This is a genomic window from Herbidospora solisilvae (assembly GCF_009901565.1).
GTDB lineage: Bacteria > Actinomycetota > Actinomycetes > Streptosporangiales > Streptosporangiaceae > Herbidospora > Herbidospora solisilvae.
Window position 1 is genome coordinate 1312 of record NZ_WXEW01000003.1, and the last position, 217961, is coordinate 219272.

General features: G+C 69.0%; 239 protein-coding genes, 4 tRNA genes, 4 pseudogenes and 2 riboswitches. Of the genes and pseudogenes, 111 read left to right on the top strand and 136 right to left on the bottom strand.

Going from position 1 to position 217961, the window contains the following annotated elements; translation table 11 throughout:
• Positions 1-348, top strand: a 348-nt coding sequence (locus GT755_RS09510; RefSeq protein ID WP_202609861.1) for a hypothetical protein, incomplete at its 5' end; no start/stop codon positions are given.
• A gap of 54 nt (positions 349-402) precedes the next feature.
• Here GT755_RS09510 and GT755_RS09515 read toward each other — a convergent pair.
• On the bottom strand, positions 403-816 hold the full coding sequence (locus GT755_RS09515; protein ID WP_161479377.1) for a hypothetical protein: 414 nt from the start codon (positions 814-816) through the stop codon (positions 403-405).
• A 136-nt stretch (positions 817-952) separates the two neighbouring features.
• Between GT755_RS09515 and GT755_RS09520 the strand changes: the two genes are divergently transcribed.
• Positions 953-2092 carry a glutathione-independent formaldehyde dehydrogenase gene (locus GT755_RS09520; protein ID WP_161479378.1) on the top strand — a complete coding sequence of 380 codons (1140 nt, stop codon included), beginning with the start codon at positions 953-955 and terminating at the stop codon, positions 2090-2092.
• Here the strand turns inward: GT755_RS09520 and GT755_RS09525 are convergent.
• Positions 2089-2559, bottom strand: a complete 471-nt coding sequence (locus tag GT755_RS09525) for a GNAT family N-acetyltransferase (RefSeq protein WP_161479379.1) — start codon at positions 2557-2559, stop codon at positions 2089-2091. The two genes, GT755_RS09520 and GT755_RS09525, sit on opposite strands and share 4 nt — an antisense overlap.
• On the opposite strand from GT755_RS09525, the gene GT755_RS09530 reads away from it, so the two are divergent.
• The 3 genes from GT755_RS09530 to GT755_RS09540 are packed head-to-tail and all read left to right on the top strand — an operon-like array spanning position 2558 to position 6148.
• Positions 2558-3391, top strand: a complete 834-nt coding sequence (locus GT755_RS09530; protein ID WP_161479380.1) for an alpha/beta hydrolase — start codon at positions 2558-2560, stop codon at positions 3389-3391. The genes GT755_RS09525 and GT755_RS09530 overlap by 2 nt on opposite strands.
• Before the next feature lie 51 nt (positions 3392-3442).
• The gene (locus tag GT755_RS09535; RefSeq protein ID WP_161479381.1) at positions 3443-3988 is read left to right on the top strand and encodes a TetR/AcrR family transcriptional regulator; all 546 of its coding nucleotides are present in this window, start codon (positions 3443-3445) and stop codon (positions 3986-3988) included.
• Between the two features lie 12 nt (positions 3989-4000).
• Positions 4001-6148 carry an MMPL family transporter gene (locus tag GT755_RS09540; protein WP_161479382.1) on the top strand — a complete coding sequence of 716 codons (2148 nt, stop codon included), beginning with the start codon at positions 4001-4003 and terminating at the stop codon, positions 6146-6148.
• Here the strand turns inward: GT755_RS09540 and GT755_RS09545 are convergent.
• Positions 6135-6791, bottom strand: coding sequence for a response regulator (locus GT755_RS09545; RefSeq protein WP_161479383.1), 657 nt, complete (start codon positions 6789-6791; stop codon positions 6135-6137). The genes GT755_RS09540 and GT755_RS09545 overlap by 14 nt on opposite strands.
• Positions 6788-7894, bottom strand: a complete 1107-nt coding sequence (locus GT755_RS41045; protein ID WP_161479384.1) for a sensor histidine kinase — start codon at positions 7892-7894, stop codon at positions 6788-6790. Before GT755_RS41045 ends, GT755_RS09545 begins: the two co-directional genes overlap by 4 nt.
• A gap of 112 nt (positions 7895-8006) precedes the next feature.
• On the opposite strand from GT755_RS41045, the gene GT755_RS09555 reads away from it, so the two are divergent.
• Genes GT755_RS09555 through GT755_RS09570 form a run of 4 tightly spaced genes read left to right on the top strand, consistent with a single transcriptional unit; the run spans position 8007 to position 10841 of the window.
• Positions 8007-8357 carry a hypothetical protein gene (locus GT755_RS09555; protein ID WP_235966457.1) on the top strand — a complete coding sequence of 117 codons (351 nt, stop codon included), beginning with the start codon at positions 8007-8009 and terminating at the stop codon, positions 8355-8357.
• Complete coding sequence (locus tag GT755_RS09560) at positions 8354-9772, top strand: multicopper oxidase family protein (RefSeq protein ID WP_161479386.1); 1419 nt, start codon at positions 8354-8356, stop codon at positions 9770-9772. The genes GT755_RS09555 and GT755_RS09560 overlap by 4 nt, the downstream gene beginning before the upstream one ends.
• A gap of 36 nt (positions 9773-9808) precedes the next feature.
• Positions 9809-10291 carry a CAP domain-containing protein gene (locus GT755_RS09565; RefSeq protein WP_161479387.1) on the top strand — a complete coding sequence of 161 codons (483 nt, stop codon included), beginning with the start codon at positions 9809-9811 and terminating at the stop codon, positions 10289-10291.
• Between the two features lie 40 nt (positions 10292-10331).
• Positions 10332-10841 (top strand): CAP family protein, encoded by a 510-nt coding sequence (locus GT755_RS09570; RefSeq protein ID WP_161479388.1) that lies wholly within the window; start codon positions 10332-10334, stop codon positions 10839-10841.
• Here GT755_RS09570 and GT755_RS09575 read toward each other — a convergent pair.
• Positions 10838-13063, bottom strand: a complete 2226-nt coding sequence (locus GT755_RS09575; RefSeq protein WP_161479389.1) for an FUSC family protein — start codon at positions 13061-13063, stop codon at positions 10838-10840. The two genes, GT755_RS09570 and GT755_RS09575, sit on opposite strands and share 4 nt — an antisense overlap.
• 137 nt (positions 13064-13200) lie before the next feature.
• On the opposite strand from GT755_RS09575, the gene GT755_RS09580 reads away from it, so the two are divergent.
• Positions 13201-17163 carry an nSTAND1 domain-containing NTPase gene (locus GT755_RS09580; protein WP_161479390.1) on the top strand — a complete coding sequence of 1321 codons (3963 nt, stop codon included), beginning with the start codon at positions 13201-13203 and terminating at the stop codon, positions 17161-17163.
• 3 nt (positions 17164-17166) lie between these two features.
• On the opposite strand, the gene GT755_RS09585 is transcribed toward GT755_RS09580, so the two are convergent.
• Positions 17167-17352, bottom strand: coding sequence for a hypothetical protein (locus GT755_RS09585; protein ID WP_030455117.1), 186 nt, complete (start codon positions 17350-17352; stop codon positions 17167-17169).
• 27 nt (positions 17353-17379) lie between these two features.
• Between GT755_RS09585 and GT755_RS09590 the strand changes: the two genes are divergently transcribed.
• The 4 genes from GT755_RS09590 to GT755_RS40495 all read left to right on the top strand — a co-directional run bounded on the left by GT755_RS09590 (position 17380) and on the right by GT755_RS40495 (position 20998).
• On the top strand, positions 17380-17880 hold the full coding sequence (locus GT755_RS09590) for a PadR family transcriptional regulator (protein WP_161479391.1): 501 nt from the start codon (positions 17380-17382) through the stop codon (positions 17878-17880).
• A 41-nt stretch (positions 17881-17921) separates the two neighbouring features.
• Complete coding sequence (locus GT755_RS09595; RefSeq protein WP_161479392.1) at positions 17922-19418, top strand: aldehyde dehydrogenase family protein; 1497 nt, start codon at positions 17922-17924, stop codon at positions 19416-19418.
• A gap of 170 nt (positions 19419-19588) precedes the next feature.
• Positions 19589-20668 (top strand): ZIP family metal transporter, encoded by a 1080-nt coding sequence (locus tag GT755_RS09600; protein ID WP_161479393.1) that lies wholly within the window; start codon positions 19589-19591, stop codon positions 20666-20668.
• 6 nt (positions 20669-20674) lie between these two features.
• Positions 20675-20998, top strand: coding sequence for a DivIVA domain-containing protein (locus tag GT755_RS40495; protein ID WP_161479394.1), 324 nt, complete (start codon positions 20675-20677; stop codon positions 20996-20998).
• Here the strand turns inward: GT755_RS40495 and GT755_RS09610 are convergent.
• Genes GT755_RS09610 through GT755_RS09620 form a run of 3 tightly spaced genes read right to left on the bottom strand, consistent with a single transcriptional unit; the run spans position 20988 to position 22554 of the window.
• Complete coding sequence (locus tag GT755_RS09610) at positions 20988-21914, bottom strand: NAD(P)-dependent alcohol dehydrogenase (RefSeq protein WP_202609863.1); 927 nt, start codon at positions 21912-21914, stop codon at positions 20988-20990. The genes GT755_RS40495 and GT755_RS09610 overlap by 11 nt on opposite strands.
• 5 nt (positions 21915-21919) lie before the next feature.
• On the bottom strand, positions 21920-22132 hold the full coding sequence (locus tag GT755_RS09615) for a helix-turn-helix transcriptional regulator (protein ID WP_161479396.1): 213 nt from the start codon (positions 22130-22132) through the stop codon (positions 21920-21922).
• A complete protein-coding gene (locus GT755_RS09620) occupies positions 22126-22554 on the bottom strand; it encodes a hypothetical protein (RefSeq protein ID WP_161479397.1) in 429 nt (142 codons plus the stop codon). Before GT755_RS09620 ends, GT755_RS09615 begins: the two co-directional genes overlap by 7 nt.
• Before the next feature lie 68 nt (positions 22555-22622).
• Here GT755_RS09620 and GT755_RS09625 point away from each other — a divergent pair, with 68 nt between their 5' ends.
• Positions 22623-23243, top strand: coding sequence for a class I SAM-dependent methyltransferase (locus GT755_RS09625; RefSeq protein WP_161479398.1), 621 nt, complete (start codon positions 22623-22625; stop codon positions 23241-23243).
• 5 nt (positions 23244-23248) lie between these two features.
• Here GT755_RS09625 and GT755_RS09630 read toward each other — a convergent pair whose 3' ends face one another.
• Positions 23249-23677, bottom strand: a complete 429-nt coding sequence (locus tag GT755_RS09630) for a MarR family winged helix-turn-helix transcriptional regulator (protein ID WP_161479399.1) — start codon at positions 23675-23677, stop codon at positions 23249-23251.
• Positions 23678-23762: 85 nt separating this feature from the next.
• Between GT755_RS09630 and GT755_RS09635 the strand changes: the two genes are divergently transcribed.
• Positions 23763-25709, top strand: coding sequence for an MMPL family transporter (locus GT755_RS09635; RefSeq protein ID WP_161479400.1), 1947 nt, complete (start codon positions 23763-23765; stop codon positions 25707-25709).
• Here GT755_RS09635 and GT755_RS41540 read toward each other — a convergent pair.
• Positions 25603-26031 carry a ribosomal maturation YjgA family protein gene (locus GT755_RS41540; protein ID WP_407929406.1) on the bottom strand — a complete coding sequence of 143 codons (429 nt, stop codon included), beginning with the start codon at positions 26029-26031 and terminating at the stop codon, positions 25603-25605. The two genes, GT755_RS09635 and GT755_RS41540, sit on opposite strands and share 107 nt — an antisense overlap.
• A gap of 360 nt (positions 26032-26391) precedes the next feature.
• Here GT755_RS41540 and GT755_RS09645 point away from each other — a divergent pair, with 360 nt between their 5' ends.
• Positions 26392-26589 carry a DUF5999 family protein gene (locus GT755_RS09645; RefSeq protein WP_062347380.1) on the top strand — a complete coding sequence of 66 codons (198 nt, stop codon included), beginning with the start codon at positions 26392-26394 and terminating at the stop codon, positions 26587-26589.
• On the opposite strand, the gene GT755_RS09650 is transcribed toward GT755_RS09645, so the two are convergent.
• Both GT755_RS09650 and GT755_RS09655 read right to left on the bottom strand, forming a co-directional pair.
• Complete coding sequence (locus tag GT755_RS09650) at positions 26586-27398, bottom strand: SAM-dependent methyltransferase (protein WP_328794269.1); 813 nt, start codon at positions 27396-27398, stop codon at positions 26586-26588. The two genes, GT755_RS09645 and GT755_RS09650, sit on opposite strands and share 4 nt — an antisense overlap.
• A 102-nt stretch (positions 27399-27500) precedes the next feature.
• The gene (locus GT755_RS09655; RefSeq protein WP_161479403.1) at positions 27501-27815 is read right to left on the bottom strand and encodes a DUF5709 domain-containing protein; all 315 of its coding nucleotides are present in this window, start codon (positions 27813-27815) and stop codon (positions 27501-27503) included.
• Between the two features lie 128 nt (positions 27816-27943).
• Here GT755_RS09655 and GT755_RS09660 point away from each other — a divergent pair, with 128 nt between their 5' ends.
• From GT755_RS09660 to GT755_RS09675, 4 genes are all read left to right on the top strand, one after another.
• Positions 27944-28294 (top strand): PRC-barrel domain containing protein, encoded by a 351-nt coding sequence (locus tag GT755_RS09660; protein WP_161479404.1) that lies wholly within the window; start codon positions 27944-27946, stop codon positions 28292-28294.
• Between the two features lie 93 nt (positions 28295-28387).
• Positions 28388-28753 carry an ArsR/SmtB family transcription factor gene (locus tag GT755_RS09665; RefSeq protein WP_328794270.1) on the top strand — a complete coding sequence of 122 codons (366 nt, stop codon included), beginning with the start codon at positions 28388-28390 and terminating at the stop codon, positions 28751-28753.
• The gene (locus GT755_RS09670) at positions 28746-29699 is read left to right on the top strand and encodes a cation diffusion facilitator family transporter (RefSeq protein WP_161479406.1); all 954 of its coding nucleotides are present in this window, start codon (positions 28746-28748) and stop codon (positions 29697-29699) included. Before GT755_RS09665 ends, GT755_RS09670 begins: the two co-directional genes overlap by 8 nt.
• Entirely contained in the window at positions 29696-30274 is a 579-nt protein-coding gene (locus tag GT755_RS09675; RefSeq protein WP_161479407.1) for a methyltransferase family protein, read from the top strand. Before GT755_RS09670 ends, GT755_RS09675 begins: the two co-directional genes overlap by 4 nt.
• 5 nt (positions 30275-30279) lie before the next feature.
• On the opposite strand, the gene GT755_RS09680 is transcribed toward GT755_RS09675, so the two are convergent.
• Positions 30280-30930, bottom strand: coding sequence for a hypothetical protein (locus GT755_RS09680; RefSeq protein ID WP_161479408.1), 651 nt, complete (start codon positions 30928-30930; stop codon positions 30280-30282).
• A 104-nt stretch (positions 30931-31034) separates the two neighbouring features.
• Here GT755_RS09680 and GT755_RS09685 point away from each other — a divergent pair, with 104 nt between their 5' ends.
• Entirely contained in the window at positions 31035-31703 is a 669-nt protein-coding gene (locus GT755_RS09685; RefSeq protein WP_161479409.1) for a response regulator transcription factor, read from the top strand.
• Complete coding sequence (locus GT755_RS09690) at positions 31700-33118, top strand: sensor histidine kinase (RefSeq protein WP_161479410.1); 1419 nt, start codon at positions 31700-31702, stop codon at positions 33116-33118. The genes GT755_RS09685 and GT755_RS09690 overlap by 4 nt, the downstream gene beginning before the upstream one ends.
• Here the strand turns inward: GT755_RS09690 and GT755_RS09695 are convergent.
• Positions 33115-37227 carry a HAMP domain-containing protein gene (locus GT755_RS09695; RefSeq protein WP_456319070.1) on the bottom strand — a complete coding sequence of 1371 codons (4113 nt, stop codon included), beginning with the start codon at positions 37225-37227 and terminating at the stop codon, positions 33115-33117. The genes GT755_RS09690 and GT755_RS09695 overlap by 4 nt on opposite strands.
• A 373-nt stretch (positions 37228-37600) precedes the next feature.
• Between GT755_RS09695 and GT755_RS09700 the strand changes: the two genes are divergently transcribed.
• The 5 genes from GT755_RS09700 (at position 37601) to GT755_RS09715 (ending at position 40423) form a co-directional block, all read left to right on the top strand.
• A complete protein-coding gene (locus tag GT755_RS09700) occupies positions 37601-38113 on the top strand; it encodes a DUF305 domain-containing protein (RefSeq protein ID WP_161479412.1) in 513 nt (170 codons plus the stop codon).
• A 35-nt stretch (positions 38114-38148) separates the two neighbouring features.
• Positions 38149-38523, top strand: a complete 375-nt coding sequence (locus tag GT755_RS09705) for an ATP-binding protein (protein ID WP_202609864.1) — start codon at positions 38149-38151, stop codon at positions 38521-38523.
• A gap of 947 nt (positions 38524-39470) precedes the next feature.
• On the top strand, positions 39471-39590 hold the full coding sequence (locus GT755_RS39385) for a DLW-39 family protein (protein ID WP_212735470.1): 120 nt from the start codon (positions 39471-39473) through the stop codon (positions 39588-39590).
• Positions 39591-39595: 5 nt separating this feature from the next.
• Positions 39596-40288, top strand: coding sequence for an HAD-IA family hydrolase (locus tag GT755_RS09710; RefSeq protein ID WP_328794271.1), 693 nt, complete (start codon positions 39596-39598; stop codon positions 40286-40288).
• A 62-nt stretch (positions 40289-40350) separates the two neighbouring features.
• Positions 40351-40423: transfer RNA gene (locus GT755_RS09715), tRNA-Ala, on the top strand.
• 59 nt (positions 40424-40482) lie between these two features.
• Here the strand turns inward: GT755_RS09715 and GT755_RS09720 are convergent.
• The 21 genes from GT755_RS09720 to GT755_RS09820 form a co-directional block, all read right to left on the bottom strand.
• The gene (locus tag GT755_RS09720; RefSeq protein WP_161479414.1) at positions 40483-41658 is read right to left on the bottom strand and encodes a site-specific integrase; all 1176 of its coding nucleotides are present in this window, start codon (positions 41656-41658) and stop codon (positions 40483-40485) included.
• A complete protein-coding gene (locus GT755_RS09725) occupies positions 41658-41849 on the bottom strand; it encodes a helix-turn-helix domain-containing protein (RefSeq protein WP_161479415.1) in 192 nt (63 codons plus the stop codon). Before GT755_RS09725 ends, GT755_RS09720 begins: the two co-directional genes overlap by 1 nt.
• A 195-nt stretch (positions 41850-42044) precedes the next feature.
• On the bottom strand, positions 42045-43205 hold the full coding sequence (locus GT755_RS09730) for a DUF3631 domain-containing protein (protein ID WP_161479416.1): 1161 nt from the start codon (positions 43203-43205) through the stop codon (positions 42045-42047).
• A 19-nt stretch (positions 43206-43224) separates the two neighbouring features.
• Positions 43225-44124 carry a bifunctional DNA primase/polymerase gene (locus tag GT755_RS09735; protein WP_161479417.1) on the bottom strand — a complete coding sequence of 300 codons (900 nt, stop codon included), beginning with the start codon at positions 44122-44124 and terminating at the stop codon, positions 43225-43227.
• A 72-nt stretch (positions 44125-44196) separates the two neighbouring features.
• Complete coding sequence (locus GT755_RS09740) at positions 44197-44814, bottom strand: hypothetical protein (protein ID WP_161479418.1); 618 nt, start codon at positions 44812-44814, stop codon at positions 44197-44199.
• A gap of 9 nt (positions 44815-44823) precedes the next feature.
• Positions 44824-45498: a DNA cytosine methyltransferase gene (locus GT755_RS09745; RefSeq protein ID WP_161479419.1), complete on the bottom strand. Its 675-nt coding sequence runs from the start codon at positions 45496-45498 to the stop codon at positions 44824-44826.
• A 184-nt stretch (positions 45499-45682) separates the two neighbouring features.
• A complete protein-coding gene (locus GT755_RS09750; protein WP_161479420.1) occupies positions 45683-46207 on the bottom strand; it encodes a hypothetical protein in 525 nt (174 codons plus the stop codon).
• Positions 46208-46477: 270 nt separating this feature from the next.
• A complete protein-coding gene (locus GT755_RS09755) occupies positions 46478-48775 on the bottom strand; it encodes a hypothetical protein (protein ID WP_161479421.1) in 2298 nt (765 codons plus the stop codon).
• Complete coding sequence (locus tag GT755_RS09760; protein ID WP_161479422.1) at positions 48775-49164, bottom strand: hypothetical protein; 390 nt, start codon at positions 49162-49164, stop codon at positions 48775-48777. The genes GT755_RS09755 and GT755_RS09760 overlap by 1 nt, the downstream gene beginning before the upstream one ends.
• Complete coding sequence (locus GT755_RS09765) at positions 49164-49331, bottom strand: ATP-binding protein (RefSeq protein ID WP_161479423.1); 168 nt, start codon at positions 49329-49331, stop codon at positions 49164-49166. Before GT755_RS09765 ends, GT755_RS09760 begins: the two co-directional genes overlap by 1 nt.
• 35 nt (positions 49332-49366) lie before the next feature.
• A complete protein-coding gene (locus GT755_RS09770; RefSeq protein ID WP_161479424.1) occupies positions 49367-49681 on the bottom strand; it encodes a hypothetical protein in 315 nt (104 codons plus the stop codon).
• Positions 49681-49905: a hypothetical protein gene (locus GT755_RS09775; RefSeq protein ID WP_161479425.1), complete on the bottom strand. Its 225-nt coding sequence runs from the start codon at positions 49903-49905 to the stop codon at positions 49681-49683. Before GT755_RS09775 ends, GT755_RS09770 begins: the two co-directional genes overlap by 1 nt.
• Positions 49906-49943: 38 nt before the next feature.
• Positions 49944-50210, bottom strand: coding sequence for a hypothetical protein (locus GT755_RS09780; protein ID WP_161479426.1), 267 nt, complete (start codon positions 50208-50210; stop codon positions 49944-49946).
• Between the two features lie 6 nt (positions 50211-50216).
• On the bottom strand, positions 50217-51566 hold the full coding sequence (locus GT755_RS09785; RefSeq protein ID WP_161479427.1) for a DUF2637 domain-containing protein: 1350 nt from the start codon (positions 51564-51566) through the stop codon (positions 50217-50219).
• Between the two features lie 54 nt (positions 51567-51620).
• On the bottom strand, positions 51621-51800 hold the full coding sequence (locus GT755_RS09790; RefSeq protein WP_161479428.1) for a hypothetical protein: 180 nt from the start codon (positions 51798-51800) through the stop codon (positions 51621-51623).
• Positions 51797-52231, bottom strand: a complete 435-nt coding sequence (locus tag GT755_RS09795) for an RRQRL motif-containing zinc-binding protein (protein ID WP_235966459.1) — start codon at positions 52229-52231, stop codon at positions 51797-51799. The genes GT755_RS09790 and GT755_RS09795 overlap by 4 nt, the downstream gene beginning before the upstream one ends.
• A gap of 140 nt (positions 52232-52371) precedes the next feature.
• Positions 52372-52755, bottom strand: coding sequence for a WhiB family transcriptional regulator (locus GT755_RS09800; protein ID WP_161479429.1), 384 nt, complete (start codon positions 52753-52755; stop codon positions 52372-52374).
• Positions 52756-53031: 276 nt separating this feature from the next.
• Positions 53032-53310 (bottom strand): hypothetical protein, encoded by a 279-nt coding sequence (locus tag GT755_RS09805; RefSeq protein ID WP_161479430.1) that lies wholly within the window; start codon positions 53308-53310, stop codon positions 53032-53034.
• A gap of 132 nt (positions 53311-53442) precedes the next feature.
• Positions 53443-53619 (bottom strand): hypothetical protein, encoded by a 177-nt coding sequence (locus GT755_RS09810; RefSeq protein WP_161479431.1) that lies wholly within the window; start codon positions 53617-53619, stop codon positions 53443-53445.
• Entirely contained in the window at positions 53619-53807 is a 189-nt protein-coding gene (locus GT755_RS09815) for a hypothetical protein (RefSeq protein ID WP_161479432.1), read from the bottom strand. The genes GT755_RS09810 and GT755_RS09815 overlap by 1 nt, the downstream gene beginning before the upstream one ends.
• A 37-nt stretch (positions 53808-53844) precedes the next feature.
• Complete coding sequence (locus GT755_RS09820; RefSeq protein ID WP_161479433.1) at positions 53845-54225, bottom strand: RapZ C-terminal domain-containing protein; 381 nt, start codon at positions 54223-54225, stop codon at positions 53845-53847.
• A gap of 433 nt (positions 54226-54658) precedes the next feature.
• Between GT755_RS09820 and GT755_RS09825 the strand changes: the two genes are divergently transcribed.
• Positions 54659-55324 carry a GntR family transcriptional regulator gene (locus GT755_RS09825; protein ID WP_161479434.1) on the top strand — a complete coding sequence of 222 codons (666 nt, stop codon included), beginning with the start codon at positions 54659-54661 and terminating at the stop codon, positions 55322-55324.
• Between the two features lie 62 nt (positions 55325-55386).
• On the opposite strand, the gene GT755_RS09830 is transcribed toward GT755_RS09825, so the two are convergent.
• The gene (locus tag GT755_RS09830; protein WP_161479435.1) at positions 55387-56223 is read right to left on the bottom strand and encodes a hypothetical protein; all 837 of its coding nucleotides are present in this window, start codon (positions 56221-56223) and stop codon (positions 55387-55389) included.
• Positions 56224-56802: 579 nt separating this feature from the next.
• Entirely contained in the window at positions 56803-57735 is a 933-nt protein-coding gene (locus tag GT755_RS09835) for an NADP-dependent oxidoreductase (RefSeq protein WP_161479984.1), read from the bottom strand.
• Positions 57736-57812: 77 nt separating this feature from the next.
• Between GT755_RS09835 and GT755_RS09840 the strand changes: the two genes are divergently transcribed.
• A complete protein-coding gene (locus tag GT755_RS09840) occupies positions 57813-58766 on the top strand; it encodes a GlxA family transcriptional regulator (RefSeq protein ID WP_161479436.1) in 954 nt (317 codons plus the stop codon).
• 214 nt (positions 58767-58980) lie between these two features.
• Here GT755_RS09840 and GT755_RS09845 read toward each other — a convergent pair whose 3' ends face one another.
• Both GT755_RS09845 and GT755_RS09850 read right to left on the bottom strand, forming a co-directional pair.
• Positions 58981-59259: a hypothetical protein gene (locus GT755_RS09845; RefSeq protein ID WP_161479437.1), complete on the bottom strand. Its 279-nt coding sequence runs from the start codon at positions 59257-59259 to the stop codon at positions 58981-58983.
• A 236-nt stretch (positions 59260-59495) separates the two neighbouring features.
• Complete coding sequence (locus GT755_RS09850) at positions 59496-60242, bottom strand: SDR family NAD(P)-dependent oxidoreductase (protein WP_161479438.1); 747 nt, start codon at positions 60240-60242, stop codon at positions 59496-59498.
• A 71-nt stretch (positions 60243-60313) separates the two neighbouring features.
• Here GT755_RS09850 and GT755_RS09855 point away from each other — a divergent pair, with 71 nt between their 5' ends.
• Positions 60314-60748: an Rrf2 family transcriptional regulator gene (locus GT755_RS09855; protein ID WP_161479439.1), complete on the top strand. Its 435-nt coding sequence runs from the start codon at positions 60314-60316 to the stop codon at positions 60746-60748.
• Positions 60749-61076: 328 nt separating this feature from the next.
• On the opposite strand, the gene GT755_RS09860 is transcribed toward GT755_RS09855, so the two are convergent.
• Positions 61077-62006, bottom strand: coding sequence for an NAD-dependent epimerase/dehydratase family protein (locus GT755_RS09860; RefSeq protein WP_202609865.1), 930 nt, complete (start codon positions 62004-62006; stop codon positions 61077-61079).
• 53 nt (positions 62007-62059) lie between these two features.
• On the opposite strand from GT755_RS09860, the gene GT755_RS41050 reads away from it, so the two are divergent.
• Entirely contained in the window at positions 62060-62890 is an 831-nt protein-coding gene (locus tag GT755_RS41050) for a helix-turn-helix transcriptional regulator (RefSeq protein WP_161479440.1), read from the top strand.
• 65 nt (positions 62891-62955) lie between these two features.
• Here the strand turns inward: GT755_RS41050 and GT755_RS09870 are convergent, their stop codons facing one another.
• The 9 genes from GT755_RS09870 to GT755_RS09905 form a co-directional block, all read right to left on the bottom strand.
• Complete coding sequence (locus GT755_RS09870) at positions 62956-63348, bottom strand: MerR family transcriptional regulator (protein ID WP_161479441.1); 393 nt, start codon at positions 63346-63348, stop codon at positions 62956-62958.
• Positions 63345-63704, bottom strand: coding sequence for a hypothetical protein (locus tag GT755_RS09875; RefSeq protein ID WP_161479442.1), 360 nt, complete (start codon positions 63702-63704; stop codon positions 63345-63347). The genes GT755_RS09870 and GT755_RS09875 overlap by 4 nt, the downstream gene beginning before the upstream one ends.
• A 105-nt stretch (positions 63705-63809) precedes the next feature.
• Positions 63810-65189, bottom strand: a complete 1380-nt coding sequence (locus GT755_RS09880; protein ID WP_161479443.1) for an Ig-like domain-containing protein — start codon at positions 65187-65189, stop codon at positions 63810-63812.
• Positions 65190-65299: 110 nt separating this feature from the next.
• On the bottom strand, positions 65300-65464 hold the full coding sequence (locus GT755_RS09885) for a hypothetical protein (RefSeq protein ID WP_161479444.1): 165 nt from the start codon (positions 65462-65464) through the stop codon (positions 65300-65302).
• 19 nt (positions 65465-65483) lie between these two features.
• Entirely contained in the window at positions 65484-65861 is a 378-nt protein-coding gene (locus GT755_RS09890) for a GntR family transcriptional regulator (protein WP_161479445.1), read from the bottom strand.
• Entirely contained in the window at positions 65858-66661 is an 804-nt protein-coding gene (locus tag GT755_RS38495; RefSeq protein ID WP_202609866.1) for a hypothetical protein, read from the bottom strand. The genes GT755_RS09890 and GT755_RS38495 overlap by 4 nt, the downstream gene beginning before the upstream one ends.
• A gap of 115 nt (positions 66662-66776) precedes the next feature.
• The gene (locus GT755_RS09895) at positions 66777-67136 is read right to left on the bottom strand and encodes a DUF488 domain-containing protein (RefSeq protein ID WP_161479446.1); all 360 of its coding nucleotides are present in this window, start codon (positions 67134-67136) and stop codon (positions 66777-66779) included.
• A gap of 38 nt (positions 67137-67174) precedes the next feature.
• Positions 67175-67459, bottom strand: coding sequence for an antibiotic biosynthesis monooxygenase family protein (locus tag GT755_RS09900; protein ID WP_161479447.1), 285 nt, complete (start codon positions 67457-67459; stop codon positions 67175-67177).
• A 32-nt stretch (positions 67460-67491) separates the two neighbouring features.
• Positions 67492-67731: a hypothetical protein gene (locus tag GT755_RS09905; RefSeq protein ID WP_161479448.1), complete on the bottom strand. Its 240-nt coding sequence runs from the start codon at positions 67729-67731 to the stop codon at positions 67492-67494.
• Between the two features lie 90 nt (positions 67732-67821).
• Here GT755_RS09905 and GT755_RS41055 point away from each other — a divergent pair, with 90 nt between their 5' ends.
• The gene (locus tag GT755_RS41055) at positions 67822-68544 is read left to right on the top strand and encodes a TetR/AcrR family transcriptional regulator (protein WP_202609867.1); all 723 of its coding nucleotides are present in this window, start codon (positions 67822-67824) and stop codon (positions 68542-68544) included.
• A 19-nt stretch (positions 68545-68563) separates the two neighbouring features.
• Positions 68564-68989 (top strand): GNAT family N-acetyltransferase, encoded by a 426-nt coding sequence (locus GT755_RS09915; RefSeq protein WP_161479987.1) that lies wholly within the window; start codon positions 68564-68566, stop codon positions 68987-68989.
• Here GT755_RS09915 and GT755_RS09920 read toward each other — a convergent pair.
• The gene (locus tag GT755_RS09920) at positions 68967-69527 is read right to left on the bottom strand and encodes a DUF1707 SHOCT-like domain-containing protein (RefSeq protein ID WP_161479449.1); all 561 of its coding nucleotides are present in this window, start codon (positions 69525-69527) and stop codon (positions 68967-68969) included. The genes GT755_RS09915 and GT755_RS09920 overlap by 23 nt on opposite strands.
• Before the next feature lie 59 nt (positions 69528-69586).
• Between GT755_RS09920 and GT755_RS09925 the strand changes: the two genes are divergently transcribed.
• Entirely contained in the window at positions 69587-71584 is a 1998-nt protein-coding gene (locus GT755_RS09925; RefSeq protein ID WP_161479450.1) for a DUF6493 family protein, read from the top strand.
• A gap of 87 nt (positions 71585-71671) precedes the next feature.
• Positions 71672-72133, top strand: a complete 462-nt coding sequence (locus tag GT755_RS09930; protein WP_161479451.1) for a hypothetical protein — start codon at positions 71672-71674, stop codon at positions 72131-72133.
• On the opposite strand, the gene GT755_RS09935 is transcribed toward GT755_RS09930, so the two are convergent.
• Both GT755_RS09935 and GT755_RS09940 read right to left on the bottom strand, forming a co-directional pair.
• Positions 72126-72851, bottom strand: a complete 726-nt coding sequence (locus tag GT755_RS09935) for a carbonic anhydrase (RefSeq protein WP_202609868.1) — start codon at positions 72849-72851, stop codon at positions 72126-72128. The two genes, GT755_RS09930 and GT755_RS09935, sit on opposite strands and share 8 nt — an antisense overlap.
• A 79-nt stretch (positions 72852-72930) precedes the next feature.
• Positions 72931-73566 carry an SRPBCC family protein gene (locus GT755_RS09940; RefSeq protein WP_161479452.1) on the bottom strand — a complete coding sequence of 212 codons (636 nt, stop codon included), beginning with the start codon at positions 73564-73566 and terminating at the stop codon, positions 72931-72933.
• 240 nt (positions 73567-73806) lie between these two features.
• On the opposite strand from GT755_RS09940, the gene GT755_RS09945 reads away from it, so the two are divergent.
• Positions 73807-75222: a cellulase family glycosylhydrolase gene (locus GT755_RS09945; RefSeq protein WP_161479453.1), complete on the top strand. Its 1416-nt coding sequence runs from the start codon at positions 73807-73809 to the stop codon at positions 75220-75222.
• On the opposite strand, the gene GT755_RS09950 is transcribed toward GT755_RS09945, so the two are convergent.
• Entirely contained in the window at positions 75219-75722 is a 504-nt protein-coding gene (locus GT755_RS09950) for a DinB family protein (RefSeq protein WP_235966460.1), read from the bottom strand. The two genes, GT755_RS09945 and GT755_RS09950, sit on opposite strands and share 4 nt — an antisense overlap.
• 61 nt (positions 75723-75783) lie before the next feature.
• On the opposite strand from GT755_RS09950, the gene GT755_RS09955 reads away from it, so the two are divergent.
• From GT755_RS09955 to GT755_RS09965, 3 genes are all read left to right on the top strand, one after another.
• Positions 75784-76737, top strand: coding sequence for a helix-turn-helix transcriptional regulator (locus tag GT755_RS09955; protein ID WP_161479455.1), 954 nt, complete (start codon positions 75784-75786; stop codon positions 76735-76737).
• 153 nt (positions 76738-76890) lie between these two features.
• Positions 76891-77715, top strand: a complete 825-nt coding sequence (locus tag GT755_RS41060) for an SRPBCC domain-containing protein (RefSeq protein ID WP_202609869.1) — start codon at positions 76891-76893, stop codon at positions 77713-77715.
• Positions 77708-78037: an ArsR/SmtB family transcription factor gene (locus GT755_RS09965; RefSeq protein WP_161479456.1), complete on the top strand. Its 330-nt coding sequence runs from the start codon at positions 77708-77710 to the stop codon at positions 78035-78037. Before GT755_RS41060 ends, GT755_RS09965 begins: the two co-directional genes overlap by 8 nt.
• A 4-nt stretch (positions 78038-78041) precedes the next feature.
• Here GT755_RS09965 and GT755_RS09970 read toward each other — a convergent pair whose 3' ends face one another.
• The gene (locus tag GT755_RS09970; RefSeq protein ID WP_161479457.1) at positions 78042-78638 is read right to left on the bottom strand and encodes a class F sortase; all 597 of its coding nucleotides are present in this window, start codon (positions 78636-78638) and stop codon (positions 78042-78044) included.
• Positions 78635-78928: an LPXTG cell wall anchor domain-containing protein gene (locus tag GT755_RS38505; protein WP_202609870.1), complete on the bottom strand. Its 294-nt coding sequence runs from the start codon at positions 78926-78928 to the stop codon at positions 78635-78637. The genes GT755_RS09970 and GT755_RS38505 overlap by 4 nt, the downstream gene beginning before the upstream one ends.
• Positions 78929-79058: 130 nt before the next feature.
• On the opposite strand from GT755_RS38505, the gene GT755_RS09975 reads away from it, so the two are divergent.
• The 3 genes from GT755_RS09975 to GT755_RS09985 are packed head-to-tail and all read left to right on the top strand — an operon-like array spanning position 79059 to position 81633.
• Positions 79059-79736: a response regulator transcription factor gene (locus GT755_RS09975; RefSeq protein WP_161479458.1), complete on the top strand. Its 678-nt coding sequence runs from the start codon at positions 79059-79061 to the stop codon at positions 79734-79736.
• Positions 79733-81109 (top strand): ATP-binding protein, encoded by a 1377-nt coding sequence (locus tag GT755_RS09980; protein ID WP_161479459.1) that lies wholly within the window; start codon positions 79733-79735, stop codon positions 81107-81109. The genes GT755_RS09975 and GT755_RS09980 overlap by 4 nt, the downstream gene beginning before the upstream one ends.
• Positions 81106-81633: a hypothetical protein gene (locus GT755_RS09985; protein ID WP_161479460.1), complete on the top strand. Its 528-nt coding sequence runs from the start codon at positions 81106-81108 to the stop codon at positions 81631-81633. The genes GT755_RS09980 and GT755_RS09985 overlap by 4 nt, the downstream gene beginning before the upstream one ends.
• Positions 81634-81636: 3 nt before the next feature.
• Here GT755_RS09985 and GT755_RS09990 read toward each other — a convergent pair whose 3' ends face one another.
• Complete coding sequence (locus GT755_RS09990; RefSeq protein ID WP_161479461.1) at positions 81637-82050, bottom strand: MarR family winged helix-turn-helix transcriptional regulator; 414 nt, start codon at positions 82048-82050, stop codon at positions 81637-81639.
• A 72-nt stretch (positions 82051-82122) separates the two neighbouring features.
• On the opposite strand from GT755_RS09990, the gene GT755_RS09995 reads away from it, so the two are divergent.
• The 3 genes from GT755_RS09995 (at position 82123) to GT755_RS10005 (ending at position 84215) form a co-directional block, all read left to right on the top strand.
• Entirely contained in the window at positions 82123-82575 is a 453-nt protein-coding gene (locus GT755_RS09995; protein ID WP_161479462.1) for a nitroreductase family deazaflavin-dependent oxidoreductase, read from the top strand.
• Between the two features lie 90 nt (positions 82576-82665).
• Positions 82666-83742: an aldo/keto reductase gene (locus GT755_RS10000; RefSeq protein WP_161479463.1), complete on the top strand. Its 1077-nt coding sequence runs from the start codon at positions 82666-82668 to the stop codon at positions 83740-83742.
• 14 nt (positions 83743-83756) lie between these two features.
• Positions 83757-84215, top strand: coding sequence for a protein-tyrosine phosphatase family protein (locus GT755_RS10005; protein WP_161479464.1), 459 nt, complete (start codon positions 83757-83759; stop codon positions 84213-84215).
• Between the two features lie 54 nt (positions 84216-84269).
• Here GT755_RS10005 and GT755_RS10010 read toward each other — a convergent pair whose 3' ends face one another.
• Positions 84270-86717, bottom strand: coding sequence for a lamin tail domain-containing protein (locus tag GT755_RS10010; RefSeq protein WP_161479465.1), 2448 nt, complete (start codon positions 86715-86717; stop codon positions 84270-84272).
• Positions 86718-87004: 287 nt separating this feature from the next.
• Here GT755_RS10010 and GT755_RS10015 point away from each other — a divergent pair.
• A pseudogene (locus tag GT755_RS10015) lies at positions 87005-87478 on the top strand (RNA polymerase sigma factor); the annotation flags it as partial.
• Entirely contained in the window at positions 87475-88314 is an 840-nt protein-coding gene (locus GT755_RS10020; RefSeq protein ID WP_161479466.1) for a hypothetical protein, read from the top strand. The pseudogene GT755_RS10015 and the gene GT755_RS10020, both read left to right, overlap by 4 nt.
• On the opposite strand, the gene GT755_RS10025 is transcribed toward GT755_RS10020, so the two are convergent.
• Positions 88311-89084 (bottom strand): MBL fold metallo-hydrolase, encoded by a 774-nt coding sequence (locus GT755_RS10025; RefSeq protein ID WP_161479467.1) that lies wholly within the window; start codon positions 89082-89084, stop codon positions 88311-88313. The two genes, GT755_RS10020 and GT755_RS10025, sit on opposite strands and share 4 nt — an antisense overlap.
• Before the next feature lie 89 nt (positions 89085-89173).
• Positions 89174-89390: riboswitch (cobalamin riboswitch) on the top strand.
• Between the two features lie 73 nt (positions 89391-89463).
• Between GT755_RS10025 and GT755_RS10030 the strand changes: the two genes are divergently transcribed.
• The 3 genes from GT755_RS10030 (at position 89464) to GT755_RS10040 (ending at position 94401) form a co-directional block, all read left to right on the top strand.
• Complete coding sequence (locus GT755_RS10030) at positions 89464-91743, top strand: ribonucleoside-diphosphate reductase subunit alpha (RefSeq protein WP_161479468.1); 2280 nt, start codon at positions 89464-89466, stop codon at positions 91741-91743.
• Positions 91743-92738 (top strand): ribonucleotide-diphosphate reductase subunit beta, encoded by a 996-nt coding sequence (locus GT755_RS10035; protein WP_161479990.1) that lies wholly within the window; start codon positions 91743-91745, stop codon positions 92736-92738. Before GT755_RS10030 ends, GT755_RS10035 begins: the two co-directional genes overlap by 1 nt.
• A gap of 121 nt (positions 92739-92859) precedes the next feature.
• Positions 92860-94401, top strand: coding sequence for a GAF domain-containing sensor histidine kinase (locus GT755_RS10040; protein WP_161479469.1), 1542 nt, complete (start codon positions 92860-92862; stop codon positions 94399-94401).
• Here the strand turns inward: GT755_RS10040 and GT755_RS10045 are convergent.
• Both GT755_RS10045 and GT755_RS10050 read right to left on the bottom strand, forming a co-directional pair.
• The gene (locus GT755_RS10045; protein ID WP_161479470.1) at positions 94394-94798 is read right to left on the bottom strand and encodes a pyridoxamine 5'-phosphate oxidase family protein; all 405 of its coding nucleotides are present in this window, start codon (positions 94796-94798) and stop codon (positions 94394-94396) included. The two genes, GT755_RS10040 and GT755_RS10045, sit on opposite strands and share 8 nt — an antisense overlap.
• Positions 94799-94849: 51 nt before the next feature.
• Entirely contained in the window at positions 94850-95491 is a 642-nt protein-coding gene (locus GT755_RS10050; RefSeq protein ID WP_161479471.1) for a response regulator, read from the bottom strand.
• Between the two features lie 70 nt (positions 95492-95561).
• Between GT755_RS10050 and GT755_RS10055 the strand changes: the two genes are divergently transcribed.
• The gene (locus GT755_RS10055; RefSeq protein ID WP_161479472.1) at positions 95562-95966 is read left to right on the top strand and encodes an SgcJ/EcaC family oxidoreductase; all 405 of its coding nucleotides are present in this window, start codon (positions 95562-95564) and stop codon (positions 95964-95966) included.
• Here GT755_RS10055 and GT755_RS10060 read toward each other — a convergent pair.
• The 3 genes from GT755_RS10060 to GT755_RS39400 are packed head-to-tail and all read right to left on the bottom strand — an operon-like array spanning position 95956 to position 98275.
• Positions 95956-96441: a TspO/MBR family protein gene (locus GT755_RS10060; protein WP_161479473.1), complete on the bottom strand. Its 486-nt coding sequence runs from the start codon at positions 96439-96441 to the stop codon at positions 95956-95958. The two genes, GT755_RS10055 and GT755_RS10060, sit on opposite strands and share 11 nt — an antisense overlap.
• 56 nt (positions 96442-96497) lie before the next feature.
• Positions 96498-97805, bottom strand: coding sequence for an extracellular catalytic domain type 1 short-chain-length polyhydroxyalkanoate depolymerase (locus tag GT755_RS10065; protein ID WP_235966461.1), 1308 nt, complete (start codon positions 97803-97805; stop codon positions 96498-96500).
• Complete coding sequence (locus GT755_RS39400; protein ID WP_202609872.1) at positions 97802-98275, bottom strand: helix-turn-helix domain-containing protein; 474 nt, start codon at positions 98273-98275, stop codon at positions 97802-97804. The genes GT755_RS10065 and GT755_RS39400 overlap by 4 nt, the downstream gene beginning before the upstream one ends.
• Here GT755_RS39400 and GT755_RS10075 point away from each other — a divergent pair.
• Positions 98218-99045, top strand: coding sequence for a DUF72 domain-containing protein (locus GT755_RS10075; protein ID WP_202609873.1), 828 nt, complete (start codon positions 98218-98220; stop codon positions 99043-99045). The two genes, GT755_RS39400 and GT755_RS10075, sit on opposite strands and share 58 nt — an antisense overlap.
• Here GT755_RS10075 and GT755_RS10080 read toward each other — a convergent pair.
• Entirely contained in the window at positions 99042-99986 is a 945-nt protein-coding gene (locus GT755_RS10080; protein ID WP_161479476.1) for a GlxA family transcriptional regulator, read from the bottom strand. The genes GT755_RS10075 and GT755_RS10080 overlap by 4 nt on opposite strands.
• A gap of 85 nt (positions 99987-100071) precedes the next feature.
• Between GT755_RS10080 and GT755_RS10085 the strand changes: the two genes are divergently transcribed.
• Positions 100072-100434, top strand: coding sequence for a hypothetical protein (locus GT755_RS10085; protein WP_161479477.1), 363 nt, complete (start codon positions 100072-100074; stop codon positions 100432-100434).
• Here GT755_RS10085 and GT755_RS10090 read toward each other — a convergent pair.
• Positions 100431-101603: an AI-2E family transporter gene (locus GT755_RS10090; RefSeq protein ID WP_328794274.1), complete on the bottom strand. Its 1173-nt coding sequence runs from the start codon at positions 101601-101603 to the stop codon at positions 100431-100433. The two genes, GT755_RS10085 and GT755_RS10090, sit on opposite strands and share 4 nt — an antisense overlap.
• Positions 101604-101687: 84 nt before the next feature.
• Entirely contained in the window at positions 101688-102254 is a 567-nt protein-coding gene (locus GT755_RS10095) for a DUF5324 family protein (RefSeq protein ID WP_161479478.1), read from the bottom strand.
• A 144-nt stretch (positions 102255-102398) separates the two neighbouring features.
• Here GT755_RS10095 and GT755_RS10100 point away from each other — a divergent pair, with 144 nt between their 5' ends.
• A complete protein-coding gene (locus GT755_RS10100) occupies positions 102399-102929 on the top strand; it encodes a peptidylprolyl isomerase (RefSeq protein WP_161479479.1) in 531 nt (176 codons plus the stop codon).
• Positions 102930-103036: 107 nt separating this feature from the next.
• Positions 103037-103903 carry a rhomboid family intramembrane serine protease gene (locus tag GT755_RS10105; RefSeq protein ID WP_161479480.1) on the top strand — a complete coding sequence of 289 codons (867 nt, stop codon included), beginning with the start codon at positions 103037-103039 and terminating at the stop codon, positions 103901-103903.
• Positions 103904-103977: 74 nt separating this feature from the next.
• On the opposite strand, the gene GT755_RS10110 is transcribed toward GT755_RS10105, so the two are convergent.
• On the bottom strand, positions 103978-104226 hold the full coding sequence (locus GT755_RS10110; protein ID WP_030455197.1) for a cell division protein CrgA: 249 nt from the start codon (positions 104224-104226) through the stop codon (positions 103978-103980).
• A gap of 167 nt (positions 104227-104393) precedes the next feature.
• Here GT755_RS10110 and GT755_RS10115 point away from each other — a divergent pair, with 167 nt between their 5' ends.
• From GT755_RS10115 to GT755_RS10120, 3 genes are all read left to right on the top strand, one after another.
• Complete coding sequence (locus tag GT755_RS10115; protein WP_161479481.1) at positions 104394-105011, top strand: class E sortase; 618 nt, start codon at positions 104394-104396, stop codon at positions 105009-105011.
• Between the two features lie 79 nt (positions 105012-105090).
• A complete protein-coding gene (locus tag GT755_RS38510; RefSeq protein WP_235966676.1) occupies positions 105091-105246 on the top strand; it encodes a hypothetical protein in 156 nt (51 codons plus the stop codon).
• A 4-nt stretch (positions 105247-105250) separates the two neighbouring features.
• Positions 105251-105817 carry an anthranilate synthase component II gene (locus GT755_RS10120; RefSeq protein WP_328794275.1) on the top strand — a complete coding sequence of 189 codons (567 nt, stop codon included), beginning with the start codon at positions 105251-105253 and terminating at the stop codon, positions 105815-105817.
• A 75-nt stretch (positions 105818-105892) separates the two neighbouring features.
• Here GT755_RS10120 and pknB read toward each other — a convergent pair whose 3' ends face one another.
• The 7 genes from pknB to GT755_RS10155 form a co-directional block, all read right to left on the bottom strand.
• Positions 105893-107791, bottom strand: coding sequence for a Stk1 family PASTA domain-containing Ser/Thr kinase (gene pknB / locus GT755_RS10125; RefSeq protein WP_161479482.1), 1899 nt, complete (start codon positions 107789-107791; stop codon positions 105893-105895).
• A 64-nt stretch (positions 107792-107855) separates the two neighbouring features.
• Positions 107856-109199: a serine/threonine-protein kinase gene (locus GT755_RS10130; protein WP_161479483.1), complete on the bottom strand. Its 1344-nt coding sequence runs from the start codon at positions 109197-109199 to the stop codon at positions 107856-107858.
• Positions 109196-110659 carry a peptidoglycan D,D-transpeptidase FtsI family protein gene (locus GT755_RS10135; RefSeq protein ID WP_161479484.1) on the bottom strand — a complete coding sequence of 488 codons (1464 nt, stop codon included), beginning with the start codon at positions 110657-110659 and terminating at the stop codon, positions 109196-109198. The genes GT755_RS10130 and GT755_RS10135 overlap by 4 nt, the downstream gene beginning before the upstream one ends.
• Positions 110656-112005 carry an FtsW/RodA/SpoVE family cell cycle protein gene (locus tag GT755_RS10140; RefSeq protein ID WP_161479994.1) on the bottom strand — a complete coding sequence of 450 codons (1350 nt, stop codon included), beginning with the start codon at positions 112003-112005 and terminating at the stop codon, positions 110656-110658. Before GT755_RS10140 ends, GT755_RS10135 begins: the two co-directional genes overlap by 4 nt.
• Before the next feature lie 35 nt (positions 112006-112040).
• Positions 112041-113384 carry a Stp1/IreP family PP2C-type Ser/Thr phosphatase gene (locus GT755_RS10145; protein WP_161479485.1) on the bottom strand — a complete coding sequence of 448 codons (1344 nt, stop codon included), beginning with the start codon at positions 113382-113384 and terminating at the stop codon, positions 112041-112043.
• The gene (locus GT755_RS10150) at positions 113381-113854 is read right to left on the bottom strand and encodes an FHA domain-containing protein FhaB/FipA (RefSeq protein ID WP_030455205.1); all 474 of its coding nucleotides are present in this window, start codon (positions 113852-113854) and stop codon (positions 113381-113383) included. The genes GT755_RS10145 and GT755_RS10150 overlap by 4 nt, the downstream gene beginning before the upstream one ends.
• Positions 113855-113871: 17 nt before the next feature.
• On the bottom strand, positions 113872-114615 hold the full coding sequence (locus tag GT755_RS10155; RefSeq protein WP_030455206.1) for an FhaA domain-containing protein: 744 nt from the start codon (positions 114613-114615) through the stop codon (positions 113872-113874).
• A gap of 108 nt (positions 114616-114723) precedes the next feature.
• On the opposite strand from GT755_RS10155, the gene GT755_RS10160 reads away from it, so the two are divergent.
• Positions 114724-114806: transfer RNA gene (locus GT755_RS10160), tRNA-Leu, on the top strand.
• Between the two features lie 510 nt (positions 114807-115316).
• Here the strand turns inward: GT755_RS10160 and GT755_RS10165 are convergent.
• Together GT755_RS10165 and GT755_RS10170 are read right to left on the bottom strand one after the other, a co-directional pair.
• Positions 115317-116315 carry a CNNM domain-containing protein gene (locus GT755_RS10165; protein WP_161479486.1) on the bottom strand — a complete coding sequence of 333 codons (999 nt, stop codon included), beginning with the start codon at positions 116313-116315 and terminating at the stop codon, positions 115317-115319.
• Positions 116312-117733: a hemolysin family protein gene (locus tag GT755_RS10170; protein ID WP_161479487.1), complete on the bottom strand. Its 1422-nt coding sequence runs from the start codon at positions 117731-117733 to the stop codon at positions 116312-116314. Before GT755_RS10170 ends, GT755_RS10165 begins: the two co-directional genes overlap by 4 nt.
• Before the next feature lie 243 nt (positions 117734-117976).
• On the opposite strand from GT755_RS10170, the gene GT755_RS10175 reads away from it, so the two are divergent.
• Positions 117977-119140, top strand: coding sequence for an LCP family protein (locus GT755_RS10175; protein WP_328794277.1), 1164 nt, complete (start codon positions 117977-117979; stop codon positions 119138-119140).
• On the opposite strand, the gene GT755_RS10180 is transcribed toward GT755_RS10175, so the two are convergent.
• Positions 119137-119784, bottom strand: a complete 648-nt coding sequence (locus GT755_RS10180; protein ID WP_161479488.1) for a GOLPH3/VPS74 family protein — start codon at positions 119782-119784, stop codon at positions 119137-119139. The genes GT755_RS10175 and GT755_RS10180 overlap by 4 nt on opposite strands.
• A 26-nt stretch (positions 119785-119810) precedes the next feature.
• Here GT755_RS10180 and GT755_RS10185 point away from each other — a divergent pair, with 26 nt between their 5' ends.
• A complete protein-coding gene (locus GT755_RS10185) occupies positions 119811-120689 on the top strand; it encodes an Fpg/Nei family DNA glycosylase (RefSeq protein ID WP_161479489.1) in 879 nt (292 codons plus the stop codon).
• A 26-nt stretch (positions 120690-120715) separates the two neighbouring features.
• Positions 120716-121039 carry a rhodanese-like domain-containing protein gene (locus GT755_RS10190; RefSeq protein WP_030455212.1) on the top strand — a complete coding sequence of 108 codons (324 nt, stop codon included), beginning with the start codon at positions 120716-120718 and terminating at the stop codon, positions 121037-121039.
• An 18-nt stretch (positions 121040-121057) separates the two neighbouring features.
• Here GT755_RS10190 and GT755_RS10195 read toward each other — a convergent pair whose 3' ends face one another.
• Positions 121058-121555 carry a C40 family peptidase gene (locus GT755_RS10195; RefSeq protein ID WP_161479490.1) on the bottom strand — a complete coding sequence of 166 codons (498 nt, stop codon included), beginning with the start codon at positions 121553-121555 and terminating at the stop codon, positions 121058-121060.
• 241 nt (positions 121556-121796) lie between these two features.
• Here GT755_RS10195 and GT755_RS10200 point away from each other — a divergent pair, with 241 nt between their 5' ends.
• Positions 121797-124121 carry a ThuA domain-containing protein gene (locus GT755_RS10200; protein ID WP_161479491.1) on the top strand — a complete coding sequence of 775 codons (2325 nt, stop codon included), beginning with the start codon at positions 121797-121799 and terminating at the stop codon, positions 124119-124121.
• Between the two features lie 72 nt (positions 124122-124193).
• A complete protein-coding gene (locus GT755_RS10205; RefSeq protein WP_161479492.1) occupies positions 124194-124664 on the top strand; it encodes a hypothetical protein in 471 nt (156 codons plus the stop codon).
• Positions 124665-125119: 455 nt separating this feature from the next.
• Here GT755_RS10205 and GT755_RS10210 read toward each other — a convergent pair whose 3' ends face one another.
• Entirely contained in the window at positions 125120-125749 is a 630-nt protein-coding gene (locus tag GT755_RS10210; protein ID WP_161479493.1) for a ComF family protein, read from the bottom strand.
• A gap of 138 nt (positions 125750-125887) precedes the next feature.
• On the bottom strand, positions 125888-126811 hold the full coding sequence (locus GT755_RS10215; protein WP_202609875.1) for a DNA-processing protein DprA: 924 nt from the start codon (positions 126809-126811) through the stop codon (positions 125888-125890).
• A 756-nt stretch (positions 126812-127567) separates the two neighbouring features.
• Positions 127568-127679: riboswitch (TPP riboswitch) on the top strand.
• Here GT755_RS10215 and GT755_RS10220 point away from each other — a divergent pair.
• A complete protein-coding gene (locus GT755_RS10220) occupies positions 127671-129038 on the top strand; it encodes a purine-cytosine permease family protein (RefSeq protein WP_161479495.1) in 1368 nt (455 codons plus the stop codon). It overlaps the preceding riboswitch by 9 nt.
• On the opposite strand, the gene GT755_RS10225 is transcribed toward GT755_RS10220, so the two are convergent.
• The 3 genes from GT755_RS10225 to GT755_RS10235 form a co-directional block, all read right to left on the bottom strand.
• Positions 129003-129647: a hypothetical protein gene (locus GT755_RS10225; protein ID WP_161479496.1), complete on the bottom strand. Its 645-nt coding sequence runs from the start codon at positions 129645-129647 to the stop codon at positions 129003-129005. The two genes, GT755_RS10220 and GT755_RS10225, sit on opposite strands and share 36 nt — an antisense overlap.
• Positions 129647-130414 (bottom strand): bestrophin-like domain, encoded by a 768-nt coding sequence (locus tag GT755_RS10230; RefSeq protein WP_161479497.1) that lies wholly within the window; start codon positions 130412-130414, stop codon positions 129647-129649. Before GT755_RS10230 ends, GT755_RS10225 begins: the two co-directional genes overlap by 1 nt.
• A gap of 96 nt (positions 130415-130510) precedes the next feature.
• Complete coding sequence (locus tag GT755_RS10235) at positions 130511-131122, bottom strand: methylated-DNA--[protein]-cysteine S-methyltransferase (RefSeq protein ID WP_235966462.1); 612 nt, start codon at positions 131120-131122, stop codon at positions 130511-130513.
• 45 nt (positions 131123-131167) lie between these two features.
• Between GT755_RS10235 and GT755_RS10240 the strand changes: the two genes are divergently transcribed.
• Positions 131168-133060: a PAS domain S-box protein gene (locus tag GT755_RS10240; protein ID WP_161479498.1), complete on the top strand. Its 1893-nt coding sequence runs from the start codon at positions 131168-131170 to the stop codon at positions 133058-133060.
• 137 nt (positions 133061-133197) lie between these two features.
• On the top strand, positions 133198-133650 hold the full coding sequence (locus GT755_RS10245; protein ID WP_231515593.1) for an ATP-binding protein: 453 nt from the start codon (positions 133198-133200) through the stop codon (positions 133648-133650).
• Here the strand turns inward: GT755_RS10245 and yidC are convergent.
• The 3 genes from yidC to GT755_RS38515 all read right to left on the bottom strand — a co-directional run bounded on the left by yidC (position 133647) and on the right by GT755_RS38515 (position 134767).
• Positions 133647-134306: a membrane protein insertase YidC gene (yidC, locus tag GT755_RS10250; RefSeq protein WP_328794279.1), complete on the bottom strand. Its 660-nt coding sequence runs from the start codon at positions 134304-134306 to the stop codon at positions 133647-133649. The genes GT755_RS10245 and yidC overlap by 4 nt on opposite strands.
• Positions 134307-134368: 62 nt before the next feature.
• Positions 134369-134602 carry a DUF6412 domain-containing protein gene (locus GT755_RS10255; RefSeq protein WP_030455222.1) on the bottom strand — a complete coding sequence of 78 codons (234 nt, stop codon included), beginning with the start codon at positions 134600-134602 and terminating at the stop codon, positions 134369-134371.
• A gap of 3 nt (positions 134603-134605) precedes the next feature.
• On the bottom strand, positions 134606-134767 hold the full coding sequence (locus GT755_RS38515) for a hypothetical protein (RefSeq protein WP_197038838.1): 162 nt from the start codon (positions 134765-134767) through the stop codon (positions 134606-134608).
• A 51-nt stretch (positions 134768-134818) separates the two neighbouring features.
• Between GT755_RS38515 and GT755_RS10260 the strand changes: the two genes are divergently transcribed.
• Entirely contained in the window at positions 134819-135457 is a 639-nt protein-coding gene (locus GT755_RS10260) for a response regulator transcription factor (protein WP_197038839.1), read from the top strand.
• Here GT755_RS10260 and GT755_RS10265 read toward each other — a convergent pair.
• Positions 135439-135828 (bottom strand): hypothetical protein, encoded by a 390-nt coding sequence (locus GT755_RS10265; protein WP_161479499.1) that lies wholly within the window; start codon positions 135826-135828, stop codon positions 135439-135441. The genes GT755_RS10260 and GT755_RS10265 overlap by 19 nt on opposite strands.
• Before the next feature lie 164 nt (positions 135829-135992).
• Between GT755_RS10265 and GT755_RS10270 the strand changes: the two genes are divergently transcribed.
• From GT755_RS10270 to mptB, 3 genes and pseudogenes are all read left to right on the top strand, one after another.
• Positions 135993-136340: an STAS domain-containing protein gene (locus tag GT755_RS10270; protein ID WP_030455225.1), complete on the top strand. Its 348-nt coding sequence runs from the start codon at positions 135993-135995 to the stop codon at positions 136338-136340.
• Positions 136337-137086 carry a glycosyltransferase family 2 protein gene (locus tag GT755_RS10275; protein WP_161479500.1) on the top strand — a complete coding sequence of 250 codons (750 nt, stop codon included), beginning with the start codon at positions 136337-136339 and terminating at the stop codon, positions 137084-137086. Before GT755_RS10270 ends, GT755_RS10275 begins: the two co-directional genes overlap by 4 nt.
• A 297-nt stretch (positions 137087-137383) precedes the next feature.
• A pseudogene (gene mptB, locus GT755_RS39405) lies at positions 137384-137803 on the top strand (polyprenol phosphomannose-dependent alpha 1,6 mannosyltransferase MptB); the annotation flags it as partial.
• Between the two features lie 556 nt (positions 137804-138359).
• Here mptB and GT755_RS39410 read toward each other — a convergent pair.
• Positions 138360-140681: a hypothetical protein gene (locus tag GT755_RS39410; protein WP_161479501.1), complete on the bottom strand. Its 2322-nt coding sequence runs from the start codon at positions 140679-140681 to the stop codon at positions 138360-138362.
• Between the two features lie 101 nt (positions 140682-140782).
• Here GT755_RS39410 and GT755_RS10285 point away from each other — a divergent pair, with 101 nt between their 5' ends.
• The 4 genes from GT755_RS10285 to serS are packed head-to-tail and all read left to right on the top strand — an operon-like array spanning position 140783 to position 144623.
• Entirely contained in the window at positions 140783-141892 is a 1110-nt protein-coding gene (locus GT755_RS10285; RefSeq protein WP_328794280.1) for a glycosyltransferase 87 family protein, read from the top strand.
• Positions 141893-141914: 22 nt separating this feature from the next.
• Positions 141915-142373, top strand: a complete 459-nt coding sequence (locus GT755_RS10290; protein WP_051760653.1) for a DUF4446 family protein — start codon at positions 141915-141917, stop codon at positions 142371-142373.
• A gap of 50 nt (positions 142374-142423) precedes the next feature.
• On the top strand, positions 142424-143350 hold the full coding sequence (pheA, locus tag GT755_RS10295; protein ID WP_161479503.1) for a prephenate dehydratase: 927 nt from the start codon (positions 142424-142426) through the stop codon (positions 143348-143350).
• Between the two features lie 10 nt (positions 143351-143360).
• A complete protein-coding gene (gene serS / locus GT755_RS10300) occupies positions 143361-144623 on the top strand; it encodes a serine--tRNA ligase (protein ID WP_161479504.1) in 1263 nt (420 codons plus the stop codon).
• Between the two features lie 59 nt (positions 144624-144682).
• Here serS and GT755_RS10305 read toward each other — a convergent pair whose 3' ends face one another.
• Positions 144683-144886 carry a cold-shock protein gene (locus tag GT755_RS10305; protein ID WP_030455233.1) on the bottom strand — a complete coding sequence of 68 codons (204 nt, stop codon included), beginning with the start codon at positions 144884-144886 and terminating at the stop codon, positions 144683-144685.
• A gap of 239 nt (positions 144887-145125) precedes the next feature.
• On the opposite strand from GT755_RS10305, the gene GT755_RS10310 reads away from it, so the two are divergent.
• Positions 145126-145935, top strand: coding sequence for an HAD family hydrolase (locus GT755_RS10310; protein WP_161479505.1), 810 nt, complete (start codon positions 145126-145128; stop codon positions 145933-145935).
• Positions 145936-146082: 147 nt separating this feature from the next.
• Here the strand turns inward: GT755_RS10310 and GT755_RS10315 are convergent, their stop codons facing one another.
• Positions 146083-146595, bottom strand: a complete 513-nt coding sequence (locus tag GT755_RS10315) for a bacterial proteasome activator family protein (protein ID WP_030455235.1) — start codon at positions 146593-146595, stop codon at positions 146083-146085.
• Between the two features lie 5 nt (positions 146596-146600).
• On the bottom strand, positions 146601-147560 hold the full coding sequence (locus GT755_RS10320; protein ID WP_161479506.1) for an NAD(P)H-quinone oxidoreductase: 960 nt from the start codon (positions 147558-147560) through the stop codon (positions 146601-146603).
• Positions 147561-147675: 115 nt separating this feature from the next.
• Between GT755_RS10320 and GT755_RS41065 the strand changes: the two genes are divergently transcribed.
• A complete protein-coding gene (locus GT755_RS41065; RefSeq protein ID WP_328794281.1) occupies positions 147676-149877 on the top strand; it encodes a nucleotide-binding protein in 2202 nt (733 codons plus the stop codon).
• 78 nt (positions 149878-149955) lie between these two features.
• Positions 149956-150044: transfer RNA gene (locus tag GT755_RS10330), tRNA-Ser, on the top strand.
• A 371-nt stretch (positions 150045-150415) separates the two neighbouring features.
• On the opposite strand, the gene GT755_RS10335 is transcribed toward GT755_RS10330, so the two are convergent.
• The 5 genes and pseudogenes from GT755_RS10335 to GT755_RS41545 form a co-directional block, all read right to left on the bottom strand.
• Positions 150416-151045 (bottom strand): class I SAM-dependent methyltransferase, encoded by a 630-nt coding sequence (locus GT755_RS10335; RefSeq protein ID WP_161479507.1) that lies wholly within the window; start codon positions 151043-151045, stop codon positions 150416-150418.
• A gap of 1319 nt (positions 151046-152364) precedes the next feature.
• Positions 152365-153435 (bottom strand): IS110 family RNA-guided transposase, encoded by a 1071-nt coding sequence (locus GT755_RS10340; RefSeq protein ID WP_161479508.1) that lies wholly within the window; start codon positions 153433-153435, stop codon positions 152365-152367.
• Positions 153436-153903: 468 nt separating this feature from the next.
• A complete protein-coding gene (locus GT755_RS10345) occupies positions 153904-154839 on the bottom strand; it encodes an aminoglycoside phosphotransferase family protein (protein WP_161479509.1) in 936 nt (311 codons plus the stop codon).
• Positions 154836-156041 carry an aminotransferase class V-fold PLP-dependent enzyme gene (locus GT755_RS10350; protein ID WP_161479510.1) on the bottom strand — a complete coding sequence of 402 codons (1206 nt, stop codon included), beginning with the start codon at positions 156039-156041 and terminating at the stop codon, positions 154836-154838. The genes GT755_RS10345 and GT755_RS10350 overlap by 4 nt, the downstream gene beginning before the upstream one ends.
• Positions 156042-157800: 1759 nt before the next feature.
• Positions 157801-158376: pseudogene (locus tag GT755_RS41545) on the bottom strand (AAA family ATPase); the annotation flags it as partial.
• Positions 158377-158752: 376 nt separating this feature from the next.
• Between GT755_RS41545 and GT755_RS10360 the strand changes: the two are divergent.
• From GT755_RS10360 to GT755_RS10370, 3 genes are all read left to right on the top strand, one after another.
• Positions 158753-159646, top strand: a complete 894-nt coding sequence (locus GT755_RS10360) for a DUF6492 family protein (protein ID WP_161479512.1) — start codon at positions 158753-158755, stop codon at positions 159644-159646.
• Between the two features lie 367 nt (positions 159647-160013).
• Positions 160014-160391 carry a VOC family protein gene (locus GT755_RS10365; RefSeq protein ID WP_161479513.1) on the top strand — a complete coding sequence of 126 codons (378 nt, stop codon included), beginning with the start codon at positions 160014-160016 and terminating at the stop codon, positions 160389-160391.
• Between the two features lie 101 nt (positions 160392-160492).
• Positions 160493-160876 (top strand): DUF6766 family protein, encoded by a 384-nt coding sequence (locus tag GT755_RS10370; RefSeq protein ID WP_161479514.1) that lies wholly within the window; start codon positions 160493-160495, stop codon positions 160874-160876.
• Here GT755_RS10370 and GT755_RS10375 read toward each other — a convergent pair.
• Together GT755_RS10375 and GT755_RS10380 are read right to left on the bottom strand one after the other, a co-directional pair.
• The gene (locus tag GT755_RS10375; RefSeq protein ID WP_161479515.1) at positions 160873-161520 is read right to left on the bottom strand and encodes a hypothetical protein; all 648 of its coding nucleotides are present in this window, start codon (positions 161518-161520) and stop codon (positions 160873-160875) included. The two genes, GT755_RS10370 and GT755_RS10375, sit on opposite strands and share 4 nt — an antisense overlap.
• 60 nt (positions 161521-161580) lie before the next feature.
• Positions 161581-163251: a metallophosphoesterase gene (locus GT755_RS10380; protein WP_202609878.1), complete on the bottom strand. Its 1671-nt coding sequence runs from the start codon at positions 163249-163251 to the stop codon at positions 161581-161583.
• Positions 163252-163493: 242 nt separating this feature from the next.
• Here GT755_RS10380 and GT755_RS10385 point away from each other — a divergent pair, with 242 nt between their 5' ends.
• The 4 genes from GT755_RS10385 to GT755_RS10400 all read left to right on the top strand — a co-directional run bounded on the left by GT755_RS10385 (position 163494) and on the right by GT755_RS10400 (position 165850).
• On the top strand, positions 163494-163985 hold the full coding sequence (locus GT755_RS10385) for a hypothetical protein (RefSeq protein ID WP_161479516.1): 492 nt from the start codon (positions 163494-163496) through the stop codon (positions 163983-163985).
• 83 nt (positions 163986-164068) lie between these two features.
• Positions 164069-164515: a DUF4383 domain-containing protein gene (locus GT755_RS10390; protein ID WP_161479517.1), complete on the top strand. Its 447-nt coding sequence runs from the start codon at positions 164069-164071 to the stop codon at positions 164513-164515.
• A 79-nt stretch (positions 164516-164594) separates the two neighbouring features.
• Positions 164595-165050 (top strand): DUF6789 family protein, encoded by a 456-nt coding sequence (locus tag GT755_RS10395; protein WP_161479518.1) that lies wholly within the window; start codon positions 164595-164597, stop codon positions 165048-165050.
• Entirely contained in the window at positions 165047-165850 is an 804-nt protein-coding gene (locus tag GT755_RS10400; RefSeq protein WP_161479519.1) for an SDR family NAD(P)-dependent oxidoreductase, read from the top strand. The genes GT755_RS10395 and GT755_RS10400 overlap by 4 nt, the downstream gene beginning before the upstream one ends.
• Positions 165851-165877: 27 nt before the next feature.
• On the opposite strand, the gene GT755_RS10405 is transcribed toward GT755_RS10400, so the two are convergent.
• Both GT755_RS10405 and GT755_RS10410 read right to left on the bottom strand, forming a co-directional pair.
• Complete coding sequence (locus tag GT755_RS10405) at positions 165878-166264, bottom strand: STAS domain-containing protein (RefSeq protein ID WP_161479520.1); 387 nt, start codon at positions 166262-166264, stop codon at positions 165878-165880.
• Between the two features lie 166 nt (positions 166265-166430).
• Positions 166431-166916 carry a DUF2231 domain-containing protein gene (locus GT755_RS10410; protein ID WP_161479521.1) on the bottom strand — a complete coding sequence of 162 codons (486 nt, stop codon included), beginning with the start codon at positions 166914-166916 and terminating at the stop codon, positions 166431-166433.
• Between the two features lie 222 nt (positions 166917-167138).
• Here GT755_RS10410 and GT755_RS10415 point away from each other — a divergent pair, with 222 nt between their 5' ends.
• Both GT755_RS10415 and GT755_RS10420 read left to right on the top strand, forming a co-directional pair.
• Positions 167139-167336, top strand: a complete 198-nt coding sequence (locus GT755_RS10415; protein WP_161479522.1) for a DUF2795 domain-containing protein — start codon at positions 167139-167141, stop codon at positions 167334-167336.
• A gap of 9 nt (positions 167337-167345) precedes the next feature.
• Positions 167346-168026, top strand: a complete 681-nt coding sequence (locus tag GT755_RS10420; protein ID WP_161479523.1) for a YqjF family protein — start codon at positions 167346-167348, stop codon at positions 168024-168026.
• Here GT755_RS10420 and GT755_RS39425 read toward each other — a convergent pair.
• From GT755_RS39425 to GT755_RS10475, 12 genes and pseudogenes are all read right to left on the bottom strand, one after another.
• Positions 168023-168685 (bottom strand): Orn/Lys/Arg family decarboxylase, encoded by a 663-nt coding sequence (locus GT755_RS39425; RefSeq protein WP_328794282.1) that lies wholly within the window; start codon positions 168683-168685, stop codon positions 168023-168025. The two genes, GT755_RS10420 and GT755_RS39425, sit on opposite strands and share 4 nt — an antisense overlap.
• 112 nt (positions 168686-168797) lie before the next feature.
• A pseudogene (locus GT755_RS41550) lies at positions 168798-169490 on the bottom strand (aminotransferase class I/II-fold pyridoxal phosphate-dependent enzyme); the annotation flags it as partial.
• Between the two features lie 45 nt (positions 169491-169535).
• Positions 169536-170744, bottom strand: coding sequence for a hypothetical protein (locus GT755_RS10430; protein WP_161479524.1), 1209 nt, complete (start codon positions 170742-170744; stop codon positions 169536-169538).
• Positions 170741-171301, bottom strand: a complete 561-nt coding sequence (locus GT755_RS10435) for a hemerythrin domain-containing protein (RefSeq protein ID WP_202609881.1) — start codon at positions 171299-171301, stop codon at positions 170741-170743. The genes GT755_RS10430 and GT755_RS10435 overlap by 4 nt, the downstream gene beginning before the upstream one ends.
• Before the next feature lie 80 nt (positions 171302-171381).
• On the bottom strand, positions 171382-172206 hold the full coding sequence (locus GT755_RS10440) for a cytochrome c oxidase assembly protein (protein WP_161479526.1): 825 nt from the start codon (positions 172204-172206) through the stop codon (positions 171382-171384).
• On the bottom strand, positions 172206-172706 hold the full coding sequence (locus tag GT755_RS10445) for a DUF2243 domain-containing protein (protein ID WP_161479527.1): 501 nt from the start codon (positions 172704-172706) through the stop codon (positions 172206-172208). The genes GT755_RS10440 and GT755_RS10445 overlap by 1 nt, the downstream gene beginning before the upstream one ends.
• Before the next feature lie 101 nt (positions 172707-172807).
• Positions 172808-173374, bottom strand: coding sequence for a DUF3618 domain-containing protein (locus GT755_RS10450; protein ID WP_161479528.1), 567 nt, complete (start codon positions 173372-173374; stop codon positions 172808-172810).
• The gene (locus GT755_RS10455; protein ID WP_161479529.1) at positions 173350-173745 is read right to left on the bottom strand and encodes a phage holin family protein; all 396 of its coding nucleotides are present in this window, start codon (positions 173743-173745) and stop codon (positions 173350-173352) included. Before GT755_RS10455 ends, GT755_RS10450 begins: the two co-directional genes overlap by 25 nt.
• Complete coding sequence (locus GT755_RS10460; protein ID WP_161479530.1) at positions 173742-174314, bottom strand: ATP synthase subunit B family protein; 573 nt, start codon at positions 174312-174314, stop codon at positions 173742-173744. The genes GT755_RS10455 and GT755_RS10460 overlap by 4 nt, the downstream gene beginning before the upstream one ends.
• 194 nt (positions 174315-174508) lie before the next feature.
• On the bottom strand, positions 174509-175135 hold the full coding sequence (locus GT755_RS10465; RefSeq protein ID WP_161479531.1) for a cation transporter: 627 nt from the start codon (positions 175133-175135) through the stop codon (positions 174509-174511).
• Positions 175132-175485 carry an ArsR/SmtB family transcription factor gene (locus GT755_RS10470; protein ID WP_161479532.1) on the bottom strand — a complete coding sequence of 118 codons (354 nt, stop codon included), beginning with the start codon at positions 175483-175485 and terminating at the stop codon, positions 175132-175134. The genes GT755_RS10465 and GT755_RS10470 overlap by 4 nt, the downstream gene beginning before the upstream one ends.
• Positions 175472-175858: a VOC family protein gene (locus tag GT755_RS10475; protein WP_161479533.1), complete on the bottom strand. Its 387-nt coding sequence runs from the start codon at positions 175856-175858 to the stop codon at positions 175472-175474. Before GT755_RS10475 ends, GT755_RS10470 begins: the two co-directional genes overlap by 14 nt.
• A 40-nt stretch (positions 175859-175898) precedes the next feature.
• Here GT755_RS10475 and GT755_RS10480 point away from each other — a divergent pair, with 40 nt between their 5' ends.
• Positions 175899-177161: a hypothetical protein gene (locus GT755_RS10480; RefSeq protein WP_161479534.1), complete on the top strand. Its 1263-nt coding sequence runs from the start codon at positions 175899-175901 to the stop codon at positions 177159-177161.
• Positions 177162-177165: 4 nt separating this feature from the next.
• On the opposite strand, the gene GT755_RS41070 is transcribed toward GT755_RS10480, so the two are convergent.
• The gene (locus GT755_RS41070) at positions 177166-179166 is read right to left on the bottom strand and encodes a SpoIIE family protein phosphatase (RefSeq protein ID WP_202609882.1); all 2001 of its coding nucleotides are present in this window, start codon (positions 179164-179166) and stop codon (positions 177166-177168) included.
• Between the two features lie 116 nt (positions 179167-179282).
• Between GT755_RS41070 and GT755_RS10490 the strand changes: the two genes are divergently transcribed.
• The 3 genes from GT755_RS10490 to GT755_RS10500 all read left to right on the top strand — a co-directional run bounded on the left by GT755_RS10490 (position 179283) and on the right by GT755_RS10500 (position 182834).
• Positions 179283-179636: a hypothetical protein gene (locus GT755_RS10490; protein ID WP_161479535.1), complete on the top strand. Its 354-nt coding sequence runs from the start codon at positions 179283-179285 to the stop codon at positions 179634-179636.
• 98 nt (positions 179637-179734) lie between these two features.
• Positions 179735-181963, top strand: a complete 2229-nt coding sequence (locus GT755_RS10495; protein ID WP_161479536.1) for an Orn/Lys/Arg family decarboxylase — start codon at positions 179735-179737, stop codon at positions 181961-181963.
• Between the two features lie 40 nt (positions 181964-182003).
• Positions 182004-182834 (top strand): undecaprenyl-diphosphate phosphatase, encoded by an 831-nt coding sequence (locus tag GT755_RS10500; RefSeq protein ID WP_161479537.1) that lies wholly within the window; start codon positions 182004-182006, stop codon positions 182832-182834.
• Here GT755_RS10500 and GT755_RS38530 read toward each other — a convergent pair whose 3' ends face one another.
• On the bottom strand, positions 182835-183008 hold the full coding sequence (locus tag GT755_RS38530; protein ID WP_197038844.1) for a hypothetical protein: 174 nt from the start codon (positions 183006-183008) through the stop codon (positions 182835-182837). It abuts the gene before it with no gap.
• 64 nt (positions 183009-183072) lie between these two features.
• Here GT755_RS38530 and GT755_RS10505 point away from each other — a divergent pair, with 64 nt between their 5' ends.
• Both GT755_RS10505 and cobF read left to right on the top strand, forming a co-directional pair.
• Positions 183073-183498 carry a MarR family winged helix-turn-helix transcriptional regulator gene (locus GT755_RS10505; RefSeq protein ID WP_161479538.1) on the top strand — a complete coding sequence of 142 codons (426 nt, stop codon included), beginning with the start codon at positions 183073-183075 and terminating at the stop codon, positions 183496-183498.
• 13 nt (positions 183499-183511) lie between these two features.
• Positions 183512-184243 carry a precorrin-6A synthase (deacetylating) gene (cobF, locus tag GT755_RS10510; RefSeq protein WP_161479539.1) on the top strand — a complete coding sequence of 244 codons (732 nt, stop codon included), beginning with the start codon at positions 183512-183514 and terminating at the stop codon, positions 184241-184243.
• Here the strand turns inward: cobF and GT755_RS10515 are convergent.
• Genes GT755_RS10515 through GT755_RS10525 form a run of 3 tightly spaced genes read right to left on the bottom strand, consistent with a single transcriptional unit; the run spans position 184222 to position 185805 of the window.
• Positions 184222-185142 (bottom strand): NAD(+)/NADH kinase, encoded by a 921-nt coding sequence (locus tag GT755_RS10515; protein WP_161479540.1) that lies wholly within the window; start codon positions 185140-185142, stop codon positions 184222-184224. The two genes, cobF and GT755_RS10515, sit on opposite strands and share 22 nt — an antisense overlap.
• A 37-nt stretch (positions 185143-185179) precedes the next feature.
• Entirely contained in the window at positions 185180-185509 is a 330-nt protein-coding gene (locus GT755_RS10520; protein ID WP_161479541.1) for a type II toxin-antitoxin system PemK/MazF family toxin, read from the bottom strand.
• Positions 185506-185805: a hypothetical protein gene (locus GT755_RS10525; RefSeq protein ID WP_161479542.1), complete on the bottom strand. Its 300-nt coding sequence runs from the start codon at positions 185803-185805 to the stop codon at positions 185506-185508. The genes GT755_RS10520 and GT755_RS10525 overlap by 4 nt, the downstream gene beginning before the upstream one ends.
• A 112-nt stretch (positions 185806-185917) precedes the next feature.
• Here GT755_RS10525 and argG point away from each other — a divergent pair, with 112 nt between their 5' ends.
• The 8 genes from argG to GT755_RS10565 all read left to right on the top strand — a co-directional run bounded on the left by argG (position 185918) and on the right by GT755_RS10565 (position 194639).
• Complete coding sequence (gene argG / locus GT755_RS10530; RefSeq protein ID WP_161479543.1) at positions 185918-187363, top strand: argininosuccinate synthase; 1446 nt, start codon at positions 185918-185920, stop codon at positions 187361-187363.
• 128 nt (positions 187364-187491) lie between these two features.
• A complete protein-coding gene (locus GT755_RS10535) occupies positions 187492-188808 on the top strand; it encodes a serine hydrolase (RefSeq protein ID WP_161479544.1) in 1317 nt (438 codons plus the stop codon).
• A gap of 38 nt (positions 188809-188846) precedes the next feature.
• Positions 188847-189260: a hypothetical protein gene (locus GT755_RS10540; RefSeq protein WP_161479545.1), complete on the top strand. Its 414-nt coding sequence runs from the start codon at positions 188847-188849 to the stop codon at positions 189258-189260.
• Between the two features lie 144 nt (positions 189261-189404).
• Positions 189405-189923, top strand: coding sequence for an MFS transporter (locus GT755_RS10545; RefSeq protein ID WP_161479546.1), 519 nt, complete (start codon positions 189405-189407; stop codon positions 189921-189923).
• A gap of 68 nt (positions 189924-189991) precedes the next feature.
• Positions 189992-191137, top strand: coding sequence for a cytochrome P450 (locus tag GT755_RS10550; RefSeq protein ID WP_328794283.1), 1146 nt, complete (start codon positions 189992-189994; stop codon positions 191135-191137).
• Positions 191138-191164: 27 nt separating this feature from the next.
• Positions 191165-191761 carry a copper resistance CopC family protein gene (locus GT755_RS10555; protein ID WP_161479548.1) on the top strand — a complete coding sequence of 199 codons (597 nt, stop codon included), beginning with the start codon at positions 191165-191167 and terminating at the stop codon, positions 191759-191761.
• Between the two features lie 69 nt (positions 191762-191830).
• Entirely contained in the window at positions 191831-194005 is a 2175-nt protein-coding gene (locus tag GT755_RS10560) for a cytochrome c oxidase assembly protein (RefSeq protein ID WP_161479549.1), read from the top strand.
• 10 nt (positions 194006-194015) lie between these two features.
• Entirely contained in the window at positions 194016-194639 is a 624-nt protein-coding gene (locus GT755_RS10565) for a hypothetical protein (protein ID WP_161479550.1), read from the top strand.
• 180 nt (positions 194640-194819) lie between these two features.
• On the opposite strand, the gene GT755_RS10570 is transcribed toward GT755_RS10565, so the two are convergent.
• A complete protein-coding gene (locus tag GT755_RS10570) occupies positions 194820-195206 on the bottom strand; it encodes a hypothetical protein (RefSeq protein WP_030455276.1) in 387 nt (128 codons plus the stop codon).
• A gap of 285 nt (positions 195207-195491) precedes the next feature.
• On the opposite strand from GT755_RS10570, the gene GT755_RS10575 reads away from it, so the two are divergent.
• The 4 genes from GT755_RS10575 (at position 195492) to GT755_RS10590 (ending at position 198509) form a co-directional block, all read left to right on the top strand.
• A complete protein-coding gene (locus GT755_RS10575; RefSeq protein WP_161479551.1) occupies positions 195492-195737 on the top strand; it encodes a hypothetical protein in 246 nt (81 codons plus the stop codon).
• Between the two features lie 15 nt (positions 195738-195752).
• Positions 195753-196616 (top strand): NUDIX hydrolase, encoded by an 864-nt coding sequence (locus tag GT755_RS10580; protein ID WP_161479552.1) that lies wholly within the window; start codon positions 195753-195755, stop codon positions 196614-196616.
• Positions 196617-196845: 229 nt separating this feature from the next.
• Positions 196846-197835, top strand: a complete 990-nt coding sequence (locus tag GT755_RS10585) for a permease (RefSeq protein WP_328794284.1) — start codon at positions 196846-196848, stop codon at positions 197833-197835.
• The gene (locus GT755_RS10590) at positions 197832-198509 is read left to right on the top strand and encodes a TIGR03943 family putative permease subunit (RefSeq protein WP_161479553.1); all 678 of its coding nucleotides are present in this window, start codon (positions 197832-197834) and stop codon (positions 198507-198509) included. The genes GT755_RS10585 and GT755_RS10590 overlap by 4 nt, the downstream gene beginning before the upstream one ends.
• A gap of 75 nt (positions 198510-198584) precedes the next feature.
• On the opposite strand, the gene GT755_RS10595 is transcribed toward GT755_RS10590, so the two are convergent.
• Positions 198585-199397, bottom strand: coding sequence for a CHAP domain-containing protein (locus tag GT755_RS10595; RefSeq protein ID WP_161479554.1), 813 nt, complete (start codon positions 199395-199397; stop codon positions 198585-198587).
• A gap of 326 nt (positions 199398-199723) precedes the next feature.
• Between GT755_RS10595 and GT755_RS10600 the strand changes: the two genes are divergently transcribed.
• The gene (locus tag GT755_RS10600) at positions 199724-200758 is read left to right on the top strand and encodes a S66 family peptidase (protein ID WP_161479555.1); all 1035 of its coding nucleotides are present in this window, start codon (positions 199724-199726) and stop codon (positions 200756-200758) included.
• On the opposite strand, the gene GT755_RS10605 is transcribed toward GT755_RS10600, so the two are convergent.
• A complete protein-coding gene (locus tag GT755_RS10605; RefSeq protein ID WP_202609883.1) occupies positions 200742-201041 on the bottom strand; it encodes a hypothetical protein in 300 nt (99 codons plus the stop codon). The two genes, GT755_RS10600 and GT755_RS10605, sit on opposite strands and share 17 nt — an antisense overlap.
• Positions 201042-201073: 32 nt before the next feature.
• Positions 201074-201808 carry a M15 family metallopeptidase gene (locus GT755_RS10610; protein ID WP_161479556.1) on the bottom strand — a complete coding sequence of 245 codons (735 nt, stop codon included), beginning with the start codon at positions 201806-201808 and terminating at the stop codon, positions 201074-201076.
• 253 nt (positions 201809-202061) lie between these two features.
• On the opposite strand from GT755_RS10610, the gene GT755_RS10615 reads away from it, so the two are divergent.
• Positions 202062-203243, top strand: a complete 1182-nt coding sequence (locus GT755_RS10615) for an ATP-binding protein (RefSeq protein WP_161479557.1) — start codon at positions 202062-202064, stop codon at positions 203241-203243.
• Positions 203244-203320: 77 nt separating this feature from the next.
• On the opposite strand, the gene GT755_RS10620 is transcribed toward GT755_RS10615, so the two are convergent.
• The 3 genes from GT755_RS10620 to GT755_RS10630 all read right to left on the bottom strand — a co-directional run bounded on the left by GT755_RS10620 (position 203321) and on the right by GT755_RS10630 (position 205681).
• Complete coding sequence (locus tag GT755_RS10620) at positions 203321-204115, bottom strand: MauE/DoxX family redox-associated membrane protein (protein WP_161479558.1); 795 nt, start codon at positions 204113-204115, stop codon at positions 203321-203323.
• A gap of 5 nt (positions 204116-204120) precedes the next feature.
• The gene (locus tag GT755_RS10625; RefSeq protein ID WP_328794285.1) at positions 204121-205014 is read right to left on the bottom strand and encodes a hypothetical protein; all 894 of its coding nucleotides are present in this window, start codon (positions 205012-205014) and stop codon (positions 204121-204123) included.
• A 184-nt stretch (positions 205015-205198) separates the two neighbouring features.
• Entirely contained in the window at positions 205199-205681 is a 483-nt protein-coding gene (locus GT755_RS10630) for a MarR family winged helix-turn-helix transcriptional regulator (protein WP_161479560.1), read from the bottom strand.
• A 108-nt stretch (positions 205682-205789) separates the two neighbouring features.
• Between GT755_RS10630 and GT755_RS10635 the strand changes: the two genes are divergently transcribed.
• Complete coding sequence (locus GT755_RS10635; protein ID WP_030455288.1) at positions 205790-206353, top strand: YceI family protein; 564 nt, start codon at positions 205790-205792, stop codon at positions 206351-206353.
• A 124-nt stretch (positions 206354-206477) separates the two neighbouring features.
• Positions 206478-206567, top strand: a tRNA-Ser gene (locus GT755_RS10640).
• Between the two features lie 82 nt (positions 206568-206649).
• Here the strand turns inward: GT755_RS10640 and GT755_RS10645 are convergent.
• The 11 genes from GT755_RS10645 to GT755_RS10695 form a co-directional block, all read right to left on the bottom strand.
• Positions 206650-207996: a tyrosine-type recombinase/integrase gene (locus GT755_RS10645; RefSeq protein ID WP_202609884.1), complete on the bottom strand. Its 1347-nt coding sequence runs from the start codon at positions 207994-207996 to the stop codon at positions 206650-206652.
• Positions 207996-208175, bottom strand: a complete 180-nt coding sequence (locus tag GT755_RS10650; RefSeq protein WP_161479561.1) for a helix-turn-helix domain-containing protein — start codon at positions 208173-208175, stop codon at positions 207996-207998. Before GT755_RS10650 ends, GT755_RS10645 begins: the two co-directional genes overlap by 1 nt.
• A complete protein-coding gene (locus tag GT755_RS10655; RefSeq protein ID WP_161479562.1) occupies positions 208175-209737 on the bottom strand; it encodes a replication initiator in 1563 nt (520 codons plus the stop codon). The genes GT755_RS10650 and GT755_RS10655 overlap by 1 nt, the downstream gene beginning before the upstream one ends.
• Positions 209734-211146, bottom strand: a complete 1413-nt coding sequence (locus GT755_RS10660; RefSeq protein ID WP_161479563.1) for an FtsK/SpoIIIE domain-containing protein — start codon at positions 211144-211146, stop codon at positions 209734-209736. Before GT755_RS10660 ends, GT755_RS10655 begins: the two co-directional genes overlap by 4 nt.
• 85 nt (positions 211147-211231) lie before the next feature.
• Positions 211232-211525 (bottom strand): hypothetical protein, encoded by a 294-nt coding sequence (locus tag GT755_RS10665; protein ID WP_161479564.1) that lies wholly within the window; start codon positions 211523-211525, stop codon positions 211232-211234.
• Complete coding sequence (locus GT755_RS10670; protein WP_161479565.1) at positions 211525-211785, bottom strand: hypothetical protein; 261 nt, start codon at positions 211783-211785, stop codon at positions 211525-211527. The genes GT755_RS10665 and GT755_RS10670 overlap by 1 nt, the downstream gene beginning before the upstream one ends.
• Complete coding sequence (locus tag GT755_RS10675) at positions 211782-212180, bottom strand: plasmid replication, integration and excision activator (RefSeq protein WP_161479566.1); 399 nt, start codon at positions 212178-212180, stop codon at positions 211782-211784. The genes GT755_RS10670 and GT755_RS10675 overlap by 4 nt, the downstream gene beginning before the upstream one ends.
• 141 nt (positions 212181-212321) lie before the next feature.
• Positions 212322-213143, bottom strand: coding sequence for a protein phosphatase 2C domain-containing protein (locus tag GT755_RS10680; RefSeq protein ID WP_161479567.1), 822 nt, complete (start codon positions 213141-213143; stop codon positions 212322-212324).
• Positions 213143-213985 carry a sigma-70 RNA polymerase sigma factor region 4 domain-containing protein gene (locus GT755_RS10685; protein WP_161479568.1) on the bottom strand — a complete coding sequence of 281 codons (843 nt, stop codon included), beginning with the start codon at positions 213983-213985 and terminating at the stop codon, positions 213143-213145. Before GT755_RS10685 ends, GT755_RS10680 begins: the two co-directional genes overlap by 1 nt.
• Positions 213986-214400: 415 nt before the next feature.
• The gene (locus GT755_RS10690; RefSeq protein WP_202609885.1) at positions 214401-214814 is read right to left on the bottom strand and encodes an ATP-binding protein; all 414 of its coding nucleotides are present in this window, start codon (positions 214812-214814) and stop codon (positions 214401-214403) included.
• Between the two features lie 93 nt (positions 214815-214907).
• Positions 214908-215750: a Scr1 family TA system antitoxin-like transcriptional regulator gene (locus GT755_RS10695; protein WP_161479569.1), complete on the bottom strand. Its 843-nt coding sequence runs from the start codon at positions 215748-215750 to the stop codon at positions 214908-214910.
• A gap of 760 nt (positions 215751-216510) precedes the next feature.
• On the opposite strand from GT755_RS10695, the gene GT755_RS41075 reads away from it, so the two are divergent.
• Positions 216511-217428, top strand: coding sequence for a pentapeptide repeat-containing protein (locus GT755_RS41075; protein WP_161479570.1), 918 nt, complete (start codon positions 216511-216513; stop codon positions 217426-217428).
• Positions 217429-217961 lie beyond the last annotated feature (533 nt).

Below are 217961 nucleotides of genomic sequence, written 5' to 3' on the forward strand. Positions count from 1 at the left end.
ACCACCACCGCCACCACCGCCACCGCCTCGGCCGCCCAGGCCCAGGCCGGGTCCAGCTGGGACCGCTTCGAACGCGGCGACGGCCGGTTCGACTACCGATGGGGCAAGAGCGGCGGCCGCTACTGGCTCGACTTCAAGATCTGGGACCGCGACCACGACGACCGCGACTACAGCTTCTTCGACGTCTACTACAAGGACCGCGGCAAGTGGTTCTTCCACAAGCGGTACAGCACCAAGAGCTTCCTGTCCAAGCACATCGTCTTCGGCAAGCACGTCGACGACTTCCGCGTCCGCGGCGGCTACGGCCACAACGGCGACTTCGGCTGGGGCGGCTGGCACCACCGCTAAGCGTTGATATTCGAGAAATGGCCCGGACCTCTCAAGGTCCGGGCCATTTCTATTTCAGCTGTCCTGTTTCCAGTCGGTGCAGAAACTGTAGCCGTTGAAACGTGCGCAGGCGCGCATCCAGTATCCCTTGTGCAACTGGTCGTTGGAGAATTGCGAACTGAACGGGCCGCACTGGGTCCAGTTCACCTTGTCCTTCGAGCGGTCGATCCAGGTCTGGTCGCCCGAGCGGTAGCCGGAGCGGATCGCGGCGAACGAGTGGTCGCTGATGCGGTGGTTGACCAGGGCAACCTTGACGGTTCGGCCGCTGACGGTGGCGGTGCGGCTGGCGATGTCGTGGTGGGCGATGCCGTTTCCGGGCCAGCTGCCGCAGTTGGTGTCCGCGGCGGCGGGGCTGGAGACGGTGATTACAGGGATTGCCGTGAAGGCGGCGACGATGACGGCTCCCGTGCGCCAGGTCACTTTTGCCATGTGGAACTCCTCCCGATTCTTTCTAAAAAGACTTTTGCCGTCGGGAGGGGTGCTTGTCCATCTGTTCTGGGCAACATGGCGCAATGGAGCAAAAGGTCCACTTGGGCTGATCATCGACAAATTCGGAGGTGTGATCATGCAGGCACTGGTGTACGAGGGCCCCCGGGAGGTCGTCGTCCAGGAAGTTCCAGACGCTCGCATAGAACGCCCGACCGATGTCCTGGTGCGGGTCACCGCCGCCAACATCTGTGGCTCTGACCTGCACATGTACGAAGGCCGTACCAACATGGAGACCGGCCGGGTGCTGGGCCACGAGAACCTCGGGGAGGTCATCGAGGTCGGGTCGGCGGTCGACCGGATCACGGTGGGCGACATGGTGTGCCTGCCGTTCAACATCGCCTGTGGGCACTGCAAGAACTGCGAGGCCGGGTTCACCGGCTTCTGCCTCACCGTCAACCCTGGCGTGGCGGGGGCCGCCTACGGCTACGCCGGGATGGGGCCCTTCCAGGGCGGGCAGGCCGAGTTGCTGCGGGTGCCGTACGGCGACTTCAACTGCCTGCGGTTGCCTGACGACGCACGGGAGAAGGAGAACGACTACGTGATGTTGTCGGACATCTTCCCCACCGGGTGGCACGCCACCGAGCTGGCGGGGTTGCGTCCGGGCGAGTCCGTGGTCGTGTACGGCGCCGGGCCCATCGGGCAGATGGCGGCCTACTCGGCGCTGCTCAAGGGCGCGAGCAAGGTCATGATCGTCGACCGGCAGGCCGACCGGCTGAAGGTGGCCGAGAAGATCGGCTGCATCCCGATCGACGACTCCCAGGGGTCGGCGGTGGAGCAGGTGCTCGACCTCACCGCGGGTGAGGGGGCCGACCGGGGTTGTGAATGCGTGGGTTACCAGGCGCACGACCCGCAGGGCGACGAGCATTCCGACGCGGCGCTGAACAGCGTCGTCAGGTCGGTGCGGCCCACCGGCGGCATCGGCGTCGTCGGGTTGTTCCTGCCGGAGGACCCGGGCAACGCCGACGAGGGCGCGCGGGTCGGGAAGATCCCCTTCGACATGGGGCACTTCTGGTTCAAGGGTCAGAAGATGGGGACCGGGCAGGCGAACGTCAAGGCGTACAACCGGCAGTTGCGCAACCTCATCCACACCGGCAGGGCGCGGCCGTCGTTCATCGTCTCGCACGAGCTGCCGCTCAGTGAGGCGCCCGAGGGCTACCGCCACTTCGACGCCCGTGACGAGGGCTGGACCAAGGTCGTCCTGCATCCCGGCCGCTAGGGCGTCAGGGGAAGGGTGTGGCGATCGAACGTCGTGTCCCCTCCCGCGAAGGTGAAGCCGGCTCTCCGGGCGACCGCGGCCGAGGCCGGGTTCGCGGGGTCCACCTTGATCACGGCCAGCCGGGCGCCTTCGGAGGCGGCGTACCGGCAGGCGAGGAGGACTGCCCGCGTGGCCAGGCCTCGGCCGCGCCACGACGGATAGAGGCCGTAGGCGATGTCGACCTCGTCTCCGGCGAAGCGCAGGTCGAGGGTGCCGGCGAGGGTGTCGTCCACGCGGATGCCGAAGGCGCGCAACGGGCCGCGCCGTTCCCACTGCGTCGAGCAGTGGTGGAGGTAGGCGGCGGTGGCCTCCCGGGTCGAGGGGCCGCCGGTGTACCAGCGGGTCAGCTGCTCGTCTTGACCGGCCAGGTGGGCGTCGAGGTCGGCCGGGGTCAGCGGGGTCAGACGTATACGAGGAGCACCAGCCATGAGCCATGATCTCGAACTCGTCGAGCGGGCCAACGCCACCGGCCGGATTCCCGCGGTGTTCGTGCACGGCCTGTGGCTGCTGCCGAGCAGCTGGGACCGGTGGGCGGGGGTGTTCGCCGAGGCCGGGTTCGCGCCGGTCACCGCAGGGTGGCCGGACGATCCGGACACCGTCGAGGAGGCCCGCGAACATCCCGAGGTCTTCGCCGACAAGACCGTCGCGCAGGTGGCCGACCACCTCTCCGAGCTGATTGGCCGCCTTTCCCGCAGGCCCGTGGTCATCGGGCACTCGTTCGGCGGGCTGCTCACCCAGATCCTGGCCGGACACGGCCTCGCCCGCGCTTCGGTGGCGATCACCCCGGCGCCCTTCCAGGGGGTGCTGCCGCTGCCGCTCTCGGCGCTGCGGGCCGCCGCGCCGGTGCTGGGGAATCCGGCCAACCGGCACCGGGCCGTGCCGCTGACCTTCGAGCAGTTCCGGTACGCCTTCACCAACGCCGTCAGCGAGGAGGAGGCCAGGGAGTTGTTCGAAGAGTTCGCCGTCGCGGCCCCGGGCGCTCCGCTCTTCCAGGCGGCGGCGGCGAATTTCAACCCGTGGAGCGAGGTCAAGGTGGACAGCCTGGCCGAGGACCGGGGGCCGCTGCTGATCATCTCGGGAAAGCGGGACCACGCGGTTCCGTGGGCGATCGCCAACGCGTCGTACAAGATCCAGGAGAGGAACGAGCGTCACGTCACCGAGATCGTGGAGATCCCGAACCGGGGGCACTCCCTCACCATCGACATGGGCTGGCGTGAGGTTTGTGACACCGCGTTGAACTTCGTGCAGCGCTTCGTGTAAACAACTGACCGATCGGACAGAACTGTCCGATCGGTCAGTTATCGTGGTGCCATGACCCGATCCGCGACCTCGATGCGTGCCGACATCCTGGAGTCCGCCCTGCGCCTGTTCGCCGCGCACGGCTTCCGGGGCACGTCGCTGCAGGACATCGCGTCGGATGTGGGCTGCTCGAAGGCGTCCTTGCTCTATCACTTCACGAACAAGGACACGATCCTCAGCGAGCTCTTCGCCCCCATCGGGCACGAGTTCGAGACGCTGCTCCAGCGGCTGGCCCCACTCCAGGGCGAGGAGGCCGCTCGGGCCGCCGTCGCCGGTGTGGTGGACATGTCGCTGCGCTTCCGCCGCCAGGTCAAGATCCTGCTGCTCGACGTCGACGCCCTGCTCGACCATCCCGAACTCCCCTGCGTCGACGACGTGACCGAGGCACTGGTCGACGCGATGGTCGGGCGGGTGCCCGAGCAGGAGCCCAGGGTGGCGGGCTGGATGGCGCTGCTGGGGATCTTCCTGACGACGGCCCGGGGGGTCGCGATCCCCGACGAGACCATGCGCGCGGAGCTCACCAGTGGAGCGTTCCGCACGCTCGGCCTGTCCTCTTAGAAGAGAGCTTTCATGGCGACCTTGCTCTACCGGCTCGGCCGGTTCTCCTTCCGCAACCGGGGGCGGGTGGTGGCCGTCTGGGTGCTGCTGCTCGCGCTGATGGGGGCCGGCGCGGCCCTGTTCCTCGGGCCGTCCAGTGACAAGTTCAGCATGCCGGGCACCGAGTCCCAGCGTGCCCTCGACGCCCTGGCCCGCGATTTCCCGCAGGCCAGCGGGGCCACCGGCACGATCGTGCTGGCGGCGCCCGAGGGCGCCAAGCTCGACCCGGCCGCGGTGGCGCCCGTGGTCAAGGAGGCCGCGTCGGTGCCCGGCGTGGTCGCCGCGGTCGACCCCTTCCAGGCCCGGTCGGTCTCCCCCGACGGCCGCTACGCGCTGATCACCGTGCAGTTCTCCGGCACGGCCGAAGACCTCGCCGACGAGACGCGCGACGCCTACCTCAAGGTCGGCTCCACGACCACGGGGATGCGGATCGAGCACGGCGGTGACGTGCTGCGCGCCGCCCCCGAGGTCGGCGGGTCGGAGGCGATCGGCGTGCTGATCGCCGCCGTCGTGCTCATCATCACGCTGGGGTCGCTGGTCGCGGCCGGGATGACGCTGCTCAACGCGCTCGTCGGGGTGGGCGTCGGCATGGGCGGTCTGTACGCCCTCAGCGGCGTCGTCGAGCTGACCTCGGTCACCCCCGTCCTGGCCCTGATGCTGGGTCTGGCCGTCGGCATCGACTACTCGCTCTTCATCACCTCCCGCTACCGCCAGTTCCTCACCGAGGGGCTCGACCGCGAGGAGGCCGCGGGCCGGGCCACCGGCACCGCCGGTTCGGCCGTCGTGTTCGCCGGGGCCACCGTCGTCATCGCGCTGGCCGGCCTGTTCGTGGCCGGCATCCCGTTCCTGACCGTGATGGGTCTGGCCGCCGCCGGGACCGTCGCCGTGGCCGTGCTCGTCGCGATCACCCTGCTGCCCGCGATCCTCGCGTTCGCCGGCGAGAAGGTGCTGCCACGCCGGCAGCGGGCCGGCGAGGCCGTCGCCAAGGAGGGCTTCGGCTACACCTGGGGCCGTCTGGTCACCAAGTTCGGCATCCCGATCCTGCTGGTCGGCATCGCCGGGCTCGGCGCGCTCGCGCTGCCCGCCCAGGACCTGCGGCTGGCCCTGCCCGACACCGGTTCCGCCGCCCCCGGCAGCCCGGCGCGGGAGGCATACGACCTGACCAGCGAAGGGTTCGGCGAGGGGTTCAACTCGCGGCTGATCGCCGTGGTGACCACCAAGGACGCCGCGACCACCACCGCCCTGGCCGGGCAGGCCGCCCAGATGATCATGCAGGTGCCCGGTGTGCTGGCGGCCACCCCGCCGCAGCCGAACGCCGACGGCACCACCGCCCTGGTCGCCATCATCCCCAAGAACGGGCCGACCTCGGCCGAGACCGAGCAGGCCGTGCACGACATCCGGGCCAAGCTCGCCACCATCTCCGGCGCGGAGATCGCGGTGACCGGCGCGACCGCCCTCGGCATCGACGTCTCCGACAAGCTCGGCGAGGCCATGCCGACCTACCTGCTGCTCGTCGTGGGCCTGTCGGTGCTGCTGCTGATGCTGGTCTTCCGCTCGATCCTGGTGCCGGTCAAGGCGGCGCTCGGCTTCCTGCTGACGGTCGGGTCGACGTTCGGCATCACGGTGGCCATCTTCCAGCAGGGCCACCTGGCCGGCCTGTTCGGCGTCGAGCAGCCCGGCCCGCTGGTCAGCTTCCTGCCGATCCTGCTGATCGGCATCCTGTTCGGGCTGGCCATGGACTACGAGGTCTTCCTCGTCTCCCGCATGCGGGAGGACTTCGTGCACGGCGACACCCCGCGCCAGGCGACCATCAACGGCATGGGCCACAACGCCCGGGTCGTCACCGCCGCTGCGCTGATCATGACCTCGGTGTTCGGCGGGTTCGTGTTCATGGACGACCCGATCATCAAGTCGATGGGCTTCGCCCTGGCGATCGGCGTGCTGATCGACGCGTTCGTGGTGCGGATGACGCTGGTGCCGGCGGTCATGTCGATGCTCGGCCGGGCCGCCTGGTGGCTCCCCCGCTGGCTCGACAAGATCCTGCCCGACCTCGACGTCGAGGGCGAGAAGCTGCGCCACCACCTGGCCGAGCCGGCCGAGCGGGAGGTCACCCGGGTGTGACCAGGCCGCTCTCGTAGGCCTGCACGACCAGCTGGGCGCGGTCCCTGGCCAGCAGCTTGGCCATGATCCGGCTCACGTGGGTCTTCACGGTGGCGTGGGAGATGACGAGGTCACCGGCGATCTCCTCGTTGGACCTGCCGGTCGCCACCAGCCGCAACACCTCCCGCTCCCGGTCGGTCAGCCTGGCCAGGCCGGGGGCGGGGGTCGGGCGGGGTGGGGTGGCGACGTACTCCTCGATGAGGCGTCTGGTCACGGCGGGGGAGAGCAGGGCGTCTCCCCTGGCGGCCACCCTGACCGACTGGAGCAGTTCGGCGGGCTCGATGTCCTTCAGCAGGAAGCCGCTGGCCCCGGCCCGGAGGGCGGCGAAGACGTACTCGTCGAGGGCGTAGTTGGTCAGGATCACGACCTTCAGATCGGCCAGCTCGGGGTCGGCGCCGATCCTGCGGGTCGCCTGGATGCCGTCCATCAGGGGCATGCGCACGTCGAGCAGCGCCACGTCGGGCTTGAGGGAACGGCAGAGCTGCACGGCCTCGCCGCCGTTGCCCGCCTCCCCCACGACCGTGACGTCGTCGGCCAGTTCCAGCAGGGCGCGGAAACCGGCCCTGATCAGCGGCTGGTCGTCGGCCAGCAGGACCCGGATCATCGGGGGAGCTCCGCCCGTACGAGAAAGCCCCCGGACGCCCGGGGCCCGGCCTCCAGCGAGCCGCCGACGGCCACCGCGCGTTCGCGCATGCCGATCAGGCCCATGCCCGGTTCGGCGTCGCCCGGGGTGCCGTCGTCGGCGATCGTCAGCACCACCCGGCTGGTTTCATGTGAAACCGTCAGCGTGATCGTGGCCGGGCCCGCGTGCCGCAGCACGTTGGTGAAGGCCTCCTGCGCTATCCGGTACGCCGCCCGGTCGGCCTCCGGCCGCAGTTCCACCGGCTCCCCCGTCACCGTCGACCGCACCGACAGGCCGGCCGCCTGGGCCCGCTCGATCAGCCGCGGCAGGTGGGCCAGCCCCGACGACGGGCTCCCGGGCTGCCGCAGCACTCCCAGGGTCGAGCGGAGTTCCCGCATCGCGTCCTGGCCCGACTCCTTGATCGCCAGCAGGGACGAGCGCGTCTGCGCGGGGTCGCGGTCGAGCATCTCCAACGCCACCGAGGTCTGCACGTTGATCACCGAGATGGTGTGGGTCAGCGCGTCGTGCAGCTCCTGGGCGATCCACAGGCGTTCCTCACCGGCCCGGCGCAATGCCGCCTCCTCCTTGGTGCGTTCGGCCTCGGCCGCCCGGTGTTCCACCTCTTCGAGGTAGGCGCGGCGGCCGCGGGTGACCTCGCCGAGCACGAACACCGCCACCAGCCAGCCGCTCAGCAGGCTCAGCCCGCCCGGCTCGGGATCCTTGGCCGACAGCGCGACGATCACGCCGACCCCGGCGGCCAGGGCCACGACCAGCCCGACGGCCAGCCTGCGGCGGCCCACGCTCGCGGCGGTGTAGACGGCGATCAGGGCGGGCGCGGCGGCGAACACCCCCGGATACCGGAAGCCGTAGTAGACGACCGCGCACGCCACGGCCACCCACCCGGCCGCCGGGGGAGTACTGCGCCGCCAGACCAGCGCCGCCGAGGAGACCACGATCAAGGTCAGGCCGAACGTGTCGACCGGCCGTTCGACCAGGCCGGAGCTGGACAGCCGGCCGTAGGTCCCGCCGACGCCCAGAGTGAGCGTGACCAGGGCGAGCACGGTGTCGTTCTTCCAGGGCGGCACGCCTGCCACGGTAGGTCAGAACCGGGAGGAGGGCGTACATCCCCGGATGTACATCGCGATCACTACCGGGGTGTGACGATTGCCGATTTTTGGCTGGTCCATTATGGCGTCCATGAGATGGACCATCCGGTTGACCTCGGTGCTGCATCTGGCCGGGGTGCTCGGCCAGGCGCTGCTCGCCGGGCTCTTCGTGACGGGCGACGCCGACCTGCTGAGCTGGCATGAGAGCAACGCCGGGATCACCTATTCTCTGCTGCTGGTCCAAATGGTCGTGGCCTTCCTCCTCTGGCGGCGCGCTCGTGTGGTGTGGCCGTTGTGGGCGACGGGAGGGCTGGTCGTGGCCGAATCGGCGCAGATCTGGGTGGGCATGTCGCGAGACCTGGCCGTGCACTTCCCGCTCGGGATGTCGATCTTCGGAGCGTCGGCGGTCATGACGCTGCTGCTCTGGCGGGTGACACGATGATCTCCCGGCGCGGCGTCCTCGGCCTGCTGCTGGCGGCCGGCTGCGGCGCGGAGGTCTCCGGCGAGCGGCTGACCAGCGCGATCCCGCTGCCCCCGAAGTTCGCCCGCCCCCTGGTGCTGCCGAAGACGGCGCGGCCCACGAGCCCCGGCCGGTACGTCGTCACCCAGCGCCCCGCCCGCATGGAGATCATCCCGGGGACCACCACGGAGATCTGGGGCTACGACGGCACCTGGCCCGGCCCGACCTTCGACCTCAGGCGCGGCGAGCAGGCCGTGGTGACGATCCGCAACGACCTGACCGTGCCCACCTCCACGCACCTGCACGGCGGCGTGACCCCGGCGGACTCCGACGGCCACCCCATGGATCTGGTCGTGGGCACCACCCGACCGCACCACGCCGGATCGACCCTGCACGACCGGACCAAGGACTACGTCTACCCGCTCGACCAGCCGGCCGCCACGCTCTGGTACCACGATCACCGGATGGACTTCACCGGGCCGCAGGTCTACAAGGGGCTGGCCGGGTTCTTCCTGATCAGGGACGAGGAGGAGGAGCGGCTCGGCCTGCCGGCGGGGGACCGGGAGTTGCCGCTGATGATCTGCGACCGGTCGTTCGAGGCCGACGGGTCGTTCCGCTATCCGGCGCTCGACCCCACGCTCCTGCTCCGCCACGGGGTGCGGCCGGACTTCATGGAGGGTGTCGAAGGAGATGTCGTGCTGGTCAACGGGGTGCCGTGGCCGTACCGGGAAGTGGAGGCGGTCCGCTATCGGCTCCGGCTGCTGAACGCCTCGAACGCCCGCCGCTACCGGCTGGCCCTTCGGCCCGGCGGCTCGTTCACCCAGATCGGCAGCGACCAGGGGCTCCTGGAACGGCCGCTGACCCGGGACACGATCACCATCGCTCCGGGTGAGCGTTATGACGTGATCGTCGACTTCGCCCGCTATCCGGTCGGCTCCCACGTCACGCTGACCGACCTGCTCGGCGGCGACGTCATGCGCTTCACGGTGACCCGTAAGGCCCGGGACGACAGCCGGGTGCCGGCCAGGCTCGCCGATCCACAGCCTGTGGACGACCCCGTCGCCCGGCGCACCTTCGATTTCCGCGTCGACGACGGCGCCTGGACCATCAACGGCAGCCCCTACCTCCCCGGACGGTCCGTCGCCGCGCCCCGCCTGGGCACGACCGAGATCTGGCGGTTCGCGAGCGACTTCCACCATCCCGTCCACGTGCACCTGGGCCGTTTCAAGGTGCTCGGCCGCGAGGAGCAGGGCTGGAAGGACACGGTCGACGTCCGGCCCTACGAGACCGTCGAGGTGGCCGTGCGGTTCGACGGCTACCGAGGGCGATACATGCTGCATTGCCACAACCTCGAACACGAGGACATGGCCATGATGGCGGACTTTGACGTTGTCTAGGTTGATCACCGAGAGTCACAGCGACCACGCTGAACCGTGATCAGATACCTCGTCGTCGCGGCCCTCGCCGCGCTCGCCCCGGCCATGCCCGCCTCGGCCGACCCGATCCCCGGCCAGGCGCTCGGTTTCCACAACCAGGCCCGCGCCTTCTACGGCATCGGCCCGGTCGAATGGGACGCCACCCTCCGCGAGGAGGCCAAGTGGCACGCCCGCACCTGCTCGTTCGTGCCGTCCGACCACGACGGCCGCTACGGAGAGAACCTCTACGTCACCACCAGCCAGGCCGACGACGCGACCGTCCTGCGAGACGCCGTCGTGTCGTGGGCGAACGAGGCCGCCAAGTTCGACGTGCGGAACCACCGCTACGCCCAGGACATCAGCCACTACACGCAGGCCGTCGGCGCGAAGACCGCGCGGGTCGGGATCGCCATCGTCGACTGCCCGGCGGGCACGATCTTCGCCGCGCCGACCAAGTTCGTGGTGGCCCGCTACCAGGGTGCGGTCAAAGCGGCCTCCTGATGATTGATCGCCCGAGCCGCCGCGGCTACGACTTGATGCCATGATCAAATACCTCGTGGTCGCGGCGGCCCTGGCCGCCGTCCCCGCCCCGGCCAGCGCCGAGACCGTCATCGACGCCGCCCTGAGCAGCCACAACACGGCCCGCGCGCAGTACGGCGCCCGCCCCCTGGTCTGGAACGCGAGCCTGCTGCCCGCCACCCAGACCTGGGCGAACGCCTGCCGGTTCCAGCACTCCAACCCGGCCGGCCAGTACGGCGAGAACCTCTACGCCACCACCAGGGTCGCCGACGACGCGACGATCGTGCGGGACGCGGTGAAGGCCTGGATGGACGAGGCCAGGTACTACGACTACTCCAAGCCCGGCTTCTCGGGCGCGACCGGCCATTTCACGCAGGTGGTCTGGAAGTCGTCGACGGGCCTGGCCGTCGCGGTCGGGTCGTGCCCGGCCAACACGATCTTCTCCAGGGCCTCGAAGTACGTCGTCGCCCGCTACACCCCGCCGGGCAACTGGCAGGGGCAGTTCGCGCAGAACGTCGGCCGTCCGGTCTAACGGATCTGCTCGACCACCTCGGCGACCCCGTCCGCCAGCCGGCGGGCGGCGTCGACGTGGTGGGCGGTCCACACGATCCGGACCCCGGTCGCCGTCGCGCGGCCGTCGTCGTCGCTGAGGTCACGGCTCACCGCGGCGATCAGGCGGGCCTCGGCGGCCTGGTCGTAGGGCAGCCGCTCGGGGACCGGCGCCTCGCGGCCGAGGGCCTTGCCGGCCCGTTCGAACCAGGTCGCCACGGGGTCGGCCGCCGTGACGATCTCCATCTGGGCCGCGCTGCGGTCGCGGTCGACGTGGCCGTCGTCCCTGCTCCACAGGTCGACGATGGCCTCCGCGCTGTACTGGAGCACGGTCACGCTCGCGACCAGCGACGACGCGTCCGACAGCGGCATGTGCTTGGTGCCACGCTCGGCCAGGTAGCCCCGGAAGGCGTCGTCGAGCCGCTGCATCGCGGCCAGCGCCTGCCCTCGCGTGTCGCTCGGATAGGCGGCCGACGACCCGACGTCGCAGCGGGTGACGCAGAACTCGACCGCCCTGCGGAAGTAACGCGCGTTGTCGGTGAAGGCCTCGTCGAGCGACTGGCCGAGGGCCGCCCGTGCGCCGCGCGGCCAGAACAGGGCTCCGGCGAGCAGGCTGACGGAGCAGCCGACGGCGATGTCCTCCAGGCGGATCAGCCCGGTCCGCCAGCCGGTGGGCGCGGCGATCTCGAACAGGATCAGCAGGAGCACGGTGAACCCCGCCTGACCGGCCATGAAGGAGATCACGGTCGGCGCGAGCCCGGCGACCAGGATCGTGACCGGCAGCAGGATCCACAGGAAGATCGTGTGGCCGTGCACGGCCCACAGGACGAAGGCGCCGATGGCGAACCCGATGGCCGTCCCGGCGAGCGCGCGCAGGGCGCTCTGGCCGGTCGTCACCGCGTTCGAGCGCAGCACGACCAGCGTGCCGAGCACCACCCAGAACGAGTGCTCCACCCCGATCACACTCGCGACCAGCACCGAGATGCTGAGCGCGACGGCGCCCCTGATGCTGTTGCGCAACCACACCGAGTGGCGTTCGGCGTGTGCGGAGACGCGGGCGCGGGCCGACGACAGACGGGTGGAGTATCCGGCGGGTTGCCGGCCGAGGAACCGGTCGCGCCACGACCGGGCCTCGGCGGCCACCGCGATCTCGACGTTCTGCGCGATGGCGGAGATCGCGAAGCTGATCTCCTGGGCCCGGAACGAGGGTTCGAGTGAGGCCACGAACGCGGTCGCGTCGCCGGTGACCCGGGCGCCGGTGACCTCGCGTTCCATCGCCCGCCGGGCCTCCATCAGGCGCCGGGTCTCACTGTCGAGGCGGTCGCCGCGGCCGGCGGAGTCCAGCAGGTCGGCGGCCCTCACCAGGACCTCGGCGGCGGCCGTCTCGACCGCGCAGACCGCCGGGTCGATCGGGCCCGGCCCGCTGTCGAACGGTTCGCGTTCCAGCACGGAGTGCAGCCAGACCACCTGACCGGCCAGCCGCACCTCGGCCCGGCCGGTCGTGGTCAGCCCGGCCGGGCGGTAGGGCGTGTCCCAGAAGGTGGACTTCATGTCCCGCACCGCCTCGTTCGCCTCTTCGGCGAGGGCCCGCAGCGGCGGGTTCCGGCTCAGCGGGAGCCCGCCGGAGACGCAGGCGACCTCCAGCTTGATCCGCTCGGCCAGCAGTGTGAGCGCGCGGGCGATCTTCGGCCGCAGCGGGTCGCGGGTGGGTGCGGGCCACAGCAGCACGATCGCCGCCATCGACGCCGCCCCGACCAGCCACCAGCCGTAGAGGCGGTCGTCCAGAGCCGACAACGGGGCCGGGATCGTCACCGGCAGCACGTAGGAGACCAGCAGCGCCGTCGACGCCCCGGCCAGCACCGAGCTGACCACCCCGGAGAACAGGATCAGGAACGTCACCGCCACCGTCGTCAGCACGGCCGTCACCACCGCATGGGAGGCCAGGGTGCCGACGGAGATCAGCACGGTGCCGGCCAGGATCAACCAGAACTGCGCGGTCAGCCGGTCGCGGGTGGAGCCGCTGAAGTCGACCATCAGCAGCAGGGCGAACGACCCGAACGAGGCGTACATCGACATCACCGGGTTGCCGATGACGAGGTCGGAGAACGCGAACGCGGACGGCATGATCACCGCCGCGCGGGCGCCCTTGCGGACCGTGTTCAGCTCCGGGTCCCGCTCTCTGGTCCACCGCAGGATGCTGGTCATATGGCGCATTCTGCGACGTCAGAGGCGGTTCGCCGGGGATCTTTACGTTGCGATTGACAGATCATCATCGGCCCGACAAGGATGCATGTCGCGTGGAATTCAGGGTGCTTGGGCCGCTTTCGGTGACTCGTGACGGTGTGACGACGCCCGTCACCGGTGCACCGAAATATCTGCTGCTGCTCGCCGCGCTGCTGTCGAAGGCGGGGCGGCCCGTCACGGTCGACTGGCTCATCGCGGCCGTCTGGGGCGATCGTCCGCCGGTCTCGGCCCGGCGCAACGTCCAGCTCTACGTCCATCGGCTGCGCCGCGCGTTCGGCGCCGACCTCGTGGCCGCGCGGCCCGGCGGTTACACGATCCTCCCGGCCGGCCTCGACGCGACCCGGTTCGAGGAGCTGGCCGGGCAGGGCGCGGAGGCGCTGCGGGCCGGTGAGCTGGAACGGGCCCGCGACCTGCTGAGGGCGGCGCTCGACCTGTGGCGGGGGCCCGCGTTCGGCGAGTTCCTCGACGCGCCGCCGGTCGCCGAGGAGGCCGGCAGGCTGGAGGAGGCCCGGCTGGCGGCGGCCGAGCGACTGGCCGAGGCCGAGCTCGGGCTGGGCCGCCACGCCGAGGTCGCCGCCGAGCTGGCCGTGCTGGCCAGGGAGCACCCCTTCCGGGAGAGCCTGCGCGGGCAGCTCATGCTGGCCCTCTACCGGTCGGGACGGCAGGCCGAGGCCCTGGAGGTGTTCCGGGAGACCCGCGAGCAGCTCGACGGCCAGCTCGGCGTCGAGCCGGGGCCGGCCTTGCAGCGGCTGCACGAGGCCGTGCTCCGGGGCGACGACGACCTGCTGCCGCAGGCCGGGGTACGCCGCGTGGTGTCGGACGTGTGCCCGTACCGGGGACTGACGGCCTTCCAGCCCGAAGACCAGGAGTGGTTCTTCGGGCGGTCGGATCTGGTCGCCCGGTTGCGCGAGCTCGTGGAGACCCGGCCGGTCGTGGGCGTCTACGGCGCGTCGGGGAGCGGCAAGTCGTCGCTGCTGCGGGCCGGGCTGCTCGGCGGCTGGCCGGGGGAGGCACTGATCCTGACGCCGGGGGCCTTCCCGATGGAGAGCCTGGAGAAGATCGCCGACGAGCCGCTGGTCGTGGTCGACCAGTTCGAGGAGGTCTTCACCCTGTGCGCCGACGAGGAAGAGCGCCGCATGTTCGTGGCGGCCCTGCTCGACCTCGACGTCCGCCTGGTGCTCGGCGTGCGGGCCGACTTCCTCGCCCACCTGACCCGCTTCCCCGGCCTGGCCGACGCGATCGGCACGGCCCAGCTCCTCGTCGGCCCCTTGCCGCCCGCCGGGCTGCGAGAGATCGTCACCGGCCCGGCCGAACTCGCCGGGCTGGCGGTCGACCCCGACCTCCCGGCCACCCTGGTCGCCGACGCGGCCGGGGAGCCCGGCAGCCTGCCGCTCGTCTCGCACGCCCTGATGGAGACCTGGCGCAACCGCGAGGGCGCCCGCCTCACGCTGGCCGGTTACCAGGCGGCGGGCGGGGTGCGCGGGGCCATCGCGCAGAGCGCCGAACGTGTCTTCGGCGAGCTCTCCCCCGCCGAACAGGACGCCGCCCGGCGGATCTTCCTGCGGCTGACCGCCCTCGGCGACGGCACCGAGGACACCCGGCGGCCGATCGACCGCGCGGAGCTGACCGGGGTGGCCGGGCCCGAGGTGGTCGCCCGGGTGCTCGACCGGCTGGCCGCCGCCCGCCTGGTCGTGCTGGCCGAAGGGACCGTGGACGTCGCCCATGAGGCGCTGATCCGCGCCTGGCCCCGATTACACGGCTGGCTCACCGACGACCGCGAGAGCCTGTTCGTGCACCGCCGCCTCACCGACGCCGCCCAGACCTGGGCCGATCTCGGCCGCGACCCGGGGGCGCTCTACCGGGGCGTACGCCTCCTCGCCGCCCGCTCCTGGGCGGGCGATCACCCGCAGGAGCTCAACGACGTCGAGACGGCGTTCCTGGCCGCCAGCCACGACCAGGAGCGGCGCGGCACCAGGAGGCTGCACCGCCTGCTCGCCGCGCTGGCGGTGCTGTTCCTGCTCGCGGTGACCGGTGGCGTGGTGGCGCTCGAAGAGGCCGCCGAGGCCGGGTTCCAGCAGCTCACGGCGACCGCCCGCCAGGTCTCACTACTGGCCAGGTCGCTGCTGGGCACCGATCCCGACCTCGCGGGGCTGCTGGCGGTGGCGGCGTACCGGCTGCATCCCGACGCCGAGACCAGGGGAGGCCTGGAGAGTGTGGCCGCGGCGGCGCAGCGGCGGATCGAGCTCAACGCCGAAGGCCCGGCGATCTTCGGGGTGGCCTTCAGCCCCGACGGTTCCCGGCTGGCGGCGGCGGGGGAGGACGGCTCGGTCACCCTCTGGGACCCGAGCACCACGAAGAGGATCGCCCGGTTCGCCGAGCCCGGCGGCGGCCACGGCCGGGCGGTCGCCTTCAGCCCCGACGGGCGGTTCCTCGCCTCCATCGTGCGCTCCCCCGCCCTCGCGGCCTCGCCGGGAGTGGTCGTGGTGCGCGACCTGACGACCGGCAGGGAGGTCCGCCGCCTCGAACGTGCCCATCTGACCGACGCGCTCGCCTTCGACGGCGACCGGCTCGCCTTCGCCGACGGCGCCGACGTGGAGCTGGCCGGGGACACGCCGCGTCTCCTCAAAGGCCACCACACCGAGATCGCCGCCCTGGCCTTCAGCCCCGACGGGAAGGTGCTGGTCAGCGGCGCCGACCGGCCGATCGTCTGGGACGTCGCGTCGGGGGAGCGGGTCGGCAGGCTCGACGTCGAGAACGTCCACCGCCTCGGCTTCGACGCCGAGACCGGCGTGCTCGCGACCGGCTCGTCGCACGAGGGGGTACGCCTCTGGCGGGTCACCCCCACCGAGATCACTCCCCTGGCGAGCCTGCCGAAACGGTCGCCCTACACCTGGGACATGTCGGCCCCGGCCAAGGGCCGGATCGCCGTCGCCGACGAAGACGGCCTGATCACCGTCTGGGACCTGACGCGGCACGAGGCCGTCACCGCCTACCAGGACCGCAGCCGCACCGAGGCCCTCTCCATGGCCATGAGCGCCGACGGCACCATGCTGGCCTCGGCGGGCCTGGGCCGCACGATCGTGGTCAGACGGCATCCGGTCCCCCCGTTCACCGGCCACAGCGCGGCGGTCAACGACATCGAGGCCGCCCCGGACGGCCGCCTGATCGCCTCCGCGAGCAGCGACACCACGGTCCGGTTGTGGGACGCCGACGGCGCCCCGGTCGCCACCCTGGCCGACCACCCCGACCACGTGAGGGCCGTGGCCTTCAGCCCCGACGGCCGGTCGCTGGCCTCGGTCACCCGCAGCCACACCCTGACCGTCTGGGACCTGAGGAGCCGGAAGAAGGTCGCCACCACGACCTATCCGGGCCTCGGCGCGTCCACCGACGTCGCCTTCCAGCCCGGCGGCCGATACGTCGCCGCCACCGCCCTGGGCCGCTTCCGCTGGAAGACGGACGGCCTGGACGAGGCGCCGCTCCCGGGCCAGCTCGCCTCGGCCCTGGCCTTCAGCCCCACGGCTCCCCTGCTGGCCAGCACGGGCCCGGCCGGTGACCTGCTCGTGTGGGATCTCACCGCCGGCAGGGAGGTCCGCAGCCTGCGCACCCGTCAGGGCTCGATCCTCGACGTGGCCTTCAGCCCCGACGGGACCACCATCGCCACGGCCGGCGCCGACCACACGATCCGCCTGTGGGACAGCACGACCGGCCGGGAGAAGGGCGCCGCGCTGACCGGCCACACCGCCCCCGTCCAGGTGCTGGCCTTCGGCCGCGACGGGAGGACGCTCGCCTCGGCGGGCGACGACCACACGGTGATCGTGTGGGACCTGGTGTCGGGGACGGTGACCACCCGCCTGACCGGGCACACCGCGCCCATCCGCGGCCTGGCCTTCACCGCCGATGGCGAGCTCGTCTCCGGGGGAGAGGACGGGCGGATCGTGCGATGGTCGCTGCGCCCCGAGGCGCTGGTCACGACGGTGTGCCGGGAGATCGGCCGCGACCTCACACGGGAGGAGTGGGCCCGGCACGTCCCCGCGCTGGACTACCGGCCCGCGTGCCGGTGAGGCTCAGGCCGTCTCCTCGGCCCAGGCCAGGACGACGAACGGTTCACGGCACGAGGGATGATGGAGGCGCCGGGTCGTCACGCGGTAGCGCGACTCCTCGACGTCGAGGATCCCGATCTCCTGCGTGATCGTCAGCAGCAGCCCGTGACACGGGCCACCGATGCAGATCGCGTTGGGCTGGGGCTTCATAGTCACATTGAGACTACGCTGTCGCCTGTGAACAACTCCGAGTGGGTGGTCCTCTGCCTCCTCGCGCACGAACCCGCCCACGGTTTCGCCCTCGCCCGCCTCACCGCGCCCGAGGGGCCCATCGGCCGGGTGCTGCCCATCCCGCGGCCCCTCGTCTACCGCGCCCTCGACGGGCTGGTGGCCCGCGGCCTCGCCGAGCAGACCGGCGTCGAACCCGGCCGGGGCCCGGCCCGCCGCCCGTTCCGGGTGACCCCCGCCGGGGCGGCCCGCGCCGCCGACTGGCTGGTCACGCCGGTGAACCGGATCGGGGAGATCCGAACCGAATTCCTGGTGAAACTCGCTTTGCTCCAGTGGGCCGGAACCGACCCTCGGAACCTGCTCGACGCCCAGGCCGAAACATTGCGGCCCATCGTGGCACACCTTCTCGGCCTGCGGGAATCGGCCCAGGGCCTGGAACAGGCCGTCGCGGCGTGGCGATATGAGACGGCCGTGGCAGCCTTGAAACTTGCGGAGTCCCCTACCGAGTAGTCAGATGGTGACTACGTCTAGTAGGAAGGGAACCGACGCTGATGACGGTCACCCTGGAAAAGAGCGTTCAGGACTTCATCTCGACTCCACGCCAGTTGTTCATCGGCGGCCAGTGGGTCGACGCCGCCTCCGGACGCACCTTCGCGACACCCAACCCCGCCACCGGCGACACGCTCGCCACCATCGCCGAAGCCGACAGGGAAGACGTCAACCGGGCGGTACGCGCCGCCCGCGCCGCCTTCGAGGAGGGCCCCTGGTCCCGGATGACCGCCTCCGAGCGGGGCCGGATCATCTGGCGGATCGGCGACCTGATCGAGCAGTACGGCGATGAGCTCGCCCAGCTCGAGTCGCTCGACAACGGCAAGCCCTACGCGGTCGCCCGCGCCGCCGACATCCCGCTCGCGGCCGAGCTGTTCCGCTACATGGCCGGGTGGGCCACCAAGATCGAGGGCAACACGATCAGTCTCTCCGTGCCCTACATGCCGGGGTCGGAGTTCCACGCGTACACCCTCAGAGAGCCGATCGGCGTGGTGGCGCAGATCATCCCGTGGAACTTCCCGCTGCTCATGGCGGCCTGGAAGCTCGGGCCCGCGCTCACCACCGGGAACACGGTCATCCTCAAGCCCGCCGAGCAGACGCCGCTGTCCGCTCTCCGGCTGGCCGAGATCATGGCCGAGGCTGGGCTGCCCGACGGCGTGGTCAACGTCCTGCCCGGCTACGGCGAGACCGCCGGGGCCGCCCTGGCCGCCCACGACGGGGTCGACAAGGTCGCCTTCACCGGCTCGACCGAGGTCGGCAAGCTGATCGTGCAGGCCGCCGCGGGCAACCTGAAGAAGGTCAGCCTCGAACTCGGCGGCAAGAGCCCCAACGTCGTCTTCGACGACGTCGACCCGGCCCTGGCCATCCCCGGCGCGGCCAACGCGATCTTCTTCAACCACGGTCAGTGCTGCGTCGCCGGGTCGCGGCTGTTCGTCCACGAGAGCCGCTTCGACGAGGTGGTCGGCGGGGTCGCCGACATCGCCCGCGGCATCAAGCTCGGCTCGGGCCTCGACCCCGACACCCAGATGGGCCCGCTCGTCTCCGACGAGCAGTTCCGCCGGGTCACCGGCTACCTGGAGTCGGGCCGCGCCGACGGCGCCCGGACCGTCGCCGGCGGCGAGCGTCACGGCGACAGGGGCTACTTCGTGCAGCCCACGGTGATCACCGACACCACGCCCGACATGGCGATCGTGCGTGAGGAGATCTTCGGCCCGGTCGTGGTCGCCTCGCCGTTCTCCTCGCTCGACGAGCTCGCCGCCCAGGCCAACGACACCGCCTACGGTCTCGGCGCCGGCATCTGGACCCGCGACGTGAACAAGGCCCACGCGCTGGCCAAGCGCCTGCGCGCCGGCACGGTCTGGATCAACTGCTACAACGTGTTCGACGCCGCGCTGCCGTTCGGCGGCTACAAGCAGAGCGGCTGGGGACGCGAGATGGGCCACGAGGTCCTGGAGGCCTACACCGAGGTCAAGGCGGTCTGCACGCAGCTCCACCCGTGACTGCTTCTTCCGTTACGCCCCCGCCACGGGTGACGATCGGCCGCAGTGCCCCGCGTACTGCGGCCGATCGTTTGAATATGTGATCACATGTGTAAACCGAGCGTCACATGGCTATCTACTCTCCGTAATCATCGCAGGTCATTTGTGCTGCGGAGAGGTGTTGAATGGTCATGTCCGTATGGCTCGAGGCGGTGCTGATCGCGGTGGCCACGCTCGCCGGGTCATGGTTGGCTCGGCGGAGTTCCACCAAGGTGAGCGTGGGCCTGGCGATCGCGTCGGCGCTGATGCTCGTCACGGCGCTGGGCGAGATCCTGCCCGACGCGGTCGACGACGCGATCGAGCAGAACGTGCCCCTGTGGACGCTCGGCGTGTCGATCGTCGTCGGTTTCTCGGTGATCACCTATTTCACACGTGAGGGTTGCGCCCACGAACACACGAAGGAGGCCGCCCGGCACGCCGCCGGGGTGCACCGCAGAGTGAAGGCCGTCGCCACGGCGGCCCTGTTCGGCGGCACCGGCACGGCCATCGCGCTGGCCATCCACCGGGCGATCGAGGGCGCCAGCCTCACGTTGTCGGGCGCTTCGCTGGTGGTGCTGCTGGCGTTGCTCATCCACTCGCTCAGTGAGGGCCTGGCGCTGACCGCGATGCTCGACCTGGCCGGCCGGAAGATCGCCTTCTGGATGTTGCTGGCCTGCCTGAGCCCGGTCGCCGGCATCCTCGTCGCCGAGATGAGCCCGATCCCGCCGCAGGCCACGCCGATCCTGCTCGGCACGATCGCCGGTGTGCTGCTGCGCACCGCCATCGTCGGCTTCCGCCTGGCGGGCGGCGAGACCGGGCGCATGCCCCGGCGGGCGGCGGTGGCCGCCGGGGGTGTCGCCGCGGCCCTGGCCGCCACCCTGGCCGTCGCCCAGTGGATGCCCGTCTCCGGGGGAGGGACCACCACGCCGGTGGCCGCCCTGATCCGGCGGCCGGTGGCGATCCCGCTGCCGCTCCCCGAGCCCACCCCGGCGTTCACCCCCAAAGACCGCTCCCAGCTGCGCTGGGCGCTGACCACCGGACGGCTCAGCCTGGCCGAGATCCTCGCCCGCACCGACCGGCTGACCAGGCACACCTCGGTCTGGTGGTTGCTGCGGGGCCGGTTGACGGGGCGCGATCTGACCGCCTACGGCATTCCTGAGTCGTCCACCGTGGGCGACCTGACCCTGCCCCAACGTGACTATCTGGTAGACGCGGTAGCGAGAAAGGAATAACTCGACATGGTGCTGACGCCGGAGGACGTACGGACCAAGGTGTTCACGACCGGACGACTACGTGAGGGATACGACCTGGCCGAGGTCGACGTGTTCCTCAACGAGGTGGAGAACAGCCTGCGCTGGCTGCACCAGGAGAACGAGCGGCTGTCCGCGATGGTGACGGTCGACCCCACCAAGGTGATGGCGGCGGCGGAGAGCCGGGAGCGGCGGGCCGAGGAGCTGCTGCGGGCCGCGGCGGAACTGCTGGGAGAGGTCGGGAACGGCCTGGAACATCAGGCCTCCCGCGTGCACGAGCTGATCAGGGAGGTGGCGACTTTTACAGGGTGATGACGCTCTTCCCCCTCGCTCGGCCGGCCATCACGTGAGCGATGGCCTCCTTCGTCTCGCTCAGCGGGAAGGTCCGGTCGAGCGCGGGGACCAGCGTGCCGTTCGCGAGACGTTCGGCCAGCTCCTCGAACTCCGCCGTGGTCGGGAAGACGAACAGCATCGTGATCTCGTGCCGGACGAACGGGTTGAGCAGCACCGCGCGCAGGGTGCGGCCGATGCCGATCAGCTTCCCCTTCGGCTTCCCGCCGAGGAGGATCAGCCTCCCGTCCGGCGTGAGCCGGCGGCGCAGCACGTTGATGTCCCGGCCGCCGTAGACGTCGTAGACCACGTCATAGAGGCCGGTGCCGAGGTCGTCTTCGGTGTAGTCGACGACGTGGGCGGCGCCGAGACGGCGTACCAGATCGGCCTTGCCGCCGCTGCACACGGCGGTGACCTCGCCCTCGTGGAGCTGGACCAGGAACGTTCCCACGCCGCCGGCGGCGCCGACGACCAGCGCCTTCTTGCCGGGGCCCACGGCCTTGACGGCCCGCAGCGCGGTGGCCGCCGAAGTGGGCACGGCCGCGGCCTGTTCCCAGCTCACGTTGGCCGGCTTGCGGGCCAGCAGGCCCTCCTTGGCGACGACGAACTCGGCGTAGCTGCCCTCGGCGGCGCCGAAGACCTCGTCGCCGACCTTCAGGCGGGTGACCTTCGCGCCGATCTTCTCGACGATCCCGGCGACGTCGCCCCCGGCGACGGGCTGGTTGGGCCGGAGGACCCCGAAGCCCATGAACCGGACCAGATAGGGGACGCCGGCCATCCGGTAGTGGGCGCCGGGGTCGACCCCGGCGGCCTTGACCCGGATGAGCACCTCGTCGTCCTTGACTGCGGGGACGGGTAACTCGGCCGGCTCAAGATGGCCGTAGCTTCTGTGCACCATGGCTTTCACGGGTACTGGAACACCTCTTCCAAGGAGACGTTGAAAACACGGGCGATCTGGAAGGCCACCTCGAGCGACGGGGAGTAGCGACCCTGCTCGATGGCGATGACGGTCTGCCGGGTGACGCCGAGCCGGTCGGCGAGTTCGGCCTGGGTCATCTCTCCGTTCGCGAACCGCAGGGCGCGGATCGAGTTGGTGACCTTCGTCGGTTTCACCACTGCTGGAACCCGCCTCGCCGATAGGCGATGACCTTGGCCAGCGATCCGACGATCATCGTGAGGGCGAACCCGAGGTAGATCGAGTTCGCGATCCAGAAGTAGGGCGCCTCGAAGAGCGCGAGCACGAACGCGCCGAGCGCGCCGATGACGGTGAACGCCTGTCCGATCCGGTCGCCGGTCTGGTCGATCTCACGGTCGCGCACGTCGGTCCTGGTGCTGCGGTCGCCGATCATCCCGGTCACGATTCCGACCACGATCGATCCGGCGATCGAGAGGCCGAGCGTCCACAGCAGGACGGGTACGTAATCGATCTCGGTCACCGATCCGCCGACCAGGCGGCCGACGATCACGACAACGTAGCCGCCATAGGTCACCAGGGAGACGACCATGTAAGTCCAGGCCCGTTTCTCCAGCATTGTCATGGTTCGAAGGTAAAGCAACTTGTACATCGTGTCTAGTTTTCTTTACATCCCCTTCGAGAGGAAGCGCATTGGCCCAGCTCCCCGACCTGCTCCACCGCACCCTCTTCCGGACGATCTCCCTGCTCACCCCCTACGGGCAGTCGCTCGTCCTCCGGCGCTACTTCGACTGGTGGCACCGCAGCCCCGACCCGTGGCTCCTCGCGTCGAGCCCCTATGAGCAGCGCAAGTACGAGGAGACCCTGAAGGCGCTGCCCGACCGGACCTACCGCACGATCGTCGACGTGGGGTGCAGCGAGGGAGTTTTCACCGGCATGCTGGCCGCCGCCCGCCCCGACGCCGAGATCACCGGCGTCGACATCTCCGAGACCGCCCTGACCCGGGCTCGCCGCAACGCGCCGTCGGTGCGCTTCGTCCAGAGCGACCTGTTCTCCCTGACCGGGCACTACGACCTCGTCGTCTGCTCGGAGACCCTCTACTACCTCGGAGGCCGGCTGGAGGACGCGTCAGATCGGCTCTGCGGGCTGCTCGGGCCGGAGGCAACGCTGGTCAGCGTGCACCCGTGGCCGGAGGCCCGTCGCCTGAACCGCTTCTTCGAGGCCCGCCTCGACCCGGGCGGCGAACGGATCGTCGAGGACACCGACCGCCCGTTCGCGATCTCGCTCTACTTCGGCACCGGCAGCCGCGGGTGAGCCACTCACCTCGATCCGCCCTCCATGGGGCGGATCGAGGTGATGATCCTGATCAGGTCGTCGCGGAAGGCGCCGAGATCCCGGACCTTGATGATCGACTCGGCCGCGTCGGCGGCGATGAGGGCGTCGTACACCTCCGAGCCCGACGCGGTTCTGGTCACCACCATCCGGCGGCGGTCGGCCGGGTCGCGCTCCCTGGTGACGTGCCCGGCGCGTTCGAGGCGTTCGAGCACCGGGCCGATGGTCTGCTCCTCGACGTAGGTGCGCGCGGCGAGTTCCCGCTGGGCCAGCGGCCCCTCGGCGAGGCTGTGCAGCACCAGGAACCCGGCGTGGGTCAGACCGTGGCCGGCCAGGACGTGGTTCCACTCGCGTTCGACCAGCCGGGCGGCGACCAGCAGCAGGCGTCCGGTGGGCCAGGTGGGCAGGTCGTCCATAGGAACGATTCTCCGGTGCAACCGCAGCGGTCGGTCCCGCGAAGGTGATGCTAAGGTCCCTTAGCTTTGAAGAGGAGAGCACACCATGAAACGGGCATGGCTGACGTTGGCCATCTGGCTGGTACTGCTGGCCGGAGCCGGAATGCTGAGCGGGAAGCTGGAGGAGGTCAGGAACAACGACCCCTCGGCCTACCTACCGGCCAGCGCCGAGTCGACCCAGGTCGAGCAGGCCAGACGCGCCTTCGCCCAAGGTGGTCAGATCCCCGCGATCATCGTATGGGAGGACACGACGGTCGAGGAGGTCCGCGACCGCTTCCCCCGGGCGGAGGCGTCGGGGAACGTCGTGCGGGCGGTGGTGCCGCTGGAGGGTGGTGACCTCGACTCGCTGACCGCCGAGGTCGACAAGCTCAGGGAACTCGCCGGGCCGAACGCCTACGTGACCGGGCCGGCCGGGCAGAGCGCCGACGCCATCGAGGTGTTCGGCTCCATCGACCTGACGCTGCTCATCGCGACCTCGATCGTGGTCGTCGTCGTGCTGCTGCTCACCTACCGGGGACCGCTCCTCTGGCTCATCCCGTTCTTCTCCGCCGGGGCCGCCCTGGTCAGCGCCCAGGCGGGCGCCTACCTGCTGGCGCGCTACGCCGACTTCACCGTCAGCGGGCAGAGCGGCGGCATTCTGCTCGTGCTGGTCTTCGGCATCGCCACCGACTACGCCCTGCTGCTCGTCGCCCGCTACCGCGAGGAGCTCACCCGGCACGAGAACCGGGTCACGGCCATGACCGTGGCCTGGAAGCGGGCCGCGCCCGCCATCGTGGCCAGTGCCGCCACCGTCGTCGCGGCCCTGCTCTGCCTGCTCGCCGCCGACCAGAGCGCCACCCGCGGCCTCGGGCCGGTCTGCGCGGCCGGTGTGGTCTGCGCGCTGGTCGCCATGTTGACGCTGCTGCCCGCCCTGCTGGTGCTGGTCCCGCGCGGGGTCTTCTGGCCCCGGATCCCCCGGTACGGCACCACCGAGACCTCGGCCGGAGTCTGGACCCGCATCGGCTCGGCGGTCCAGCGCCGTCCCCGCCGGACCTGGATCGTCACCACGGTCGTGCTGGCCGGCATGGCGGCCACGCTGAGCGTCATCACCATCGGCCCCCTGGCCGACGCCGACACCTACCGGGGCCGCCCCGACTCGGTCATCGGCGCCGAGCTGCTCGCGAAGAACTTCCCCGCCACCCAGGACGGCTCGCTGGTCGTCATCGCCCCCGCCGCCCAGGCCGCCCAGGTCAGGACGGCCCTGGACGCCGACCCCGGCGTCTCGTCGGTCGGCGAGCCCGTCGTGGCCGGCCCGAACGCCCTCATCAACGGCTCGGTCAAGGACCCGGCGACCGTCGAACGGCTCCGGGAGATCCCCGGCGCGCAGGTCGGCGGCACCGTCGCCGAGGCCCTCGACGCCGAACTCGCCTCCGAGCACGACGCCCGCCTGATCATCCCGCTCATCCTGGCCGTGATCGTGGTCATCCTCGGCATCCTGCTCCGGGCCGTGGTCGCGCCGCTGCTGGTCATCGCCACGGTCGTGCTCTCGTTCGCGGCCACGCTGGGGGTGTCGGGCCTGATCTTCACGCACGTCTTCGGGTTCGCCGCGACGGAAACAGGCGTGCCCCTCCTGGCGTTCGTCTTCCTCGTGGCCGTGGGGGTCGACTACAACATCTTCCTGATCACCCGCGTGCGCGAGGAGACGGCCGAACACGGCACCAGGAAGGCCGCGCTGATCGCGCTGTCGGCCACGGGCGGGGTCATCACCTCGGCCGGGGTGGTGCTCGCCGCGACCTTCGCCGTCCTCGGCGTGCTGCCTCTGGTGGTGCTGGCCGAAATCGGATTCATCGTCGCCTTCGGCGTTCTGCTCGACACGTTCGTGGTCAGGTCGGTGCTCCTGACGGCCCTCACGATCGACGCCGGAGACCGGATCTGGTGGCCTTCGGGGCTTGGGTCAAAGATCGTCGAGGATCGTCATCCTTTGGCCTCGAATTCCCCTGGTCCAGCAAGGTAAAAAATCCGGCCGCCGCGAGGGCGCCGACGACGTACCAAAGAAGATCGGGAAAATTGAAGGTGGTTCCGAAAACCACTGCGGACACGGGGAATCGGGCCGCGAGCTCCGCGAGGAGGGGGGTGAGCTGCGTGAACTCGACGGCCCAGCAGAAGATCACCGAGGCGCCGGCGGCGACAAAAGGTCGTGTCCGGGGGAACCATGCAAGGGCAAAAGTGGTTATAAAGGATGAGTACAACGAAGTGCCGCAGTATTTGGCGAAAGCTCCTTCGAAGACCGCCCGAACGGTGAGACCGGTAGCGACGATCACGAGGGACGCGGCCACCGCCGCGAGTCGCCTGGCTTTGATCGACAAGAGAGTTGAACCTTTACGACCTGAAGGTCATCCGACAGCACGATTGAAGCGATAAGTCCGTGGGCCGCATGTCAGCCCGGAGAAGCATCCCGAACCCGCAAAAAGACGAGGAATCTGTCGGACGCGGTTGAGATGATGAAGGGGTGCACGTCCGAGTCGGTCCGACCTACAGCTAAAGGATCGTGATGAGGATGAAGCAGATCCGCATCCGGCCCAAGGCGCCGAAGGCGCCCAAGCCGATCCTCGACCTGCGCACTCCGTCAGGTCGTCTCCTGCCCTACTGAGCCACATCGAACGACAACCGCACCACCTGGGGAGAAGGTGCCCACCATGTGTCAGCACCAGCCGCACTGCCCGTCCGCTTACGCCTCCGACCGCTCGTCCGCCCACGTCGTGGCGGCCCACCCCGAACAGGGCTGGAGCCTGCTGTGCAACGGCGTCGTGCTCTTCGAGGACACCGGTCTGCTGATGCCCGACTGCACGGTCGCGACCCCGCACCGCGCACCCGAGCACCTGGTCATGGCCTAGCGCACCCGCGCGACCACTCCGAGCACGCTGTGTTTGGCGAAGTCGACCGGAACGTCCCACGGAACGTCGGGGCGCCAGGCCTCGCTGGGCACGATTCCGGGGTCGATGATCTCCATACCCTCGAAGTAACTCGCGATCTGGGCGCGGCTGCGCCCGGTCACGCCGCCGGGAGCGGTCTTCGCGTAGACCGCCTGCACGGATTCCAGTTTGTCGCCGCTCATCTCGCCGGGGAAACCGTGGGCCAGCACCACGTAGCTGCCGGGCGCGAGCTTCGACCGGATCTCCGTCATGATCGCCGTGGCCTCGTCGTCGTCGTGCACGAAGTGCAGGATCGACAGCAGCAGGACGGCCACCGGCCGGCTGAAGTCGATGAGCTCCGTCACCTCGGGATCGGCCAGCAGGGCTCCCGGTTTCCGCAGGTCACCGTTGACGACCCGGGTGTTCGTGTTCTCCTCGAGCAGCGCCCGGCCGTGCACCAGCACGATGGGGTCGTTGTCGACGTAGACGACCCGCGCGTCGGAATTGACGCGCTGCGCCACCTGGTGGGTGTTGTCCTGGGTGGGCAGGCCGCTGCCGATGTCGACGAACTGGTCGACGCCCTCGCCGGCCAGAAGTGAGACCGCCCGAGTGAGGAAGGCCCGGTTCTCCCGGCACATCTCCCGGGCGTCGGGCACGAACTCCAGCAACTTGTCGGCCGCCGCGCGGTCGGATGCGAAGTTGTCCTTGCCGCCGAGCCAGTAGTCGTAGATCCGGGCCACACTCGGAACCGACGGGTCGATTCCGGTAGGAGCCTGCTCCTCGGACGTCACGTCCTTCTCCTTCGCGGCGGGAGCCTCGGTTGTAACGGATGTTATGGGACGAGGCTCACCCGCGAGGATCATGACCCGATATTTCCGTATTTGTGGCCTAGATCACAGATCACGTTCCACGCGCACCGCCGCTTCCTCGGCCGAGTAACGCCCGCCGTCCTCTCCGGCGTCGTCGCCGACGAGTTCGTCGTCCACGTCCTCACGTGCGCCTTCGTCCGGGTCGACGAGCCGGCCGGCCCCCTCGCGCTCCTCGCGGGCGTGGTGGAGATGGGCCTCGGGCTCCTCGGCGGCCAGCCGCCGGTCGAGGGAGTCGTCGTCGGGATCGTCGTCGAGACCGATCGGGTGGTCGGTGTCCTCGACGAGGTCTTCCGCGTCGAGATCCACATCCTGAATGTCCTGGTCATCGGGCTCTGTCATGGTGTTCGCCCCCTTTCAGTCAGGGGTTGCCCTGGACGATCGCCGCGAAACGGCATGTTTAACGCGGCTCGCCCGGGCAGTAGATGCGGTGCCACAACCGCAACCCCCACAAAGGAGAGCGAAGGCATATGCAGCCGAACGACAACCTCTGGACCTACCGTCAGGGCGTACAGGATCCCACCACGACCCTGGACGTGACCGGATTCACGGTCGAGGCGACAGACGGAAAGATCGGCTCAGTGGACGAGTCGAACTACGAGGTGGGCGACAGCTACCTCGTCGTCGACACCGGTCCCTGGATCTTCGGCAAGAAGGTCGTCCTGCCTGCCGGCACGGTCACCGAGATCGACCCGCAGGAGCAGAAGGTCTTCGTCGCGCGTACGAAGGAAGAGATCAAGAACGCTCCCGAGTACGACGAGACGACCTTCAAGGACCCGGTCTACCGAGACCAGCTGGGCGGTTACTACAACCGCTTCTGACGGGTAGTCCACAACCAACCGCGGGCCGTCCCCCTTCCGGGGGGCGGCCCGTTGTTTTAGCATCGACGTATGAATAATCGTTCAAATGTTGCAGTGGCCATCGCCCCCGACGCTTGCGTCGACGCCGAGAGGGTGGCTCACGTCCGTTCCGTGATGCCCGACGACGAGCTGGTCGGCGACCTCTCCGAGGTGTTCGGGCTGCTCGCCGACCCCGGGCGGCTGCGCTTGCTGGCCGCCCTTCTTGAGGGCGGCGAGATGTGCGTGTGCGACCTGGCCGCGGCCACCGGGCAGAGCATGTCGGCGGCCTCCCACGCGCTGCGGCTCCTGCGCAGCCACCGCGTGGTGAAGGTGCGGCGGGCCGGCCGGATGGCCTACTACCAGCTGGCCGACTCCCACGTGCGGCTGCTGTTCGACCTGGCCATCACGCACATGCGACACGACGGGAAGACCAGTGAGTGACCACGGGCACGGGCACGGGCATGGTCACGCCGTCTCGCAGGACGCCGACCGGCGTTACCTGAGCGCGGCGCTGGCGCTCATCGTCGCCTTCATGGCCGTCGAGGTGGTCATCGGCTTCGTCGCCGGATCGCTGGCCCTGATCACCGACGCCGGTCACATGCTGACCGACGCCTTCGCCATCTTCTTCGCCCTCGTCGCCATGCGGATCGCGGCCCGGCCGCCGCGCGGCGGCTTCACCTACGGCCTGAAACGCGCCGAGATCATCTCGGCCCAGCTCAACGGCATCACCCTGCTGCTGCTCGCCGCCTTCTTCGTGTACGAGGGCGTGCGGCGGCTCATCTTCCCTCCCGAGGTCGAAGGGCTCTTCGTCGTCTTCACCGGTCTCGCGGGCATCGTGATCAACCTGATCGCGACCTGGCTGCTGCGCCGGGCCGACCGCTCGCGGCTCAACGTCGAAGGCGCCTACCAGCACATCCTCAACGACCTGTTCGCGTTCATCGCGACCACGATCGCCGGTCTCGTCGTCTACTACACCGGCTGGACCCGCGCCGACGCCGTGGCCGCCCTGGTCGTGGCCCTGCTGATGGTCAAGGCGGGGTGGGGGCTGGTCCGCGACGCCGGCCGCGTCTTCATGGAGGCCGCCCCCGTGGGCCTCAACCCCGCCGAGACCGGGCGCCGCCTGGCCGGCATCCCCGACGTCGTCGAGGTGCACGACCTGCACATCTGGGAGGTCACCTCCGGGTACGCCGCCCTCTCGGCGCACATCCTCGTCACCCCCGGCGCCGACTGCCACGCCGCCCGGCTGGCGGCCGAGAAGCTGGTCCACGACGCGTACGGGATCGAGCACACCACCCTCCAGGTCGACCACGCCCACCCCGACGTTCTGGCCATCGGCGACGGCCACTGCGCCGACCCCCACGGCCCCGTCCACCGGAGCGAAGAGTGAGCCTCCCCGCGTTGGTGGTCTACGGCCTGGGCCTGGCCCTGGCCTTCGGTCATCGCAGCTGGGCCCAGTGGCGGGCCACCGGGAGCACCGGCTTCGTCGGCATCCGAGAGCCGGTCCTCAGCCTCGGCTGGTGGGGCGGGATGCTCTTCGTCCTGAGCATCGCGCTCACGGTGGCCGCGCCGGTCCTGGAACTGGCCGGGATCACCCCGGCGACGGTCGAGCCTATGGCCGTGGGGCTCGTGTTCGCGGTCGCCGGGCTGATCCTGACCCTGGCCGCGCAGAACGCCATGGGCGCCTCATGGCGCGTCGGCGTCGACGCGGACGAACGCACCGACCTGGTCACCAGCGGGGTCTTCGGGCTGGTGCGAAACCCGATCTTCACCGCGATGGTCGTCGCCCTGGCCGGGCTCCCCCTGCTGGTGCCGACCTGGGTGTCGCTCGCCGCTCTGCTGTCGCTGGTCGCGGCGGTCGAGATCCAGGTCCGGGTGGTCGAGGAGCCCTACCTCATCCGGGTCCACGGGGCGGCGTTCACCACCTACATGGCCCGGACGGGCCGGTTCGTCCCGAAGTTCTAGCCGGTTCAGTCCTCGGCGGGGGCCTCCGGAGCGGCGGGAGCCGCCGAGTCGGCCGAGGCCGCGGGGGCGAAGCAGACGACCTTGGCACCCTCAGGCGCGTCGGGACCGTCACTGGAGAACGACGGGCCGGCCTTGCCGGACTCGTCGGTGGTGGTGTGCGTCGGGCCTTCGGGAGCGGCCGGCTGCGCCGCGTCGACGCCCGCCTTGACCCCCGCCTCGCCCGCCGGGATCGCGGCGATGACCTTTCCGAACTCGACGGGCTCGCCCGGCTTGCCGTGGAACGGCCGTGCGGGCAGGGTCACCGGTTCGCCGTCTTCTCCGGTGAGGGGAACGGCGGTCGTCACGTCGCCGACCTTGCCGGCCTCGCCGGGCGGGACCGGCACCGGGACCGCCGAGGCGACGTCCGCGCCAGGCTGGGCGGGGATCGCCGGGATCGCCTTGGTGATGGAGAGGCTGGCGACCTCCTTGCCGTCGATGGTGACGACGCCTTCCTTGATCTCGATGCCCTCGCCTCCGGCCGTGCAGGCGATGGTGCCCCCGACCGGCTTGAGGGTCGGAGTGTCGTCGGTGGCGTTGGCGGCGCCGGTGACGCCGAAGGTCACGGCCAGGGCCAGCAGGCCTGCTGCGGCCAGGCGGCGGTGTTTCACGTGGAACATCTCCTTCGTTCGGTTGATCAGCCACACTGGCGGCGCGTACCTGAAGCCAGGCTGAAGACCGGCTCTTCAGGTTGGCTTTAGGTGCTCTTTGCCAGGGTGGCGGCATGCGCGTGCTGCTGGTGGAGGACGAACGGCGTCTGGCCGACCTGGTGAAGTCGGGCCTGGCCGACGAGGGGTTCGCGGTCGACGTCGCGCACGACGGGGCCGAAGGCCTGTGGCTGGCGGGGGAGCACGACTACGACGCGATCGTGCTGGACGTGATGCTCCCCCGGCTCAACGGCTACGCGGTCTGCCGCCGGCTCCGCGACGACGGCAACTGGACCCCGATCATGATCCTCACCGCCAAGGACGGCGAGTACGACGAGGCGGAGGCCCTCGACACCGGCGCCGACGACTTCCTGTCGAAACCGTTCTCCTATGTGGTCCTGCTGGCCCGGCTCCGCGCGCTCGTCCGGCGCGGCAAGGCGGCCCGGCCGGTCGCGCTGACCGTGGGGGACCTGGTCGTCGACCCGGCCGGACTGCGCTGCCGCCGGGGCGAGGCCGACATCGTCCTCACGCCCAAGGAGTTCGCCGTGCTGCACGCGCTGGCCAGACGTCCGGGGGAGGTCGTCTCCAAGGCCGACCTGCTGGCCCAGGCGTGGGACTTCGCGTACGACGGTGACCCGAGCATCATCGAGGTCTACATCAGCGCCCTGCGGCGCAAGATCGACGCGCCTTTCGGCCGGACGTCCCTGGTCACCGTCCGGGGCGCCGGTTACCGGCTGGAATCATGAGCGGCTGGTCGGTACGCCTGCGCGCCACCGTGACGGTCACCGTCATCGTGGCGGCCGCCCTCGGCGTCGCAGCCGCCGTGCTGATCGGGGTGCTGCGGACCAGCCTGGTCACCGGCACCGCCGACGAGGCGGGCCGCCGGGCCGACCAGGTCGCGACGCTGATCGCCGCCCCGGCCGCGCCCCTCGGCCCGGTCACGTCGGCCGAGCCCGCCCGGCCGCTCGGGCCGCTCGTGGTGAACGAGGAGGCCGCGCCCGTCACCGGCGTCAGAACCGACCCCTCCGCCGGCACGCTGGTGATCACCGGGGAGCCGGGCGGCGCGGCCCGTGCGCCGGCCGCCGGCTCGACCGGGGTGACCGGGGCGGGGCAGCCGGTCAACGCGGCCGAGGCGCCGCCGACCGGGGGCACGATCGCGATCACCGATCCGAACGTGGTCGTCGGGCACTTCGACCCGGCGCTGCCCGTGGGGACCGTGGCCGCCGGTGACGGGTACGTCACCGCCACCCGGGCGCTCGACGCCACGACCGCGGTCTCGGTGCGGGCGTCGTTGGGGCCGACGCAGGTGGCGCTGGAGACGCTGACCTGGGTGCTCGCCGTCGGGATTCCGCTGCTGCTGGCCATGGTGGCCGCGCTGACCTGGTTCTCGGTCGGCCGGGCGCTCGCGCCGGTCGCGGCGATCCGCGCGAAGCTGGCCGACATCACCGCCCGCGACCTGCACCAGCGGGTGCCCGAGCCGAAGGCCCGCGACGAGATCGCCGCCCTGGCCACGACCGTCAACGGCACCCTCGACCGCCTGGAGACCGCCGTCGGCCTGCACAAACGGTTCGTCGCCGACGCCGCGCACGAGCTGCGCAGCCCGATCGCCACCCTGCGCACCCGGCTGGAGATCGGCGAGCGCGACGCGCCCGCGCTGGCCAAGGAGTCGCTGACCGACGTCACCCGGCTCCAGTCGCTCGCCGCCGACCTGCTGGTGCTGGCGCGGCTCGACGCCGGGGAACCGCTGCGTCTCCAGGAGGTCGACCTGGGGCAACTCGCGACGGAGGAGGCGCTGCGTTGCCCCGCGCCGATCGAGCTGGACGTCGCACCCGGCGTGGTGGTGCAGGGGTCCCCCGCCCAGCTCACCCGGGTGATCACGAACCTGATCGCCAACGCCGTGCGGCACCGATCGTCGAGCGTTTCGGTACGCGTCGCGCCCGGCCCCGTCCTCGAAGTGCTCGACGACGGTCCGGGCATCCCCGAGGAGCACCGGGAGACCGTCTTCCACCGGTTCACCCGGCTCGACGAGGCCCGCGACCGCGACGCCGGCGGGGCCGGGCTCGGGCTCGCCATCGCGCGGGAGATCGTCGCCGCCCACGGCGGCACGTTGACGATCGAGGACAGCCCGCGCGGCGCGCTGTTCCGGATGACCCTTCCCTAGTACTCCAGCCACTGCTGCATGCGGGTGATGAGCTCCTCGGCGTCGACGGGCTTGGTGACGTAGTCGCTGGCGCCCGCCGACAGGGTCTTCTCCCGGTCGCCGTGCATGGCCTTGGCGGTGACGGCGATGATCGGCAGGTTGGCGAAGCGGGGCATCTTGCGGATGGCGGCCGTGGCGGCGTAGCCGTCCATCTCGGGCATCATGATGTCCATCAGGACGAGGTCGACGTCTTCGTGGCGGGCCAGCACCTCGATGCCCTTGCGGCCGTTCTCGGCGTACAACACCTGCATTCCGTGCAGTTCCAGGATGTTGGTCAGCGCGAAGACGTTGCGGACGTCGTCGTCCACCACCAGGACCTTCCGGCCGATCAGGCCGGTGTCGACGTTTTCCACAGCCTGTGGACGCTCGTCGGGGCTCGCCTCCACGAGCGGCAGCACCGCGCCCGGGTCCTGGGCGGTCAGGTGAAGAGTGATGCGTTCGCGCAGCTCGTCGAGGCTGGGCAGGCGCTCCAGCGGCTGGGTCTGCGACCGGCCCTGGAGGAGGTTCTCCTGCGGGCGGGTCAAGGTGCGGGTGTGGTGTGCCAGGATCGGGAGCTCCCGCAGGGCGTGGTGCTCGTCGAGGCGGCGCAGGAACTCGGCGGCGGCGTCCTGCGGCATGCCGAGGTCGAGCACGATGCACTGGTAGCCGCCCTGCATGAGCGCGGTCATCGCCGTGTCGGGGTCGTTGGCCGTCGACACCCAGACCGGGCCGTGCGACTCGCCCAGGTCGGCGACGACCGACTCGGCGAGCTGGGCCAGCAGGCCGTTCGGGCGCGACTCGACCACCAGCAGGTGACGGCCCTCGCGGGTCAGCGGGATCTGCGTGATCCGCCGCGGCGGGTCGAGGCGCGGCGGCTGGCTCATCGGCATCGCCTCGGTCAGCGGGATGAACAGGCTGAACGTCGACCCTTCGCCGAGCTTGCTGACCGCCCTGATCTCGCCGTCGAGCAGCGCCGCGATCTCGCGGCTGATCGACAGGCCCAGCCCGGTGCCGCCGTAGCGGCGGCTCGTGGTGCCGTCGGCCTGCTGGAAGGCGTCGAAGATCTGCGACAGGTTGCCCTCGGCGATGCCGATGCCGGTGTCGACGACATGGAAGGCCAGCATGTCGTTGGGGGCATGCTCGATCCGCAGCTCCACCGAACCGCGCTCGGTGAACTTGATCGCGTTCGACAGCAGGTTCCTGAGCACCTGCCGGAGCCGCTGCTCGTCCATGAGCAGGTGGCCCGGCACGTCGGGCCCCACGACCACGTCGAAGCGCAGGCCCTTCTCCGTGGTCAGCGGCCGGAACGTCGCCTCGACGTAGTCGAGCAGCTGCCGCAGCGGCATGGACTCCAGCGTGATGTTCATCTTCCCGGCCTCGATCTTCGACAGGTCGAGGATGTCGTTGATGAGCTGGAGCAGGTCGGTGCCGGCCGAGTGGATGACGTTGGCGTACTCGACCTGCTTGGCGGTGAGGTTGCGGGCCGGGTTCTGGGCGAGCAGCTGGGCCAGGATGAGCAGCGAGTTCAGGGGTGTACGCAGCTCGTGGCTCATGTTGGCGAGGAACTCGCTCTTGTACTTGGACGCCAGCGCGAGCTGCTGGGCGCGGTCTTCGAGCTCCTGGCGGGCCTGCTCGATCTCGCTGTTCTTCGTCTCGATGTCGCGGTTCTGCTGGGCCAGCAGCTCGGCCTTCTCCTCCAGTTCGGCGTTGGAGCGCTGGAGCTCCTCCTGCCGGACCTGGAGCTCGGTGGCCAGGCGCTGCGACTCCACCAGCAGGGTGTCGGTCCGGGCGTTGGCGACGATCGTGTTGACGTTCACGCCGATCGTCTCGACGAGCTGGCTGAGGAACGTGCGGTGGATCGCGGTGAAGCGGTTGAGGCTGGCCAGCTCGATCACGCCCAGGACCTGGTCTTCGACCACGATCGGCAACACGATCAGGTGGACCGGGCCGGCCGCGCCGAGGCTGGAGGAGATCGTCAGGTAGCCGGGGGCGATGTCCTCGACCAGGATCGGCTGCCTGGCCACGGCGGCCTGGCCGACGAGGGACTCGCCGAACTCGAAGCGGCGGTCGTGGTCGCGGTGGCCGTAACTGCCGACCACCTGGAGGGTGCCGGTCTCCTCGACCAGAAGGAAGGTGCCGTACTGGGCGTTGACCAGCGGGGCCAGTTCGTTCATGACCAGTTCGGCCACCACCGCGAGGTCGCGATGGCCCTGGGTGAGGCCCGAGATGGCGGCCAGGTTGGTCTTGAGCCAGTCCTGCTGCTTGTTGGCGAGCGTCGTCTCGCGGAGCGACTTCACCATCGAGTTGATGTTGTCCTTCAGCTCGGCGACCTCGCCGGAGGCGTCCACGGTGATCGACCGGGTCAGGTCGCCCGAGGTCACGGCGCTGGTCACCTCGGCGATGGCGCGCACCTGGCGGGTCAGGTTCCCGGCCAGCTCGTTGACGTTCTCGGTGAGGCGCTTCCACGTGCCCGAGACGCCCTCGACCTCGGCCTGGCCGCCGAGGCGGCCTTCCGAACCGACCTCGCGGGCGACGCGGGTGACCTCGGCGGCGAAGCTGGAGAGCTGGTCGACCATCGTGTTGATGGTGGTCTTCAGTTCGAGGATCTCGCCGCGCGCGTCGACGTCGATCTTCCTGGTCAGGTCGCCCTGCGCCACCGCCGTGGTGACCTGGGCGATGTTCCGCACCTGGTTGGTGAGGTTGTTGGCCATCGAGTTGACGTTGTCGGTGAGATCCTTCCAGGTGCCGGCCACGTTGGGCACGCGGGCCTGACCGCCGAGCTGGCCCTCGGTGCCGACCTCGCGGGCGACGCGGGTGACCTCGTCGGCGAAGGCGCTCAGCGTGTCGACCATCCGGTTCAGGGTCGCGGCCAGCGCCTCCACCTCGCCCCGGGCCTCGATGGTGATCTTCTGGCTGAGGTCGCCCCGGGCGACCGCCGTGGCGACCTGCGCGATCGACCGCACCTGGCTGGTCAGGTTGGACGCCATCACGTTGACGTTGTCGGTCAGGTCCTTCCAGGTGCCCGACACCCCCCGCACGGTGGCCTGGCCGCCCAGGTTCCCCTCGGTGCCGACCTCGCGGGCGACGCGGGTGACCTCGTCGGCGAAGGCGCTGAGCTGGTCGACCATCGTGTTGATGGTCTCCTTGAGCTCCATGATCTCGCCGCGGGCGTCCACGCGGATCTTCTGGGTCAGGTCGCCCTTGGCGACCGCCGTCGTGACCTCGGCGATGGAGCGGACCTGGGCGGTCAGGTTGTCGGCCATGACGTTGACCGACTCGGTGAGGGCCTTCCAGGTGCCGGACACGCCCTTCACGTCGGCCTGGCCGCCCAGCCGCCCTTCGGTGCCGACCTCGCGGGCGACGCGGGTGACCTCGTCGGCGAAGCTGGAGAGCTGGTCGACCATCGTGTTCAGGGTGTTCTTGAGTTCGAGGATCTCGCCGCGCGCCGAGACGGTGATCTTCTGGCTGAGGTCGCCCCGGGCCACCGCCGTGGCCACCTGGGAGATGTTGCGGACCTGGTCGGTGAGGTTGCCGGCCATGTAGTTGACCGAGTCGGTGAGGTCGCGCCAGGTGCCGGAGACGCCTTTCACGTCGGCCTGGCCGCCGAGGCGTCCGTCGGTGCCGACCTCGCGGGCGACGCGGGTCACCTCGTCGGCGAAACTCGAAAGTTGGTCGACCATCGTGTTGATGGTGTTCTTCAGTTCGAGGATCTCGCCCCGGGCGTCGACGGTGATCTTCTGCGACAGGTCGCCCTTCGCCACGGCCGTGGTGACCTGGGCGATCGAGCGCACCTGGTCGGTGAGGTTGCCGGCCATGAAGTTGACCGAGTCGGTGAGGTCGCGCCAGGTACCGGAGACGCCCTTCACGTCGGCCTGGCCGCCCAACCGGCCGTCGGTGCCGACCTCCCGCGCGACTCGGGTCACCTCGTCGGCGAAGCTGGAAAGTTGGTCCACCATCGTGTTGAGGGTGTTCTTCAGCTCCAGGATCTCGCCCCGGACGTCCACCGTGATCTTCCTGGACAGGTCGCCCTTCGCCACCGCCGTGGCCACCTGGGCGATGTCGCGCACCTGGTCGGTCAGGTTGCCGGCCATGGCGTTCACCGAATCGGTGAGGTCTTTCCAGGTGCCCGAGACGCCGGGCACGTCGGCCTGCCCGCCCAGCTGGCCCTCGGTGCCGACTTCGCGGGCGACGCGGGTGACCTCGCTGGTGAACAGGGAGAGCTGGTCGACCATGCCGTTGAAGACGGTCGCGATCTCCTTCAGCAGGCCGTCGCCGTCGTCGGTGGGGAGCCGGGTGCCGAAGTCGCCGTCGCGGACCGCCGTCAGGCCGGCGAGCAGCTGGCGGAGATCGAGTTCCCGTTCACGCTTGATCGTGTCCACGCCCGCTCCAAATTCCTGGCCCTCGTTTTGGCTTTTCCACCGTAGAACCTGAACCAGGCCGGGTCACCACACGTACCTCCCGCTGATGAGCGCGATTCGGCTATTGGCGACCGGTCTCGTACTGCTGCTGGTCGTCGCCTGTTCCGGTACGGATCCGGCGGATCCCGACGTGCGGTTCTCCCTGGAGATGATCCCCCACCACCGGCAGACCCTCCAGCTCGCGGAGATGGCCAAAGGACGGGCGTACAGCGACTGGATCAAGACGGCCTCGGCCGAGATCAGGGCGCAGGGACCGGCGGACCTGCAGATGATGGCAAGCTGGCTCTCCACCTGGGAGATCCCCGAACCTCCCGGCGGCGCCCGGCCCATCGGCCCCGGGAACGTCACCGACGCGGAGTTCGCGAAACTGCAGGGCCTCACGGGTCAGGCCTTCGACGACACCTGGTACGGCCTCATGTCGCGGCACCTGGAAGCCGGCATGACGATCGGCCGGATCGTGCTCGCGGTCGGCGACCATTCACCGACGGCCGACCTGGCCCGGAGATTGGTCAATGATCAAGAAGAGATGCTCGCGGAGATCGGGCGTCAGCTGGCCTAGGCTGGGCGGTAGTCGGAATCCGGGAGGCGATGCCAGTGGCCAACGACCTCCTCCTTTCCCTTGACCTCGACCAGTTGGCCGTGCCCGCCGTTCGGCGCGACGTGGCCGAGTGCGCCGGGGCGGCGGGGCTGTCGGGGGTGGGGCTCGACGACTTCGTCCTGGCCGTTCACGAGGCGGTGACCAACGCGGTGCGCTATGCGCGGTCACCGCGGGTGCTGCGCTTGTGGCGCGAGGGCGACCGGGTGTTGTGCGAGGTGTCGGACGGAGGGCCGGGGATCGCGAGCGGGCCGTCGCGGACGCCTACAGGCGGGCGGGGGTTGTGGCTGATGCACCGGCTGACGACGATCGTGGTGAGCACGGCGCCTGAGGGGACGACGGTCCGGCTGACGGTGGGGTTGTCACGGGGCTGAGAGGGCTCGCGGCGGGTGTCGGAGGCTCTCGGGCGGTTGCGCCTTGCGCCGCGTCGGATTCAACGTGAGGTTCTCGCCGGCTGAGGTGCCCTATGAGTCTGGTCAGTGTGAACCCGCGGTGGCGATAGGGCTGCGGCGGTGATGATGTGCTGCGGTTCAGCATCTATTGGAGGCTGTCGCCTGTAGCACGGGCGTGTCATTGCAGGCTGCGATGCGGCTGTGCTGGTTCGACGATCAGGGCATGCTGGGGAGAGCATCCGGCGTCGTGCGAGATCGGCCGGGATTGTGCCCGTGAGTACGCGGAGCTGATGCGTGTGTCTCGCGTTCTTTCTGTGGGTGGAATTCGTAGCCAGGGTTGCCGCCGGTAGACGTTTTCTGCCGGCAAGCCAGAGGAAGCGACGTTTGTACCTCAGTTCCCTCGGAGCGTGATGGCTGCGTCGAAAGTCCCGGCAGCACAAGAGCCGATAAGGCCTGGTGTCATCGCGGGAACCTTCGCAGGTCAGGAGGTTGGCCGCTGGATCTGCGGCATGGCGACGTCGGAGACCTGGGGCGGCGACTGAGCGAGGTCGTGCCCCGGTTCGCGTCTGGTCGAGAAGTCACTCGGAGTTGCCGTCGGCGCTGTGGTTCTCGTACAGGGGCGTGGTCGTCTGTCGGATGTCCCGGAAGGGCCGGTTCGGTGTCGATCGGGTGGTCGACTGTGGGAGTGTGGGACCGGCATCGGCGGGGTTCGCGGGGCCTCCGGAGGGGGCGGAGTGCGGCTGACGCAGGGGTTCGTGCGGGGCTAAGCTCGTGGCTCACCTGGGGTCTCGTCTCTTTCGCTGATAGCAGAGCCCTCCTCGGTACGGCTTTCGCGGCTGAAATCGTCGGGGGGATAAAGTGTTGTATTCGGCGCGCGGCCCGGGGGCGGAACCGGGCGTTTGTCTCACCCGGGAAATGGGGTCATCACTATGAAGAAGCTGCTCCTTCTTGCCATCGTTGCCGTCGTTGGCCTGCTGTTCTGGCGTAAGGTCCAGGCCGATCGGGCCGAGCTCGACCTCTGGACCGAGGCGACCGGCAGCGAGAACTGATCTTCGTGATCAAGTTGGCCTGCCTCGACCTGGCGGGCACCACGATCGGCGACGTCGCCCTGGTCGAACGGGCGTTCGCCGAGTCGATCGCGACGCAGGGCATCGTCCCCGGGACCAGCGCGTACGCACGCGCGATGGTGCAGGTGCACCGGTCCCGGGGCTGCCCCAAGATCGACGTATTCCGGGGGATCTTCCCCGACAACGAGGCGCAGGCTCAGGCCGCCAACCTGACCTTCGAGCGCTCCTACGAGGGGTCCATCGAGCGTGCTGGCGTCACGCCGCTCCCCGGGACCGTCGAGGCGCTCGAGAAGCTGCGCGGGGCCGGGATCAAGATCGCCCTGGTGACCGGCTTCTCCCGGGGCACGATGGGCCGCGTCCTGGGCGCCCTCGGCTGGTACGACCGCGTCGACCTGGCGCTTTCGCCGGAAGACTGCGGACGCGGGCGGCCCTACCCCGACATGATCCTCACGGCGGTCATGAAGCTGGGAATCGAGGACGTCCGCGAGGTCGCCGTCGCCGGCGACACCGAGAGCGACATGCTCTCCGCGCGGCGCGCGGGGGCCTCCGTGGTGGCCGGAGTGCTGACGGGAGTGCACAGCCGTGATCGGCTGACCGCCGGCGGGGCGACCCACATACTGGAGTCGATTGCCGATTTCCCGGCCGTGGTGATGGGAAGCGACGTGGCCGCCGTCCGGTGAGTGGCGGGCACGTTGAGATCCTTGCTACGGTGTAGCGACGTCTGCTCGGTGCGGACGCGATCGGGGCCTTAGCTCAGCTGGCAGAGCGCCTGCTTTGCAAGCAGGATGTCAGGAGTTCGAATCTCCTAGGCTCCACCTGGGAAAATACCCCCGCCGAAGATCTTCCGGCGGGGGCCGGGTGACTAACTGGGTGACTATCCCTCGTCGGGGAAGATGCCGTCCATGGCTTCTGCTCCCTCCAGCAGGACCGGCCGTATCTGCTTCCGGTAGACCGTCTCCGTGACCACCGTGTTGGCGTGACCCACCAGGCGCGAGATGTCTTCGATGGGGACGCCTGAGTCCGAGAGCAACGACACGAAGCTGTGGCGCAGCTCTTTCGGTGTCCAGGCGTTGCCGTCGAGCCCGGCTGCATCGACCACCTTGCGGAAGTCGCGGCGGACGTTTCCCGCGCTGAGAGTTGTTCCGTGCTTGGTGCAGAACACTAATTGCGCGCTGCCCTGCTGATGTTCGTTCTGTTGAGATTTCCACAGCGCGTGCAATGCTCGTGCGCACCGCTGCGGGAGCTTGAGCGTGCGCCGTGATTTCGCCGTCTTGGTGTCGCCTTTTCGCCGCACCGAACGCCAGACGTACATAGCGAACTCTCCGTGCTCCCACCCGGCATCCCCGACTGGACGCCACGCTTCGCGCTCTTTGTCGAATGTGACGACGTGCGGCCACGTAAGCGCTCGCAATTCTTCGGTCCGGGCACCCGTGAGTAGCGACAGGACGATGTAGGCACACATGCGCACGTGGGCTTGCTCGGTCGCTGCTAGCAGAGCGTTCGCCTGATCGAGCGTGAAAGCCTTGGACGGGCGGCCTTCACGCCCCTCCGGCACCTCGCAGAGGTCCACGATGTTCCGCTTCACCTTGTCGCGTCGCATCGCATTCTTCACGGCTCGATTCAGGATGGAATGCAGCATCTTGAGCGTTCGCGTGCTGAGGATTGCCGCCTTGTCTGATAACCACTTGTCGATGTCTTCGACCGACAGGTCTCGGAGTTTCCTTGCTCCAAGAGCGGCGATGACGTGGTTTTCTGCGAACTCCGTGTACAGGCGTACCGTTCGGGGATCGCGGCCTTTAAGGCCATGAACAAGCCAGTACTTCACGGCATCGGCCACGGTGTAGGTCTGTGAGTTGGCGGTGAGGCCGTCCTCGTAATCCTTGATGAGAGCCTTTAGCTTTTCCCGCGCCTTGGTCTTGTCCTTGTCACTGGCCTTTTTGACGATGCGCTTTCCTGCCGGGGTATAGCCGAGCGTCACGGTCGCTATCCAGCGCTGACGGTCGGGGTCCCAGTGCAGTCCCCCGTCACCTCGGCTACGCCGCTTGGTCATCAGGCCGCCTCGCTCTCTCGCTCCAGAAGGGCGATGTAGTCGCGCAGCGCGGCCGAGGTGATGCGTCGGGCTCGACCCTGGTAGACCGAACGGAGACGGCCGGAGCGCAACTGTTCGTAGATGACGGTTCGGCTCATCTTGAGCAGTCGCATGACGTCGGTCACGCGGTACAGCTCGGTGTCGTTGATCATGGCGTGAGTGGCTCCCTGGGTGCGGGTTGGGGAGTGTTGAACGCGCTGCCGATGGAGAGTTTGGAAGCCTCCTCGGAGCGCTGATTTGCCAAAGTGGGTGGGGTAGCCGTAACAGCCGTACCAGCCTTGTTTTCGCAGGTCAGCCCTGGTACGGCTTTTTTGGTGGTACGGCTTGAGCCGTACCACCGAAAAGCCTCATCCCCTCTGAGCTGCGATGTTGAGGCTGGTACGGCCGGTACGGGTACCCCGGTCCAGGGGGATGAGAGCGCCCTGTTCGGCGGTCTCGATCTCGGGGCAGTAGCGCTGCCAGGCGTCGGCGAAGTCGGCCCGCTGGTACCCCTTCGCCTGGCCGGTCGGGGGCGGGAACCGGATGGTGGTGGAGCGGATGTCGTACTCGCGCAGCAGGACGCCCAGCTTCATGGCGGTCAGCCCGGCGGGGCCGTAGTCGACCCACGGGGATTCGGGGTCGTCCTTGAGCCGCTCCAGCAGGACGGCGGTCGGAAGGGCGGTGTCGGTGCCGAAGGCGGTCCGGCAGTCGGCCAGCAGGCGGATACGCGGTGAAGGCTGGCCGTGGTCGTCGGCCTCGGCGGTCAGCGCCAAGACGGCCTGCCGGGCGCGGTCGGGCCAGTGGCCGCCGGCGAAGTCGGCCACGACCACCAGGGCCTCCCAGGTGTCGGCGGCGCGATCTTCGACCGGCATGGGCGGTTCGGCCTGTTCCAGCGCGGCCAGGTCGGCGCGCAGCCAGGCCGCGATGTCCTCGGCCAACTGGCGCAGCGGCGGGCGGTCGCGGCGGTGGCGGTAGGGGGCGACCGTCTCACCGGTCAGGCGCCGGCGCATGCGGACCACGACCGCGCGGTCTTCGATGGTGTCGGGCATCGCGCCGATGCCCGCCAGAGCGGCCATGCAGAACGTCGGGATCGACTCGACACGGCCGGTGGTGGCGTCGTATCTCTTGGCCGGGCGGTTGCGCTGGTGCCCGGCGTTGAGCAGCCCGCGAAGATCCTCGTTCCCGTCGCTTTTGGGGCCGAAGATGGTGTCGGCCTCATCGACGAGCATGGTCGGCGGGTCGCTGCTGATGGAGCGGTAGACCGCCGCGCTGCTGCTGTTGACGGTGATGAACGGGTCGTGGCAGGTGGCTTCCACGATGTCCAGCAGGCGGGACTTCCCGCACCGCTTCTCGGGGGCGCGGATCACCAGGCGCGGGGCGTGCGCCCACGCGGGTTGGGCGTGGGTGGCCGCGACCCAGAGCGTGACGGCGTCGGCGGCGTGTTCGCTGGGCAGGATGACGTAGCGGGTCAGCGCGGCGCGCAGTTCGTCCAGCAGGTCGGCCCCGCTGGCGGCTTGTGGCGTGGTCATAGGGATCTCTCTCCGTAGCTCATGCGGCCAGGGCGCGCGGTCGTCGGGCACCGTTCTTGAGCCCGGACGCGATGGTGAGGCGGGTCTCGGAGGCGGTGAGCCCGACGTCCACCCCTCCCTGTCCAAGCAGGTCTGTGACCTCCTGTTCGTCCAGCGCCCCGCCCGCCACCAGTTGCCCGAGAGCGGTCGCGGCCAGGTAGAGGGTTCGATTGCGCTCCCCGTCCGGTGCGGCGGCCAGCCTGGCGAGTTCACCGCTGATGGCCGCGCGCAGGAACGCGCCGCGCCGGTCGTGGGGCAGTTCCAGTCGCCTTGGCGCGGTGGTCTGCGGTGCCGGGGCTGAAAGGCGCTTGGACAGCCAGGGGGGCAGCGGGGCCGGGGCAGCCGGGTAGACGACCTCATAGGGTCCGGTGCCGTCCGGCAGGTCCACGTAGCTGCCGGGGCCAACGACGTAGCCGCCGGCCGCGCGGGTGTCGATCAGCCAGCCCAGCCCGTTGCCCTTGTCGCCTTCGGTGTTGCGCAGTTGGGGGCCGTCGATGGGGGCGGTGTAGTAGAGGTGGATTCCGCCGCGACGGGTGCTGACCTGGAAGGTCTCCCAGGTGGGGAAAGGTTGCCCGGCACGTTCGCAGACCAGCGCCATGGCGTCGGCCCCGTCAGTGACGCCCGGCAGGTCGAAAGGTGGCGGGGGCGAAGCCCCCTCCTTCGGCTTGTCCAGGTCCAGCACCACCAGCCGGGAGGGGCCGCACGCGATGCCGATGTTGAACGGCCGCGACCACCAGCGGCGGATGACCTCGGGGTCGGTGGTTGCGCGTTCTTCCCACCGGTCGAACCTCTGGGGTGGCACCTTCCCGCCGATCGTGAGGGGGAAGACGTGCCAGCCTCGGGCGGCGGCGGCCAGGGCATAGCGCAGGACGGGGGTCACGGTCGGGCTGCTCCTTCCGGTGTGAGGCCAGGGTGTCCAGCGGAACCGGGGGCTCCGCTGGACGCGAGTGCTTCATGTGAGCCAGTCGGTGGTGATGCTGGTGGTGATCGCGGTCAGAATCGGCGTGAAGTCGGGGGTGGTCGGCAGGGTGAGGCGAGCAATGGCACCGCAGATCTGGCCGGTGTGCGGGTGCGTAATGAGGAGGGTGGTGCCGTCGGCACCACCCGACAGGTGCCAGCGGGTGGGGTGGTCGGCCACGGCGTTGTGCGCGGCGACGGGGTGGACGCCGGGCAGGAAGCCAATGCGGCGCTGCTGGTAGGACCAGTCGGACCAGGTGACGAGAGCGGGATTGGTGCCCACGCGCGGGCCGGTGGCCTGGTCCCAGACCCGGGGCAGCACGTCCAGCGCGCAGCCATAGAGGACGGGATACGGGCCGGTCAGGTCGTAGATGCCGTCCTGTTCGGGCAGGCCGCGCAGTTGGGCGCGGCCGGCGTCGAGGATGACGTACCTGTCGCTGATCAGGGTGCGTGAGCCGTCCCGGCTGACGGCCACCCAGTCCGGATTGACCAGCATGCTGGCCAGGGTGGGCGGTCCGTCAAGACAGAGCAGGCAGCCGCACAGGTCGTATTCGGTGAGGTCCAGATCGTCGCCGGGTTCGGTCGCGGCGGTGGTCGTGCTGTGGACGGACATGGCGACTCCTCAGGCGGCGCGGGTGTCGGTGGTCAGGGCGGTGATGGCGGCTTGGCCGATGTGGTGGGTGTAGGCGGGAGGGATGGCTTCGGCCAGTTCGCGGCGCTGGTCGGTCCAGTCGATGCCCATGGCGGTCTGCCATTGGGTGACGCTGCCTTTGCCGCCTCCCTCGCCGTAGACGGCGACCATGTCTCCGTCGTGGTAGAGGCCATGCCGCCAGCCGCGCACTGGGTGGCCCTGGTGCGTGGGGTGGGCGGGTTGGGGGACGGTCAACCTGTGGAGTTCGAAGCGGTGGTGTCGGAAGACCTGGAGTCCGGGGAACATCAGCCCGCACAGCAGCAGGTCTTGTCGCATCACGGCTTTGCCGACCGGCTGTTCGATGACCCACGGTCGTCCGGTGGCCATCAGGGCGCGGCGGGTGGCGGCCAGCAGGCTGTGATGCCGACCGGCGGCGGCCTGGTTGGTGCCGGCGGTCAGGGTGCAGTCGGCCTGACAGGGCGGGCAGGCGTTGATGATGTCGAATTCGTGTCCGTGTCGGGTGACGAACTCGATCGCGTCGGCCTGGTGGAAGGCGAAGGGGTAGCGGGGTTGGGGGGCGATGTCGACGCCGGTGACGTCGAATCCGGCGCGGTGGTAGCCCATGGAGGCTCCGCCGGCGCAGCAGAACAGGTCGAGCAGCCGCATGGTCAGGCCTCCGATCGGGGGTGTGGCGTGCCGCTGATCGCCTGTCCGGTCTGGCGTAGCGCTCCGGGAGCGTGGTCGACGCATCGGGGGCCGCACGGGTAGGGCCGGGTGGGAAGGGTGCCGCACGGTCCCGGGCCGTAGTTACAGGGGCCTTGTAACCCGCTCGCTGGGCGTGGGGAGGGCTTCATCGGGTGCTGTCGCGGTGCAGTCGACGAAAGTGGACGCACAGGCGGAGCCAGATCCGCCGCAGCGGTCCGGGCCTGGTCAGCGTGGGATGGGTCAGGTAGCTGCGGCAGTGGGTGCAGCGCTGGTGCGGACCGACGAGCACGCCGTACCGGTTGCGGCGGGCGGCCATCGGGTGGGTCTGGTGGCCGTTCAGGTCGCAGTGGTGGTCCCTGGTGCAGGTCGGGCAGAGCCACCGCTGGTCGTAGGCGGGGACGTGGCCGGGCTCCAGGTCGTGGGCGCGGCTCCACCCGTAGCGGTCGGGCAGGGTCCTGACCGCGACGTCCAGGCCGATGAAGTAGGGCAAGGGCGGGTCGAACAAGTCCGCGTCGGGGTCGGGGTCGAGGTAGGAGCCGGCGTGGCCGCACAGTGCGCAGCGCACTTCGATCAGCTCGGCGCGGTAGAAGCTGTGGCCGTACCGGGGTGGCTCGTCGGCGCTGGTGACGCCGGGAGGCTCGATGGGGTCGTTCTTGGTGGGCTGGGTCATGTGGTCTCTCGCTTGATCGCGTGACACGCACGGGTGTCACGGCAAGGGGTCGGGGATGGGTGTTACAGGTCAGGGGCGGTGTGACGCCGTGACAGCGCGCCCGTGACAGGGGCGTGACTGGGCTGTGGCGGCGGGGGTGACAGTGCCCGTGGCAGTGCTCGGGGGCAGCCGTGACAAGATCATCGGCGCGGGTGCGGCACGTCCCACGCGCAGCCGCACGCGAGGCCGGGGCCGGTCGGGGCAACCGGCGGCGGCTGCCCCGAGGCGATGTCAGGCGGCGGTGGCGTGGTCCTCGCGGTCGAGCGGGGACAGGTCCTTGATGGTGTAGGTGCGGACGCTGTCGGAGGTGTCGACGTCCAGGACGCCCCGCTCGTGCAGGGCGGTCAGGACCTTGTAGGTCCAGGCGCGGCTGTTGCCGGTCTGGGTGCGGATGGCGGTCAGGTCGCGGTCGGTGGCGGTGAAGGTGGGCTTGCCCTGCCGCCGGCGCTCGCGCAGCCAGGCGTAGACCAAGCCGCGGGCTGCCCCGGGGGCCATCTTCGGGGCGGGCGCGTCGGCCTGGAAGGCGTCGGCTTCGGCCTCGGTCGGCTCCTGCACCCGGTCGCCGTGCCCGGCGGTGACGGACGGGTCGGGGTCCTCGCTGCCCGCCAGCGCTTCGGCGACGGGGTCGCCGACGGTGCGCAGCGTTTCGACCACGCCCGGGGCGGCGGTGTCGTCGGCGGCGATCAGGACGGGCCGCTCGTCGGTGCCGGGGTGCGCCGGGCCGACGACGCCCTTGCGCTCCAGGGCCTCCAGCAGGCGAAGGCAGTCCTCCACCGCGATACGAAGCCTGCCGTGCAGCAGCGCCGGGGTAGCGCGCTGACTGGCGATGACGAGCGCGGCGGCATCGGCCAGCAGGTCGGCGAAATTGGCCGCGAACTCCGCCCGCTCCGACCCGTCGTCCTGTCGGTCGTCGAACCCGGCGTGCGGCGGCGGGGTGAGCGGCGGTGCCGGGGTGTGGGCCGGGCCGGTCGGACGGGCGATCCCGGCGGTGAACGGGTCGACCTTCTTGCCGGCGGCGGGGAAGGAGGCGGCGTGGGCCTGCATCGCGGCGCGGGCCTCGGCGCTGTTGCGTCCCCACGAGTAGGTGCGCAGCGGCATCGCGTAGTGGGTGTTGCGGACGCTCTTGCCGTCCAGGTAGGCCATGCCGGGGTGGTGGTCTTCCCACTCGTGCGGCTCCACGTCGGCCTTGCGCTGCCGCGCTGAGGTGCCGTACTTGACGTCGTCGGGGTCGGACAAGCCGAAGCACATCTTGGCCATCTGGGAGCGGAACAGCGTCGGGATCTGCGTGTAGTCGGCGCGCTGAAGCGACAGGATCACACCGCCGCCGGCCGACCGGATCTCTTTGAGGATCTCCCCGAGGCGGTCCTCATCCTCGCCCCCGAGTTCGCCGACCAGCTTGGGGAGTTCCTCCACGTGGAGGAACCAGTAGGTCAGGCCGCAGCCGGGTTCCCAGTTGCTGTAGCCGCGTTCGGCCAGCCACTTGGTCCGCGCCGGGATGGCCTTGTGCATGGCGCGGATCAGGTCCACGGCTCCGGCTTTGGTGGTCTCGAAGCGGTGCAGCCCTTCCCGCAGCGGACCCATGGTCTGGTCGTCCTTGCTGAGGTCGATGGAGAACACCGCGACGTCCTTGCGGGTGATCAGTTCACCGATGATGTTCCACGCGCCACCGATGGACTTGCCGGAACCGGTCATGCCCATGATCTGCAAGTGGTGGCCGACGAACCGGTACAGCACGTCATCACCGTCCTGGTAGAGCCCGATCCGCAGCGGCTTGTCCACCGACGCGCCGGGGTGGGAGGGGCCGGGCCAGGGGATCGGCTTCCGGATGGCGCGCGGGTCGGACACGGTGATGACGGCTTGGTCGGCGCGGTCGTCGTCGCGGGCGATGGTCACGCTGCCGGGCGGGAGCTGCATTCCCGATTCGAGCCGGTCGGCGGCTTTGATCGCGTCGTCGGCGGTCTTCTCTCCGGGCGGGAGCTGCATCTTGCCCTTGACCTTGTGGTCGGTGACCTCGGTCGTCCGCACCCGGGCACCCTTGAGACCGGCCTCGTCCCGGCGGCGGGAGAACAGCCGGGCCAGCGTGTCCCCGCCGTCGCCGTCTTCGCTGCCGGGGCCGGACCGGATGACGGTGCGGATGTTCCACGACAGGGCAAGCGCCCCGCCGCCGAAGAACAGCGCGCCGGTCACCACGGGAGTGTCGAGGCCGGTGACGGTGACGGTGGTGAACCAGCCGCCGGCGGCGGCGGTGGTCAAGGTGGCGTGCAGCCGTCCGATCATCCGACGCTGGTGAGTGATCGCCCACGTCAGACCGGTCAAGACGGTGGTCCCGAGCGTTGAGGCCATGGCCGCCCACGTCACGGCGGGAGCCTCACCCCACAGCGCGTGGGAGATGGCCGCCATGGCGGCCTCACCGCCCAGGATCAGCCACGGCGGCACCAGCACCCCGACTTTGGACGCGGCGGCAGCGGCCAGCCGCTCCATGGAGGCGTCCTGCACCAGTTGCAGGGACGGGGCCGAACTCTTGCGCATCACAGATCAACCTTTCCCTTGTAGTCCTTGGGCTTGGTGTCACGCCTCTCGCGCTTGGCCAGGGCTTCCAGCGCCTCCAGGAACTCCTGCCGGAACTGGACGTTGAACTTGACCGCTTCGGCGCTGATCCCGAGAACCAGCTCCCGGGCCTCGTTAAGCTCGCGGGCCACCCGCCAGGCGCGGGCGCGCACGTCCACGCCCATCAGCAGCGGGTGGCCCTTGAGCTGCCGCATCGCGTTCTCGGCCGCGTTGGCGGCGGCGTCCAGCTCCCGCGCCAGGTCATGCGCGAAAAGCTGCGTCGCGGTCGCATAGGCGGCGATCTTTGACGGGACCTTGCCGTGGAACTCGATGCAGGCGATCTCATCCAGGCGGGCCTGTCCGCTGCCCATCAGCGGTTCACCGGCCCGTCCTGAGTGATCAATTCGCCGATGATGCTCCAGGCGGCACCGATCGACTTGCCGGAACCGGTCATCCCCGTGATCAGCATGTGGGGGCCGATGAGCTGGTAGTTGGGACCGCCGTGCTCGCCCGCGAGGGGCGTTTCGTGCTTGGCCATGAGCTTTCCTCTCTGAGGTCGAGTGCCGGCGGGTCTCATCCGGCCAGGAAGTGCTTGCGGTAGGAGCGGTGGAAGGTCTGGCCGCGATCGGCCAGGGAGGCGGCCAGGTCGCGGGCGCGCTTGAGCCGCTTGGCCACCCGGCGGGCGCGGATCTTGGAGTCCAGCCCGAACAGCAGGACGTGGCCCTTCATGGAGCCCATGGCGGCCTCGGAGTCCACGGCGGCGATGTCCAGTTCGGTGTTCCATCGGTCGGCGATCGTGGACAGCGCGTTGCCGTAGGTCTGGAACGCCTCCCCGAGGGAGCCGGTGAAGGTGATCGAGGACAGCTCAGAGATCTTCCGGTCGGCCATCAGCGCCACACCGTCCTTTCCGGTTCGTTGGGGTCAAAGACGATGTCGGCCTCCACCACGCCCGCCGCCCACATGCGGTACTCGTGGGCGAGCTGCCGGGCCAGACGGCACAGCGCGGGAATCAGCGGCGGCACGCCGATCACGGCGGTCAGCCACGCATCGGCGGCGGTGATCAGCAGGACGGGCAGGCACAGCCCCGCGCACAGCGCCATCAGCAGCGCCATGCCCGGGGCCGTGCGGCGTCCGTGGAAAGGGCGGCCGGTCATGGACCGACCTCGGGAAAGCCGTAGCTGTAGGTCGACTCATCGGGCACCGGCCGGCCTCGGCTGTCCCGGCGGTCGTGGTGCGGGCTGTGGCCGTACTCGTGCAGCACCCCGCAGCGTCCGCACCGGTAGAAGCGGGCGGTGTGCTCGTTGACCGTCTCCCGGACGTAGTGGCGGTCCTGGAAGCCCCGGACCGCGATGAACACCGTGAAGGCCACGCACGCCACGGCGGTGATGATGAAGACGGCGATCGTGAAAACGACCATGGCGGGTCACCCCTCCGAAGATTGGGGGTCGGTGATCGCCTCGCGCGGCGCGCGGGCGGAGTTCCTGGCGCTGTTCGCGTTGCGCAGTTCGTCGCGCAGAGTCGCGGCGGTCTTGGGCGCGCAGCGCAGGGCCTTACGGATCGGCTCTGCGTCCGGCCGGGCCTCGATCGCCCCGGCCTGGATCAGCCGTGCCAGTTCGGCGCGGTGCCCGTCGATCGACCGGCGTGGCGTCCGAGTCGATGTCCGATTGGTCGAGGGCTTCGGGCGGTGATCGACCACCGGTTCAATTGACCGGACGGAGATCGATCGATCGCCTTCGATCGAGGGCGGGGTGTCGATCGAGGGCGAGTCGATCTGTTCCACGTCGATGACGATCGAGGGGGACGGGCGTTCGACGATCGCCCCGTCGATGATGGCCAAGCGGCCGGACTCGGCGGCTTCCCGATCGGCGCGGGCGTTGAAGTCGGCGATCTTGCGGGCCAGTCGCCGGTCGCGGCGGGAGGCGTGCGGGCCGATGCCGTAGCGGTCGACCCACGCGGCCACCCATGCCGCCTCGGCGTCGTGGCCGGCGCGGGCGGCCTGGATGCTGGCAGCCGCCCACGACAGCCGGGGGTAGCGCAGCCGCCGCCAGGCCGCGCGGCGGATCTCGGCAGCGGTGGAGCCGTTGCGGTCCTGGTCCTGCTGGCGCTTGTGCTGGGAGGCGGTCAGCTCCCACAGCAGGATCCCGAGCAGGCTGGCCAGCGCGAGCACGATACCCACCTGGACACCCGCCCACGGATTGCCCGGGGTGGCGTTGTCGGCGATGCCGTGCCAGGCGTTCATGCCCGCCGCGACACCGGCCAGCCCCCACGTCCAAGCCCGGTATCGGCCGGCGGGAAGATGGGCCTTGATCGCGGTGTGGGTGAGGTAGGCCAGATACCAGGCCGCGCCTTCCAACGCGATCGGCAGCGCCGGGGCCAGCACGCCCAGGTGCATGACCTCACGGGCGAACGCCAGTTGGCCGTTCCAGGCGATGAGGATGGGGGCGCTCATCGCGACCCCGCCCACCATCAGCGGAGCGCGCTGGACCACCGTGGCGGCCAGGAGGACGGCGCTGTCGCGGCGTGCCTGGCGGCGCTGGGCCTTGACCTCAGCGCGGCGGATGCGCCGTAGCTCCCGCTGGTCGGCCTTGTCCTTGCGGCGGGCCTCGCGGGCGCGGTCGGCACGCGCGGCGCGGTCGTCGTCGGCTTGCCGGCGGGCCTGGTCCAGACGTAACGCCGTTTCGGCGCGGGTGGCCTCGGCGGCGGCGCGGGCTTGGTCGGCGGCGGCCTCGGCCATCGTCCGTTCCGCCCGGGAGTCATAAAAGGTCTGCGTCATCTCGCCTCCCTTCGGGGGACGGAAGTCGGGGCATGGGTGGAGTCATCGCGGTCATCACGAGCCCCCGCCGGGGATGCGGTCGGGCTGGCCACCCGACCCTCCGCAGGACTCGCAGCCCGTTCCGCTGCACCACCAGCACGGCACCGTGCGGGAGGAGTCGCGGCGGCCGGCCTCGGCCGGGGCGGGAGACGGGGCGGGAGAGCGGAGGGGGCAGAAGCGGCGGGGCCTGCTCATGAGGCCACCCGTTGACCGGCGTCGGCGTCTGCATCGAGCAGGCGGTCCATGTAGTCGGCGAAGCGGTGGGCGCAGTCCAGGCAGATGCCCAGATGGCGGGGCAGGACGTAACCGACGTCGGTCATGCACTCCGGGCAGGTCCGGCGGGCCGCGAGAGCTTTGCTCAGCGCGACGAGCTGGGCCGGGGTCGCGGTGCGCTTAGGCAGCGCGAACCGGACGTCATACAGGTAGGCCACCCGGACGCCGGGAGCGCCGTGGCGGCGAGAACGCCACTTGATCTGTGCCTGCACGCCCTGACCGCCGGGGCGAAGGCCCCGCGCGGTGAGCTGACGGCGGGTCAGCAGATGCGGCGGGGCCATCCGCCACGGGAAGGTGGGGATGCCGTAGCGGGAACCGGCGGGGTCCCAGAAGGCCGCGCGGATGCGAGACATCGGCTACCTCCCGCACGGCGGGCTGGCGGCGGCGCTCTGGCAGCCCGCACACGATGCACTGTGGTTGGTCCCGTGGACCGGGCAGCGCGGCTTGGCCGCGACCGGGTGCCGTCCGCTGCACAAAGGGCACTGGTAGCGGCTCATGAGGCCAGCCCCGGGCGGGTCAGCTCGGCCAGTTCGTCGGCGGTCAGCCCGGCCCAGACGCCGGTCTCGGGACGGATGCGCAGAGCCGCCGCCAGGCAGTCGAGGCGGCCGGGGCACTCGGCGCACACGCTCTTGGCGACGTCTTCGCGGGCCGCCCGCTCCTGGTCGGACTCGTGGTCGAACAGGTCGGGGCCGGTGTGCAGCTCGGGGTCAGCCCCGCACGCCGCACCGTCCACCAGATCGGCCGGAAGGTCCCGGGTGATCAGGTCGAGCAGCCGGACGGTGGGGACTTCGCGAACCAGGCGAAGCGTGCGGGCGGGCGCGGCCGGGGTCATCGGGGGCCGCCGCTCTGCGCGGCGTCCGGCCGGCAGAACGGGCACGGGTAAGGCCCCGTGCCGGGGTTCCAGATCTGACCGTTTCGGCAGTCGGACGGGCAGACCGCCCGCAGCAGGCGCAGGAGTAAGGCCATGATGGAGACAGCTCCTTTGATGGGAGTGAGGGCAGCCCCGTTGTCTTGGCGGATTGGGGGGCTGCCCTCTTGGCGTAAATGGGGAGACCGGCAAGCTAGCCGGGAGTGCCCCGGCGGGGAGTCGAACCCCGCCTTGCGACCATCAGGGCTGGTGATCAGTCGGACGGGTAGCAGGGCCGGGCACAGGTCACGACCTCCACCAGGACTTCTTTTCCTTGGCCGACTCCCGCAAGTGGGAGAGGTTGTCGGTCACGATCGAGTGATTCGCCTCCGCCTGCCGAAGGAGGTACTGGGCTGCGTGCCGGTCAGTGCGGGCGCTGTTCGCGTGCTGGCGCTGAAGCGCTGCGCGCGTCTTCTTGACCTCGGCCTCGTAGTAGGAGAGCAGCGAAGCGCGGAGGGCGGTCGCTTCAGCCTGCTTGGCTGCGGCCTCTTCCCGCTCGCGCTTACTCGGTCCAAAGATCCCCATGCGGGGCTCCCTTCGGGTCTGTGGAAGGTGGGGGTAGAGCATGAGCAAAGAACTCATGCAGGACCGGCCGATTGGCCGGGAGCGCCCTGGCGGGGAGTCGAACCCCGCCTTGCGACCATCAGGGCTGGTGGATCAGTGGGACGGGCGGCAGCTCCAGCACGGCCAGGGACCGCCGCCGTAGGCGATGACCTGCCGTTGGAGCAGGTCCGGGCGAGACCGCCGGGTGAGGGCGATCCACGCTGGGCAGTCGCCGATGTAGTTTTCGCTGGTGGTCGGGCTGTAGAACTGGATGACCTTGCGCCGCTTCATCAGCCGCGCCGATCGGTGTGGGCGTCGTTCTCGATGACCGTCACGCCGGTGTAGACGTTTCCCGCTCCCAGGTGGACGGGGCCGGTGTTCCCGCTGATGATGACGCCGATGTCGCCGGTGATGTCCCCGGTGATGTTCACGCTGAGGTCCTGTTCGGCGCTGACGATCCGGCCATTGAGGTTGATCAAGTCTTTCCTTCCAGGGTGGGTGAGACGCTGTGAGTTCTCAGCGCTGAACTACGGGTTTGTCCAGGTCGCGGTGTTCCAGTTCGACGGTCAGTCCGGCGCGGCGCAGCCGGTCGGCAAGCTCCATGGCGAAGACCGGGGCGCGGTGTCGGCCGCCGGCGCACCCGTCAGCGACCGTGACCTGTCCGGCGCTGGGGCCGGACAGGAACGCGGTCACAGCGGCGGCGGTGGCGTTCACCAGGTCGGTGATGCCGGCGGTGTTCAGGACCGTGGTCCTGACCGGCTCGTCGTGGGCGGTCATGTGTCGCAGCTCGGGCGAGACGTGCGGGTCGCGGAAGTGCTGGCGAAGGTCGATGACCAGATGCGCGGTCGGCGGGTCCGCGTGCAGGTAGCCGAACGACTGGATGCGGACAACGGGCATGAGACGGAGGGCTCCTTGATGAAGGGATGGCGTGATGAAAGATCGAAGGTGCCCCGGCGGGGAGTCGAACCCCGCCTACGACCGTCAGGGCAGTTGGAGCCGTGGCGTCCTACTCACCGAAGGGGAGCGCGCCACCGGGCATGCGGACGAATGTCGTCCTGGATGCACGGGCCGTTGCCCGTGCGGGCCGCCTTTTTCAGGGGGAGGCGGGTGACCCACGTATTCATTTGTCAGGAATCAGGTGCGTCGGCCCGTCGACCGAGCAAATCTGTGGCGCGCGATCCCGTCAGATCGCCTTCCTCGTGCTTCGGATGATCCCTGAGAGGCGGTCACAAGGAGCAGCGTATACGCAGTTGCGTATACGCACAAGACTTGCGTATCCGCTGTTGCGTATACGCTGATGAGGTTGGCAAACGAAGGGATGGGTGATCAGATGACCGAGCCCGCTTACGTGTCCATCGCTGGCGAATACGCCCAGCGCATCCGCAAGGGGGAGCTTCCTCCCCGCGTGCAGCTACCGAGCTTGACCGAGATCGCCAGCCAGCACGGCGTATCAGAGATCGTGGTGCGGAAGGCCGTTGAGCTGCTTCAGAGTCAAGGGCTTGTCCGGTCTGTGCCTCGGCGCGGCGTCTTCGTCGCGGACCGGCCCAATCTCGTACGGGTCTCACCCGAGCGCCAGATGGAAGGCGCAGAGCGCACGGTTCAGCGGGAGGCCAACCGAGATGCCGAACTGAGCCGTGAGTCAGAGGAGGTCCCTGCCACCAAGGAGCAGGCCGAAGTGTTCGGCCTCGCGGTCGGGGAGCCGGTTAAGCACGTCATCACGCGCATCTCCGACGACGGCCGGCCGGTCTCCATCTCGGACACCTACCACCCACTGGATGTCACCGACATCTCTGAGGCGGCGTTTCTGGAAGAGGCCGTCCGTGATGAGTTGCCGTCGTCGCTCCATGGCGAGTGGCTGCGCACCACGCCCGGCGATCTCGTCAAGGTCGTTCGGCAGCGGTACATCACGGCGGACGGCAGGGTAATCATGATCTCCGACGTGTCGTACCCGAGGGATCGTTACGACGCATTCGTGTTCCGTATGGCACTCAAATAGGCGACATGCAAAAGGGGTGTCGACTCAGTCGGCACCCCTTTTTGATTGAAGCTATGAGCGTCTCAGATTCTGGCCCAGCTTTGAGCGATGTCCTTCTCTGTTCCCCACGAGACGAAGTGAGGATCGACCGCGTCCAATCTCCAGCCAGTTGATAGTGCGTTGAAGAACGTGTCGTTTCCGGTCTTTCCGCCTTGTGGTTCACCGATATAGATGAGCCGCCTACCGCCTGATTCTTCAAAAAGAGTGAGGGCTTCAGAGGACATCTTGTCTCCCCATCCGGGCGGCCAGCAAAGGAACAGCACGCACTCGCTCAAGCTGTATGGGCGGGCAGCGAACTCCACCAGATCGTTTACCGGGTGCCAGACGTCTTCCGTGCCGACGGCCTCTGGAAAGGAGACGTTCCTGGTCAGGTGAGGTGGCTCCAGATCGTAAGCTTCGACGCTTAGCCCTGACGCTGCCATTTGGGCAGCCCAATAGCCCCTTCCGGCTCCTAGCTCCACGACTTTATGGCCGGTGCACAGGTGGGATATCCATTCGATGGTCTTCGGTGAAGGTATCGCGTAGGCGTATGTCTCCTGCAAAATTATCTGTGCGTACGCGAGACGAGAGTTTACTTCTGCCCGGCCTCCGTTAACAACGCGGCGCCCCTCATGCTCGAAAACGAGTGGTTCGACGATGTCCCAATATGGATTGGGGCTAAGAGATTTCCCTCCGGTCATATAGTGAACAAATCGCAAATCGAAAGCCGCGTCAGTTTGGGCATCGCCGGTCCCTGGCAGACTGGTCGCCATATCTAGGTAATTTGCCACTTTGGGGTACTCGGCTTGCAATCGCTGCTCATCGTTCAAAAGTGCGGTGATTTCGTCCCATCGCTTTGCCGTCATCGAGAGCTTGGCCATGTAGGGAGTTTCTCGCACTCGCACCTGTCTGCGCGGGCAGTTGGATGTACTTCCCTGGGCTCAACGCCGTGCCGGACGGAGCGAGATCATGGGTGACTAAGTGGGTGACGACCGCACAGGACATGCCTTGACGTCCACGGACGTTGGCGTACGGCCGACGTCGGGTCCAATCGGACACAGTCGCACGTCACGGCAGTTGGGCGGGTCGTTTGCAAGCAGGATGTCAGGAGTTCGAATCTCCTAGGCTCCACTCTCTTCACGGCTCGGGGTCGACGCCCCTTCGGGGCGGCTTTCACGGGCCGTTCGTTCGTTCATACGGGGGGACGACCCCCCGAACCCCCCGATACGAGAGGGCTTCGCCCCCTCGCGCTCCCCCTGGCCGCTGACGCGTCCGGCGTCGCTTCGCTCCGGGTCGCTGTGCTCCCTCCGAAGGGCTCCGCCCCTCGGGCTCCCTGGTGAGGCCTCGCTTCGCTCGGGAAGCGCTCGCTTCGCTCGTCAAAGCTCCTTTTCTGGACGGCTTCACCTGGCTGATCACAGCTGTGCCGCCGCTTCTGAGGGGCGGTGGCCAGGGCGGCGAGGTCAGTCGGCGACCGTGAGGACGATCTTGCCGGTCGTCCGGCCGGTCTCGCCGATCTCGTGGGCCCTGGCGGCCTGCTCCAGCGGGAGGACCGTGTGGATCTCGGGCGTCAGCCGACCGGAGTCCACCAGAGCGGCGATCTCCCGCATCCCCGCCTGGTCGGCCTCGACGATCATGAAGGTGGAGCGGAACCCGAGAGCGCGCGCGTGGACCGACAGCCCTGCCTCGTCCGGAGATGCGAGCGAGACGACCAGGCCTCCTTCGCGCAGGATCTGGAGAGAGCGCGGGCCGTATTCTCCGCCGATGGTGTCGACCACGATGTCGACGTCACCGGCCGCCGAGGAGAAGTCGGTGCGAGTGTGGTCGATGACCTCGTCGGCGCCGAGGCCCCGCACGAAATCGTGCTTGGGGCCGCTGGCGGTGCCGATGACGTAGGCGCCGAGCGCCTTGGCGATCTGCACCGTGACGTGGCCGACCCCGCCCGCCGCGGCGTGCACCAGCACACGATGGCCGGGGCGCACGCGGGCGGTGTCGACCAGCGCCTGCCATCCGGTGAGCGCGACCAACGGCAACGCGGCGGCCTGGACGTGGGACAGCGAAGCCGGCTTGCGGACCAGGTGCCGCGCGGGGGTGACCACGTATTCCGCGTAGGTGCCGGCGGGCCGTGGCTGCAACGGCATGCCGAACACCTCGTCCCCGGGCTCGAACAGGGTCACGCCCAATCCGACCTCCTCGATCACGCCGGAGACGTCCCACCCGAGCCGGATCGGCCCTCCCGCCAGCCCACCGGTCACCCGGTGCCAGAAATCGGTCGGGTTGACCGACGTGGCGTGTACCCGGACGAGCACCTCACCGGGGCCCGGCTCCGGCCGGGCCACCTCGACGATCTTCAACACTTCCGGGCCGCCGAGGGAGTCCTGGCCGATCGCGCGCATTCTCATGTGCCCCAGGCTGCCAAGGTCGAGACGCCCCGGCGATTGGCCCGACTGCCAATATTTGCAAGGATCTGGCCATGCATCGCGTCGTCGTCCTGGCGCTCGACGGGGTCTACCCCTTCGAGCTCAGCATTCCCGTGAGGATCTTCGGCACCGCCGCCGGCCCCGATGAGGAGCCGCTGTACGAAGTGCTCACCTGCAGCGTCGACGGGGAACCGGTCAGGACCTCCGCCGATTTCAGTGTCACGGTCGAGAACGGCAGCGAGATCCTCGCGACGGCGGACACGCTCGTCATCCCCCCGTTCTCCTGCGGCCCCCTCGACGACAGAGCTCGGCTTTCCGACGAGGTCATCGGGATATTCGAGCATCTCCGGCCGGGCACCCGCATCGTGTCGATCTGCACCGCCTCCTATGTCCTGGCCGCCGCCGGCCTGCTCGACGGGCGGCCGGCGACGACCCACTGGACCGAGGCGGAGCATTTCCAGCGGATGTTCCCCAGCGTCAAGGTCAACTCCGACGTGCTGTTCGTCGACGACGGTGAGGTGCTCACCGCGGCCGGAGTCGCGTCCGGTGTCGACCTGTGCCTCTATCTGGTACGTCGCGACCACGGCAGCGAGGTGGCCAACCGGGTCGCCCGGCTCTGCGTCGTGCCGCCGTGGCGGGACGGCGGCCAGGCGCAGTTCATCGAGCGTCCGGTGCCCGAACCGTCGGCGGCCACCACCTCCGACACCCGCGTCTGGGCGCTGGAGCGACTCCACCGGCCCATCCCGCTCACCGAGATGGCAGGACGGGCGCGGATGAGTGTCCGCACCTTCACCCGGCGCTTCCGCGACGAGGTCGGGATGACTCCCGGCAGGTGGCTGATCCAGCAGCGTGTCGAACGCGCACGCCATCTGCTCGAGACCACCGACCTCCCCGTCGACCGCGTCGCCGAGCAGGCCGGTTTCGGGACCGGTGCGTCCATGCGCAAGCACCTGACCACCGTGATCGGCGTGTCCCCCACGGCCTACCGGCACACGTTCCGCGGCTAGACCCGGTCCTTCGACTTCGCATTGTTGCCGTATGTCGCAGATCGTGCAGGCTGCAGTTGGCGCCCAGAATGTGGTGGCGCGCATCAGCGCCGCGCGAGCAGCGTGATGGGTCAGCGGCCGATACGGGCGACGCAGTGTTATCCACACCAGCCCGTCGTCGGGCCCGTCGCCGAGCCGATCCGGTCGCCCGGCCAGTTCGCTGAGTATGGTCCGGTCAGGTGCCGCAGACCACCTGCCAGCACCACCAGGCGCCGGTCTCGGTGTCGACCGCGCAGCGGTAGCACACGATGGCGCCGGTCTCCTGTTCCATGGTCTGCATCTCGTTGATGGGGGCGCTCTCGTCGATGGCACGGACGTCGGAGATCACGCCGTCCTTCCATTCGAGCAGTACCTCGGCGGAGCCGACCTGGACCACGACCTCGCCCGCTCCGCCCGAGGGGCGGGGCGGATTGGTGTCCAGTGTTACCCCGATGGTGGCGACCTTCCTGGCCATGGTGCTCTCCTCTGTCGAAGGTGACTCCCCGCCAAGGTCCCTCTTCCGACGGCCCCGCGCATGAGTCGCCCCCTACTCAAGATGCGGATGGGCTCGCTCTCGCCGCGATCGTGCGTGCGGGGTGTTTGAATTTCCTAGGCTTCACCGCAGGTCAGAGACGACTTTCCATGATCAGGACTTCCTGCGGGCAGACGTGTTCCTTCGACAAGCTGATCGCTGAGCGGCCACCACGCTGGTCATATCTGGTTGAGGCCGCCGTCTACGTACAGCTCGGAACCTGTGACGAAACTGCTCTGGTCGGACGCCAGGAAGGCGACTGCCGCCGCGATCTCCTCGGGGCGGCCCATCCGTCCGAGCGGGACCTGCCCGGCCAGAAAGCCCTTCAGCTCCCGCGCGCCGTCCGCGTCGGCCGCGAGGCCGTTGATGCCGGGGGTCTCGACCGGGCCGGGGATGAGGGCGTTGACCCGGATGCCACGGCCCCTGAGCTCGTTGGCCCAGGTGCGGGCGAAGGAGCGGATGGCGGCTTTGGAGGCGGCGTACACCCCGAAGGCCTCGGCCCCGGAATCGGCCGCGGTGGAGCCGGTGAGGATCACCGAAGCGCCTTCGCGGAGATGCGGCAGAGCCTTCTGGACGGTGAAGAGCGCGCCCTTCACGTTGGTGTTGAAGGTCTGGTCGAAGTGCTTCTCGGTGACGTCTTCGAGGCGGGTGAACTCACCGCCCCCGGCGTTGACGAACAGCACGTCGATGCCGCCCTCCGTGGCGACCGTGGCGTAGAGCCGGTCGAGGTCGCCGAGATCGGACACGTCGCCGCGGACTCCGACCGCGCGGTCGCCGATCTCGTCCACGGCCTTCTTGAGCTCGGCCTCGCGGCGGCCCACGACGTAGACTCGCGCGCCGTCGGCGGCGAGCCGCCGGGCGGCGGCAAGGCCGATGCCGGTGGTGCCGCCGGTGACCACGGCCACCTTTCCGTCGAACGTACTCATGATCTTCCTCCTCAGTCGTAACCGAACTTGTTACGACTGCGATGTAACCACGACTGTTACAATGGGGTCAAATGAGTGCGAACAGCCGGCTGACGATCGCCACCCACATCCTGACCTGGATGGCCATGGACCAACTGAACGGGCAGGTCGCGACCTCCGACCGCATCGCGGAAAGTGTCCAGACCAATCCCGTCGTGATCCGCCGCTGCTTGGGCGAACTGCGCGCCGCCGGGCTGGTGGAGTCGAGGCGCGGGGCGGGCGCAGGCTGGCGGCTGACTCGGGAGCCGGGCGAGGTGACGCTGCTCGACGTCTACCGCGCGGTGGAGGACGGCCCGCTGTTCGCGATGCACGCCACCCCGCCGAACCCCTGCTGCCCGGTGGGGGCGGGCATCCGGCCGGCGCTCGACGGGGTGTACGCCGAGGTTGAAGACCGCCTCCGGGCCCAACTCGCGGCCACGACGATCGCGGATCTGCTGAATGACATAAATGACCGCCACACGGGATGATTCACACCTTCAAGTACCGCTGGCTGGGAAGGTCACCAGCCCGAGGTCGCCACCGATCTGTTCCTGCTCTTCCTGCATGAGCAGGGCTTCACTGTCACGATCCCGGCCTGATGGCCTGCACCGATCTCGTCCCCTAGCGCTTGCCGATGGGCGCCATCGCCCACGAGCAGAGCTCTGGCCTGCGCCGAAGTTCCCGACGTGTCGGCTGGCTCCCATTTGCAAGCAGAATGTCAGGAGTTCGAATCTCCCAGGCTCCGCCAATTCAAAAGCCCAGGTCAGAGGCCATTCCTCTGCCTGGGCTTCGGTGTCCGTGCCCGTTTGCAGCCGGTTACAGCACTCCCGCGTCCCGCGCCGTCCATACCGAGGGGACCAGAGGGCGGTAGCCCAGTTCGTGGCGGATGCGCGTCGTCGACATCACGCTGTGCCAAGGATCCGGGACCTCCCTGTCGTAGGCGTCCTGCGGCACCGGCAGCCCATGGAGCTGGAAGAGGTCGACCATGGTGACCGGGGCGTCGTCGGCGATGTTGTAGACGCCGTGTGCCCCGGGCGCGTACAGCAGTCGCCGCAGGCCCTGCGCCACATCCAGATGGTGGCCCATGTGCAGGCGCTGCATGGCGGGCCAGTTCGGCGCCCACTTCATCACATCGGCCAGATGCGGGTCCCCGTCGCCGTACACGAACGGCAACCGGCCGATGCGGAGGTCGTCGAGGCCCTCCAAGGCGCTGAGCGCACGCTCGGCCTCCCACTTGGACTCGGGGTAGGCGCCCCACAGATGATCGCCCGGCACCGTCTCGTCGCTCTCGACCAGCGCCCTGCCCCGGCCCGAGCCGTACACGAGACCGGTGCTGACCTGCACGAAACGTCGCACGCCTGAAGCCGCCGCGGCCCGGCCGAGCTCGATGGCCGCGTCCCGGTTGACCGCCCACGCCTCCTCATCCGGCACCCCGCGGAACGCGGCGGCGACGTTCACCACCGCGTCCACGCCGGCCGTCGCTTTGCCGAGCGCCTCCGCGTCCCGGAGATCGCCGACCAGCACCTGGGCGCCGAGTTGCGCGAACCGCTCGCCGCGCGCCGCGTCCCGCACCAGGACTCGTACCTCGTCGCCGGGCGCCGCGTTCTGCAACAGCCGCGGCACGAACCGCCGCCCGACCTGGCCCGTCGCTCCTGTCACCAAGATCAGCATGGCCGCCTCCTCGTCGTCGTAGCCACCTTCGAAGCGTGCGGGAAGGACGGGGAGCGGCGGGAGAGACGTGGTCATCCAGGGACCGGCGCACCCTGGATACACGCCCGTGAGCAGGGCATCCTCGAACAGTGGACCGTACCGAACTCGCCGACTTCCTGCGCCGCGCCCGCACTCGCCTGGCGCCCTCCGACGTGGGCCTGAACGCGGGTCCGCGGCGCCGCACCCCGGGCCTGCGCCGCGAGGAGGTGGCGCAGCTCACCGGGATGTCCACGGACTACTACACGCGGCTGGAACAGCGCCGCGGTTCCCACCCGTCGCGGCAGATGCTCACCGCTCTCGCCCGCGCCCTGCGGCTCACGGACGTGGAGCGCGACCACCTGTTCCACCTGGCGGGCCAGGAACCGCCCCGCCCCGGCGGCTCCTCGGACCACGTCCGCCCCGGGCTGCTGCTGATCCTCGATCGCCTGCACGACATCCCGGCGTCGGTACTGACCGACTGGGGCCAGATGCTCGCGCAGAACACCATGTCGGTGGCCGTGACCGGCGACCATGTGGGGACGAACATGATCCGCCGCTGGTTCACGGTGCCGGGCGCACGGGACCTGACCCCACCCGAGAATCACGAGGAGCATGCCCGCGCGCACGTGGCGAGCCTGCGTGCGGTCACTGCGGCACGTCCCCACGACCCAGGCCCCGCCGCCCTCGTGGCCGAACTCCGCGCCGCCTCACCTGAGTTCGAGGAACTGTGGGAGTCGCATGACGTCGTGGTGCGCCGCCCGTCGCCGAAGCGTTTCCTGCACCCCGTGGTCGGTGTCCTCGACCTCGACTGCGAGGTGCTGGTCAGCGACGGCCACAGCCAGCAACTCATCGTGCACTCGGCACGGCCGGGCACCGAGACCTATCAGCGGCTCGAACTGCTGCGGGTCGTCGGCCTCCAGGACCTGGCCTCCCGCTCTTAAGAGGGCATGGATCGAGAAGTCCTCGTACCTCGGCCCGATCGACATGCGGCATCGGATGCCGAGGGTCAGGTCACCATCGGGCAGTCCGGGCAGGTGCAGTCGGTCAGGCTGTCGCAGCCTGCGGTGACCACCTGGTTCAGCGTGGTGCGGATGGTCATGAGGTCGGCGATCCGGGCGTCCACTTCCGCGATCTTGGCTTTCGCGCGGGCGCGCAGATCCGGGGTCGGGTGGCCGCGTCGGCCGGTGTCGATCAGTTCGGCGACCTCTTCGAGCGTGAATCCAAGCCGTTGGGCGGCCTTGATCACGATCAGCAGGTCGACGGTCTCGGGTGGGTAGGCGCGGTGTCCGCCGGGACTGCGTGGGGGTTCGGCGATCAAGCCGCGTCGCTCGTAGTAACGCAAGGTCTGTGGATTGACTCCGGCCTGTTCGGCCACCTGCCCGCTACGCAGATGGGTCATCGGTCCTTCCTCGCACCCCGGGTCGTCGCCGCGCGCGTCTGGAGTGCGTCGAGAACCTCGGCCTGCTCGGGAGGCACGGCCACCTCAAGGACCAGGCGTCCGCCGGTGACGGTCAAGGTGAAGGTGAAGAAGGAGCAGCAGCCGTTCTCTCTGGCGGCCAGGTCGGCGGTTCGGGCGGCGTTCTCGGGGCTGAAGACGAGGTCCAGCCGTAGCCGGGTCCGATCCGGACGAGTCACCGACTGAACGGCCTCGGCGAACAACCCGTCGAACTCGGCCAGTCGCAGGGGCCTCTCGGCGGTGGGCAGAGTGCACGCCGAAGGCACCCACTCCTCGTCAATGGCGACGTCTTCTGTCATGGCTCGACGGTAAGCCTGTACCTGGGTACCGGGTGCAACCCCTGCTTCGACCGAAGGTCGTACACCAAAAGAGCGGCCCAGGTGATCCCGGGCCGCTCTCGGTGACTACTGCATCGGCGTACAGGGCGGCGTCTGGAAGACGATCCCGTCCAGGAAGTTGCCCAACGCCGGCCCGCCTGCCGACGAGACCGCCCGGAACGAGAAGCGGGTCGTCGTCTGTCCCGCCGGGACGGTGTAGGTCCCCGTGTACTGACGCCAAGCGGTGTTGTCGGTCGAGATGTTCGGCGAGGTCGCGCCGTCGGGCGTCTGCGCCACGGTCGCGCCGGGTGCGCCGATGAGGACCTGCATCACGTCGGTGCCCGCGCGGCCTCGGTGCCAGAACGACCAGCTCATGACGGTCCCGGGGACGGTCGGCAGGTCCTGGTAGAGGGTGGAGGCCTGGGTGGCGTTCAGTTCGGCGAACTGCTGGCCGTCGGCTGCGGGGACGCCCTGGTAGCCGCTGCGCCAGATCTCCAGACTGCGGTCGGTGGCGGTGGTGTGCCAGCCGGCGGCGGGGTTGGTGGACGCGTCGGGGATGTCCCAGCGGGCCGTGGCGACGTACGGGGCTTCGAAGCTGCTGTTGGCCAGGCCGATCGGGTTGGTGACGCAGGTGACGACCACGGTGACGGTCGCGGTGCTGGTGCCGCACGCGGTGCTGATCGTGTACGTGAAGGTGTCGGTGCCGCTGCGGCCGGCCGGCGGGGTGTAGACGACGGTGCTGCCGGTGATCGTCGCGGTGCCGTGGGCGGGGGTGCTCACACCGGTGATCGTGGCTCCGGCGCCGGTGTCGTTGGCCAGGACCGGGATGGTGACCGCCTGGTCCTGCGGGGTGGTGGCGGTGTCGTCGGTGGCCGTGGTCGGCGAGATGGAGCCGCCGTTGACGATCTGGATCGGCGGTGCCGGGGTGTTGCCGCCGAGCTGGCCGGGGAAGGCGATGACGCTGCTGATGCCGCTCGGGCGGATGGTCATGCTGCGCCCGACGGTGCCCGGCTTGACGCGGAAGGTGATGACCTTGGGTGCGGGGTCGGTCTTGACGCCCCACGACGGGATCGTCAACGTGTTGCCGCTGATGGCGCCGGGGCCCGACTGGCTCACGACGTCGGCGTTGGCCAGCAGTGTGGAGATGTCCCAGCTGGTGGTGTAGCTCTGCACGAGAAGGGGCCACTTGGCGGTGCTGTGGGCCAGGCGGAGGGTGAAGGTCGAGCCGGGTGCGATCAGGCCGCCCCACAGCGCCGGTGTGGTGGTCACCGCCACGTCGCCGTTGCCGAGCCGCATGCCGATGACGTTCTTCCAGTAGTAGTTCACCGGGTAGTTCGCCTGGCCCTGCCGTACACAGGACGCCGCCTTGGTCCGCGTGGCAGGGGCCGCCTCTGCGGTCCCTGCGACCGTGACCTGGGCCGCTACGGCGGTCACCAGGGCGAGCAGGGTAGCGACGATGGCGGACATGCGCCGTTGTGGCGTCAAGACGAGCTCCGTTCTCCTAGATCGACTCGATGGGAACGTTACAGCTCGCGATCTTGAAGTCACGTTAGGTGAGGCGCGTGTTGATCATGTCATCAGGTCTGGTCGGCACGCCGAACGCCAGCGGCCGCCACCACCGCGGCTCCGACGAGCAGCACCGCCATGCCCGGCCAGGGCACGCCGGACAGGCCGAGGTCCTGGACGCCGAGGAACGAGCGGTAACTCCAGAGCGCGGTCACCATCAGCACGCAGCCGTACACGTCGGTTCCTCCGCTTTGATCAGGGCGACGTCGGTGCGGTCGTGCCCGGCCGCAGAGCCGCCTGGACGATTCGGAGCGCCTCACCCGGGTCGATGCCGAGACTGGTGACCACCGCCGCGTAGTCGGCGGCGGCCTGGCGGGCGCGTTCCCGGCCCTCTTCGCCGGAGGACGACACGAACGAGCCGGCCCGGCCCCGGGTCTCGATCAGGCCCGCCTCCTCCAGCTCCCGGTAGGCCCGGCCGACCGTGTTGACGGCCAGGCCCAGGTCGGCGGCGAGGTGGCGGATGGTCGGCAGGCGGGCGCCCACGGGCAGGGTGCGATCGTGGATCTGCCGGGCGAGCTGGGCGCGCAGTTGTTCGAAGGGGGGAACCGGCGAGGTGGAGTCGATGACGATCATCGAGCGGTCACGGCCTGTCGCGCCACCGTCGTGCTCGACGGAGCCTTGGTCTGGAGCGTGGCGAAGGCGGCCAGGCTGACGAGCACGTAGGCCAGCGCGGCGGCGCTCCACCAGCCGGGAGCGGTGCCGAACAGCAGCACCATGGGCAGACTCCACTGCACGCTCGGCGTGGTGAGCTCGCGGGCGTCCTCCACGCGCATGATGACGTCGGTGGTGAGTGAGTCTTCGTCCTCGGCCACGACCGGGTGGCGGAGCAGGTGGCGCAGTTGCAGGGCGGTGATGGCGTACACGCCCACCAGGCCGATCAGCATGACGACGGTCAGTTCCCGCACGGTCCGGTCGGGAACGGCCAGGGCGCTTCCGGCCAGCAGCATCGAAGCGGCGAAGACGGCGGCGACGAAGACGGCGTAGGGGCGGCCGAGCACGGTCCGCCAGCCGGGCTGGATCAGGTGGGCGGCCCTGCGGGACAACGTCGCGCCCGCCCGCCGGTCGACGCGGCGCACCCACCCGTGGAGCTGCGACTGCGCCACCAGCAGCCCGGCCACCACCACGGCAAGGGCCGGCAGCGCCATCGGGCGGAAGTCGTCGGGGCCGAAGCGGTTGACGGTCGCGGCGAGGGCGCTCGCGAGGATGAGCAGGGCCAGGATGACCGAACCTGCGAGGCGCGCGCGATGCCGGGCGGCCAGCCGGTCGGCGAGCAGCGGGGTCGGCCGGACGCCGCCCAGGTCCCGTCTCGCCAGCCACTCTCCCGCCTGTCGCAGCTCGGCCGCACGAGCGTCCGGTGAGGGTTCACGGGTCATGACGGCTCCTTTGTCGCAAGCTTTGTACCAACATGGTGCGTCAAAGCTTGCGACAAAGTCAACGTCCCGGCCGAGCACACGGTCGGCGATGGCGAGCACTCGACGACGGGGTGCGTCAGCCCGACGATCTGAGCAGGTCGGCGAGCACGGCCGCCTCGCTGATGTCGGCCCGCTTCGTGGCGGTGAGCAGGGTCAGCACCCCGTCGTGGGCGAGCTCCCGCAGGTGGGTCACCGCCGCCGCCCGTTCGGGCGTGGTCAGCTCGTTCCGGTAGCGGCGTCCGAACTCCGCGAACCGGTCGGGATCGTGGTGATACCAGGTGCGCAGCTCCGCCGAGGGGGCGATCTCCTTGCACCATTCGTCGAGGTCGGCAGTGGCCTTGGCCAGCCCGCGAGGCCAGAGCCGGTCGACCAGCACCCGGGTGCCGTCGTCGTCGGCCGGATCTTCGTAGACCCGGCGTACCCGCACTTCGCTCATGTATCCGACGTTACGCCGGTGCCCTCCTCCGGCCGCGCCTAGTGCAGCGTGCCCTCTTCCGAGGAGACGAGTTCGCCGATCACGTCGAAGAAGGCCTGGATGCCGGGCAGGTTGCCGCCCTTGGCCCGGGAGGCGGCGAAGTCGGCTGAAGACCGCCACTCGACGATGTCGAGCCATTCGCCGCCGGGCAACTCGATGAGCCTGGCGCCCAGGAAGCCCTCGCGGTCGGCCTCGAAGTCGGCGACCATCCCGGCTCGGGTGGCCAGGAGGTCGGCTCTGTGCTGGGGAGAGACCCGGAATCTGGTGATTTCCACTGTCGTCATGCGTCTGACCATATAGTCACTAATCATGACAGTCAAAATCGGTGACTAATTGCTCTCTTGTGTCGGACGTCCAGGACCGCGATCAGCACGAACGCGGCGACCGCCGCCGCGACGGCGGCGACGTAGCACCACGGCTCGGGCAGGTAGTTGGCCGCCACGAGCCAGCTCGGGTCCTTGTCGGTGAACACCCGGAAGATGATCGCGATCGGGCCCTCCCAAACCCCCGCGGCGAGCGTGAGGAGCATCGCCAGCCGATACCAGGCCTCGTTCACATTTACCTCCCTTGCGGTACGGACGTATCAATGACAGCAGCCGGAAATCCCGTGTGGCAACGAATACGTCACGCAATTTAGGCTGATCGTGTGCGTGACGAAATAACGTGCCGGGTCTGTCGCGGCGCCATCCGGCCGCCGGCTCGGGGGCGTCGGCCGGTCTACTGCTCCCGCGCCTGCCAGGCTCGCGCCTACCGGTCGCGGCGCGACCCGCCGGTCCCGGTGCCGGTCGAGGCCGAGCCGGCCGGGCGGCGGCGGCAGATCGTCGAGGCGGTCTGGCGCATCGCCGCCGAGCGTGGACTCCAGATGGCCACCGTGCGCGAGATCGCCGCCGAGGCGGAGGTGTCGCCCCGGGTGGTGCAGTATCACTTCGCCGACAAACACGACCTGCTGGTGACCGCGCTGCGGATGCTGCACCGCGAGAACGAGATCCGGGCGCGGGAGCGGATCATCGCACTGCGCGACGCCGCCGACCCGCGTGTGCTGCTGCGGGCCACCCTCGAAGAGCTGCTGCCGCTCGACGACCAGCGCCAGGCGAGCCTGCGCGTGATGGCCGCCTACTATGCGCGCAGCCTCACCGATCCCGCCCTTGCCGAGGTCTTCCTGCACGACGCCAACCCGCTCGAAGATCTGGTCGCCGCCCTGATCACGGCCGCCGGGCCGGGGCCTTCCATCGACGTGGCCCGTGAGGCCGACCTGCTGGTCGGCGGCGTGTCCGGGCTGGGTCTCGACCTGCTCCACGGGCGTCGCACCCGGGCCGACGTGCGGCGCACCCTCGACTACCACCTCGGCCGCATCCTGACCGGCCGATAGCCTCACGTCCGTGTGGGTGATGCGGGCGGCCTCGCCGGACGACGTCGACGCGGTGGCCGAGCTGCGGGCGGTCGTGCTGCGGCCGGATCTCGAACGGCTCGGACGTTACGACGAACGGCGGGTACGGCAGCGCCTACGCGACGGTTTCGCCCCCGCGCACACCTGGGCCATCGAGGTGGGCGGCGCCTTCGCGGGCTGCGTGGCCCTGCGGCCCGACGGCGACGTGGTCTGGCTCGAACACTTCTATCTCGACCCCGGCCTCCAGGGGCGGGGCATCGGGTCGGCCGTGCTCGGCCGGCTGCTGGCGGGTTGTGACCACGACGGTGTGGTGGTCAGGCTGAACGTGCTCCGGGGCAGCCCGGCTCGTCGCCTGTACGAACGTCACGGATTCACCTTCGACGCCGAAGACGACGTCGATGTCTTCATGACCCGCCGCCCCGGGTGAACCAGCGCCGCCGGCGAGCGCCCCGATACCGCACCCGCACCTTCCCGTAGCCCACCTCGCCGATCACCCGCACATGGGGCAACCCCGGCCGGGGCGCGCCCGGGACGTCGGAGACCACGCTGCCCCACTCGCAGTGCACGCCGTCGGTGTCGGCCGTCGCGCCCGACGGCAGGAGGATCTCGGCGGAGCCGTACTTCAGGTTGAGGTCGAAGGTGACCTCCGCGTGGTCGATCACTGCTTCGCTCAGGTCGAGGTGCGGGTTGCCGTAGACGGACTCGATGCGCAGCACCCTCGGCACCCGCCACTGGCCGGTACGCAGGATCTTGCCCGCCTTGGTGCTGACGGTGACCACCTCGCCGGGCCGTTCAGGCAGGTCGGCCAGGAGCGCGGCCAGGTCGCCCTGCGAGACGGCCGTCAGGGCGCGTTCGACCCGCTGTTCCATCTCGTCGGCGGCCAGCCGTCCGTCGGCGTAGGCCTGCTGGAGGCGGCCGACGGTCGTCTCCCGGTCCTGGTCGGAGGCACGGGCTTCTAGGTCCATGGGGTCAATTTACGGTCGCCTGGGGTGGTTTGTCGGTGGTGATCTATAACGTGCGGCGCATGACATGGCATCGGGTGCGGGAATGGATCGAACTCGGCGGGCCCGGCCCGTTCCTGGCGGACCTCACTGAGGCCGACCGCAAGGCCGTCGCCGCCGAGTTGCCCGGCTACCTGGCGGGGCGGCTGCGGGTGGAGGGCCGCTGGGCGATCGCGGAGAACGCCCAGCCGTTCCGCCTCGCCGGCGCGGCCTGCCTCTCCGGCGCCGCCCAGGTCGCCGCCTGGCTCGACCGCCGGGAGTTACGCGAACCCGGGCAGCCGGAAGCCGACGCCGCGCGCATTCTCGCCGTCCTTCGCGACCGCAAGGAGGAATGGCGTCGTGACCTAGCATACCGGCTGGTCGTCGGCCTGCGGGCGGGCCGGGTCAGGAGCTGGCAGACCCAGACCGGCCGCCCTGGCTTCGACCTGGCCGCCACACTGGCGATCGAGACCGGCATCGAACCGCCCGAGAACGACGCCTTCGTCGTCGGCTGGCTCTGGCACCTCCCCCGGAGGCTCCACGCAGGCGACGACCTCCTCCTCGACGTCATGGTCGCCCGGCTCTTCCAGGCCGAGGGCGTCGCCGCACCGCTGGCCCAGGTCGTCGACGTGCTGGCCGACCTGGCGTCCGGGGGCCGCATCGAGCGGCGGGTCCTGATCGACGGCTGCACGGCCCGCTTCCTCACCCACGGGCAGGACCGCGACATCGAACCGTTCGTCCGCCTGTGGAACCGGCTTCAGCCGACCCCCGCCGAGGTGTCCGTGCTCGACCTGGCGCGGGCCCTGCCGGTCGCCGCCGCCCCGCTGGCCCGGCTGGCCGCCGACGAACTGCGTCGCTACGACGAAGCCGTGGGCCTGACCTCCGACCTGTTCGCCGAGACGGTCGGTGCGCTCGCGTTCCGGCCGGAGCGCAAACACGTCACGACCGCCCTGCGGTTGATCGCCGAGGCGACCCCGGAACGGGCCGACGGAGCGCTCGCCGCGCTCGCACTGGTCTTCGGCCACGACGACCATGCGCTGCGCGCCCGTGCGGTACGGCTCGCGCGCAAACTGGCCCCCCACGCCACCCCGGCCACGTCGGAGGCGATCCGCGAGGCCGCGAGCGCCCTGCCGTGGGACCTGCGCACCCAGATCGCCGCCGTCTTCGGCGAGGTCGCCGCCCCACCGGCGGCGGAATCACCGGTGCCCGGCACGCTGGAGATCACGATCTCGCTGCCCGAGATGCCGCCGCCGATCGTCTCGACAGCCCAGTTGATCACTGCACTCGGCGCGGCGCATCCGTTCAGGCCGGTGGACGTGGAACCGATCGTGGCCGCGCTCGTCACCCTGACCCATCGGGACCGCGCCGCGACCGCCGAGGCGTTGCGGCCCTGGTGGGAGACGAAAGGCGGTGGTTACAGCCATGCCGACGGCTTCACCAGCTACCACCCCTACCTGCTGTTGCGCCACTGCGTCGGTGCGGTCGTCTCTCCCGGGCAGAGCGTCGAGATGTCCCGCCTGGTCGCCGAACACCGTCGTGTCCACGACCGATACCGCCCTCTGCCTGACCGTGTGTTCCCCGACCGGATGCGCGAGCTCATCGTCCTGCTGGAGTCGGGCCGGACGCTTCCGGTGCTGCTGGCCACCCCCACGACGTCCACCGGTCACATCGATCCCGCGACCCTGGTCGCCCGCCTTGAAACGCTGGGAGACGCCGAACCGCTCCGACTCGACTTCGGTCAGGCACTCCTGCGGCTGCCCCGCTCGGCCGATCCGGAGGTGGTCGCCCGCGCCGGGACACTGACCTCGTCGGCGGGCCGGCGATTGGCCGCGTGGCTGCGAGACGGCGGCCTGCCCGATCCGATCATGGAGTGCGGCATCCACGCCATCAGGCGCTACGTCGCCTACGGCGACTACCGGCCCGTTCCTGCCGTTCACACCCACATGCGGCCCGGCGCTTCTGACCTGCCGGAACCGATCGCCGCCCTGTGGACCCTCGAACCGGGGGACAGCGGGGCCGCGTACCCCGAATACCTGACGTGATGGCCGTCGATCGCGCCGTCGCACAGGGAGTCGGTCGCGGCCCACCTGCTCGAATGCCCTTCTGCGGCGGCTACCCGAGAGTCGGGGGTGCTGACCGCTCTCGTCCAGGGACGGGGCCCGGTGGGCCGGGCCACGGCGAGTGCCCTCGTGACGGCGCTCGGCCACAGACGGCCCGAAGCCGTCGACGCGATGAGGATCCTCGCCAAACGGGGAGAGTTCGACGCCGCCGACTTCGGCTGGGCGCTGGCCGAACTGGTCAGGGCCGACGCCGTGAAACTCGCCCGGGTGACCCCCGCCCTGGAGGACCTCGCCTTCTCCGGCGCCCACCGCGAAACCTGGGCGCTGCTCGCCGAGGCGATTCCGGCCCTGCTCCCGAAAGAGGGAGAACGCCCGCCGACCGGCCTGGCCGACCTGCTGAAGGTCGCGGTCAAGGCCGCCCTCATGGCCGGGGCCCGCGCCGAGATCCCCGGGCTGACGGAGGCGGCGGCGCGCAAGGGCGGCAGCAGGGTGACGCTGGAGGCCCGCGTCCTCCTCGACGCGATCAGCTGACCGGCGCCCCGTTGAGCACCTCGACCTGGCCCGTGTCCAGGGAGTAGTAGGCCGCGACCACCGCCAGCTTCGACTCACCCACGAGCGGCTCCAGGCCGCCGTTCCCGCGCAGCGCGTCGGCGGTCAGCATGACCTGGTGTTTCGTCATCGCCTCGATCGGGTCGGCGCTGCCCTCACGTGTGGTCTGCTCGTAGGCGGGCCGCAGCGCCTCGACGATCGCCTGGAGGTTGCCGGGCAGCGGCTTGCCGTCCTTCAGTGCCTGGTACGCCGCCTCCACCGCCCCGCACCGCTGGTGCCCCAGCACCACGATCAACGGGGTCCCGCCGGTCAGGGGGCCGTATTCGACCGAGCCGGTCACCACGGGCCCGATGGCCTGGCCGCCGGTGCGCATCACGAACAGGTCGCCGAGCCCGGTGTCGAAGACGAGCTCGGGAGGCACCCGGGAGTCGATGCACGACAACACCACGCCATAGGGCTTCTGCTTGGTGGCCAGCAGTTCGCGGCGGGTGGGGTCGCGGTCGGGGTGCTGCAGCGCGCCGGTGATCCAGCGCCGGTTGCCCGTCATCAGCCGGTCGAAGGCGGCCTTCGGGGTGTCGGGGTAGGCCTGGGACGCGGTCGCGACGGGCACGGCCCGGAGCGTCGTCTCGGTCGCGGCGCAGCCGCCGAGCGCCAGAGACGCGGCGCCCGCGAGTAGTGTCCTTCGCCCCATACCGTCCATGACCTGGATCTTCTCCACCCAGGTCGGCCGAAAAACGGACACGGCGACCGCTGCCAGGTGGCGGTCGCCGGGGAACGACTTAGAGGGCGCCGCTTTCGATGCGCTGCTTCAGGACCGTCTGGATGCCCTGGTGGGCCTGTACGCCGGAGGCCAGCGCGAGGTCGATCAGCTCCGTGGGGGTCTCGAAGGTCAGGTGCTCGGTCACCTTGGTCTGGTTCCCGTTGACCCTCTCGAAGGTGATCTTCTGGTGGGTGACGATGTTACCCGTCGACCAGGAGTCGACCGTGTAGTAGAAGTCCGCCAGGTGCAGCTTCTGGCAGGCGTGCGTGTTCAGCGTCAGCGGGGCCGGGTCCATCGGGATGACCTCGATGGCCGTGAGCTTCCTGGCTTCGATGCCGAACTGCGTGGTGTCGCTATGGGTGACGACCCGCTCCAGCACCGGGTTGGCGCCGATGTGGTTGTTGAAGTCCGAGTAGGCCGGGAAGACCAGGCTCCGCGGAGCGTCGATCACGATGGAGATGCTCTGGGAGGCGCGCGACCGGCCTTCCGGCAGCGGGTTGGCGACCTGGGTGAACTTGTAGGTGTTCCAAGTTGTCTGCCACTCCTGTGCGAGTTCGAGGTCGGTCGCGGCACGCGCCGGCGCGCCGAAGACCGAGAGCACGAGGGAGATGGCGAGGAGGGGAGCGCTTAAGAAGCGAAACAGCCTCGTTTTCATGCAGAACATTTACCGCATTCAGGACCTGAACACATCTCCCGTGATCATCTCTGTCACTGATTGCCAACATGTGTGCCGGTAGGCATGGACAAGCAGCATTTCGTGCCAGAAAGCGGACTGCGACCGAATGAGCGCGATCTGTTGCATGATCAACTATTTGAAGCGCTTGCGTGATGGTTGACGTTGTTTTACGCTCCACGTCAAATTAGGAAACCTTCCTAACTACTCCAAGGAGCGCCTATGTTACGTAGCACGCTCGTCGCCCTGCTCATACTGACCGGCTTGACCACGGTCAGTGCGCCGGCCGCCGCCGCCCCCGTCCTCATCTCCGCCGGCAAGCCCGCCACGGCGTCGTCCATCGAGGCCACCGGCCTGGAGGCGGGCAAGGCGGTCGACGGCAACACCGCCACCCGCTGGGCGTCGGCCGAGGGCAGCGACCCCCAGTGGATCAGGATCGACCTCGGCGCCTCGTACCCGATCTCCCGCGTCAAGCTGACCTGGGAGACGGCCTACGCGTCGGCGTACCGGATCGAGGTTTCGCCTGACGGCGGAACATGGTCGAGCATCTACTCCACCACCACGGGCAACGGCGCGACCGACGACCTCACCGTCTCCGGGACCGGCCGCTACATCCGCGTGTACGGCACCACCCGCGCCACCCAGTGGGGCTACTCCCTCTGGGAGTTCGAGGTCTACACCGAGTCGTCGACCGGCGGCGGCACCCCCGTGGCCGCCAACGGCCAGCTCCGCGTCTGCGGCGTGAAGCTGTGCAACGAGGCCGGCAAGCAGATCCAGCTCAGGGGCATGAGCAGCCACGGCATCCAGTGGTACAACCAGTGCCTCAACACCGCCTCGCTCGACGCTCTGGCCACCGACTGGAAGGCCGACGTCCTGCGCATCTCCATGTACATCCAGGAGGGCGGCTACGAGACCAACCCGCGGCTCTACACCGACCGCGTCCACAACCTGATCGAGATGGCCACGGCACGCGGCATGTACGCCATCGTCGACTGGCACATGCTCACCCCCGGCGACCCCAACTACAACCTGACCAGGGCCAGAACCTTCTTCACCGAGATCGCCCAGCGCCACAACGCCAAGAAGAACGTCCTGTACGAGATCGCCAACGAGCCCAACGGCGACAGCGTCACGTGGTCGGTCATCCGCAACTACGCCAACTCGCTGGTCCCGACGATCCGCCAGTACGACCCCGACGCGCCCGTCCTCATCGGCACGCCGGCCTGGTCGTCGCTCGGAATCTCCGGCCCCGGCGACCAGACCGACACGATCCGCGCCAACCCGGTCACCGGCACCAACCTGATGTACGTCTTCCACTTCTACGCCGCCTCGCACGGCACCCAGTACCTGAACGCCCTGTCCCGGGCCGCCGACCTGCTGCCGATGTTCGTGACCGAGTTCGGCACCCAGGAGGCCTCCGGTGACGGGCCGAACAACTTCAGCAGGTCGCAGCAGTACATCGACCTGATGGCCCAGAAGAAGATCAGCTGGGTCAACTGGAACTTCTCCGACGACTTCCGCACGGGAGCCGTCTTCACCACCGGGACCTGCTCCAGCGGCCCGTACACGGGCACCACGAGGTTGAAGGAGGCGGGTGTCTGGGTGCGTGACCGGATCCGCACCGCCGACGACTTCTAACCCATGGTCTTCTGACCGTCGAGGGACTCGCGAATGATGTCCGCGTGACCCGCGTGCTGGGCGGTCTCGGCGATGACGTGCAGCAGCACCCGCCGGGCCGTCCAGCTCTCCTCCGTGTTCCACGGGGCCTTCGGCAGCGGCTGGGTCGCGTCGAGTGAGGGAAGGTTCCTGACCAACTCGTCGGTCGCGCCGGCGACCTTCTCGTATTCGGCCAGGATCCCGGCGAGGGTGTCGCCCGGCAGCATGCGGAACTCGTCGGCGCGGCGCTGCCAGTCCTCCTCGGTCATGGCGGTGAAGTCGCCCATCGCCGGGGGCCCCTGCACGATGAACTCGGCCCAGTTGCGCTCGGCCGAGGTGACGTGCTTGACCAGCCCGCCCAGGCAGAGCTCGCTCGCGGTGGTGCGCAGGCCCAGCTGCTCGTCGGTCAGGCCCTGGGTGGTATGGCGCAGGAAGCCGCGATGTTTGGTCAGGGTCGCGATCAGGTCGTCTCGTTCGCTCATGGATCCAGCTTGTCGCCAATAGCGGCCACTTTCTGTCCTGTACGACGGCCAGAATCGAACCATGGCGAACACCAGCAACCGGACCCTGCGGCTGCTCTCCCTGCTCCAGACCCGCCGCTACTGGCTCGGCGGCGAACTGGCCGAACGGCTCGGGGTGTCGGTCCGGACGCTGCGCCGCGACGTCGACCGGCTGCGTGAGCTGGGCTATCCCGTCGAGTCGCAACGCGGGGTCGACGGCGGCTACCAGCTGGCCGCCGGGGCGGCCCTGCCCCCGCTGGTGATCGACGACGAGGAGGCGGTCGCCCTGGCCGTGGGCCTCCAGGCCGCCGCGCAGGGCGCCGTCGAGGGCATCGCCGAGTCGTCGGTACGGGTGCTCGCGAAGGTCGTCCAGGTCATGCCGGCCCGGCTGCGGCACCGGGTCGAGGCGCTGCGCACGATGACCGTGCCGAGCGGCTGGAGCGGCTCACCCCGGGCGGGCATCGACCCCGACGTGCTGACGCTGGTCGCGCTGGTCTGCCGGGACCAGGAGCAGCTCCGGTTCTCCTACACGGCGGCCGACCGCCGGGAGTCCGAGCGGCTGGCCGAGCCGCACCGGCTCGTCTGCACCGGCTACCGGTGGTATCTCGTGGCGTACGACCTGACCAGGCACGACTGGCGGAGTTTCCGCGTCGACCGGATGACGAGGCCGGAGAAGACCGGCACCCGCTTCCGCCCCAGGGAACTGCCCGCCGCCGACGCCGCCGCCTTCGTCAACGAGGGCCTGGAGAACCAGCCCGCCCCCTACGCGGTGGAGGCGCTGATCGAGGCCCCGGCCGAGGCCGTGCGGGAACGGATCGGGCGGTGGTGCACGGTCGAGGCGGTCGGCGAGCGGCGTTGCCGGATGACGATGACGAGCAGCACCCTCGACTGGCCGACGATGGCGCTCGGCGTCGTGGGGGCGGACTTCCAGGTCGTCCACCCTCCCGAGCTGGCCGAGCAGCTCAGGGAGTGGGGGTCGCGCTTCCGGCGGGCCTGACCCCCGCGTAGTAGCGGCGCGCGACCGCCCTGAGCGCGGGCCTCTACGCTCTGGCCGTGGGCGGCCTCGCCCTGCTGGCTTTGCGCCGCGGCCCGGTGACCGGCGGGAACACCCAGGTCGTCGCGGGGTTCCGGCACCTGTGGCGGGTTCGGCGTGACCCGGCTCCTGATCGTCGACGCCGTCGGCATCGTGTTGCTGGTCGCGCCGGTCGCCTTCGACGCCCCGGTCTGGGCGGTGGCGGCGGGGGCGATCGTGGCGGGCGCGGGGTCGAGCGTCTGGCGCATCCTCGTCGCCACGATCCGGCAGGACCTCTCCCCGCCCGAGCTGCTCGGCCGCATCTACGCGGCGTCCCGGATGATCAGCTGGGGGGTGATCCCGGTCAGCGCGGCCCTGGCCGGGGGCGCGGCCGAGATCTGGGGCGTGCGGGCCGTGTTCGCGGGGGCGACCGTGATCTCCGTCGTGGTGCTGGCCGCCTTCGTGCTTGACGCAACCAGAAGGTTGCCATACATTAGTGGCAACCAAATGGTTGCGACACACGGAGGGGTTCCGATGGCATTTCCCGATCGGATCGAACGCACCGTCCACATCGGCCGCCCGCAGGAGCAGGTCTGGGCCGCCATCACCACCGCCGAGGGCCTCGGCACCTGGTTCGGCGAGGCCGCCGAGGGCGAGGTGAAGGTCGGCGGCACGGTCGAGCTGAGCTGGCAGAGCGGCGACACCGCCAAGCTGCGCGTCGAACGGCTCGACCCGCAGTCGGTCTTCGCCTACTCGTGGCACATCCACGGCCTGCCCGAGAACGACCCGCGCCGGACCTACGTCGAGTTCACCCTCTCGCCCGACGCCGAGGGCACCAGCCTGACCGTCGTCGAGACCGGCTTCGCCCAGCTCGACGACGACGAGCACGCCAAGGCCTACGACGGCAACACCCGCGGCTGGAAGCACGAACTCGACGAGCTGGTCGCCTACGTCAATGGCTGACGAGTCGCCCGAGACGGTCGCCGAGGCGGTCTTCACGGCCCTGGCCGACCCGAACCGGCGGGCGATCCTGGCCGCGCTGGCCGAGCGGGGGCCGGCCACCGCGACCGACCTGGCCGGCCGGTTGCCGATCACCCGGCAGGGCATCGCCAAGCATCTCGCGCTCCTGGCCGACGCGGGTCTGGTGGTGGCCGAGCCGGGTGAACGGCGGCGGGTGCGCTACCGCGTGGAGACCGAGCCCATGCGGGTGGCGCAACGTTTCCTGGCCGTGCTGGCGCGCGACTGGGACGGCCCGCTGGCGGCTCTGCGGGCCCATCTGGAGTGACCCGCTAGTCCAGATCGGCGTAGACGATGACGTTGTCGCGGTAGTGGCCGGTCGCGGCGTCGAAGGACCCGCCGCAGGTCACCAATCTCAGGGCGGGGTGGTCGAGGGGGCCGTACACCCGCTCGGCGGGGAAGCGGCTCTTGGGCACCCGTTCCACCGACGTGACCGTGAACCGGGCCGTCCTCCCGTCGGCGCGGGTGACGCCGATGGTGTCGCCGCGCCGCATCCGGCCGAGGTCGTGGAAGACGCCGCGGCGGCCCTCGCCGTCGACGTGTCCGAGGATCACCGCGCCACCGGGTTCCCCGGGGGCGTAGCCGGGCGCGTACCAGCCCGCGTCCTCGGGCTCCTCGGGGACCTGCACGGTTCCGTCGGGGTTGAGGCCGAGCATCATCAGGTCCACGTGGACGCCGATGCGGCCGACATCCAGTCGTACCGGCCGTGACCTGGGCAGATCGTGCCCGGCGGGCACGACGGGCAGGGCCACGGCCTCGGCGGGCGGCGGCGCGGGCGGCGCCTCCCTGGGGAGGAGCGCGCCGCCCGCGAGCAGGGCCCCGGTCGCGGTGAGGGCGGCGGCCGCCAGGCCGAGGACCCTGCGGGTCACGCCGCGCTACGCCGCCGCAGGGCGACGAAGCCCGTCGCGGCCCCCGCCACGAGAAGGACCCCGCCCAGCGGAAGCGCGGCGGGCACGCCGCCACCGGTCTGCGGCGCGCCGTCGGGAACCGGGCGGCTGCCGCGATCAGGCACCGGCGCGGGGGTCGCGGCCCGCTGCCGGGCGGAGGGCACGGGTGCCGGGGCCGCCTCGGACGGCGCGGGCGAGGGCGCGGCGGCGGCCGGGGCGGCGAAGGTCAGCGTGCCCGCGACGAGGCCGATGGCGGCCAGAGTGAATCGCATACATCCTCCTAGGTCTCGACCGGGGATCCTGGCAGCACGATGTCCGCTGGCCATGAGCGGAATGTCATGAGCGTGTAATGAACGTCGCCTTCGGCCGGATATGCGCTGATCAAGCCGGATACTGGTTCGCGTGGCCCGGGTGATGCTCATCGAGGACGACCAGTCCGTCCGCGAAGGACTGCGCCTGTCGCTCAGCCGCCACGGCCACGAGGTGGCCACCGCCGGGACCGGTGAGGAGGGCCTGCGGCGGCTGCGCGAGACGGCGATGGACATCGTCGTGCTCGACCTGATGCTGCCCGGCCTCGACGGCTTCGAGGTCTGCCGCCGCATCAGGGCCGGCGGGCACCTGCCGATCGTCATGCTCACCGCCCGGGGCGACGACCTCGACGTGGTCAGCGGCCTGGAGGCGGGCGCCGACGACTACGTGGTGAAGCCGGTCCGGCCGCGGGTGCTGGAGGCGCGCATCCGCGCCGTGCTCCGGCGGTGGGCCGCGCCCCTGGACGCCGGACAGGAGACCCACGGCGACCTGGTGATCGACCGGGGCGCGCTGACCGTGGCCAAGAACGGCACCCCGGTCACGCTGCCCCCGCTGGAACTGCGGCTGCTGCTGGAGCTGTCGGCGTCTCCCGGGCAGGTGTTCAGCCGCCAGCAGCTCCTCGAATCGGTCTGGGACCTCGACTTCCTGGGCGACTCGCGGCTGGTCGACGCGTGTGTCCAGCGGCTCCGCACCAAGATCGAGGACGTGCCCGCCCAGCCCCGGTACATCCAGACCGCACGCGGCTTCGGGTACAGGTTCGGCCCGCTGTGAGAGGGCTGCGTGCCCGGTTGGTCGTGGTCTTCGTCGCCCTGGCGGGGTTGAGCGCGCTCACCGCCGCCGGCCTGGTCTACAAGCAGGCCCGCGACCTCATGCTCACCCGGACCGAATGGTCGGTCGTCAACGAGTTCCGGCTGCGCGTCTCGACCCTCACCGAGAACATGCAGCACCCGCCGGGCCGGGCCGCCCTGCAACAACTCGCCAACGGCGTCGCGCCCGCCTTCCTCGACGCGACCGGCGCGGCCGTCTACGGCGACTCGGGCCTGGTCGTGTCGGGCGACGCCGCCGCGGCCTTGACGCCCCATCTGCGCCGGCGCGTCGCGGCCGAGCGGCGCCTCGTCTACCAGCGGGTGGTGCGCGACGGCGACCCCTACCTCGTGGTGGGCACGCCGGTGCTGCTGCGCAGAGAGGGCACCCCTTCGGGCGTCGAGGTCTACCTCGTCTCCTCGCTGCACCCCGAGGCCGCCGACCAGGAGGCACTGGTCGCCGCCGCGCGCAACGGCGTGCTGCCCGTGCTGCTGCTGGCCGTGCTGTTCGCGCTGGTCGCCGCCGGTGGGGTGCTCAGGCCGGTACGCGATCTCGACCGCGCCGCCCGCCGCCTGGGCGCCGGGGAGCTCGACACCCGGCTCAAGGTCACCGGCCGCGACGAACTGGCCCGGCTGGTCAAGACGTTCAACGCGACCGCCGAGGCGCTGGAGACCAACGTGTCGATGGCTCGCCGGTTCGTCGCCGACGTCTCCCACGAGCTGCGCACCCCCTTGGCCTCGATCCTCGCCATGGCCGAGGTGATCGAGGAGGAGTCCGCCCGGCTCGACGGCGACCTGCCGGAGGCCGCCCGGTTGCTGAACCTGGAGGCCGGACGCCTGGTGAAGCTCGTGGAGGACCTCATGGAGATCTCCCGCTTCGACGCGGGGGCCGTCGGCCTGGTCGTCGACGACGTGGACGTCGCGCAGGCGGTGGCGGCGAGCCTGCGTACCCGGGGATGGACCTCGGACGTCGAGGTGGACATCGAACCGGGGGTGCGCGTGCGGCTCGACCCGCGCCGGTTCGACGTCGTCATGGCCAACCTGGTCGGCAACGCGTTGCGGCACGGCGCGAAGCCGGTGACCGTCACGTCGCGGCCCGCCGACGACGTCGTGGTCATCGAGGTCGCCGACAAGGGCCCCGGCGTCGACCCCGACCTGCTCCCGCGGGTCTTCGACCGCTTCTCCAAGGCCGACGCCGCCCGCACCCGGTCGGACGGCAGCGGCCTCGGCCTGGCCATCGCCCTGGAGAACGCCCGCCTCCACGGCGGCACGATCGAGGTGGTCAACCGCCCCGAGGGCGGCGCGTTGTTCCGGCTCACGCTGCCCAGGGAGCCGCGATGAGACATCTGCTGGCGGTGCTGCTCCTGGTCGCGGGGTGTGGCATCAGCCCGACGGGCGTACAGGACGGCGGGGAACCCGCGAGCGGCTTCCAGCCCAGCATGCGGCTCTACTTCGTGTCGGGCCAGCGCCTGAAGGCGGTCACCCGCCCGATGCCCTGGCCGTCGCTGAAGGAGACGCTCAACCTGCTCGTCGACGGCCCCAGCGAGCCCGAACGCCGTCTGGGCCTCGGCACCGGCCTGGCCGACTGGGTCGGCGGCCTGGGCGCGGTCACCGCCGACGACGCCAAGGTGCGGATCACCGTCGAGCCGCCCGCCTCGGCGGCCGTGCCGGTGCCGGCTCCCCGGGAGGCCTTCCCGGGCCAGCGCGACCGCCTGCTGTGGCTGGGCCAGCTCACCTGCACGGCCGCCGCCGCGGTGGCCGCGCGGTCGAACATCGACGCCGACGCGGTGACGGTCGTGGTGCGGCGCGGCCGGGAGAGCTTCGGGTCGTTCCGCTGCTCGGAGTTCCCGCGCGCGGCGGAGTGAGCGTCAGCAGCCGCCGCAGCGCTCGATGATCTCGGCCATCGCCTGCTCGAAATGGCCGCGCCCCTCGGGCGTCAGGGTCGCGACCAGCTCTTCCAGCTCGGCGTGGATCTCCTCGTAGAAGGCCGTCGCCGCCCGGCGTCCCTCGTCGGTCAACGTCACCGCGACGGCCCGCCGGTTGCCGGGCACCGGGGTGCGCCGCGCCAGCCCGCGCTTCTCGGCCCGGTCCATCAGCCCGGTCAGGGCCGCCTTCTCGACGCCGAAGACCGAGGCCAGTTCGGCCATCCCCCGAGGTCCCTCCAGCAGCACGCACAACAACTTCGCCTGTACGGGGGTCAGATCGTGACGCTGGGAGACACGCGCGTACCGGCCCTGCACCAGCCCGGAGAGCTGGACCAGCCCGATGGCGACGTCGTTCATGGACGTAACGGTACATCGTGCATATAGTTAGCGCCGCGTACAGTACGCGCCATTAACTAAATGAGGTACTCCATGACCTTCGACACCCCCGCCGGCACCCGCGGCAGCCGCCAGCCCGGCGGACGTTTCTTCCTCTGGTTCAACAGGCTGATGGCCCGGCGCATCCGCAGGAGCGGCAGCTTCGGCGGCTTCGACGCGCTGGTCCTGACCACCGTCGGCCGCAAGACCGGCCAGCCGCGCACGAACCCCGTCGGCTGGTTCCCCGGCCCCGACGGCACCTGGCTGATCGTCGCCTCCGCGGCCGGCGCGGCCGGGAACCCCGCCTGGTACTACAACCTCGCGGCCCACCCCGACCAGGTGCGCATCGAACTCGACGGCAAGGCATACGACGTCACCGCCGAGCAGCTGCACGGAGCCGAGCGCGAGCAGGCGTGGCGGGACATCGTCGCCAGGTCGCCCCGGTTCGCCCAATACCAGGAGAAGACCGACCGGCAACTGCCGATCATCCGACTGAAATCCCGCTAGCGGCAGGATCGTGCAAGAGGTCGACCGGATCTTTCTACCCGTCGTCGCAGCTCAGCGCTTCGATGGAGGGGACGAGAAAGGAACACGATCATGCCGCTCGACCACTATGTGACCCTCGGACGCTCCGGCCTGCGGGTCAGCCCGTTCGCCCTCGGCGCGATGACGTTCGGCGACGACCCCGGCTCGGCCGGATGCGACGTCGAGGAGTCGGAGAAGATCCTCTCGACGTACCTCGACCGGGGCGGGAACTTCGTCGACACGGCCAACTTCTACAGCAACGGCCACTCGGAGAAGATCCTCGGCGACTACTTCGCCGCCCGGCCCGGCCTGCGCGGCCACACGGTCGTGGCCTCGAAGTTCTTCGGCAACATGCACCCCGGCGACCCCAACGGCGGCGGCGCGGGCCGGGGCTCGATCATCGCCCAGCTCCACGAGACCCTGCGCCGTCTCCAGACCGACTACCTGGACCTCTACTGGCTGCACAACTGGGACCGCAACACGCCCCTTGAGGAGACGATGCGCACCCTCGACGACCTGGTGCGGGCCGGCAAGATCCGCTACATCGGCTTCTCCAACACCCCCGCGTGGGTCGTCGCCCAGGCCCAGACGACGGCCCTGCTGAGAGGCTGGACCCCGCTGATCGCCCTCCAGGTCGAATACTCCCTGCTGGCCCGCACGGTCGAGGGCGAGATCGCGCCCCTCGCGCTGGACCAGGGCCTGGCCCTGACCCCGTGGAGCCCCCTGAAGAACGGCTTCCTGTCCGGCAAGTACCGCCGGGGCGTCGAGGTCGCCGACTCGGCCCGGACCGCCTACGTGGGCGGCCCGACCGAGGAGGAGTACCGGGTCATCGACACCCTGGCCGCGATCGCCGACGAGGCCGGCGCCTCGTCGGCGGCGGTCGCCCTGGCGTGGCTGCGCGCCCGCCCCGGCACGGTGGTGCCGATCGTGGGAGCCCGCCGGGTCGAACACATGGAGAACAACCTCGTGGAGGTAACCCTTTCGGCGGAGCAGCTCCGCATCCTGGACGAGATCTCCGCCCCCACGCTCGGCTACCCGGCGGCGGTCAACGGAGAGGTGCGCACGATGTTGCAGTTCGCTGGCACGACCGTCGACGGAGAATCGTCGACCGTTTATCCGCCGCTGCTCCAGAGCTCGGTGCGATACTGACGCAGAATGGGCGAATGGAATACAGGTTCGTTCCCTTTGACGACCAGCCGTGGCACGAAATCATCCCCGGCCTTTTCATGGGCGGCCATTTCCGCAACGACTCCGGCGGCCTGCTCCCCGTGATCGTGGCCGACGAGTTCGACGTGGTCATCAGCATGATCCGCCTCGACGGCCACGGCCCGGGAACCTCGGCCGTCCACCACGCCTGCCACGTCCCCGACGGCCAACTGACCCCGGCCGAGATGGCAGAGGTCCGCGCGATGTCCGACCTCGCCGCCGAGGCGGTGCGGTCGGGTCAGAAGGTCCTGATCAGGTGCAGGGCGGGTTACAACCGCTCGGGCCTGGTCGTGGCCCAGACCCTTCTCCTCCTCGGTTACGGCCTGGACGAGGCGATCAATTTGGTGCGGACGAAACGCTCGTCGTTCGCCCTGCACAACCCGTATTTCGTGGAATACCTGAACGCCGGCACATGAGAAAGCGCCCGTCCCCCGGGGAAGAGGACGGGCGCTTCTGATTTGCGAAAGGTGTTACTCGACGTCCACGACCGGGCTGCCCGGGCGGCACCGCTCGGGGAGCGGCTCCGTGTTGCACCCCGTCAGGATCCGCAGGATCTGCGGGTCGTGGTCGGAGGCCTGGTCGGAGAACTCGGCGTTGATGTGCACGACGCCGTAGGCGTAACCCTTGATGTTCGGGGTCACCAGGATGTGGTCGAGCGCCTGCGAGTTGCCGTCGAAGATGTACGAGTACCGCTCACCGGCGGGCAGGTCGTTGATCAGCGCCTTCAGGAGCGCGCCGTTGTCGGTGAGGGTCGAGACGGCGGGCGAGAACTGGTAGTCGTTGATGTCGCCCAGGACCACCGCGCGGGCCTGGCCGCCGCTCTTGGCGTTCAGGTCGGCGATGAAGTTGCGCACCTCGGTCGCCTGCGCGATGCGCTGGACCTCGGTGGTGCGGTTCGGCGGCTGGACGGCGGCCGAGTGGGGGTGGTCGCCGCCCTTGCTGTTGAAGTGGTTGGCGACGACGAAGAGCTGCTTGTTGCCGTCGTACAGGAACTCTCCCACGAGCGGCTTGCGGCTGGACGACCACGCCGACGACGTCGGGTTGATGCGGCCGGGGCTGGCCGACAGGTAGACCTGGTTGCTCGTCGGACGCTCGCGCAGCACCGTCACGGCGGTGTTGGCGTCGCCGCCCGGACGGTCCACGAAGGTGGTCCGGGCCGGGTTGAACAGGAAGACCTGGCGGATGTTGCCGCCGGGGGCGCCGCCGTCGGTGCCCTCGTTGGGGTCGATCGAGCGCCAGTCGTAGGTCGGGCCGCCGGCCGCGACGATGGCCGCGATGAACTTGGCCACGGTCTGGTCGGCCGCCACGGTGCCGGTGGCGGTGCCGTTGTTGTCCTGGATCTCCTCCAGGGCCAGGATGTCCGGCGTGCCGAGGTTGACGACCACGGCCTCGGCGAGGCGCTGGTACTTCGCCGCCGAGTCGCCGACGGTCAGGTTCTCGACGTTGTACGTCACGATCGACAGGTCGCCGGCCTTCTTCGCCGGGGTCACCTTCTGGCGCTTGAGGCCGCCCTCGGTGATGGCGCCGAGCTGGGTGGCCTGCAGGACGTAGCCGCCGAAGCTCTGGTAGTCGATGACGCCGGTGGTGCCGGCGGCCAGCGTCGAGCCGACGTTGGCGGCGGGGGCGCCGACGAGCGACTGGATGAAGAACCGGCCCGCGTTGTTGTCGGCGTAGTCGAGGTAGATGTGGCCGCCGCGCGGGGTCGGGTTGTGCGCCGGGTCGAAGGTGACCCACAACTCGCCGAACTCGGTGTTGACCGGGCTGACCAGCTTGGTGGTCTCCGCGACGGTGGCGCGCATGCCCTCGTGGATCTCCAGCCAGTCGAGCACGTACGACGACGGCTCCAGCGGCTGGGCCTCCAGGGCGCCCGACTTGGTGTAGACCGGGGGCAGGTCCACGGTCACCGGCGCGGGCAGCGCGTTTCCGCTCGACAGCTTGACGGTGCTGACGGTGCCGCCGAGCTCGGTCAGCGCCTGCGAACCCGTGGCGGGGCGATACTCGGTGACGCGGCCGGAGGCCAGCACCGAGTCGCCGGGCACGACCGTCGGCGAGGTCGTGCCCATGAAGACGAAGATGCCCTCGGAGGTCAGCGGGTCGGCGTCGGCCGACGGGTCCTGCATCCAGTAGCCGCGCGAGCTGCCGGTGGTGCGGACGGCGGTGACGATGCCGGGCACGTTGGTGACGTTCTGGCCGACGATCGGGGAGATCCGGCCGCTGCCCTGGATGTCGTGGATGCGCACGGCACCGGGCGTCGGGTCGGTCGGGCCGCCCGTGTCGGTCGCGGTGACCGTGGTGCCCGCGGTGTTGGTGGCCTTCGGCACACCGGCGGTGAAGTCGACCGAGTTGTTGTCGGTGTCGGTCATCGCGCCGGACCGGGCGGCGGCCGTGGTGTTCGACAGGCCGGGGGCCGCGAGGGTCTCGACGTTGGCGGTGGCGCCGTAGCCGACGAGGTCCTTCACGTTCGGGGCGGTCGCGCAGGAGGTGCCGCAGCCGACCAGCGGAACTTGCGCGGTGACCAGCGCGACGACCCCGGAGGTGCCCGACATCGGGATCGAGCCGACGGCGTCGGGGGTCGGCAGGCTCAGCGTGCCGCCGGCGCCCGGGGCCTGCTGGACCAGGTATCTCCCGTTGGCCGGGATCGTTCCGCTCAGGTTCGTCATCTGGAAGACGGCACCTGCGGCCGAGGCGTATTGAACGCTCCAACCGGACACGTTGATCGGGCTGCCGGTGAGGTTCGCCAGCTCGATGTAGTCGTTCTTGATGGTCGCGCCCGAGTTGCCGCCACCGCCGTAGACGCCGGAGATGACGACGTCGGTCGAGAGGGCGTTCGCGGGAGCCGGGACGGTCGTCAGGGTGGCCGCGACCGCTAACGACAGACCTGCCGCAGCGATCAGGCGGCGTGCTCTGGGATTAGCCACAGGTGTTCTGCTCCTTGGGGGAGATGGTCTCCACAGAGCATGGTGGCACCGCATATGCCTTGGAAATGGCACATTCTGCTACTACCGAGGAGTTCGCCGTTTCTTTCCGTGACGTTCTACTTCGAACAGCTCCGCGACGTGGACAAACGGCCGTCTGACGTCACTCGTGGACGGATCGACGACAGTCCCGGTGAAATGCCGGCGCGGCTTCCCGCATGAAGAGGGTGTACGCAACCCCGCCGACGAAGGACACAAGTGGATGAACGCCAGATCGGTTCGAGGAGGTCTACCGGCAGACATACGGCCACCTCACCTCCTACGCCGCCCGCCGCTGCGCCGACCCCCACGACGCCGCGGACGTGGTCGCCGAGACCTACGAGATCGCCTGGCGGAAGATCGCCCGACTGCCGTCCGGCCACGAGGCACTGCTCTGGCTCTACGGCATCGCCCGCCGCGTCGTCGCCGGTCATCGCAGGGGTGAGGCGAGACGGCGGTCCCGCCTGACCGAGCTCGACGGCGACCTCGCCGCCCTCTACGCCGACCCGGTCGAGCTGACCGCCGTCCACGAGGTCTTCGCGACCCTCAAGGCCGAGGACCGTGAGCTCCTGGGCCTGCTCGCCTGGGAGGGCCTGTCCCACGAGGAGATCGCCGCCGTCCTCGGCATCTCCCGCAACGCGGTCCGCATCCGCCTCCACCGCGCCCGGCGCCGCTTCTCCGACCGACTCGACCAGACAGCCCTTCCGGCGGAAAGGCCCCAGTGAACGACATCGACGACCTCATCGCATCCCTGGCCAGGGTCGAGCCCGGCCGTCCGGGGGCCGATCCGTCCGGCGCGGGGGCGCGGACGCTGCTGGCCCAGATCACCGTGAGGAAACCGGCCAACAGGACCAGGCGCATCGGCCTGGCCCTCGCCGGGGCGGCCGCGGCGGCGGGAGTCGTGCTCCTCCAGGCCGGCTCGCCCTCCTACGCCGTCACCAAGGACGCCGACGGCGTCGTATGGATCAAGATCCACGACTTCGGCGACGTCAGCGGCCTGCGCGCCGATCTGGCCGGTCTGGGGGTGTCGGCCATGGTCGACAGTGTGCCGGCCGGTCACTGGTGCCGCGAGCCGAGGGGCGAGACCATCCTCGATCCGGCGCCGGGCCTCTATTCGCTCCCTCAGGACGGCCCGGTCTTCACGATGCGCATCGACGGCAACCTGCTCGAGCCCGATCAGACGATCGTCTTCACCGTCGGCGCGGGCGGGAGCGTCAGCACCCTGGTCTACCGGGGGCCGGTCGCGCCGTGCGAACTCGTACCGAGACCGCCCTTCGACGGAGAGATGACCGACGAGCCGTTCCGGTTCGCGGACGTGCCCGGCATCGAGGGGCGGACCGTCGGCGAGGTGCTGCCCGGGCTGCGGGAGGAGGCCGTCGAGTTCATGGTCATCGACATTCCGCCGGGCAACCCCGGGGGCTGGGGGACGGGGCCGATCCGAAAGAAGGTCGACCACGACTGGCACGTCTGGGGGGCCGTCCGGTTCTCCGGCGATCCCGGCACGCTTGTGCTCCTGGTCACCGAGGAGAACCTCGGCCGCAACCCCGTCACCGGCGACTAGAACGAGGTCGACTCTCCGGGCTCCAGAAGGTGCAGCCGGTCGGCGAGTTCGTACTTCTCGAAGGCGTCCAGCAGGTCGGCCGGCCCCTCGGTGAAGTGCTGCCAGCCCTCCATGTGGACGGGGATCACCACCTCCGCGCCGGTGATCAACGTCGCCTCCACCACCTCCTCGGCCGTGAAGGTCAGGAAACCGTCGAGCAGCGGGGTCCGGGCCGCGCCGGCGAAGAAGATGCCGGCGTCCATCGGGCCCAGGCGTTCGGTGATCTCGCGGGTCGCCTCAAGCGAGGCGTTGTCGCCGCTCACGTAGATCGCCGGTAGATCGAAGGCGGTCAGCACGAAGCCCGTCACCGGGCCGGTGAGATCTTCCGTGCCGGGTGGCCCGTGGCGGCCGGGCACCCACGTGATGCGGAGGGAGCCGCCGTCGGGCCGCTCGAAGGTGAGGTGGTCCCAGGGCCGGAGGCCGGTGATGTCCTCGCCGAGCCGTTCGGCCGCCTCCGGGGTGGTCAGCACCTCGGGCACCTCGTCGAGCAGGGCCCGGCCCGAGCGGTCGAGGTTGTCGGCGTGCTGATCGTGGGAGAGCAGGACGATGTCGAGATCGCCCAGTTCCTCCAGGGAGACGGCCGGGCCGGTGGTCTTGATGAGCGTCCGGGTGCCGCTGGGGATCGGTCCGGGCGCGTCGAAGGCCGGATCGGTGAGCAGCCGGAGGCCGCCGATCTCCAGCAGCGCCGTGGGCCCGCCCACCAGTCGCACGGTGCAGGTTTTCCGCTCCATCACCCCATCCTGCGCACACTCCGCCAGGGGGATTCGTCCGGGGGTGCCGGACACCACATGTTGATGTGACAGCCGATCTCGATCCCAGATATGGTGTCCCACGCGTTGGTTCGCCCCGCCCGCCAGCCGGGGCGCCGTAAGAGGGAACCCGGTGGGAATCCGGGACTGCCCCGCAGCGGTGAGTGGGAACGAAAGCCGTCAATCGAGCACTGGGCTGCCGAAAGCCTGGGAAGCGACGGCCGGTAGGCGCTTCGAGAAGAAGCACGCCCGCGAGTCCGAAGACCTGCCAATCGCGTTTTGGTCCGAGGCCGCGTGGGACGGCCCCGCCCGGTGCCCTCGTGCCCGCGCGCCTCGGTGAGTTCGCGAGGAGAGGACGAGGATGCGCATCAAGAAGCGCGACGGCTCGCTCGAACCGGTCGACGTGACCAGGATCGTGGCCGCGGTGGAGAGTTGTTCCGGCGGGCTCGACGACGTCGAGCCGCTGCGGGTCGCCACCAGGACGATCAGTGGCCTGTACGACGGCGCCACCACCGCCGAACTCGACCGTCTGTCGATCCAGACCGCCGCCGAGATGATCGGCGAGGAGCCGCAGTACTCCCGGCTGGCCGCGCGGCTGCTGGCGGCGTACATCCGCAAGGAGGTCGAGGCCGACACGTTCAGCCGGTCGATCAAGGAGGGCCACGCCCTCGGCCTGATCGGCGACACCACCGCCGCCTTCGTGGCCGACCACGCCGACCTGCTCGACGCCACGATCGACACCGGCAACGACCGGCGGTTCGAGTACTTCGGCCTGCGCACCGTGTACGACCGCTACCTGCTCCGCCACCCCCAGACCCGGCTCCCCGTGGAGACCCCGCAGTTCTGGCTGCTCCGGGTGGCCTGCGGGCTGGCGCGCACGCCCGAGGAGGCGGTCGAGCTCTACCGCCTGATGTCCTCGCTGTCTTATCTGCCCAGCTCGCCGACGCTGTTCAACTCCGGCACCGGGCACACCCAGATGTCGTCGTGCTACCTGGTCGACTCCCCGCGCGACGAGCTCGGCTCGATCTACGAGCGGTACGCCCAGGTCGCCCACCTGTCGAAGTTCGCCGGCGGCATCGGCATCTCCTGGTCGCGGGTCCGGTCGAGGGGCGCCCTGATCAAGGGCACCAACGGCCACTCCAACGGCATCGTGCCGTTCCTGCGCACCCTCGACGCCTCCGTGGCCGCCGTCAACCAGGGCGGCCGCCGCAAGGGCGCCGCGTGCGTCTACCTGGAGCCCTGGCACCCCGACGTCGAGGAGTTCCTGGAGCTGCGGGACAACACCGGCGAGGACGCCCGCCGCACCCACAACCTCAACCTGGCCAACTGGATCCCCGACGAGTTCATGCGCCGCGTCGAGGCCGACCAGATGTGGTCGCTGTTCGACCCGAACGAGCTGCCCGAGCTGCCCGACCTGTGGGGCGAGGCCTTCGACGAGGTCTACCGCAAGGCGGAGCAGGACGGCCGTCAGGTGCGCCAGATCCGCGCCCGCGACCTCTACGCCAAGATGATGCGCACCCTGGCCCAGACCGGCAACGGCTGGATGACCTTCAAGGACACCTCGAACCGCACCTGCAACCAGGCCGCCGAGCCGGGCAACGTGGTGCACCTGTCGAACCTCTGCACCGAGATCATCGAGGTGTCGAACGACGAGGAGACCGCGGTCTGCAACCTGGGCTCGATCAACCTGGCCGCCCACCTGGCCGACGGCGGCATCGACTGGGCCAAGCTCCGCCGGACCGTCAAGACGGCCGTGGTCTTCCTCGACCGCGTGATCGACATCAACTACTACCCGACCAAGCAGGCCGCGGCGAGCAACCCCCGCTGGCGTCCGGTCGGCCTCGGGCTGATGGGGCTCCAGGACGTCTTCTTCGCGCTCCGGCTGCCCTTCGACTCCCCCGAGGCGAAGGAGCTCTCCACCCGGATCTCCGAGGAGATCTACCTGACCGCTCTGGACACCTCGGCCGACCTCGCGGCGGAACACGGGCCGCATCCGGCGTACGAGGAGACGTGGGCCGCCCGCGGCAGGCTCCAGCCCGACCTGCACGGCCTCAGCCCCGAATGGACCGCGCTCCGCGCGAAGATCGCCGAGCACGGGCTGCGCAACTCCCTGCTGATCGCCATCGCCCCGACCGCGACCATCGCCTCGATCGCGGGCTGCTACGAGTGCGTCGAGCCGCAGGTGTCGAATCTCTTCAAGCGCGAGACGCTGAGTGGAGAGTTCCTCCAGATCAACAACGCGCTGGTCGCCGAGCTCAAGGCGCGCGGCCTGTGGACGGAGCCGATCCGCATGGCCATCCGCCAGGCCGAGGGCTCGGTCCAGGGCATCGCCGAACTGCCCGGCGAGATCAGGACCCTGTTCCGGACCGCCTGGGAACTGCCCCAGCGGGCGCTGGTCGACATGGCGGCGGCGCGTGGCCCGTACATCGACCAGAGCCAGTCGCTCAACCTGTTCATGGCCAGTCCGACCATCGACAAGCTCTCGTCGATGTACCTCTACGCCTGGAAGTCGGGCCTCAAGACCACCTACTACCTGCGCTCGCGCCCCGCGACGCGCATCCAGCAGGCCACCGTGCCGGTGCTGACCGCCGCCGAGGTCTGCTCCCTGGAGAACCCCGAGTCCTGTGAGGCGTGCCAGTGATGCTGCTCGACCCCGGCATGAGCCTGACCCTGCGCCCGATGCGCTACCCCGCGTTCTTCGAGCGCTACCGCGACGCCATCAAGAACACCTGGACCGTCGAGGAGGTCGACCTCCACTCCGACCTCGCCGACCTGGGGAGGTTGTCGCCCGCCGAACGCCACCTGGTGTCGCGGCTGGTGGCCTTCTTCGCCACGGGTGACACGATCGTCGCCAACAACCTGGTGCTCAACCTCTACCAGCACGTCAACGCCCCCGAAGCGCGCCTCTACCTGTCGCGGCAGCTCTTCGAGGAGGCCGTGCACGTGCAGTTCTACCTGAACCTGCTCGACACCTACGTGCCCGACGAGCAGGAGCGCTTCGAGGCCTTCGCGGCGGTCGAGAACATCCCCTCGATCAGCCGCAAGGCCGAGTTCTGCTTCCGCTGGATCGACTCCCTGGGCGACCTCAAGAGCCTGGAGACCAAGGCCGACCGGCGGGCCTTCCTGCTCAACCTCATCTGCTTCGCCGCGTGCATCGAGGGCCTGTTCTTCTACGGCGCCTTCGCGTACGTCTACTTCCTGCGCTCCCGAGGCCTGCTGAACGGCCTGGCCTCGGGCACGAACTGGGTGTTCCGCGACGAGTCGATGCACATGGCGTTCGCGTTCGACGTCGTCGAGGTGGCCCGCGCCGAGGAGCCCGACCTGTTCGACGACGACCTGATCGCCGAGATCAGGCGGATGCTCGCCGAGGCGGTCGACTGCGAGGCCCAGTTCGCCGAAGACCTCCTCGGCCAGGGCGTGCCGGGCATGTCGATCGCCGACATGCGCCTCTACCTGGAGCACGTCGCCGACCGCCGGCTGGCCCAGCTCGGCGTCCCGCCCCTGTACGGCTCGAAGAACCCCTTCGCGTTCATGGAGCTCCAGGACGTGCAGGAGCTCTCGAACTTCTTCGAGCGCAAGGTCTCGGCCTACCAGGTCGGCGTCACCGGCACGGTCAGCTTCGACGCCGACTTCTAGCCGCGCCCGCTCATCCGCGCACCGGTGACCGTCATCCCCTTCGACGGGACGGTCACCGGTGACCCGCCCGACCCGCGTCAGCAGGTCGCCCCGCGCCGCCGGTTGGGAGCAGAATGTCGGCATGGCTCACCCTCTCGTGCCCAGCATGCGCCTGGATGAGCTGCTCGCCGAGCTGCAGACCCGGCTCGACGCCGTGCTGGCCACCCGTGACCGCGTCCACTCGTTGCTGGAGGCCGTGGTCCTCATCGGGAGCGACCTCCAGCTGGAGACCGTGCTGGGCCGGATCGTGGAGACCGCCGCCCGGCTGGTCGACGCCACCTACGGCGCGCTGGGCGTGGTGGGCGAGGAGTCCACCCTCCTGGAGTTCATCCCGGTCGGGCTGAGCGAGGAGGAGATCGCGCGCATCGAGCACTGGCCCCACGGCCTCGGACTGCTCGGCCTGCTCATCAAGGAGCCGAAGCCGCTGCGGCTGGCGCGGATCTCCGACCACCCCGACTCCTACGGCTTCCCGCCCGGCCATCCCCCGATGGGCAGCTTCCTGGGCGTGCCGCTGCGGGTGCGCGACGAGGTCTTCGGCAACCTCTACCTGACCGAGAAGCGCGGCGGCGCCGAGTTCGACGAGGAGGACCAGGCGGTCGTCACGGCGCTCGCCACGGCCGCCGGCGTCGCCATCGAGAACGCCCGCCTGTTCGAGGAGACCCGCCGCCGCGAGATGTGGCTGCAGGCGTCGTCCGAGGTCACCACGAGCCTGCTGTCGGGCGCCGGGCCCCACGAGGTGCTCACCCACGTCGTCGGCCGGGCCCGCGAGATGGCCGACGCCGACGTCGCCGTGCTGCGCTTCGGCAACGGCACCGAGATCGTCGACGGCGACCTCGCCGACCTCGTCGACCAGGCGTCGATACCGCTGGGCCGCGTCGGTTCGGTGCGCGCGGTGCTCCAGCTCGGCAAACGGCCCGGCCGCCTGCCGTTCACGCCATCGTTGCTGCGCATGCTGAGCGCCTTCGCCGACCAGGCCTCGATCGCGCTGGAACTGGCCGAGGCCCGGGAGGACGCCGAGCGCCTGGGCCTGCTGGAAGACCGCCACCGCATCGCCAAAGACCTGCACGACGTCGTCATCCAGCGGCTGTTCGCCACCGCCATGACGCTGATGAGCACGGTGAAGCTGGTCGAACACCCCGAGGCGGCGACCCGGGTCAGGCACACGATCGACGAGCTCGACGAGACGATCCGGCAGATCCGCTCGACCATCTTCGCCCTGCAGTCACCGGCCGTGATGGGCGAGCAGAGCCTCCGCTTCCACATCGTCGAACTGGTCGAGGGCGCCCGCGGCCACCTGGGTTTCATGCCCGGCCTGCGGATGGACGGCTGGCTCGACAACGCCGTGGGCGACGCGGTCGCCGAACAGCTCCTCGCCGTCCTGCGCGAGGCCCTCTCGAATCTTGTACGCCACGCGAAGGCCACCCGCGCCGAAGTGGTGGCTGAGGTGACCGACGGGGTGCTGACCCTGATCGTCCAGGACGACGGCGTCGGCGTCACCGACGGGGGCCGCCGCAGCGGCCTGCGCAACCTGGAGGAGAGGGCGGTCCTGCTGGGCGGCTCGTTCTCGATCGGCGCGGCCGACGGCTGGCACACCCGGCTGCGCTGGAGCGTGCCCGTCAGTTGATCCTGCGCCCCGACACCTCTTCGGTGGAGAGCGTCACGAAGTGGTCGAACGCCGAGGGCGCCCAGGGCATCAGCGGCAACCTCGACAACCGGGCTACCTCCTCGGGCGCGGTCACCCCGCGGGCGTGCCCGAGGACGGTCACCGACCAGCCCGACCCGGTCTCCCTGTCGACGTCGTCGATCTCGAACGCCACCACGGCGTCACGGGTCGCGGCGGCCAGGCGGGAACCGATGGCGGTCCTGATGACGACGGTCTCCCCGTCGAGGACGTAGTTGACCGGCTGGACGGCGGGCAGCGCCCGATAGGTGAACACGAGCCGCCCGATGGGCGTGGTGGCGAGCAGGCGCAGGCACTCCTCCCGCGACAACACCGTAAGCCCGGCCGAGTCGATTCTCATGTCGTGAGTCTGCCGGTAACGGCATATGGGGGATTAGGGACCTAAGTCCTATTAATCGCGCCGATCTGCCCTCATGCGGGCCGCGAGCGCCGCCGCCTGGGTGCGCCGCTGCATGTTCAGCTTGGCCAGCAGGTTGGAGACGTAGTTCTTGACGGTCTTCTCCGCCAGATACATGCGCTCTCCGATCTGCCGGTTGGTCAGCCCCTCGCCGATGAGCTCCAGAATCGTGCGCTCCTGCTCCGACAACGCCCCCAGGGGGTCGGTGCGGCTCGCCTGGTCGCGCAGCCGGTGGAGCATCGACGCGGTGGTCTGCGGGTCGAGCAGCGACTGCCCGGCGGCGACCGTGCGGACCGCGCCCACCAGGTCGGAGCCGTGGATCTGCTTCAGCACGTAACCGGCCGCCCCGGCCATCACGGCCTCGAAGAGGGCGTCGTCGTCGGCGTAGGAGGTGAGCATCAGGCAGGCCAGCGCCGGCACCTGGCTGCGCACGTCACGGCAGACCTTGACGCCGTCGCCGTCGGGCAGCCGGACGTCCAGGATCGCCACGTCGGGCCGCAGGGCGGGGATGCGCGCGACGGCCGCGGCGGCGGTGCCGGCCTCACCGACGACCTCGATGTCGTCCTCCGACTCCAGCAGCGCCGCCACTCCACGCCGCACGACCTCGTGGTCGTCGAGCAGGAAGACACGAATCATGGGACGAATGTAGATACCAGAGGTCCTCAGCGGAAGGGACCTAAGCCCTCCTTGACCTCAAGCTCACTTGATGAAGCACGCTCAGCCCATGGACACCGAGGAGATCAGGGCCGTCGTCGCGACCGTCGAGCACGCGCAGCAGAACGAACTGACCGAGGAGTTCGTGGCGCTCTTCCGCCACGACGCGATTTGGACCACCGGCCACGGCCGCCGACTGTTCGGCCGCGATGAGATCGCCGCCTTCACCCGGAAGGTGCTGCCGGGCGCGATGAAGGGTCTGTCGGTGACCTTCGAGGTCGAGCACGTCCTGTTCCTCCGCCCGGACGTCGCCGCCGTGAAGGTGGTGCAGCGCTACCATTCGCCCGACGGCGACCCCGTGGGCAACCCGGGTTCGCCGATGTGGGTCATGACCAGGGAGGACGGGCGATGGCTGCTGACCGCCTGCCAGAACACCGAGGTCCTCCCTACGTATTGAGCCGGCCGAACTCGTAGCTCAGCGCGGTGAGATAGACCGTCCAGGCCATGAACGGAAGCAGGAGCAGGGCCGCCATCCTGCTGTCGCGCCAGAAGACGAAGAAGCCGACGACCTGCAGCAGGAGGAAGATCGCCGCGTCGATCGCGGCCAGGTAGTGAAGGCGGAGCCCGAGCGAGAGCGGCGCCCACAGGAAGTAGGCGACCAGCTGGGCCACCCACCACCACAGGGCGAGCGGCCGGGCCTGTTCGTACCAGAGCAGGCCGGCGATCAGGGCGAAGGTGAGCGAGAGGAAGGCGAACATCGGCCCGTGCAGCCAGATGGGCAGCTCGAAGGGGGGACGCTGGACCTCCGCCAACCCTGGCCGCGCGTTCTGCGAGATCACGCGGTTGTCGATCGCCGTCGCGAGCACGGCGAGCAACGCGAGCACCAGCCCCGGCCAGCGCCGGAGCCAGTGGGTACGCGGGGGTTCACTCATGGTGACACCGTAACGTCCCGTAAAACGGCCCGGCCGGAGCCGGGCCGTTTCGCGGGTCACACGACGGTGCAGGCGGTTCCGTTCAGCGTGAACGCGCTGGGCCGCGCGGTGTTGCCGCTGTGGTTGGCGTTGAACCCGAACGACTGGGTCCCGTTCACGGGGATCGTGGCGTTGTAGGCCAGGTTCCGCGCCGTGACGTTCCCGCTGGCCGGCGAGACCGTGGAGTTCCACGCCGAGGTCACCGTCTGCCCGGAGGGCAACGTGAAGGCAAGGTTCCACGAGTTGACCGGGCTGGTCCCGGTGTTGGTGATCGTCACACTGGCCGTCAGCCCGGTGTTCCAGGGATTGACGGTGTACGCCACCCGGCAGGGGCCGTTGTTGGGGCTCGGCGTGGGTGACGGGGAGGGGGACGGCGACGGAGAGGGCGACGGAGAGGGCGACGGCGAAGGCGACGGGGAAGGCGACGGTGACGGCTGGGTGCCGTCGAGGCCGAAGAAGCTGATCGCCATCGCGGCCTGGCCCGACAGCGGCAGGTTGTGGCCGACGCCCTGGAGGCTGATCGCCTCGACCTGGGTGCCGTAGCGGGTCCGCGTCCAGCCCGAGCGCGGGGTGTCGGTGGAGGTCGGGGTCTGCGACAGGCCGTGGACGTTGGTCCACTGCTTGATCTGCTCCTGGAAGTTCGGGTAGCGCAGCGTGGCGTCCTCGGTGCCGTGCCAGATCTGCATCCGCGGCCGTGGCCCGGTGTAGCCCGGGTAGGCGCCGCGCACCAGGTCACCCCACTGCTGCGCGGTCCTGATGAGCTGCCCGTTGGCACACTGGCTGTTCCAGGTCGATCCGCCCGTGGTGGCGAAACAGGCGAAGGGCACCCCCATGAACGCCGCCCCGGCCCGGAACACGTCGGGGTAGTCGCCCAGCAGGACGTTGGTCATCATGCCGCCCGAGGACGCGCCGGTGGCGAAGACGCGGTCGGGGTCGGCGTTGTAGCGCGACTTCACGTAGTTGACCATCGAGACGATGCCGACGGGGTCGCTGTTGCCGTTGTGGGTGAGCGCGCCGGAGGTGTAGACGTCGAAACACTGACCGCTGCGGGTCGCCGACGGGTAGATCACGATGAAGCCGTAGCGGTCGGCGAGGGAGGCGAACTCCGTGCCCGAGTAGAAGGCGGGCCCCGTCCCGGTGCAGTAGTGCACCGCCACCAGGATCGCCGGGCGGGGGCCGACGTTGTCGGGGACGTACAGGTGCATGCGCAGGTTGGTGGGGTTGCTGCCGAAACCCGTCACCTCGACGAGCGACGCCGCCTGCGCGGGCCGCAGGGGTAACAGCCCCGCGGCGAGGATCACGAGGGCGGCCAGGAGTCGTTTCATGCTTCCTCCGAGAGTTCGAAACATTCCGAGAGTGATCCGAAATATTTCAGCCCGCAATGTTCCGGATTAGGGAGAGAAGCCCACCTGGGAGGGGTCATGAAACATTCGGAAAGAGGTTCTTCCGGAAGGCCGGACAGGTGGTGAAATCGTCGTGCGCGCAGGCCGCCCTCCAGGAAGTCGACCGTGGCCTGGATCTCGGCGATCCGCCGCTTGAGGTCGTCCTGGTGCCGTTTGATGATCGCCTTCCGGTCGGGCGGCGCCGCGAAGAGCGCCCGGATGTCCGGCAGCGACAACCCCGCCTGCCGCGCCCGGACGATGACCGCCACCCGGAACCGGTCGTCGTCGCCGTACCGCCGCCTGTTCCTGGCCGTCCCCGTTTTCGTCACCACGGCGCAGGTGATTGCATGACCCCATGCGACGTCGACTTCACGTGGGCTGTGCGATGTGGAACCAGAAGTCGTGGCCGTCACAGGGCCTGGCCGACTACGCGACCTACTGCAACGCCGTCGAGGGCAACACGACCTTCTACGCCGTCCCGTCGCGCGAGACCGTCGAGTCGTGGGCCCGCCAGACCGACCCCGACTTCCGCTTCCTGATCAAGCTCCCCAAGACCATCACCCACGAACGCCACCTGACCGGCGCGGCCGACGAACTCAGGGCCTTCCTGCACACGATGGAACCCCTGGGTCCCCGCACCCACGCCCTGTGGATCCAGCTCCCCGGCGGCTTCGGCCCGCTCGACGTCGGCACCCTGGCGGCCTTCCTCCGCGACCTGCCCGCAGAGCACCGATACGCCGTCGAGGTCCGCCACCGCGCCTTCTTCGACGACGACCGGGCGATCACGGCGTTGGAGCGGGCCCTGGCCATCAGAGACGCCGAATGGGTGCCCTTCGACACGACCGTCCTGTTCGAGCGTCCCCCGACCTCCGACACCGAGCGCGACGCCTGGACGAGGAAACCGCGGATGCCCCGAAGGGACCGCGCGCTCACCGCCCACCCGCTGATCCGCTACATCGGTCGCGACGACCCCGACCGGACCGTCGAGGGCTGGGCCTTCTGGGTGGAGAAGACCGTCGAGTGGCTGAAGGAGGGCCGCTCGCCCACGGTGTTCGTGCACACCCCCGACAACGTCGACGCGCTCACCCTCAACCGGCGCTTCCACCAGGAGGTCCGGGCCCGGCTCCCCGAACTGGACCCGCTGCCCGAGCCCCCCGACGTGGAGCCGCTGACGCTCTTCTAACGGTTCTTCCGGAACGCCGACGGGGCGATGCCGAAGCGGCTGGTGAAGGCCTGCCGCAACGACTCCGCCCGGCCGAAGCCGGTCCGCTGGGCGATCACCGCCATCGTCAGATCGGTCCTCTCCAGCAGCCGCGCCGCCGCCTCCAGCCGGGCCTCGCGGACGTACCGGGCCGGAGACGAGCCCAGGTGCTTCACGAACAGCCGGGTCAGGTGGCGTTCGCTCGTCCCCGCGCGGCGGGCCAGGGCGGTCGTCGACAGGTCGTCGCACAGGTTGGCGCCGATGAAGGCGGTGAGGGTGCTCAGCGGGCCGTCGGGGGCGGGGGGTTTGACGAACATGCTCATCTGGGCCTGGTTGCCGGGGCGCTGCAGGTAGGTCACCAGGTGCCGGGAGGTCGTCCGGGCCACTTCGGCGCCGTGGTCCTCCTCGATGAAGGCCAGGGTGAGGTCGAGCGCGGCGGTCACCCCGGCCGAGGTGGCGACGGCGCCCTCGCGGATAAAGATCGGGTCAGGGTCGACCGTGATCTGCGGATGGCGGGCGGCCAGGCGGGAGGCGTCCTGCCAGTGGGTGGTGGCCCGGCGGCCGTCGAGCAGGCCGGTCTCGGCCAGGACCGACGCGCCCGTGCAGACCGAGGCGACCCGGCGGGTGATCGCGGCGAGCCGCCGGATGTGGGCGACCAGCAGGGGGTTGTCGGCGGCGTCCTGGCAGCCGATCCCCCCGGCGACGATCAGGGTGTCGAGCGGGCCGGTCTCGTGTTCGAGCGCGGTCTGCGCGGCCAGCGTCAGGCCGCTGCCGCAGACGACCGGACGGCCGCCGAGGGTGGCGAACGAGACGTCGTAGGGAGGCGCGGCGCCGAACATGTTGGCCATGATCAGTGAGGTGGTGACGCAGGCGATGTCCAGTAATTCGGCGGCGGGATACCCGACGACCACGACTCTCCGCATGACAGCAGACTAAGAGCCCAGATTTCCGGACACATTGCCCTTCGGACGTAGGTTCGGCTCCTTCTCGCGGACCATTCTCGACCGCATGAACTGGAGACGATTCGCCCTGCACTACCTGGAGATGGTCCTGGCGATGTTCGCCGGGATGTTCCTGCTCGGCCTGGTCACCAGCCGCTGGGGCCTCGGCCCCGAGGCCGGCTACCTGGTCATGGCGACGAACATGTCGATCGGGATGGCCGTCGTCATGCTGCTGCGCGGGCACTCATGGCCGCGCACCCTGGAGATGTGCGCCGCCATGTACGCGCCCGCGCTCGTGGCGTTCCCGCTGTTCTGGGCCGGAGTGCTCGACGACCACGGCCTCATGATGATCACCCATGTGATCATGTTCCCGCTGATGCTCGCGGTGATGCTGCTCCGCCGTGAGGAGTACGCCCACGCCCACCACTAGAGCTTCTCCTGCCGGGGCAGGACCACCTCCCGCAGGATCAGCAGCAGCGCGGCGGCCAGCGGGATGCCTAGCAGGGCGCCCACCACGCCGAGCAGCGCGCCGCCCAGCAGGGCGCCGATGATCGTCGCGATTGGGGGCACGTCGACCGACGACTTGAACACCCTCGGCGAGATCACGTAGTTCTCGATCTGCTGGTAGATCACGAAGAAGACCACGCACGCGATGCCGACGGGCAGCGAGGTCAGCAGCCCCACCAGTGAGGCCACCACGGCCCCGATGACCGCGCCGACCATGGGGATCAGGTCGGTGATCGCCACGAAGATCGCCAGCGCCAGGGCGTAGGGGACCCCGGCGATGCTCAGGAAGATGAACGTCACCACGCCGGCGATCAGGGAGATGATCAGGTTGCCGCCGACGTAGCCGCCGATCTGCCTGATCACCTCGTCCACGAGCTTGGTCACCCGCTCGCGCCGCGAGCGCGGCACCAGCCGGTAGCCCGACTCCTTGATCGAGTTCAGCGACCCGAGGAAGTAGAGCGTCAGCACCAGCACCGTCAGGAAGCTGAACACGGCGCTGATCACCACTCCGGCCACGCCCAGCAGCCCGCCGAAGAGCTGGCTGGCCAGGTCGCCGCTGGTGACGTACTGCGTCAGCTTGTCCAGAACCTGGTACTCCTGGTCGAGCGACCGGATCAGGGGATGGTTCTGGAGTTGCTGGACGAGTGTCGGCACGTCCTGGATGAATCCGGTCGTCTGCTCGGTGAGGGCGGGCACGATCGAGAGTGCGAAGATCGCGAAGAACGCGATCACCCCGACGAAGACGATGGTGATCGCCCAGATGCGGGCCATGCCCCGGCCGTGCAGCCACTCGACGGCCGGGTTGAGGCCGATCGCGAGGAACAGCGACACCACGATCAGCACCAGGACCGACCCGGCGGCGGCCACCATCTGCACCAGCCACCAGGCCGTCAGCACGCCAAGGGCGGCCACCAGGCCGAACATGAACGGGCTGTTGCCCATGGGCTTGCCAGGGCGGCCGAACGGCAGCTTGTGCTCGCCGGTCGACTCGGGTTCGGGCGGAGGCGGCGGTTCGGCCACGGCGCCGATGGGAGCGTGTGCGATGGGCGCCTCGACCTGCGGGGGCCCGGAAGAAACGGATTTGTCCGTCACGAGAGCCAAGACTGCCCCAAACGTGCCCCCATACACAAAGAAGCCGGCGCCCGATCATGGGCACCGGCTCCTCCGAGCAGGGCCTCAGGACATCCGGTTCTGCATCTCGTCGGCCTTCTGCTCCATCGTCTCGCCCGCCTGGTGAGCCGTCTGCTGAGCGCGGTGCCGCACGTGCTCCACCTTGTCGCGCACGGCGTCCTTGGTGTCGGACATGGTGTCCGCCCACTGCCGGGCGTTCCGCTTGTAGAGCGCGAAGCCGATCGCGCCCATCGCCAGCCCGCCCATCAGCACCATCATGGGCATCCGGGTCCGCCGCTTGACGATCGGCGGCGCCGGGTCGATCCGCCGCGCCATCTCGGCCATCATCGCGGCCACCCTGGGCGCGATGTGCTCCTCGAACGACACCGCCGCGTGGTCAAGCCGCGGCGCGGCCCAGTAGCGGGCGTCTTCGAGCCGGCTCGTCGCGACCTCACGGGCGGTGCCCGCGTAGTCGCGCGCGTTTCCGGCCATGCCGATCGCGCTGTCACGGGCCATTCCGGCCATCGGGCCGACCCTGTTGGCCGTGCGGTAAGCCGAGTGTTTCGCCCGGCTCGCCCATGTTTCTGGATAGTCGAGCGCGGCACGCGCCTTCTTCTTCATTGTCCGGGACACGACAACCTCCCCTGTCGAATTGGGGCCCCGAGTCGTCACCTTCCCGCCCGAATGCCCCTCAATCATCACCAGGGCCGCTCCGGACGATCGCTACCCTTGCCCTTGGAAAACATCGAGTCTGTGACACAAAGGGGGCGGCCACGCATGGCTGAGAACCTCATCGCGACCCTGAACACCAACCGGGGCACGATCAAAATCAAGCTCTGGCCGAACCAGGCGCCGAAGACCGTACGCAACTTCGTCGAGCTCGCCGAAGGCACCCGGGAGTGGACCCACCCCGAGACGGGCCAGAAGACCAACGCCAAGCTCTACGACGGCACGATCTTCCACCGGGTGATCGCCGGGTTCATGCTCCAGGGCGGCGACCCGCTGGGCCAGGGCATCGGCGGCCCCGGCTACGACTTCGACGACGAGATCCACACCGAGAACCAGTTCAACCGCCCCTACCTGCTGGCCATGGCCAACGCGGGCAAGCGGTTCGGCAAGGGCACCAACGGCTCGCAGTTCTTCATCACCGTCGCCAAGACCCCCCACCTCAACCAGGGGCACACGATCTTCGGCGAGGTCATCGAGGGCACCGAGGTGGTCGACGCGATCGCCACCACCGAGACCGACGGCCGCGACCGGCCGATCAAGGACGTCGTCCTGGAGTCGGTCACCATCGACCGGGTCTGATCGCCCGCGGCGGAGGCGCCCCACGGTGGGCGCCTCCGCCGTTTCCGTATGGCAGGCTGTGGTAAGGCCCCTCCGGAAGGACCCCATTGACCACCCAGCCTCCCTCGATGGAACCGGGCTCGGCGGCGGTGCCCACCTGCTACCGGCACCCCGAGCGCGAGACCTATGTCCGCTGCCAGCGGTGCGACAAGCCCATCTGCCCCGACTGCATGCAGAACGCCGCGGTCGGCTTCCAGTGCGTCGAGTGCGTCCGTGAGGGCAACAAGGGCGTCCGGCAGGCCAAGGCCCAGTTCGGCGGCGGCCACGTCAGCGTGCCCCGGGTCACCTGGGCGCTGCTGGGCCTCAACGTGGTGGCCTACCTGGCCGAGCTGGTGCAGGGCAACGAGTTCGTCAACCAGTTCGCCACCTCGCCGTTCCACATCTTCCAAGGCGAATACTGGCGGCTGCTCACCGGCGCCTTCCTGCACTCCCGGCCCACGTCGGCCTTCGCGATCACCCACATCCTGTTCAACATGTGGGCGCTGTGGGCCATCGGGCCGGAACTCGAACGCCGTTTGGGCCACGCGCGGTTCGCGGCGCTCTATCTGACCGCCGCGCTGGGCGGCTCGGTCGCCGTCTACCTGTTCAGCGCCTACTCGGCGGTCGGCGCCTCGGGCGCCATCTACGGCCTGTTCGGCGCGCTGTTCGTGATGGCCCGCCGCCTCGGCTACGACGCCCGCGGGGTGGTCTGGCTGATCGGGATCAACGTCTTCGTGACCTTCGTGATCCCCGGGATCAGTTGGCAGGGCCATCTGGGCGGCCTGGTCGTGGGCGCGCTGGTGGCCGTCATCTTCGCCTACGCGCCCCAACGCAACCGGGCGCTCATCCAGTGGGCCGGCGTGGCCGCCGTGCTGCTCGTGCTCGTGCTGACGGTCTACTTCGCCGATCCCTACGCGCTCATCGCCGAGTTGCACCGGCAGATGGGCACGCAGTGAACGAATGCGGGCTGATGCTTCCCCAGGCTGTGGAAAAACCTGTGGAAAGCCTCAGCCCGTCGTTGTGAGCGCGGTCAGCGCCACTTGGTGGAGAGCACCACACCGAAGATGATCAGGGCGAACCCGATCGCCAGGTTCCAGTTGCCGAGGGGCTCGAACACGGGACCCGTGCGGCCGACGATGTAGTAGGCCGCGATCCACCCGATGCCGAGGATCCAGGACGCCACCATGACCGGCGCCAGCCAGCGGGGGCTCACCTTGACCGTCGTGGTCTTCTGCGGCGGGGTGTAGACGGCCTTCTTGCGAACCTTCGAGTTGGGCACGGGAGTCTCCTGATGGTCACCCGCGCTCGATGCGGGTCTGTCAGTAAGCGTAGTCGCTAAGAATAGACGCCGACGTCCCCGAAGGGCGATTCCCCTTTCCATCGGGCGCCCGCAAACAATAGGTCAACATCGGGGATCTCGGGCACCCCCGCTCCTACGGTGGCCCGGTGAGGGCGATCCTGCGGACCATCGGTGAGCTCAGCATCACCCTGGGTGTCGTGTTGCTGCTCTTCTGCGCCTATCTGCTGTGGGGCACCAGCGCCTACACCGAACGCCACCAGCGCATCCTCCAGCGGCAGCTCCTGGCCGAACCGGAGGAGAAGATCCTGGGAAAGGTCGAACTCGGCGGCGCCGTCGCGCTCCTCCGGATCCCCCGCCTCGGTGCAAGTTACAAGTACGCCATCGTCGAGGGCGTCGAGGACGAACACCTGCGGCAGGGCCCCGGCCACTATCCCGGCTCGGCCCAGCCGGGCGAGGTCGGCAACTTCGTCGTCTCGGGCCACCGCACCACCTACGCCGCCCCCTTCAACCGGATCGACGAGCTCAAGAAGGGCGACCCGATCGTGGTCGACTCCCGGGAGGCCCGCTACACCTACGAGGTCACCGGCACGAAGATCGTCGAACCCACCGAGGTGGACGTGATCGAACCGGTCCCCGGCCACCCGGGCAGGAAGGCCCAGAAGGCCGTGATCACCCTCTCCACCTGCCACCCCGAATACTCGGCCCGCCAACGCCTCATCGTCTTCGGCACCCTGACCAAGACCGAGGAACGCGACGTCATCTAAGACGTCATCTAAAGCTCGCGCTCGGAATCTGCCCAATAGACAGCTCGCGCCCGGAATCTGCCTTAAGAACAGGAGCTTCGTGTACGCCTTCCTCTGGCGCCACCTGCCCGGCAACCTCGCCGCCAAGCTGGTCGGCGTGCTCCTGCTGCTCGGCCTGGCCGGGCTCTTCCTCTGGTACGGACTGTTCCCCTGGCTGGAGCCGCGTGTCGCCCTTGACGAGGTGACCGTAGGGTGAATGGGTGCGCATCCTGGTCGTCGACAACCATGACAGTTTCGTGCACACCATCGTCCAATACCTGCGCGTCCTCGGCGCCGACTGCGACGTACACCCCCGCGACGAGGTGAGCGTCGCCGACGCCGAAGGGTTCGACGGGGTGCTCGTCTCCCCGGGACCCGGGGCTCCGGAAGACGCCGGGGTCAGCGTGCCGATGGTCCACTGGTGTGCCGCCCGGCGGGTGCCCTACCTGGGCGTCTGCCTGGGACATCAGGCCCTGGCCGTCGCCTACGGCGGCGAGGTCAAACGGGCACCCGAACTGCTCCACGGGCGCACCAGCCCGATCGCCCACGACGGCCGTGGGCTCTTCAAGGGGCTGCCGAGCCCGGTGACCATGACGCGTTACCACTCCCTGGCCGTCACGCCCGAGAGTGTGCCCGAGGAGCTGACCGTCACCGCGACCACCCCGGACGGGGTGGTCATGGGACTGCGGCACAGGTCAGCGCCCTTGGAAGGGGTGCAATTCCACCCAGAGTCGGTCCTGTCCGAGCATGGCTCACAATTGCTCGGAAATTGGCTCAGAAACCTGTAACACGGCGGGGGCTGTAACCGAAGTCACAGTGAGGGTTTCCGCCATTGCCCCCGAGTGGCGGAAACCCTTTCTGCGTTACTGGCCGAACTCGCCGGTCCCGCCGTTGCCGCCCGTGTCGACGTCGACGCCGTCACCGGGGTCATCCGGGTTGGTCGGGTCTTCGGTGCCGCCGGTGGGCTCGTCACTCGGGAACTCGCCGCCCGGGTCTTCGCTCGGCGGGAACTGCGGGTCGGTCGACGGGCCGCTGGAGACGACCAGCGTGATCGTCCGCTTCGGCTGCTGCTTCGACCCGCCGGCGGGGGTCTGGTCGATGACGATGCCGCGCGGGACCACGTCGCTCGGCTGCTCCGAGATGTTGACGTTGAAGCCCGCCTCTTCGAGCGTCTGGCGCGCGTCGTCGACCGTGAGCGTCGTCACGGTCGGGACCTCGATCAGCTCGACCGGCAGGGTCAGCTTGACCCGGCTGCCCTTGTTGACCTCTTCACCCGCGGGCGGGTCGGTCGCGGTGACCGTGCCCTGCTTGCCCGCGGAGCCCTTGAACTCGACCGTGAACTTCAGCCCGGCGGCCTGCAGCTCGGCGGTGGCGTCTTCACGGGTCTTGCCCACGACGTTGGGCACGGCGATGGTCTCGAGGCCCTTGGACACGAGGAGCTTGACCTCGCTGCCCTTCTGGATGTCCTCGCCCGCCGCCGGGTCGGTGCCGATCGCCCGGCCCTTGCGGTAGTCCTCGTTGAACTCCTCTTCGACCGTGACCTTGAACCCGGCCTTGGTCAGCGCCGCCTCGGCCTCGGCCCTCGGCTGGTCTTCCACGACGGGGACCGGGACGGTCTCGACCTTCTCGCCGCCGTCGGTGGGCGCGAGGAAGGTGAGGCCGACCCAGATGAACGCACCGATGATCAGCAGCGGGATGAGGATCCACGCCGCCGTCTTCGCGGCGGTCGCCCCGGCGCTGCTCTTCTGCCGGTGGCGGTCGCTGCGGCTGGTGCGCTCCTCCTCGGCGTAGTCGTAGGCCGGGATGTGGCGGGTGCCCTGCGCCGGGACGGCGCCCTGGGCGCTGGTCATGGTGCGGGTGCGGTCGGCGCCGGCGTACTGGCCGTAGTTGTTGGCCAGGGCCATCGTCTGCGGGTCCATCGGCATGCCCTGCACGGCCCGCTGGAGGTCGGCCCGCATCTCGGCCGCGCTCTGGTAGCGCTGCACCGGGTCTTTGGCCATCGCCTTGAGGACGATGGCGTCACACCACTTGGGGATCTCCGGGTCGATCCGCGACGGCGGGATCGGGTCTTCGCGGACGTGCTGGTAGGCGATCGCCACGGGGGAGTCGCCGGTGAACGGGGGCTGGCCGGTCAGCAGCTCGTAGAGCACGCAGCCGGTCGAGTAGATGTCGCTGCGGGCGTCGACGCGCTCACCGCGCGCCTGCTCGGGCGAGAGGTACTGGGCGGTGCCGATGACCTGGGCGGTCTGCGTCATCGTGGCGGCCGAGTCGGCCATCGCGCGGGCGATGCCGAAGTCCATCACCTTGACCTCGCCGTTGCGGGTCAGCATGACGTTGGCCGGCTTGATGTCGCGGTGGACGATCCCGCCGCGGTGGCTGTAATCGAGGGCCCGCAGGATGCCGTCGATCAGCTCGGCGGCGCGCTCGGGCATCAGCCGGCGGTCCTGGCGCAGCAGGTCGCGGATGGTCCGCCCGTCGACGTACTCCATGACGATGTAGGGCACCGGGGTGCCGTCCATCATGTCCTCGCCGGTGTCGTACACCGCGATGATCGACGGGTGGTTCAGCGACGCCGCCGACTGTGCCTCGCGCCGGAACCGGGCCTGGAAGGTGTGGTCACGGGCCAGGTCGGAGCGGAGGGTCTTGATCGCGACGATACGGTCGAGCCGGATGTCCCGGGCGCGATAGACCTCGGCCATGCCGCCACGCCCGACGACGCCGTCGAGTTCGTATCGACCGCCGAGTAGCCGTGGCTGAGTCATTTCCTGCACAGTCCCTTGCCGTTCATCGTGGGGTGCCGCCGTCGTCCATCATCGACCCGATACGTCATGGCGTCTCCTCATTCGGGAGCGCCGTGGCGCTTGGGGAAGGTATGGGCGTTGGAGTCTCACTTGGCGTCGGAGTCTCACTCGGCGTCGGGGTCGGGGTGGGAGTCGTCGTGGTCGTCGGCGACGGCGCGGGGCTCTTGCTCGGGATCGCCGTCTTGACAACGGTAGCCGACGGCGTGGGAATAGGCCGGGCCGACGGCACCGTGGGCGGCCGGCGCGTGGCCGGCACCAGGGGCGTGAGTGTGGTCCGCCTCGGCTGGTCGACCGGTGCGAACGTCACCTGACCACCATCTTCCGGCGACGTCCCGGTCACCGTCTCCGGCTCCTTCGAAGTCGGTATGAACTGAATCGCCCCGAATCCGGCCGCCGCGGCCGCGCCGACGGCGGCGACGACGAGGGCGGTCGTCCGCCGTCCGTTCGAGGGCAGCGGCCTGGTCGACAGCGGCCCGCCCGACGGCGGGGCGCCCACCCGGTTGGTGATGACCACGCTCGGCCCGGTGAGCGTGCTCAGTGCGGCCTCCTGCGGCCCGGCCAGGGAGTCGCGCAGCACCATCGCCCGGTCGCCCAGCTCCCGGGCGCTGCCGGGACGCCGCGCGGGGTCTTTGGACAGCAGCGCCATCACCAGCGCCCGCACCGCCTCGGGCACGTCGGCCGGCAGCGGCGGCGGCTGCTCGTTGAGGTGGAGCAGCGCCACGGCCACCTGGGTCTCGGCCAGGAAGGGCGGGCGGCCGGTCAGGCACTCGTAGGCCACCACACCCAGCGAGTAGAGATCGGTCGAGGGGGTGAGCTGATGGCCCGAGGCCTGCTCGGGACTGACGTACTGGGCGGTGCCGAGGACCGTTCCCGTCGCTGTGACCGAGGCCGACTCGAGCGCGCGGGCGATGCCGAAGTCGGTGATCTTGATCAGGCCGGTGCGGGTGACCAGCAGGTTGCCCGGCTTGACGTCGCGGTGGATGACGCCCGCCTGATGGGCGGCGTGGAGGCCGCGCGACGACTGCGAGACGACGTCGAGGGTGACCTCGGCGCTCAGCTTCCCGTTGCGCGCCAGGATCGCCGACAGCGGCTCTCCCGGCACCAGCTCCATCACCAGATAGGCGAGGTCGTTCTCCTCGCCGTAGTCGAAGACCTGGGCGATGCCCGGGTCGGCCAGCCCGGCGGTGATGCGGGCCTCGGTCCGGAACCGGTCGCGGAACGCCGGATCGGCGGCCACGTGAGCGCGCAGCAGCTTGACCGCGACCTCCCGGTGGAGCAGGTCGTCGGTCGCGCGCCAGACCTCGCCCATCCCGCCGATGGCGATCCGGGAGGTCAGACGGTAACGGTTGCCGAGCAGGCCATGGCTCATTTCGCTTCGAGCACCGCCTGCATGACGTCACGCGCCAGCGGCGCCGCCGTGCCACCACCGGTGGCGTCGTTGCCGGCGCTGCCCGCCTCGATGAAGACGCAGATCGCCGTCTCGGGGTTCTCCGCCGGGGCGAAGCCGATGAACCAGGCGTGCGGCGCCGGGGCGTCGCCCGCCTCGGCGGTGCCGGTCTTGCCGGCCACCGTCACGCCCGGGATCTGGGCGCCGGTGCCGGTGCCGTTGGTGATGACCGAGACCATCATCTGCTTGAGCTCGTCGGCCACCTCGCCGCTCAGGGCCTCGGTGAGCTGCTCGGGCTTCAGCTCCTCGATGACGCTGCCGCCCGGGTCGGTGATCTTGTTGATCAGCGTGGGCTTCATCAGCACGCCGCTGTTGGCGATCGCCGAGGCGATCTGCGCCATCTGCAGCGGGGTCTGCTGGTTGTTGCGCTGGCCGATCGAGAGTTGCGCGAGCGCCGCCGTCTCCTCGTCGGGGCCGATCGTGGTGTCGGCGGTCGGCAGCTCGAACTGGATCGGCTCGCCGATGCCGAACTTGGCCGACTCCTCGCGCATCTTGTCCCAGCCGAGGTCCATGCCCATCTGGCCGAACGGGGTGTTGCACGAGCGCTCCAGCGCGAACCGCAGCGTCACCTCGCCGCTGCCGCAGGCCGCGCCGCCGTAGTTGGGCAGGCCGGCGGTGGTGTCGGGCAGGTCGAGCACCTGCGGCGCCGGGACGGTCGTCTCGGGGTCGCGGCTGCGGTCGGCCTCCAGGAACGCCGCCGCGGTGACGACCTTGAAGGTCGAGCCCGGCGGATAGGTCTTCTCGGTCACCCGGTTGAGCAGCGGGTCGGTGTCGTCCTCGGCCAGCTTGTTGTAGGCCTGCGCCACCTTCGCCTTGTCGGGGGCGGCGAGGTCGTTGGGGTCGTAGGTGGGCAGCGAGACCATCACCTGGACGGCGCCGGTCTTCGGGTCGAGGGCCACCACGGCGCCGCGCTTGCCGCTTGCCCGCAACTTGTCGTAGGCGACCTTCTGGGCGGCCGGAACCAGCGTCAGGTCGACGCTGGCGCCCTTCGGGGGCTTCTTGCTGACGAAGTCGATCAGCCGGCCGACCACCAGGTCGGGGTCGCTGCCGTTGAGGAGCTTGTTCTCGTTCAGCTCGATGCCGCGGGCGCTCTCGGGTGCGAAGAAGCCCAGGACGTGGGCGTACATGCGGCCGCTGGGGTATTCGCGCTCGTAGCGGAAGGTCTTGTCGCCGGTGTCGATCGTCTTGGCCAGCGTGGTCTTGCCGTCGTCGGCGGTGATCCAGCCCCGGTCGACCCCGTAGCGGGCGTAGAACGACCGCTTGTTGCGGTTGTCGGTGCTGTAGTCGCCGGCCTTGACCGCGCCCAGGTAGTTCACGTTGATCATGAGCAGGGCGAACATGACCATGCAGGCGACGGCGGCGCGCTTGATGGTTGCGTTCATCGCGTGAACACCTGGGTGAGTCCTTCGTTCTGGATGGCCTGGGGCGGCGGGCGTCGTGCCGCGTCCGACATGCGTACCAGCAGGGCGATAAGGATCCAGTTAGTCAGCAGGGCCGAACCGCCCGCGGACAGGAAGGGGGTGACCAGACCGGTCAGCGGGATCAGCCGGGTCACGCCGCCGACGATGATGAAGACCTGCCAGGCCAGCAGGAACGAGAGCCCGCCCGCCAGCAGCTTGGTGAACGGGTCGCGGGCGGCCAGGGCGGTGCGCAGGCCGCGCTCGACGATGAGGGCGTAGACCATCAGGAGCGCCATCAGGCCGGTCAGGCCGAGCTCCTCGCCGACGACGGCGATGATGAAGTCGGAGAACGACAGCGGGATCTCGCGGGGGAAGCCCTGGCCGAGGCCGGTGCCGAGGATGCCGCCCGAGCCCATGGCGAACAGCCCCTGCATCAGCTGCTCGCTGCCGCCGAGCTCGCGGTTGTAGAACTCGGGGTTGCCCGGGTCGAGCCAGACCTCGAAGCGGTCCTGTACGTGGCCGAAGAGCTGCCCCGCCAGCACCGCGCCACCCACGAACAGCAGCACGCCGATGAGCACCCAGGAGGTGCGCTGCGTGGCGATGTAGAGCATCGCGATGAACGTGCCGAAGACCAGCAGGGAGCTGCCCAGGTCCTTCTGGAGCACCAGCACGCCGAGGCTCAGGCCCCAGGTGATGAGCACCGGCCCGAGGTCGCGCACGCGGGGGAGGTCGATGAAGAACAGCCGCCGCCCGGCCAGCGCCAGCACGTCGCGCTTGGCGACCAGGTAGCCGGCGAAGAAGATGACCAGCGCCATCTTGGCCATCTCGGCCGGCTGGTAGGTCAGCGGGCCGATCTTGATCCAGATGCTCGCGCCGTTGACGTCCTCACCGATGATCGGCAGCAGCGGCATGACCAGGAGCAGAAGGCCGAGGGCGCCCATGGTGTAGGTGAGGCGCTGCAAGGTCCGGTGGTCCTTCAACACGATCAGGGTCGCGGAGAACATCACCACGCCGAGCGCGGTCCACATGAGCTGGTTGGTGGCGGAAGCGCCGGCCTGTCCGGTCTGCTCGATCCGGTAGATGAAGACCAGCCCGATCCCGTTGAGCAGCGTCACCAGGGGAAGCAGCAGGGGATCGGCCCAGGGGGCCCATTTCGCCAGCACGCCGTAGGCGGCGAACATCAGCACGGCCAGCCCGAGGCCGTAGGTGAAGGTTCCGGAGGGGATCTGGCCGTCGATGCCGAGGCCGACGCTCGCGTAGGCGCCCATCACGACGACGATCGCGAAGGCGAGCATGACGAGCTGGGCGCCCCGCCGCTTCGCGGTCATCGGGACGGCCGGGGCCTCCGCTACGGGTGCGGTCGTCACGACGGCGTTTCCGAGGTGTCGGCCGGGGCGTTACTGGAGTTCTCGCCGGTGTTCTCGCCGGGGTTGGCCTGGTCGCCGGCCGGGCTGGGGGACGCGTCGGGGGTGGGGCTCTCGGTGCCGCCGGTGAGCGCGGCGATCTTCGCCTTGCCGGCGTCGACGTCGTTCACCATGATCCCGCTCCGCACCTTGTCCTGTTCGACCTGTGGGAGAGCCGAGACCGACAGGTCGGAGGTGTGGACGACGTGCTTGAACGAGACGAAGCCCAGATCGGCGTCGACCCCCTGGAACACCACGAGGCGGTCGTTCTCGGCGCCGACGTAGAACTGGTTCTGGGTCCACTGGTAGCCGAAGTAGCCTCCGGCTCCGAGGACTCCGACGACGGCGACCAGTAACGTCGTGGCCATCGGCCAGGTGCGCCGCTTGCGGGCGGCCCGGCGGCCGGAGGCCGCGAGGGCCTCCGGCGCCGGTCGGTCGTCGAGATCGAGGTCGACCATGACCGGCTGGGGCGCGGTCACCGTCGTGGCGCGGCCCGCCGGGTTGTCGGGTGGCGCCGAACGGACGCGTCCGGAACCGGCCGCTCCGACCACCGCCGCCGCGTGGCTGAGCGGCTGCACGTCGTCGGTCTCGATGACGTCGGCCACCACGCAGGTGATGTTGTCAGGTCCGCCGCCGCGATTGGCCAGGTCGATGAGCTGGCGTACCACGTCGTCGGGATCGTCGATGGTGGAGAGCGTGTGATGGAGTGTCTCGGCGCTGACGACGGTGGACAGGCCGTCCGAGCACAGCAGGTAGCGGTCGCCGATCTGGGCTTCCCGGTCCTGCAGGTCGGGGTCGACCTCGCCGCTGCCGTCGAGGGCGCGCAGGAGGATCGAGCGTTGCGGGTGGTTGGCGGCCTCTTCCTGCGTGATGCGGCCGTCGTCCACCAGCGACTGCACGAGTGTGTGGTCGTGGGTGATCTGGTAGAGCTCACCGTTGCGCAACAGGTAGGCCCGTGAGTCGCCCACGTGGACGAGCGCGAACCGGGTGCCGTTCCACAACATGGCGGTGAGCGTGGTCCCCATGCCCTTGAGGCTGGGATCGCGGGCCACCATCATGTGGAGCTGGTGGTTGGCGTCGCGGACCGCGGCCTCGATCGTGCCGACCAGGTCACTCCCGTAGGCGTCCCTGTCGAGGGACGACAGTGCGGCGATGGCGACCGAGGAGGCCACCTCACCGTGAGCGTGCCCGCCCATGCCGTCGGCGACGGCGAGCAGGCGGCCGCTGGCGTACGCCGAGTCCTCGTTTCCTTCGCGGAGGAGGCCGACGTCCGAGCGGGCGGCGTATCGGAGTGCTGTTGTCATTTGCGCAATTCGATGACGGTCTTGCCGATGCGGATCGGAGTCCCGAGAGGCACCGGCGTCGGGCGGGTCACTTTGGAACGGTCGAGGTAGGTTCCGTTGGTCGAGCCGAGGTCTTCCACGATCCACTGGCCGTCCTGGGGGAAGAGCTGGGCATGGCGGCTGGACGCGTAGTCGTCGCTGAGGACGAGCGTCGAGTCAGTGGCCCGGCCTATCGTGATCGGCTGTTCGGTGAGGTTGATGATGGTCCCTTGCAGGGGGCCACCTGTGACGACCATCTGACGTGGCTCCCCCCTCTTGGGCTTGGCAGGAATATTCTTCGCCGGTTTCGTGGGCAGCTTCCGGGGATTGGCGGAAGGTGCCGTTCGCGGACCGAACAAGTCTGTCCGGATCACGCCGACCGCGGCAATGACGAAGAACCAGAGCACCGCCAGGAAGGCGAGCCTGATCAGCAGCAGCGCGAGCTCGGACATGGACCGTTTGTCTACCTTTAATCGCGTCTGAACACCAGGGTCGTACGCCCCAGTGTCACCCTCGTCCCGTCTTGCATCTCGATCCTGCGGACCGGCTGCCCGTTGACGAAGGTGCCGTTCGTGGAACCGAGATCAACCAGAACGACCTGCTGACCCTCGACCCGTAGCTCGGCATGATGCCGCGATACGCCCGGATCCACCAGCCGTAGATCGCAATCGGTCCCGCGGCCCAGCAGAGTGACCGGTGTGGTCAGCTCGTAGGACCGCTGGCCCTGCGGGTCGTCCTGGGTGGACACCAGCAGGCGGGGCCGGCCGCCGAACGCGCTGCTCTTGCGAGCGGCGGGCACGTCGCTGACCGGTTGTCTGATCTCGTCTTGCTCGACCGTCGCGCCGCGGATGACCCCGGACCTGATCCGGAACAGTCCGACCGCTAGGTCTTCGGCGATCTCGAAGCGCACCCGGACGGGTCCGACGAACGAGTAGCCCTGCTCCTTGGCGTATTCCCGAGCGAGGTTGGCGAGCTCGTGGCTGATGCTGTCGGCATAGACCTCGAGCCGCTCGTTGTCGGTCGTGGACAGCTCGACCACGAAGTCGTTGGGCACGAGCGTTCTGCCCTGAGCGACGATCGCGGCACGGTCGTCCATCTCCCTCTGCACCGCGCTGGCGACCTCTACGGGTTGAAGGTCGGACTTGAACGCACGTGCGAAGGCCCCCTCAACCAAACCTTCGAGCCTGCGCTCGAAGCGCTGAAGGACTCCCACCGGGTACCTCCCTTCCTCCATCGTCTACACGGATCGTATCCGGGTTCAGTGGCACTGGCGGATCCGTGCTAACCTTTCCAGGCAGCCGAAAAGAGGCGCACCCGTAAGGGGCAAGTGGCGGAATGGCAGACGCGCACGGTTCAGGTCCGTGTGTCCGAAAGGACGTGGGGGTTCAACTCCCCCCTTGCCCACAGAGAATCGACCTCGCCGGTCGGAAGGACCACCTTCCGGAGGCGGGGTTTTTTCGTTGTGGGGCATAACGTCCCTGATGGCACAGCGGATCCTCCGTAGTCTGAACGGCGTTGATCCATATTCTCCGAAGCGCGGCTTTCAAACCGCTTGCACCCGGGTTCAGCGGAAAAAAGTTTGCCCGAAGTCTCGTCATGCGAGACCTGATGTCCCGAAATATGGTCACTTCGAGTGACGGCAGGGACCCGTGGGGCCAGACGGGACCGCGAGGGCGCGCCCCCGTCTGGACTGAGGAGCGCGGGAGAGCGAAGCGAACCGGAGCGACGAGGGAAGTCGGGGGCTGAGAGCGCCCGAGCCCCCGCGCCGGAGGCGCGGGAGTCAGACAGGCGCGCCCCCGTCTGGACTGGGGAGCGCGGGAGAGCGAAGCGAACCGGAGCGACGAGGGAAGTCGGGGGCTGAGAGCGCCCGAGCCCCCGCGCCGGAGGCGCGGGAGTCAGACAGGCGCGGGCGATCTACACAGTGAGGAGTTCACCGATCAACGACGTCACGGTGATCTCGCCGACGACCTCGCCCCGATCGTCGACAACCAGCCCGAGCTGCGCCCGCGCCTCCTGAAGCGCCGTCACCGCGTCGGGGATGGGGGTCGAGACCTTCAGGGTCGGTACGGGCGTCGCCAGCTCCCCAGGCGTCATCTCGGGATGGACCAGGCTGTCGCGGAGGTGCAGCACGCCCTTGACGCCCTCCGGAGAGGTCACCAGCATGCGCAGCCGGTTGGCCGCCACCGCCGTCTTGTGCACCCGGTCGGCCGGGGCGTCGGCGGGAATCGTGACCGCGTCGGCGAGCGGTGTCATCAGCCGCTCGACCGGCTGGTTCTGCACGCGCAGCGCCCGGGTGAGCAGGTCGTGCTCGTCGCGGTCGAGCATGCCCATCCGGCCCGACTCGGCCACCAGCACGGCGAGCTGGTGAGGGGTGCGGGCGGTGGCGAGCTCGTCGCGGGGGCGTACGCCGCACAGGCGCAGCAGGCCGTTGGTCAGCCTGTTCAGGCCGGCCAGCAGCGGGCGGGCCAGCCAGACGAAGCCGCGGAACGGCAGCGCCAGGGCCAGGGCGGCCGGCTCGGGGTGGGTCAGGGCCAGCGACTTGGGCGCCATCTCACCGACCACCATGTGCAGGAAGGTGACGATGCCGAGCGCGACCACGTACGAGATCGCGGTTCCCACGCTCTCGGGAAGGCCGCCCAGAAGCGGTTCGAGCAGGTGGTGCAGCGCCGGTTCGGTCACCATGCCCAGGCCCAGCGAGCAGAGCGTGATGCCGAGCTGGGCGCCGGCCAGCATGAGCGAGAGCTGGCGGCTGCCCCGCAGGGCGGCCCTGGCGGCGATCCGGGCGAACGGACCGGTGGCCGCCTCTTCGAGGCGGTGGCGGCGGGCCGAGATGACCGCGAACTCGGCGGCCACGAAGAACCCGTTCAGCGCCAGCAGTACGACGCCGAGCAGGAGCGCCATCGTGGAGCTCACACCGGCCTCCCCTGGAAGAGGGCCGAGAACAGCTCGGGGGCGTAGTCCTGCGGGCCGGTGTTCTCGTGGGCGGGCTCCTCGACGGTCTCCCCGGCCGGCGGGACCGCGATCGCGAGGCGGATCATCTGGGGCACCCGGCGGTGGACCTCCAGCACGGTCAGCAGCGCGTGGCGGGGTTCCTCGTCGTCGTCGAGCAGGTCGTGCTCCTCGACGGTCCCGACGGTCACCGCGTCGCCGGGCTCGGCCATGCGGCCCAGCTCGGCCAGCACGAGGCCGCCGACGGTCTCGTAGCCGTCGTCTTCTGGCAGGGTGACGCCGGTGGCGCGCTCGACCTCGTCGATGCGCAGGGTACCGGGCACGTCCCAGGAGCCGTCGGGGTTGACGGTGACGCCCAGGGGCTCGGGGTCGTTCTCGTCGACCAGTTCGCCGACGAGTTCCTCGGCCAGGTCCTCGATGGTGACGACGCCCGCGAGGCCGCCGTACTCGTCGATGACGCACGCGAAGGTGCCGCCGGACATGCGGGAGAGCAGGACCGGCACCGGCAGGCTGGCCGGGACCAGCAGCGGGGTGCGCATGATCCCGGCGATGGTCGCCTCGCCCTCGCGGCCCAGGTAGTCGAGCAGGCCGACGACGCCCACGACGTCGTCGGTGTCGCTGCCGAGCACGGGGTAGCGGGAGTGGCCGTGGTCGCGTACCGCCTCGATGAGGGACGACACCGGCGCGTCGGCGTGCAGGGAGACCACGCGGGGGCGGGGGACCATGACGTCCTCCGCGGTGCGGTCGCCGAAGTCGAGGGCGCGCTCCAGCAGGTCGGCCAGCCGGGGCGGCAGGTCGCCCGCCTCGCGGGAGTCGTCGACGATGCGGTGCAGCTCCTCGGGCGTGGCGCCGTGTTCGAGCTCCTCGACGGGCTCGATGCCGAACAGCCGGACCAGCCGGGTGGCCGAGCCGTCGAAGAAGCGGATCAGCGGCCCGAAGATCTTCAAGTACAGGAGGGTCGGGCGAGACAACCACATCGCGACCGGCTCGGGCCGGGCGATGCCCAGGTTCTTGGGCGCCAGCTCGCCGAGGATCATCTGGATGATCGTGGCGATGGCAACGCCGATCGCGACACTCACCCCGGGCACGGCCCCCGGCGGCAGCCCGAGGTCTTCGAGCGGGCCGCGGAAGGACACCGAGATCGCCGGTTCGGCGAGGAAGCCGACCAGCAGGGTGGTGACGGTGATGCCGAGCTGAGCGCCCGACAACATGAAGGAGAGCCGGCCGGTGACGTCGAGGGCCCGGCGGGCGGCGGGGTTGGAGTCGGCCTGCTGGCGCAGCAGCGCGCGGTCGGCGGCGACGTAAGCGAACTCCTGGGCGACGAAGAAGCCGGTCGCCAAGGTGAGGAGCAGGACGGCGAGGAGGCCGAGAACGATGGTCATCTCATCGCCTCACGTGGACCCGTGCCTAGGCACGGGCCGGTACTCCAGGGGTCCGAAACGGACACGACGGTCCTTTCAACTAGGGGTGCTTCAACCGTAACGGGCGAGCCGCCGATGATGTTTCCCGGATCGGATCTGTGTACTTTTCCATAGGAAAACCTTGATAACGGGCCCGCCCCGGACGGCTGTATCGGCGTACCGTCAAGGCAGAGTCAGAAGTCGGCAAGCGGGGGGTAGAGGAACGTGGTTGAGGACAACGAGCCGACGCGAATGGTGCGGCGGCCGCTGGACCCGGCCTACCCGGTTCGCGAGCCGGAAGTCAAGGGACCCGAGCCCAAGGGCCGTTCCAAGGTCTACGGCAAGCCCCGGAAGGGCAACTCACCGGTCCGGATGTTCAGCGGTGGGAACGAGCCAAAAGCGGCTGAGGCCCGTGACCGGGGGCCGCGCAAGCCACGTCGCATCGGCCGCAACATCGCCATCGGCGTGGCGGTCTTCCTGTCGCTTGTGCTGATCGGGGTCACGGCGCTGTTCTTCAGCGTCCAGGGGAAGATGAACAACGTCGACGCCTTCACCGACTACGACGGGCGTCCGGCCGAGACCCCGGGGCAGGACTGGCTGCTGGTCGGCTCCGACAGCCGGGCCGGGCTGAGCGCGGCCGAGCGGAAGAAGCTCCGCACCGGCTCCGCCGTGGGGCGGCGTACCGACACGATGATGTTGCTGCACGTCCCCGACGGCGACGGCCGGCCGACGCTGGTCAGCCTCCCGCGTGACTCCTACGTGCCGATCCCGGGCAACGGCAACGGCAAGCTCAACGCGGCCTACGCCTTCGGCGGCCCCAAGCTGCTGACCCAGACGGTCGAGCAGGTGACCGGCATCCGGATCGACCACTACATGGAGATCGGCTTCGGCGGCTTCGTCGGCATCGTCGACGCGGTCGGCGGCGTCGAGATCTGCCCCAAGCAGGCGATCAAAGACCCGAAGGCGGCCCTGAACATCAAGAAGGGCTGCCAGATCATGGACGGCGGCACCGCCCTCGGTTACGTCCGCACCCGCAAGACGGGCGCCATCCCCGACTTCGACCGCACCCAGCGCCAGCGCGAGTTCTTCTCCGCGGTGGTCAAGAAGGCCGCCAGCCCCGGCACCCTGATCAACCCGTTCACCGTCGTCCCGCTGGCCAACAGCGCCGCCGAGTCGGTCGCGGTCGACCCGGGCACCGGCCCGTTCAACCTGCTCTCGCTCGGCCTGGCCATGAAGAACAACCCGGTGACGACGGCGGTCCCGATCGGCTCGCTGCCCACCATCGACGGGCAGTCGGTCGTCAAGTGGGACACGACCAGGGCCAATCAGCTGTTCGAGGCGCTGGAGGCCGACAAGCCGGTGCCGAAGAGCGCGATCGAGAAGGGCTAACTGACGACCGTGACGACGACGGCCGTGGTGATCACCATCAGCACGGCCGCCTCCACGGCCGCGATGGCCTGCTTCACGCCCTCCCCGGCCCAGTCGCCCTCGGTGATCTCCTTCACCCGGGCCTCGTCGGCGCCGGGGAACTGCTTCTTGAGCGCCTTGGCGGCGTGCATGATCCCGATGAGCACCGCGGTCCGCTCGTCGGGCTCGGCGCCGTTCAGCACGCTCTCCACCCGCATCCGGACGGCCCTCTCGACGCTGCCGTCGAGCTCCGGATACTTGACGGTCTTGAACAGGCCGAGGATCTTGCCGCGTTCCTCCGAGAGCACCCCGCCCTCGACGAGCCTGACGAGCAGCCGCTCGCGCACCTTGGCGCCTTCGAGCTTGTCGACCCACCATTCGGGCTTGCGGACCTTGGCCTCGGCGGCGATCCGCGCCAGCGCGGCGTCGAGCTCGGGCTCCCCGACGGGGGTCGGGTCGGTGACGACGACCTTCTTGTCGGTCAGGGTGAGCCGGTCTCTGATCGCCAGTTCGGCCAGCAGGGCGCCGGCGAGACCGGCGTTCAGCTCGGTGGAGCCGATCGTGGGCCGGCCCTTCTCCTCGTCGTAGCCGAGAAGCAGCACGTCTTCGGCGATGATGCTGGTCATGTGCCCGTCCCTACGTAGTCTGAAGTATGCCTGAATTGCCCGAGGTGGAGTCGCTGGCCGAGTTCCTGCGGGAGCGTGCGGTCGGACAGGTCGTGCAGGCCGTCGACGTGGTGGCGTTCTCGGCGTTGAAGACCGTTTCGCCGCCGATCACCGCATTGGGCGGCCTCACCGTGACGACGGTCGCCCGCCATGGGAAGTTCCTCGATCTCGACTGCGACGGGATCCACCTCATCTTCCATCTCGCGCGCGGCGGCTGGCTGCGCTGGCGCGACGACCTCTCGGGCGCCAAGCCCGTGCGGCCGGGGAAGGGCCCGCTCGCGCTCCGGGTACGGTTCGCGCCCGACGCCCTCGGCGTCGCCCCCGGCTTCGAGCTGACCGAGGCGGGCACCCAGAAACGTCTGGCCGTCTACGTGGCGGCCTCACCGGGCGACGTGCCGGGCATCGCCTCGCTCGGGCCCGACCCGCTCACCCCCGACTTCACCGTCGAGACCCTCGCGGCCATCCTCGAAGGCAAACGCACTCAGATCAAGGGCTTGCTGCGCGACCAGAAGGTCATCGCCGGCATCGGGAACGCCTACTCCGACGAGGTGCTCCACGCGGCGAGGATGTCCCCGTTCAAGGTCGCCTCGACCCTGACCCCCGAACAGGTCGCCTCCCTGTACGACGCCATCGTCGTCACCCTGAAAGAGGCGATTGAGCGTGCCCGGGGCATCGCCGCCAAAGACCTGAAGGCGGAGAAGAAGTCCGGGCTGCGGGTGCACGGGCGTACCGGCGAGAAGTGCGAGGTGTGCGGCGACACGGTGCGGGAGGTCTCCTTCGCCGACTCCTCGTTGCAGTACTGCCCGACGTGCCAGACGGGCGGCAAACCGCTGGCCGACCGGCGGATGAGCAAACTGCTCAAGTGAGGACCACCTATCCCTACACTGGGCGCATGACTCTGCGGGACGTGCAACCGACCGGCGTGCCTGACGGCGCCTACCTGCTTGACGTGCGTGAACTCGACGAGTGGCGGGCCGGGCACGCCCCCTCGGCGACCCACATTCCGCTCGGCCAGCTCCAGAACCGGGTGGGCGAGGTGCCCCAGGGCCAGCCGGTCTATGTGATCTGCCGGGTCGGCGGCCGGTCGGCCCAGGCGGCGACGTGGCTGAACCACGTGGGCTGGGAGGCCGTCAACGTCGGCGGCGGGATGCAGTCGTGGGCGGCGTCGGGGCTGCCGATGGAGAGCGAGAGCGGCCAGCCGCCCTACGTGGCCTGACCCCTGACGAGGGGCGGGTCACATCCGGTAGTAGCCGAGCAGGTCGTCGAGCGCGGTCACCGGGTCGACGCGGACGATGGTGCCGGTCTTGAACGCGTTGATCATCTTCCCGCCGCCGATGTAGACGCCGACGTGGTGGGTGCGCTCGGCCGTGCCGAAGAAGACCAGGTCGCCGGGGGCCGGGACCGGGGCCGGGCGTAGCCGGCGGAGATGGTCGTCGGTGGTGCCGGGGCCCAGCACGTCGTGGCCGTAGGCGATCTCGTAGACCCAGCGGGTCAGCCCGGAGCAGTCGAGGCCGTTGGTCCGCGTGGCCGGGCAGGGCTTGATGTCGCCCCGGTAGCCCTTGCAGGTGCCCAGTGAGGGCCCGGCGCTCCCGGCGTGGCCGCCGCCCCACGAGTAGGGGTACTGGCCGATCAGGGCGTACGCCGACGCCAGGACCTGGGCCCGTTCGTCCGGCCGGGGAACGGACGCCACCGCCAGGACCAGGATGAGTGCCATGATCACGGAAATTTTCATCGATACGAGGATAGGGATCGAACGAAACTTTTAGGCGGAAAGTTTCGTCGATGAAAATCAGAAGTCCGTAAGATCGTTGACAAATGTGTGCGATGAAGCTCACACTTCGGACATTCATCGCGTTAGGCATTGGGTCGGCGCTCAGACGCGCGGTGGAGTTCCTGTTCGACCCGAAAAGAGGAGCCACATGCCGTCCTCTCGCCCCCGTCCCACCCGATCGTTAACCACTGCCCTGCTCGCAGTGCCCGCCTTGCTCCTCGGCACGCCCGGAGTGGCGTTCGCCGCCGAGAGCGGAGCCCCGCCCGTCCTGGACGTGGCGACGCTCTCCCCTGTGCACCCCGTCCCGAACTACAACGGCGTGGCCAACAACGCCTACGTGACCTCCACCAGCACCGGTCCCGGCGGCTGGTTCACCGGCAACGACGTCACGCTGAACCTGTCGGCGACCGACGACGACGCCGTCAACCTCTTCCGGGTGACCGTCGCGGGCAGCACCGTCGAGGTGCCGGCCGTGCGGAACGGAAACCGCGGCACGGCCACCCACGTGATCAGCGGCGACCGCAACGGCAGCGTGAGCTACGTCGCCGTCGACGCGGCCGGGAACGCCTCGGCCTCGCGGTCGATCACGGTGCGGATCGACACCAAGCCGCCGGTCGCGGCCTGGCCCGGCATCCCCAACGGCAAGGTCGCGCACAGCGCGCTGCCGGCCGCCATCAACCCGACCCGTACCGACCCCACCCCCGGCGCGGGCGGCGCGGCGGTGCGGGACATGTGGATCGACGGCGTCTGGACCTACCCCCTGCCGCTCGACCTGGCCACCCTCTCGGTCGGCGAGCACACCTGGGCCGTCAACATCGGCGACTCCGCCGGCAACGCCGCCAAGTACACGCTGACCTTCGAGATCACCACCTCGGTCGCCGACCTGCGCGCCCTGGTCCAGCGGTACGTGACCGCCGGCAAGGTCTCCGTGCCCAACGGCGACCGGCTGCTGGCGCTGCTCGCCGAGGCCGAGAGCGGCGACGCCGAGGCGGCGCTGGTCAAGTTCGGCGCGCTGGCGGCGAAGGTGACCCCCGCGGGCTACATGCGCGACTCGCTGGTCAAGGACGCCGCCTACCTCGTCGAGGAGCTCCAGGGCGTCGACCACCCCGACGTCGTCACCGGGATCGCGGTGAGCGCGGGCAAGGGCATGGAACGTTACCCGTTCCGCGCCCCGGGCGAGGCCGTGCGGAACAACCGGCCCAAGTTCAAGATCCTGCTGTTCGGCAACCGTCCGGGCGCCTTCCGGCACGAGCACATCCCGCTGACGATGGCGATGATCCAGGACCTCGGCCGGGAGAACTCCTTCGACGTCGACGTCTACGACTACCTCAGCCCCGAGGTGTCCGTCGCGGGCAACCCGTTCGAGAGCGCCGAGCGCCTGTCCCAGTACGACGCCCTCGTCGGCGTCTCCAGCGTCGGCAACGACGTGTTCGTCACCAACCGGCCCTCGACGACGACCCCCGGGGCCACGGTCGACGAGCAGGCCGCGCTGCAGACCTACATCCGCAACGGCGGCGGCTTCGTGGCCATCCACGGCGCCACCGACTCCATGCACAACTGGGACTGGTACAAGAACCTGGTCGGCGGCGAGTTCGACAACCACGGCTCCAACGCCGGCGGCATCCAGAACACCTGCGGCGGCTGCGTCATCGGCGAACTGGTCACCGAGGACGACACCCACCCGGCCACCCGCCACTTCGCCAAGAAGATGACGGTCATGGACGAGCTCTACAACTGGCGGGGCTTCCTGCCCCGCGAGAAGGTGCACGTCCTGCAGACGCTGACCGAGTCGACCTACGTGAACGGCATCGGCAACAGCGCCGGCCGGATCGAGGGCGCCGACCACCCGATCTCGTGGTGCACCAACTACGACGGCGGGCGGTCCTTCACCCAGGCGCTGCTGCACAACTGGCAGAACACCGCCGACCCGATCTTCCAGAAGAACATCCTGGAGGGCATCAAGTGGGCCGCCGGGCAGTCCTCCGGCAACTGCTCCACCCACCTCGAGATGCGCGGGCTGGTCGCCGCCGGCGTGGCCGACGGTTCGGTCGACGCCGGTCTGGCCGCCACGCTGAACGGCGCGATCGACGCGTCGTACAACGCGTACCTGATCAAGGACTACGTCAAGGCCATGGAGCAGGCCAAGGTCGTGCGCCGGGAGGTCAAGGCCAACCTGCCCGGCCCGGACAACACCCCGATCCGCGAGCGGGCCAAGGAGCTCGCCGAGTGGATGAAGGTGCTCGCCGACGACGCCGTCGTCCTGCGGTTCCAGTCGGAGCCGGTGCCGGCCACCCACCGGGCCGGTGACGACGCGGTCTTCGCCGCGCCCGCCGAGGGCCAGAACGTCGCCTACCAGTGGCAGGTCAAGGCGCCGGGCGCGGCCGACTGGGCCGACGTGCCCGGCCAGACCTCGTTCGCGATCGCCGTGACCGCGACGCCGGAACTGGCCGGCTCGGAGTACCGGGTCCGCGCCTCGGACCCGACCGGCGCGATCGTCTCGCGTTCGGCGGTCCTGCGGGTCAACTGACCCGTCCCGTCTCACCGCCGGTGGCCCGAGTTCCTCGGGCCACCGGCCTCGCACCAAGCATGGAGTGAACCGATGCTCCGCCGTCTCATGACACCCGTGGCCGCGCTCGTCCTGTGCGCCGCGTGCGGCGCCCCGGCTGATCCCACGGCCGACTCCCCGCCGGGGGCGGTCACCTGTGAATCGGGGCCGCGTACGTCCCTGGCCGGGCCCGGCGACACCGAGTGGCGCCACCCCGACCGGTCGTTCTACGCCCCGGCCGACCCGGATGTGCCCACTGGCGGCAGTTTGGAGCACCTGATCGTCCGGGACAACGCCCTGATCGTCCAGTACTCGCGGGAGCTGCCGCAGCCGTCGATCGACGAGATCCGCGACTGGGCGGCGATGCAGACCGCGACGGTGGCCGTACCGGGACCGGCCGATCCCGTCATCCGCGCCACGCTCGCCTCGACGGAGCTCACCTGCGACGGACTCGATCTGAACCAGCTCACGGAGTTGGCCCGCTCGCGGACACCTGGAGAGGTGGCCGACCACGGCGATCAGTAGCGCCGAATGGTGGTTGTGGCCGTCGGGCCCGGCGCTCCGACGCCCGCTGAGGCGGCGCTTGATCCCGTGGCAGCGGTGAAGGCGCGGTGCATGCCGGGCCACGGCCTCATGATTGTGTGCGGGGGCATTCATTCGCCGGCGCGCGCTGGCGACGCTCCGCTTCAGACAGGACGGATGGCTGGAATTCGGGCGAGAACGTGTGGTGGCGTACGAGATGAGGATGAAGCTCGCTCCTGCGAAAGAGCGGATCCGATCGCTGGTGCTCCGCGTTCGTTGATTGCGCAATGGGGACCCGGCTTGTGTGCCAACCCTGTGAGTTCCACCTTGAGTGTGTCGTCGGCGTCGTCGCAGGCCTGGTCGAGGTCCTTGTCAGCCCCGGTGTCGGGTGACCGTGCGTTCGCGACAGTGTGGGCGTCAGAGCTCCCAATCTACGCGGCTGCGCGCTGGTCCAGAGGTTATGGATGTGCGCCTTCCACGCAGCAACGTTCGAAGTCGAAGGGTTCTTGTTCGGCCTTCTGCCAGATCCGGACCTTGTTGTCGTTGAATTTGGTATCGATGATGCGTCCTATCACCAGCGCCACGACGCAGGTTGCGCCTTTGAGGCGGAGTGTGGAGGCGGCACTTTGGACGTGGGCGCCGGTGGTGAGTATGTCATCGACCAGCAGCACCGTCTTGCCGGCGACGGGGGCCAGAGGGCCGGTGACAAATGCGTCGTCGGCTGGCTCCGAACGTCCGATCCTGCCCGTCCCCCGCTCCAGCAGTATCTGGCGAATCCCGCGGAAACTCTGGACCATCTTGACCACCCCGACCAAGGGATGGATGGCGCGAACCGGAGTGGGCCGAGTGGAAGGTATCACGGCCACGACGTCGAAATCACTGCCGCTCATTTCGCGCAGGCACGTCGCATGTGCTTGATAGAAACGATCGATGATCGCTCCGAGTATTGCAGTTTGACGTGCGATTGCCTTCTGCCGTGACGCGGGGTGGTTCTTGTAGTCCCGTAGGAGCTCATAGACGGGATCGTCGTGGGTCCGACACAGCGTGATCGGCACGACCTTGTCGGTCGGATACGTGACCTTGTTCATCGTCTGGACGCAATTAAGGCACCAGGAGTGGCCGCCGTTGGGGCCTGAGTGGCATATCTGGCACACGCCGGACCCCGCAGGCGGCACGTTCTTCAGCTGAGGACGGATGTTCTCGGTGAGCTCGAAAGGATCCATCGCTCAATGGGGAATTGATGGCTGTGGACGCGGCACATCTACTAGCTTGTCCACGATTGTCACGATGTCGTCAATACCGTGGACGACAGTTACACCTCCCCGGCGCATATAGTGGTGGACCCATTCGTTCTGCTCGTGAAGCGCATGAGGAACGAAAAGACGCCTGCCCTGTTTCTGAGTGATTGTCGCCTGTGTTTTTGTGCCGCCTGCCGGTCCGGCTTCGATGATGAGGGTGCCGATGGCCAGACCGCTGGTCACGGCGTTGCGCAGGGGGAACGTGTTGCGAGTTGGAGGCTGGTCGGGCCAGAACTGGGAGACCACTGCCCCCGAGTCGGCGATCCGCTTATCGAGCTCGGCGTTCTCCGCGGGGTAGGTCCGCGACAAGATCCCAGTCCCGAGCGCGGCGATTGTTCGTCCGCCCGCGGCGAGAGCGGCGGTGTGGGCGGCGGTGTCGATGCCGCGGGCCAGCCCGGACACCACGGTGATACCGGCTTCGGCCAGGCCATGTGCCAGCCGGGCGGCCAGAGCAAGGCCCTCGGGGCCGGCCTGGCGGCGGCCGACGACCGCGACGGCACGCTCATCTGCTTCAATGAGGTCGCCGCGGACCCACAGGAACGGGGGCCGGTTGAAGACCAGATACAGGTTGAGTGGGTAGTCCTCGTCCAGCACAGTGAGCAGCCGAGTCCCGTTTGCCTGGGTGCGGCCGATGAGTTCGCGAGCCTGGTCCAGATGGGCGGGCTTCAGCCGGGCGAGGACGTCGGTGGCGTGAGCTGCTTGACGCTCATCCAGGCGGGACAGGTCACCTTCGATGAGCCGCAAGGCACTGTGGGAACTGGCGATAATGCTCGCCGTGTCGTGCCAGCGATGAGGTGTGGCGTTGGTGAGGGCCAGGACGGCCGCTTGCTCATCGATCGATGCAGACGACATCATCCCTCCCTCGAAACTTTATTCGATTCGACATTACGCCGTCCTTTTGGGGCTGACCAGCCTGTGTTCGCCAGCCATCTGTCCCCTTGTGTGGTTTGGATCGTGACCCTGTTTGTGGGGCTGCATGGAGATCGGTTTCAGGGACGCCGACGGTCCATGGCGCCCACCCTGCCGGGAGATCGCGATCGTTACCCGTGGATTCGAGTAGTCGGTCTTGGCCGCCCCGTCGCTCGGGCACGGTCAGCTTGCAGCCGTCGACGGCCCATGTCGGGGGAGGTGACCAGAAGCTCTCCCTGGTAGCCAACCGAGGATCTCCAACGTGTCATCGGCGCCACCCGGGCGGACCAGGAGCACCAAGCCGTACAGCCGCCACGCGTTCGGCGAAACGTGGAGTGGAATCGCGGGCCGGTGACAGCAGCTCAAGCGTCCAGGCTGGGAACCTGCCCGGCGTCGTAATGGCAGTTTCTGGCTCGCAGGCTCAGTCGGACGGCGGGCTGTAAGGGCGCGGGTCGGGCCCGATGTGGGTCAACTCTCGTGGGAGCACAGGTGCCATGGAGTTTGTTGGCTGGTCAGCGTGCAACTCTGAGTCTTTCGTCCAGCTCGAAAGTACAGCTACCACCACGGATGTAGCTGTACTTCTGCGTACCCCAGCGGACGGTCCCTGTGCGTAGGAGTCGCGGCACCTAGGGCTGGCCGAATGAGGGGCCGTGATGCATCATGTGGGGGCGAACTGGGATGATCCCGGTTGGCGAACAACCTAAGAACCGCGGGAGCTCGGGCGTAACCGGGCTGAGAGGGCGACCAGCGTCGCCGACCGCATGAACCTGTCCGGGTAATGCCGGCGTAGGGAGCGTGTGTGATGACTGCCGTCGTCGACTCCGAAGCACCCCTCACCCTCGACGAGGCTCCGCCGAAGACGCTCGGCCTGCTCGACCAGGGTGCCCTGTGGGCCAACCTCGGAGTGTCACTGCTCGGGTTCTCAGGAGCGATCGCACTCGTCAACCCTCTCGGCGACCGTCCGCTGAGCTTCGTCGCGGCCCTCACGGCCGCGGTGGTGGGCAGTCTCATCGGCACGGCCATGGTCGGCCTGTCGGCCATCCCGGGCACCCAGACGGGCGCTCCGGCGATGATGCTGCTCAGAGGGCTTTTCGGGGCGAGACTCTCCTATCTCCCGAGCGTGCTGAACATCATCCAGATGCTGGGCTGGGGGGCCTTCGAGCTCTGGGTCATCGCCCAGGGCGCCCAGGCCATCGCGGGCCAGTTCGGCGTCACCGTGCACTACGCGGTCTGGGTGGTCGTCGCCGGGGTGATCACCACGGCGCTCACGATCAAGCCGCTGGGGGCGGTGCGCATCCTGCGCAGGTACGTCACCGTCGGCGTGGTCCTGGCGATGATCTATTTCGCGTACGAGCTGATCTCCCGCGGGCCCTCGCTGGGAGCCGGGTCGTGGGAGGCGTTCACGCCGGCCGTCGACTACGTCATCGCGCTGAGCGTGTCGTGGGTGCCGCTGGCGGCCGACTTCTCGCGCTTCTCGAAGAGCTCGCGGGCGGCGTTCGGCGGGGTGGTCGGCGGTTACACGATCGCCCAGGTGGCCTGCCTGGCGCTGGGCATCGCGGCGCTGGCGCTGGTCGGGAACGACACGAACAAGGTATGGGACCCGTTCGTCACCGCGTCGCTCGGGGCGGTCTTCTTCGGGATCCTGGTGCTGCGTGAGACCGACCAGTCGTTCGTGAACGTCTACTCGGTGACGATGTCGCTGCAGAACCTGCTGCCGAGGGTCGACCGGCGTGTGCTGTCCCTGATCATCGGGGTGCTGGTCACGCTGCTGGCGATCTTCGTGAGCGCGGACACGTACTCGGCGTTCCTGGGGATCATCGGGGCGGTGTTCGTGCCGATGTTCGCCGTGCTGGTGGTCGACTACTTCCTGCTCGGCGGTTCGCGCGGCTGGGACACCTCCGACCACGCGCCGTCGCGGTGGTCGATGACGGTGCCGTGGCTGCTCGGGTTCGCCACCTGGTGGATGCTCGGGGCGCTGCCCGACATCGGCTGGTGGGAGGCGATCTGGACGTCGGCCCGGGAGGCCGTCGGGTTCACCCCCGCGCCGTGGATGAGCGCCGCGCTCGGCTCCTTCCTGGTCGCCGCCCTGGTCACGCTGGCGATCGGAGCCTCACGCGGCGCCCGGCCACGTCGTCTATCTGATGCGGGTGAAGGCCACCGCCGCGGCTGAGGCGATCACGGTCGACAACACGACCATGAACAGCACCGACTTCAGCGGGTTCTCACGCTTGGGCGGGTTGGCCACGGCCGCGACCCTCGGTCTGCGCGGCTCCGGCGTGGCCGACGGGGTCGGCTTGGGACGCGGAGAGGGCTTCTTCGTGGTGGGGGCGGGTTTCGGAAGGCGTACCGGAACGACCCTGGCCGGGCGCTCCGCCCTCGGCGTCGGCTCCTTCACCGGAGGCGGCGGGGGTGGCGGTGGTGGCGGGGGCGGAGGCGGTTCCTCCTCGGCCGGCGGTGGCGGCGGTGGTTGTTCCACCTCCGGCTCCTGTGGCACGGGCGGCGGTTCCTCCTCGGCCGGCGGTGGCGGTGGGGGTGGCGGTTCCTCCTCCGCGGGTGGCGGCGGGGGTGGTGGCGGCTGGTCGCACGGCGGTTGCTGCCCGACGCCGACCCCCAGCTCCACGTCGAGGACCACCCCGACCTTGACGCACACGCCCACGCCGGGCCCCACGTCGAGGCCCACCCCGAGGATGTCGTCGGCCGTCGCGGCCGGGGCCGAGGCCACCGACAGGGTGGCCAGCATCAGGAAGCCGAGCGTGGCGGCCGTTATCCGGTTGTTCATCAGCTCAACCCCGATATGCGGCCGAACTCGGCCAGCGCACTGGTGAACGCGTCGGGCTTGACCGCCAGCCCGCCGTCGAACACGTGGACGATGTCGAAGGCCATGTAGATGCCGACCCCCAGCAGCGCGGCCATGGCCAGCATCGGCAGCAGCGCCATCCCCTTCGGCCGGGCCCCGGCCAGGAACGGGAAGACCAGCACGATCAGGCCGGTCACCACGGTCAGCACCAGCAGGATCGTCGGCGGCGTCGCCCCGGCGTCGGCGGCGCGCTGCCGCCGCGAGGAGCTGAGCTGGGAGATCTGGTCCATGACGGCCGCCTTGGCGTCTTCCTGGTCTTCGCCGTCGACGACCAGACCGGCCACCTGGGTGCGCAACGTGTTCAGGCGGGTGGTGCCCTCGGGGCTGAGCCGCCCGTCGGCCATCAGCGGCCACTCCTGGTCGACCACGAAGCCGACGTAGTCGCGCAGACCGGCCTGGACCTGCGCGGCGGCCGGGCCGGGCAGCTCGTCGGCCGCCCAGTAGGCCTCCACGGCCGACTGGCTCTCGGTGTAGGTGTTCTGCCGGGCCGAGTCGGCGGTCGTCCACGGCACGACGATCGCGATGGCGAAGACCAGCAGGAACAGCGCCGACAACATCGACCCGGCGTGGCCGACCGACGGGCCGCCCGGGTCGGAGTCTTCACTGCCGGCGCCGAACTTTCGGAAAAGGAGCGCCGACAGCGCCACCACGGCGATCGCCGACCCCACGGCGACGATGAACCCCAGCATGACCACTCCCCACTAGTGACCTGGTGATTGCTCGGCGTGAGATTACTATCACATTGAGTGATCACAGGTTTACCGTGTGGGGACAGACTCGTTGCGCTAGGCGATTTCCATGGTCAACAGCAGTTCTTTGGCCGCTTTTCCACCGGCGTACGCCCCCGGCGAGCCTGGCCCCTCGACCACCCGGTGACACGGGACCAACAGGCAGACGGGGTTCTCGGTGACCGCGTTGGCGACCGCGCGCAGCGCCTGGGGCCGGCCGATGCGAGCGGCGACCTCGGCGTAGGTGGTGGTCGTGCCGTAGGGCACCGAGGTGATCATCTGGAGCACGCTGCGGGCGAACGGCGTGGCGAGCCGGAGGTCGAACGGGAGGGTGAAGGTCCGCAGCCGGCGCTCGAAGTAGGCGTCGATCTCCCGCTTCAGCGGGTCGAGGCGCTTGGGGTCGTGGCCGATGAACGACCCGACCTCGCGGTAGATCCGTTCGTAGACGGCGTGTTCGTCGTCGAATGTGGCGGCAATCACACCCCGCGCGGTGACGGCCAGCACGAGCAGGCCGGCGGGGGTCTCGTGGGTGCCGAAGGCGATGTCGGGTGCGGATTCCCCTACGTACGTGGGCGAGGTGACCCGGAGCAGTGCCTCCAGGTCGCCCGATGCGGCCGACGCGTCCATGCACTTCCCTTCCCCGGGTTCGAGGGCAGCGTAGCGGAGCATCGGAAAAGCCCATGATCACGATCGGAAAAGCGGCACGATGGACCCGTGGAATGTGACCACTGGGACAAACGTGACGACGAGGACGAAGGGATCGCGCGGGCGGTAGTCGCCAGCGCGGCCGATGCCATCGTCGCCCTCGACCGCGATCTGTCGGTGGTCACGTGGAACCCGGCCGCCGAGCGGCTGTTCGGCTGGCCCGCCGAGGAGATCCTCGGCCGCCGGCCGCCCTTCGTGCCCGAGGAGCTGATGGCCGAGCACAACGCGGTGCTCGAACGGGTGCGCACGGGTGGGACCGTACAGCTCAGAACCCGCAGGTTCCGGCGCGACGGCACGCTGATCGAGGTGCAGGCCGACATCAGCGGGTTGCGCACACCCTCGGGCGCGTTGCTCGGCTACGTCGGCGTCTACCACCAGCGCGACGACAACGAGGCCGCGCGGGCCCGGTCGGTCCGGCGCGCCCAGCTCGTCCGCCGCCTCACCGACGTCGTCGGCGACATCAACGCCGAACTCGACCAGAACGTGGTGCTCGACCGGATCGCGGGCTCGCTCACCGAGCTGACCGGGGCCGACGCGGGCGGGTTCGTGCTGATCGACGGCGAGAAGCTCCGGCTCGTCAGCTCCCACCGGCTGCCCGAGGGCATGAAGGGCGCCACCGCCGACCTGGGCAGCAGCCTGGTCGGCAAGCTGCTGCGCACCGGCAAGCCGGTCATCCTCGAAACCGGGCCCGAGGGCCTCCAGGACCTCATCTGGGCCCAGCTCGACGGGCTGCACACCATCGCCGTCGGCATCGCGGCCGTCGGCGGGCGGCCCTACGGCGCCCTCTACGCGCTGTTCGCCCGGCGCAAGCCCGGCCACGTGGAGCTCGAACTGCTCGAACTGCTCGCCGGGCACGCCGGGATCGCGGTCGGCAACGCGGTGGCCTACCAGGACGCCGTCCGGCAGCGGGCGCACGAACGCGCCGTCTTCGACGCCAGCGCCGACGGCATCGCCGTGCTCAGCGAGAGCGGCACGGTCACGCGCTGGAACCCCAAGGCGGCCGAACTGACCGGCTACGCCTACGAGGACGTCATCGGCAGGCCGCCGCCCTTCGACCTGCCCGCGCCCGGCGAGAAGCTGACCTTCCAGCTCGAATCGGGCCGCTGGCTCGACGTGCTCTGCGCGACCATCCCGGAGACCGGCGAGATCGTCGCCGACTTCCGCGACATCACCAGCGCCAAGGAGCTGGAGGAGGCCAAGGACCTGTTCCTGGCCACCACCAGCCACGAGCTGCGCACCCCGATCACCGTCGTGACCGGCTTCGCCAGCACGCTGGCCGACCGGTGGGACAAGCTCTCCGACGCCGACCGCCGGGCCCACGTCCACACGATCGCCGAACGGGCCAAGTCGCTCGGGCGGCTGATCGACCACCTCCTGCTCGGCGCCCGCGCCGGGGCGGCCGAGCCGTCGGTCCGCGACGAGGCCTTCGACCTGGCCGAACGGGTGCGCGCCGCGACCCTGGGGCTGCCGGTGCTGTCCGACCGCCACCGCGTCGAGGTGCGGGTCCCCGACGACCTTCCTCTGGTACGCGGCGACGCGCTCGCCACCGACATACTGCTCGACCAGCTGCTGGAGAACGCCTTCAAGTACTCCCCCGACGGGGGCCTCATCCAGGTCTCGGCCTGGGCGGAGGAGACCCGGGTGGTGCTGACCGTCGACGACGAGGGCATCGGCATCGCCCCGTCCGACCGCGAACGCGTCTTCGAACGGTTCGTCCAGGGCGAGAGCGGCGACCGCCGCCGGTTCGGCGGGGTGGGGCTCGGGTTGTACATCGTCCGGAGCCTCGCGCGGGCCCAAGGAGGGGAGGTGGCCGCGCTGCCCCGACCCGAAGGTGGTACACGTATGCAGTTCGTGCTGCGCAGAGAGGGGTTTGTCACCGCACCCGACACACCGGGGCGGTAAGAGCGGGGTAACACCGAAGCTGACCTATTGTCCAAAGTGCACAAGCTGTAATCAGTGCTCGGTTTCCACGGTCAGCGAACGGGGCATTTCGGTCTTACTGGGGTGACCATCTTCAGGGGGTTCGGGAGAACGGGGAGGTGAGTGCGTCGAGCGTCGTCATGCTGCCGTACGCTCTGTCGAGCGTGGCTGTGGCGCGTCAACGCCTCAGCGCCGACCTGCTCGCTTCCGGGGTTTTCGAAGCGGCGGTCGACGACACGGTCCTGGTGATGAGCGAACTGTTGAGCAATGCCCTGCGCCACGCACACCCCCTCGCGTCTGGGCAGCTCAGAGTCACATGGGCCTGTGGTGACGGACATGTGGAAGTGGCCGTGAGCGACGGTGGGGCGACCACCGAGCCGCGTGCCGGACGGCCTACTCTCTCGTCTCTGGGGGGCCGGGGGCTCGGCATCGTCGAGTTCCTCGCAGAGCGCTGGGGAGTACGCCACGAGGGCGAGACGACGACCGTATGGGCCATCGTCCACGCCCCTCAGCCCGCCCGAAATGGGCAGTCAGGTGAGTCCGAAATCAGCGCACTGCGCGAAGTCGTCTAAACGGTGAGTAGTCGCCGTTCGGTCGTCGTCCATGCGGTGCTGATCAGCAGGTAGACGCCCATCGCGAACGGCAGGAACGCGGCGGCGAGCACGGTCCCGTAGGGAAGCAGTTTCAACAGCCCGCTTCCGGGCATTTCAGGCGTCCTGATCACGAGTCGGGACGACTGCCACGCCACCAGTGCGATGAGCACCAGGAGGCCGACGAACACCAGGGTGGGTCCGCCGAACAATCCGGAGTGGGCGACGACCGCCCCGAGGTGCTCACTCAGGGGCACCGACAGCGCGCTGTGGGTCATCAGGACGTTCTGCTGCCCGGCGATCACCGGGTGGGTGAACAGGTTGTACAACACGATCGCGAACGGGATCTGGGCCAGGCCCGTCCCGACGCCGGCGAACATCGAGGTGCCCGCGTCGGCGTAGAGGGACCGGACCTCCCTGGCCATCCGTTCCGGGTCTTTGGCGTGGCGTTTCTGGATCTTCGCCAGGTCGGGGGCCAGCCTCTGGCGGATGCGCTGGAGCTTCGCCTGGCGGATCCCCAGGGGAAGCAGGGCGAGCCGGACCAGCAGGGTCAGCAGCACGATCGCCGGGGCGGCGCCGACGAGGCCGGCCAGCGCCGCCGTGGCGTCGTAGGCCGGGCCGAGGATGAAGTCGAACACGATTCAGGAACCTTTCGTCAGTTTTCGGACACGACGAAGGCGCCCTTGCCGATCAATGGCGATCAGCGGGGCGCCGGGTTTCCTGTCGGAGCTCTCGACCGTGTTCGGCCTGGTGAATTGGGGTGGCGGAGCCGTACCAGAACGGCTTCGACACCCGCGCCGAGCGGTGCCTGTGCGACGTGGGGCGCCGCGGACAGCAGCCGCAGCGCCCACGCGACGAGCAGCAGGCCCAGCACGGCGAGCAGCGCGATGCCACCGGGCATCGCGAGCGCGCCGAGCAGGGCCTGGACGAACATGTGTTACTTCTTGCCCACCAGCGTGATCACACCGACCACGACCGCCGCGATCAGCGCGACGACCAGGAGGAACTTCAGCGTCGCGAAGAGCGCGGGGATGACGAATCCGATCACCAGCCAGATGGCGAGGAAGATCCCCACGACCGCAAGAACAGTACGGGTCATGGCCAACAAACTACGCGTTCGGCGATCGCCGTGCGACCTAGTCTTTGGAGCGTGACCGTCATTCTCGTGGTCGACGACGACCCCGCCGTGGCCGAGGTCGTCGCGCGTTATCTCGAACGCGACGGACACGAGGTCCGGTGTGATCCGGCGGACCTGACCGGCCCGCCCGATCTGCTCATCCTGGACATGAACCGGCTCGCCGTCGGCCACGAGCTGCGGGCCCGCTGGCCGGTCCCGGTGATCCTCCTGGGCGAGGCCATCGACCTGGTCGACCTCGACGCCGACGCCGACGACTACGTCACCAAGCCCTTCAGCCCCCGCGAGCTGGCCCTGCGCGTCGCCGCGGTGCTGCGCAGAGCCCGTGGATCGATCGTGCCGGCCGGAACGGGGGTGCTCCGTGACGCCGACCTCGTGGTCGACGTCGGAGCCCGCCACGTGCGTCTGGGCGACGCGGAGGTCACCCTGACCGCCCGCGAGTTCGACCTGCTCGTCTACCTGCTGCGCAACCCCCGCCAGGCGTTCAGCCGCACCGACCTGCTCGATCGCGTCTGGGGCTGGGCCTTCGGCGACTCCTCGACGGTGACCGTGCACGTGCGCCGGCTGAGGGAGAAGATCGAGCGCGACCCGACCGACCCCGGCCGCATCATCACCGTCTGGGGCGTCGGCTACCGCTACGAACCCGTGTCGTAGCCGATCGAGAACGCCTCGGTGATCGCCCGGAACGTCGGGCACGGCCAGCGCCACATGCAGCTCCGGCAGCGCAGGATCGGATGGGCCGTGTCACTCGTGATGCCGCCCGCGTCGCGCGGCTGGTGGAGATCGATCAACCGCAGCGACAACTCGGAGAAGGCCAGCAGATCGTCGCGCGAGGATTCCAGGAAGTCGAGGTCGGTCGAGGCGAGCCGGGTCTTGATCGGTACGAAGCCCTCACGGTTGAGCAGATGCCGCAGAGGTCTGACCGCTTCACGCCATGAACTCGCCTTGTCGGTGCGGATCTGGATGACCTCCAGCCGCTCACGAAGCCGACGTCTCTGTGGATCTTCGGGAAGTTCCGTGTTCATGAGCGCCGCTCCTCCTTCGGCTCCGGCGGGAGCCGGTTCCATAGCGTCAAGCTTCGCGCACTCTGCGTTTACATGGGACCGAAATCGGGGACAAAGGGCGGACGACTCTTCGGTAATCCCAGAGGAACGTGACCCAGCGCCCGACCGGCGCTAGTGTGCGCGCTGTGGAGCTCAAAGTCTCGACTCGATCGCATGCGGGTCACGCTGTGATGGCCGTAATCGGAGAAATCGACCTCTATACCGCGCCTCGCCTGCAGTCGGAGTTCACCCGAGTGCTCGAAGAGACCGCGCTTGACCGGGTCGTCATCGACATGTCCGGCGTGGAGTTCTGTGACTCCACCGGCATGAACGTGCTGCTGTCCGCTCTCAAGCGGCTCAAGGAACGCGGCGGCGTGCTGGAGGTGGCCGCGCCACGTCCGGCGGTCCGCAAGATCCTTCAGGTGACCGGTCTCGACTCGGTGTTCACCGTGCACGAGAGCGTGCCCGCGGAGCTGGCCAACCCGACCGGATGAGCGATCTTTCCCCCCGCTCGGACACCGCGGTCGTCATCCCGGCCAAAGACGAGGGCGACCGCATCGCCGCGACGGTCACCGCGGCCCTCCGCCTGCCCGGCGTCTCGCTCGTCCTCGTGGTCGACGACGGCTCGTCCGACGAGACGGGACGGGTGGCGCGGGCCGCGGGCGCCCGTGTCGTGCGCCACAGCCGCAACCGGGGCAAGGCCGCGGCCATGGAGAGCGGCGCCGAGGCCGTACGACTGCTCGACGAAGACTGCCACCTGCTCTTTCTCGACGCCGACCTGGGGGAGACGGCCGCCGCGGCGGCTCCCCTGATCGGACCGGTTCGTGACGGCGTGGCCGACATGACCATCGCGACCTTCGCCACCCGGGTGAAGCTCGGCGGGCACGGCGTCGTGGTGCGGGTCGCCCGCGACGGCATCAAACGGCTGACCGGGTTCGACCCGGCGCAGCCCCTCAACGGCCAGCGCTGCCTGACCCGCGCGGCCTTCGACGCGGCCCGGCCGCTGGCCGCCGGGTTCGGCGTGGAGACCGGGCTCACGATCGACCTCGTCCGGAAGGGGTTCCGGGTGGTGGAGGTCGAGGTAGAGATGGCCCACCGGGCGACCGGAAGCGACTGGCGGGCCCAACTGCACCGGGCGAAGCAGCTGCGCGACGTGTCGCGGGCGCTGGCGGCCCGGGAACCCACCGTGGTCAAGGCGATGGAGACGATCGAGAGCTTCCGGCCACAGACTCGTCCTTAGGGGTGCGGCTCTAGGCTTCTCGGCGTGGAGCGTGTGGCTGCGGGCAGGCTGGCCGTCGCGTGTGTGGCGGCGGCCCTTGGGCTGACGGTGCTGCTGGCCCTGCTGGGGCCGTCGGCGTTGCAGCCTCGGCTGGCCGGGGCCGGGTGGCTGCCCTTCTTCGTCGACGCGGGGTTGCCTGGGTGGCCGGCCATCGGGCTGGCCTTCGCGGTGGTCGTCCTGGGAACGGCCGGGGTGCTGCTGGGGCTCTACGGCGTGCCTTCGCTGCGGGTGCTCCGGTGGCTGGGGGTCGTGGCGGTCGTGCTGCTGGCCTTCCTGCCGCCGATCGGGTCGTCCGACCATCTGAACTACGCCGCCTACGGTCGGCTCGTGACTTTGGGGCATGACCCTTATTCGGTCACGCCTGACCGAATCCCCGGTGATCCGGTTCTCGGGGCGGTCGAGGAGTGGGCCACGACGCCGAGCGTCTACGGTCCCGTCACGACCGGCGTGCAGGCGCTGGCGAGTTTCGTCGGGGGCGACTCCGTCCGGCTGACCGTGTTCGTGATGGCGCTCGTCAACGCCGCCGCCTTCCTCGCCGTCGCCTGGATGCTGGGGTCGCGCGGGGTGGTGTTGTGGACGGCCAATCCGCTGGTCGTCTATCACCTGGTCGCCGGCATGCACGCCGACACGCTCGCCGTCGCCTTCGTGGTCGCCGCGCTGGTCACCCGCTTCAAGGGCGTGTTCCTCGGTCTGGGGGTCGCGGCCAAGGTGACCGTCGGGGTGGTCGCGCTCGGGGTCGCCTGGGAGCTGCGGCGGAACCTGGGCCGGTTGGCGCTGGTGGCCGCGACCGCGCTGGCGGTCTCCGGGATGGCCTACTGGCTCGCGGGGCCCCATTCTCTGGGCCAGGTGCTCAACGCCAGCAAGATGGTCTCGCTCGCGACGCCGTGGAGCGTGGTCAAGACCGGGTTGCAGACGGTGATCGGAGAGGGGTCGTACAAGGTCTGGATCCAGATCGGGTCGCTGCTCCTGTTCGCCGCGCTGGCCGCGTTGCTGCTGCGGGCGCTGGCGCCGCTCGACGCCGCGCGGGTCGCCGTGGCGTTCTCCGTCGCGTGGTTGTTCTCCACGCCCTACGCGCTGCCCTGGTACGACGGGCTCGCCTTCGCCCTGCTCGCGCTGGTGCCGAGGTCGTGGCTCGACTACGTCCTGGTGGCCCGGATCTCGCTGCTCTCGCTGGCCTACCTGCCGGCACGGCAGTTCGACCAGCCCGCCGGGTCGGATTGGCTGGTGGAGGTGGTCAGGTCCCAGGTCGTTCCGTGGCTCCTGCTCGGGGTGGTGGTGTTTCTGCTCGTACGGCTGCCGCGAGTGTCAGCGGTACGGCCACCGTCAGTGCCATCGCCGGAATCGCGATCCCCGAGTCGTTGATCAGGAAGCCGACGAACGCCGCCGTCAGCGCGCCGATCAACCCGGCCCGCAGCTCCGGGGCCTTCTCGTAGGCCACGCTCAGCGCGGCGACCCTCATCTCGCGCGGCCGGGCCAGCACGAGGAACAGGAACGCCACCGCGACCAGCGACAGCAGGGTCAGCGGCCAGTTCCCCAGGGTGCCGAGCATCGCGCCGAGCTTGCGCGCCAGCACCCCGCCGGCCTCGCCGTCGATGACCTGCTGGACGAACGCGCCCAGGTGGGTGCGCTGCTCGGCCGGCCGCGAATAGTCGGCCAGGGCGATCACCGTGATCAGCGCGGCGCCCCCGACGGCGATCAGGGCCAGCCGGGCCACCGACACCCGCAGGCCGGCCAGGAGCAGCATGAACACCGCGAAACCGAGCACGAACGACGGCACCCCGCCGAAGTCGGCCCCCCAGGAGGGCCAGCCGTCGGCGGCGATGGCGAACAGGCCGTACCCGGCGCAAAAGACGAGGGCAGAGGTGCGGCGGCGGATGAAGTGGGCGGCGGCGGCCAGGAACAGGATCGTGCCGGTCGAGTAGACGGCGAAGGCCATGTTGCCGAAGCCGTAGAACCGGCCGCCGGTTACCGGCTCGTAGCCGGTGACCGCGTTGACCTGGAGGTGCGAGCCCGTCATGACGTCGAGCAGCAGCGCGACCGACGACACGCCCGCGACGACGCCCAGCGGCCCGAGCACATCGCGCCGCCACGGCCCGGCGAACGCGACGGCCGCGATGAGCAGGGCGAAGCCGAGGATCGTGCCGACGAGCGCGGGCATCGGATGCGCGACGCTCCACCACGGCACGAGCTGCGCCAGGAATGTCGAGATCGGCACCGCGCCGCTGACGACGCCGACGATCATCATGGCCCGTCCGGCGGCGGCGACCTGGCGGCGCATGATCACCGACGCGACGGCGTAGAAGAGGACCTGGATCATGACCAGCGCGAAGAAGAACGGCTCCCGCACGTCCCTGAGGACCTGGCTGGCGAGGTCGTCGTCGGCGAGGGCCTTCGGGTCGGCGGGCTGGGCCGTCGGGGTCCAGGCGCGGCCCACGACGCCGTCCGGGACGGGCAGGCCGAGGGCGGTCAGGGCGGTGGCGGTCAGGTCAGTGATGGTGACCAGGCCGACCTGGCGGGTCGACGACGCGGTCAGCAGGCCCGTCCCGAACGAGGGCCCACGGGCCATGGCGACGTGCAGGTGGGCGCCGGCCCGGGCGTCGGAGACCCCGCCGACCAGGATCGTCGCCCGTTGAGGGATCTTGGCGAGGATGGCTCCGACGGTCGTGTCGGCGGCGGCGACGGCCTGCTCTCTTCCCCGGGCGCTCATGCCGTCGGCCAGCCAGGCGTCGGAGATCTCCGGGGCCTCGGCGACGATGAGCTGGTAGCCGCCGGGGTTGAGATCGGCGATGCTCTCGAAGTAGCTGGTGGTGTTCCCGGACAGGTCGACCGCGGCCAGCAGCGCCCCCGGGCCCACGGCGACGGTCTTGCCGCCCGCGTCCTTGACCGCCTGGCCGAGGGTGCCGATCCGGGCCTGGAACGACGACTGCCGCTGGAGCTCGACGAGCGCCTGCCAGTCGGGCACGGTGGCGCCTCTGGGCTGAACGGGCGGTTCGCACCCTGGGGCGGCGGCCCGCTGCCCGGCCGACACCGTCAGCCAACCGGCGACCGGGCAGGTGATGCCCCGGCCTTCGAGCGGGACCGCACGGGTCGACAACGAGGCGGCACCGGCGGTTTCGGCGAGTTTCCACAGATTGGGGGTGCGCCAGGGGCTGAGGTCGGCCCACTCCAGGCCGGGGACGCCGATGATCACCACTTGCCCCTGGGGGGCGGCGAGCGCGCTCCCGGGCAGGCCGAAGACCCCGGTCAAAACGGCGGTGAGCAGAACCCAGACGATCCGGTGGATCCTCGCTCTCCGGGACCCCGCGGCTCGGACCGGTCTCCTGGCCACGGGACGAGCTCGGTGCGATGTGTCGGCGACGCCGCCCGAAGCGAGCGCCGTGCGGGTTTCGCTCGTGCGGTTCTCGCCCGTGCCGTTCTCGCCCGTGCCGTTCTCGCCCGTGCCGTTCTCGGCCGTGCCGTTCTCGGCCGTGCCGTTCTCGGCCGTGCCGTTTCGCGGAAGGGCCGCGAGGTCCGGTGCTTCTCCCCGTGCGGCCGCACCTTCGGAGGGTCCGTGCACGGGGTCTCCTTCCCTGCGGTCCGTCAGCGGGCTAAACGGTAGCCTGCCTCGTCGTGGGAAGCGTTGCGCGGAGTCGGACGACGTGGTGGCCGCTGGCGGGGGTGCTGCTGGTGCTGGCCGCGGCCGCGCCGCTCGTGCACTACTGGCTGACCAACCCCGATGACCAGCGGCTCGTCGATCTCGACGTCTACCGGCTCGGCGGGCAGGCGCTCCTTGACGGGCTTCCCGTCTACGGCGTGGTGACCCCGGCGCCGCAACTGCTGCCGTTCACCTATCCGCCGATCTCGGCCATGCTCGCGGTGCCGCTCGCCATGCTGCCGTGGCCGGTGTTGCAGTGGGTCTGGACGGCGGCCATCGTCGCGACGCTCGTGGCCGTCGTCTGGGTGGCCTTTCCCGAACAGCGGAAATGGTTGCCGCTGGTCACGATCGCGTGCCTTTACCTGATGCCGATCCGCGACCAGATCAGGTTCGGTCAGGTCGATCTGTTCCTCGTCGCGTTGTGCCTGTTCGACGTCGTCGTCAAACGGCCCTGGTGGCCGCGCGGCATTCTCATCGGCATCGCGACGGCGGTGAAGCTCACGCCGGGGGTGTTTCTCATCCTCTTGCTGCTGGTGGCGTGGCGGAAGCCGTACCGGAATGAGGACATGAAAACGTTCCTCACGGCGTCGGGAACGGCGGCCCTCCTCACCGTCATTCCGTTTCTGGTGATTCCGCAGGACGCCGTCGACTTCTGGTTCGGGGCGCTGCTCGATTCGGAAAGGCTCGGGGCCAATACGGCGACCACGAATCAGTCGATGCGGGGGATGCTGCTGCGGCTCTACTGGCCCGACGCGCTGACCACCGTGCTCTGGCTCGCCGCCGTCGCCTTTATCGGGTGGTACGGCTTCCGCGCCGCCCGCCGCCATTACCTCGCCGGCGACACTCTCACGGCGACGGCGCTCACCGGATTGATGGCGGTGCTGCTTTCCCCGGTGGCCTGGATTCACCATCTCGCCTGGATCGTGGTCGTGCTGGCGGCGCTGCCCGAGATCCGGCAGCGGGCGGTCACGTGGGTCTACTACGTGTTGCCGATCCCGTGGTGGGGGGCCTACATCAAGATGTGGGAGATCCCCGTGTTGTCGCCGACGCTGGGGAAGATCGTGCAGAACGCGTTCGGGCTGGGGGCCATGGCCCTCGTGTTCGTCCTTGCCCGAACCCGGGCGAAACCGTGACCGCGCCATTACGCTCGGTCGCGTGCTGGTTACCGCTTTCGTGATCGCCGGGCTGCTCGCGGGGTTCACCGGGGTCGTCATCGGGCTCTACTCGCTGCGTAATGCGCGGGCCGCCGTCCAGGACTGTCTCGACGTGCTGGCCAGGCGGGCGGCGGTCGAGGGGGTCGTCGACACCAAGGCGATCCGCGATGTGGCCGTCTTCCGCTACGACGCCCTGGAGGAGATGACGGGGCGGTTGTCGTTCTCGGTCGCGCTGATCAACGGGCTGGGCGACGGGATCGTGCTCACGTCGATCAACGGGCGGACCGAAACCCGCACCTACGTCAGGGCGCTAAGGGGCGGCAAGGGGCTCCAGCCCCTCTCTCCAGAGGAGGAGCAGGCGGTGCGGGCGGCGCGGCTCGGGCTGGGGCCCGAAGTCGAGGCGGCCGACGGTGACCTGCTGCGACCCGCCGGAGGGCTCTGGAGCAACTCGGCCCGCTGAAGTCGTAAAGTTGCGCATACACCACGCCCTGCTGTGGCTAACCTGGTGTTATGTCAAAGCTCGCCTATCTGGGCCCCGAGGGCACCTTCTGTGAAGCCGCCCTTCGTGAGCTTGCGCCCGAGGCCGAGCGCCTGCCGTGCGCCAACGTCAAGGCCGCGCTCGACGCGGTCCGCAACGGCGAGGCCGAAGGGGCGGTCGTGCCCCTCGAGAACTCGCTCGAAGGCGGCATCGCCCAGACGCTCGACGAGTTCGCCTGGGGCAAGCCGCTGCTGATCGTCGCCGAGCTGCTGCTCCCCGTCGAGTTCTCCCTTCTCGTCCGTCCGGGCACCGAGATGCGCCAGATCAAGCGCATCTTCACCCACCCCGCCGCGCACACGCAGTGCCGTGAGTTCATCGACCGGGAGATCCCGGGCGCCGTGGTCGTCCACGCCTCCTCGACCGCCGGCGCGGCCCAGGAGATCGCCAACCCCGAGTCCCCCTACGATGCCGCCATCGGCCCGGCCATCGCGGGTGAGATCTACGACCTGACCGAGCTGGCCTCCGACATCGGCGACCGCAACGACACCGTGACCCGCTTCGTCCAGGTCGCGCCCCCCGGGGCGCTGCCCGAGCCGACCGGCGCCGACCGCTCGTCGATGGTGGCTTTTCTGCGCGACGACCACGCGGGCGCGCTGCTGGAGATGCTCTCGGAGTTCTCGGTACGCGGCGTCAACCTGACCCGCATCGAGTCGCGTCCGACCGGTGACGGCATCGGCAGCTACTTCTTCCACTTCGACTGCGAAGGGCACATCGCCGAGGCGCGGGTCGGGGAGGCCGTCTCCGGACTGCACCGCATTTCGGGCGATCTGCGCTTCCTCGGGAGCTATCCGCGGGCCGACAAGGTGCCGACGCAGATCAAGCGCGGCACCGCCGACCCCGATTTCGCCGAGGCCGCCGGGTGGCTAAGCCGCATGCGGGCAGGTTCCGTCCAACGGTAGCGTTTGCTCTGTGATTGACCTGCGAACCCTACGCGAAGATCCCGACCGGCTGCGCGACTCGCAGCGCGCCCGCGGGGAGGACGACACCGTCGTCGACACGCTGCTCTCCCTCGACGAGCGTCGTCGTAGCGCGCTGGGCTCCTTCGAGTCCCTGCGCGCCGAGCAGAAGAACGTGGGCAAGTCGGTCTCCAAGGCGTCCGGCGACGAGCGGCAGGCGCTGCTCGACCGGGCGAAGGATCTCGCGGCGCAGGTGAAGGCGGCCGAGGCGGAGGCCGAGCAGCTCGGCGCCGAGCTCGACGCCAAGGTGATGTCGGTGCCCAACATCGTCGACCCGGCCGCGCCCCACGGAGGTGAGGACGACTACGTCGTCCTCGACCACGTGGGCACTCCCCGGGAGTTCGACTTCACCCCGCGCGACCACCTTGAGCTGGGCGAACTGCTCGGCGCGATCGACATGGAGCGGGGCGCGAAGGTTTCGGGCTCCCGGTTCTTCTTCCTGCGCGGCGCCGGGGCCCGGCTCCAGCTCGGGCTGCTCAACATGGCCATGCAGCAGGCCGTCGAGGCCGGTTTCGTGCCGATGATCACCCCGGTGCTGGTCAAGCCCGAGTCGATGCAGGGCACCGGCTTCACGATCGCCCACGACAGCGAGATCTACCGGCTGCCCGAAGACGACCTCTACCTGGTCGGCACCTCCGAGGTGCCGCTGGCGGCCTACCACGCCGACGAGATCCTCGACGGCTCCCAGCTCCCCTACCGCTACGCCGGCTGGTCGTCGTGCTTCCGCCGAGAGGCCGGGTCGTACGGGAAGGACACCCGCGGCATCATCCGGGTGCACCAGTTCGACAAGGTCGAGATGTTCTCCTACTGCAAGCCGGAGGACTCGGCCGAGGAGCACCAGCGGCTGCTGGCGTGGGAGAAGCAGATGCTCGACAAGTGCGAGCTGCCCTACCGGGTCATCGACACCGCCGCCGGCGACCTCGGCATGTCGGCCGCCCGCAAGTTCGACTGCGAGGGCTGGATCCCCAGCCAGGGGCGTTACCGCGAACTCACCTCGACGTCGAACTGCACCGAGTTCCAGGCCCGCCGCCTCAAGGTGCGATTCCGCGACGAAGACGGCAAGCCCCGCGTGGTGGCCACGCTGAACGGCACACTCGCGACCACCAGATGGATTGTGGCGATTCTCGAGAACCACCAGCAGGCCGACGGTTCGGTCGTGGTTCCCAAGGCGCTGCGGCCCTTTGTGGGGCTCGACGTTCTCGAACCCGTCAAATAACACGACGAAGGCCGGGGTTCTTCTTTCGAAGAGCCCCGGCCTTCGCCGTTGTCAGTGGTCTAGAGGGCGCGGACCTGCGAGGCCTGCGGACCCTTCGGGCCCTCGGTGACCTCGAACTCCACACGCTGGCCGTCTTCCAGGTTCCGGTAGCCGGAGCCGGTGATGGCCGAGAAGTGCACGAACACGTCCGGCGCGCCGCCGTCCGGGGCGATGAAGCCGAAGCCCTTTTCAGCGTTGAACCACTTGACGGTTCCCTGAGCCATTAACGCTCTCCCTAAGGAAGTGAATCTTGGGGCACACACCTCGTGAGCCCCGGTGTGTCGCACAGCTCCCCGGGTGGCTCATAACAGTCAAGCTGGTTTTCGCTACGGGAACAGCTAATACAACGCGTTCACATCTAACACTATGTCGGCCCCCCGGTGTTCCAAGTCCGGGGGAGAATTCTTGTCCTGAGATCCCCCTGACCGGGGCGTCTCGGGGACAGGGCAAACTGGGACCTGTTATGGCCCCACCGCGCCTCGTCGCCACCGACCTCGACGGCACCGCCCTGCGTTCCGACGGCACCATCTCGGCCCGCACCGCCGCCGCCTTCGCCGCCGTAGAGGACTCCGGGGCGACCCTGGTCTTCGTCACCGCCCGCCCGCCCCGCTGGATGACGACCGTCTCCCACGTCGTCAACCACCGAGGCCTGGCCATCTGCGCCAACGGCGCGCTCCTGTACGACCTCCACACCGAGTCGATCGCCGACTCCCACCTGATGCCGTCAGAGGTGGTGGCCGAGACGGTCGCCCTGTTGCGGGCCGCCGTGCCGTCGCTGACCTTCTCGGTCGAGTACGAGGACGGGTACGCCTACGAGACCGGCTTCCCTCTGGGCGGCTGGGATCTGCGGTTCGGGGACGGCCGGCCGCCCGTGGCCTCGGTTCTGGGGCTTCCGTGCGCGAAGCTGCTCGCCTATCACCACACGATGGACGCCGACGATCTCTACGAGCAGGTCGTGGCGTTGGTGGGCGGCCTGGTGACGCCCACGCATTCGAGCGGGCGGGCGCTGATCGAGATGAGCGCGCTCGGGGTGACCAAGGCGACCGCCCTGGCCCGGTTCGCCGAACGCAACGGGATCGCACCCGGGGAGGCGGTCGCGTTCGGCGACATGCCGAACGACCTGCCGATGCTGGGGTGGGCGGGGACGTCGGTCGCGGTGTCGAACGCGCATCCCGACGTGCTCGCGGCCGTCGACCAGGTGACGGCGGCCAACGACGACGACGGGGTGGCGCTGGTTCTGGAGCGGCTGTATGGGGGTGCTTCGGCGGCCTGAGGGCGGTGGTTTGCGCTTTTCCTCAGCCCTTGGAGCGCCCGATCCGGTGGCCGTGTTCGGCTTATCCCCTCCGGGCGGTGCCGTCCATGTGAGGGTTGTGGGCGGGCCGGGTGCCCTGGGGGTCGCCCAGCCCGTACACAAAGGGCTTTAGAGGTAGGGCCCCGAGGCGCCGCGGTGGCCGGGGTCTTCCTGGCCGCCCTGCTGGGAGAAGCCGCCGGGCAGCGCGCGGCGCATCTGCTCCAGTTGGGCGCGGGCCGCCATCTGCTGGGCGAACAGGGTGGTCTGGATGCCGTGGAAGAGGCCTTCCAGCCAGCCGACCAGCTGGGCGTGGGCCACGCGGAGCTCCGCCTCGCTGGGCGGGGAGCCGTTGGTGTCGGTGAACGGGAGCGAGAGGCGCTCGAGTTCGTCGACGAGCTCAGGGGCCAGGCCGTCTTCGAGCTCCTTGATCGAGCTCTGGTGGATCTCCATGAGACGCTTGCGGCTCGCCTCGTCGAGAGGGGCCGCGCGGACCTCTTCGAGAAGCTGGCGGATCATGCTGCCGATCCGCATCACCTTCGCGGGCTGTTCCACCAGGTCGGCGACCGACCGCTCCTCGCCGCCCGGGGCCTCTTCGCCTGCCGGAAGAACCACGATGTGTGGAGTGCTCTCGTCAGCGTTCATGCCTCTCAACCTACTAGCAGGATCTTGCCGATGTGGTCGCCGGCTTCGAGCATGCGGTGGGCCTCCGCAGCGTGTTCCATCGGTATCTCAGCGTGGACGACCGGACTGATCGCACCCGCGCTGACCAGCGGCCACACGTTGTCGGCGACGCCCCGGCAGATCGCGCCCTTCTCGTCGGGGGTGCGGCTGCGCAGGGCCGAGGCCATGACGGTCCCGCGCTTGCGCAGCAACGTGGCGATGTCGAGTTCGCCCTTGGTGCCGCCCTGCATTCCGATGACGGCCAGACGTCCGCCTTCGGCCAGGACCGCGACATTGGGCTGGAGGTACTTGGCGCCCATGATGTCGAGGATCACGTCGGGGCGGTCGTTTTTCAGTACTTGGGAAAAATCTTCTTCTCGGTAGTTGATTCCTCTATCCGCGCCGAGCGCCAGGCATCGTTCCAGCTTGGCTTCCGAACCCGCCGTGACGATCACCCGCGAGCCGAAGGCCTTGCCGAGCTGGATGGCCATCGTCCCGATGCCGCTCGCGCCGCCGTGGACGAGCAGGGTCTCGCCCTTCCGCAGGCGCGCCGCCATGAAGACGTTGGCCCAGACCGTGCAGGCCACCTCGGGCAGCGCGGCCGACTCGGCCAGGGAAGTGGGGGCGGGCATCACCTGCTGCCACGGAACTGCCACCTTTTCGGCATATCCGCCACCGGCCAGCAGAGCCGTGACTTCGTCACCGACCGTGAGGGTGTCGACACCCTCGCCGACCTCACTGATCACCCCAGAACATTCCATCCCGGGAATTTCAGACGCGCCGGGCGGAGGCGGGTAGAGTCCTTGCCGCTGCAGGAGGTCGGCCCGGTTCACGGCTGACGCCGTGATCTCAATCACCACCTCACCTCGGGCGGGAACGGGATCCGGCACCTCGCGCCACTCCAGAACGTCCGGTCCGCCGGGGCTTGAAATCACGATCGCACGCATGTGACCTAAAGTAACCGAGCGGCCAACTCGACGGTTGGCCGCGTTCGCCTGTATACGGGGCGCTAATCTGCAATGTGTTTGCTGCCCCTTTAGCCCATCCCGAGGGGGAAACACGGTGGCACGACACGATCGTGAGGATCCCCACTCGCTCGAAGACCAGCTCGCCTGGCTCGACGCGATCAAGGAGATGCCCGACGAGGTCGACATCGCGGTGTCCGCGGTGACGGCGTCGTCGCTGGCAGCGTCCCAAGCGTCCCAGCAGCCCGCGCCGCCGAGCGACGAGGTGCCCTCGCCCTACCCGAAGGACCCGTGGCGGTCCGTCCCGGCCGAACCGGCGCCGTTCCGCGCGGTCGCCGCCGTCGACGAGCCGCCCGCGACCGACAACGGGGTGGAGACGCTCGACCCGCTGCCGTTCGGGAATGGGCGCGGGGCGTTCGGGGACTCCCCGATCGACACCGACTCCTACAACGTGGGCGCGTTCGGCGAACGGCCCCCGGCCGAACCCGACGCCTCCGACGAGCCGGTACGCGGCTGGCTGGAGCCGGCTGTGCCGGTGTCCGACGAGCCGTCCGACTCGGGACGCTTCCCCCGGCCCGACGCCGAGACGGGGCGGTTCTCGCCCGAGACGGTGTCCGACCTGGCGAGCTACGGGCGCAACGACACCGACCCCGGGAGCTACGCCCTGCGTTCGGACGGCGAGTCCGACTCGGGCGGCTTCACGTTCTCGCGGAGCGACACCGACCGGGTCTCGCGGCCGGAAGGCGACTCGGACTTCGAGTTTTCGCGTACCGACTCCGACTCCGGACATTTCGGCCTCCCACGCGCCGACACCGACCGGGTTACGCGTACCGATTCTGACTCCGGGCCTTTCGGTCTCTCGCGCTCCGACAACGACCGGGACTCAGGGTCTTTCGGTCTCCCGCGCTCCGACACCGACTCGGGGCATTTCGGCTTCCCGCGTGACACCGACCGGGTGTCGCGGCCCGACTCCGAGTCCGGCCGGTTCTCCTGGCCCGGCACCGAGGCTGAGGAGACCCCCGCCGCCGAGGACACCGACCCCGGCGACCGGTTCCGGCCCATCAGGGACGCCGAGGAGCCGTTAAGGGGATCTCTGCGAGAAAACCTCAGCACGCCGGCGGAGGCGCCCCCCGGTCCCGGGGAGGCCTTCCGGTCTTCGGCGCGGGAGGCGCTGGACGCGTACACGAGAGAGGTTCAGCCACCGGTCTCGGAGTCGCGGGAGATCGCCGAGCGCGAGCCCTACCAGCCGCGCCGCCGCCAGCCCGACAACCTGCCCGCACCGGCCTTCTCGACCCCGTCGCGGGCCCTCGTGCCCCGCTCGTCGAAGCCCTCGGCCGACAGCCTCGACCCCGCGACCCTCCTCAAGGGCCGCAAGGACGGACCCGCCACCGGCTGGCGCCGCGTCGTCTTCAAGGCGACGGCCGGCTTGATAAAGCCCGGCGAGGCCCCCGAGGTGCGGCGCCGCCAGGAGCTGGTGGCGCGGGCACGCACCCCCGTCTCGGCCGGCCACCACCGTGTAGCGGTGCTCAGCCTCAAGGGCGGCGTCGGGAAGACCACCACGACCGTGGGCCTCGGCGCGACGCTGGCACAGGTCCGCGGCGACCGCGTGATCGCCGTCGACGCCAACCCCGACCGTGGGACGCTCTCCGACAAGGTCGAACTCGAGACCTCGGCGACCATCCGTGACCTGCTTAACGAGCGCGGGGACATCCGGCGCTACGTCGACATCCGGGCCTTCACCTCACAGACGCCTTCACGGCTGGAGATCCTCGGGTCCGACCGGGATCCTTCCGTGTCGGAGGCTTTCTCCGCTGAGGACTATCAGGCGGTTTCGGCCGTTCTGGAGAACTTTTACTCGATCTGCATCACCGACTGCGGGACGGGGTTGCTGCACTCGGCGATGTCCGGCGTGCTGGGGCTCGCCGACCAGTTGGTGCTGGTGAGCAGTCCTTCGGTGGACGGCGCGCGGGCGGCTTCGGCGACGCTGGACTGGCTTGAGGCGCACGACTACGGGGATCTTGTCCGGTCGGCGACTGTGGTGCTCTGCAGTGTGCGGCCCCGGTCGAAGTCGACGGTCGACCTCAAGCGGCTCGAGGCGCACTTCGCGGCTCGGTGCCGGGCTGTGGTTCGGGTGCCTTATGACCCCCACCTTGAAGAGGGGGCGGAGATCGACCTGGAGAGGTTGCAGGAGCCTACCCGGGCTGCTTTCCTGCGGCTGGCCGCCTCTGTGGGGGACGGGTTCGCTGGGGGGCCGGGGCTTGGGGAGCGGCGGTACTCCGAGATTCCGGATCACATCTAGTGGCGTGGCTCTCCCGTCCTCTGGTGGGGGCGGGAGAGAGTAGGGTTGCGTTCTGTGGCACCCCCTTGGGGGTGCTTTGGAGAGCTCGCCTAGTGGACGATGGCGGCGGTCTTGAAAACCGCTAGGGGCGGTGACGTTCCTCGTGGGTTCGAATCCCACGCTCTCCGCTTAGCTTGGGAAGACGCGGTCTGACCTGGCCTTATAGGTTCTTAGTGACCGTTGATCATTTTTCATGTGCAGCCGTTTGTTGTCTGATGCGGCTCCATGTCGTTGGTCGCGACATACCGTCTTGATGAGATTTCGCTGGCGAGGGTGTCACGGTAATAGAGACACCGGTGCGGATGCCTCGAGCCAACTGCTATGCCGAACGTTAGGTGCACTGTACGTACCGAGTGCGCAGATCGACTGCTGTCCTACGGCGAACGCCACCTGCGACCATTCCTAGCCCAGGCTGTTATACGAGTATTGAAGGAGCATTGGATGCCCGTGTCACGCGCGGCGTGCCGGGCGATGAGCGAGAGGAGATCTATGGGTCACCTCACATCCGGGCGTGCTTTCTGAACAACATGAAGTGGCCGACGTCGGTGCGGTTGTAGGTGATCTCGACCGGCCGCGGCGACGTCTCGATCAGATCGAAGCCCTCCATCCACTCCTGGTAGGTCTCCACGCTCCGGCCAATGGTGAATAGCCCCTCCGGATCGTCGTACGAACCGGAGACGTAGTCACCGTCGCTTTCCTCGCAGAGCAGGACGTGCCCTAATGGAAGGATCACCCGCCTGATCTCGCGAATCGCTTCCACCACGTTGTGGTCCGCAAGGTGTTGCAGCACTGTGAACGTGAGCGCGAAGGAGAACTCCTCGTCCTCGGCCGGAAGGTGCGCAAGGCTGTTCACGTGACGGAAGTCCACGTCCGGGTGCAACGCCTTCCCCTTCAACACGAATTCTTTCTGCCGCTCGAAGGCGACCACATGCGGTGAGAATTCCTGGAGCACCGGAGATATCCGCCCGTAGCCCGCGCCGATGTCGCATATCCGCGGCATGGCGCCCTTGCCACGAAGCCCGCGTAGATATCGGCGCAGCTCTGTTTGCTCCCGATACATGCGGCTGGCGAACTCGGCCGGGCCCACATCGACTACCTGGTTATCCTGCCATTGATGGGGCTGTTTCATCGCGAACTCCTTGAGTGAGTGGCAGGCGACTCCTGGCAAGACGACACTCAACCAAGATCCGTGCTCTGTCCGAGCATGTCAACCTGATGAGCGTGACCTGGACCCGGGCCTCGCGCAGCTGGGTACAGAGTCAGTCAATATTCGCGCCATTCTGACGGTATTCGTGGGCGCACTCATCGGCCACCCGAGCACGCAATCCTTCCGATTCGATCGATGATCGTCACGCTGTTTATCCGCCGAAGACTCTTTGTCATCGATGATTTATACGAACTTGTCACGCAGGAAAGACGGACGCGCCGGGATGCCCGGCCTCGCGAGGAGCTTTCCTTCGCGCGAGGTCTCATAGTGACCGGAGTCGAAGATCCGCCCGATCACGCCGGACACCCTGCTCCTGATCGGCTCTGTCGCGCAGATGTTCAGTCGAACGTCGTCATGTGCCTCGTGAGGAGTGGCGCGCTCGATCTCGACGAGTCGATCACCTCCTACTGTCCCGGCATCGAGGTGCGCGAGACGGGGCAGATGGCTGTCCTCAGCGCGCTCGTTTGGGCGGTCTGCCGCCATTCCGGGTACTGGCCACAAGGGCAACCAGTCGCCAGGCTACGCCTGCCGAGCTGCTGCATCTGCGGCTTGTCCGGCAGAGGGGACCGATGTTCAGCCGTTGCACGATCTCGCCCCGGTACCAGCCGATGACTGGCTCGAAGCGGCGAACCGTGCGGGAACGGAGCTCGTGACGTCTGCTGGCGTCGTGGCCGGTGCGTGCGCCCCCGGGCCGGTCCAGCGGTGTCGTCAACCGGCTCGAAAGCCGCAGCGGTCGTCGTCATCAGGCATGTTCTCCGAACAGGAGAGCCAGCGTCTCAGGGCGGTAGCCCAGTGCAGCCGATGGAGCAACCCCCTGGATTGCCAGCAGGGCGTCTTCCTTGCGGGGCGTGATGTCAATCAGGAGGAGCTCACGGGATTCTCGGTCATCCGATAGGCCGCCGTATGACGAAGCGCGTGCAATGTCGCCGTACTGGTCGGCTCGTCGGAACATCTGCTGCGTGGCGTGATAGGTCAACGGCCGTGGCGGTCGGCGCAGCCCCCACCACAACGGCTGTTGTTGCCCTTTGGATCAATCTCCTGCGAGGTCGACGTCGGCCAGGCCCTTCCACGGCCGCTGGGTCTTGACCCAATTCGGTCTTGTACAAGCCGATCTGAGAGCTCATTAGGGCGTTTTCCAAGGCGTCGCCGACGGTGCGATCGAGGCGTCAAGCGCGGCTTCGATCAGCCAGGCGGTGCAGGCGAATGAGGTGTATTGGCTGCCGGCGATGCTCTCCTGTGTGTCAAGTGGCTGAGCGCCGGGGATCGGCGTCCTTTTTGATCAAGTAGTAAGCCTCGCGGGCGACGAATCGCTTGAGGCAGCGGATGATCTCTAACTTGGACTTGCCCTCGGTGGTCCGGCGGGCGAGGTATTTCTGGGTGCGGGCATCGATGCGGATGCGGGTGACCACGGCCAGGTGTAGCGCGGAGTTGGCCCGCCGGTCTCCGCCGCGGTTGAGCCGGTGGCGCTGGTGCAGTCCGGAGGAGGCGGGCAGCGGGGCGACGCCGCAGAGTTTGGCGAAGCGGGCTTCGCTACCCAGGCGGGAGGGGTTGTCGCCGCAGCTGATCAGGAGCTGGGCGGTGTTCTCGACGCCGAAGCCGGCGGCGTCCAGCAGGGATGGCGCCAACTCTCGCACCAGGGGTTCGATCAGGTCGTCGAGGTCGGCGATCTCGTCGTGGAGCTCGAGGTAGCGGCGGGCCAGCGATTTCAATGCGATCCGGGTGGCGGCGACGGGATCGCGGAAGGCGGTGACGTCGGGCCGCCAAGCGGCGATGGTGCGGGTGAGCTGCATCCGGGTGAGGTTGCGCAGCTGGTCCCGCAGCTCTTCGGGGGCGGAGATGATTTGGGCGCGGAGCATCTGCAGGGCGACGCGGCGGGATTTGACCGCGGTGGTGCGGGCAATTCGGAGCACCCGCAGGGATTCCACCATGCCATCGCGGGTTTTGGGGGTGATGACGCGACGCCCGGATAGAGCGGCGTGGGCGGCGTTTTCGGCATCGATGGTGTCGTCCTTGCCGCGTCGGCGCCGGTCGGAGCGGTCAGGCCGGTCGACTTCCACTACCTCGATGCCCGCGTGCTGGAGGTGGCGCAACAGGCCGGCGCCGTAGGAACCGGTCCCCTCGACACCGATGCGGCGGACGTCGCCGAAGGTGCGCATCCAGGCCAGCAACGCGCGGTAGCCGGCTCGGGTGGTGGAGAACGACTCGGTGCCCAGGACCCGGTCGCCGGTGTCGACTACCGCGGCGACATGCAGGTCTTTGTGGGTATCCACGCCGCCGACGACGACGCGGGAGATGGGTGCGATGCTGGCCATGTCGGCCCTCCTGGTCGGCAAGGTTGAGTACCGAGGATCGGCACCGGCTCGCCGAAGGCGGCGGACACGACAGTGATGGGACCCCGCTGGCCAGGCTCTCCTCAGGTCACAACCGTCGGCGAGGCGAGCGCCTCGCCGGGATGCTCCCGGGCCACCGACAGATCCGAGGAAGGACAGCATTGTCGATCGGAGTGCGGGTCAGGAAGCAAGGAAGCATCCCGGCACCGGCATCCTGCCGCGTCCCGCTGTGAGGGGCAGGCGACTAAGAACACCGGCAGTCCCATACTCACTATCGGAGTGGTGTACCAGTCCTGCTCCGGTTGGGGTTGCGACCCCGTCGCGCCGCCACACCCCATGTCCCGGCGTCCACAGCGAGTCTCCCCCGTTCGGTCGTCGCGGCCGACAGCAGCCCACGATGGCGCAGGAGTAGACATCACGACGAGCACGGCGTAGACCAACCCGCCCAGGTCATAAAGCGGGGCAACCAGACGGTCTTTCGCGTAGGCGACTGATCATCTCTTGCGGATCTGTTCGCCGTAGGAATTCCTCGATGCGGTATGCCGAGGCTGGCAGGTAAGGGCGGTATTCGGTGACGGAGAAGAAGTAGGTCCAAGCGCGGAGGCGGTGGCCGTCGAGGAGTTCGTGGTCGTGGAGTTCGTTGAGGCGGTCCTCGGTCGTGGCGGGTCCGTTCTGGAACGCCACCCATAGGGCCGCCTCCGCATTGATGTCGCCTATCGCGCCAAGCGGATCGATCGCGCACCAGCCGTCGGGTCCCTCCAGGATGTTCTTGGCCTGGAGGTCCGCGTGGAGAACATGGCGCGTGGTCGCGGTGCGCAGAAGTACGTCCAGAACTCGTTCGGCCTTACCGATGGAGACGATGTCGTTGACATCACCCGCGTTGGCGAAGTGCTGACGGGCCCAGTCGAGTCGTATCCGCGCGACTGCGGACAGGTCTTTGAGTCGAGGCCCGACGGGGAGATCGGAATGGGTGAGACGCCGCAGCAGGTCACCATACTTCCGGCTGTCTTCGATGCCGTTGATCGGCCATGCGGTTGTCCCAGGGAGAATTCTGCTCATCAGGAACACGCCGGAACTGTTGGCACGCCGCACGATCAGGGGAACCGCCGCAGACGAACCCAACCTCTCAAGCTGCCTTATCTCCGCACGCCCAGACGGCTTGGCCAGGGGGATCTTCAGTACGGCGGGAACGCCGTCGGCGGTGGTACAGAAGACACAGCAGGACATGGCGCCACCCTCGGCGATGCCCTGCACTGTCAGCTCCCATCGGTTGGCGTACCACCCGATTCGCCGGGGCAGTGCCGCGATCCAGGCTTGGCCCTCGTCCTCGCCGCGGAGAAAGACGATCGATTTGATCAATCGATCGGGGAACTCGAAAACCTTCACCGTCTGAGGGCGCTCTTGAGCTGAGCGACCACGGCCTCGATATCGGTGAGGTCGTTGTAGACGTGGGTGGCGATTCGCAGAATGCATTCGCCGTCGGCGCCCGGCCCGACCCAAGCACGGATCCCCGCCTGGTTCATCAGCTCTCTGACTTCGGCCACGGTCCACTGATCGAGGACGAAGGCCCGCAGTCTCGGTGGCTGATAGTGGCGGGAGGCGGTGGGCCGTGCACCGACCGAACTGAGCAATTCCACCGCCTCGTTCGCAAGACTCGTGCACTCCGCCCAGGAGCCTTGCCGATCCCATTGCCGCCATTGCTCGATGGCGACGGGCAGGGACAGTCGAGGCACCGGATCGAATGTGCCCGGCCAGGAGAACCGCTCGACGAGATCGGCCGAGTCATATGTGAGTGAGACTTCGGCAGGCCGGACGGTTTCGACCAGTTCCTCCGCCAGCCAGAGGAAACCGACGGGCCGGAGCGTGGGAAACCACTTGTGCGCGGTTCCGAAGGCGACGTCGACCCCCCAGCCCACGGGGTCGAGCGGCACGTGCCCGGGCCCGTGAGCGGCATCCAGAACGAGCCGGCCTCCGCGGCCGTGCGCCCAGGCCGCCATCTCAGCCACCGGGAAGTGCACCGCCGACGAGGAGGCCACCAAACTCATCTGGAGATAGGCGATATCGCCCCGTACGGTGGCCTCGAGCCGATCGATCAGCTGATCTGGTCCGTCGAACGGCAGGGGCACCGGGATGCGCACCAACGTTGCTCCCGACCGCTCACACGCACGCTCCCAACCACGCACGATCGAGGAGTATTCGGTCTCGAGTACGACCACGGTCGTCGTCTCGCTCAACGAAGCGCCCGAAATGACAGCCGCCGCACCCGTCGTCGCGTTGGCGCAGAGAGTCATTGTCGCCGGATCCAGGCCGACTGTCTCAGCAAACAGTTCCGTGGGCCACCGGAGCCGTTCGAAAAGATCTGCTCCCAGAAACCAGGTGGGGTCCGACTCGATCTCGTACCGCATCGCCTCCGCAGCCTCCAGGACACGGCGGGAGGCGATGCCATACGACGCATGGTTGAGGAGAACGACGCCCGGGGCCACGAGGAAGTCGTGCTGCGCGAGCCCTTTCACGATCGCCCGCTCATCTGCCGCCTGTGAATGAACGAAGCCTCGCGAGGTCGGGAACGGCGAACCGGAAGATCGCATGTACAGCCTCCGCCTCGGATGCGGTCACATTTAGCTTCTCCACCGCGAAAAGCACAGGGTCCCAGCCCGGCTGTCGGTCAGACAGCGTCCGAAGATGCCCGGCGAACACTTTCTTCCTCGCCGGATCTATCACGTCCCGGTCGCAAGCCGCCACCAGCTCGGAGAACATCGCCTGGCCGGCGTCCCATCCGTGAAGATCCTCAAGCTCGTGGAGCTGGCATGCCAGCGTTGTGGCAGCCTGGTCCAGGGCATGATCGGCAGATGAGTCGAAGTATCGCGCGAACTCCTGCGCCCCTTCGGCGTGCCTGCCCTGCAACCCGAGCACCCTGCTGAAGTCGCGTAGATGCCACGGGTTCTCGCTTGCGACACCCGAGACGTTGGAGTTGTAGGCAAGCTCGTCAATGAGCTGCCAGGCTCGGTCCAGTTCAAGAACAGCTATCGCCTTCTTACTCAGCCAATGCACGGCCTCGTATTCGGCATATGGGTGGTTTTTTTCCCTCGCTACTTCGATCGCTCGCATTAGCCAAGTTTCGGACAAGTCGTGATCATATGCCGCAAGATGGGCGATTCCTCGATGACCGTACGCCCGTGACTGCAGCTCGGGATTGCCGCTCATTTCCGCGACGATATCGCATAACTCTATGCAGCGGCCGGTGTCCTGTACGGGACCACACAAAGCGATTTCAGCACGCAGCATGAGCACCCCGGCCAGCATTTCGCACGGCTCGGTATGCGTTGATTCCAATTCGTCCAGGAGCCGGCCGCATTCCTCCCAGCTGTCGGTCATTCGCAGGTTACGCGCCCACGAAAACCGGACCATGGCTTCCCGCTCGGGGTCTACGGAATTCGTCCGGGCCCATTCCAGTCCTGCCGCACATGCCGAAGCGGCGCCCACATGATCGGCTTCGACGGCCAAACAGTCGGCCAGCAGCCCATAGGCCTCCAGGGTTCCGGCCGAGGCGACCGCGATCCGGGCTAGTTCCTCGGCCTTGGAGACGGCGCCGAGCGCGAACTGCCGACGGCACGCGGTAATGGCGAAGTCATAGGTTTTCGCCTGTCTACCGGCGGCAAGGGCGACGGCGACAGCCCGGACCTGCAGTTCGTCGTCCCACGGTGGTTCATCTTCCAAGATGTCCAGCAACTTCTGGTGTAGACGCCGCCAACGCGGGCCGTTCGCGGCTCCACGTTCGCGTAGCACCTCAGCCAGAAGGGGATGGTGGATTGTGTAACGGTCCAGGTCGCCACGCGGGGCGGCAGGCAAGACCAAGTTGTGTTCCTGCATGAGCGCGTCCAGCCGCTCATAGACGTCGTCGATGTCCAGCCGGGCGAGGCGGGACAGATAGTCCACCTCGAAGCTGTAGCCGATAAGTGCCGCCGTCTCCAGCAACCGCTGGTCGGAGGCCGTCAGAAACGACAGGCGCTCATCCAGGACCGCTGTGATCTGGGCCGGAGTATGGGAATGCGCTGCCACCGCCTGGTCCCCCAGCCGCACCAGTGATTCGGCGAACAGCGGGTTCCCGGCGCTCAACTCCACGATCTGCCCAACCGCACGCGCGGACACGGATGTTCCCATTGCCCGGCCTGCGGCCTGCCGGACGAGCAACTCGGTGTCTCTCTTCGACAGCCGCTTCAGGTCGAGCTGCTCGCAGTCGGCCCGGTAGCGGCGCAGCCGGAAGACCGCCCGCTTCAACGGATGAGTCTCCGCGTTCTCGCCGGTTCGCATGTGGTCGGATCGGTACGCAAGGACGAGCATGAGCGGGCCTTCGACGCGCAGCGCCATCGTCACCAGCACATCGATCGTGGCGGTGTCCGCCCAGTGCAAGTCGTCGAGGATGAGCAGTAACGGCCCTCGATCCGTCAGGTCGTCGACGAACTGGATCAGCTGGTCAAGCTGGCTATCCATGTTGACCGACGTTTTCCCGGACTCGATGACGGTTTGACCGGTCCTTATCCCGGCTGCGAGGACGTTCCCCACAACGGGGACAGATTCAATCCAGTCAGGTGCATGCAGCCGGAAAGAGTCAGCGATGCGATACAGGAGATCCCGTGATCCGGCGCGGTCGGCGCGGTCGGCGCGCGCTGCGAGTGACCGCAGACATTCTCGTACCGCCTGGAAGGAGTCGGAGGCGAGGGAGTTCAACATCGCCTGCCCATAACCGGCCAGTAGCCCCGCGTCAGAGTGACGGTCCGCGGCGGACTCGGCGAACTCGGTCAGCAACCTGGTCTTGCCGACACCGGCCTCACCCCGTAGTACGACGACGCTGCTGGTGCCGTCCCGCACGGTCCGATCGAGTTTGTCGAGGAGAGTTGCGCGCTCGTGCTCACGGTCGACCATCTGAGTGTTCACAGCGGGTCCCGACACCTACCGACCACCTCCATGTGTCAGTCGCCCCGCAGTCGAGAAAGATCTCGCACAGGCAAACCCATCACAAGGCCGAGGTGGTGTCAAGGACACTTGCCGGCTATCGAGTGAATTCATAGGATATGCCATCGATCTTGAATATCGGCCTCAACTGTGGAAACATCCAGCTGGCCCATCTGTGGCATGAAAAAACCAGTTCGCTCCAACTACAAGGAGTGAATTCCGCCCCTCCGATCGGTGGAGCAGAGACACAAACTGTGCCCATACGTCTCAGACGATAGCTCGGCCCGAGGACTGGAAGTCCAATACGAATACGTTCAGTAGTGGCGTTGGTGGCGAGGGGGAAGGCTTGACGATCGAAGACGGCAACCGGCTGGATGCGGTTCTCCCAGTCGCCGCCCACGACTGGGAACGGTTCGAGAGACTGCTCGCCCCAAGCCTCGCGGCCTTCGGTGGTGAACTACTCGGAACATGCTGGGTTGTCGTGCCCCCGGCTCTGGTCAATGAGGCGACCAAAAGGTGCCCGAGCGGGCCCTATTACGTTGTGTGTGAAGAAGAAGTAGCACCTGGCTTGAGCCGGCTGTGCGAACGCGACTGGTTCAAGCAGCAGGTCGTCAAGCTTGCCATCTCCGCCTTCGTGAGAACGGACTTCTATCTCACCTTGGATGCAGACGTCCTCCTGGTGAGAAACGCAACGGCACGAGACTTTGTGAAGGACGGCCGAGCCTGGTTGTGCGCCACCGATGCGGGGATCCATCCGGAGTGGTATCAGTGGTCGTCCTCTGTCCTGCGGACGACATGGAACGGCCGTTACTACGGCTTCACGCCGGCGGTGCTCAGCGTCGACGCCGTCAACGAACTGTTCCGGTACATCTGCCGAATAACCCGCCCTGGATTGACGAAAGGCATTCGCATAAACCGGCTCGCGGTGAGCGATCTCATCGATCTCCTGCCTTGGACCGAGCATTCACTGTACGGGATCTACTTAGAGGCAGCGAACCGTCTGGAGCAGTATCATTACGTAACGTCTCAGTCTCTCTACGAGAACTCGGTGTGGAAACCGGGAGAGTTCGCTTCATGGGATCCGGCGGATAGTTTCCGTCTGGATGCGGACTTCTTTTTCTCGGTGGTGCAGTCCACCGCAGAGGTGCCCGTGAAGGACGTCTGGGAGCAGATATCCCCTTACTTAGAGAATGGCCATGGCGTGACGAACGATCGCCTCCTGAAAAATGAGGTGATCTAGAGAATTTCGAAGACAGTCGTAGGTGCGACTGCCGGGGCTGAGGACGTGGCCGTCGGCGGGTTGTCTGATAGGGGTCGGGACGTCGATTCCGGCGCCTTCGTAGCCGCCGTCGGGAGGGTGGGAAACCCGCCCGCGGCTGCGGCGTACAGGGCACCCGGCAGTGGGCACCGGTCGCGTCACGAATACTCGAGTCCCGCACGTCCGCCTAGCTCGGATAACGACCTCGCATTTGGCAGTCGTTTCTCAGGGTGCGGCTTGCGATTCAATGCTTTGTGTCCCGCTCGTACTGCGACCTCGGGCTGAACACCGCCTGCCGGGGTAGCACCCCCACTTCACAAGCATCGAGCTCACGACTCCTGGGGGCACCGTGACGAGCCGATTCGCGCAGTGGACGATCGACGTGCTCGACAGCCGGAAGATGGCCGCGTTCTGGTCGCAGGCACTCGGTTACGAGATTGAGCACGACGGGAGCAGCCCGCACCTGTGGCCCCCGTCCGACGCCCCCTCCGGGTCGCTGACGGTCTGGCTCCAGGAGACGGGCGAACCCAAGAACGGCAAGAACCGTAACCATCCCGACCTCCACGTCCCAGACGGACAGGTGGACGAGGAAGTCGAGCGCCTGATCGGCTTGGGGGCCAGACGAGTCGACGTCGGCCAAAGGGGAGACGAGGGGTTCGTCGTGCTGGCCGATCCGGAGGGCAATGAGTTCTGCCTGCTCTATCGGAGGCACCCTCAGGGTGCCTAGTGAGGCAGGACTTCAGGCTGAGGCTCAGGTGTCATCGCGGGATCTCAGGGCAGCTCTGACGTCCGTTCAGGACAGAAGCCATCTGGCAAGGAGCGTGTGCCATGGCCAGTACGCACCTCGAAGGCAAGGTCGGGTCGCCCTTCAGGAAGCCGAAGTTCAGCCGGGCCTATTCTTTTGCGCTGGTGACCGGAGCGTTCTTCCTGATCTCCTGGATCGGCCAGTTCGTCTTCCAGGCGGTCGCGTTCGCCGGCGAACAGAGTGATCATGGCCGGGACTTCGCCTGGGCGGACTATCTGCCGCAGTTCGTGGCGTCCACCCTGGAGAACTGGCAGTCGGAGTTCCTGCAGCTCCTATGGCAGACCGCGGGTCTGGCGGTGCTCTACTACTGGGGTTCCTCCCAGTCCAGGGAGAGCGATGAACGCATCGAGGCCAAACTCGACGCGCTGCTGAGGGAACGCGGCATCGATCCGGCCGATCCGCGCTAGATCACCGCGCTTGCGCTCCGCCGGCGCCGTACCAGCACGAATCCGCCGATGAGCGCAGCCGCACCGGCAGTGCCGGCGGCCACGGTGAGCACCGCCGTGGGTGTTCCCCCGCCCGAGGCGGTGAAGCGGAGCCGGGTGGTCGGCTGGCGTGCCGTGTAGAGCGCCTGCGCCGGGGTGGCGGGTGTCTCGGCGGTCAGCATGGTCCGGTAGTTCTCGTTGAGGTCGGTGAGGGCGCTCACCGTGACGTCCAGGTCGACGGCCGGTTGCGGGCAGTCGAAGGTGAACCGGGCACCCTGAGCGACCAGTTGCTCCAGCGACTCCAGCCGGCCCGGACACGGCTTCCCGCCCTGGGCGACGGTGATCCGGCCGAGCAGGTAGTCCCGCACCGCCGCGGATCGTTGCAGTTTCTGCTCGCCCGTGAGAGCCGTCGACACCGTTCCGGTGACCGGGTTCTCGAACGCGCCGACCGACTGGCCGAGCGCGACCCAGTCGTCCTCGGCGGCCAGCCACGAGATGGTCACGTGGGAGCCGTCGACGCTGATCCGCGCGGTGGACGGCGGGCCGAAGGGATGCGCGGCGGCGGGTACGGCGACCGTCGTCGCCACGGCGAGCAGTGCGCCTGCCAGGCGGGTGCGGAAGGTCACGGGGTCTCCTGTCGGGGCGGAGCCGGGCCGGCGGCGGGTGCGCCGGCCCGGTCCTGGGTGCTACTTGACCGTGATCACCGGGCTGGTGATCTGCTGGGTGGCGCTCTCCAGGTACACCCGGTAGGTGCTGTCCTTGTCGAGGTCGGCCGGCAGCTTGAAGCCGTAGGTCAGCTTGCCGAGCGCGTCGGCGGTCTGGGTGCCGACGTAGATCCGGCTGTCGACCGTGCCCTTGGTGCGGACGAGGTAGACCTTGACCTTCTCGGCCGCGTCGTAGCCGAAGGCGGTGGCGGTGAGCTGCTCGCCCGGCTCGACGCTGGTCTTGTCGACGGTGACCTGCTCGCCGGTGTTGCCGTCGACGAGCTCGGTGACGGTGCGCTCACCGGCGTCGTTCTTGCGGATCAGGAAGCCGTCGTGGTGCTCGCCGTTGGCGTAGCGGGCCTCGAAGCGGATCTGGTCCTTGTCGACGTCGATCATCTGGTAGAGCTGCGTGTTCTCGCTGGTGCTGATCACCTCGGCGCCGTTGCCGGTCCAGTTCACGCCGCCGTTGAGCTCGTACATCTTGCCGCCGGAGACGGAGACCACGTACGAGACGCCGTTGTGCGTGGTCGCGGACTGGCGGGCCGACTTCAGGTTGCCGCGGCCGTACGAGTGGTCGTGGCCCTGGAGCACCAGGTCGACGCCGTACTTCTCGAACAGCGGGGCCCACTGGGCGCGGACCACGGGGTTGTTGCGGGTGCCCGTGTTGGAGTAGACGGGGTGGTGGAAGGTCACCACGGTCCACTTGTTCGGGTTGTCCTTGAGCAGGCCCTCCAGCCAGGCGGTCTGCTTGGCCATCAGCTCGGGGATGGACTGCACGTTGGTGTTCAGGCCGATGAAGCGGACGCCCTGGTAGTCCACGTAGTACGCGGTCTTGGCGATGTTCTGCGCGCTCGGGTAGTCGGTCCAGGCGGGGCCGTTGTCCGGGTACGGGAACTGCGGCACCCAGAACGACGACAGCGCGGAGCCGCTGTACTCGTGGTTACCGGTGATGGAGAGGTTGTTGACCTGGCTGTCGATGAAGCCGCCGGCCTTGAACCACTGGCCCCACTGCTCCTCGCTGTTGGCGGAGTCGATGAGGTCACCGGCGTTGACGATCAGCTTGGCCTGCGGCCGGTCGGCGAACGCCTGGCGGAACACCCGGGGGACGGCCGAGTCGATGTAGTTCTGCGCGTCGCCGTAGTAGATGAAGGAGAACGGCTGGAAAGCGGCGGCGGCGGTGGTGAAGTCGTTCCACTCGCTCCAGTTGGTGCCGTCGCCGACGCGGTAGGTGTACCGGGTGGCGGGCTTGAGGCCGGTGAACTCGACCGTGTGGTACGTCGAGGCGTACCCGAGGGTGGTGTTGACCGGGGTGCTCGACTGCGCCTTCACGTTGGTGACGGCGCCGGCGGCGGGGGCGACCTCGCCCAGCGCGCGAGGCGACTCCAGGATCTCGGCCTGGGCGAACTCGGCGGTGGTCTCGGCCCGCCACGTGACCTTCTGGGACGAGGAAGGCGTGGTGGTCGGGGTGAGGATGACCCGGTCGGGCATCGGGGTGGGCTTGTGGATCTCGGCGGCGGGGAACTTCGGCGGTGCGGCGGCGCCGAACGCCATCGGGCTGAAGGCGATACCGCCGACGAGCAGCGCGCTGGCGCCGATCACGGTCAGTTTGGCCTTCCGGGTCCGCAGGGACCAGGGTCGGGTGGCGTCACTCACGTCGAGCTTCACTCCTGAGGAAAGGGGACTGCATCCCACCGAGGGGCACGATGGGGATGTCCGAATCCACGCAGAATCGGTTGGCCAAAGATCGGCCGGAAGCTTGCCGCAGAGTGAACTGACGATCTCCGTCGCGCTGTTGTGAGCAACGTCACCCGAGGTCACGCGGGGGGAGGCGAGCCGTCATCAGCCCGACACCCGGCGTTGTAGTGATATTTCACATGGTCCGGCAGCCTGCACAGGTGTCGATGACCGTAGCCCGGCGGCCGCACCGCCTTCTGACGATGGCGCCGGCCGTGCTCGCGCTCGGCGCGCTCTTCGTCATCCCGGCCGCGCCCGCCGTCCAGAAGGGCGACGACTTCCTGACCCCCGAGACGACCGGCGTGCTCAACCTGGAGCCGGGTGAGTGCTTCACCGACCCGGAGTACTCCCCGGCGGCGGGCGAGGACATCGTCCTCTACACGACCTGCGACCAGCACGCCGACAACCAGTCCTACGGCTTCGTGCACGCCGACGACGGGCCCTACGACCGCGTCGCGCTGGCCGATTTCGGCTGGACCAGCTGCAAGCGGGGTTTCGTCAACTACTGGCCCGGTGCGGCGGGGGCCGAGCTCGACTACTACCCGATCCTGCCGACCGCCGAGACGTGGGCGGACGGCGACCGCGACATCATGTGCGTGGTCTACGACCCCCGCGGCGAGCTGGGCGGCTCGATGTTGCCCCGCGCCTCATGATTGCGGCGGGCGGAGCCGGGTAGCGGCGGGACACCAGCACAACAGTCGCGCTGCGAGCACTCCCTGTCCTGACAGGAGTTCTCATGAACACTCCCGCGTCCAACCGGACCCGTTCCCCCCTTCGCCAGGCCTCGCTGATCGCCGGTGTCGTCTTCCTGCTGGTCGGCTTATTGGGCTTCATCCCCGGTGTCACCACCAACTACGACACCATGGAGTTCGCCGGCCACCAGTCGGAGGCGCTGCTGCTCGGCGTCTTCCAGGTCTCGATCCTGCACAACATCGTCCATCTGCTCTTCGGCGTGGCCGGCATCGCCGCCGCCCGCACCGCCTCGGCGGCCCGCGCGTTCCTCATCGGCGGCGGGGTGGTCTACCTGCTGCTGTTCGTGTACGGCCTGATCGTCGACCACGATGACGACGGCAACTTCGTGCCCCTGAACACGGCCGACAACTGGCTGCACCTGGCCCTCGGCCTCGGCCTGCTCACCCTCGGCGTGGTGTTGTCCCGCCCCGGCCGCCGTGAGCACGCCTGAACGTGTAGCGCCTGGTCGGAGGGGTACGGCCGCCCGAAAGCACCCCCCGTCCAGGACAACTCCGGGAGAAGGTGCCCCAATGAGGAGACTGAGCGCGGGCGCGGTCGGCGGTCTGCTCGCCACCGGCGCGATGAGCGTCGTCATGCTGGCGGGCCGCGGCACGGGATTGATGAGCGAGCAGCCGCCCAAGCGCATCGTCCGGACCCTGCTGCCGGGGTCGCGCCACCGGCCCAAGCCGGCCGAGAAACCGCTCGCGGTGGTGTCCCACTTCGGGTTCGGCGCCGCGGCGGGCAGCGCTTTCGCGCTGCTGACCCGGCGGCGCCGGCCGCCCGCGCTACTCGGCGCGGTCTACGGGCTGATCATGTGGCTGGCCTCCTACCAGGGATGGGTGCCCGCTGTGGGCGCCCTGCCCCCGGTGTCACGCGATCGTCCGGCGCGGCAGGCCGTCATGGCGCTGGGGCACGTCGTCTACGGCATGACGCTCAGCACGGCGCTGAACCGACTCAGCGACACACCACGGAAGGATCTGTCATGAGCATGCCCAGCACCCGGCCACTGGCCCTGGTGACCGGCGCGTCGAGCGGAATCGGCTACGAACTGGCCAGGCAGTTCGCCCAGAACGGCTTCGACCTGGTCGTGGCGGCCGAGGACGAACGCCTGCTGGAGGCCGCCCGGAACCTGGAGGACATGGGGGCCGCGGTGTCGACGGTACGGGTCGATCTGGCCCACCACGAGGGGGTCGAGGAGCTCCATCTGCGCGCCACGGCGTCGGGTCGTCCGATCGAGGCGGTGGCGATCAACGCGGGGGTCGGCGTCGGGGGCGACTTCGCCCGCGAGACCGACCTCGACGCGGAACTCAAGCTGATCAAGCTCAATGTCGTCTCGGCCGTTCACCTGGCCAAGCTGGTCCTGCCGGAAATGATCAAGAACCATCGAGGGCGGGTGTTGATCACCTCGTCGATCGCCGGCACGATGCCCGGGCCCTTCCACGCCGTCTACGCCGCGTCCAAGGCGTTCCTGTACTCCTTCGCCGAATCGATCCGCGAGGAGCTCAAGGACACCGGGGTCACCGTGACGGCGCTGCTGCCCGGCCCGACCGACACCGACTTCTTCCGCCGGGCGGGGATGGAGGACACCAAGATCGCCTCGGCGGACAAGGACGACCCGGCCGAGGTCGCGCGCCAGGGGTTCGAGGCGCTGATGGCCGGTGACGACCACGTCGTCGCGGGGTCGAAGAAGAACCTCGCGCAGACCATGGCCGGCAAGGTGCTGCCGGAGACGATGAAGGCGCGCATGACCCGTCGGATGACCGAGCCCGGAGGCGGCGACGACTGAGCGACTGGCCGGTCCCGCGTGCCCGGATCAGGGTTGTATACGAATCGGTTGCGACCGGGCGGCCGGATAGAGCTCCTGTACGAGCGTCGCGATGCGGCGAAGACCCCTGTTGGGCCGGGCGATGACGAGTTCGCTTCCGTGGCCGGCCACCATGTCGTTGATCTCCGACAGCGACCGGAAGCCGCAGACGTCGCAGAACCGCAACCCCCGGGCATCCACGACGATCCGGCGCACGCCCTTGGCGGGCAACGGAAGCAATGTCGCCTCCAGCAACGGGGCCGTGTAGAGGTCGAGTTCGCCGTCGACGACGGCGACGACCGTCTGAGCGCCGACGGGGAGGAACCGCACGGACAGTTGTCGCGGAACGGCGACGTCGGACAGTTCGCGGCCGGGGTCGCGCGTGATGGAATTCATGGTGTCGTACTCCCAAAGTCGCCTGCACCGTTCCTCACCGAGGTCAGGCGTAATGGGGTGGGCCGGTTCCCGTCGGGCCGGACTGGGTTCCGTCCCCGCCGACGTGTCGCGTTAATCGCGTCCCGCCGCAAACATTCAGCGTAGATCCGCCCAGGGGATCATCGGTTCAGGCGGCGCGTCGGTGGGTCAACGAGCTGGGGGCGTTGACGTTCGCGCCCTCGTGGACGCCGACACCGAGCCGGTCGACCAGTTCGCCGCCCAGCCATCCGGTCACCCCGCCCAGCACCACGCCGGCGAAGCTCAGGACGAGCGCCAGAGCGCCCGGAACCCAGTCCACGGAGTTGGCGCGCAGCAACCAGCTCCCCAGGAAGAGCAGCAGCACCACCACGTTGCCGAGTCCGTGCAGGGCGCCGATGCGCTTGGCGCGGCTGCGCGCCGGGATGGCGAGCCAGTCGACCAGCCCGAAGATCCCCGCGATCACGCCTCCGATGAGGCCGGCCGCCATGACATAGGCGGCGGCCAGCGAGAAGTCCCGGCCACCGGTGAACAGATGGATGATGTCGAAGATCACCGCTGTGACCAGCAGGCCCAGCGGGAAGACGATGAGGACCTGATGGATCGGATGACCCAGGGCCTTGGCTTTGCTGTCCATGGCGTGCCCCTTCCGAAGGGGTGAGCCGACGAGATGGCACGCTGTTCGGCCAGGTTCGCATCCTTACCCGTGGCTTCGCGCGCTATCCCTCCTCCGGGCCGCCAATCTCGGAACCCGGCATGTTTGCCCATGTCATCGCGGGTAGGGATGACTGACCATCCGCGACGAGAGGACGATGACATGCAACACGATCCCGCTCACGCGCCCGGCTCGCCTGAGGGAATGACGTCGCGCGAAGTCGACAGCCGCAGCGAACTGGCCAAATGGATCAGCGGGACGCACGTCTTCCCGGCCGACCGTGCCGCCCTGCTGAAGCAGGCCCAGTCCGAAGGCGCCCCGGACGAGGTCCTGGACCTCGTGGGCTCGATCCCCGACCGCACGTACGAGAACCTGCAGGACGTCGTCGACGAACTCGGCTAGACCGCGAACATGGTCACCTTGCCGGTGATGTACCAGAGCTGGTCGCACATCACCTTTCTGCACTGGCGTTTTCCGGCCGCCCTGATCCAGTCCCTGCTGCCGCCCGGCCTCACCGCCGAGCGGCATGACGGGTCGGCCTGGGTCGGGCTGACGCCCTTTCTCATGGAGGACGTGCGGCCCCCGGTCGTGCCGGCGCTGCCCTGGTTGTCCCGGTTTCCCGAGACCAACGTGCGGACCTACGTCCACGACGAACAGGGGCGCGGCGGCCTGTGGTTCCTGTCGCTGGACGCCGCCCGGCTGCCCGCCGTGGCGGCCGGGCGGGCGGGGTACTGGTTGCCCTACTACTGGTCGGCCATGTCGGTGCGGGTGGACGCCGACCGCGTCGCCTACCGGTGCAGAAGGCACGGCCGGGCCGGGATCAGCGGCGATGTCGACGTCGAGATCGGCGAGCCCGTGGCCCCGGAGGCGCTGACCGACTTCCTGACGGAGCGCTACCGGCTGTTCACCGTGGTCGCCGGACGGCTGGCCACCGCCGAGGTGGAGCACCCGCGCTGGTCCCTCCGCCGGGCACGGGTCACCGCCCTCGACCAGAACCTGCTCCAGGCGGCGGGCCTGTCCGCCGATGCGGCTCCGATCGCCCATACCTCGGAGGGTGTCCGCGTGCGGGTGGGCATGTGGCGTTGGTGCTAGTCCTTGACGACGTGGATCGTCTTCAGTGAGGAGTCCCACGCGTCCGGGATGACCATGCCCGAGCGCAGGCCCGTGGTCAGGTAGGTCAGCACGTCGCCGGTGAGCCGTTCGCCCGGCAGCGCGGCCGGGATGCCCGGCGGGTAGGGCGTGAGCATCTCGGCGGAGATCCGTCCGGCGGCCTCGTCCACCGAGACCTGCTCGATCTCGCCGAAGAAGGCGTCCCGGGGCGGTATCACCTGCTCCAGGCGCAGGTCACCGGGCACCCGCACCTCGGCGGCCGGCATGTCGGCGGCGTGTGTGGCGAGGTCGCGCAGGGCGGCCAGCAGCGCCTCGGCCGACTTCTCGTCGTCGGCGTGACTGAGCTGGGCGCTGATCCGGCGGTGGTCGGACAGGTGCATGTTGATCTGGTGGTGTTCCCGGAGCCAGTCGGCCATCACATATCCGGACGCGCCGGTCGCGGAGATGTCGATGATCACCTGGAGCGGGTCCATGTCCGAGGTCAGGCTGTCGTACTCGGCGCGGCCGTACACGTGGAAGCCGTCGATGTCGTTCACGGCGGCGCGCACGTGGTGGGCCAGCGCCAGGGCGCGGTCGTAGATGGCGTGGCCGTGCTCGACCATCTGCCGCCGCCAGCCGTCGAGCGCGGCGAAGATCAGCACTGACGAGCTCGTGGTTGAGCAGGTCGGAGCGGGCCTTGAGCAGGGCGGGATCGATGCGGTCGCCCTGGAGGTGGAAGACCGAACTCTGCTCCAGGGCCGAACCCATCTTGTGCACGGACGTCACGCACATGTCCGCGCCCGAGTCCATCGCCCAGGTCGGCAGGTCGGGATGGAACGGCAGGTGGGCCCCCCAGGCCTCGTCCACGAGAAGCGGTCTGCCGTGCTCGTGGCACACGCGGGTCAGCTCCGACAGGTCGGCGCAGGTGCCGTAGGGCGTCGGGCTGATCACCAGGACGCCCTTGGCGTCGGGATGGGCCTCCAGGGCGGCGGCGAACGCCTCCACCGACGGCGGGTGGGCCAGTTGCCGCTCCTGATCCCACGTCGGGTCGACCCAGACCGGGATCACCCCCGTCAGGACCAGCCCGGAGCCGACCGACTTGTGGGCGTCGCGGCCGATGATCAGTTTCTCTCCCGGCCCGGCCGTCGCCATGATCGCCGTCTTGACCGAGAGCGAGCTGCCGCAGGTGCTGAAGAAGGCGTGGTCGGCGTCGACGGCATGGGCCATCAGCTCCTCGGCCTCCTGCACGATGCCGCCGGTCGACTGCCGGTCGTCGAGCCCGGCCGTGGCCAGCACGTCCGACCGGAACACGTCCATGCCCATGACCTCGGCGACCCGGGGATCGACCCCTCGTCCCTGTTTGTGGCCGGGCGGGGTGAACGGCGTCTGCCCGCTGGCGTGGTAGGCGGCGAGGGCTTCCAGAATCGGTGCGCGTGAATGGTCCACCATTGGGGCCCTTCCCGGCATGTCCGGGAAAAGCCCCGATCGTCAGGTGATTTTCTTCTGGACGCGTCAGGTGGGCCGGTTCATCCGCAGGCTCGGCACCGGGTGCGGTCCCTCGGTCTCCAGCCGGTATTCGTGTCCCGACTTCATGGCGTTCTCCGAGATGACCAACTCGGAGGCCGGCTTCTCGTCGTCCATGACGGCCCGCTGCATGGCCTCGAAGCGTTCGTGGGCCTCCTGGACGTAGCCCGTCCCGATCGTGGTGTAGTCGATCTGGGTGGCCAGCAGTTCGCGCAGGTAGGCCTTGTTCGGCTCGAAGGTGACCGGGGCGGGCAGCGCGGGTGCCACGACCTGTTCGGGGTCGCGGCCGTCGTGGCGTTTGAACATCTCCGCCGCCAGGCGCAGGTGTTCCAGCTCCATGTTGAGGTGGAGTTCCCAGATCGCCTTGATCCTCGGGTCGCTCTCCGTCTCCATGAAGGAGTGGTAGAGGTAGCACTCGTTGTACTCGTGGTTGAGCAGCATCTCCCACCAGGTCTCGCCCGGGTCGACCAGGGATTCGTAGTGGGTGACGTGCTCCTCCTCGATCATCCCGATCTCCTGGTAGAGCTGGCGGGCGATCGGTTCCATGTAGAGCGGGCCGACGTTCATGTAGAAGTTCATCGTCTGCTGCTCGGCCGCCATGATCGTCAGCGCGTGCAGCTTCGAGATCGGCGCGGCCGCGTCCTTGTCGTAGTTCTGGCGGACGTTGTCGACAGGGTTCCGGTGGTGCAGGTAGGTCGGGCGGCCCGGCATCACTTCAGTCAGCCCGTCGACGATCTTCTCGGCGCGGCGGTGCTCGATCATCTCGTAGAGGTTGGCGTACCGGTAGAGGTGGTCGAAGTCCTCCAGCACGCCGAACTGGTAGGCCTGTTTGAGGTAGGGGTCGGGTTCCATCCGGGCGACCCAGGCGGTCAGGTCGACCGCGACCTGCTCGTAGGCGATCGTGGTCTCCAGTACCGAGGCCAGCCCGGGCAGCAGCCAGTTGACGGCTTTCTGCTGCTGGGCCTCGATGTAGCGGACCCGGGCGAGCTGCTGTTTCATCTCGATGCTGGGGCAGTGGCGGGCCATGTGGTGGCTGAAGAAGATCGCCTCGGTCTCGATGCCGTTCATCGTGATGATCCGGCAGCGCGTATAGGGGTCGGCCTCGTCGGGATCGATGGGCATCACCGCGAGCTCCCGCCAGGTGCGAACCTGCTCGTCGAGCGGGATGCCGCGCTCGCGCAGCGGGTTGAACGTCATCTGCCCTCTCCCATGGCCTTGCGGATGGCGTCGCGGGCCCGGTCCATGATCGCCATGGGCGGGCCGAGCAGCAGGTTCTTGGTGGCCGACTCGACGCCGGGATGAGGCCGGGTGGGCGCCATCTTCTCCGCGGCCTGGACGGCGGCGGTCATCTTCGTCAACCGGGCGGGATCGCCTTCGCGGGTCAGGTGGGGGAACTCGTAGCGCTCCTCCGCGCGCGCGTGCGTCAGCACGTCCTTGCGCAGCACCTCCAGGTGCTTGAGGAAGTCGGGGTGCTGCGAGCCCATCTCGTCGAGGTCGGACAGCAGTTGCTTGGCCTCGTTCTCCTCCCGCAGCCGGTCGTCGACGATCCCGTCGCCTCCGTCGACGACCTGCCGCACGTACGGGTGGACGAGCTCCTCCTCGGCCGTCTCGTGGACGGCGAGCAGGTGGACCAGCCGGCGGAAGGCCTCCTCGCGGGCGTCCCCCTCTGCGGCCTCGACTTCGGCGAACAGGTCTTTGATCTCCGAATGCTGGCGGATCAGAAAGGCCACCACATCGGCGTGCTGAGCGTTCATGGACTTCCCTAACCGGGACATATGGCGCACTCTTCGGACAACCGGCAGATACCCCAGAGTGGTTGGAACTTAACGCTCGGTTACGGCTGCCGGAAAGGGTTGAGGCGAGCAGCGCCGGGTACGCGGTCACGACCCGCCGAGATCAAATCCGGCGGCCGGCTGAGCATGCGGCCGGGCCGCCACGTGGCGACCAGGGCCGCGGCCAGGAGCAGTTCGGCGATGTCGCCGCCGTAGTACATGATCTCGCCCGCGCCGCGCAGCTGGGCGATCGGCGCGTCCACGTGGACGAGGTAGCCGCCGTACATGAGCTGGGAGACGACGGCGTGGGCGGCGATCGCGACGCCGAGCACCACCAGCCGAGCCCGGACGCCCGGCCGCGCGGGAGCCGGGTCTGGACCGGCGATCGCCCACGCGAACAGGGCGCCCGACAGCAGGAAGTGGACGTGCACCAGGTGGTGCAGGACCGGATGGGCCTCGGTGAGCGCGTGGAGCGGGGTCAGGTAGAGCACGGCCATGCCTCCGGTGCTCAGGGCCAGCGCCGTCACCGGGTGGGCGGCGAATCTCATCGCCCGGGTACGCAGCAGGCCGGTCACCCGCCGGGCCGAGGTGGCGGGCAGCGCCCGCAGCAGCACGGTGACCGGCGCGCCCAGGACGAGCGCGAGGGGGGCGTACATACCGATCAGAAGGTGCTGGACCATGTGGCCTCGGAAGTCGTGGTGCGCGAAGGAGGCCACCGACGGCAGCAGCGCGACCCCCAGGAGCAGGCAGCCGAGCAGGAAGAAGGCGGCCCGGCGGGGATCGCTCGGCCGGGCTCCGGTACGTCGCCGGGCCCTCCCCAGCAGGAGGAGGTAGGCCGTGGCGAGCAAGAGTGGGATCGGCCACATGCCGATCGTGTGGTCGTGCATCAGGCGGCCTCTTGGGTGATGGTCCGCCCGCCGCGCTGCAACAGGTGACCCCCCGCCACCAGCGCCGCGCCGAGCAGCAGGAATCCGAGGTCCCACCAGAGCTGGTAGGGGCCGCCGTGGACGTGGTGGATGCCCAGAATGTGGTGGTCGATCACGCCCTCGACGAGGTTGAACACCCCCCACCCGACCAGGATCCAGCCCCACAACACTCGTGAGGTCCACACCTGCCGGCGGCGGTGGGTGATCCGGCCGTACAGGATCGCGATGCCGGTCAGCACGGCCAGCCAGCACACCGTGTGGAACAGCCCGTCCCACAGGGTGTTCATCTCCAGCCCGGGAACGGTGAGCGGCGAGTAGTAACGCACCCCGATGTTGTCGGTGTCGGTGCTGCTCAGCATGTGGTGCCACTGCAGGATCTGGTGCAGCAGGATGCCGTCGACGAAGCCGCCGAGCCCCACCCCGAGCACGATTCCGGGCAATCTCAGACTCACCGCGACCATGGCCGCTCCCGTCTCCTCTGCGCAAGATCACGCACCAGTGCCACATGCCCCCTGGGAGACGACCGGGAACCTCCGGCCGGAGGCGGGAGCGGCCCCCGGGCTCAGTGCTGGTCGCGGAGTTCGGCCGCCTTGTCCTTGGCCTGGTCGGCGGTGGTGTGGACGGCGTCCCCGGCCGTCTGCCTGACCTTCTCGGCGGCCTGCTGGGCGGTCTCCTTGACCTCTTGGCCGAGTGACTGGGCACTGTCCTTCATCTGGTCGACGGCCGGCTGCACGTACTCGCCGACCTGGGCGGCGGCGCGCTTCTCCGCGCGGCTCTCGGGGATCAGCGCGGCGGCCAGGGCGCCGACGCCGAAAGCGACGAGACCGGCGGCCAGCGGGTTGCCCCGGGTGCCGCGCATCGCCTGGTGCGGGGTGTTCCTGATCGTCTCGCCCGCCTCGGAGAGGTTGTCCTTCACGGTCCCGGCCGTGTCCTGAAGGCGGCTCGTGGCATGCCCGGTGGTGCCCATCACGCGCTCCTTGATCGTACGGGTGGTGTTCCTCATGCCTTCGGTACGCCGGCGGACGATCTGCCGCGGGCTGGTGTGCTCGCCGATCCGGTCGACGTCCCGGGCGATCTCGGCGCGGGTCTGCTCTATCTCTCGTTTCAGCTCGTCCGGTCGCGTATCCACTGCGCGTCCTCCCTCAGGGTCTGAACGGTCTTCTCCGGTACGGGGTTGATCTCCTGCGCCTGCCGGCGGGCCTTGGCGTACATTCCGGCGGCGGCGGCGCCCCACAGGACGGCGACGATGAGGGCGGCCCACCCGGCGTCGAGCACCGCGTCCAGCGCCCACACCAGGGCGAGGCTCAGGAAGATCGCGGCCATCCAGCCGGCCACTCCCGCGCCGCCGAACATGCCGGCGGCCTTGCCCGCCTTGGTGGCCTCGGCCCTGATCTCCGTCTTGGCCAGCTCGACCTCCTGACGGAACAGGGTGGACAGGTCACCGCCGAGCCGTCCCACCAACTCGCCGAGGGTGGGCTCCGGGCGGCTGGGATCGCTCATCGCAGGTCCTCGTCCGGCCGTACGGAAGTCGGGTAGGTCGTGACCGGGGTGGTCTCGGGGAAGGCCGTCGGGGGGTTCAAGGGCGCGGAACCGGAACCGGTGGTGGCGTCGGTGCCGGCGTCAGCGCCGGCATCGGCGCCCGCCTTGGCGACGCGGCCGACCAGGAAACCGGCTGCCAGCGCGCCCGCCAGGAACAGGCCGGGACGACGGCGGGCGAAGTTCTGCAGGTCGTTGGTCGCGCCGGTCAGGCCGCGGTCCTCCAGATAGTCGGCCGCCCGGTGGCCGGTCCCGGCGACCTGCTGGAGCACGCCGTGCACAGGGCTGTCGGGCTTGCCGCTCTCGGTCATGCCGGACAGGTCGTCGGCCCACTGGCGCAGGCTCTGCGCGGCCCGGCGGGTCTGCGACTCCGCCTCGTCGCGGACGCGTCCGCGTAACTGGTGCGCCGCCTGGCCGGTCTGGGTCCTGATCTCCGCGCCGACCTGCCGGGCCTGCTCCTTGGCCGTCCGCGTGGTGTCCGCGGTGGCCTCCTTGGCGCGGTCGACCGTGCTGGGAGTGGTCTGTTCACTCATGAGGGCTCCTGCCGTCGTAAGTGGTGATGTGAAGTGCGTGGTCCCAGGCGAAGATTGACCTCTGCGGCGACAACGGCCGGAAAACGGAATCGACGTTCCGTCGAATGTCCCTGGGAAACGGGCATCCGCAGCGCTCTGTTGGGCTGGTCCCCGCCGCCTACCCCCGGTCACCGGGGCTAATCACCGGGACGGGGTCAGCCGCCGCAGGAGCCGGTGGCGCAGCAGGCGTCGCCGCGCCACGCCTCGCGGCCTTCCTTGACCGCGACGGCCGCGATGACCAGGGCGGCGATCGGGTCGGCCCACGCCCAGCCGAACAGGCTGTTGAGCGCCAGGCCCACCAGCAGGACACCAGACAGGTAGGTGCACAGCAGGGTCTGCTTGGAGTCGGCGACGGCACTGGCCGAACCGAGTTCGCGTCCGGTCCGGCGTTGCGCGTACGACAGGAACGGCATGACGACGAGAGAGAGCCCCGCCAGGACGAGCCCGGCGGTGGAGTGTTCGGCCTCGCCCGCGCCGAGCAGGGCGCGCACGGCGTCGAAGGTCACGTACGCGGCCAGGGCGAAGAAGGAGACCGCGATCACCCGCAAGGCCGTTCGCTCGCGGCGCTCGTGGTCGGCGACGGAGAACTGCCAGGCCACCGCGGCGGCCGAGGCGACCTCGACCAGGGAGTCGAGGCCGAAACCGATGAGGGCGGCCGAGGAGGCGACGGTCCCGGCGGTGATGGCCACCGCCGCCTCGACGAGGTTGTAGGTGATCGTGGCGGCGACCAGCCAGCGGATGCGGCTCCGTAACCTCGCCCGGCGGGCCGGGACGGTGGTCACCGCATCTCCCCGGCCGGGCGCAGAGTCACGTCGTGGCCGGTGGCCGCGAGCAGGTGCTCGGCCGAGGCGAGCAGGTCCATCAGTTCGGGGCGGGTGAGGGCGTAGAAGGACTGGCGGCCTTCGGCCCGGTAGTCGACGAGCCCGCAGCCGCGCAGGCAGGCCAGGTGCTTGGAGACGGTCGACTGGGCCAGCCCGAGCTCCGTGGTCAGGTCGACGACCCGGGCCTCGCCCCGGCTGAGGCGCTGGACGATGCGCAGGCGGGTCTCGTCGCCCAGCGAATGGAACAGGGCGGCCGCGGGGGAGACGCCGGCCGCGATATCCGCGCTGACACAGAGCCTATCCATCGCCATATGGCGATGATAGCGCCGATTGGTCATTCGACACCAGGCAGAACTCGTTGCCCTCGGGGTCGCGCATGACCTGGAAGGAGCCCTGGGCGTCGGTGCGCAGGGGCCCGTTCTCCCGCGCGCCCCAGGCGACGGCCGTGGCCGCCGCGGCGGCGACGTCGGCGACCTCGACGTCCAGGTGGGCCCGGTTCTTGCCGGTCTTCGGCTCGGGCACCCGCTGGAACGCGATCCGCAGCACACCGTCCACGTATGACCACGAGGGATCACGGTGGACCGGCGGCGTGCCGAGCAGCCTGCCCCAGAAGACGGCGAGCGAGGCCGGGTCGGCGCAGTCGACCACGAGCTGGGCGGGCGTGCCGAGGGGGATCGTGTCCATGCGCCGTAGCCTAGGACCGCCCGCGTGCGAGACTCGCGGGATGAGAGCGGCCGTATGTCTCTTAGCCGTGGCGGTCGTCGCCGGTTGTACGTCCGCGCCGGAGGCGCCCGTCCGCACGACCGCCGCGCGCACGCCTACTCCCACCCCCGCGGCCACGCTCCCGCCCCTGCCGGCCGGGTCGGCGGGTTGCGAGCTTCCCGGTGAGAAGGCCGACGATCTGCGGGCGGCCGACGCCCGCACCGCGTGGCGGTCGGTCTGGGTCGACGAGGAGCGCGGCTCGATGTCGCTGCTCGCGGCGGCCCCCGACGGGGCGTTGTGGTCGACCTACTGGAGCGAGAAACAAGAGGACGGCGCCCTCGTGGGCAGGGACGGCGGGGTGCGCCGGTGGGACGGCTCCAGGTGGGAGACCTTCCAGATCCCGCAGGCCCGGCCGGGCCGTCCGCAGACCAGCGTGGCGGTCGCGGCGGCCTCCGCCGATCAGGCGTGGGTGTTCGGCGTGTCCAACGGCAAGTCGCCCAAGGAGACCGCCGGAGTCGTCGCCGCCTTCGCGGACGGCGTGTGGCGCGCGGAGCCGCTGCCCGAACCGGCCGCGCGCTCGGTCGGCTGGGCCTTCACCACCGCGCGGGCCGTCGACGGTGCGGCGTGGGCCGTGAACGGCCCGGCGGCGGTGTCGTGGACGGGAGGTCACTGGCGTCAGCACCCGCTGCCCGCGGCGGCCGGGGCCCTGAGCTCCGGAGACGGGGAGTTGTGGGCGGTCAGCGGGCAGAACGGCGAACCCGCGGCGCTGCGCTGGGAGTCCGGGGCGTGGCGCCGGATCACCACGCCCCCGTTCGAGCCGCCCGCCGACGTGACCCTGCCGCGCGCCACCCTGAGCGACGTCGTGGTGCTCGGCCCCGACGACGTCTGGGTCGTCGGCGGTCTCTCCTGGACCGTCCTGGACGAGTACGACGAGGAGAACGAGCCCGCGGAGAAGGGGCACTCGCTGGCGATGCACTGGGACGGGAATGGCTGGACCTGCGACTGGGGGCCGTTGACCTCCACCGTCGGCCGGATGACCCGCTTTGGCCAGGCCGAGCCCGACGGCAGGGGAGGGCTCTGGGTGATCGGGCGGAGGGACGTGCTCTGGCATCTGGACGGCCGCCGCTGGACCCGCCACCGCGTGCCCGCGCCGCCCGGGGCCGAGCCGCGCGTCCACTCGCTGGCCTGGCGGCCCGGCAGCCGGGAGGTGTACGCCGTGGGATCGGTGGTCACCAAGGGGGCGGACAACTCCGAGATCTCGCACGCAGCCCTCTGGCGCTCCTGACCGATCAGGCCAGGATGCGGGCCATGAGCAGGGCGATGTCGTCGTCGGAGGGCGCCTCGCCCACGATGGAGCCGATCACGTCCGCGCACACGTGGTCGAGCGTCGCCGACCGCGACGCCGCGCGGGCGAGGGTGTCGGCGAGCCTGGCCATGCCCGCGTCGAGGTCGGCCTGCCGAGTCTCGATCAGGCCGTCGGTGTAGAGGGCCAGCAGGGTGCCCTGCGGGAGATGCAGGTCGTACGACTGGAAGGTGCCCAGCCCGACGCCGATCGGCGTGCCGGGGGGCAGCGAAGGGAAGATCACCGCGCCTGACGGGGTCATGATCGCGGGTGGCGGATGGCCGGCCGTGGCCATCGTGCAGCGGCCGGTGCGAGGGTCGTAGACGGCGTACAGGCAGGTGGCGCCCATGGCGTCGGGGGTGAGGGCGTCCTCCGTCATGAGCCGGTCGAGGTGGCTGAGCAGCTCGTCCGGAGGCAGGTCGAGGACGGCCAGGGCGCGCACGGCGGTGCGCATCCGGCCCATGGTGGCCGCGGCGTTGATGCCGTGGCCGGTGACGTCGCCGACGACCAGGGCGATGCGGCCGCCGGGGAGGTGGATGACGTCGTACCAGTCGCCGCCGACCCCCTCGTGCGCGTCGGAGGGCAGGTAGCGCGAGGCCACCTCGACGGCGCCGCTGCCGGACAGGTGGTGCGGCAGCAGGTCGCGCTGGAGCGCGAGCGCGGTCAGCCGCTCACGCGTGTACTGGCGCGCGTTGTCCAGGCTCAGCGCGGCCCGTGTGACCAGCTCCTCGGCCACCAGCAGGTCGTCCTTGCTGAACGGCGCCGGGTTGGAGGTGCGCACGAAGACCGCGACGCCCAAGACGTCGCCGCGTGCCTCCAGCGGAACGACGATCAGCGAGTGCATGCCGGTGGCATGGATGACCCGCGACCGGTCGGGGTCCAGATCCAGCCAGGTGCCGGGGGAGGTGTCGAGCACGGGCTCGAAGTGCGACCGGCGCGACCGCAGGACCTCCATGAACGGAGACCTCGGCGGCACGAACACGGCATCGCCCCGCTCCCAGAGCGACTCGGGCGCCCCGGCCCGCACCGAGGCCATGCCCGCCCGCCGGAACGCCGGGATCCCGGCCTCCGTCGTGGCCAGCCGCCGCAGCGGCTCGGTGCCCGGCAGCACCGCCTCGGGCAGGTCGACGGTCACGTAGTCGGCCAGGACCGGAACGGCCAGCTCGGCCAGTTCCTGGGCGGTGCTCATGACGTCCAGGGTGCTGCCGAGCCGGACGCCGGCCTCGCGCATCAGGTCGAGGTGGTCCCGCGCCTTGCTGTCGCTGAAATCCAGGGCCACCGAGCAGACGCCCAGCGGCCTTCCGTCCACCCCTGCGAGCGGCAGCAGCGAGACCGACAACACGCGCTCCTCACCCGCGTAGGACCAGTGGGCCTCGCGGTCGATCACGGGCCGGCCGTCGGCGAGCACCTCGCGCATCGCCTCCTGCACCCCTTCGTTGTCGACCCCCGGAATGACCTCGGTCAGCGAACGCCCGATCCGGTAGTAGGGATAGCCGTCCCGGAGCCGCTCGGCCGCCTCGTTGAACCAGACGCAGCGCAGATCCCTGTCCCAGATCGCCATCGCGACGGGAAAGCTGCCGATGAGCGAATCCAGCAGCGCGCCGGTGTCGGTCGACAGGTCGAGGGCGACCGGGATCGCCGACAACAACCACGACTGCCGTGGGCCGTCGGTGTCGTCACCCAGAGTGATCGGCGCGGCGTCGGCCCGCACGATGACCACCTGACCGTCCCGCCGCCGCACCTCCATCATCCCTTTACCAGGCCGGTACGCCCCGGCCTCTTCGGCGCCGGGCCGCAGCAGCGTGCCGATGGGCCGCCCGAAGACGTCGGCCGCGAGATACCCGGTGAGCTCCTCGGCGGCCCGGGTCCACCCGATCACCGCCCCGGCGCAGTCGACGACGGCGACCGCCGGGGTCGCCGCTCTACGGACGCTGTCAGCCGATTTCACGCCATCACCCCTCTTCCGGTGGGGCCGAGTTCGCTGCCAGGAACGTCAGAATAACTGCGCCTACCTGCGCTTATGTAAAGTTTGACCAGGCTTTGGCGGCACCTGTACGGTCCCTCATGAGCTTCGATCTGGCGTTCTGGCACGCCTCCGAGGACACCGATGCCGCTCGGGCCGCGGAGATCTACAGAGGCCTCATCGAGGAGAAGAGCGGCCTGGTGCCCGACGCTCCGGCCGTGCGGACGTTCCACGAGCAGGTGATCTCCGTATATCCGGATCTGACCTCGGAGTCGACCGATGAGGACGTCGAGAATTCTCCCTGGATGTCCGAGCTGTTCACGGGTCCCGGCTTTCTGATCGCGGCCGTTTCCTGGTCGAGAAGCGCGGAAGTCGCTTCCACTCTGATCGCCCTGGCTAAGCGCAACGGACTGATCTGCTACGACCCGCAGGCCAATCTGGTGATCAGGTCCTGAGCTGTCGACGGCGGTATGGCTCGAAAGGGATTGCCGCTTCACTTGTCACTCTGTGTAATTAACTGGTTACGCATACCCCTCTGACTGTGGAGCGCCGCATGGAGCGAATGGTTCTGGTCGCCGTCACCGAGCAGCCCGACGCCGACACCGCACTGGCCGAGCAACTCCGACGGGTCTGTGCCGCGATGAGTGAGCAGGGCCTGCAGGTGCGCTGGACCTACCGGCCCGGCGACGCCCTGGCCGTCATCGGGTCGGACGCCTCGCTCACGGCGGTGCTGGCGGCCTGGGACGCGCCCGGCGCCGAAGACCTCCTCCGCGCCGTGGCCGGACGCTTCCGCGGGCTGCCCGTCTTCCTGATGACGCAGGACCAGGAGCTTCCCCTGTGGGTCTACGAGGTCATCCAGGGGTACGTCTTCCCGCTGGAGGACACCCCGCAGTTCATCGCGGGCCGCATCGCCCACGCCGCCGAGCAGTACGCCGACACGATCCTCCCGCCCTTCTTCCGCGCCCTGCGGCGGCTGCAGGACCACCACCGCTACTCCTGGCACACCCCCGCGCACGCCGGGGGCGTCGCGTTCCTGAAGTCGCCCGTGGGGCGGGCCTTCTTCGACTTCTACGGCGAGCGGCTGCTGCGCACCGACCTGTCGATCTCGGTGCCGGAGCTGGGCTCGCCCCTCGACCACACCGGCCCGATCGGCGAGGCCGAGCACAACGCCGCCCGCGTCTTCGGCGCCGAACGCACGTTCTTCGTCGTCAACGGCAACTCGACCGCCAATCGCATCGTGGGGCACCATGCCATCGCCCGCGACGACACCGTCCTGGTCGACCGCAACTGCCACAAGTCCGTGCAGCACGCCCTCGCGATCAGCGGCGCCCGGCCGGTCTACCTCGTGCCCGAGCGCAACGGACTCGGGCTGGCCGGGCCGATTCCTCCCAAGGTGCTGGAGGAGGCGGCCGTCCGGGCGCGGGTGGCCGACCACCCGCTCGCCTCCGGTGAGCCGACGTACGCGGTCGTCACCAACTCCACCTACGACGGCGTCTGCTACGACGCGGTCAGGGTCGCCGAATTGCTGGGAGCCAGTGTGCCCCGCGTCCACTTCGACGAGGCGTGGTTCGCCTACGGGCGGTTCAACCCGCTCTACGCGGGCCGTTACGGGATGGCGGTCGACGTCCACACCCTGCCGGGGCCCGACCGGCCCACGGTCTTCGCCACCCAGTCGACCCACAAGCTGCTGGCCGCGTTGTCGCAGGCCGCGATGGTGCACGTCCGGCCGGCTCCCCGGGCGCCGGTCGACTACGACGCGTTCAACGAGACCTTCCTCATGCACGCCACCACCTCGCCGCTCTATCCGATGATCGCCTCGCTCGACGTCGCGGCGGCGATGATGGACGGGCCGTCGGGGACCTTCCTCACCCAGGAGGCGATCGTCGAGGCGGTCCGGTTCCGGCAGGCGATGACGCGGCTGGCCGCCCGCATCCGCGAAGACGGCCGGCGCCCCGAGTGGTTCTTCGGCGTCTGGCAGCCCCCGGCGGTCGCCGACGCCGACCTCGCCGAGGTGTGCGCCGACCCGCGCTACTGGGTGCTGGAGCCGGGGGCCGCCTGGCACGGGTTCGACGGCATGACCGACGGCTACGCCCTGCTCGACCCGATCAAGGTGACCATCACCTGCCCCGGCGCCGACGCCGCCGCGGGCACCCTCGACTGGGGCATCCCGGCCCGCGTCGTCGACGCCTACCTGCAGCGGCGTGGCATCGTGGTGGAGAAGACCGGCGACCACACGCTCCTGGTGCTGTTCTCCATGGGGATCACCAAGGGCAAGTGGGGCACCCTCATCGACGCCCTGACCGACTTCAAGCACGCCTACGACAACGACGTGCCCCTGGCCGAGGTGCTGCCCGGCTTCGGGCCGCCCTCGGTCACGCTGCGGAAGTACTGCGCCGACGTCCACGACATGCTGCGCGGATCGGCGGTGGGCGACCTGCCCGAACCGGTCTCGACCCCGGCCGACTGCTACCAGGCCATGATCCGGCGGCGCACCGAACGGGTCCCGCTGGCCAAGCTCCCCGGCCGGGTCGCCGCGGCCACCGTCGTGGTCACCCCTCCCGGCATCCCCATGCTCATGCCGGGCGAGGCCGCCGGGGCGGCCGACGGGCCGCTGATGGCGTACCTGCGCGCGCTGGAGGAGTTCGACCGGGCCTTTCCCGAGCTCGCCACCGACATCCACGGCGCGCACCGCGACGCCGACGGGCGTTACCAGATCGAGGTCCTGGGAGTGGAGGGTCTCTCGACCGTCAGGTCGACGTGGGCGGGGCTCCAGATCCGCTAGCCTGGCCGCTCCACCACTTGAATAGAGGAAAGGTGCGGTCGTGATCGGCTGGTTCGAAGCGGTCATTCTCGGGCTGATCCAAGGGCTCACCGAGTTCCTGCCGATCTCTTCCAGCGCCCACATCCGCGTGGTGTCGGCCTTCGCCGGCTGGCCCGACCCGGGAGCGGCGTTCACGGCGGTGATCCAGCTCGGCACCGAGGCCGCCGTGCTGATCTACTTCCGGAAAGAGCTCTGGGAGATCATCTCCACCTGGACGCGCTCGTTGTTCAACAAGGAGCTGCGCGACAACTGGGCCGCCCGCATGGGGTGGTACATCATCGTCGGCACCCTGCCCATCGCGGTCCTCGGCCTGGTGCTGAAAGACCAGATCGAGACGGTCTTCCGCGACCTGCGCATCGTGGGCGTCACCCTGATCGTCTTCGCGCTCATCCTCTGGTGGGCCGACCACACCGCGCGCAACACGCTGTCGTTGCAGACCCACCTCAACTTCAAGCACGCCCTCGGCTACGGCTTCGCCCAGTCGCTGGCGCTGATCCCCGGCGTGTCCCGCTCGGGCGGCACGGTGACCGCGGGCCTGCTGCTCGGCTACCGGCGTGAAGACGCGGCCAAGTACTCGTTCCTGCTGGCCATCCCGGCCGTGCTGGCGTCGGGCGGGCTGGAGCTGTTCGAGATCGGCGAGGGTCAGGCGCCCGCGTGGGGGCCGACGATCCTGGCCACGGTGATCTCGTTCTTCGTGGGCTACGCGGCGGTGGCGTGGTTCCTGCGCTACATCAGCACCCACCGGTTCACCCCGTTCGTGATCTACCGGATCGTGCTCGGGGTGTTCGTCATCCTGTCGGTCGGCATGGGATGGATCCCGGCGCAGGGCTGATCAGGTCTCCATCGCCATCACGATGACGAGGCCGACCAGGTGGATCAGCACCACGAACACCATGAAGGCGACGAACAGCCACTTCGCCGGGCCGTGTTCGAAGGTCTTGTCGTCCTTGAGCGGCGGGCGCTTCGCCTGCCGCTCGGCGATCCGCTCTTCCAGGGGCTTTCGCATCAAGGCCATCCTCGGTCGGGTAGTGCACTAACATTTAGTGTACTAACTATTAGGGGGCGACGAAATGGATCCGCTGTCTCTGGAGAACCAGGTCTGCTTCGCCCTCGCCGTCGCCTCCCGGTCGGTGATCGCGCTCTACCGGCCGGTGCTGGAGCCGATGGGCCTCACCCACCCGCAATACCTGGTCATGCTGGCGTTGTGGGAGCGGGCGCCGCTGTCGGTCAAAGACCTCGCCGGCCTGCTGCAACTGGAGCCGGCCACGCTGTCGCCGCTGCTCAAGAGGCTGGAGGCGGCCGGCCTCGTCGAGCGGCGGCGCGGCACCGCCGACGAGCGCTCCCTCGCGGTGACCCTCACCGACGACGGCCGCGCGCTCCGCGCCCAGGCCGAGAAGATCCCCGCCACGATCGTCGAACGGCTCGGCATGGACGTCGCCGAGCTGCAGGACCTGCACAAGGCGCTGACCCGGGTGATCGCCGCCGCGACCCGGTGACACACTCGTCTGTGTGAAACGCCTCCTCCTCATCGGGATCGGCGCCGGAGACCCGGACCATCTCACCCTCCAGGCCGTCAAGGCCATCGCGGCCACCGACGTCTTCTTCATCGTCGACAAGGGTGCGGAGAAGCGCGACCTGACCGATCTGCGCCACCAGATGATCAAGACGCACGCGCGCGACCCCCACCGGATCGTCACCGCCGCCGACCCCGAACGCGACCGCACCGCCGCCGCCTACGCCGAGGCGGTCGAAGACTGGCGCGAACGCCGGGGTGTCCTCTACCACCGCATGATCGACGACGCCCTCGGCGAGGGCCAGACCGGGGCGTTCCTGATCTGGGGAGATCCGGGCGTGTACGACAGCACGCTCGCCGCCCTCGAAGGCCTCCCGGCCGGCATCGACGTGGAGGTCATCCCCGGCATCAGCGCGGTCGCCGCCCTGACCGCCCGCCACCGCATCGGCCTGACGCGGGTCGCCCGCCCCGTCCACCTGACCACCGGCCGCCGCCTCGCCGACGAGGGCCCGAGCGCCGACGACATGGTCGTCATGCTCGACGCCCGCCTCGCCTTCGAGGGCCTCGACGACTTCGACATCTACTGGGGCGCCTACCTCGGCACCCCCGACGAGATCCTGGTCGCGGGCCCGGTCGCCGAAGTCGCCCCCAAGATCAGGGAACTGCGCGCCGAGGCCAGGGAGCGCAAGGGCTGGATCATGGACACCTACCTGCTGCGCAGGCGCTGAGCCCGTTCTCTCAGCTCCTCCGGCACGAGTTCGAGCAGCTGGTCGGGCCGCAGCGGCAGGTCGAGCAGGCTCAGCTTGACCCGCGTCCGCTGGGCGTGCGCCGCGGCGTCGAACCGCACCAGGTTCACCGCGTCCGCGCGCAGCCGCACCCCCATCCCGTCGGCCGGGCCGAGATCCCGGGTGTGCACGCCGTCGAGCAGCACCCGGGCCGGCTGCTCCGACCGATTGGTCAGCCGCATCTCGTCGTCGGACCCGAAGACGACCGTCCGGTCGATGCCCGTCATCGGCGCGACCGGCGTCAGCGCCAGCGCCGGCACCGAGGGAGACAACACCGGCCCGCCCGCGGCGTAGTTGTAGGCGGTCGACCCGGTCGGCGTGCAGGCCACGACGGCGTCGCACCGGTAGTAGCCGTGCTGGATCCCGTGGACCGAGAGGTCGACGTTGACCGTCGCCCACTGACGCGCCCCCGTCACGACCGCGTCGTTGAACGCCACCACGCCGTCGACCATCAGGCAACTGTGCGGCTCCAGCATGAACTCGCCCCTGGTCAGCCGGTCGAGCGCGGCCGGAAGCTCGGCGGGTGAGACCTCGACGAGGAACCCGAGGTTGCCGTGGTTGACCCCCAGCACCGGCGTTCCGCGCCCCACCACCAGCCGCATCGCCCCCAGCATCGTCCCGTCGCCCCCGAGGCTGACGACGGCGGTGGCCTGCTCGGCGAACTCGACGGCGGAGACGGGCCGCACATCGCCCCCAAGCCGGGCGGCGTCGGCCTCCAGCGCGATCAGCGTCGCCCCCCGAGCCGACGCGAACTCCCTGATCAGCGCGACGGAACCGGCGACGGGATTACGCGGATGCGCCACGAGGCCGATGACGTGCGGCCGCCCGGAGTCGAGTCCCATGAGGACTGCCTACCCAGGCCCACCCGAATTCGCATGATCAGAGGGCCAGCGCGTGTCTCAGGCCTTGGTTTACGCGCAACATCGTGTGGAGGCTCAGCCCGCCCAGATCTCGCTGGAGATCCTCCTCGAAGAGGATCACGATGTCGTCGCAGAGCACACGGCCGGCCAACGGATCTTCTGGAGTCAGTTCCACGATGCTCGGAAGCGGCGGTTTGGCCGACGTGGTGACCCGGACGGCCAGATAGCTGGGGAGCGCCCTGTTCCGGGCGTTGTTGCTGACGATGACGTAGGGCTTCTCGCCGTAGTCTTCGCCCAGGTCGGCCATGTAGACCCGGCCCCGCAAGGGGTATGCGGCGTTGGTGGTCATGAGTCGCGGGAGACCTCGGCGGTCCGTCGGCGGGCGGCGCGGCGGTGAGCGTGGTCTTCTTCGGTCTGGGCGGCGGCGAGGGCGGCGTATCCGGTCACCATCACCTCGTTCAGAACCGCTTTCCTGGCCACGTCGACGAGGGTGCGCAGGGCCGTCGCGGTGGACGTGTCGGGGCCGAGAGTGGCGCCCGCCAACTGCTGGACGGCCAGGTTCTCCGGACTCCCGGGAGTGCGGATGGCCTCCAGGAAGTGCCGGTCGAGCTCTGACAGGGGGACGGGTGCCCGCTGGGATGCCACACCTCATGTTGCATCTTTTGTCGCACGATCTGCAACTTGATCAGCGACACATGTCGCCCGCTGGTCGGCGGCTTGATTGCATGGTCATGCATGGGTGTGTATAGTTCTGCTTGTGTCCAAGGTGCTGAATTCCCTCCCTGTCGGTGAACGAGTCGGGATCGCCTTCTCCGGTGGCCTCGACACCTCCGTCGCGGTCGCGTGGATGCGCGAGCGAGGGGCCATCCCGTGCACGTACACGGCGGAACTCGGGCAGTACGACGAGCCCGACATCGCCTCGGTGCCCGGGCGGGCCCAGGAATACGGCGCGGAGATCGCGCGGCTGGTCGACTGCCGGGCGACCCTGGTCGAAGAGGGGCTCGCGGCGCTGGCCTGCGGGGCCTTCCACATCCGGTCCGGTGGCCGCACCTATTTCAACACCACGCCGCTCGGGCGGGCGGTGACCGGCACCCTTCTCGTACGGGCGATGCTCGACGACGGCGTCCAGATCTGGGGCGACGGGTCGACCTACAAGGGCAACGACATCGAGCGGTTCTACCGCTACGGCCTGCTGGCCAACCCGTCGCTGCGCATCTACAAGCCGTGGCTCGACGCCGACTTCGTCCACGAGCTCGGCGGGCGCAAGGAGATGTCCGAGTGGCTGCTCGCGCGTGACCTGCCCTACCGCCACAGCAGCGAGAAGGCCTACTCGACCGACGCCAACATCTGGGGCGCCACCCACGAGGCCAAGTCGCTGGAGCACCTCGACACCGGCATCGAGATCGTCGAGCCCATCATGGGTGTGCGGTTCTGGGACCCGCAGGTCGAGATCGTGCCCGAAGACGTGACCATCGGCTTCGAGCAGGGCCGGCCGGTCACGATCAACGGCAAGGAGTTCGCCTCGCCGGTCGACCTGGTGCTGGAGGCCAACGCCATCGGCGGCCGCCACGGCATGGGCATGTCCGACCAGATCGAGAACCGCGTCATCGAGGCCAAGTCGCGGGGCATCTACGAAGCCCCCGGCATGGCGCTGCTGCACGCCGCCTACGAGCGCCTCGTCAACGCGATCCACAATGAAGACACGCTGGTCAGCTACCACAACGAGGGCCGCCGTCTCGGCCGGCTCATGTACGAGGGCCGCTGGCTCGACCCCCAGGCGCTCATGCTCCGCGAGGCGCTCCAGCGCTGGGTCGGCACGGCCGTCACGGGCCAGGTCACGCTGCGGCTGCGCCGGGGTGAGGACTACTCGATCCTCGACACCACCGGCCCGTCGTTCAGCTACCACCCCGACAAGCTGTCCATGGAGCGCACCGAGGACTCCGCGTTCGGCCCGCTCGACCGCATCGGCCAGCTCACCATGCGCAACCTCGACATCGCCGACTCCCGCGCCAAGCTGGAGCAGTACGCCGGTCTCGGCATGGTCGGCAGCGCCCACGGCGACCTGATCGCCCTGCAGGCCGCGCCGACCGAGCTGATCGGCGCGATGCCCGAGGGCGGCGCCGAGGCCATCGCCTCGCGCGGCGAGGTCTCCGAAGACGACGCGCTGCTCGACGCGGCGGCGATGGAGGCGGGCACCGACTAGTCACCGATCGTCCGAATCCCTGGTCAGCGGTCTCGCCGGCCAGGGATTCGTCATGTGCGGGATACGGGTGACCTCCGCCGTCGCGGGTATCCGAGAACGGCACCGGCTCATCGACTGGGGGAGACGCCGTGAGGCTCGCACGACTCATGCTTCCACTCACGCTGCTGCTCAGCGCGTGCGCGACGGCCGAGCAGGCCGCACCTGCCCCGAGTCCGATCACGTCGGGGGCGTACACCGGGGTGCCCGTGCCCTCGACTCCCGTGGGCGACAAGTTGTCGTGGTATCTGGGCGCCCTGTCGTCGCTGCCCATCCCGGCCGGCCAGATCGAGGAGAACTTCGCGCCGTCGTTCATCGAGCAGGTGCCCGCCGAGCAGATCAACGAGGTCAGCGCCCAGCTCAAGGGCCTGCGGCTGGTCGAGATCCAGCGGGCCACCGAGACCGACCTCGTCGCGCTGGTCGAGTCGGGCGGCAACCAGGCGAAACTGAGCATGGCCGTCGACCCGTCGGGGAAGATCGCCGGCCTGCTCGTCTCCCCGGCCGACGCGCCCACCCCGGCGACCTGGGGCGACATCGACGAGCGCCTCGCGACCGTGGCCCCGTCGGGCTTCCTCGCCGCGGGTCAGGACTGCAAACCCGTCCACGGCGTCGAACCGAACCGGGCCCGTCCACTGGGTTCGATGTTCAAGTTGTACGTCCTGGGCGCCGTCGCCCAGGAGGTCAAAGCCGGCCGCCTGTCCTGGACCGACCGGCTGACCGTCACCGGCGCGAAGAAGAGCCTGCCGAGTGGCGAGTTGCAGAACCGTCCCGACGGAACGAAGGTCCCGGTCAAGGAGGCCGCCGAGCTGATGATCTCCATCAGCGACAACACCGCCACCGACCTGCTGATCGACCGCGTCGGCAAACCGGCCGTGGAAGCCGTGATCCGCGCGTGGTCGTCCAACGCCGACAAGAACATCCCTCTGCTGACCACCCGCGAACTGTTCGTCCTGAAGGGCGCCGACTACCCCAAGTACGCCGAGGGCTTCCTTGCGGCCCCCGACCGCCGCGCCTACCTGGAAGACGTCGTGGACAAGGTCCCCAACAGCGACGTCACCGCCTGGACGACCCCCCGCCAGGTCACCACGATCGAGTGGTTCGGCAGCCCTGCCGACATGTGCCGCGCCCTGGTCAACCTGCACGGCTTCGGCGGTCCCGAACTCAACGAGATCATGGGCGCCAACGACGCGGGGCTCGGGCTCGACCAGAAGACCTGGCCCACGGTGTGGTTCAAGGGCGGCTCCGAGCCCGGCGTGCTGACGCTCGGCTTCCTGGCCCGGTCCGACCAGAACAAGATCGGAGTCGTGGTGGTCCAGGCCGCCGACGAGAAGAAGGCCCTCCCCGAGGTCGCCGCGGCGACCCAGGTCCTGGCGATCGTCCGGGGAGCGTTCGGCCTGCTCCACAGGTGAGCCCGGGTTTTGTCGGTGCCGGTCGATAACGTGTTCGCATGAGCTACGGCATCAGCTTCCTGCGTCGCGAGCCCGGCCAGACCTGGCACGACGCCTACGAGGCGCTGGAGGAGAAGGCCCCTGAGACGGTCGACTACGCGGTCTGGTCGACCGTCGCCGTCGCGGTGCGCGACGTGCTCGGCGTGGTGTCGGAAGACCTGCTGAACTGCGAGGTCACCCAGTTGTCCAGCGGCCTCATGGTGACCTGCTACCTGGGCCGGTGGAGCGTCACCCTGCCCTGCCCGCCCACCGATGAGATCACGACGCCGCTGCGCGAGGTCGCCGAGATCGTCGAGCGCGCGACCGGGCTGACCGCCTACGACCCCCGGCTCGGCGCCACCCTGTCGGCGCCCGCCGACTTCGCCCGCTCGATCGCGGCCTTCGACGCGGTGGCGGTCCAGCCGGGCGCGTGAGGGTTGTAGGGCCCGGTGGTCAGCGATCCCCGCGCAGACCGGCCCCGGCGGGATCGCGGCACCTCTCCGAGCCTGGTGTCCTCAGGTTTGTTTGATCAGGCAGGGCAGCCGAACAGGTGGTGCACGTGCGATGATTGCGGGGCTATGTCTGCGGCGCTGCCCTTTCGTCTCGCCCGTGCCACGGTCTTCGCCGTGGTCTGTTCGGGGCTTGCCGCCGTCGCCCACACCTTCGCCGGCGGGTCGGTCACCGCTCCCGGGTTGTCCGCCGCGTTCGCCCTCGCTCTGGTCGCCGCCTTCCCGCTGACCGCACGCGAACGAACGGCAGCCGAGATCATGCCGCTGCTGGGCGCCATGCAGGTGCTGCTGCACCTGCTCTTCTCCGTCCTCCACGTCTCCTCGCCCGAGCGGCTCGCCGGGCACCTGCACCTGCCCAGCCTGAGCATGATCGTCCTGCACGTCTGGGCGGTCGTCGTCACCGGCTGGTGGCTCGGCCGGGGTGAAGAACTGTTCTGGACGCTGCTGCGCCGGCTCGCCGGCCGGATTGTCCCGATCATGTCGCTGCCGCGACCTCTTTCGGTGACAGCAGTCCCCGTGCTGGTCGAGCCGGTTGTCGTGCAGAGCACCTCTCGTCATCCTGTCGAAGGGCGCGGCCCGCCTCGTTGAGGCCGAACGCTCCTTCCACCCATGACGATGAGGAACCATCTGTAATGTCCGATTCCGAGTTTCCGCTTGTGCAATTCCTGCGCGACCGGATGGATCCCATAGCCGAGCTGTCCCAGATCCGTGCCGAACGCGCCGTCCATCCGCTGACCATTCCGGGCGGCTCCACGGTCTGGCTGGTGACCCGGTACGAAGACGTGCGGGCCGTGCTCGGTGACACCGCGCGGTTCAGCAACGACTTCGGCAACATCACCGGCATGGGGTCGAATCAGGACGACCCCGGTGGCCTGGGCTTCCGCGACCCGCCCGAGCACACGCGGCTGCGCCGCATGCTCACGCCGGAGTTCACCATGCACCGGCTGCGGCGGCTCGAACCCCGCATCACCGCCATCGTCAACGAGCAGCTCGACCTGGTGGAGAAGGAAGGCGCCCCGGCCGACCTGGTGTCGTCGTTCGCGCTGCCGATCCCGTCGCTCGTGGTCTGCGAACTGCTCGGCGTCCCCTACGAGGACCGCGCCGACTTCCTGCGCTTCTCGACCGACCGGTTCGACTTCTCCGCCGGGCCGGAGGCCTCGCTCCAGGCCATCAACGACTCGATGGCCTACCTGACCGAGCTGGTCGCGCGCGAACGTCGCTCGCCCGGCGAGGGTCTGCTCGGAGCGCTGCTGCGGGAACACGGAGACGACGTCACCGACCGTGAGCTGGCCAGTCTCGCCGACGGCCTGCTGACCGGCGGCCACGACACGACCACCAGCATGCTCGCCCTCGGCACCCTCTGGTTGCTGGAGAACCCCGAGTTCCTCGCTCTCGTACGCGACACCGACGACCACATCGACAAGGTCGTCGAAGAGCTGTTGCGTTACATGACCGTCGTCCAGGTCGCGTTCCCGAGGTTCGCCCGGGAAGATCTCGAACTCGCGGGCCAGCCGATCGCGAAGGGCGAGATGGTGCTCTGCTCGCTCTCGGCGGCCAACCGCGACGCGATCCTCGGCGAGGACATGGACACCGCCGACCCGAACCGCCGGGAGCTCAAGTCCCACCTGGCCTTCGGTCACGGCGTCCACCGATGCATCGGCGCCCCGTTGGCGCGGATGGAAATGCGTGTCGCCTACCCCGCCCTGCTGCGGCGGTTCCCCGGCCTGAGACTCGCAGGCGAACCCGCGTACCGCCAGGTCGCGATCGTCTACGGCCTCGACTCGTTGCCGGTCGAATGGTGACCTGACTCCACCGGACGGAGTTTTCTCATGCTTTTCCGCAGAACGGCGGCCCTCATCCTGCTGGCGACCGCCACGCTCTGGCCCGCTTCGGCGGCGCAGGCGCACGACGTGCTGAAATCCAGCAACCCGAAGGAGAACGCCAAGGTCGAGAGCCTGACCGAGGTGGTGCTGGAGTTCAGCAACGCGGTGCGGTTCCCGAAGGTGGTCGTCAACGGCCCCGACGACAGGAACTACGCGTGGGGCGAGGCCGAGCGCGACGGCCACAAGGTGATCCAGGCCGTGTCGGGGCCGCTGCCGGCCGGGAAATACGTCATCGCCTACCGGATCGTCTCCTCCGACGGGCACCCGCGAACGGGTGAGGTGCCGTTCACGGTGACCGCCCCGGACACGCCGACGCCCGAACCGTCCGAGACGGCCGGCGCCGCCTCGCCTTCCGCTTCTCCGGAACCGACCCCCGTCGTGGCCTCCACGCCGCCGCCGGTGGACGCCGCCCCACAGAGCAGCACGGAAGACGCCGACTCCGGGGGCGGCGGCGGGTTCCTGATCCTGGCGATCGGCGTGGGCGTGGTCGCGGTGGCGGCCGTGGTCATGGCGACCCGTCGGAAACCGGGCAAGGGCGACTGACCCGCCTCGATCGGTTCCATCCCATCACTCGGTAGTGCTCTCACCGGCTTTACCCCCGGAAGGCTGGATATGAGGTTTCCCCCACGTGCCCAGGTGGCCGTCACCGTCGTCGCGGCGGTCACGGTCCTGTTCGCGGTCCTCTGGTACGGCGGCGGGCGTCCCGCCGCGCTCGTCGAAGGGCTGCCCTCACCCGGCCTCCTGACCGAATGGGGGCTCCCGTTCGTCAGGCTGCTACACGACGTCTGCGGTGTTGCGACGGTCGGCCTGCTGCTGACGTCGGTCGCCTTCACCCGCGACGAGGCCATCCGCACCGCGGCCCGACGGCAGGTCGTGTGGTGGGCCTCCGGCTGGGCGCTGACCGCGCTCGCCACGATCGCGCTGACGCTGTCGGACTTCCTGGGCCTGCCGGTCCACGAGGCCCTGGGCGCCGGGGTGCTCCAGACGTTCGTCCTCTACATCCCGCAGGGCCAGGCGTTCCTGCTCGTGGCCATGATCGCCCTCGTGATCGCGGTCTGCGCGATGCTCCGCGGCGCCGAACCGGTGCTCCTGGGCGCGGCCGTCTTCGCCGCCCTGCCACCCGCGTATGTCGGACATTCGGCCTCGGCCGCCGACCACAACCTCGCGGTGTCGAGCCTGATGCTGCACATCGCCGCCGCCGCGATCTGGGTCGGCGGCCTGTACGGCGTGCTGACCCTGGTCCGGCGCGACCGCGACCTGGTGTGGGGGGTGCGCCGCTTCAGCGCGGTGGCGCTGTGCGCCTACGCGGCGGTGGGCGCGTCGGGGCTGATCAACGCTTGGGTCCGGCTGGGCGGGCTGACGACGTTGTTCGAGTCCCGGTACGGGCTGCTGGTGCTCGCCAAGATCGCGGCTCTGGCGCTGCTGGGCTGGTTCGGCTGGCGGCACCGGAAGGTGACGATCGCCCGCTTGGAGGCGGGCACGGCGGCTTCGCCGGAGGGCGCGGCCGAAGAGCGGCCGTCACGAGATGAGCCGGTGGAAGGGCAGGCGGCCGAGAGGCAGGAAGGGGCGCTTGCCGCAGGGTCAGCTCAGCGGGAAGCCGTAGCGGGGCAGGCGGGCGACGGTGCCGAGGCGTCGGAACGGTCGGTCGCTGCGGACTCGGCTCAGCGAGATGACGTAGAAGAACAGGCGGCCGAGGGGTTGGAACGTTCGGTCGCTGGGGGCTCAGCTCAGCGAGGTGGCCCAGAAGAACAGGCGGCCGAAAAGCAGGAACGTTCGGTCGCTGCCGGGTCGGCTCAAGACGTGCCCGGAGGTCGGTCGTCCAAGGGACTGTCGGTCGGCGCTGTGGAGGCCCGGGGGCCGTTCCTGCGGCTGGCGGCCGTTGAGGTGGCGATCATGACCGCGACCATGGCGCTCGCCGTCGGGTTGTCGCGGACCGCGCCGCCGGCCACCACCGACGTTCCCAACGTCAACGCGGCTCTCGGCTACGTGCTTCCGCCCATCTCGTTCGACCGGTTGCTCTCCGAGTCCCGGCTCGATCCGATCATCCTGCTCGGCATCGCCGGACTGGTGATCGCCTACCTGGCCGGCGTGCGCCGCCAGGTCTGGCCGGTCGGGCGGACCGTCGCCTGGTTCGCGGGCATCCTGGTCCTGCTCTACGCCTCGACCGGTGGTCTGGCCGCCTACGGTTCGGCGGTCTTCTCGGTCGTATCGGTCGAATACGCCCTCCTCGGAACGCTGGCCCCGGCCCTGCTGGCCTATGGTGCGCCTCTCGGGCTCGCCGGAAGGCGGGAGGTGCTGCCGAGGTTCCTCGCCAACCCGGCCGTCGCGCTGGCGCTCTATGTCGCGTCGCCGGTCTTCCTCTACGTCCTCGGGTTCTTCGAGCTGGCGCAGTCGAGCCACGCGCTGCACCTGGCCATGGTCGTCGTCCAGGTCACGGCGGGGCTGGTGTTCTTCGTCGTGGTCGCGGGTGTGGATCCGCTGCCGAGGGCCGTGCACACGTACACGAGAATCCAGCTCGTCGGGATCGCCATCGCGGTGCAGATCGCGGTCGGGGTGCTGCTGCTGCTCGGGCCGCTGCAGGCCCAGGACTGGTATGCCCTGGTCGCCGTCGACTGGGTGCCCGACCGGGCCGGTGACCAGCGGTTGGGTGCGTTGCTCGGGGCGGGGGTCACGCTTGCGGTGTTGCTGGCGGTGCTGGTGAGTCTGCTGGTGCAGGTCGTCGCGGCCCGCCGCCGGGTTTCGATTCTCAACGTGCAAAAGATGGACGATCGTCGGCAGAAGAAGTAACGTCACCCCCATGGCCGTCAAGGTAAGCCGCCGGCCGGTACCCCCGCCGGCCCCCGCCCCCCGCAAGCCGTACCTCATCGTGGTTCTGCTTGTCGTCGTGCTGGCCGCGGGTGTGGGCATCGGTTATCTGGTCGGACGTCCGGACTCGGTCGAGAAGATGCAGATCTCCGACCTCAAGCGGGACGCCGAGCAGATCAAGACGCTGACCGACCAGGCCCGCCTGACGGTCGAGGAACTGGACAAGATCCTGCCCGCCATGGCGGAGGCCGGTCCGCCCGACGTCCCGGCGTGGCAGGAGGCCATTCGCAAAGCGGTCGAACGCCACTCCGAGACGCCGAGCGGGATGACCGAGACGAACGTCGCCCGAGGCGGCTTCCGGAGCGCGGTGAACGCTCTGTCGATCTCCGTCGACCTGCTCGCCGCGGCGCAGAACCTGCCCGAGGCCGACCGGGCGCCCTACATCGAACTGGCCACGCGGCAGCGCACGCTCGCCGTCACGACCTGGTCGGTCGCCGCCACCCAGCTCGACCAGCTCAACGTCGAAGCGGGTTACGGCCACCAGCACGCCTACCTGTCGGGCGCCCCCGGCGAGGGCGGCATGCACGCGGACGAGATTCCGGAAGGCACGGAATGACCTCGGTCGTCCACCAGAGTTCCGTTTCCCGGCGGACAAGTTCGACCGCCTCCAGGAGGCGGCCGGCTCCGGCGGGTGTGGTCGCGTCCACCCGCCGGTTGGGGACCGCTAGCCCATGGACCTGCGGATATTGACACATCGGCGGCCCGGCGGAACGCGGGCCGCCGCCTTGGGACGTTCCTATTCGGGGCTGCACCACTCCGCGACGGCGGCGACGAAGCCCTCCGCCGTCGGAGCCGCCACCGCGAGCTGCTCGGCGGCGAACGTGGAGAACTGCATGGGGTCTTCGGGCGAGGCGAGGATCTTCTCGCAGACCTGGGAGCCGACCGTGAGGGCCTTCTCCTGGTTGGTCGCGAGGGCCGGGTCGACAGAGGCCAAAGCGGTGAAGAAGGCCTTCTTCTGGCTTTCGGAGGGTTCGGGTGCGGCGGGGACCGTGATCTCCGTCGGGCTGGCCTGGACTGCGGCCGTCGGTGCCTCTGACGTCGCCGGCGCCGCCGTCTCCGCGTCTCCCGCGCAACCTGCGACGGCGAGGACGGCAACAGCGAGAGTGGTAGCGAGTCGAATCATGAAAAATCACCCTAGCGCCCACCCCTCCCATGGGAGGGGCGGGCGTGGATTGCCGTGCTATGGACAGCCCGCTCCCGCATGTCGTGGAATGGCGACGAGCGCGGTTCGCAGGTGAGGAGCCATACGTTAACCGTCCCATCCGGACGGATCGGGAAGGATGACTTACCAGTCCATAACGATCAGCCATCGGGCCCGTCACAACCAGCCGGTAGCCGTCGCCCTCACGGTCGACTTCTGTCGGCGCTCCAGCTCAACATGACAGGTCCGACAGGGAGAGATTCAGCGATGCAACAGTGGCACCGTTCCACCCCACTACCGCAGGTGTGGCCGATTGACCGGTATGAGGTTAAGAGCACCAGACCCGCGCCTGATTACACCTCGGTCGACCGATATCACTTCGCCGAGCTGGCACTTGAGTCGGCGGAGAACCTGATGTCGTCGGGCTGGGTCACCCATGTGACGGTCGTCAGGATCGACGACGGGACCGTCCTTTTCGACACCAAGGCGGTGGTTCCGTTGGAAGCCTGGTAACCGATCATTGACCCCATGACAGCCAAGGACGGGGACGGCTGGACCCACTGCGGACGCGGTCACCGGCACTGGGGCGTATACGGAGCCTCCGGCCTGCTCGCCGTGCACCACACGGCGCGAGCCTCCTACGTCCTGATGCAGAAAAGAGCCCTGTGGAGTCACCACGGCGGAACGTGGGGGCTCCCCGGGGGCGCGATCGACAGCCACGAGGACGCGGTCACCGGCGCGTTGCGTGAGGCACATGAGGAAACCGCCCTTTCACGGGACGCCCTGCGGGTGCGGGGCGTGTACCTAGACGACCACGGCGGCTGGTCCTACCAGACCGTGATCGCGACGGCTGTGGAAAAGCTCCCCGTCCACCTCGACATGGAGAGCACCGCTCTCCGCTGGGTGACCCTGGCCGAGCTGCCCCGCCGACGTTTGCACCCGGGATTCGCGGAGACGTGGCCAGTGGTGAGCGAGATGCTGAAACCGCTGGTTGTGGTGGTCGACGCGGCCAATGTGATCGGCGCACGGGCGGAACACGGCTGGTGGCGCGACCGCGCCGGGGCGACGTCGCGGTTGCTGGCCGAACTGGTCGAATTGGCCGTCGACGGGGTGATCGCCCCGATCGAGGGCCTGCCGTTGCTGACCCGGCGGTTTCCACAGGTCGTTGTCGTGGTGGAGGGCGCGGCCCGGGGGGCGAGGGTTCCCGAGGGGCTGATCGACGTACGGGCGGCGGAGGGAAGCGGGGACGATGCGATCGTGGAGGTCGTCCGGGAGGCCCGGGTCTGGGAGACCGTGCTGGTGGTGACGGCGGACCGGGGGCTGCGCGAACGGGTGCGCGCCGAGGGGGCTCTGGTGACGGGGCCGAAGTGGCTGCTGGGGCAACTCTCGTGACTTCGCGGGGCCTGGTGGTCAGTCCGGCTCTGAGGATGCACTGCAAGTTCAAGTAGCGACTACGGGGCTGAGCCGGGTTGATGGCTCGCCAGGCTCCGTGAGGTGTTGTTCGTTCGGGTGTCTCATCGGGTGCGCGGGCTTTTCCACAGGGCAGGGTTTGTTCTGAGGTTTTCCACAGGTCTCGCGTTGGCGTCCGCGGACCTCCGGCCGGTCTGGGAACATCGGCCCCGTGGTCGAGCGTCTTGAGGTTCCTCCCGCTGAAGTGCCGCCCGCCGACGCGGAGTCGAAAGGCCGGGTCTCCGGTTCGTGGGTGTTCGTCGCGCTGCTCTGCCTGCTGCTGCTCGGGCAGTTCTTCTACGCGCCCTACCTCACCTCGCCCGCGCTCCAGACCTGGGCGACGGTCTTCGTCGCCATCTGCGTCCAGGCGCTGCCGTTCCTCGTCTTCGGGGTGGTGCTCTCCGCGGCGATCACCACCTTCGTGCCGGCCTCCTTCTGGACCCGAGCGCTGCCCAGGCGGGCGGCGCTGGCCGTGCCCGTGGCGGGGGCGGCGGGGGCCGTGCTGCCGGGGTGTGAGTGCGCCTCGGTGCCGGTGGCGTCGGGGCTGATCTCGCGGGGGGTGACTCCCGCGGCGGCGCTGGCGTTCCTGTTGTCGTCGCCGGCGATCAATCCGGTGGTCGTCGTGGCGACCGTGGTCGCGTTTCCCGGGCAGCCCATGATGGCGGTGGCGCGGTTCACGGCCTCGCTGGTGGTGGCGGTGCTGGTCGGGTGGGTCTGGTTGCGGTTCGGCAAGGGCGAGTGGTTGCGGGCGCGGCGGCGTCACGACCACGCCGGGTTCGCCGAGGCGGTGCGCCACGACCTGCTGCACGCCGGGGGCTTCCTGGTCGTCGGCGGCATGGCGGCGGCCACGATGAACGTGGTCGTGCCGCGTGAGTGGCTGAACGCGCTGGCCGGGAACTTCTGGTTGTCGGTGCTCGCGCTGGCGCTGCTGGCGGTGGTCCTGTCGATCTGCTCGGAGGCCGACGCGTTCGTGGCCGCCTCGCTGACCGCCTTCTCGCCGACCGCGCGGCTGGTGTTCCTCGTGGTCGGGCCGATGGTCGACCTGAAGCTGATCGCCCTCCAAACCGGCACGTTCGGCCGCCGGTTCGCCGTCCGGTTCGTGCCGCTCACCTTCTCGCTGGCCGTGCTGGTCGGCGTCGGCGCCGGGACGGTGTTGTTGTGAACCGGCTGACACAGAGTCTCGTGCTCGTCCTGCTCGGCGGGGCGGTGCTCCGGATCACGACGGTGTCCGATGAATACCTCAACTACGTCAAGCCGGGCTTCCGCTACCTGCTGATCGCCGCCGCCGCGACTGTGCTGGTCGTCGGCGCGGCCGGGCTCTTCAAGAAGGAAGACGGTCATCGCGGGCCGTGGGTGGCCTGGCTGCTCACCCTGCCCGTCTTCGCGATCTTCCTGATCGCCCCGCCGCCGCTGGGCAGTTACGCGGCCCGGTCGGAGGAGGCGCCCGCGCGGCCGGTGGGGGCGTTGACGGCGTACACGCCGCTGACGCGGCCGGTCAACACGATGACCATCGGCGAGTTCCTCGGCCGGGCCTGGGGTGACCCGGCGCGGTCGCTGGCGGGCAAACAGGTGAAGCTGACCGGGTTCGTGGTGCCGTCCAAGAAAGAAGGCCGGTGGTACGTCGCCCGGATGCAGATCGCCTGCTGCGCGGCCGACGCCGTCCCGTTGAAGGTGGCGGTTCTCGGCTTCCCGTCTCCGGCCGAGAACCAGTGGATCGAGGTCACCGGCACCTGGGTGCCGCCGGAGGCCGACGGTCCCGAGCCCGGCACGGTCGCCCCGGAGATCGACGCGGTCCACGTGGCGGAGATCCCGCGGCCGGTCGAACCCTACGAGTGAGCGTCCATACGCGAAAGACGAACGGGGCGGACGCCGGGCAGGGGAATCCCGGCGTTCGCCCCGTTCGAGAGTGGGTCAGCGTTTGCCGCACGCGACCCAGTGAGAGATGAGCTTCTTGAGCGCGCCGCTCTTCTTGGCGGCGGCCAGGCCGAGCGCGACGGGCAGCAGCAGGGCGCCGGCCGCGAGCGGCTCGGGAGCACCGGGCAGCATGCCGTTGACGTCGTCGGGGTTGACCTTCTGCGCGGTCATCGACTGCGTCGTGTCGGCGACGGTCTTCTTGGTGGTGACGAGTTCAGGGGTGCCGGTCAGCATGCCGTTCACGTCGGCCGACTTGACCTGCTTGATGCTGGTGGCCGACAGCGCCGTCTCGGCGGCGGCCTTCTTGGCGGCCAGGTTGACCGCGACGGTCTTCTCCTTGGCCTGGTCCTTCTCGCGGACCTTCTCCGGGTAGCCGTAGCCGACGATGGTGTTGTCGCTGCGGACCTTGGTGACGACCATGTTGCTGATGTTGCCCTCGATCGTCTGGATGGTGTGGTCGTTGATGACCTTCTTGACCAGTCCGACGTGGTCGATGGCGCTGATGTTCTTCGAGTGTCCCCAGTCGAAGAAGACGATCGCGCCGGGCTCGGGTGTGGTTCCCCACGCGCCCTGGTCCTTGAACCACTGGGCGTGCTCGGGGGTGTAGCTGAACTGGCCGACGTCCCGCGCCTGGCCGGTCTGGTGGGCGGCCCAGGAAACGAACATGTCGCACCAGGCGGCGTCCTTGTAGCCCGGCTTCTTGACGACGTTCTGGCCGTACCACTCTCCGAACTTGGATGATCCGTTGACCTCGGCATAGCCCATCTGGGAGTTGGCCATGTTGATCAGCGCGTCAGCGTAGTTCGTCATGAGAATCCTGAACGTTTCCGATCCTGACTGTCGACCGCGCCGCAGGGCGGTAGATCGGATTCGCTCTCTGTAGACAGTGGGGCAGTTCTCGCTTTACCGGCGTGGGCACCGGAGTGGGGCGATCCTTGCGGCAACTTTGGTCACGGATTACCGCGACAGGTCCCAATCTATCCACGCTCAAGCCGGGGTCAAACGCTTCACGGTGTTCTTTACTTTTTACCTGGTTTATTACTTTCGGCAGAGGGTTTTTACTTTTATCGAAACCCCCGACGGGCAAGGCGATTCGGAGCTGTCCGGAAGATCGCCGGTCCTGGTAGCGTCAACGGATGCTTTACCCAAAGAAGCTCAAACAGGGTGATCGTGTCGCTGTCGTCTCACCCTCTGGAGGCCTTCCCGAGGTCTTCCCGATCCCGTTCGATCACGGTCTGAGTCGTCTCCGAGACGAGTTCGGGCTGGTCACGGTGGAGTTGCCGACGACTCGGCGGCTGGAGGCGACACCCGAGGAAAGGGCCGCCGATCTCACGGCCGCGTTCGCCGATCCGTCGATAAAGGCGATCGTCGCGACCATCGGGGGCGACGACCAGATCACCGTCATCCCCCATCTCGACGACGAGGTGATCAGGCGGAATCCCAAGCCGTTCTTCGGCTACAGCGACAACATCAATCTGCTCGCACACCTCTGGCGGCTGGGCATCGTGAGCTATCACGGCGGTTCGGTGATGGTGCAATTCGGCCGGGGCGGCGCCATGCATCCGATCACCAAGGCGTCTTTACATGCCGCGCTCTTTACCTCCGGTCCGTTCGAGCTGACCGAGTCGCGCGAATACGGGGACGTCGAACAGGACTGGGAAGATCCGGAATTCGTCAATGGTGCGCCGCTGATGAGCGAATGCGGCGGCTGGATATGGCACAACGACGATCGGGTGGTCGAGGGTGCCACGTGGGGCGGCAATCTGGAGATCCTCAACTGCCTGCTGGCGGCCGACCGTGACATCGCCGAACCGGAGGCGTACACGGGGATGGTCCTGATCGTCGAGACCAGCGAGGAGATGCCGTCGGCGGACGAGGTGTTCCGCATGCTGCGCAACCTCGGGGAGCGCGGGATCCTCGGGCGGTTCGCGGCCGTGGTGTGCGGGCGGGCGAAGGCGTGGTCGTTCGAGAAGCGGAACGGGCCCGAGGAGAAGGCGCGCTACGCGCGGGAGCAGCGGGAGGCGATCCTCAGGGCGCTGGCCGACTACGCGCCGGAGGCGCTGGCGGTCTTCGACGTCGACTTCGGGCACACCGACCCGCAGGTGGTGATCCCCTATGGGGGCCGGATGCGGCTCGACGGGCCGGCCCGGAGGATCACCGTGGTTTACTGACCGCCGCGCACTTGGCGTCCCACTCGGGGACCCGGATCAGCGAGGGGTTGGCGACCCCGCTCTCGCCGCGTGCCCCGCTCGACGTGCTGGCGAAGGCCACGCCTTCGACGCAGATGCGGGCCACGTTGGGGAAGTTGTCGGCGTTGCGGAAGACCTCGATGTAGTCGACGTCGCTGATCTTGTCAGGCGGTGCGCCCGCCTCGCCGCCGCGGTCGCCCAACTGCTCCGAGCAGCCGGTCAGGAGCAGGGCGACAAGAAGTGCCCCCATGGCCTTGGTCGTCACAGGGGCACTTTCTCATGGTTTCGGGTGGATTCTCAGCGTCCGCTCTGGCTGAAGTGCTGGTAGTCCTTGGTGCCGGTCCAGTCGCCGCCCCAGCCCCAGCCGATGCTCGCGAAGGCCTCGACCACCCGGTCGCCGGAGTTGATCACACCGGGCTTCTTCAGCGGCCGGTCGACGAAGTCGTCGGCGTTGCTGTGGGCGTGCGAGCCGTCGGCCTCCACGTAGGGGTTCTCCCTCGGGTTGAGGTCGACGGCCAGGCCGTAGGCGTGCTGTGACCAGTTCGTCGAGCCCGTCGCCGCGCGGCAGTTGAAGGCGGAGGTGTTGTCGGCGTCGATCGAGGCGTAGTCGTCGGCCTTGTACTTGTCGACCGGCTCCATGCGCTTGATGGGGTAGCGGAAGTCGTACAACTTCTTGAAGACCGAGGCGACGTCCTCGGCCACCGAGGCGTTCACGACCAGGTGCCCCGTGTGGGGTTTGTCGTCGAATCCCCAGTACGTCATGGTGATCATGCGCAGGTCGTTGTAGCTCACCGGGCAGCCGGGGCGCCATGAATATTTCACCTGGTCCCGGGTCACTTTTGTGATCTTCGAGGTGAACTCGGGTGGCGCCGTCGGCGTCGGCGACGGGGTGGCGGTCACGGACGCCACAGGCGTCGTTTCCGTCACGATCGGGGCGGGCGAGACGGCGCCGGTGCCGGCCGTGGCGCCGCACGCCACCGCCCCCAGACTCGCCGTCAGCCCCACTACCAGCGCTGACCTGCGGATTGACATGCTTCGAGCGTACCCACGCGGATGTCGGACTTTCGGGTCGACGTCAGGGTTTTACGGTGAAACGCTCGCGCAAATGTTCGGATCCGCGCTACAGTCGATCGCGTCGGATCGAACAGATGTTCCCTGCGAAAGCCCTGGTAGGTGGTGTGCGATGGCGGTCGGGCTGGTGGCGCGGCCTCACGGCGCGACACGCCGTAGGTCTTTCTACGGAAATCTACGACGGCCGCTATATCCGGTCATAAAGTCCGACACCGTGGACCCTGTGCGCAACCCCTATGCCCCCGGTGCGGGGCAGCGCCCTCCCGAGCTGGCCGGGCGCGATCGTGAGCTGCAGCAGTTCGAGGTCGTGCTGGAGCGGGTGGCCCGCGGGCGGCCCGAGCGCAGCATGGTGATCACCGGGCTGCGGGGCGTTGGCAAGACCGTGCTGCTCAACACGTTCAAGTCGATGGCCATCCAGCGGTTGTGGGGGACCGGCAAGATCGAGGCCCGGCCCGAGCAGTCGATCCGGCGGCCCGTCGCGGCGGCGCTCCACATGGCGGTGCGCGAGCTGGCGCCCCGGCACCGGGCTCCCGAGCGGATCGACGAGTTCCTGGGCGTGCTGAAGGCGTTCGCGATGCGCGATCCGTCCGCCGCCAAGGGCACCACCCACTGGTCGCCGGGCATCGACGTCCCCGCGGCGCGGGGGCGGGCCGATTCCGGCGATCTGGAGATCGACCTGACCGAGCTGCTCAGCGACGCCGCCGGGGTCGCGACCGACCTCGGGGTCGGGATCGCGCTGTTCATCGACGAGATGCAGGACGTGCCGGCCGCCGACATCTCGGCGCTCTGCGCGGCCTGTCACGAGTTGTCGCAGATCGGCGGGCCGCTGATCGTGGTGGGCGCGGGGCTGCCGCACCTGCCGTCGGTGTTGTCGGCGTCCAAGAGCTATTCAGAACGGCTTTTCCGGTACGCCAGAATCGACCGCCTCGACCGGGAAGCCGCCGACCTGGCGCTGATCGTCCCGGCCGAGGAAGAAGGTGTGGCGTTCACCAGCGACGCCCTCGACGCCCTCTATGAGGCCGCCGACGGTTATCCCTACTTCGTCCAGGCCTACGGCAAGGTCGCCTGGGACCTGGCGCCGCGCAGCCCGATCACCGCCGAAGACATCAAGGTGTCGGCGCCCGAGGCCGAGGAGGAGCTCGCCGTCGGGTTCTTCGGCAGCCGCTACGAACGGGCGACGCCGGCCGAACGCGACTACATGCACGCCATGGCACAACTCGGCGACGACCCGGTGGCGACCGCCGAGGTCGCCGAGGCGCTGGGGCGCAAACCGTCCAGCCTGTCGCCGGCTCGCGACAGCCTCATCAAGAAAGGCCTGATCTACAGCGCCGAACGCGGCCTGATCGCGTTCACCGTCCCCCACTTCGGCCGGTTCCTGCGTGCGCAGCCCGTCTGAACCCTTGTCCTCTCTACGGCTTTCTAGAGGGGAAGCTAGAGAGTCGTAGAGAGCTAAATCTCTGTGTCTAGAGGTCTCTAAAGTGAGGCCGAGACAGGGATAGATTCCTGGATGGGCGTGTGCCCGCCGACCACCGCGACGCGGACCGGCGGGCGCCGCCCGCTCAGGTAGACCGCGAAGACCACCTCGGCGCCGTTGAGCGCCTCGAAGACGTAGAAGCGCCAGCAGAGCTCCCGCCACGAGTCGCTCGGCATATCGCTACCGAGCAGGTGGGCGTGGTTGCGCCAGACCGCGCTCGACCGCAACCGGGCCGCCGCCCGCTCGGGGGCGAAGGGGCGCAGTTCGCAGGGCGCGCGATACTTCAGCCGGGCGTAGGTCTCCTCGATCTCCGGCGACAGCGCCAGCAGGACCACCGTGAAACCGGCCAGCCAGGCCAGCGTCTGCCAATTCGGCGTCGGCAGGCCGGGGGCGCCGTCGAGGGCGACGATCACGGCCATCGTGGTGAGGACCACCGTGCGGCTGATCGCGCGCAGGCCCACCGGGGTCGCGCTCACGTCGCCGAAACAGCCGCACCCCGCGTCGGGGCGGCGGCGACGCAGGTCGTACAGGACATAAGTGGCGACCGTGAAAAACGCCACGGTCATCCAGCGGGGGGCCGGGTGGTCGACCAGCAGCAGGCCGGCGATCAGGCCGAACTCGCCGATCGCACAGCCGATGAGGGCGTTCTTGCGCCAGTTCTCCGGAGCCAGCACGGCCGGGCCGAGCCGGCCGAAGGCGCCGGGCTCCGAGTCGCGCCCGGCGGTGACCAGCTTGGCCACCCCGCCGATCACCAGCATGAACACCAGAATGGGTTGCGCCGCCGCGGCGACCATCCCGCTCACCCCAATCCCATGCGTACGTTGAAGCAGCCGTTGGTCAGATCGCCGCCGAGTTCCACATAAGACATGGCCGACAGCTCCACCACCCGCCCCCGGGGGGATGTGCCACATTCCACGCATCGGTCGCAGAACCGTCCCGCCATGCAGCCACAGGCCACTACGGGAAGCACGGTCGCGCGATCGGCGCAGACATTCCGTACATGAACGCTCGAACCGAGCGCGAGATAAGGGAGAGCGGCGCACGAGACGCCCGCATCGGCGCAGCCGGTGTCCGACTGCTCCAGCATCGGGTAGGCCACACCGCCTTCGATGTGGTCGGACCAGACGGCCGTCCCGGAGATCTTCGACTGTACGCCGCCATAAGCCCCCGGAGGGTCGGGAACATGGGCCGCCCGATAGGCGGGCTGCGAGGTGGCCGGGATCTGCGCCAGCGCGGTCGTGCCCTCGACGGTGCCGATCGCGTCGAACAGGAAACCCGGTTCGAGACGCGGATAACGCACCCGGACCCGGCCCGACGACCGATAGGGGATCACGACCGAGCGGCGCCCCCGGTGGAGTCCGCAGTCGAGCACGACGGAGATGTCGTCACGACCGGAGACGGACAGGATGATCCCGGTCATCCGGGTCACGTCAGCCCAGATGCGGTCGACGACCTTGCCCTGCCGGAGCGCCCGGATGATCACCCGGGCGCCCACCGGCAGGTCGGCGGGGGCCACGAAGCCCCCCCGCCAGGCCTTCGCCCAGTGGGCGATGACCAGGCGTTCCTCGTGGCCCTCGTCGTCTTCGATGATGATCAGGTGAGGACTGACGTCGAGGATCGTGCCGCTGACGGCGTCGAGCAGCACCCCTCTCTCGGCGTTTGCGCGCGGCGGTTCGAGCTCGCGACCGAGCACGGCCGCCGCCAAGGCTCTCCGGCGTTTCGCTGGTATCCCCACGCTCTGTAGCCTCACATGTCGTCTGCCCTAATAGAGGCATAATTCAGGCGTTGGCTGCCGAGCGGGATCAGAATCCTCGTACTGGATGGAATCCCATGTCCCCCGTGTCAGGGCATATCACCACCTCGACGGCTTGTCCCTTTTAGGTGGCGGGTTCTACTTCCTCCGCGCCGGCGGTGGCGCAGGGCCGTACGACATCCCGGATGAGGCGGAGGGTCTCCAGGAAACGGTCGAGCTCGGCCGGCGGCAGCAGCCCGGTGAACCAGTGCTCGATGTCGTCGAGATGGCGGGGCAGCACCTCGAGCAGCCGGGCCCGCCCGGCCTCGGTGATCTGGGGGTAGAAGGCACGCCGGTCGGTCGCGCAGGCCTCGCGGGAGACGAGCCCTTCGCGCTCCAGCCGGTCGATGACGCGGGTGATGCCGCTCGTGGATAGGTTGGTCTGAGCGGCGAGGTCACTCATGCGGAGCCCCTGGCCGGGGGATCTGGCCAGCCGGATCAGCGTCTCGAAGTCGACCTCAGAGAGGCCGGCCTCCGCGAAGGCACGCCGATTTTTGTCGGCGATCCCCGTGTAGACCTCGGCGAACAGCCCCATCGCGGTCAGCCGAGGGTCGTCGAATGGATCCATGCGTCGAGTCTACGCCACGATGGTTGACGGCAGGAATATCTGTCGGGTAGACATTTGTTGGAGCAAACATCCGCAGGACAACTACCGCCTCTTCTGGAGTCATCGATCATGAGCGTACGCGAGTGGAACGGCCAGACCATCCCCACGGCCGGCACCTTCACCCTTGACGTCGCGCACACCCGCGTCGGGTTCGTGGCCAAGCACATGATGGTCAGCAAGGTCCGGGGCAACTTCGAGAAGTTCGACGGCACGATCACCGTCGCCGAAGAGCCGCTCCAGTCCAGCGTCGAGGTCAACATCGAGGCCGCCTCGATCACCACGCACGTCGGCGACCGCGACAACCACCTCCGCAGCGACGACTTCCTCGCCGCCGACAAGTTCCCCCAGATCACCTTCAAGAGCCTCCGCGTCGAGAACGTCGACGGCAACGAGTTCACCCTCGTCGGCGAGCTGACCATCCGCGACGTGACCAAGGAAGTCCCGCTCAAGGTCGAGTTCGGCGGCGCCGCCACCAACCCGTGGGGCCAGGAGATCTTCGGCTACTCCGCCGAGACCGAGATCGACCGCGAGGCCTTCGGCCTGACCTGGAACCAGGCGCTGGAGACCGGTGGCGTGCTGGTCAGCAAGAAGATCAAGATCGAGATCGAGGGCGAGGCCGTGCGTCAGGCCTGACGTTCTCCCCCTTCGCGCAGACCTTGTCCACAGGCTGTGGATAAGGTCTGTGCGACGCGACGGGTATCCACTTTGCCGCGTCGGCGGATCGCCGGTACTCTGTCGGGAGCCGATATGGCTACCAGGAGGTTTCGCCTAGTCCGGTCTATGGCGCCGCACTGCTAATGCGGTTTGGGTCTCAAGCCCATCCGGGGTTCAAATCCCCGAACCTCCGCAGTTCAGAGGCCCTCTTCCCTGTAAGGGACGAGGGCCTTTTTGCTGCCTGAAATAGGTCAAGGTTGCACTTTGGGTTGCAGTTAGCCACCCCAGAGGGCGGAGCCCAGGCGGTCGCTGGCGTCCTTCATCTGGAGGCTTGCCACGTGGGTGTAGCGCTCTGTCGTGGTGACCTTGGTGTGGCCGAGGACCTCTTGCACGACGCGGATGTGCACACCCTGCTCTATGAGGAGCGTCGCGGCGGTGTGGCGGGCGTCGTGGACTCGGGCGTCTCGGACCTTGGCCTGACGGAGGATCGACTTCCAGACCTTCCAGTCTTCGGTTCGTTCGATGGGGCCGCCGAGCCTCGTCGCGAAGACGAGGTCATTGTCTTCCCACCTGTCGCCGGCCTTTAGACGCTCGATGGCTTGGAGTCGGCGGTGTTCCTTCAGCAGGGCCAGGAGGGCGGGTGGGCATTGAAGGGTGAGTTTGGACTTGCCCTTGCGCTGGCGGAACTCCAGACCGCCGCCTGATTTGGCGGGGCATTTGTCCGCGTGGGCCGCGCAGTCTTTCAGGCAAGGACGCCGGTAGCAGGTGTGGCCGGACTTCTTGCAGTCTTCCTTGCACGAAGGTTCATGCGTGTGGATCTTGCAGTTCTTCTTGCACGGCGGGCGGTGCCATTTCTGGCCGCAGGCGTGCGGATCGGAGCAGCCGTGGCGCCACTCGGTGCGCTGAATCTGGAACCACGCTTTGATCTGGCCGGTTTCGAGGTCGACGTATGACCAGCGGAGGCCGAGCGCTTCGCCTTGCCGGATTCCCAGGGACAGGGCGACCGACCAGCGGGCGCCGTTGCGCCGTGTCTTGGCAATGTCGAGGATGCGGCGAGCTTCTTCGAGGGTCAGCGGCTCGATCTCAGTGGGGTTCGCGGTCGGAGCGTCGATAAGCGTGGCGACGTTCCTCGTGATGCGTCCGCGTCGTACCCCGATGGTCAGAGCGCGGGACAGGATGCGGTGGACTTTGAGGACCGAGCTCGGGGACAGCCTGCGCTCCAACATCGTGGAGTAGGCAGTGTCCAGGTGCTCGGGGGCGAGCTTGTCGAGTCGGTGTTTGCCGAGAAGGGGAATGATCCAGTTCTTCGACTTCGACCGGTAGTCGCTCAGGGTGCGAGGAGCGAGCTTGCCCGACTGGACCAGGCGAGCACAGATCACGTCGAGGAACTCAGTGATCCACTGCTCGACCGTGGGAGGGCGGCCGGCTTTGGCGACCTGACCGCTGTCGCGCTGCTTCTCCAGCTCTTGGACTTTGCGGGTGACCTCGGCTTCTGTCTTGGCCTTGCGGTGTCGACGATCCGGGGAGCCGTCCGCCTTGACGCCCATGGTCACCCAGCCGTGCCACAGACCGTCTGCGCCCAGGTAGATAGACGAACGGCTGTTGGGTTTCCGGCCCGCCATCAGGCAGCCCTTCCTTCCAGGCTGGCGGCGAACTCCTGGAGCGCCGCCGCCGGGATCAGGCGGTAACCGTCGTGCTTGATGGAGCGGAGGTCACCCGACTTGATCAGGCGGAAGATGGCGGTACGGCTCATGCCGAGGACGGTCGCGGCGTCCTTCGGCCGGTAGAAAAGTTGATCCATTACGCTGCCCTCCCTTCGGCGAGTGCCTGTAGTTGGTCGAGGTGGTTTCGCCAGCGCTGGCGTTCATGGACGGACCGCAGCAGCCGGACGCCGATCGGTGCCAGGCCGGGGTCACCCGGTTTGGCCTTCTGCCAGACGTAGCGGTGCGGGTCGACGGGTTCGTCTTCCTGGCCGAGGGCCTCCAGGACCCAGGTACGCCGGTCTCGCCGGTGTTCGGCCAGGGTCTTGTTCGACCACTTGCGGGACACGAGCACGCGCCGTCCGGCGTAGCCGAGGTGTTCGGGCTTGTGGGCTTTTCCCTTGCAGCGGCCGGGGGCCATGCCCGGCTTGGCGTTCTTGGGCTGGACGCCGTATCGGAGCCAGTTGGGGCAGGTCGGGGCGCAGGGCTCGAATCGGAGCGCGTCCAAGAAGCGTTCGGCGTGGGCGCGGCGGCGGGGGTCGTCGGTGCCGAGGGGGTCGCCGAGGCTCTTGGACAGGTACTTGGAGAGGTAGCGGATCAGTTGGTCGGCGTCCGGGGTGCCGGCCAGGACGCTTTGAATGTCGGCCTGGTCGCCGAAGCGGACCACGTGTTGCGGGTCGGGGCCGAGCTGGTCGAGGGCCTGGTCCCAGGTGGGGAGGATCTCGCCGGTCCGGGGGTCGAGGTAGCCGATGCCGTCCACCCACTCCGGCAGGTGGTCGCTGTCGAAGCGGATGGTGTCGGTGGAGGGCCACCACACCTGGTGGTAGGTCGCGGCGATGATCTGCCGGAGTTCGGCCCTGGGCAGGGTGCCCCGGATGGCCATGTGCAGGTGTGGGGTGAGCCGCTTCTGGGGTTCGACGGTGGCGAAGTACTGCACGTCATATCCGGCCACGCGGCGAAGGTTCTGCACGAAGCGGTCGACGAGCCGGGAGAAGTGCAGCGCGTCGCGGGCCGCGCGGGTGTAGTCGTAGCGGTCGGGGTCGCGGGGGACGGCGTCGAGGATCTTGCCGTACGAGGGCAGGGTGAGCGTGACGAACATCGAGGGCCGGTAGGTCTTGCCGTTCGGGCCGGTAAAGGTGCGGCCGAGCGTGGTCTTGGTCATCTGACGTCGGGGCAGGTCGGGTGCGTCCTGCCGCCGTCTGGTCGAGCGGGACCGCTTGACCGATGTCCGGCCGGTTGCCTTGCCGCGCATCCCCGCCTGGATGATCTCCTCGTCCAGGTCGGCGATGGCGGCGTCCAGGTCGGCGGTGGCTCGGCCGGCCTTTTCCTCTGCGTCGCGCCATCCTTGGGCGTCGGCCCGGAGCGCGACCAGATAGCGCTGATAGTCGTCGGCGTCGTCAGGGGTGTTGATCGGTTCCTCGTCGGCGTGCCAGCCCTCACGGCACTGGACGCGACGGAGCTGCCGGTTCCGGGTGGCGCAGGGCGGGCACTTGCTCTCCAGAGTCGCCCCACAGGGGGCGTCGATCATGTCGGTACGTCCGGTGAGGATGTCCATCCGCTTGAGAGCGACCGGGCGGATACAGACGCCGTGTTGCTTAGCGATCTCCTCCGCCACGTCGCGGGCCAGCGGCCGGGTGAGGCGGCTCGGGCACGGCTGGTTCAACGGGCCTCCCCGACGAACTCGGCGACCATGTCCCTGATGTCGGCGTCCGAGACGTAAGCCGCCCGGACCCGGATCGGGTCGGGGGAGGACTCCAGCCGTACATAACCAACGCCAGGCGTCGAGGGAGAGATCCGGTCGGCCAGGGCGCCCCGGTCGCGGGCGCCGTCGCCCAGGACCATGTCGACCTGTTCGGACTCGTCCAGCCGTAATGCGATCTTGTCGGGGAACAGGTTCCGGATGTTGATGACCTCCTTGCGCGGGTCCTGAAGTGCGGCCATGACGCCGACCCCGACCGCACGGCCCTGGGTGGTGAGCGTGGCCAAGGCCGCCGCGATGCGCTGCCGAAGGCCCTTGTCCGACTGGTAGGCGGTCAGGAACGCCACCTCGTCGACGACCACCAGGACGAACGGGTCAGCCACGGTCGGCACGTGGAAGCGCCGGACGCCGGCGAAGCGGTCGGCCCGTTCCTGCATGACCGAGACCGCCGCGTCGAGCAGGTCGGCGCATTCCTCGGGACTGGCCGCGTACCGGTTGCCGAACAGGGCGCGGCCGAAGGACAATTCCATGCGCTTGGGGTCCAGAGCCCAGACCTGTACCAGGCCCGCCCGCATCGCGGCCAGTAGCCCGCGGATCGTCGACCACAACCACGAGCCCTTACCGGCGCCCGTGCTTCCGGACACCAGGACGTGGGTGCCGTGAATGTTCAGCAAGTACGGCGTGCCGTCCTCGCACCGGCCGATCTCCACCGGCCCGACCGAGGGCCGTTCCGGGATGGGCACGGCGGGCAGCGGCTCGGCGAGCGGGTCGCGCCGGGGAAAGGTCAGCACGACGCGGCCGGACTTGGCGACCGTCACCCGGCAGGACATCGCGCCGAAGCCGTGGGCCAAGTGCTCGATGCGGTCGGTCCAATCCTTCACGGCCTGACCGGTGAGCATCTTGACGGTCACGCGGTCGGCCCAGCCGTCGCACTCGACCCGCAGCAGCTTGGGCAGGTAGTCGCGCCCTTGGAGATGGCGGCCGAGCCCGGACACGATCATCACCGGCTGCCAGTGACGCCGGTAGATCCACACGCGCCGCCAGAAGGCCAGCAGCCGCCGGCCGATCCAGTGGGAGAAGGACGCGCGATGGGTCAGCGCCCACGCTGACGGGATCGAGACGAGCGCGGCGACCACCGGGACGGCGACTTCCCAGCCGTACCCGATCAAGAGCACGACCGGAGTGGTCACCACGGTCACCGCGACGGGATGGACGAAGAGGGTACGGATCACGCCGACCACGGAGCGGACCACGAAGATCAGGATGGTCAGGATCGCAGGGGTCTTGATGACAGCCGGCTTGAACACGACCGCCGTGTCTGGGGTGGTGGACACGAGGTTGTGCACCTCGCCACCGGGAAAGCGCTTGAGCATAAGGTTGGTTCCTCTCGTGATTTCGCAGTCAGGGGAGATCCAGGGGCCGCCGGAAGTAGCCGCTTCCAGCGGCCCCGTCTGTGTGTCAGGCAGCAGGCTTGGCCTGTTCGGCGTGCAGCCGCTCGCAGTCGGCCAGGTAGCGGGCGGCGGCGGTGAAGATCTCGCGAGCCGTCTCCACCTCCGCCGTGGTGACCAGCCCGCCGCCCGAGGCCGAAACGCTGACGTCGGCTTCCTCGGAGCGAAGCGACAGGTACGGCCGACCGTCGGTCATGATCCGCGCCCGCGCCCGGACGTCGGGCGTGTGGAAGCTGAGGGTGATGTGGGGCTTCTCGTGGAGCCCGATGGTCACGGACAGATTGGTGTACGGGGGAAGCTCCATCAGGCCACCCCACCCGGCTTGGACCGGCCGTGAAAGCAGCGCTCGACCCACAGGGCGAACACGGCCGCCTCACGGGCGAGCTGCCGCGCGAACTCCAGGTCAGCCGCCGTCACCCGGTCACCGGCCGAGGTGGTCAGCAGCAACGAGGTGGAGCCGACGTCGAGGGTCAGCACCGGCATCCGCACGGGGTAGGACAGGGCCTTGGCCGAAGCCCCGGCAGCGGTGTTGAGGTTGATGAGGGTCACCGGGCGCTTCTTCATGCGGCGTCCTTGGCGGTCGGCTTGGCGGCGCGGGGAGCCCGCATCACTCGGGCGGAGATGGAGTAGGCCAGGCGCCCGGTGGCCTGGTTGACGTAGGGCTTGACCTCCAGGCCCTCGAACTCGGCCGGGGCCAGGGGGACGCCGGGCAGGGGCGGCGGTACGACCGGCCGGACCTCGGAGAGGATCTTGATGGTCACCGTCTTCTGCGCGGCCTTGAGCGTGGGGTCGGCGTCCATGACCGGGACCTGCCAGACGGGCAGGCCGGTGGCCAGGTCCTTGGCCTGGGCGTCGCGCTTGGCGTCGAAGTCCTTGGCCGCCTGGACGTCGCCGACGACGTAGCAGCCGTGGGGGAACAACAAGTCGAAGTGAATGGGGATGGGCCGCTGAATCGCCATGAGTACTCCCGTCTACCCCCCTAGACGGCTACGGCGGTTCCGAAGCGAGGACTGTCTAGGGGGCTATTCAAAAGATACGAAGACGAGCGCCGACTGTCTAGGGGGGTAGACGACTAAGAGCGCGTAGGCATGAATCCGGTATCAGGCGACGCGGCAGACGACGGCAGTCGCGTCGTCATGCGGCTTGCTGCGAGGCCACCGTTCCCCATGAAGGTCTGACCTTTCGACCTGCCGGACCTGCCGGATCAGCTCGGCCGGTCCGTCGTTGGCCATCAGGTCGAGGAGCTGGCGCCAGGGGGCGAGCCGGTAGCGGTCGAAGGCGTCGGCGGCGCCGTCAGACAGCAGTGCAAGGGTTCGTACGTCCGCGACCGGCACAGTGCCGGTCAGAGCATGATCAGCGGCGAGAGGGTCGGCGGCGGCGATCCAGAATCCACCCTCCCGGTTGCGGTACTCGTGCAAGGTCTCGACGTACAGGCGCCGGGCTTCCGCGTGTTCCGGTGTGCCGCCTCGGAGGCTGTCGAGCTGGACGCGACGAGGGGCGGCGACCTGGTCCAGCCGGTCGTCACAGATCACCTCTGGCTCGGCCGTACCGGTGTCGATGATGAGCGTGCTGTCACCGAGAACCAGCCACTCCAGGTCGTCGGCGACCTTGCGCACCATGACGACGGTGGCCGTGGGACACCTGCCCGAGAACAGGTCACACGTGGTGTCGTGCAGGGAGGCGACGTGCTTGATCCCTCGGGCCAGGAGGTCGGGCAGAGGGTTGGCGTTCCGGGTCATCTCCGTCAGGAGGGCCGAACCGAGGTTGTGGGAGTACCACCGCACGCTGTGGGAGCAGGCCGAGGCCACGCCGGGTGGCCTGCTGGCACCGTCGAGCAGGACGACCGCGTCCGTGGTCGCGCCCACGTAGTCTTCGTTCGGCCGGTCGGGGTGGCCCGGTTCGCTGGCGAAGGTGACCCGCATCAGGCGTCCGCGTGCCGGTAGAGCGGGCTCGCCAACTCCGCCCGCACGGGTTCGCCGGTCTCGGGGTCGTACTCGACCGCGACCACGCAGGAGAACCGGTGCTCGTCGACCTGCCCCCAGATGGTGGCGAGTTCCTCGGAGAGCAGGTGGATGACGCCGAGAGAACCGCTCGGATGGATGCCGGCGATGGCCAGGAACGTGCCCTTGCCGTCCGGCCGGGGGAGTCGGCCGAGGAAGGCGGAGTCCATAGGCCGGGCAGGTTGGACCTGGCTGCCGGATCGGTATTGCTGGCCTGTGCGGGTGTCGAGGAGCTTCCACCCGATGTCGTCCCGGTCCCAGCGGATCGCCGGATCGGTGTCGTAGGCGGTGCGCATGGCCTCGGACATCCGAGGGCCGCAGATGACGAGCAGACCCGAACGGTTGAGATCGATCTGCCCGTCCACGGTGACGTTGTCGGTGGCGACGGTAAGGCCGAAGCTGCGGGCCAGGTCCTCCAGGCGCTTGCCGGCGCGCAGGTCGTCCAGCGCGACCATGGAGCGGCCGGTGGCCGCGTCGTGGCGCAGGGGAGTGACGACGATGGCCGTTCCGGCGCCGAAGAACGCGCCCTCGGGTGCGGGGCCGGTGTGGCGGATCTGGTGGATACGTCCGCGCGAAAGGCCGGCCTTCTCGGCTATCGCGGCGTAGGACATGCCTTGGGCGTGGAGGTCCTGGATGACGCGGCGGCGGAGACGGGCCAGTTCGGCGACTTCTTGTTGTGCGGCGTTGAGTCGTTCGGTCGCGACCCGGATCAGCCGGAAGGGGTCGTCAATCGCGGCGATCGTGTCCAGGTCACTCGGTGGCACCGTTCCTCCTTGCTCGTGCTCCGCCGAGTTTAGCCCCCTAGACAGAATGTCGTCCATCCCCCTAGACAGTACGCTTTCAACCGGTTCGCCCGTTTTCGAATCCACGGCACGTATTGCCGAACGCCGCTTCGGGACCCCGCGAGGGCTCACCGTGCCATCCCCGAAAGGATCGCCGACCAGACGTGATAAGCCTCAGCGACATGCCAGCGCTGAGTCTCGCGGATCTCGGGGGAGCCCTCGCCCTGGGCGGTACGGCGGATGAATCCCTGACCGCCGACTTGGCACAACTCGTACACGACGGGCAGACAGTCGCAGGTCCAGGCGATCACCCGTATCCGCGCACTGTCCCATGGCGTGTACCAGGTGAGGTCCGTGCATCCTGGTGCCGGTTGTGGGGCGTGCTCGCTCTGGCAGGTCATCGCGGAGAGGTCGCGTGGGCGGCCATGGGGTCGAGCTTGAGCAGCGCCCACACGGTACGGCCGGTGTGATCGCCGTAAACGCCCCAGTTGTCGGCCAGCGATGCGACCAATAAGAGGCCGCGCCCGCTCTCGTCGTCTGAGTCGGGGCGAAGGTGTGGAGCGCCTTGGCCGCCCTCGTCGACGACGCCGAGCCAGACCTGATCGTGTTCGGCCTGGATGCTGACGAGGAACTGGCCACCGAAGCAGGAGGAGGCGGTGTGGCGGATGGCGTTGGTGGCGAGCTCGCTCACGATCAGCTCGGCCGAATCGGCGATCGGCCAGGTTCTCAGACAATGGGTGACGAACCGGCGGGCTTCGGTCACCGAGGCGAGGCGGCCAAGGAACATGCGGGACATGCGCCAACGGGTCATGGTGGAGCTCCGTTGTATAGGGGGCTAGACATCCTGCAACGGAGCGTATGACCAACACTAGAAGTGACTCAAGGTATACGACGCATAAATGCGTCAACTCTCGGTGTGGTCGTCCAGCTTTCGGAAGTCGGCGGAGATCTGCCCCAGCAGCTCCCAGAAGTTGGCCTCGTAGACGGCCGAGCTTTCGAACGCGGCGAAGGCCGCTTCATGGGCCTCCACCTCGGACGCCTCCGTCATCGTGAAGTCGCCCGTCAGGCTCTCCACGACGCTTACCGCGCCATCGAAGATCGTGAACCCGTGCAGTGGGAAGACGGGGGTCTCAACCCGCCATGGGACGATGCCGAGCCGGACATGCGGCAGCGTCGAAACCTGATACAGCCGATCGAGCTGAGCCATCATCAACGACGGCGAACCTGGCCAAGTGCGGACCGCACCTTCGGTCAGGACGAACGCGAAGCGCCGGCTGTCCTCAAACAGCACCGCTTGAGCTTCCACCCGAGCCGCAGCAGCCTTGGCGGCGTCGTCCTCATCCACGTCCCGGCCGATCGCCACAGCCAACCGGGCGTACTCGGCTGTCTGTAAGAGGGCCGGAATCATGGCAGAAGAGAACACCGTGACCGACGTTGCCGAACGAATTCGGGCCGCGTTCGCCGCCTCACGACCGGCCAGGCCGCCCTTCAGGCGGGACACCTCTACCCGTAGCCGAGAGAGGAGCAGGTCCAGTTCCTCGCGCGTGTGCTGATTCAGGTTGAGCGCGGCGGATACCTGTTCAACCGTCTCCGGTGTGGGGAGTAGTCGGCCTGTCTCCATCCGGGAGATGGTCGGCTGGGCCACCCCGGCGAGTTGCGCGAGTTCCTTGCCTGTTAGGCCCGCATTCTTGCGAAGCCGCCGCAGCAGCTCACCCAACTCCCGCAACCGATCACGCCGATCCTCCATGCAGGCGTTCTACCACCGACGCTTCAACCCGTGGTCAGAGGTCAGCCGGAACACTGCCGAATTGTTCTTGTAGGGGATCAAGCGGCGGCGCGCCGCGCCGCCGTAACCGGCCCTCTGCCGCCTGCCGTCCGGGCATGCGGCGTGGGCGCCGGTCCCGAACGGCGGCGGCCCGGGCCGTCCGCCGACCTGCGCAGCCGCCGTTGCCGAACGAACGCGCCGTAGGTCGGCCCGCCGCCTTCCCGCCGTAGCCCTGCACCCGCTGCCCCATTTTCCGGGGCAGGCAGAACCTGTCAAGGACGGCCGTGCAGGTAGGACAACCCATGCAGGGGGAAGGTCACCGGCGAATGTACACGCGAAGCCGTCCTTGACAGAACCTGCCCGACAGTCCCGGAGATGGCAGCTATCGAGAGCAGGGGGGAGATGCCGCAAACTCAACAAAGACGCTCTTTCGGCGGCTTATCCTGTGGAGCTGCTGAATGGTGTCTAGGAATTGCTCCCCCGAGAAGGCTTACTCTTATCCACCTTACAGGTAGAAACGGGGAGCCCGAGTGCCGGTTGGCTCCAAATAGTGTATCCAGCGAATCGCGCATAGACCACTGGCGGTGTCATAGCTACGACGTAACAAGCTAATATTGCATGTCGAAGAGATCTAGACTGCCGCATCAACCTACGATTCTATATAGCTATGGGAAGTATCTGGCGGATCTATATCAGGACTCTTCTCCCTTCGGTTGAACGGCAAACTAGCTTTCTGATGCGCGTGAACCTCTTCCTGATAGGTGGGGCGTGCTTTGTCGTTCTGGGATGGACGCTCGGGCCAGGTGCAGCGTGGATCTTGGAACACTTCGATGGCGTAGCGCTAGCAACGCTTGAAAGTAAGGACCTGGCGGCTGCAACAGATGCAGTACGCGGTAAGGCTCTCACTGTAGCAACTGCTGTAGGGGCGGCTATCGCCATCTATTTCACCGCTAAGTCATTTCAGCTCAGCAGGCAGAATCATGTTACTGACCGCTTTTCGAAAGCAATCGAACAATTAGGGTCGATGGAGTCTGCGATAAGGCTTGGTGGGATCTATTCGCTTGAACGTATCGCTAAAGACTCGCCAAGAGATCATCCTGCCATAATGGCGATCTTGGCGGCGTTTGTGCGCAACCCGCCTCCAATCCAAAGAGGAACAGACGTAGACTCTTCGAAGCATGTAATTTTGCGATCAACGACAGAGGTGTTGCCGGAGAAAATTCAGCTACGATTTGATATTCAAGCTGCGCTTACTGTATTAGGACGACGCAATGTAGGTAACGATAAATCGATCTTTGTGATTGACTTTCGTGGTGCAGACCTAAGTTACTCGGATCTAGCGGGATGCCGCTTCGGTGCAACGATCTTTGCCGATGCAAATCTAACAAAAGCGAACCTTGCTGGCACCTATCTTGCCGATTCTAATCTTGGAAACACGAATCTCTCGGGTGCCAACTTGATTGGCGCAAACTTGAAAGGTGCGATACTGATAAATGCGGACCTTACACAAGCTGAGCTCATGATCGCTAAATTGGATGGCGCTAATCTTCGAAGTGCGAAGCTTGTTGGCGCTAATTTAAAAGATGCCTATTTATGGAAGGCGATATTTGTTGATGCTGATCTCACGGACGTTGTAGGGCTGCCATCTCGTAAACGTTAAAGGTGGTCGCAGCCGAGAGATGGCAAGTTGCCGACAACCGGAAGCTGAGGGGGCTGTTCCCCGCGCTGTACGATGTGGGGCCGTGTCTTGGTAGCTGCCTGCTCTCCTTGGTCTCAGAGATCACCGAGTTTTGCCAGCTCCGAGCAGGTTTACTGGAGAAGGATAAGTGCATGGCGAGGATGCACGCCGAGTGCCATACTTCTGTGCTATGCCTCGCGCCGATCGAGTAAGCCTTAACCATGAAGCGCTTGCGATGCCTGCTGTGGATCATCTTTCGAATCATGGCATGCTTAACGTGCTCTTAGACCGGACTCTTTCGGGGTTGCCGGCTGGACTGCCACCGAATCGAACGATGGTCGGCCTATTTATGAATTTCGTAAGACTAACAGATAAAGCGCTTCGTGAATACGATGCCGCCCGGGCCGAGTTGCTCGTATTCGTTTCACCTCGGCATGAGCTTCTTATGGGTCCGTACCTGAGATCCATTGACCACATGGAGAACTGTGTGAGTGCGACCCATCGAGCGGTTCTTA

Coding starts and splice junctions, on each gene's coding strand:
- GT755_RS09840 (WP_161479436.1), top strand. CDS start 57,813: ATGCATCGCGTCGTCGTCCTGGCGCTCGACGGGGTCTACCCCTTCGAG.
- GT755_RS10080 (WP_161479476.1), bottom strand. CDS start 99,986: ATGCGGAGAGTCGTGGTCGTCGGGTATCCCGCCGCCGAATTACTGGAC.
- GT755_RS09940 (WP_161479452.1), bottom strand. CDS start 73,566: ATGAAAACGAGGCTGTTTCGCTTCTTAAGCGCTCCCCTCCTCGCCATC.
- GT755_RS10540 (WP_161479545.1), top strand. CDS start 188,847: ATGAGCTACGGCATCAGCTTCCTGCGTCGCGAGCCCGGCCAGACCTGG.
- GT755_RS09870 (WP_161479441.1), bottom strand. CDS start 63,348: ATGACCCATCTGCGTAGCGGGCAGGTGGCCGAACAGGCCGGAGTCAAT.
- GT755_RS10475 (WP_161479533.1), bottom strand. CDS start 175,858: ATGGACACGATCCCCCTCGGCACGCCCGCCCAGCTCGTGGTCGACTGC.
- GT755_RS09595 (WP_161479392.1), top strand. CDS start 17,922: ATGACGGTCACCCTGGAAAAGAGCGTTCAGGACTTCATCTCGACTCCA.
- GT755_RS09805 (WP_161479430.1), bottom strand. CDS start 53,310: ATGGGGATCTTTGGACCGAGTAAGCGCGAGCGGGAAGAGGCCGCAGCC.
- GT755_RS10265 (WP_161479499.1), bottom strand. CDS start 135,828: ATGAACACGGAACTTCCCGAAGATCCACAGAGACGTCGGCTTCGTGAG.
- GT755_RS10085 (WP_161479477.1), top strand. CDS start 100,072: ATGAACTGGAGACGATTCGCCCTGCACTACCTGGAGATGGTCCTGGCG.
- GT755_RS10560 (WP_161479549.1), top strand. CDS start 191,831: ATGAGGTTTCCCCCACGTGCCCAGGTGGCCGTCACCGTCGTCGCGGCG.
- GT755_RS09875 (WP_161479442.1), bottom strand. CDS start 63,704: ATGACAGAAGACGTCGCCATTGACGAGGAGTGGGTGCCTTCGGCGTGC.
- GT755_RS09685 (WP_161479409.1), top strand. CDS start 31,035: ATGCGCGTGCTGCTGGTGGAGGACGAACGGCGTCTGGCCGACCTGGTG.
- GT755_RS09720 (WP_161479414.1), bottom strand. CDS start 41,658: ATGACCAAGCGGCGTAGCCGAGGTGACGGGGGACTGCACTGGGACCCC.
- GT755_RS10415 (WP_161479522.1), top strand. CDS start 167,139: ATGACGTCGCGCGAAGTCGACAGCCGCAGCGAACTGGCCAAATGGATC.
- GT755_RS10105 (WP_161479480.1), top strand. CDS start 103,037: ATGGAACCGGGCTCGGCGGCGGTGCCCACCTGCTACCGGCACCCCGAG.
- GT755_RS10570 (WP_030455276.1), bottom strand. CDS start 195,206: ATGATTCGACTCGCTACCACTCTCGCTGTTGCCGTCCTCGCCGTCGCA.
- GT755_RS10315 (WP_030455235.1), bottom strand. CDS start 146,595: ATGAACGCTGACGAGAGCACTCCACACATCGTGGTTCTTCCGGCAGGC.
- GT755_RS10420 (WP_161479523.1), top strand. CDS start 167,346: ATGGTCACCTTGCCGGTGATGTACCAGAGCTGGTCGCACATCACCTTT.
- GT755_RS09610 (WP_202609863.1), bottom strand. CDS start 21,914: ATGGTGCACAGAAGCTACGGCCATCTTGAGCCGGCCGAGTTACCCGTC.
- GT755_RS38495 (WP_202609866.1), bottom strand. CDS start 66,661: ATGACCCGTGAACCCTCACCGGACGCTCGTGCGGCCGAGCTGCGACAG.
- GT755_RS10235 (WP_235966462.1), bottom strand. CDS start 131,122: ATGCTCCGCTACGCTGCCCTCGAACCCGGGGAAGGGAAGTGCATGGAC.
- GT755_RS10405 (WP_161479520.1), bottom strand. CDS start 166,264: ATGAATTCCATCACGCGCGACCCCGGCCGCGAACTGTCCGACGTCGCC.
- GT755_RS09525 (WP_161479379.1), bottom strand. CDS start 2,559: ATGGCTGGTGCTCCTCGTATACGTCTGACCCCGCTGACCCCGGCCGAC.
- GT755_RS09990 (WP_161479461.1), bottom strand. CDS start 82,050: ATGAACGACGTCGCCATCGGGCTGGTCCAGCTCTCCGGGCTGGTGCAG.
- GT755_RS10075 (WP_202609873.1), top strand. CDS start 98,218: ATGCGACGTCGACTTCACGTGGGCTGTGCGATGTGGAACCAGAAGTCG.
- GT755_RS10645 (WP_202609884.1), bottom strand. CDS start 207,996: ATGGCGGGCCGGAAACCCAACAGCCGTTCGTCTATCTACCTGGGCGCA.
- GT755_RS09995 (WP_161479462.1), top strand. CDS start 82,123: ATGACCTTCGACACCCCCGCCGGCACCCGCGGCAGCCGCCAGCCCGGC.
- GT755_RS10505 (WP_161479538.1), top strand. CDS start 183,073: ATGGATCCGCTGTCTCTGGAGAACCAGGTCTGCTTCGCCCTCGCCGTC.
- GT755_RS10030 (WP_161479468.1), top strand. CDS start 89,464: ATGCGCATCAAGAAGCGCGACGGCTCGCTCGAACCGGTCGACGTGACC.
- GT755_RS09555 (WP_235966457.1), top strand. CDS start 8,007: ATGAGATGGACCATCCGGTTGACCTCGGTGCTGCATCTGGCCGGGGTG.
- pknB (WP_161479482.1), bottom strand. CDS start 107,791: ATGACTCAGCCACGGCTACTCGGCGGTCGATACGAACTCGACGGCGTC.
- GT755_RS10555 (WP_161479548.1), top strand. CDS start 191,165: ATGCTTTTCCGCAGAACGGCGGCCCTCATCCTGCTGGCGACCGCCACG.
- GT755_RS09630 (WP_161479399.1), bottom strand. CDS start 23,677: ATGGACGACCTGCCCACCTGGCCCACCGGACGCCTGCTGCTGGTCGCC.
- GT755_RS10045 (WP_161479470.1), bottom strand. CDS start 94,798: ATGAGAATCGACTCGGCCGGGCTTACGGTGTTGTCGCGGGAGGAGTGC.
- GT755_RS10620 (WP_161479558.1), bottom strand. CDS start 204,115: ATGGTCGCCGCGGCGGCGCAACCCATTCTGGTGTTCATGCTGGTGATC.
- GT755_RS10100 (WP_161479479.1), top strand. CDS start 102,399: ATGGCTGAGAACCTCATCGCGACCCTGAACACCAACCGGGGCACGATC.
- GT755_RS09770 (WP_161479424.1), bottom strand. CDS start 49,681: ATGGCCGACCGGAAGATCTCTGAGCTGTCCTCGATCACCTTCACCGGC.
- GT755_RS09890 (WP_161479445.1), bottom strand. CDS start 65,861: ATGATCGTCATCGACTCCACCTCGCCGGTTCCCCCCTTCGAACAACTG.
- GT755_RS10190 (WP_030455212.1), top strand. CDS start 120,716: ATGACTCTGCGGGACGTGCAACCGACCGGCGTGCCTGACGGCGCCTAC.
- pheA (WP_161479503.1), top strand. CDS start 142,424: ATGTCAAAGCTCGCCTATCTGGGCCCCGAGGGCACCTTCTGTGAAGCC.
- GT755_RS10630 (WP_161479560.1), bottom strand. CDS start 205,681: ATGGATCCATTCGACGACCCTCGGCTGACCGCGATGGGGCTGTTCGCC.
- GT755_RS10060 (WP_161479473.1), bottom strand. CDS start 96,441: ATGAGTGAACCCCCGCGTACCCACTGGCTCCGGCGCTGGCCGGGGCTG.
- GT755_RS10445 (WP_161479527.1), bottom strand. CDS start 172,706: ATGGTCGCGGTGAGTCTGAGATTGCCCGGAATCGTGCTCGGGGTGGGG.
- GT755_RS09520 (WP_161479378.1), top strand. CDS start 953: ATGCAGGCACTGGTGTACGAGGGCCCCCGGGAGGTCGTCGTCCAGGAA.
- GT755_RS10180 (WP_161479488.1), bottom strand. CDS start 119,784: ATGACCAGCATCATCGCCGAAGACGTGCTGCTTCTCGGCTACGACGAG.
- GT755_RS09760 (WP_161479422.1), bottom strand. CDS start 49,164: ATGGGCAGCGGACAGGCCCGCCTGGATGAGATCGCCTGCATCGAGTTC.
- GT755_RS09695 (WP_456319070.1), bottom strand. CDS start 37,227: ATGGCCGGCAACCTGACCGACCAGGTGCGCGACATCGCCCAGGTGGCC.
- GT755_RS10305 (WP_030455233.1), bottom strand. CDS start 144,886: ATGGCTCAGGGAACCGTCAAGTGGTTCAACGCTGAAAAGGGCTTCGGC.
- GT755_RS09725 (WP_161479415.1), bottom strand. CDS start 41,849: ATGATCAACGACACCGAGCTGTACCGCGTGACCGACGTCATGCGACTG.
- GT755_RS10440 (WP_161479526.1), bottom strand. CDS start 172,206: ATGCACGACCACACGATCGGCATGTGGCCGATCCCACTCTTGCTCGCC.
- GT755_RS10205 (WP_161479492.1), top strand. CDS start 124,194: ATGCTCCGCCGTCTCATGACACCCGTGGCCGCGCTCGTCCTGTGCGCC.
- GT755_RS09655 (WP_161479403.1), bottom strand. CDS start 27,815: ATGACAGAGCCCGATGACCAGGACATTCAGGATGTGGATCTCGACGCG.
- GT755_RS09635 (WP_161479400.1), top strand. CDS start 23,763: ATGAAACGGGCATGGCTGACGTTGGCCATCTGGCTGGTACTGCTGGCC.
- GT755_RS10480 (WP_161479534.1), top strand. CDS start 175,899: ATGAGAGCGGCCGTATGTCTCTTAGCCGTGGCGGTCGTCGCCGGTTGT.
- GT755_RS10470 (WP_161479532.1), bottom strand. CDS start 175,485: ATGGCGATGGATAGGCTCTGTGTCAGCGCGGATATCGCGGCCGGCGTC.
- GT755_RS09545 (WP_161479383.1), bottom strand. CDS start 6,791: ATGATCCGGGTCCTGCTGGCCGACGACCAGCCGCTGATCAGGGCCGGT.
- GT755_RS10515 (WP_161479540.1), bottom strand. CDS start 185,142: ATGGGACTCGACTCCGGGCGGCCGCACGTCATCGGCCTCGTGGCGCAT.
- GT755_RS09955 (WP_161479455.1), top strand. CDS start 75,784: ATGGCGAACACCAGCAACCGGACCCTGCGGCTGCTCTCCCTGCTCCAG.
- GT755_RS10140 (WP_161479994.1), bottom strand. CDS start 112,005: ATGACCGCGAAGCGGCGGGGCGCCCAGCTCGTCATGCTCGCCTTCGCG.
- GT755_RS09900 (WP_161479447.1), bottom strand. CDS start 67,459: ATGACGACAGTGGAAATCACCAGATTCCGGGTCTCTCCCCAGCACAGA.
- GT755_RS10340 (WP_161479508.1), bottom strand. CDS start 153,435: ATGGCCAGCATCGCACCCATCTCCCGCGTCGTCGTCGGCGGCGTGGAT.
- GT755_RS10675 (WP_161479566.1), bottom strand. CDS start 212,180: ATGGCGATTCAGCGGCCCATCCCCATTCACTTCGACTTGTTGTTCCCC.
- GT755_RS09820 (WP_161479433.1), bottom strand. CDS start 54,225: ATGCCCGTTGTCCGCATCCAGTCGTTCGGCTACCTGCACGCGGACCCG.
- GT755_RS09740 (WP_161479418.1), bottom strand. CDS start 44,814: ATGTCCGTCCACAGCACGACCACCGCCGCGACCGAACCCGGCGACGAT.
- GT755_RS10025 (WP_161479467.1), bottom strand. CDS start 89,084: ATGGAGCGGAAAACCTGCACCGTGCGACTGGTGGGCGGGCCCACGGCG.
- GT755_RS09750 (WP_161479420.1), bottom strand. CDS start 46,207: ATGACCCAGCCCACCAAGAACGACCCCATCGAGCCTCCCGGCGTCACC.
- GT755_RS09895 (WP_161479446.1), bottom strand. CDS start 67,136: ATGAGCGAAGTGCGGGTACGCCGGGTCTACGAAGATCCGGCCGACGAC.
- GT755_RS10040 (WP_161479469.1), top strand. CDS start 92,860: ATGGCTCACCCTCTCGTGCCCAGCATGCGCCTGGATGAGCTGCTCGCC.
- GT755_RS09860 (WP_202609865.1), bottom strand. CDS start 62,006: ATGACCACGTCTCTCCCGCCGCTCCCCGTCCTTCCCGCACGCTTCGAA.
- GT755_RS09950 (WP_235966460.1), bottom strand. CDS start 75,722: ATGAGCGAACGAGACGACCTGATCGCGACCCTGACCAAACATCGCGGC.
- GT755_RS10145 (WP_161479485.1), bottom strand. CDS start 113,384: ATGACAACAGCACTCCGATACGCCGCCCGCTCGGACGTCGGCCTCCTC.
- GT755_RS10335 (WP_161479507.1), bottom strand. CDS start 151,045: ATGAAACAGCCCCATCAATGGCAGGATAACCAGGTAGTCGATGTGGGC.
- GT755_RS10410 (WP_161479521.1), bottom strand. CDS start 166,916: ATGGACAGCAAAGCCAAGGCCCTGGGTCATCCGATCCATCAGGTCCTC.
- GT755_RS10610 (WP_161479556.1), bottom strand. CDS start 201,808: ATGTCAATCCGCAGGTCAGCGCTGGTAGTGGGGCTGACGGCGAGTCTG.
- GT755_RS10320 (WP_161479506.1), bottom strand. CDS start 147,560: ATGCGTGCGATCGTGATTTCAAGCCCCGGCGGACCGGACGTTCTGGAG.
- GT755_RS10370 (WP_161479514.1), top strand. CDS start 160,493: ATGGCCAGTACGCACCTCGAAGGCAAGGTCGGGTCGCCCTTCAGGAAG.
- GT755_RS10660 (WP_161479563.1), bottom strand. CDS start 211,146: ATGCTCAAGCGCTTTCCCGGTGGCGAGGTGCACAACCTCGTGTCCACC.
- GT755_RS38505 (WP_202609870.1), bottom strand. CDS start 78,928: ATGCGATTCACTCTGGCCGCCATCGGCCTCGTCGCGGGCACGCTGACC.
- GT755_RS39385 (WP_212735470.1), top strand. CDS start 39,471: ATGAAGAAGCTGCTCCTTCTTGCCATCGTTGCCGTCGTTGGCCTGCTG.
- GT755_RS09560 (WP_161479386.1), top strand. CDS start 8,354: ATGATCTCCCGGCGCGGCGTCCTCGGCCTGCTGCTGGCGGCCGGCTGC.
- GT755_RS10210 (WP_161479493.1), bottom strand. CDS start 125,749: ATGAACAAGGTCACGTATCCGACCGACAAGGTCGTGCCGATCACGCTG.
- GT755_RS09835 (WP_161479984.1), bottom strand. CDS start 57,735: ATGCGCGCGATCGGCCAGGACTCCCTCGGCGGCCCGGAAGTGTTGAAG.
- GT755_RS10220 (WP_161479495.1), top strand. CDS start 127,671: ATGACTGCCGTCGTCGACTCCGAAGCACCCCTCACCCTCGACGAGGCT.
- GT755_RS38515 (WP_197038838.1), bottom strand. CDS start 134,767: ATGACCCGTACTGTTCTTGCGGTCGTGGGGATCTTCCTCGCCATCTGG.
- GT755_RS09965 (WP_161479456.1), top strand. CDS start 77,708: ATGGCTGACGAGTCGCCCGAGACGGTCGCCGAGGCGGTCTTCACGGCC.
- GT755_RS10275 (WP_161479500.1), top strand. CDS start 136,337: ATGAGCGATCTTTCCCCCCGCTCGGACACCGCGGTCGTCATCCCGGCC.
- GT755_RS09620 (WP_161479397.1), bottom strand. CDS start 22,554: ATGACAATGCTGGAGAAACGGGCCTGGACTTACATGGTCGTCTCCCTG.
- GT755_RS09830 (WP_161479435.1), bottom strand. CDS start 56,223: ATGGCCAAGCTCTCGATGACGGCAAAGCGATGGGACGAAATCACCGCA.
- GT755_RS10170 (WP_161479487.1), bottom strand. CDS start 117,733: ATGACCATCGTTCTCGGCCTCCTCGCCGTCCTGCTCCTCACCTTGGCG.
- GT755_RS09745 (WP_161479419.1), bottom strand. CDS start 45,498: ATGCGGCTGCTCGACCTGTTCTGCTGCGCCGGCGGAGCCTCCATGGGC.
- GT755_RS10065 (WP_235966461.1), bottom strand. CDS start 97,805: ATGAAACGACTCCTGGCCGCCCTCGTGATCCTCGCCGCGGGGCTGTTA.
- GT755_RS09795 (WP_235966459.1), bottom strand. CDS start 52,231: ATGTCTCGCATCCGCGCGGCCTTCTGGGACCCCGCCGGTTCCCGCTAC.
- GT755_RS09540 (WP_161479382.1), top strand. CDS start 4,001: ATGGCGACCTTGCTCTACCGGCTCGGCCGGTTCTCCTTCCGCAACCGG.
- GT755_RS09660 (WP_161479404.1), top strand. CDS start 27,944: ATGCAGCCGAACGACAACCTCTGGACCTACCGTCAGGGCGTACAGGAT.
- GT755_RS10230 (WP_161479497.1), bottom strand. CDS start 130,414: ATGCTGGGGTTCATCGTCGCCGTGGGGTCGGCGATCGCCGTGGTGGCG.
- GT755_RS10215 (WP_202609875.1), bottom strand. CDS start 126,811: ATGTCGTCTGCATCGATCGATGAGCAAGCGGCCGTCCTGGCCCTCACC.
- GT755_RS09575 (WP_161479389.1), bottom strand. CDS start 13,063: ATGACCAGCATCCTGCGGTGGACCAGAGAGCGGGACCCGGAGCTGAAC.
- GT755_RS09765 (WP_161479423.1), bottom strand. CDS start 49,331: ATGGCCAAGCACGAAACGCCCCTCGCGGGCGAGCACGGCGGTCCCAAC.
- GT755_RS09535 (WP_161479381.1), top strand. CDS start 3,443: ATGACCCGATCCGCGACCTCGATGCGTGCCGACATCCTGGAGTCCGCC.
- GT755_RS09755 (WP_161479421.1), bottom strand. CDS start 48,775: ATGCGCAAGAGTTCGGCCCCGTCCCTGCAACTGGTGCAGGACGCCTCC.
- GT755_RS10460 (WP_161479530.1), bottom strand. CDS start 174,314: ATGAGTGAACAGACCACTCCCAGCACGGTCGACCGCGCCAAGGAGGCC.
- GT755_RS09700 (WP_161479412.1), top strand. CDS start 37,601: ATGAGCGCGATTCGGCTATTGGCGACCGGTCTCGTACTGCTGCTGGTC.
- GT755_RS09515 (WP_161479377.1), bottom strand. CDS start 816: ATGGCAAAAGTGACCTGGCGCACGGGAGCCGTCATCGTCGCCGCCTTC.
- GT755_RS09775 (WP_161479425.1), bottom strand. CDS start 49,905: ATGGCGCTGCTGATGGCGCTGTGCGCGGGGCTGTGCCTGCCCGTCCTG.
- GT755_RS10545 (WP_161479546.1), top strand. CDS start 189,405: ATGTCTGCGGCGCTGCCCTTTCGTCTCGCCCGTGCCACGGTCTTCGCC.
- GT755_RS10635 (WP_030455288.1), top strand. CDS start 205,790: ATGAGCGTACGCGAGTGGAACGGCCAGACCATCCCCACGGCCGGCACC.
- GT755_RS09780 (WP_161479426.1), bottom strand. CDS start 50,210: ATGGTCGTTTTCACGATCGCCGTCTTCATCATCACCGCCGTGGCGTGC.
- GT755_RS09785 (WP_161479427.1), bottom strand. CDS start 51,566: ATGACGCAGACCTTTTATGACTCCCGGGCGGAACGGACGATGGCCGAG.
- GT755_RS10195 (WP_161479490.1), bottom strand. CDS start 121,555: ATGAAAATTTCCGTGATCATGGCACTCATCCTGGTCCTGGCGGTGGCG.
- GT755_RS10650 (WP_161479561.1), bottom strand. CDS start 208,175: ATGGATCAACTTTTCTACCGGCCGAAGGACGCCGCGACCGTCCTCGGC.
- GT755_RS09810 (WP_161479431.1), bottom strand. CDS start 53,619: ATGAAGCGGCGCAAGGTCATCCAGTTCTACAGCCCGACCACCAGCGAA.
- GT755_RS10400 (WP_161479519.1), top strand. CDS start 165,047: ATGAGCATGCCCAGCACCCGGCCACTGGCCCTGGTGACCGGCGCGTCG.
- GT755_RS09730 (WP_161479416.1), bottom strand. CDS start 43,205: ATGACCACGCCACAAGCCGCCAGCGGGGCCGACCTGCTGGACGAACTG.
- GT755_RS09935 (WP_202609868.1), bottom strand. CDS start 72,851: ATGGACGGTATGGGGCGAAGGACACTACTCGCGGGCGCCGCGTCTCTG.
- GT755_RS40495 (WP_161479394.1), top strand. CDS start 20,675: ATGGTGCTGACGCCGGAGGACGTACGGACCAAGGTGTTCACGACCGGA.
- GT755_RS10680 (WP_161479567.1), bottom strand. CDS start 213,143: ATGCGGGTCACCTTCGCCAGCGAACCGGGCCACCCCGACCGGCCGAAC.
- GT755_RS10600 (WP_161479555.1), top strand. CDS start 199,724: ATGCTTTACCCAAAGAAGCTCAAACAGGGTGATCGTGTCGCTGTCGTC.
- GT755_RS10435 (WP_202609881.1), bottom strand. CDS start 171,301: ATGAACGCTCAGCACGCCGATGTGGTGGCCTTTCTGATCCGCCAGCAT.
- GT755_RS38530 (WP_197038844.1), bottom strand. CDS start 183,008: ATGCGAAAGCCCCTGGAAGAGCGGATCGCCGAGCGGCAGGCGAAGCGC.
- GT755_RS10310 (WP_161479505.1), top strand. CDS start 145,126: ATGGCCCCACCGCGCCTCGTCGCCACCGACCTCGACGGCACCGCCCTG.
- GT755_RS10135 (WP_161479484.1), bottom strand. CDS start 110,659: ATGAACGCAACCATCAAGCGCGCCGCCGTCGCCTGCATGGTCATGTTC.
- GT755_RS09585 (WP_030455117.1), bottom strand. CDS start 17,352: ATGAAGCCCCAGCCCAACGCGATCTGCATCGGTGGCCCGTGTCACGGG.
- GT755_RS10225 (WP_161479496.1), bottom strand. CDS start 129,647: ATGAACAACCGGATAACGGCCGCCACGCTCGGCTTCCTGATGCTGGCC.
- GT755_RS10055 (WP_161479472.1), top strand. CDS start 95,562: ATGAAGCACGCTCAGCCCATGGACACCGAGGAGATCAGGGCCGTCGTC.
- GT755_RS10005 (WP_161479464.1), top strand. CDS start 83,757: ATGGAATACAGGTTCGTTCCCTTTGACGACCAGCCGTGGCACGAAATC.
- GT755_RS10575 (WP_161479551.1), top strand. CDS start 195,492: ATGCAACAGTGGCACCGTTCCACCCCACTACCGCAGGTGTGGCCGATT.
- GT755_RS09825 (WP_161479434.1), top strand. CDS start 54,659: ATGACCGAGCCCGCTTACGTGTCCATCGCTGGCGAATACGCCCAGCGC.
- GT755_RS10665 (WP_161479564.1), bottom strand. CDS start 211,525: ATGGAGCTTCCCCCGTACACCAATCTGTCCGTGACCATCGGGCTCCAC.
- GT755_RS10690 (WP_202609885.1), bottom strand. CDS start 214,814: ATGACCCGTTGGCGCATGTCCCGCATGTTCCTTGGCCGCCTCGCCTCG.
- GT755_RS10130 (WP_161479483.1), bottom strand. CDS start 109,199: ATGAGCCATGGCCTGCTCGGCAACCGTTACCGTCTGACCTCCCGGATC.
- GT755_RS10050 (WP_161479471.1), bottom strand. CDS start 95,491: ATGATTCGTGTCTTCCTGCTCGACGACCACGAGGTCGTGCGGCGTGGA.
- GT755_RS10565 (WP_161479550.1), top strand. CDS start 194,016: ATGGCCGTCAAGGTAAGCCGCCGGCCGGTACCCCCGCCGGCCCCCGCC.
- GT755_RS10520 (WP_161479541.1), bottom strand. CDS start 185,509: ATGACCACCAACGCCGCATACCCCTTGCGGGGCCGGGTCTACATGGCC.
- GT755_RS09925 (WP_161479450.1), top strand. CDS start 69,587: ATGACATGGCATCGGGTGCGGGAATGGATCGAACTCGGCGGGCCCGGC.
- GT755_RS09530 (WP_161479380.1), top strand. CDS start 2,558: ATGAGCCATGATCTCGAACTCGTCGAGCGGGCCAACGCCACCGGCCGG.
- GT755_RS09880 (WP_161479443.1), bottom strand. CDS start 65,189: ATGTCCGCCATCGTCGCTACCCTGCTCGCCCTGGTGACCGCCGTAGCG.
- GT755_RS10490 (WP_161479535.1), top strand. CDS start 179,283: ATGAGCTTCGATCTGGCGTTCTGGCACGCCTCCGAGGACACCGATGCC.
- GT755_RS10255 (WP_030455222.1), bottom strand. CDS start 134,602: ATGTTCGTCCAGGCCCTGCTCGGCGCGCTCGCGATGCCCGGTGGCATC.
- GT755_RS09690 (WP_161479410.1), top strand. CDS start 31,700: ATGAGCGGCTGGTCGGTACGCCTGCGCGCCACCGTGACGGTCACCGTC.
- GT755_RS10670 (WP_161479565.1), bottom strand. CDS start 211,785: ATGAAGAAGCGCCCGGTGACCCTCATCAACCTCAACACCGCTGCCGGG.
- GT755_RS09850 (WP_161479438.1), bottom strand. CDS start 60,242: ATGAGTACGTTCGACGGAAAGGTGGCCGTGGTCACCGGCGGCACCACC.
- GT755_RS09570 (WP_161479388.1), top strand. CDS start 10,332: ATGATCAAATACCTCGTGGTCGCGGCGGCCCTGGCCGCCGTCCCCGCC.
- GT755_RS09945 (WP_161479453.1), top strand. CDS start 73,807: ATGTTACGTAGCACGCTCGTCGCCCTGCTCATACTGACCGGCTTGACC.
- GT755_RS09845 (WP_161479437.1), bottom strand. CDS start 59,259: ATGGCCAGGAAGGTCGCCACCATCGGGGTAACACTGGACACCAATCCG.
- GT755_RS09790 (WP_161479428.1), bottom strand. CDS start 51,800: ATGAGCAGGCCCCGCCGCTTCTGCCCCCTCCGCTCTCCCGCCCCGTCT.
- GT755_RS10035 (WP_161479990.1), top strand. CDS start 91,743: ATGCTGCTCGACCCCGGCATGAGCCTGACCCTGCGCCCGATGCGCTAC.
- GT755_RS09680 (WP_161479408.1), bottom strand. CDS start 30,930: ATGTTCCACGTGAAACACCGCCGCCTGGCCGCAGCAGGCCTGCTGGCC.
- GT755_RS09920 (WP_161479449.1), bottom strand. CDS start 69,527: ATGGACCTAGAAGCCCGTGCCTCCGACCAGGACCGGGAGACGACCGTC.
- GT755_RS10430 (WP_161479524.1), bottom strand. CDS start 170,744: ATGACGTTCAACCCGCTGCGCGAGCGCGGCATCCCGCTCGACGAGCAG.
- GT755_RS10350 (WP_161479510.1), bottom strand. CDS start 156,041: ATGCGATCTTCCGGTTCGCCGTTCCCGACCTCGCGAGGCTTCGTTCAT.
- GT755_RS10150 (WP_030455205.1), bottom strand. CDS start 113,854: ATGTCCGAGCTCGCGCTGCTGCTGATCAGGCTCGCCTTCCTGGCGGTG.
- GT755_RS10390 (WP_161479517.1), top strand. CDS start 164,069: ATGAACACTCCCGCGTCCAACCGGACCCGTTCCCCCCTTCGCCAGGCC.
- GT755_RS10580 (WP_161479552.1), top strand. CDS start 195,753: ATGACAGCCAAGGACGGGGACGGCTGGACCCACTGCGGACGCGGTCAC.
- GT755_RS09600 (WP_161479393.1), top strand. CDS start 19,589: ATGTCCGTATGGCTCGAGGCGGTGCTGATCGCGGTGGCCACGCTCGCC.
- GT755_RS10185 (WP_161479489.1), top strand. CDS start 119,811: ATGCCTGAATTGCCCGAGGTGGAGTCGCTGGCCGAGTTCCTGCGGGAG.
- GT755_RS09985 (WP_161479460.1), top strand. CDS start 81,106: ATGAGACATCTGCTGGCGGTGCTGCTCCTGGTCGCGGGGTGTGGCATC.
- GT755_RS10495 (WP_161479536.1), top strand. CDS start 179,735: ATGGAGCGAATGGTTCTGGTCGCCGTCACCGAGCAGCCCGACGCCGAC.
- GT755_RS09915 (WP_161479987.1), top strand. CDS start 68,564: ATGCGGGCGGCCTCGCCGGACGACGTCGACGCGGTGGCCGAGCTGCGG.
- GT755_RS10000 (WP_161479463.1), top strand. CDS start 82,666: ATGCCGCTCGACCACTATGTGACCCTCGGACGCTCCGGCCTGCGGGTC.
- GT755_RS09855 (WP_161479439.1), top strand. CDS start 60,314: ATGAGTGCGAACAGCCGGCTGACGATCGCCACCCACATCCTGACCTGG.
- GT755_RS10695 (WP_161479569.1), bottom strand. CDS start 215,750: ATGGAGGATCGGCGTGATCGGTTGCGGGAGTTGGGTGAGCTGCTGCGG.
- GT755_RS09645 (WP_062347380.1), top strand. CDS start 26,392: ATGTGTCAGCACCAGCCGCACTGCCCGTCCGCTTACGCCTCCGACCGC.
- GT755_RS10395 (WP_161479518.1), top strand. CDS start 164,595: ATGAGGAGACTGAGCGCGGGCGCGGTCGGCGGTCTGCTCGCCACCGGC.
- GT755_RS10595 (WP_161479554.1), bottom strand. CDS start 199,397: ATGACGAACTACGCTGACGCGCTGATCAACATGGCCAACTCCCAGATG.
- GT755_RS10455 (WP_161479529.1), bottom strand. CDS start 173,745: ATGAGCGATCCCAGCCGCCCGGAGCCCACCCTCGGCGAGTTGGTGGGA.